Origin of the sequence: Nocardia sp. NPDC020380 (genome assembly GCF_044386975.1) — a bacterium.
Lineage (GTDB): Bacteria > Actinomycetota > Actinomycetes > Mycobacteriales > Mycobacteriaceae > Nocardia.
This window is the reverse complement of sequence record NZ_JBIRVQ010000011.1, coordinates 1-226,207: the sequence shown is the minus strand read 5'-3', so window position 1 is coordinate 226,207 and position 226,207 is coordinate 1. Positions and strand designations below refer to the sequence as shown.

Sequence of the window (226,207 nt, the reverse complement as noted above, 5' to 3'; positions counted from 1 at the left end):
CCCGCGCCCGGACTTCGAATCGATTGCCCTGAAGGAACTCAGCCGGGTGGCCCTGGTCCGGGACGGCGATGCCCCGCGTGCCCTCGCACTGGCGGAAAAGGCTGTGCGCGCCGCCCGCGGACACGGCCGGTTCCTGTATCTCGGGTTCGCCCTGCTGCGCTCGGCCGAGTCCGCCCTGCAGGCGGATCGGCTGGATCTCGCCGAATCCGCTGCCGCCGAAGCGGTCCGGACCCTGACCGACCACGGCGGGCCCGGCCATCGCGCACAGGCCCTGGTGCTGCAGAGCCGGGTCCTGGACACGCTGGGCCGCACGGCGGAAGCGGTCGCGGCGCAACAGGAAGCCGTCGCACTGTACGAGAAGCTCGGCGTTACCGCACCGACGGTCGGCGGGCGCTATTCGGGCTGAGTTCCGGATGGTGTTTCAGCGCAACAGCTTCAGCAGATCCACCGCGGCGCCGAGGGCCGCGTCCGCCGACTCGGTGACATAGAGCAGGTCGATGAACACCGAGTCGAAGGGCGTCTCCGCACCGAGACCTCGCACGGCATCCGCGACATCCTGCAACGGGGTGCCGCCGGTGACATTGACCCGCACCACCGTCTCGATATCGCCCGGATCGCGCCCGGCCGCCTCGGCCGCACGGTCCACCAGCGCGCGCTGCTGTAACAGGAAGGCGTGCTGTTGCTGCAGGAGGAAGGCCTGCTGCTGTGGACCGGTGACGAGCAGCACCGGCAGCCAGCCGTCCGCCCGCCGCCCCACCCGGGCCAGTCCGGCCGGGCTGAAGGCCCCCAGCTGAATCGGCGGCCGGGGCCGCTGCACCGGGGACAGCCCGGCGTGATGCCTGGGCACCGACACCATGGTCCCGGTGTATTCGGCCGGATTCGTCGTCCAGATGGCTTCCAGCGCATCGAGCGTCTCGTCCAGGCGCTGACCGCGATCCCGGAACGGAATGCCCGCCGCCTCGTATTCCTCTGGCGACCAGCCGATTCCGAATCCGGCCCTGGTCGCCGGTGTGTGCGTGCCCGCCGAACTGCGGTAGGGCGAAACCGATTCTCATACCTGTTCTTTCGTCGCGGGGGAGTCAGGCGGCGGAGCCGTAGAGGCGGAGCTTGGCGCGCTGGTGTGCGCGCCTGCCGACCAGCCGCCACATCACCCGGGCGATGAGCGGGACCTTGCGCAGGAACATGTCCCGTTCCGCCGGGGTGGCGATGTCGAGCAGCGCGCTGAGCGACTCCATCATCTGTTTCTTGCTCTGCTCTGCTCTGCTCTGCTCGGCGAGTCCGCGGCGCCCGAGCTCCTCCCATTCGTCGACCGTGAGATGGGCGGTCACGAGCGGGAGGACGGTGGTCTCCTCGTCGTCCATGTGCGCGGTGAGGACCGGTCTGTCACCAGCTGGATTCGCTCCCGGTCACCCTCGGGCAGCGTCCGGACGAGCTCCGGCGCTCGGGTGAATACTTGCCGGAAGCAGCGGTGCACCAGGACCATGTCCTGGACGTCGGGCGTGGGCCGGCTGGTCTTCTCGACGGTGTGCATGCCACCGATGCTGGTCCGACCGGGTCATCCTCCGGTCAACAGCTGATCATCACGGGCTGTTGACGGCCCGCCAATTTAGGTGTAACCATGGATTACAGTTATGTGTGTCACTCTTCGAGAGGCTCTGACAATGGCGTCAGCATCCGTGAACACCGATTCGGCCGTCGCCGTCGCGCGTGAGTACGCCGAGAAGCTCCTGCTGCTGTCGCAGGGGTCGGTCGACAAACACTTCGATCCTTTTACCGATATCGATTGGGACAACCCCGATTTCGCGGTCGATCAACACGACAAGCGCTGGATCCTGCCGGTGTCCGGGGACATGTTCGCCCGGCACCCCTGGTATCAGTCGCAGTCCGAGGCCCGCAAGATCGAGATCGGGCTGTGGCGGCAGGCGAATATCGCCAAGGTCGGCCTGCAGTTCGAGACCCTGCTCATCGGCGGGATGGTGCAGCACACCTTCAAGCTGCCCAACGGCTCCCCGGAGTTCCGCTACTGCACCCACGAGGTGATCGAGGAGTGCAACCACACCCTCATGTTCCAGGAGATGGTCAACCGCATCGGCAAGGACGTGCCGGGCATGGGGCCGATCCTGAAGCAGCTCACCTATGTCGTGCCGGCCTTGGCCTCACTGTTCCCGAACCTGTTCTTCATCGCCGTGCTGTCCGGTGAGGAGCCGATCGACCACGTGCAGAAGGCGATTCTGCGCGCGGGCGAGGACGTGCACCCGATCATGCGGGGCGTCATGGCGATTCACATCGCCGAGGAGGCGCGCCATATCTCCTTCGCGCACGAGTTCCTGGAACATCACGTGCCGCAGGCGAACCCGCTCAACAAGTTCGTGCTCTCCATGGCCTTCCCGATCGTCATGTGGATCGGCGGCCGGGCGATCGTCATCCCGCCACGCTCCTTCTTCCGGGAGTTCGACATCCCGCGGTCGGTCCGCAAGGACGTCTTCTTCGGATCGCAGGATGCGAAGGATTCCTTCGCGGGTTTCTTCGGCGACGTCCGCTCGCTGGCGAAGCGCCTCGGGCTGATGAACCCGGTGGCCAAGCAGGTATGGAAGGTCCTCGGTATAGACGGCCCCACCACCCGTTACCGCTCGGAGCCGGATCGTCCGGGCCAGGTACGTGCTGCCTGACCGGTTACTTCCCCGGGGTTTATAGACGTAACCCTGAATAACATGTAATACTCGGTGCGCCTCGACGCCGGTGTCGGGGCGCGACCAGAAGCGAGTGACTCGATGACGCGGCATGTCGATGTACTGATCATCGGCGCAGGTCTGTCCGGAATCGGCATGGCCTGCCACCTGACCAGGGAGAAGACCGGGCGCAGCTATGTGATCCTGGAACGCCGGGAAGCCATCGGCGGCACCTGGGACCTGTTCAAGTACCCCGGCATCCGCTCCGACTCGGACATGTACACCTTCGGCTACGGCTTCCGCCCCTGGATCGGCACCAAGGTGCTGGCCGACGGACCCCATATCCGCGAGTACATCGAGGACACCGCCGCCGAATACGGCGTCACCGACCACATCCGCTTCGGCCGCAAGGTCACCCGCGCCGATTGGTCCAGCGAACGGGGCGTCTGGGTGATCGAGGCCACCGACGAGCGCACCGGCGACACCGAGACCTACACCGCCGACTTCCTGGTCGGCTGCACCGGCTACTACAACTACGACGCCGGCTACCGCCCGAAGTTCCCCGGTGAGGAGAACTTCAAGGGACAGCTGGTGCACCCGCAGCACTGGCCCGAGGACCTCGACTACGCCGGCAAGAAGGTCGTCGTGATCGGTTCCGGCGCCACGGCCATCACGCTCATCCCCGCCATGAGCAAGGACGCCGCGCACGTCACCATGCTGCAGCGGTCGCCCACCTACATCGCCGCGCTGCCCGCCGACGATCCGGTCGCGGTCGGCCTGAAGTACGCGAAAGTGCCTGCCGCCCTGGCCTACAAGGCGGGCCGGGCGCGCAATATCGCGCTGCAGCGGGCCAGCTACCAGCTCTCGCGCACGAATCCCAAGCTGTCGGCCAAGCTCATGCTGGCGGCGGTGCGCGCGCAGGTCGGCAAGAAGATCGACATGCGGCACTTCACGCCCTCGTACAACCCGTGGGATCAGCGGTTGTGCGTGGTCCCCAACGGTGATCTGTTCCGGGTGCTTCGCAAGGGGGAAGCATCCATCGTCACCGACCACATCGAATCCCTGACCGAGCACGGGATCCGGCTGAAGTCGGGGCAGGAACTGGAGGCGGACATCATCGTCACCGCCACCGGCCTGCAGGTGCAGATGCTCGGCGGCGCCGAGCTCGAGGTGGACGGCGAGGTGCAGCACACCCGCGACCTGGTCGCCTACAAGGGCGCCATGCTCAGCAATATCCCCAATGCCATGGTGATCCTGGGCTACACCAACGCCTCCTGGACGCTGAAGGCCGACCTGGCCGCCGAATGGTTCTGCCGCCTGCTCAATCACATGCGGGACAACGGATATCGCGAGGTCGTGGCGGTGCCGCAGCCGGGTGACATCTCCGAGCACTCGCTCATGGGCGGCGCGCTCACTTCGGGCTACATCCAGCGTGGTGACGGCGTCATGCCGCGGCAGGGCACGCGCGGGCCGTGGCAGGTGATCAACAACTACTTCCGCGATCGGCAGCTGCTGCGCAAGGGCGAGATCGAGGACGGCGAACTGCGATTCAGCCGCACCGCCGAGACCACGGTCCCGGCCACGGCCGAATCCCGTTCGGCCTGATCCGGTCTCGATCGGGTTCGATCAAGCCAGCAATCGGCCGCTGGATCTTCCGCCGGCGGCCGATCGCTCGCAGGATGGGTTGATGACGACCCTCCCGCCCTCCACCCCGTTCCCGGCCGCCGTGCGGGATCAGTTCGCGCCCACGGTGACCTACCTCAATGCGCCCAGCTGCGGCCTGCTGCCGCGGTCGGCCGCGGCGGCGCTGGCCGCCGCGGATCTGCAGCGCGTGACCGGAGAGTTCGATATCCCGGGCGTCGATGCCGTGGTCGACGAGTGCCGGGCCGTGTTCGCGCGGCTCTCCGGTTTCGAGACCCGGCAGGTCGTCATCGGCTCGCAGGTTTCGCAGCTCATCGGATTGATCGCGCAGAGCCTGCCCGCGGGTGCGCGCGTGGTCGTGCCGCAACACGAATTCACCTCTGTGTCCTGGCCTTTCCTGGCGCGGCCGGATCTCGACGTGCGCGAGGTGCCGCTATCCGAGCTGGCCGCCGCCATTCGTCCGGGTGATGCGGTGGTGGCCGCCGCGGTGGTGCAATCCGCCGATGGCGCGGTCGCGGACATGCCGGCCGTGGTCGCCGCCGCGCGGGCCGCGGGCGCGCGCGTGCTGTTCGATCTGAGCCAGGCGGCCGGCTGGCTGCCGGTGCACGACCATGGCGCCGACTGGGTGGTGAGCGTCGGCTACAAGTGGCTGCTGGGTCCCAAGGGCACCGCGTTCCTGGCCGGCACCGATGCCGCGCTGGATACCCTGCGACCGCTGGCGGCGGGCTGGTACTCCGGCTACAACCCGTGGGAGACCTGCTACGACGCCCCGCTGCGGCAGGCCGAGGACGCCCGCCGCTTCGATGTCTCCCCGGCGTGGACCATGTGGATCGGCCAGCGTGCCGCCATGGCGGTGATCGGCCAGGCCGGGATCGAGAACATCCACCGGCACGATGTCGCCCTCGCCGACCGGCTGCGCAAGGGACTCGGTCTGGCGGAGGGCAATTCGGCCGTCGTCTCGCTCGAGATCACGCCCGAGGCGCGGGAACGCGTGCGCGCGGCGGGCATCGTCGGGGCCGTGCGGGCGGGGCGGCTGCGGCTGGGCTGCCACCTCTACAACACCGAGGACGATATCGACCGGGCCCTGGACGTGATCACCGGATAGGTTGGGACACAGGCGGATCAGACCGGCCGGAAGCCCGCGCCCACACTGTTACCGGCGTCGACGGCCGCGCGCACGGTATCCCAGGACACCGCGAAGGTGGGCGTGTGCACCGGGTTGTTCGGATCGGAGCAACTGAACCGGGTCGACTTCAGGTCGTTGATCAGCGGACCCGACACCAGGCCGACCAGCCGATCGCCCAGCACCAGCGGTCCACCGGAATCGCCGTAGCTGGAACAGGCCTGATCGAGGAATCCGCCTGGGCCGGAGGCCCATACGACGCCGCACGCATCGCCCATGGTGCGCCCGTCCTGGCACACCACGTCCCAGGCGCCGGCGGACGGCCCGGTGCTCGCGATGGTGGTGGCGCCGACCGTGCGCAGCGGGATGACCTTGGCGGGGTCGAATCGGATTACCGCGTAATCGATTTCCGTATCCGAACTGACCACCGTGCCGACCACCCCGGCATCGGGGAACTGCTCGCCGGTGACCGGCGTCCCCTCGGCGGCGCAGTGCCCGGCGGTGAATCCGACCAACCGCCCGGCATTGTCGTAGCCGATGGTGGTCAGGCTGCACTTGGTCGCCTTGCCCAGCACGATCCCGGATCCGCCGCCGAGCGCCGCCTGCGTATCCCCGGGCGCGGCATGCGCCGCCGGGGAATCGAGCAGCGCCGGCGCCTCGAACAGCCCGAATGCGGCGACCGCCGCCACCGGGGCGACCCAACGACGAAATCCGAGCATGTGGAACCACCTGTCCGAGTCGTACGGCGTGAGTTGCCTTCAGCTTGCCACTTGCGCGGCAGATCAAACGCCACAGCGCGCTAGGTCACAGTGCTGGGCGATTGTGCGGCGGAGAACGGTGACCGATGGTAGCTGGCCGCGGGACTCAGGTCGGCCAGATGGGGCGTTGCGGGCAAAGGCATCGGCCTGCACGCGTGGCGAATCGCTCCAGAACATGACCTGCCGCTGTGCGGTCGTATACCGCGGCCAATTCGCGCCCGGATCGCCATCGGCGATGAACGACACCCAGGCTTTGTGGATCGAATTCGCCAGGGACTGCGGGGGATTGTCGCCGGCCACCTTGGTCACGCCCTCTGCATGCAGCAGATCGAAGGCGAAGGGAATGTCCAGGCAGTGGAAGGACATGCCCGCCACCTTGGGCGCTGTTGACGCCCAATCGAATTCGTACAGCCACGTGGGCTGATCACGGCTCGCCCGGAATTCGGCGATGCGATAGGACGGCGCGCGCAACAGCGCATCGCTCTGGGCCTGACCCGCGAGCTCGGCCGCCGACTTGCCCGGATAGGCGGCGCGGAACGCGGCGGCATCGGGGAAGCCGAGGGCCGCGAGGGCGGTCGGCAGGGTGGCATCGGTGACGGGGAGGTTCCGGCGGCCGCCCCACCCGCCCCCTCCTCCTCACCCCCACCCGAGCCCTCACCATCGCCGTCCAGATCACCGCCGAACACCTCCGAGCAGCAGTAGCCGACCTCGCCGGAAACCTCCTCTGGCGCACCGAAACCCACCACCACAACGCCCCCGGCACCCCCGAAGCCATGGCCACCGCCGTCGCGGAGATCGTGACCCGCGCGGCGGCTGCTGTGCCGACGTTCACCCCCGCACCGGAGCGTGCCGACGGAGCAGGTGCCCGCGGCCCCGGAAACCCGAGTGCGGCAGTGCCGATCACGGATCGGCCGACGACTCCGACGGCGTTGGAGAGCGTGGTGGTACGGGTGGTGGTGGCGATGCCGGGGCCGGTACTGGACGATGCCGCGCAGACCGTCGTCGCGGCAGCGGATTTCGGATGGTCGGGGCCGGTGCGGTTGGGGGAGTTGATCGCGGCGCGGGTGGTTGGGCTGGACTGCCCGATCGACGTGGTCAATGACGGGAATGCGGCTGCGCTGGCGGAATATCATGCGCGGCCCCGAGTTCGGCGCGGGTTGGTGTTGATCGAAGCCGGGACGGGCATCGGCGGTGGCGTCGTGCTGGATGGGCGGATCCATACCGGTGTGCATGGAATTGCCGGGGAGCCGGGTCATATGCCCGTCTCGTTCGACGGCCCGGAATGCTTCTGCGGGGCCCATGGCTGCCTGGTCGGCTACGCCGGGCCGGAGGCCGTGCTCGATGCGGCGGGATTGGGCGGTGTCCTCCGCCAGGAAGGATTGGACGCGGCCGCGATTCGGCTGCTCGACGCGCTGACTTCGGGTGAGCCGCGGGCGTCGGTCGCGATCGAGGTGGCGGGGCGCGCGCTCGGCGCGGCCGTATTGTCCATCACCGCGCTGCTGGACGTCGAAGAGATCGTGCTGGGCGGCCTACTGGCGCAATGGTTTCCCTGGCTCGGGCCGGAGCTGGAGCGACAGCTGGCCGGACGCCGCGCACTGGCGCCCGCCCTGGATATCGAGATCGCTCCCGCCATCCTGGATGCGGACGCCATGCTTCATGGCGCTGTCGAATTCGCCCGCCGCACCGTCATCTCCGACCCCTCGGCGGTTCCCCTCCTGACGGTGCGGCGGTGAATTCTGCCCACCGGTCAGCCGGTGGGAGCCACGAAGAGCAGGACGACCAGCACCGCGCAGGTGACGGTCGTGTAGGTGGAGACGGCCCAGCGGCTGACGTGCCGGGTGCCGGTGCGGATATTGGTGAGGGTGAGGGCGCGGAATTCGCCGTAGCGGTTCTCGTGGCCCTCGGCGAAGGCCGGATCACCCACGTGCAGATCGGTGCCGAAGAGCGGCAGGAAGTGCAGCGTCCAGCGGGCGCCCGAGTCGTCGGTGATGCCGAGCCGCATGCCCTTTCGCATCCGGACGGGGGCGACGCGGCCCGCGGTGCGGGCCAGCGGGCGTATCCCCGAACGGGTGAGCAGGTAGACGATCGCCGCGGCGGCGGCCACGCCGCCCAGTGTCGCACCCAGGATCGGATGCGACAGCCGGGCGATGTCCTCGGCCACCACGGCGGCCGCCGCGATGACGAACCAGAACGGTTGCACCACGGGCATTCCCATCGGTTGCGGATCGCTGGTGACGATCCCGATCAGGCTGGAGCGCCGGTAGCCCGACGCGGGTAGTGGAAAGGCGGCGATCCGGGCCAGTGGCCGGGCGCAGCCGCGGCAGCGCCGGGCATCGCTCAGATTGGTCCAGCCGCAGCGGAAACATCGTTCGGTGGTGTCGGCATACATGGTTTCCCCCCTTGGAACTTCCGGTCACCGCGATCGGCCCGGCGTGGTTCCCGATTGCGGTGCAGTTCCCGCTCCGCCATCCGGAGAGCCAGTCGCAGAATGACTTCCGGCAGCGTCAGTTCCAGTTCTTCGGCATGCAGTGCGGCCACTTCCAGGGCGAACGGGTCGTCGGCGGCCGTGGGGTCGCTGAGCATCTCGTCCAGGATCATCGCTGCGCGTGCCTGCTCGAAGGTCAGTTCCCGATCTTCCAGCCAGCTCACTGTCCAGCTGAAAGTCGTTGTGCAGAAGGCGACTTCGGGTGTCTTGTCGCTCGTGATGAACATCGGGTCGTCGAAGAAAAGGACCATGGCGGGGCACCTCCTCGGGATGCCGGGCCACTCGTGGTGGCGTGGCACCAATGATAATCCATATCATTGGTGCCTAGCTAGGATCGTTATCTGCTTACGATGTATCTCGCAGTGGATGATTCTGGCATTGGTAACACTCTTGTGTTGCTGGGGCTGCCGATGCGGCGCTGTTGACACATCGTGCTTAGGATGGTGGGAGCCCTATCCAGGCGTATCACTGCGAAATCATGATGGGAGGCGCAGCATGTCTCACTCGACCACGAGCGACGAGGAACAGGTCGGGGAGCTGGTTCGCCGACTGCGCAAGGAGCGCGATCTCACGCAAGCGCAGCTGGCCGAGCGGGTCGGTTGCTCGCGCAGCCTCATACAGCAGATCGAGAACGGTACGCGCGTACCGCCTCTCGGACTGCGCGAACGCCTGAGCTCGGCCCTGGGCGAACAGCTACCGGTCGCCGACGGGGACGCCGATATCGTCGGCAGCGACCTCCGCATGCGATTCAATATCCTGCTGGGCAAGGACTCCGAGGTGATCGAACGCGTGCTGGCCATCGCCCAGCGCCTGGTCGACCTCTCGGCGACCCGCGACGAGGTGGCCCCGCTGCGCGAAATCGCCGAACGCCAGCTGGACCGCGCCGAAGAACTCATGGACCAGATCGCCAGCGGCACCGTGACCGTGCAGGACTGGAACACCATCAACGACTGGCTCACCGTCCTCGACGGCACCAGCAGTTCGGTGCGCACCATCCACACGGTGAACATCTCGACCATCAGCGGCCCCACCGGCGACAACTACAACGACCGCCTGATCGCCCTGGCCCGCGCCGGCGTCTCGGTGCAACGCGTCTACGTCCTGGACACGATCACCGACGCCATCCCGCACGAGGACCGCCTCTGGGATCAGGCCCGCGCCGGCGTCGAAACCATCCTCGTCCCACGCCGCTACGCCCCCCGCGCCCCCAGCGTCCTCATCTTCGACGACGCCTACGTCGCCAAGGGCGAATACGAGATCCAAGGCCGCGAACGCATCGCCTCCCGCATCTCCTCCCTCCGCCACGAGGTCCAGTTCGAATTGCGCCGATACAACGACGTTTACGAGCTCGGCGATGCGGGCAGAGCCGTGCGAGTGGAGACCTTGATCGCACAGGAACCGCTGGCGAGCCACCGCGCCGGCGAACTCGGCGACGGGGATTGCCGGGCCTTGTTCCGCGAAGTGCTGGCACGCGAATGGGTACGCGTCGGCGGCGAGCTGCCACCCGAGGGCAGCCTGATGATCGAAGGTTCGTGATGACCGATACCCTCGCCGCGTGACAATCATCGGCGTACCGGCCGAGACCGCCGCGCGGGAACGCCGCGTCGCCTTGACGCCCGTGGACGTGGCACGGTTGTCGGCTGCCGGGTTCCGCGTGGTCGTGGAGCAGAGCGCGGGCTGGCGGGCCGATTTCACCGACGCCGCCTATCGCAAGGCGGGCGCGGTGGTGGTGACGGGCCCCGCCGCCGTCTTCGACCTGGCCGACATCGTGGCCTGGGTGAAACCGCCTGCCTACGAACTGGATTCGATGCCACTCCGGCGTGGCCAGCTGCTCGTCGGCTTCCAGGACCCGGTCTACCGTGCGGCCGGCATTGCCGAGCTCCGCGCCCGCGGCGTGGAATCGATTGCCTTCGAACAACTCTCACCGACCCGCGACGACCTTGCGGCCGCGCCTCCGCACGCGGCGGGCGGCGATGACCGAGTGCCCGGCGCCCGCCTCGCATCCGATACGGCGCAGGCCGCCGCCCGCCTCGCACCCGGCGCAGGCCCTGTTGCCGCTGATCCCTTGCCTCGCGGTGGTCACCTCGGAGGAGGGAGCGCTGACAGCGTCCTCGGCGACGGTCGCCTCGCGACCGGTGGCGGTCACCTTGCGCCGCGCGTGGATCCGATGTCCGTCATGAGCATGATCGCCGGTGACGTCGCCTATCAGGAGGGCCGCGCGCTGTTGCGGAAGGAGGTCGGTGCCCGCCGGGTGCGCACTCTGGTGCTCGGCCCCGGCAAGGCCGGTCTCGCCGCTGTCGGCGCGGCTGTCGCGGGCGGGGACGAGCCGCCGATCGTGCTGGGCCGCCGCCCGGATCAGTCCGTCGTGGCGACTCGGCACGGTGCGGGCGAGTTCCGCGTGGGTCCCGATGCGGCGGCGGTCACCGAGATCATTGCGACCACCCACCCCGATCTGATCATCTGCGCTGCGGGACGTGGCAGCCGGGCGCCCGTGCTGCTGGACGAGTCGGGATTGCGGGCGCTCGCGCCCGGCGCGGTGGTGGTCGATCTCGCCAAGAAGGCGGGCGGCAACTGTGTGGAGACGCGGGCCGACGACACGGTGGAACTGACGAACGGCGTGCGGGTGACGCATCGGTCGAACTATCCGGCGTCGCGGCCGCACGCGGCCAGCAAGGCCTATGGCGCTGCGGTTGCCGCACTATTGCCGGAGCTGGCTCGAGCGCTGGTTCCGGAGACGCCGATCGGACACAGTCGGAGATTCGCCGATCTTGCCGCCCGGGGTGGTTCGATACCGGAATGGACCTTCGCGGAACCGTTGATGGCCTCGTACCAGAACTGAAGGAGCTGCTCGGACGGCTGGTTTCGATCCCGTCCATTGCGTTCCCCGAGTATCCGAAGGAGAACGTGCAGCGGGCGCACGATCTCGTTGCCGATGAGTTGCGGAAATCCGGGGTGGATGACCTTCGGGTATTGAATCTGCCGGATACCTCGCCGGTGGTGTACGGGCGGATTCCGGCGCCGCCGGGAGCGCCGACGGTGCTGCTGTACGGGCATTACGATGTGCAGCCCTCGGGGGATGAAAGTCTCTGGAACACACCGCCGTTCACGCCCACCGAGAAGGATGGGGCGATCTACGGGCGCGGGGCCGCGGACTGCAAGGCCAATGTGGTGGCGCATATCGGGGCGCTGCGCGCCTTCGGCGGTAAGCCACCGGTCGGGGTCACCATCGTGATCGAGGGGCAGGAGGAGTACGGGTCGGTCTTCGACGACTATCCGGCGGAACAGCCGGACCTCTTCAAGGCCGATGCGCTACTCATCTGCGATGCGGGCAATATCCGCGCTGGGACACCGACATTGGTGACCGCGCTGCGTGGCGTGGCCGATGTGTTCGTGGAGGTCCGCACGCTGGCCGCACCGGTGCATTCCGGCCAGTTCGGTGGCGCCGCACCGGATGCGCTGCTGGCGCTCATCTCGGCATTGGCCACGCTGCACGACTCGGACGGCAATGTCGCGGTGCAGGGCCTGCGGCGTGACGACTGGAAGGGCGCGAACTACACCGACCAGGAGTTCGCCGAAATCACCGGCATGGCACCGGGAATGCCGCTGCTCGGCACCGGGCCGATCGGCGAGCGCATCTGGTACGGCCCGGCCATCACGGTCATCGGATTGGATGCCCCGCCGGTGAAAACCGCTGCGTCCGCGGTGGTTCCGTATGCCAAGGCCTATCTCAACGTGCGCGTACACCCGGAGCAGGACCCGGTAGAGGGCCAGCGTGCGGTCATCGAGCATCTGAAGAAGGTGAAGCCGTTCGGCATCGACCTGACGGTCACCGGCGGCGATGTCGGCTCCGGATTCGCCGCGGGCACAGGAGGTCCCGCGTACGCGGCCATGCGCGATGCCATGAGCAAGGCGTGGGGGACCGAGACCGTGGACTCGGCCATGGGCGGATCGATTCCGCTCACGAATTCCATGGCGGCCGCCAATCCCAGCTCCGAGGTGCTCATGCTCGGCGTCGAGGATTCCAAGTGCAATATGCACGGCTTCAACGAGCGGGTCCTGGTGAGCGAGCTGGCCAATGTGGCGCTGGCCGAGGCCGAGTTCTTCCAGCTCTTCGCGGATCGGATGCGCAAATGAGCGGGACCGAGACCGCCGAAGCGGCTCCGAAACCGGCGCAGCACAAGAAGAAGCGCGGCTTCCCCTCCACGTACACGATTCTGGCCGGCGTCACCCTGGCGGTGTGGCTGGCGGCCTTCGTCATTCCGCCGGGCGCGTACCGGATGGACGACAAGGGTCATCCCATCGCGGGCTCGTATCACCGCCTGGACCAGACGAAGAACTTCGTGGAGCGGCTGCGCGATCTGTTCCTCGCTCCGGTCAACGGCCTGTACGGCATCGAGGACGGCAAGACCGGTCAGGTCGCCCCGGATCTGTCGGGTTCGCTCTACGGCGCCGCGGCCGTGTTCCTGTTCGTGCTGGCGGTGGGCGCGTTCATCACCGTCGCCTTCGCGACCGGCGCCCTGGACAGCGGTATCGGCCGGCTGGCGTACAAGCTGCGTAAGCGTTCGTTCCTGCTGATCGTCGGCATCATGGTGGTGTTCGCGGTGGCGGGCACGGTGGAGGGTTTCGCCGAGGAGACGCTGGGCTTCTACGCGCTGCTGGTGCCGTTGACGCTGGCGCTGGGCTACGACCGCATGACCGCGGTCGGCGCGATCATCGCGGGAGCCGGTGTGGGCGTGCTGTGTTCGACGGTCAACCCGTTCGCCACCGGTACCGCGTCGTCGGCGGCCGGTATCGCCATCGGTGACGGCATCGTGCTGCGCCTGGCCATGCTGGTGGTGCTCACCATCGCCACCGTCGGCTATGTGCTCTGGTACGCGCGCCGGGTGAAGGCGGATCCGGGCAAGTCCTGGTCCGGCTGGCAGCCGGGTGATCAGGACGTGAAACCCGAAGACCACGAACCGGATCCGATGACCCGCCGTCAGGTGCTGGTGCTGTGGCTGGTCGGAATCACCTTCGCCTTCATGATTTTCGCGATCATCCCGTGGGGCACGGTCATCAAGGGCCCGGACGCGAGCAAGTACCCGTGGGAATTGGATTGGTACTTCCCGGAACTCACCGCGCTGTTCCTGGTGGGCGCGATCGTGGTGGGCCTGTGCGGCGGCCTCGGCGAGGCGAAGATGTCCGAGCAGATCGGTAAGGGCTTCAGCGATTTCGTGGGCGCGGGCTTCGTGATCGTGCTGGCCCGCGGCGTCACGGTGATCATGAACAATACGCAGATCACCAGCACCGTGCTGCATGCGCTGGAGGGTGTGGTCACCGGTACGTCGTCGGCGGTGTTCGCGGTGGCGGTGTTCCTGGTGAACATTCCGCTGGCGTTCCTGATCCCGTCCACGTCGGGGCATGCGACGCTGGCCATGCCGATCATGGCGCCGCTGGCCGATTTCGCGAATGTGCCGCGCTCCCTGGTGGTTACCGCGTGGCAGTCGGCGTCGGGCTGGGCGAATCTGGTGACTCCGACCACGGCGGTGGTGACGGGTGGTATCGCGCTGGCGAAGGTGCGCTACGACCGGTACGTCAAGTTCATCGTGCCGCTCATGGCGATTCTGTTCGTGCTCATCTGCGTGTTTCTGGCGATCGCCGCCTGGATCGGCTGAACCGGTCCGGGCGGCGACCGCCGTCGCCTCAGGTCAGCTGCACGACCGCGGTGGCGCGGCCGAAGATCTTGCGTCCCTCGTGCATTGCGGTGAGCGCCACGGTGGCGGTCCCGGCTGCCGCATCGATCGATTTGATCTTGCCGGTGTACTGCACGGTGGTCGGCTCGTCGGCCGGGACGTAGACCGGGGTGCTCATTCGCACGCTGTACTGCTTCAGCCCGCCGGGGTCGCCCAGCCACGAGGTCACGAAGCTCGCGCCGTAGGCCATGGTCAGAATGCCGTGCGCCACCACGCCGCGTTCCAGGCCGACCGCGTGCGCCGCACCGGTGTGCCAGTGGATGGGGTTGGAGTCGCCGGCCACGCCCGCATAGCGGACGAGGTCGCCGATGGTGAGAGTCACCGCGCGCGAGGGCAATTCGTCGCCCTGGCGGATCGAGTCCAGCCGGGGTGTGTGCGGGCTCCGGTAAGAGGCGAATTTCGGTACCCAGCCCGGGATTTCGATCAGGCGTGGCGAACGCTCGGCGATGATGTCCGTCCCGCGGTGCAGGATGTCCTGGATCAGCCGGGTGGCCGCGACGTTCTCCTCGGTCTGCCCGGAGCGGGTGATCACGCTGGTGGCTCCGGTGAGCACCGCTTCGCCGTGCTGGTCGGTCAGGACGTTCTCGATGACGAGCATGTCGCCGCCGAAGGCCTGCCGGAACGAGCTCAGCACCATATTGCTGACCAGCCGGTCGCCGGCCAGGATCGGGCGGTGGTAGTCCAGGACCTGATCGGTCTGGACGGACGAGGTGAGGTTGTAGCCGGCCAGCAGTTCGGTCATGGCGTACTGCACGGCCCCGCTGAGCACGGAGGTTAAGGTGGGGGAGGCCAGCAGTGCGGGGTAGCCGAGCGCGGCGGCGGCCTGCTCGTCCCAGTGCGCGGGGTGGTCGTCCAGGACCGCGGTCGCGTATTCGCGGATCTTCTCCCGGCCGACCTCGTATTGCCGGTCGAGCGTGTACCACCGGCCCATCATGGCGTGGGCGTGTTCGACCGGATCGAAGTCCGGGAGGTCGGAGGGCGGTTCGGACGTGGTGTCCGGGGCTTCGAGCATGTGCAAAGCCTTCTCCTTGATCGAGTGACTGACCCGGATTTCCGCGACAGCGTATGACGAACCGCTCGTTCGGTTTGTTGGCCATGCCGTCGGATCCCGGTGGAATATCGGCGGGGGAGGCATGGTTCATTTGGTTGCCATATCCACAAAAATGGATAGCGAGAAAGAGGAGGACCCGTGCAGTTCGGAATCTTCACCGTCGGAGATGTGACCCAGGACCCGACCACCGGCCGCACCCCGAGTGAGGCCGAGCGCATCCAGGCCATGGTCGCCATCGGTGAGAAGGCCGAGGCGGTGGGACTGGACGTCTTCGCGACCGGTGAACACCACAACCCGCCCTTCGTCCCGTCCTCGCCCACCACCATGCTGGGCTACCTGGCGGCCAAGACCGACAACCTCATCCTCTCCACCGCGACCACCCTGATCACCACCAACGACCCGGTGAAGATCGCGGAAGACTTCGCCATGCTGCAGCACCTGTCCGGCGGCCGCGTGGACCTCATGCTGGGCCGCGGCAATACCGGGCCCGTCTACCCCTGGTTCGGCAAGGACATCCGCGACGGACTCGCCCTCGCGGTCGAGAACTACCACCTGCTGCGGCGACTGTGGCGCGAACAGCGTGTCGACTGGGAAGGCCAGTTCCGCACGCCCCTCAACGGATTCACCGCCACCCCCGCACCGCTGGACGGCACCCCGCCGTTCGTGTGGCACGGTTCCATCCGCTCGCCCGAAATCGCCGAGCAGGCCGCGTATTACGGCGACGGGTTCTTCCACAACAACATCTTCTGGAACAAGGAACACACCCAGCAGATGGTGAACCTGTACCGCCGGCGCTTCGAACACTACGGGCACGGCGCGGCCGATCAGGCCATCGTCGGGCTCGGCGGCCAGGTCTTCATGGCCGAGACCGAAGCCGAGGCGAAGAAGTTCTTCCGGCCCTACTTCGACAACGCCCCGGTCTACGGGCACGGGCCGTCGCTGGAGGACTTCACCGAGCTGACCCCGCTCACCGTGGGCACGCCCGAACAGGTCATCGAGCGCACCCTCGGCTTCGCCGACACCGTGGGCGACTACCAGCGCCAGCTGTTCCTCATGGATCACGCCGGACTGCCGCTGAGTGTGGTGCTGGAGCAGATCGAGATCCTGGGCACCGAAGTGGTTCCGGTGCTGCGCAAGGAATTCGAGGCCCGCCGCCCGGCACACGTGCCCAGCAATCCGCCCACCCACGCCGGTCTGGTCGAGGCCGGACCGGATGCCCCGCACCACCTGGTCGAACCCGCCCGCGAGCGCGCGCTCGCCGAAGAGAAGTGAGGGCGAGCGTGAGCCGCAAACTCATAGTGCTGACGGCCGGGCTGTCGCAGCCGTCGTCGACCCGCCTGCTCGCCGATCAGCTCGCCGACGCGGTCTCGTCGGCGGTCGGCGGCCGCGGCGAGAGCCTCGAGATCGAGGTGATCGAACTGCGGGAACTGGCAGCCGATCTCGCCACCACCCTGACCACCGGCGGGCTACCCACGCCCGCCGTGGCGGCGGCGCGCGAAAAGGTCTCCGCCGCAGACGGTTTGATCGCGGTGACCCCGGTGTTCACGGCCGGCTACAGTGGCCTGTTCAAGATGTTCATCGACGTCCTCGACACCGATGCGCTGAACGGCATGCCGGTGCTGATCGCCGCCACCGCGGGCACGACCCGACATGCGCTGGTACTGGATTTCGCCATGCGCCCGCTGTTCACCTACCTGCGTTCGGTGGTGGTGCCGACCGGCGTCTTCGCCGCCACGGAGGATTTCGGCTCCACCGGCCTGACCGACCGGATCCAGCGCGCGGCAAGCGAACTCGCCCAGCTGATCGTCGCCGAGCCGACGGGAGTGCAGGGCTTCCTGCAGGACGAGCCGCCCCGCCACCGCACCTCGGGCAATTCGCTCGGTGAGGTGACGCCGTTCAGCCGGCTGCTCGCCGGTCACACCGGCAACGGCGCCGGATCACATACCCTTCGGTGACTGCTGGGGCATGAACCCGAACATGTACCCCGCCACCCGCCGCATCTGAATCTCCTCACTGCCCTCGGTGATTCGATAACGCCGGTGGTGGCGGTAGATGTGCTCGAACGGCGTGTGCCGCGAGTAGCCGAGCCCGCCGTGCACCTGCATGGCGCGATCGGCGGCCTCGCAGCAGAGCCGGTTGGACCAATAATTGCACATCGACACCTGGGCGGACTGCGTGAACGGGCCGAAATGGTCCATGGCCCAGGCGGTCTTGTGAATCAGGGCGCGCAGCATCTCGCACTGGGTCTGCAACTCGACCAAGGGGAATTGGATCCCCTGATTCACCGCGAGCGGCTTCCCGAAAGTCTTGCGCTCCAGGGCATATTCCACCGACCGGTCGATGCAGAACTGTGCCGCACCGAGACTGGAGGCAGCCTGCCGAATCCGGTTCTCGTTGAAGAAGTGCTGCACCACCGCCAGCCCGCGCCCCTCCTCGCCGAACACCGCACTGTCCGGCACCCGGACGTCGGTGAGCGTCACGTGGGCGTGATCGGTCGGCATATTGAATGTCCAGAGGAACTCGGCGATCTCGAAGCCGGGTGTTTCGACCGGCACCAGGAACGCCGTGATCCCGGTGCCGTCGCCGGGCTTCCCGGCGGTGCGCGCGAAGACGAGATCCGCGCGGGCGTGGTGCATGCCGGAGTTGAAGGTCTTCTCCCCGTTGATGATCCACTCACCGCCGTCGCGCACGGCGGTGGTCTCCATATGGGTGGCGTCGGAGCCGTGCTCGGGCTCGGTGATGCCGAAGCCGAAGAAGGCGGAGCCGGTGGCCAGTTCGTCGATCCACTCGGCTTTCTGTGCCGCGGAACCGTATTCGGCCATCAGCAGCAGGCCCACATTGTTGGCCACGATGGCGTGCTCGTTCTGCAGATCGCAGTGCAGGCCCAGGCCGCGGCGGGTGAGGTGTTCCCGGATCACCGCCATATCCAGGTTGGAGCCGCCGCGGCCGCCGTATTCGACGGGGTAGGCGTAGCGCAGATGCCCGGCCGCGTCGGCGCGCCTGCGGGTTTCGGCGAGCAGGGCCTCCCAGTCGGTGGTGGGCAGGCCGCCGCCCTCCCAGTCGGTGCGGGCGTTCTCCCGGCGGTGATCGAAGAACCTGATGTTGTCGTGGATCTGTTCCAGCGGCACGATCTCGCGCTCGATGAAATCGTCCAGTTCGGCCAGGTACTTCACCAGCTGGTCCGGTAGTTGGAAATCCATGCGGTTCACCTCGATCCGGCGGGGCGGATCTGCATGAGCAGATCCCATTCGATCTCCGGGATGCGGCGGCCACTGGCCGCCATGACGATATTGCGCACGCTGCCGTCCAGATGGGCGTCGGCCTGCGCGGCCAGCATGGCGCCCCAGGCCAGCGTGCAGGCCACCTTCCACCAGCGGAAGCGGTCCTCGTCGAATTCGCCGCCGGCATTGCGGTATCCGTGCACGACCACCGCGCGGCCCGCGAAGCCGCCGAATTCGCGATCGTCCACGCCGAACCGCCACATGCGCAGGGCGGACCAGGCGAGATCGCGCATCGGGTCGCTGTACCGTTGCGCGCCTTCCCAATCCAGGACGGCGGAGATGCCGTCGGGGCCGACGATCAGATTGCCGTTGCGAATATCGGTGTGCACCAGCGTGAGTCGTGCGGGGCGGGCGGGCAGCCGCCGGTGCAGCCAGCGCAGCGCCAGCCCGAACACCGGGCGGTCACCCAGCAGCCGTGACACCGTCGGCTCGACGTCCCGCAGCAGGTCCACGGCCGGGTTGGCGTCGGGCTGGCCGGGCAGTTCGGGGGAAGCGGATTCCGGGTCGATGGCATGCAGGCGGCCCATGAGCTGCCCGAGCTGCTCGGCAATGAGATCGCCTGTCCCGGAAGCCTGTACGAGTCGCAGCACGCGCCGCGGCACCGTCTCGCCGTCCAGCCGTTCGGACAGCATGAACGGTTCCCCGGTGTACTCGGGATCGTCGCAGACACCCACCACGCGCGGCGCGTGCACGCCCCGATCCCGGGCCAGTTCGCGTACCGCGGCCTCGGCAGCGACCGGCAGCTGCTGAACGGCGCTCGGCACCAGGGTCGCGACCAGGCGCAGCACATGATCGCCGGTATCGGCGTCGACGGCGATATTGCGCCGCCGCGCCCCGGCCGAAAGCGGCTGCATATCAGTGATTTTCACGGGGCGGCCGAGTTCCCCGGTGAGGAATCGTTCCAGCCCGGCCGCCAGGTCGGGGGTCATTCCCCCTCCCAGGCGTCGTAGCCGGGTTTGGCGATGGCCAGGTCGGCGCGGACGATCTCGACGAGCGCCGCCCACAGTCCCGCCTCGTCGGCCGGGTCGAGCTGGGCGCGGGTTTCCCGTTCGCGCCGTGCGGCTTCCGGTCCCAGGCGCAGCTCGCGCTCCAGCAGGCGCGCGAGATGCGCGCCGACGCGGGCCTGATGCCGTAACTCCGGTGGTACTGCGGGCAGCAGTGTCTCTTCGAGCAGTTCCGCCAGCGTTGTCAGCAACTCCGTGGCGGTGGGCCGGTACTGCATCCCGCCTCCCTGGTTCGAATCGGCTGATGCCCAGGTCTGTTCGGGATGTTACGGCGTCGGGCCGCTCCGGCGGCGCGGTTCAGCGCAGGGCGGGAATCACTTCGCGTTCGAAGAGGTCGAGTCCGGCGGTGTCGTAGGCGAGTTCCGGGAAGTAGTGGATGGCGTAGCCGAGGCCGAGATCACGGGCCTGCGCGAGCTTTTCGATCACCTGTTCCGGGGTGCCGACGGCCGCGGAACTGCTGAAGTAGTCCTCGACGTACTTCCGGGCCCCGTCCGCGCCCAGGGCCGGCGTCATCCGCGCTTCCACGGCGCCGAGCCGATCCTGCACCTCGGCCTCGGTCGCGGCGACCAGGGTGTTGAAGTTGGCGCTGCGGGTGATGGCGTCGAAATCGGTGCCGACGGCGGCACAGTGGCCGCGCAGCAGTTCGGACTTCTGGGTGAAGATCTCCGGCTCGGCGGAGAAGTTGGTGTACTGCGCGTACTTCGCGGCAATGCGCAGCGTGACCTTCTCGCCGCCGCCGGCCACCCAGATCGGGATGCCGCCCTCCTGCAACGGTTGCGGCTGCACGATGGCGCCGTCCACCTGGTAGTACTTGCCGTCGAGGGTGGCCGAGCCGGTGCGCCACGCCTGCCGGAAGATCTGCACGCCCTCGTCGAGACGGCCGAGGCGTTCCCCGGCGGGCGGGAATCCGTAACCGTAGGCCCGCCATTCGTGCTCGTACCAGCCGCCGCCGATACCCATTTCGACGCGCCCGCCGGAGATGAGGTCCACGGTGGCCGCGACCTTGGCCAGGTAGGCCGGATTCCGGTAGCCCATGGCGGTGCACATCTGCCCCAGCCGGATACGCGAGGTGGAGGCCGCGAGCGCGGACATGAGGCTCCACGCCTCGTGGGTGGCCTCGGCGGTCGGCTGCGGCGTGGTGTGGAAGTGGTCGTACACCCACAGCGATTCCCAGTCCGGCGTGGCGTCGGCCCGTTGCGCCAGGTCCCGCATCAAGCCCCACTGCGCCGCCGGGTCGATGCCGACCAGGTCCAGCCGCCAGCCCTGGGGAATGAAGATGCCGAAACGCACGCCGTGCCTCCTTGGTATGGGAACAGATTCGCCCCCACCCTCCCCTTTCATCCCATGATCGGCAACCGTTCGCCGCGCGCGGCGCCTAATCCGTGGTCGTGGGGGAGTTCAGGTCGGCGGGCCCGAGTACCTTGCGCAGGGCGTTCGCGACGGTGTCGAGTTCGTCGGGGTCGAGTCGCCCACCCATGCGGCGTTCGATGCCGGCGAGATAATGCGGCGCGGCCTCCCGGAAGCGGCGGCGGCCGTCCTCGGTGATGGCGACGAAGGCCGAGCGGCCGTCGTCGGGATTGGATTCGCGCCGGACCAGGCCCTGCGCCTCGAGTTCGGTGACCAGCCGGCTGACGCGAGTGCGGCTGAGCACCACGCGTTCTCCGAGGTCGCTCATCCGGAGTCGTTGTGGTCCATCCAGTTCCAGCAGGACGTCGTACCAGCTCAGCGGGAGTCCGGTGGCGCGGCGCAGTTCGGCGTCGAGCTCGGGCACGAGTTTGGCGTGCACCTGCAGCAGGGCCGCCCAGGCGCCGACGGCCGGATGGGATCGGTTCACGCCCCGATTCTAACCAGTTGCGTGCGCTCGCACATAAGTAGTAGCGTGCACACGCACATAAATTCCGTGCTCGGAAAGGGAAATCCCATGACCGCACTCATCACTCGCGACGAACTCGCCAAGGAGATCGAGGCCGGATCGGTGACCGTGCTCGACGCCCTCGGCGGTGAGTACTACGCCAAGGCGCATCTGCCGGGCGCGCTGGCGCTGGTCGCGGCCGAGGTGGAAGCCAGGGCGCCACAACTGCTTCCGGATCTCGGCGCCGCCATCGTGACCTACTGTTCGAACCCGGCCTGCGGCAACAGCCAGCAGGTCGCGACCGAGCTGGAGCGGCTCGGTTACACCAATGTCCGGAAGTATCGGGAGGGCATCGAGGACTGGGCCGGGGCGGGGCTGCCGATCGAGAGCTGATCGGCCGCGGCGGAAAGCTGATCCCCGCCGGGTTGGCGGCGGGGATCAGTGCGGGTTGTCTGAGACAACATTAGGATGTGGTCGAGTTCGATCATCAGACGACCGGCGGGGAGGGGCTCGACGATGAGCGCGATCCAACTGAACGCACCCGATGGCACGATCGACGCCTTCCTGGAAATGCCCACCGGTCCCGGGCCCTGGCCCGGCGTGGTGGTCCTGCACGACGGTATGGGCCTGACCGAGGACGCGCGCAATACCGTCCGCCGGCTGGCCGCCAACGGATACCTGGCCATCGCGCCGAACCTCTTCGCGCGGGGCCGTGTTCGCTGCGTGCCCGCCGTGCTGCGCGAGGTGCTGACCAATGTCGAGGGCCGTACCACCCGCGACATTCTGGCCGCCCGTTCCTATCTCGCCGAGGACCCGAAGTGCACCGGGCGCATCGCCGTGGTCGGCTTCTGTCTGGGTGGCGGATTCGCGCTGCTGGTGGCGCCCAAGGGGTTCGACGCGGCCGCGCCGTTCTATCCTTCGGGGCGCGGCAGCTACGCGGAGATGCTGCGCGGTTCCTGCCCGGTGGTGGCGAGCTACGGTGCGCTCGACCCGTTGAATCCGGGCCGCGGGCCCAAGCTGGAACGTGTGCTCACCGAATACGGTGTCGAGCATGACGTCAAGGTGTATCCGGGCGTCACGCACGCCTTCGCCAACGAGACGCCTGCCGAACCGTTGCTGCGGGTCACCGGCCTGGGCTACGACGCCGACGCCACCGCGGACGCGTGGCGGCGCATTTTCGCCTTCTTCGACACCCATCTGGGCTGAACCGGTTCCAATTCGTTCCGGGTCCGTGCGACCCTGGGAGCGAAATATCCTGACAGACAAGGGAGTCTGGTCATGCCGTCCGCCATGTTCGTCGACGATCGGTTCATCGGTGTCGCCGCGAAATTCTTCGCCCTCTTCGGACCTCCGCGCAAGGGCGGTGGCGCGGTCGCGGTCTACCTGCACGGCGAACCCGTGGTGGATATCTGGGCCGGCTTCGCCGCACCCGGCCGCCGCTGGCAGCGGGACACCATGGCGATGGCCTACTCCACCGGCAAGGGCGTGGCCGCCACGGTCCTGCACCGGCTGGCCGATCGCGGCCTGATCGACTACGACGCCGCGGTGGCCGACTACTGGCCGGAGTTCGCGGCGAACGGCAAGGCCGGCATCACCGTGCGGGACGTGCTGCGGCATCGGGCCGGACTGCAGCAGATCCGCGGGCTGCTGCCGGACAAGGCCGACCTGCTCGACCATGATGCGGTGGCCGCCGCGCTGGCCGTGAGCGCGCCGGATCCGCTGCGCTACAAGGCCTCCGGCTACCACGCCATCACCTTCGGGACGCTGGTGGCCGAGATCTGCCAGCGCGTGACCGGACGCGACTTCCGCGACCTGGTCCGGCAGGAGCTCGCGGTTCCGCTGGGCGAGAGCGACTTCTGGTTCGGGGTGCCGGTGCACGAACGCGGCCGCCTGGCCAAGCTCGGTCCGCGCATGAGCGTGGCCAAGCTGCCGGTGGACGGGCTGCTCGGCATCGCGGCGGCCGTACCGCCGCTGCGTTCGCTGCGCGGCGTGCTCTACGACGGCATGCTGAATTCGGCGCAGGTCTCCGACACCGTCTACGACGCCATGATGCCCGGCTGGAACGGGGTCTTCACCGCGCGCTCACTCGCGCGCATGTACGGGGCCATCGCCAATGACGGCCTGGTCGGCAATCAGCGGCTGCTGAGATCCGATACCGCGGCCCGCATTGCCGAGATGCCGTTCAACAGCAAGTACGACTATGTGCTCGGCGGCCCGCCGAATCACTCGCTCGGCTACCATCGCGCGATCGTCGGCACCCATATCCGGCGGGATGCGCTGGGGCACTTCGGTATCGGTGGTTCGGGCGCCATGGCCATGCCCCGGCTGGGGCTGTCGATCGCCTTCGTCACCAACCACCTGGGCAATATGGTCTCCACGCTCGGCGATGCGCGGCTGCCGGTGCTGGCGGCGATCGCCGCGCGGGCCGCACGCGAGCTCCCGGAAACGGAGTCGGTGCGGTCCGCGGCGGCGAGCTAGCTCAGAAACCGGCCTCGTCCAGCTGCATGGCCTCGAGGTCGATGGCGGCGAGCACGGCGCGGTCGGCGGTCAGGCGCGGCAGCACCTCACGGGCGAAGAACGTCGCGACCGTGACCTTGCCCTCGTAGAAGGCGCGGTCCGCGGCGGCCATCTCGGAATCCAGTGCGGTGAGCGCCGTTTCGGCGTTCACCAGCAGCCGCCACGCCACCACCAGATCGCCGACCGCGAGCAGGAACCGCACCGAACCGAGACCGACCTTGTACAGATCCTCCGGCTGCTGCTGTCCCGCCAGCAGATAGCCGGTGAGGCTGCCCGCCATCTCCTGCACATCGGTGAGAGCCGTTGCCAGCAGGCCCTTCTCGACCTTGAGGCGGCCGTTGCCGACGGTGGATTCCGCGGTCTCGCGAATCTTCCTGGCCAGGTGGGCCAGGGCAACGCCGCGGTCGCGGGCGATCTTGCGGAAGAAGAAGTCCTGCGCCTGGATGGCGGTGGTGCCCTCGTAGAGGGAGTCGATCTTGGCGTCGCGGATGTACTGCTCGATCGGGTAGTCCTGCAGGAAGCCGGAGCCACCGAAGGTCTGCAGCGATTCGGTCAGGTATTGGTAGGCGCGCTCGGAACCGACACCCTTGACGATCGGCAGCAGCAGATCGTTCACCCGCGCCGCCAGCTCCGGATCCGCGCCCGAAACCTGCTGGGCCACCACATCGTCCTGATGCGCGGCGGTGTACAGGTACACCGAGCGCAGACCCTCCGCGTACGCCTTCTGCATGAGCAGCGCGCGGCGCACATCCGGGTGGTGAGTAATGGTGACGCGCGGCGCGTTCTTGTCCGTCATCTGCGTGAGATCCGCGCCCTGTACGCGAATCTTCGCGTACTCCAGGGCATTCAGGTACCCGGTCGACAGCGTGGCAATGGCCTTGGTCCCCACCATCATCCGCGCGTTCTCGATGACCTTGAACATCTGCGCGATGCCATTGTGCACCTCACCCACCAGCCACCCCTTGGCCGGCACGCCGTGCCCGCCGAAGGTGACCTCACAGGTAGCCGAAGCCTTCAACCCCATCTTGTGCTCGACATTCGTCACGAAAGCGCCGTTCCGCGCGCCGATCTCACCGGTCTCGTGATCGAACTCGAACTTGGGCACCAGGAACAGCGACAGCCCCTTGGTACCGGGCGCCGCACCCTCCGGCCGGGCCAGCACCATATGCACGATGTTCTCGAACAGATCATCGGAATCGGCGGAGGTGATGAACCGCTTGACCCCTTCGATATGCCATGTGCCGTCCGCCTGCTGAATCGCCTTGCTACGCCCGGCCCCCACATCCGATCCCGCATCCGGCTCGGTCAGCACCATGGTCGCGCCCCAGCCCCGCTCCACCGCGAACTGCGCCCACCGCTGCTGCTCCCCGGTCCCGAGCGTGTACAGGATCTGCGCCATGGCAGGCCCCATCGTGTACATATGCGCCGCGGGCTGCGCCCCCAGCACGAATTCCGTAATGGCCCAAGTCAACATGGCAGGCGCGGGCACCCCACCAATAGCCTCGATCCGCCCGACCCGCCACCACTCGGCGTCATACCAGGCCCGCACCGCCTGCTTGAACGACTCGGGCAGGCTCACAGAATGCGTGGCCGGGTCGAAGGTGGGCGGAGTCCGATCGGCGTCGGCAAAGGGTGCAGCCACCGGCCCCTCGGCCAGCCGAGCCGCCTCCACCAACATCGACCGCACGGTATCGCCATCGAGATCGCCGAACGCCCCCGAGGCCAACAACCCATCCAGCCCGTACACCTCGAACAGATTGAACTCGAGATCGCGCACATTGCTCTTGTAATGGCTCACGCGCCCGAATCTCCGCCCCCCGACCGCCCCCGGCAACGAATTGTTAATCGCCACTAAGCAACCGGCCACTCGGAGGGCCGGCACTGATATGCGGCGAGACGGGCGCAGACGGCCGATATGTTAATTGCGGCTAAGTGGGAGAAATCACTTACGGGCTTCCGTTGCTGTTAATGGGCCGGGTTTGCGCAGCGGGACCGGCGCCGCCTCGATCGCCTCACCGATCGCGGTCAGCACATCCACCAGGTCGGCGCGGATATACAGGCGCGGATTGCGCACCGACTCGATGATCACGGTCGTCACGGCGCGAATCAGGACGCGCGCCACGGGGATCGGCAGTTCCGGCCGGACGGCGTGCAGCATGCGGGCCCAGCGTTCGATTCCGTCCAGTCGCACCTGCCGGTATCGCCGCACCGCGTCCTCCGGGAGGTGGCGGGTTTCGCTCATGGTGATGCCGAGCAGGTCCGGGTCGTCCACGGCGAGCTGGGCGAAGCCATGGAGCATCGAGCGCATGGCGCCGGCGGCGCCCTGTCCTTCGGCGAGTGCTCGTGCCATCAGCAGGCCCATCCACTCGTCGTGGCGGCGCACGATGTGGTCGAGTACCTCCGCCTTGCAGGAGAAGTGGTGGTAGAGGGCGGGGCCGGTGATGCCTACCGCGGCGCCGATGTCCTCGATTCCGACCGCGGCGTATCCGTGCAGGCTGAACAGGCGTGCCGCTTCCGCGAGAATGCGTTCGGTGCGCAGGGCTCTGTCCAGCTCGGTTCCGCCGTTGCCCGCCTTGGTGGTTCGTGTGGCGGGCGTATCGGCTGTCGCGGGTAGGGGCACGTCCACGACTGCCGTGACGGCCGCGTCCAGCACGCGGGCGGTCACGGGCGCGGGCAGCTCGGCTCGGTGATAGGAGGGACTGACCGCGATCGAGAGCACGCACCAGCTCAGTAACTCGACATCCGCGGTGGTGAGGTTGGGGCGGCGCGCGCTGATCGCCGCGCGGAGGTAGCCGACCATCCGGACCGCCAGGCGCAGCACCGCGCTGCGGTCCGCGGGGCTCACGTGGCGGAATTCCAACTGCCACAGGCGCGGTAGTACTCGTACTTCCAACCCGACCCGTACCACCTCGGCCAGCACTTTCGCGCCGGCCGGGTCGTCTCGTCCCGCCTCCTCCACCCGCTGGGCGCATTCCCCGAGCCCCACCCGCAGGCACTGGCCGAGCAGCTCCTGTTTGTTCCGGAAATGGCGGTACAGGGCTGGTGGTGAAACTCCCACCGCGACAGCGATATCCGCCATGGACGTGCCGTGATAGCCGTCGTGTGCGAAGGCGTCGATGGCGGCCTCGAGGATCTCGGCGCGGCGCGTTCGGGGCCGGCGCGCGCGGCCGCGCCCCGCCCCTCGCCGCTCGACCGCGGCGCTCCGCTCGCTCACGCTGACCATTCTGTCGCCGTGCCTGCGGGTTCGCTCTGTGAGCGAGGGGTCACTCGTCGACGGTGATGGTGAGGTGGGGTTTGGGGGTGTCGTCGGCGTCGGCGACCATCTGCCAGACGGAGTCGATCATGGGGGCCAGCAGGAGTTCGCCGAATTGGCGGATGAGGACGGCGACGATCTGGGTGGATTCGCGGCGGGTGGTGGAGGCCACGCCGGCTTCGCGGAGAAAGAGGACCTCGCTGCGGACCAACTCGACTATGCGTTCCAGGAACTTCAGCTGGGTGGGTTCGGGTTCGAGGATGGCGCGGCGGATGTAGTTCACGACCGCGGGGTTGTCGCGGAGCATTTCGCGGACGGCGTCGTCGCGGGCGCCGGTCACCTCGGCGGGGGTTCCGGTATTGGGGACCGAGTGGACGGCCTGGTAGAAGTACTCGCCGATCAGCTGGTCCACGGCGTCGCGGAGGCCGGCCTTGGTCTTGAAGTGATGCTGGACCAGGCCGAGGGTGACGCCGGCCTCTGCGGCGACCGCGCGCAGGGAGACGCGGGATTCACCGTATTGGGCGAAGAGGTCCATGGCGGCGTTGCGGATGCGTGCCTTGGCGGTCAGGTCGTCGTTGGTCGCTCGTGGATTCAGCATCGCGCCTCGATCGCCCCTCGCCTCGTCGTCAGTGGTCGGGTCAGTCTACGTCGCGTAGTAATTGCTGGTCGTATGCCATGGAACCGCTACGGTTGACCCAATCACTATACAAACGTATCGTTCACCTTCATGGAGGTTCCAACGCTGCGCCCCCTCGCGGGGATCGAGGTCGTGTCACTCGCGGTGAATCTGCCCGGCCCGCTGGCGGCAGCCCGACTGGCCGAACTGGGTGCGACGGTCACCAAGGTCGAACCGCCCACCGGCGACCCGCTCGCCGCCGCCGCGCCGGATTGGTACACGCGGCTGGTCGCCGGTCAGCAGGTCGTCACCCTGGACGTGAAGCAGCAGGCCGATCGCGGCAAGCTCGACGAACTGCTCGAATCCGCCGATCTGCTCATCACTTCGATGCGGCCGACCGCGCTCGCCCGGCTCGGATTGGCGCAACCGCACGAACGATTCCCGGGGCTGTCACTCATCGAGATCGTCGGTCACGCCGATGATCCCGAGGTCCCCGGCCACGACCTCAACTATCAGGCCGTGCACGGCACCCTCACCCCGCCGCGCATGCCGACCGTGCCCGTCGCCGACATGCTCGGCGCCGAACGCGCGGTGTCCACCGCGCTGGCCGCCCTGGTCTCGAGGTCGAAAACCGGTGTGGGGCAACCGTATCGGGTGGCATTGGAGGAGGCCGCCGCCTGGGCCGGCCAGGCCGTGCGTCACCGGCTGATGGGGGAGGGGGCCGTCCTCGGCGGCGCCTTCCCCGGCTACGGCATCTACGCCTGCGCGGACGGGCATGTGGCCCTGGGCGCGGTCGAACCGCACTTCTTCATGGGCGCGCTCGCGACCTTCGGCGCCGACGGCACCCACGAGAGTTTCGCACAGGCCTTCGCCGACCGGACCATCGCCGAACTCGAAGCCATCGCCGCCCGAGAAGACCTGCCGCTCAACGGTATTCGCACCCACTCCGGAAAGTAGACACCGATGTCCGAACTGTTCCCCGACTACCGCCCCAGCTGGGAAACCGATCAGCACCGCGAGCTGCGCAAGCACGCGGCCGAATTCTTCCGCAAGGAGATCGCGCCCAACCGGGAACGCTGGTCCAAGCAGCACATGGTCGATCGCGAATTCTGGAACAAGGCCGGCGCCGCGGGCCTGCTCGGCCTGGACCTGCCCGAGGAATTCGGCGGCGCGGGCGGCGATTACGGCCTGCAGTCCGTCGTGCAGGAAGAGCTGGTCTACGCGCACGACAATGGCTTCGGCTTCTCGGTGCACTCGCCGATCGTGTCGCACTACATCTACAACTACGGCAATGACGAGCAGCGGCAGCGCTGGCTGCCGGGCATCATCAGCGGTGAACTGGTGCTGGCCATCGCCATGACCGAACCGGGCACCGGCTCGGACCTGCAGTCGGTGCGCACCACCGCCATCCGCGAGGGCGACCACTATGTCGTGAACGGTTCGAAGACGTTCATCTCCAATGGAACCCACTGCGATCTGCTGGTGATCGTCGCCAAGACCGATCCGAGCAAGGGCGCGGCGGGCGTTTCGCTCATCGTGGCCGAGACCAAGGATCTGCCCGGCTTCGAACGCGGCCGGGTGCTGGAGAAGATGGGCCAGCACGGGCAGGACACCCGGGAATTGTTCTTCTCCGATATGCGTGTGCCGGTGACGAATCTGCTCGGCGCGCAAGAAGGTCTGGGCTTCTATCAGCTGATGGAGCAGCTCGCGCGGGAGCGGCTGATCATTGCCAGCCTGTGCTCGGCGCTCGCGGAAGCAGCGGTGCTGGAGGCGCTGAAGTACTCGAAGGAACGGGAAGCCTTCGGCCGCCCGATCGGCAAGTTCCAGCACAACGCCTTCACGCTGGCCGAGGTCAAGACCGAGGCCCTGGCCATCAAAACCCTTGTCGACTATGCGATTCAGCAGTACATCGACGGCAAGAACGATCCCGCCACCGCTTCGATGGCCAAACTGTTCGCCGCCGAAACCTCGGACAAGATCGTGGACAAATGCCTGCAGCTTTTCGGCGGCTACGGCTACATGATGGAATACCCGATCGCCAATATGTACACGGGTTCGCGCGTGAACCGCATCTACGGCGGCACCAGCGAGATCATGAAGGAAATCATTTCCCGCTCGCTCTGAGATAACGGAAAAGCATTGCGGTGAGCTCGTTCTCGAAGCGGGGCAGCTCGACCGGCTCGCGGGACGCGATCAATTGGTGGACCACCAATTCGATCGTGGAGACCACGAGCCGGGCCGCGGTGTAGGTATCGGCGACACCGACCTCCGGATGCTGTTCCAGCAGTTGCTGGATGAAGGCGATCCGCTCCCGCTGGTGCACGGCGACCTTCTCCCGGAGTTCTGCCGAGGGCTGCATCTGCTCGATCATCACGCGCAGTAGTTGCGGGTCGTCGAGATGGTTCTCGATCGCGATCCGCACCAGCCGGCGCAGGATCTCCTCCAGTGAATCGGGCAATTGCTCGGTCCCGAGCCGCAGCACGGCCTCCCGGCCCGCATCGAGGTGCCGGACCATCAACTCGACGAGGATCGCGTCCTTGTTCGGGTAGTACTGATACAGCGAACCGATCGAGATCCGCGCCTGCTCGGCAATCCGGTTGGTGGTCCCCGCGGCATACCCGTACTCGGCGAAAACGTGAGCAGCCGCCGCGAGGATCCGCTGCCGGGTGAGCTCGGCCCGGGACTGAAGCGGCTGTTTACGTGGCTGAAGCCGACGCTGATCCGACACCCTGGCACCTCCGGGACGCTCGGCGGAAAGCGAGTACACAAGAACTGAGTAATTGCTCATAATTGTGCCATGACCAGCGGAAAAGTAATGGACAGGCCCATGCTGACCCGTTCGGGACCCCGGCCGCGACGGGTGTCGCCGGCCGAGATCCGCGCGCGGCTCGGCGAACCCGAGCCGATGATCAAGAGCAAAGTCCTCGACCACATCGACCGGCACTCGCACCGCTTCATCGCGCATTCGCCGTTCCTGGCGCTCGCCACCGCGAACCGTGACGGGCTCGGCGACTGTTCCCCGCGCGGCGACTATCCGGGCTTCGTGAAGGTGCTGAACCAGCATATGCTCGCCATCCCCGACCGTCCCGGCAACAAGCTCGCCGACTCCTTCCACAACATCGTCGAGAACGACGGCGTCGGCCTGCTCTTCCTCATCCCCGGTATGCGCGAAGTCCTGCGCGTGAACGGCCGCGGCTACGCCACCGACGAACCGGATGTGCTGGCCCGCATGCGCACCGAGGCCAAGGAACCGGTCCTCGCCATCATCGTCGACGTCACCGAGGTCTTCTTCCACTGCGGCCGCGCCCTCACCCGCTCCCGCCTGTGGGATCCCGCGAGTCAGGCGCTCGCACAGGAGATGCCGCCGATCGGCGAGGTGGCGGTCGAACAGATGGGCCTCGACCTCGACCCGCAGCAGATGACCGACCGCCTCGAAGACGCCTATCGGAACCTCTACTGACCGAACAGGAGTGATACGCCGATGCAGCACGCCGTCCTCGATCGCATGGAACGGATAACCGACGACGTCCTATCCCTGGTCTTCCGCGGCGCCGAAACACCCCTGGTCCCCTGGGAACCCGGCGCCCACATCGATCTGGCCCTCCCGAACTGGCTCACCCGCCAGTACTCCCTGTGCGGAGACCCGGCGGCCCAGGAGCACTACCGCATAGCAGTCCGCCACGACCCCCTCAGCCGAGGCGGCTCGGAATACATCCACCTCTTCCTCGAACAAGGCCGCACCCTCGATATCTCCCTGCCCCGCAACAACTTCCCCCTCCTCCCCGCCCCCTCCTACCTCTTCATAGCCGGCGGCATCGGCATCACCCCCATCCTCCCGATGATGCGCACCGCCACCGCAGCCGGCGCAGCAACCACCCTGCTCTACATAGGCAGAACCCCCGCAACCATGCCCTTCGCCGAAAACCTCCGCGCGACCTACGGCGATCGTGTCCGCACGATCGCCACCCAGCTCGAAGGCAGGCCCGATTTCGACTCTCTGGCAGCAGAACTGGACCCCCGAGCCCTCGTCTACTGCTGCGGCCCGACCTCGATGATGGACCGCGCCGAATCCGTCTTTCCCGCCGGCCGAGTCCACGTCGAACGCTTCCGCCCAACCCCCCGTCCCACAGTCCCGAACACCCCCTTCGAAGTCCTCTGCGCCCGCTCCGCCACCAAAGTCCAAGTCCCCGAACACCTATCCATGCTCGACGCCCTGACCCAAGCCGGCCACCCCCTCCCCGCCAGCTGCCGCGAAGGCGTCTGCGGCACCTGCGAACTAACCGTCCTCGCAGGCACCCCCGACCACCGCGACGACATCGGGGCCTCCCCCGACCTCATATACCCCTGCGTCTCCAGATCCCTCTCCCCGCAACTCGTAGTGGACCTCTGACGCTTCCTGCCTTCAATGGTCAGAGTCGGCGGCTCGCTACGCGTCAGCGGATCGGCTGAGCGTAAAGGGGCTGAGACTGCGAGACGGACTGCGGCTCAGAACATCGGCACTACAGAGGATTCGAAGATGTCTCAACCGGGCGGTTATCCGGCTCCCTATTCGGGCTGGGCGCAGCCGACTCCGCCGCCGGTGCGGCCATCCGGGTGGTGGATTGTCGCAGGGGCGCTCGTGATCGTGATCGGCGTGGTCGGGGCCATCTCGGTCGGAGTCGCCGGATTCATGCGGATGTCGAATACTGTCAACCAGTTTCAGCGGGTCGACGTACCCGGCTCGGGGGATCTGCGGCTGGAGGCCGGGCGGGGCTACACGGTGTATTTCGAGTATCCCGGTGCTTCGTCGGATGGGCTGCCGGCGGAGGTACGAGCGCGGCTGGTGGATCCGGCGGGGCAGGTCGTGCAGATGCAGAAGTACGGCTCGCAGGTGACCTATCAGTTCGGCAATCATGCGGGGCGCGCGGGATTCTCGTTCCAATCAGGACAAGCCGGCGCCTATCACCTGACCACGCTGGGTGGCCCAGGCGTGACGCTCGCGGTCGGCGGCGGACTCGGATCATCGATCGGTGGAACCATCTTGATCGCCGGACTGATCGGTGTGATCGGCCTTCTCGTCGGCTTGGCGATCATCTTGACCGCCGTCATCCGCCGTTCTCGATCACGGGCCGTCGGGGGTCGCGGCTTCGCGTACTAGGGCGGTGTCTACGAACTGTTCGAAGCGGACTATGAGGCCGGATCGGACTGTGAAGTGGTGTACTACACGGGCGTTCAGTGGTTTGGCGGTTGATTTGTGGGTGGCGGTGTAGCGGGCCAGGACTACTACGTTTTCGCCTTCGGTGATGTAGGTGTCGTCGTGGGCGGTCCAATCCGTCCAGTCTTGGGCTAGTTTTTCCATGACGTTGGTGGTTACGCCGGTGGGGGTGCGGTAGGTGCCGGCCAGGGGGAAGCCGGCCATTTCGGTCCATTCCACGTCTGGGGCGAGGGTTTCGCGGAGGGCTGTCAGGTCGCCTGCTGCCGAGGCGAGGTACTGGCGGCGGACGACGGCGGCGGGGGAGTGGTCCGGAATTGGGGTCAGCCCCATGTCATTTCACCCTTTGCGACCTTGGTGCCGAGGTTGGCGGCGATTTTGAGGCCGGCGGCGGGGTACGCCTCCAGGAGGGCGGTTTCGGCGGTGGCGGCGTCGGGGGAGTCGGCGATTACCTTTTCGAAGAGGCGGAGGTAGTCGCGGGTGTGGTGGATAGCGGTGAGGTCCGTGGGGGTGGCGGAGATGCGGTGGCCGGCGGCGACGAATTGCGGGTGCAGGGACTCCAATTCGTCGAGGACTCGGAGCCATTCGGTGCGCTGTTCGGTGGTCGGGGTGTCGGCGGTCCAGACGTGCAGGCCCTCGAAGAGGAGGACGCCGCCGACGAGGGCGCGGGCGGACGGGTCGAAGACGTACCAGGCGCGGTCGCCGAGTTTGTCGGTGGCGCGGCGGATTTCGAGGGTGGTGTCGTCGACGGTGATCGTCGAGGTGGTCAGGGGGGAGATGTCGACGAGGCGGGTGGGCAGGTTGGCGCCCAGATGCGCCCAGGCCTGGAGCTTGCCTTCGTACGATTCGCGGATGTGGGCGATGACATCGGCGGGCGCCAGGAAGATCGCTTCCGGGAAAGCGTCGGCGATGACTTCGGCGCCGAAGTAGAAGTCGGGGTCGCCCGCGGTGATGAGGACGGTGGTGAGGCGCTTGCCCGAGTCCAGGAGCTCGGCGACGATGCGGTGGCCGTCGGCGCGGGTGAAGGCGGCGTCCACCACGACGGCCTCGGCAGGGCCGGTGACCAGGACGCTGGTCTTGTTCAGGGAGGAGTCGGCGGAGTCGATGATCCGGTAGTCGAGGTTTGTCATGACACCTACGGTAGGAGCGTGAACAGGGGTTTTCACGGTTGCCGCGGGACGTAGCATGGTGAAAATGGGACATCCCTCCGATGCGCCGATCCGGCCGGTCCGATATACGCCGCCGCCCGGCGTGACCGGGGAGATCGAGCTGACCTCGCTGGCCCGCATGCGCGAGCGCGGCGGAACGGCGGAGTTCCTGACACCGCAGCGCCTCGACTTCGACCTGCTCATCCGCGTCACCACGGGTACAGCCGTGCATACCGTCGACTTCACCGCGTATCGACTGGGCGCGGGCGATCTGATCTGGGTACATGCGGGACAGGTGCAGCAGTGGGGAGCCATCGCGGATATCGAAGGCTCGGTCGTGCTGTTCACGCCGGCAGTCCTGGACGAGGAGACCAGGGATCGGATCCGCACAGCGGGCGTGGCCGACCCGAACTACTGGCCCGCGGCGAGCCTCGGTCCCGCCGCTACGGCTCTGGACGCCTTGCATGCGACAACCCGGGGACTCGCTGAAGACCCACCGAATCCTTTGGCTACGAACGACATTCGGGATGCGGCGAGAGTGCGCCTACTGGCCGGAACCCTCCTGCTGCTGCTCGCCGACCTCCCCGGCACGGACGAGCAACAACGCCCACCGGCCCGCGAAGCCTTCCTCTGGTTCCGCGAGGAGCTCGAATCCGGCTTCCGCACCCGCCACCAGGTCGCCGATTACGCTGCCCGCCTGGGCTATCCGACCCGCACCCTGAACCGCCTGGCCCGCGAGCACACCGGCCTGAGCGCCAAGCAGTACATCGACGAGCGCATCGTGCTGGAGGCGAAACGCCTGCTGGCACACGGCCGCGACCCGGTGGCCCGGATTGCCGGCCAGCTGGGCTTCGACGATCCCTCCAACTTCTCCAAGTACTTTCAGCAGCGCACCAGCGTCACGCCCGCGATCTTCCGCCAGAGCGTCTCTCGCTGAACGCTTACACGGAGATCCAGCGGGACCGCACGACCAGCGTCAGGCACGCGATCGCCCCGACGGTGAGCACTCCGAACATCGCGGGATAGCTGACACCCGTGGCATCGTGCAGCAGCGCCATCACCACCGGCACGCCGAAGCCCAGGTAACTGACCGCGTAGAACACCGCATTCAGCCCGGCCAGATCATCGGGGCGCGCAATGCGCTCGATCTCCTGCAGCCCGGCCACCATCCCGATGCCGTACCCGAGCCCGAGCATGATCGCCGTGGCGACGGTCAGCCACAGGGTGAGCGCCGCGGAAGCCGCCACGGCCAAGGCCATTCCGGCGATGACGAAGCTCAGGGACAGCGCCGTGAGCCGGATCGTCCCCGGCTTGTCGATGCGCCGCGCCACCGACTGGATACCGAACCCGCAGCCCAGGGTGATGACCGTGATCAGCGCCGAGAAAGCGATGGGCGCGCCGTGCACCTTCGGCATCATGAGGGTCGGCATGATGGCGTAAGCCGCCGCGGAGCAGGTGAACAGCCACAGCGCGAGCGGCAGCGCCACCCGCCGGAACCGCCGGTGCGCGGCGGCCGGCACCTTCAGATCGTCGAGCAGCCGGTTCGGATTCTGCTGCGGGGTAACGGTTTCCGGTGCGTGGATCACCCACGCCGCCGCACCCAGGCACAGCGCGACATTGATCAGATACGGCAGCGTGTCGGGCAGCGGACCCCACTGGGCCAGCACCCCGGCCACGCCCGCGCCGATACCGAAGCCACCGGTGAGGCTCATGGCCGAACGCCGCGCACCCACGCCGGGTGCGGAATCCGCGGTGAACGGCGGCTGCGAGAGCTCCTTGAGCCAGCTGGTGCCCACCGCCATGGCCAGGCCCAGCGCGATACCGCACAACACCCGTCCCGCGGAAAGCATCGGCACGGAAGAAGATCCGAAGGCCAGCAACAGCGAGCCGAGCGCGGCGACCAGCGGCGCGGGCCGCATGAGCAGCCGGCGACCGTAGCGGTCGGAGAGCGGGCCGCCGATCACGAGCGCGGGAATGATGCCGAGCACGTACTCGAACAGCAGCAGATCGACCGTGGTGACCTGCAGCCCCTCGCCCTTGTACATGACCAGCAGCGGGGTGAATTCGTTTCCGCCCCAAGCGATGGCGAAGACAGCAGCGGCCACGCCCAGCCAGGCCTTGCCGCTGCCGGAGTCGCCGCGACCGCCGGCAGTGCGAGTCCCGTTGCCGGCGGTGGTGCGAGTCCCGTTGCCGGCGGTGGTGCGAGTCCCGTTGCCGGCGGTGACGTTCTCGGCCTCGTCCTCGATGGCGGCGGCCGTTGTCGATGTCGCCAAGTCACTGTCCTCTCAAGGTCACGCCGTGCACCGCGGTGAGGTGCTCGGCCAATGCGGCGGCGAAGCCGTCGGCATTGCCGGCCTCGATCAGGTTCGCGATTCGGGTGTGCTGCTCGATGATTCGATCCGTATGCGTCTCCCCGCGGCGCAGCGCGGCGCTGTTCATGCGGCGCTGGCGTTCCCGCAGGGAGTCGTAGAACCCGGTGAGCAGCGGGTTATTGGCGGCGATCACGTATTCGCGGTGGAAATCGGCGTCCGCGACGGCGAATTCGTCCAGCTCGCCCGCGGCGGCGAGTTCGCGCTGCCGGTCCAGTGATTCGCGCAGTCGCGGCAGCAGCGCGCCCCGGTCGGCGGGCGAGAGTGCCCGTACGGCTCCGGTTTCCACGATGTAGCGCGCGTGCGCGACATGGTCGGCTTCGTGGGACGGCACCGGCACCACGAGCGCACCCCGCTTCGGGTACAGCCGCATCCAGCCTTCGGTTTCGAGCCGCAGGAACGCCTCGCGGACCGGTGTGCGCGAGGTGCCGAGTTCGCCGGCGATCTCGTTCTCGCTCACCAGTTCGCCGCCGGGCAGCGCACCGGTCAGGATGCGCTCCTTGATCTCGCGATAGGCCCGCTCAGCAGCCGAATAGGTCTTGGACACGACTTGTATACTAGATGTAGACATCGGATGATTTGCTGGTGTGTGTCCAGGCTCACGGGTGGACGGGGACGGACTTGCGCGGATCGGTCCGGGCCGACCATGATTCACGTTGTTGGCAGGATGTCAGTAAGCCTGTGAAGTAGGACTGAGGAGGTCCGTGTGTCGACGAGCGACGCCCCGCCCTTGAAAGATGTCGTCAATGGCGCCCTGGAATACACCATTCCGATCGCGCACAAGATGGGAGTCGAGGCGGTCGAGGTGCGGCCTGGCTATGCGGCCAGCAAGGTCCCGGTGGAAGGGAACGGCAATCACTTCGGCGTCATGTACGCCGGCGTGCTGTTCACCGTCGCCGAGATCCTGGGCGGCGCGCTCGCCATCGCGAGCTTCGATACCGCCAAGTACTTCCCGCTGGTCAAGGACCTGCACATCTTCTTCCGCAAGCCCGCGGCCACCGATGTGACCGCCGCGGCGACGCTGTCGGAGGAGGAGATCGCCCGCATCACCGCCGAGGCGGATGAGAAGGGCAAGTCCGACTTCACCCTGAAGGCCGTCGTCACCGACGCCAATGGCGTGGTCGTGGCCGAGACCGAGGGCCTGTATCAGCTGCGCGCCCACGGCAAATAGCAGAGCGAACAGATGAGCCGCACCCGGAAAGGGTGCGGCTCATCGGCGTTCGATTCGAGGCGTCAGGCGACGATGATCCAGCCTTCGCACCCGGTGCCGGAGCTGCCCGGCCAATCCGAGCCGGAGACCCGGAACGGGATCGCACCCGGGATCGGCGTGCCGAGATCCACGGTGGTGGTGACCGACTTGTAGGTGTCGGGCAGTGGCGTCACCTTCCCCGCCATATCGATCTTGGCGTCGTCGGTGAAGTTGTTGGAGGTGGTGATCTCCAGCGTGGTCGGCGTGAAGGACGACGCGTGCAGCGTGGTCGCCCCGCACCGGCCCTTCTGGTAGTCGAGCGTGATCTTCTGCGGTGCGGCATCGGCCATGGCGGTCGGCGCGGGCGCGGCCAGCACCGCGGCGCACCCGAGGGCGATGGCGGCCAGGGTGACGCGGCGGAAGTGCACGGTATTCACGAACAGAACCCCTTTCCTGTGGTCACGGCTTTTTCGGCCCCCCGATCGACGAAGATCATGCCGGGTAAGGGGCCTCGACAGCCGGTGACGCGCGGAAGAGTTCGGCACTTCACCAGATGCGCAGCGGCAGGCTCGCATGGCGGCGCACGAAGATGCTCGGAAACCATTGCGGGGGAGTCGCTTCGATCAGTTCGAAGCCGGTGGTGCGTTCGAGCAAGGCGGTGAGCGCCGCGGTGGCCTCCAATTTGGCGAGCGCGGAACCCACGCAGAAGTGCACTCCGCGCCCGAAGGCGAGATTGTTCGCACCGGAACGACGATCCAGATCGAGCAGATCCGGCGACTCGAACCGGGCCGGATCACGATTGGCCGCACCCCACGACAGGAGTAGATGGCTGCCCGCCGGCAGGTCCACGCCACCGAGCCGGGTATCCGCGCGGACATGCCGGTAATGGCCCCGGAAGGGCGATTCGAGGCGCAGCGCCTCGTCCAGAAAGGCCGGGATGAGCGCGGGTTCGCGGCGCAGCTCCGCTTGCAACGCAGGTGTGGTGGCGAGCAATCGGGCGGCATTGGCCACCAGTCCCGCGGTCGATTCGCCGCCCGCGCCGACGAGCTGCACCAGGATCAGCACCGCCTCGTCGTCGCGGACCTCCCCGGCCGCGCAGGCGCGGGCCAGCACCCCGAGCAGGTCGTCGCCGGGATGCTCCCGGGCCGCGGCGAATGCGGTGTACAGATAATCGGTGAGCTCCGCGGCAGCGGTCACCGAATGACCGAAGCGCTCCGCGTCGATGACCGCGCCCAGCATCTCGGTGCTGTCGTAGGCCCACGAAAGCAATTGCGGCACATCCGCGTCCGGCAATCCGATGATGTCCGCGACCAGGGCCAGCGGTAGCCGGTCGGCCATGCTCGTCGCCCAGTCGATGCGGTCGCCGTCCAGGTGCTCGGACCAGAGCCGGTCGACCAGGGCTTCCACCGCCGGTCCCAGCCCGCGAATTCGCTTGGCCAGCAGAGGCTGTACGAGCTTGCGCTGGGCGAGATGCACCGGATCATCGGCCGTGGCGAGCACATGCACCGCCTGACCGCCGCCGTCCATATCGAAGGTGGCGGGCGGCCCGCTCGGCTGCCGCAGCAGCACCCCCGTGAGATTGGAGGAGAAGTCCGCGGTGCGAGTCACCGCCTCGGTCACCAGATCCCACGAGGTGACCAGGTGGAAGCCGGTGCCGGGCACCCGGAAAACGGGCGCCTGCGCGCGCAGCTGCCGGTACAGCGGATACGGATCCTCGACGTGTGCGGGGTCGAAGATATCGACGGTGTCGAGAGCGGTCGGCGTCATCGGCACACGGTTGCCCGCACTGGATGAGGTGTCAATCGGCGTCTCGCGGTGAGACACGGAGGCGCTCCGAGTCGCTGTACGTCGAGTGGTCCCGCGTCGTTCTCGGCTGTCCAGAGCAGTTTTCGGGCATTGGACAATTGCGCTGATCTGTCTCGTGGCGAGACTGCCCCGGACCGGTCGGTACCCGCGACTAGTATCAGAAGCCCTGTCGGGCGAAACACGGTGCGGCCGAGGAGGCTCCGGTGATCGTGCGTGATCGGGCAAGGTCAGCGGGGGTGGCGCTGCTGGCGATACTGGCTTTCCTGTTCGCGGTGCCTCCGGGCGGGGCGCGCGCGGACGCGGTCGTGAATGCCCCCGACACCGTTGCGATCGGCAGCGGTCAAGTGCAGGGCGGGCTCGGCGACGGGTACCGGCTGTTCGACGGAATCCCTTATGCCGCACCACCGATCGGTGACCTCCGTTGGCGTCCGCCACAGCCGCCCGCGCCCTGGCCAGGGGTGCGGACCGCGCGCACGGCCGGGCCGAGCTGCCCGCAGCAGACCGGTATCGGCGGCCCGCGCTCGAACGACGAGGACTGCCTCTACCTGAACGTGTGGACCCCGCGCACCCTCCCGTCGGACCGGGCCCTGCCGGTGATGGTGTGGCTGCACGGCGGCGGCTTCGAATCCGGTTCCGGCAGCATGTACGGTGCCGCCCCGCTGATTTCGCAGCCGGACGGCGACAGCATCGTCGTCACGGTCAACTATCGGCTCGGCGCCTTCGGCTTCCTGGCCGCCTCGGCCCTGGACGAAGGCGCGGGCGCGGGCGACTACGGGCTCATGGATCAGCAGGCGGCCCTGCGCTGGGTGCAGCGCAATATCGGGGCCTTCGGCGGCGACGCGGGCCGGGTGACGGTCGCGGGCGAATCCGCGGGCGCCATAGCGATTTGCGCGCAACTGGCCGCGCCGAGCAGTGCCGGACTGTTCCAGGCCGCGATCATGGAGAGCGGCCCCTGCTCGGCGCAGTCGTTGCCGCAGGCCGAGAAGGCTGGGGATGCCTGGGCGCAGCGGAACGGTTGCCCTGGGCCCGGCGCGGCGGCCTGCTTACGGGCGCTGCCCGCCGCGCAGCTGGTGGATCAGCCGCTCGACCCGTCGAATGCGGTGTACGGCAATGCTTTCCTGCCGCAGGATCCCACGGTCGCGCTGAAATCCGGTGCGTCGAGGCCGGTGCCGACGCTCGTCGGTTCCAACCATGACGAAATGGCGCTGTGGGCCTGGATGAAGTACGGCATTCCGTTCGGGTCGCAGCTGGCGGCGGCCGATTATCCGCAGGCGCTGGTGACCAGTCTCGATATCACGCCGGCGCAGGCGGATCGGGTGCAGCAGGAATATCCGCTCACCGCTTTCCCGCAGCCCGCGCAGGCGATCACCCGGGCGTGGACCGACGATATGGTGTGCGGCGCCTCCGAGGAGAAGGCCGAGTTCGGCCGCCGGAGTCCCACCTATGTCTACGAATTCGACGATCCGGCTCCCGTCGCCCCGCCCAGCACTTTCCCGATGGGCGCCTACCACGCCAGTGAACTGCCGTCACTGTTCGATCTGGCGGAGGCCGGTGGATTCCTGAACGGCGTGATGTCACCTGATCAGCGCCGCCTGGCCGCGGAGATGCGCCGCTACTGGATGCATTTCGTCATCGACCACCGGGCGGATCCGGCGGGTTTGCCCGCCATCCCGCAATACGATTCCGGCAGTGCGCAGTTCATCTCCTTCCGGCCGGCGGGCAGTGTGATCGCGGATTCGTTCGACGCCGATCATCGCTGCGATTTCTGGTCGGGTCTCACGCCGTAGGGCACTTTCACAGTCCGGCAGCCGGTTTGCTGATCAGGTGCCTAATGACGTGGCGCGGGCCACTTCGTCACGATGCTGGATATGATGCGTTCTTTAGGGCGGGGTTCGCTCCTTTTCGCTGCGGGCGTGTGCTTCGCTGTGCTGCAGCCGATTTCCCCGATCGCGCACGCGACCGCACCGGTCAGCGCCGCGACGGACCGGCAGGAACAGGTGATCGACCAAGGTGACGGTGTCGTCGTCTCGCAGGTCAGTTTCCTGCTACCGCTACCTTCGAACGCGCCACCGCATCCGCCCGCCTGCGATCGAACCAGCTTCCTGCGTTATCGCGCGGCCGATGGACCCGCGAATTCCGCCGACGCCGATTCGGTGGTGGTGCAGCAGCAGGGACTCGACGGCGGTTCCATGAATTCCGACACTGTGGCCCGCAATACCGTGCGCTCGGCCCATGACACCGGCCGCAAGGTGGAATTCTGGGCCATGGCCCGGCGCAGCACCTGCCTGGACGAGTCGGCCGGATTCGATTACGCGCTGCGCACCCACAACTATCTCGATGCCGTCGACTACTACTTCAACGGCAAGCCCATCGACGGCCGCGTGTTCCCGGGATTCCAGAATTCCCAGGATCTCGCCGTCCTCGATTCGATGGGCTTGGAGCGAGTGCTGCGCGATCAATACGAGATCATGCTGCACGAGATCCCGGATCAGGTTGTGCGGCAGCACAAATACGTCTGCACCGGCATCTCCCTGGGCGGCCTCGTGACCGGATTCTTCGCCGACTGGGATTTCGGCGGCGGTGATCCCGACGCGTCCGGTGACAGTCAGTGCGCGGCCTACGTGGCACAGGATTCCATGGTCTCGTCGGATCCGGTGGCCCTGGAGAACACCCCGTTCCTGAAGGATCTGACCAATGCGCTGATCTCACCGGTGAACAATGTGCTGAAAGCCGCGCAGAACGGCGGAGTGCTGCCACGCGTATTCGGCGACACCCCGGTCATCGGCACGAAGGCCATGATGTTGTACCGGCTGGCGGGACTGGCGGCATACCTGGATCCCGACGGGGAAAGCCAACTGCTGGCGCATCTTCCGCACGATCCCGCCATCGATTCCACGCTGAACTTCCTCTTCAGCTCGACCTGGGCCGATTTCGTCACCAATGGCGCGGATGGTTCCGGCACCATGCGTGACTACCGATTCACCAATACCGCGCTGCTGGGCGAGCTCATCGGCAATACCTCCTGCAATTTCGAACTGCTCCAGCAGGGTGTGGGCGCGCTCGACGGCGGCCCGGTGCGGCCCAAGAGTTTCCCGAATCCCGGTGACGCCACACAGATTCCATTGATCGGCAACTACCTGCGATTGACCGCGGGACCGCAGGACCGGGTGGCTCCGGCTGATCGCAGCGTGCTCTACACCTGGCGCAACTACAACAATGTGGTGGGCGTCCCGTACACCTCGCCGGGACATCAGGTCGCCGATATCCGGGATGTGGCAAGGCAATTGGCGTCCGGCTCGCCCTCGGCCTACTGGGAGACCTACTTCCCGCTGCGCGTCGTGCTCGATATCGCGGCCGGATACGGCGGCGCCCGCACCGGCGATATGGCGAATCTGCGCTATCACGGCTTGAGCCGGCTGAAACCGAATCTGGTGCTGTGGGCGGGCGACAGCATCGTGCAGTTCGGTCCCGGCACGGTATTCCCGGTGCCACAATCGGCGATCGTGCAGACCCTGCCCGGCTACAACCACATCGACACCATCGGGGCGGCCGCTGTGCAGAACAACGGCCAACCCGATTACAGCGGTCGCTATCTCGCGGAGTTCCTGCACTCCTTGAGCTAGCGATTACGAGGTCAGCGTCCGCGGCACCACCGGCAGCGGCTGCGGACGCTTGGCCCGCCGGCGATCCCCCGAGGATTTGCCCTGCACCCGGTGCATGATCCACGGCGCCAGCGCGGTTGCCGCCCACTGGAATTCGGTGGTGATGGCATCAAGCATCGCGCGATTCGGCAGCGGCGGGGTGAGCGGGCGGGTCCAGCTGTGGTCGCTGCCGGGCAGGTGCAGCGCCTCGGCGACCGCGTCGGCGATGCGCTGATGCCCGATCGGGCTGGCGTGCAGGCGATCCGGGCTCCACAGCCGGCGATCGGAGACCACCTCGAAGCGCCCGGTCTCGGCCACGATCACGCCGTACCGGGCCGCCGCCGAGCGCATGCGCTCGTTGATGGCGTCGACCCGGCGGCGGATCGGCTTGGTCACCGGAATGATCTGCGTGACATCGGGGAAGGTCAGCGTCGCGACGACGATGCCCTGCCCGGTGAGCGCCGCGAACATGGCGTCAATGTGCCCGTACACCTCGTCGGGGTCGAAGCTGGGGCGCAGCAGATCGTTCATGCCGGCGCACACCGTCGCCAGATCGGGTCGCATGGCGAGTGCGGCGTCGAGTTGCTCGGCCCGGATCTGGCGGGCCAGCTTGCCGCGCACCGCCAGATTCGCGTACTCCACATCGGGATTGCCGTGTGCCAGCCAGTCGGCCAGCCGATCCGCCCAGCCGCGTAGCCCGGTCCGGTCCGTACCGTCTCCGACGCCTTCGGTCTGGCTGTCGCCCAGCGCGACGTAACGCGTATACCTGCCATCTTTCATGGCGGATCGCCCTTTCGCGGAGGTGTGCATGATTCCATTCAGGAAACCTGAACAGGTCCGCGCGGTCGACCGGTGTTGGGTGAGCACGGCGTAAACCTTTGCCGTGCATTCGAGCTACGGACGTTGACGTACGCCCTACAGGCTTGCGCGGGCGTCGGCCTCGATCTGTGGGAATTGCGCGCCCATGGCCGCCGCCAGCGCATTGGCGGCCGACAGCGGGCGGACCATGACCATCAGTTCCTCGATCTTGCCGTCGGCGTTGTAGCGCAGGAAGTCGCAGCCGTTGACCAGCTTGCCGTCCACCTTCGCCTCGAAGATCAGGGCGTGATCGGCGCTGCCGTCGGAGTGGATCTCCCGCACGTAGCGGAAGTCCTCGAACACCCGCAGCACCCCGCGCAGGATGGCCGCGGTGATGGCCTTGCCCGGGTACGGCTTGAACGCCACCGGGCTGATGAAGACCACGTCATCGGCCAGCAGGGCATCGAGAGCAGCGGCGTCGCGGGCCTCGACGGCGGCGCGGAAGGAGTTCATACGATCACCTCTCATAGTCAACTAGTTGCATATGTAGGGTGTACCGCAATGCGCCGCTGGTCAAGATCCGAAGTTCACTCGGGCAGGCGGACCAGCATCTTTCCGGTGTTCGCGCCGCTCATCATGGCGGTGAACGCGGCCGGCGCCTGCTCGATGCCGTCGACGACGGTCTCCTCGGTGCGCAGCGTGCCCTCGGCCAGCCAGCCCGCGGCCTTGCCGATCCACTCCGGGATCAGATGCGAATGGTCGGAGACGTTCATCCCGCGCAGGTTGATCCGCTTCCCGATGGTGAGCGGCAGATGGCTCGGTCCGGGCCGCAGCTCGGTGTCGTTGTAGACCGAGATCGCGCCACACAGGGCGACACGGCCGAAGCGGTTCATGGACACCAGCGCCGCATCCAGGTGATCGCCGCCCACATTGTCGAAGTAGACGTCGATACCGTCGGGCGCGGCCGCGGCCAGTTCCGCGTACAGATGGCCCTTGCGGTAGTCGATGGCGGTGTCGTAGCCGAACTCGTTCACCAGCCGGGCCGCCTTCTCGGGACCACCCGCCGAGCCGATCACCTTCGCCGCGCCCAGCTGCTTCGCGATCTGCCCCGCCACCGAACCGACCGCACCGGCCGCGCCGGAGATGAACACGACATCGCCCGCCTTGACGGGTGCGACCTCGGTGAGACCGGCGTATGCCGTGATACCGGTGACCCCGAGCACGCCCAGATACGCCTGTGCCGGAGCGAGATTCGGGTCGACCGGCTGCACCGCACCCGCGGGCAGCAGCGCGTACTCCCGCCAGCCCTCGAAATGGGTCACGGTGGCGCCCACCGGAATCGCGTCCGAACTCGAGGCCACCACGGTGCCCACGGCGGTGCCGGTCATGGGCTCGCCGAGCACGAAGGGCGGGATGTAGGACTCCACATCGTTCATGCGGCCGCGCATGTAGGGGTCGACCGAGAGCCAGTCATTGCGGACCAGCACCTGACCCGGGCCGGGATCGGCGAGGGTGACGGTGGCGAGCTCGAAATCGGCGGGCTGCGGCTCACCGGTGGGGCGGGCGATCAGGCGCCATTCACGACTGGTCACGGGCATGGGTGTCTCCTTCGAAGAGGTTCGGTTCAGGGGTATTACGCGGGCAGCAGGGCATCCGTGGCCGTGCGCAGCAGATCGGTGCGGCCGTTCGAGAGCAACCCGACGGTCACGGCCAGCAGGATCTGCGCGGTATCGGCGGGAGCGGAAACGCCTGCGCCGGTGAGTACTTCGGTGAGCAGCGTGGCCAGCTCGCCGGTGAAACTGCGGCAGATATCGCCGCACAGGCGGGCCTGCTCGTCGATCAGTTCCGCGGCATGCGGCGATCCGGCGAACGGCCCGGTCGCGAGTTCGACCTTGGCGCAGAGGATTTCGTACACGCGGTCGGCGAGCGGCAACTCCGCGGTCGCCGCTGTCCGGGCCCGGTCCAGGGCCTGATCGTGCAGGCGGTCGGACAGCCGCCGCACGGCATCGTCCTTGTTGCGGACGTACTGATAGACCGCCGACCGGGAAACGCCTGTCTCCGTGGCGATATCGTCCATGGTGGTGCGCCGCACCCCGTAGCGCAGCAGGCAGCGCAGGGTGGCGTCGAGTACCTCGGAGGTCCGGTCGGCGGTCAAGGGTTCAGAGCGCCTTCAGGAGCTCCGCGGCGAGCGGTGCGGACGAGGCGGGGTTCTGACCGGTGTACAGGTTGCGGTCCACCTCGACGTGCGGGGCCCACGGCTCGCCCTCGCGGTAGTCCACGCCCAGCGCGATCAGGCGGTCCTGCAGCAGCCACTTCGCCTTGTCGGCGAAACCGGCCTGGGTCTCCTCGGCATTGCTGAATGCCGCGACACGGTAACCGGCGAACGAGGACTTGCCGTCGGCATCGGCGGTGGCCAGCAGGGCGGCGGGGCCGTGGCAGACCACGCCGAGCGGCTTGCCGGAGGCGAGAGCCGCCGTGAGCAGGCGGCCGGAGTCGGCATTGACCGCGAGATCCTCCATCGGACCGTGGCCGCCGGGGTAGTAGACGGCGTCGTAGTCCGCGAGATCCACATCCTCGAGCCGGATGGGGGTGGTCAGTTCGCTTGCCTTGCGCAGGGTTTCGGCGATCTGCTCCGCGCCCTCGGGTCCACCGTTGACCGCGGGCGCGAGGCTGCCCGCATCGACCGGCGGGACGACCGCGCCCGGAGTGGCCACCACGACCTCGTGGCCGGCCGCTTTGAACGCCTCGTAGGGCGCGGCGAACTCCTCGGCCCAGTAGCCGGTGGGGTGTTTCGTGCCATCGGCCAGCGTCCAGTAATCGACGCCGGTCATGACGAACAGGATTTTGGCCATCGCTTCTCCTCGGATGGGAAGGTCGGTGTGGAAGGTCCGTGGCCGACGTCCTGACATTTCGTATGCGATGTGTCAGTTCGTCGCGGGATCTACGCTAGGTAGACATTCATCGATAGACCAATAGAATCGCCTATATGGGACATCGGAATATGAATGGCACCGTGGAGTTGGCGCAGCTCCGCACGTTCCTGGCCGTCTACCGGGCCGGATCCGTCACCGCGGGTGCGGCGCAGACCGGGCTGTCCCAGCCCACCGTGACCACCCAGCTGCAGGCGCTCGAACGTCAGCTCGGGCGGCCGCTGTTCGAGCGGTTGCCGCGCGGCGTCGCCCCCTTGGCCGCCGCGCACGATCTGGCCGCCCGGGTCGCCGCGCCACTGGACTCGCTGGAGACCGTGCTCGGCGAAACCCCCGCCGACGGCGTCCCCGCACCCGAACATCCGGTGCTGCTCGGTGGCCCGGCCGAGATGCTGGCCGCGCTGGCGCTCCCGGCGCTGTCCTCGCTCGTCGCCGACGGCGTACGGCTCACCGTCACCACGGGTCTGGCCGATGACCTGCTCACCGATCTACGCGTCGGCAAGCTCGATCTGGTGCTCTCCACCATCCGGCCGCGAGGCCGCACCGTACTGTCCGAACCCCTCGCGGATGAGGAATTCGCGCTCGTCGCAGCGCCTTCCATGGCCGCCCGCATCGACCTGGATCGCCTGCGCGGCGGCGACCACACCGCCCTCGCCGGGATCCCCGTGGTCAGCTATGCCGCCGATCTCCCGATCCTGCGCCGGTATTGGCGCCACGTCTTCGACACCCGTCTGGAGGCCGAGCCCGCGCTGGTCGTCGGCGACCTGCGTGCCGTCCTGTCCGCCGTGGTCTCCGGCGCGGGCATCAGCGTGCTGCCGCGCTATCTGTGCAGCCGCGAGTTCGCCGCGGGAACCATTGCGGCGCTGCTGGATCCCGAGGACCCGCCGATCAATACCGTCTTCCTCGCGCGTCGCGTGGGCGGTCCGGCGCAACCGCATGTGGACCGCGTCAGAGACCGCCTCGTACAGGAGGCGGTCGTCTGGCGGACCTGCGAGTACTGAGTCTCTACTTCTTGGTCTCGATCAACCCGAACTGTTCGAGCAGTTCCCCGACTTCATTGTTGCCCAGGCGCTTTGCGATATTGCGCCACAGCAGTTCCGGTCCGGGCAGGCTGATCGGATCGCCGTCGCGCAGGCGGCTCATACCGGCGAGCAGACTGCGGACGTCGTAGGTGGAGTTGAAGACCTCCGGGACGCCGCGCTCGATATCGAGCAGGCGATACGCGGCCTCCATTCCCGTGCGCACCGAGTATTCGGTGGTGAAGATGCAATCGCGCGAAGTCTCGGCGAACTGGCCGATGAAGGCGAAGTTGACCGCGCCCTGCGGGACCACCTCGGGACGGTCACCGGCCTTGCGCGGCATGAAGAACGCGGTGACATACGGCATCATGACCGGCACGCACTTGGCGCCGGTGGCGGCCAGCTCCGGAATATCGGCCTCGGGAACGCCCATGTGGTACAGCCACTCCTGGGTGATCTCCTCGCCGGTGCACTCCTGCATGGTCTTCTGCACGTAATCGCCGGGCTTGTCGACGAACAGCGAATACACCCACACCACGATCTGATCCGCGGGCTGCTGCTTGAAATGCGGCTGCCGGTTGACCGTCCAGCTCATCAGCCAGTTGGAGTCCTTGACGGTGACGATGCCGCCGGTGACCACCTTGCCGCTGAAGGGATCCCGCTTGCAGATCTTCTGAATGTATTCGGGGATGCGCTGATCCAGCGTGGTGACGGTGGCCGACTCCCACTTGGTCTCGGGGATATGCCCGCCGAACACGTCCGGATGGCCGAAGGACGGGTCCTTCTTCGCGAGCCGCCGCCAGAGATCCCAGGCGGGCGCGGGGCCTTCGTTCAGCTTGGCGGGCGTGTGATGGTCGCCCTCGTCGGAATTCTCCACCAGCGAGCCGATGGTCATGAGCAGCAGATCGTTCGGCCCGAGGTCGGCGCCGCCCTCCTTGCCCTTCTCCACCCACTGAATCCTGGTGGCCTGCTTACGATCACCCTTGATGTCGAAATCGACATCGGTGACCGTGGTCTCCCACTGGAAGTTGACGCCCTGATCCAGCAGCCACCGGTACAGCGGCAGTACGAGCGATTCGTACTGGTTGTACTTGGTGAACTCGAGCGCCGAGAAGTCCGGCAGCCCGCCGATGTGATGAATGAACCGGTGCAGGTACAGCTTCATCTCCAGCGCGCTGTGCCAGTCCTCGAAGGCGAACATGGTGCGCCAGTACATCCAGAAGTTGCTCTCGAAGAAGTCCTTCGAGAACACCTCGTTGATGCGTTTGCCCTCCATTTCCTCGCGGGTGGCGAGGAAGATCTTCGTAATGTCCTGCTGCGCCTTGTCGTTCAGCGTGAAGAGATTCTTGGTCTGCGCGCTCTGCCCGCGGTTCACGGTGGCGCGTTCCAGGGAGAAGTTGGGGTCGTCCTTGTTGAGCCAATAGAACTCGTCGAGGACGCTGCCCTCGACCTCGATCGAGGGAATGGTGCGGTACAGGTCCCACAGGCATTCGAAATGGTTCTCCATTTCGCGGCCGCCGCGGATCACGAAGCCCTTCTTCGGTTCCCGGATGCCGTCGAGCGCGCCGCCCGGCAGCTTCAGCTCCTCCAGGATGGTGATCTTCGCACCGGGGAGCTGCCCGTCCCGGATCAGGAACGCCGCACCGGACATCGAAGCGAGCCCGGCCCCGACGAACCAGGCCGTCTTACCGTCCACGCCGGCCGGTTTGCGCGGCCGGGCGAAGGCTTCGTAATTGCCACTGCTGTAGTACATGTGCGCTCCTTTACGAGTACTTGTAGAAGCCTTCGCCGGTGGCGATGCCGAGTTTCCCCTTGTCGATGTAGTTCTCCTTGAGCCATTGCGCGAGCTTCTTCGAGGTGTCGTCGCCGTGCACCATGATGTTGTAAGGCGTGGTCAGGCCGATGACGTCGAGGATCCGGAACGGTCCCGCCGGTGCGCCCGTGCCGATCTGCCAGGTCTTGTCCACCGCTTCCGGATCGGCGTAACCGCCGGCCGCGAGGTTCATGGCCGCGTCCAGCAGCGGTACCAGCAGTGAATTGAGGACGTAGCCGGCCTTCTCCTTGTGCAGTTCGATGGGCACCATGCCGATCTTCGTGGCGAAGTCGACGACCGCCTGGTACACCTGCGGATCGGTGTCCGGGGTGCCCATCACCTCCGCGGTATTGAAGTGCCACACCTGATTCGCGAAGTGCAGCGCCAGGAACTTGTCCGGGCGGCCGGTGAAATCCTTCAGGTCGCTGGGCAGCAGCGTGGAGGAGTTGGTGGCGAAGATGGTCCGCTCGGGTGCGAGCTTGCCGAGCTTCTCGTAGGTGTCCTGCTTGATGGTGAGGACCTCGGGAATCGCCTCGATGACCAGATCGGCATCCCGGACCGCCTGTGCCAGATCGGAACTCAGGGTGATGCCCGCCGCGGTCTGCTCCGCCTTGCCGTCACCGCCGCCGGGGACCTGGGTCGCGTACACCGCGGCGAGTTTGCCGAGACGCTCCTTCGCGGCGGCCAGGGCCTTGTCGTCGATGTCGTAGGCGGTCACCGTGAAACCGCTGAACGCGGTCTGGAAGGCGATCTGGGACCCGAGCACCCCGGTACCGAGCACGGTCACCTTGCGGATGTCGATGGTCATGTGACTATCTCCTCTCGACTGTTGCGAAGAATCCGGCGACGATCTGGGCGATCTGCGCGTGCAGGTCGGCAGCGGCGTCATGACCGGGATGCGCCCCGGTGGCGGGCTGGGCGAGCATCAGATGGGTGGCGGCGAAAACGGTCCGGCCCGCCAATTGCGCTTGGCTTTCCAGGTTTTCGGCGGCGACGCCGCGGGACCGGGCCGCGGCGGCCAGGCGCTCGGCGATCACCGCCTCCAGCCGGGCGACCAGTGCCAGGCCCTCGGACCGGTATTTGTCGGCCGGTGAGCCGAACAGCAGCTCGCGCTGATAGGTGATGGTGTTCTCCGGATGCCGGGCGGCCCGCAGCAGCGGGTCGATCATGGCGAGCACGGCCGCCACCGGATCCGGCGTGCCCTGGGCGGCCTCCGCGCCGGCGTCGAGGGCGGTGCGCATCTCCTCGTTGTAGACCATGAGCAGCAGTTCGCCCTTGGTGGCGGCGTATCGGAAGAGGGTGCCCGCGGCGATCTCGGCGCGATCGGAGATCTGCTGCGTGGTGACCCCTTCGAACCCGCGTTCGGCAAACAATGTCGCCGCGGCCTCGAAGATGCGGGCCTGTTTATCGCTGACCTTGAGCAGGCGTCTTCCGACCTGTGCGGATTCGGGTGACGCATTCATCCGACACCTCCTACCGGAGATCAAAACTGAGTGAACTCATTTCTGAGCGTACTCCCAGTTACTGATTGTGCAACCCTCGTGTCAGAACCGGTACGAAGTCAGATAATCCGGTACCACGACCTCGGTCCGGGGACTCGCCGCCCGCACCGCGGCCACGAACGCGTCCAGCTGCTTGCGATCCGAGTCGCCCAGTGGCGGCGGGTTCTGCAGCGGGGATTCGAACTGGTCCCAGTGCACCGGCACCACCTTCGCCGGATGGTCGAGGGCGCGCATCAGGCGCGCCGCGTAGTCGTGGGTCGCGGTGGAGGAATTCACGGCGAGCATGGCCACGTCCGGAGCCAGGCCGCGCACATTGCGCTCGACGAAATCGCTTGCACCCATGAAGAACACGGCCGGGCCGCCCTTGATGCGCAGCTGGAAGTTCAGGGTGTCGCCCTCGGGGAGGTCGGCGATGGTGGCGGGCGGTTCGGGGCGGCTGACCCGCACACCCGGGAAGAACATGGAATAGGACGCGGTCCGGCTGTGCAGCGAGCCGACGACTTCCATTGTGTAGGAACCGAAGTCGAAGACCTCACCGCCGCGCACGGTGCTCAGCTGCGACGGTGGCACGCCCATGGACTGGGCCAGGTGGTAGGCGGTCAGCGTGCCGAAGACCCGGGCGCCCGTATTCGTCGCGATATGCGGCACATCGTTGAAGTGATCCCAGTGCGTATGCGTGACGAAGATGTGTTTCGGCGTGCCCACGTGCGGGTCGACGGCGGCCGGATCGACCCGCAGGGGAGTGGCGGTATCGAACGAGCCGGAGGCGATGCCGACCGGGAATCGGGTCAGATACGGGTCCACCAGCACGGTCTCCCCGGCAATGTCGATGCGCCAGCCCGCTACACCGAGCCAGCGGAATTCGGCAGTGGCGGAGGGTGTTTCGTGCCTCGGGCCATCGCCTTCGTGGTGCGTCAGTGCGATTGCGCCCGCTGCCGCCCCCGCCGCGGTGAGTCCAGCGCCGGCGGTGGCCGCGCGGCGCAGGAAGCGGCGGCGGTCGATCTGTGAAGTCATGCGCCCGACCAAAGCACCAGCACCCGCCCGGTGTCCAAGATCGAGCGGCGAATCGCCCGATACTCCAGGCGATATCAGTCCTGGTCGGTGCGGGTGCGCAGGTACTCCACGGCCAGCCGTGCGGCATGGCTCATGGCCAGGTCCACATCGATGCGGCGGGTGCGTAATTCGTCGGTGCGGGCGAAGACCGCGACCGCGTACCGCCCGCCGTCCGGATATTCGACGACCCCGGCCTCCATGTGCAGTCCGGGCAGTGTCCCGGTCTTCGAGGCCACCTGGACCTCCTCCGGGAAGCCGGCGGCCAGCCGGGTCCAGAACAGTTGCCGCCGCATGAGATCCCGGGTCAGCGCGCACGCGGCGGGCGGGCCCGCGCGGTCGGTCCAGATGAGGGTGAGCAGCCGGGTGATCTCGCCGGGCGTACTGGAGGTGGTGAGGTCGGGCCGGAAAACCCGCATGGCGGCGACCTTTTCGCGGGTCAGGGTGGGATAGACGCGGGCGAACTCCGCGCCGTCCGCCGCCCCGGCATCGGCGAACATGGTCTCCATCAGGTGCCGCGGGCCGCCGATGACGCGGGTGCGGTCGAGCCCGAGTTCGGCCGCCAGCAGGCCCGGAGTATCGGTGCCGATGCGGTGCAGCAGCAGATCCGCGGCGGTATTGTCGCTCACCGACATGGCGAAGAAGGCCAGATCCCGCAGCGACATCTCGACATCGTCGGCACACCCCGCGCTGCCCCACCCGCCGAGCCGGTCGCCCGCCCCCACCAGCACGCGCTCGGTGGGGTCCACCTGGCCCGCGGTGACCTGGCGGCAGAATTCCAGCACCAGCAGGATCTTGAAGATCGATGCGATGACCACCTGATCATCACCGCGCAGGCCGAATTCCCGGCCCGTATCGACATCCCGGACATGCAGCCACCCTTCGACCGGGATGGCCGCGAAGACGTCTCGAATATCCTCCGCAACCGGCACCCGATCACCGTAGCGGGGCGGGTGATCCATATCGAATGGCCTATCGTTGCCGCGTGGATCTCACCCGGCAGCTGCGTCACTTCCTGGTGGTCGCCGAGGAACTGCATTTCGGCCGGGCCGCCGAGATCCTGGGCATGGCCCAGCCGCCGTTGAGCCAATCCATTCAGCGCCTGGAACGCGAACTGGGCGTGCGGCTCTTCGACCGCTCCCGCAGGCAGGTGGAACTCACCGTCGCGGGCCGGCTGCTCATCGAGGAGGCGCATCGACTGTCGGCGGCCGAGGAACGGCTCCGAACCGTCATGCGCAAGGTCCGTGACGGCGATCTCGGCACGCTGCGGGCGGGCGTCCCGCCCGATCTGCCGGCTCCCGTGCTGCAAGCCCTTTTACGGCGGCTGGATACCGAATTACCGGGTGTCGCAGTCGATCTCCTGGAGCTCACCACCACCGAGCAATGCCGCATGCTGGCGACCGGCGGCCTCGACACCGGGCTGGTGGATCATCCGGTCGACGCCCCCGAACTCCGATTCGGCGCGGAGATCGAACTGCCGCTCGGCGTCGTACTGCCACGCACCTCACCGCTGGCCCGGCTGCGTGAAGTCGCCCTGCCCGATCTGGCGGGCCACGATCTGGTGCTGTTCCCCCGTGAGACCGCGCCGGGATGGTACGACCGGCTGCTGGAACTGTGTCGCACAAAGGGTTTCGTGCCCGCACGCATTCGCACGGCGCGCAATCCGGAGTTCCTCTTCGGCCTGGTGCTCGCCGGACAGGGCATAGCCCTCGAACGAGAATCGACCGCCCGCCGCGAACCCCGGGTGGCCTGGCGGCCCTTGACCGATCGCCCGCTGGCGCGACGCCTGCTCGTGGTCGGCCCGGACGCCGCCTCACATCCGGCGGCCCCGAGATTCGCCGAGCTGGCCACCGAAATCATTCGCGCCGAAGCGAATCCGGTGGTGCTGGCGAACACCGGGGCGGCCGGCCCCTGGTCGGTCGTCTACGACGCCGCGGCCGCCGACCATCCCTGATCAGCCTGTCCGAGGCGGGTTCCGGAGGGCGTCTATGACGGTGCGGGCGGCATTGGACGGGGTGCGCTGGGCGTCGTGGGCGATGCTGAGAACCCAGGGGATAGGCCGGTCGGCATGTTCGGCGAAGACGATGTCGGGGGAGCGGACGGCGACCGAGCGTGGGAGCAGGACCGCGCCGAAGTTCTTGGCGGCGAGTTCCAGGGCGAAGATCTGGTCCGCGACCTCGATGACGGTGCGCCGCGTGCGGAAATGGGTGTCGGCGATGGTGCGGATGCCCCAGCCGGGCGGGAAGTCGATGAAGCGGATGCCGGTGAAATCGGCGGCGCGCCAGGGTCTTCCGGCCAATGGGTGGTCCGGCGCGGTGCACAGCACCAGGGTTTCGGTGCTGAGGGGATGCGTGGTGAGGCCGGGGAAATCGGCGGTCATGGCGGCCAGCAGCGCGACGTCCAGGGTCTGATCGCGCAGGCCCGCGATATTGCCCGCCACCCCCGAGATGCTCTGCCGCATCTGCAGGGTGACCGCCGGATGCCGCCGGTGCAGATCGGCGAAGATGCTCGCCAGGTCCAGGCTCTGGATGGTCATGAGGTTACCGACGATGACCTCGCCGCGGATCTTGCCGCGGGCGGTCTCGATGGCGTCCACGATGTCGCGGCGGGCATTGAGCAGGGTGCGCGCGGGCTCGACCATGGCGCGCCCGGTCTCGGTGAGTTCGAGGGTGCGCGGGGTGCGGTCGAACAGGCGGGTGCCGAGTTCGTGCTCGAGCTTGGCGACGCTGGTGGAGACGGCGGACTGCACCATGTTCAGGGCGCGGGCGGCCGCGGTGAACGAGCGCTGGTCGCAGCAGGCCAGGAAGCATTCGATCTGACGCAACTCCATCCGCCCAGCGTAGCGCTGTCATCTCTGTCATAGATGGCAGCATCGAAACTCATCGCTTTTATTGATTGCGCGCGCATAAGACTATTGGTCACGTGACTTCTTCCGTGACCGCCCGCGCCGGGGCGCAACTCACCCGCGCGGTGATCCTGATCTTCGCCGTGACCGCGGGCACCTCCGCGGCCGGTCTCTACTACCTCCAGCCGCTGCTGCACGATGTCGCCGCGGATCTGCGGATCTCCACCGCGACCGCGGCGTTGCTGGTGAGCGCGGCGCAGGTCGGCTACCTGGCCGGGCTCGCCCTCCTGGTCCCGCTCGGCGACTTCCTGGAGCGCCGCCGCATGGTGCCCGCCCTGATCCTGGCTTCCTTTGTGGCGCTGGCGGTTTCGGCGGCCGCACCGAACTTCGCGGTGCTGCTGGCCACCACCTTCGCCACCGGTGTGGCCGCCTCGGCCGCCCAGGTGGTGGTGCCGTGGTCCTCGTCACTGGCCGAGCCGGAACGCCGCGGCGAGGTGGTCGGCACCGTGATGAGCGGTCTGCTGCTGGGCATTCTGCTGTCCCGGCTGCTGTCCGGCACCATCGCCGAGTTCGGCGGCTGGCGCACGGTGCTGCTGGTCGCCTCCGGCATCCAGTTGCTGATGGCGCTGGCGCTGTACCTGAAGGGCCCGGCGGGCGGACAGGCCGCGGCCGAGGAGAGCTACCCCGAGGTGCTGGTCTCGATCCTCACCCTGATCCGCCGGCACCCGGTCTTGCGGCAGCGAATGATCCTGGGCTTCTTCGCCATGGCCTGCTTCTCCGCGGTGTGGACGGCCATCGCCTTCCTGCTGGCGGGTTCGCACGGCAGCCCGTTCCATTTCTCGGAGTTCAGCATCGGACTGTTCAGTCTGGCCGGTGTCGCCGGTGCGCTGGGCGCGCCGGTGGTCGGGCGGCTGGCCGATCGCGGTTACCTGCGCATCGTGACCACGCTGGTGTGGATCGTGGTGCTGGGCAGCTGGGGTCTGCTGGCCTGGGGCGGCCACAATGTGATCGCTCTCGTGGTGGCGTTGCTGGTCTTCGACTTCGGCATCCAGGGCATCCAGCTGAGCAACCAGAGTGCCATCTACGCCTTGGATCCCGCCGCGCGCAGCCGCCTGACCACCGCGTACATGGTGATGTACTTCCTCGGCGGCGTGGCCGGATCGGTGACCGCGGGCGCGGCCTACCAGGCCGGCGGCTGGGCCCTGGTGTGCGAGATCGGCCTGGGCGCAACGGTGGCGGGGCTGCTGCTGTGGACGGTGTTCGCGGTCCGCGCCCGGTGGCAGGGTTCGATGGAATTGGAAGATTCGGATGAATCGGTCGAATTGGTTGCTGAGAATCGGCCGGCCATGGCCTTGGGAATCTGATCGTCCGACCCATTGATGTTGTGGCGTAGAACGATTCGAGAGCGATATCGGATTGCCTGGTCCCGGCGATGCGGAACTCCAATAGAGTGGTGCCGTGGCCGCACTTCTCACGCAGGGGCAGACAGGTGAGCTGGGCGTCGCCGATATCACCGTCACGGTGAACTACAGCGCGCGGATCGACCTGGCCGCGCTGCTGCTCACCAGGAGCGGCTCGGTGCGCTCGGACGAGGACCTGATCTTCTACAACCAGCCCGCCGGGCCCGGTATCCATCTGGTGCCCGGGCAGAACGCCCTGGCGATCAGCCTGCAGGCGATTCCCAAGGGCATCGACCACATTCGCATCGTCGTCGCGCTGGAGGACCGTACCGGCCGCCTGGGCGACCATCCGGCCCCGCACATCGGCATCGCCGGTGATCAGGGCAACGAACTGTACGAGTACGTGATCGAGGGGCTCGGCGCCGAATCGGCGGTCGCCGCCGTGGATCTGGACCGGGGCGAACACGGCTGGTTCGCCCGCGCCGTCGGCTACGGGCACCACGGGGGCTTCGCGGCATTGCTGGCCGATCATGGTGTGTCCGTGAGCAACTCGCCGCGCACCGCACAGCAGCAGCCGGCCCGGCAGATCATCAAGCCGGTGCTGCGCCCCGGCGAGACCGCGCCGCTGCGCCGGCAGGGCGCCGATCTCACCTTCGTCAAGATGGGGCTGGGCTGGGATCCGGTCCCCGTGCAGGGCAAGTACGGCGTGCGCCCGGCCGAGATCGACCTGGACGCTTCGGCCCTCATCTACGCCGGCAACAATCTGGTCGATGTGGCCTACTATGGGCGGCTGGTCACCGGCGACGGCGCCATCCGGCATTCCGGCGACAACCTGACCGGTGAGGGCAAGGGCGATGACGAGGTCATCACCGTGGACCTCACCCGCATGCCGCCGTACGTCACCTCCATCGTCTTCATCATCACCTCGTACGCCGGGCACACCTTCGAACGGGTGCGTAACGCGTTCTGGCGGTTGATCGACGGCACCACCAACTCCGAACTGACCCGGTCCAACCTCAGCGCGGGCGGCCCGCACACCGGCATGGTGGTGGCGAAAGTCTCTCGTGAGGACGGTGTTTGGTCCGTGCAGGCGCTGGGCCATCCGATCCAGGCAGGGCATCCGGTCGAGGCCGCCGCGCAGGTGGTCAGGTACCTCTGAGTTTGTTGATCTTTCCGGCGGGTCGCCGGTGTGCCGCGCGGTAACAGGTTCATACGACCCCGCCGGATCCGTGGCTGCGCCCATACTGGCGAGCGCTTTTGTGGTTCACCGCTGTGTAGTTCTACCCTTCCATGCTGAAATGAGGTAGCTCACATGTGGTGCCTGTCCCGGTCGTCCAGATCTCCGCTGAAGGTGTTGCGGCCCTTCGTCTTCGTTGCCATCGCCGGACTGGCGATCAGCGGCTGTTCATCCTCTCAGGCGTCTTCCACCGCCCCCGGCAGGCTGGATTCGAGTTTCGGATCCGGTGGAAAGGCGGTCACCGATCTAGGGTCACCGGCCGGCGTCGCCAATGCCATTGCCGTGCAGTCGGACGGCAAACTGGTCCTGGCCGGCAGCACACGCGACGCCAACCAGGGCGACGACTTCGCTGTGGTGCGCTACACCCCGGACGGCCAGCTGGACAGCGCCTTCGGCACCGGCGGCAAGGTGACCACCGATTTCGGCGGCAAGGACGACAGCGCCGTGGCCACCGTGCTCCAGGAGGACGGCAAGATCGTGGTGGCCGGTACCAGTCACGGCACCAGCACCGGCGACAATATCGCCGTCGCCCGCTACAACCCGGATGGCAAGCTGGACAGCGGTTTCGGCAGCGGCGGCCAGATCAGCACGGATCTGGGCACCCAGGCCGATCACGGCAACGGCGTGGTGCTGCAGAACGGGAAGATCGTGGTCGGCGGTTCCACCAAGGATCCCAAGTCGGGCGACAACTTCGTGGCGGTGCGGTACACCGGATAGCGTGTGGCCGGCGCGGGGGCTCACCGGAGGCAGCCCCCGTGCCGCGGAGGCCGATCAGCAATCGAGCTGATCGGCCAGATCCACGAAATCCGTGGCGTTGATATCGAATTCGGATGAGAAGCCGGCATCAGCGAGCGCCGGGTCCCCGTACTCCAGCGGCCGGGCGATGAAGGCCGTCCGGAAGCCCAGCCCGGCGGCCGCGCGAATATCGTATTTGTGGCTGGCGACCATCATGATGTCCGCGGGCTCCAGGCCGAGATAGTGTGCGGCCAGGTGATAGGTGCGCGGATCCGGCTTGAAGACGCCGACCATCTCGGCGGCGAAAATGGCATGCCAGGGCAGGTCGCCGTGCCGCGAAATCTGCACCACCGCACTGACATCCGCATTGGACAGGGTCGCCAGGGTGAACTGCTTGCGCAGCCGCTGCAGGCCCGGCACGGTGTCCGGCCACGGATCGAGGCGTGCCCAGGCGCCGGCCAGTTCGGCGCGCTCGGCCTCCCCGAGCTCGAATCCCCTGGCATCCAGGAGGGTATCGAGGGTGCGGCGATAGACGACCGCGACGCTCTCCCAGGCCGCGTGTTTGGGGCGACTGGATGTCTCCTCGAAATAGGCTGCGCGCCAGTCGTTCACGAAGGCGGACCAGTCCACATCCGGATACCGGTCCCCGGCAACGGCCGTGGCCGCGTGCCGGATGGTGGAGTGGAAGTCCGTCGCGGTGCCCTGCACATCGAACAACAGCGCTTTCGGCCGGTCGTTCATTTACTCGCCCTCCCTAGCTGTGCTGATTCTCCGGGTAGACCGCGATCTCGATCAGATTGCCGTCCAGATCGCGGCAATAGTGGGAGACCATGTCGCCGAGCGCGCCCGACTTGAGGACGGGACCATTGGTGATCGCCACGCCACACGAGATCAGATGCGCGGCAACCTGTTCGGGCGCGACGGTGGTGATGAAGCAGAGGTCCTCGGACCCGGCCGCCTCCACCGCGCCGGTCGTCCACGCCGGGTCGTGGTCGAGCGCGCCGAGCGGGCGCAGATTGATCTTCTGATTGCCGAACTTCAGCGCGGTCCGCCCGGCGGGCCCGAACTTCTGCACGGTCATCCCGAGTACCCGTTCGTACCAGGCGGCGGTCGCCGCGACATCGCGGCAGTTGAGCACGATGTGATCGAATCGTTCGACGGTGAAGCTCATTATGGAGTCCTCTCCACTGCTCGGCTGCGCACTGATCCTAACAGTACGCACGTACTGAGTACGGTCGTACTCCTTGTTTTGGGGGCTTGCAGTAGGTTGTCCACCATGGACATCGGGGAACCCAGCCGGACCGCGCAGGCGACCGCTTATGCGCGCGCCTACCACCAGGTCGCGGACGAACCGCGCATCTTCACCGATCCGCTCGCCGCGCGACTGCTCGGCGTCACGGACGCGGAGCTGGTCGAATTGGACACGGCCACAATGGATCACCCCGGTCACGCCGGAGCGAGCAATCAGCCGCGGCGCATGTTCCTCGCCGCCCGTGCGCGTTTCGCCGAGGACGCCGTGGCCGCGGCGGCCGCCGCCGGTGTCCGGCAGGTGGTCATCCTGGGTGCGGGCCTGGACACCTTCGCCTACCGCAATCCGTACCCGGAGCTGCGTGTCTTCGAGGTCGACCATCCCGCGACCCAGACGTGGAAGCGCGAGCTGCTCGCCGCGGCCGGAATCGAGCTGCCCGAGACGCTGACCTTCGTTCCGGTCGACTTCGAAACACAAACGCTGGGAAAGGAATTGGAATCCGCCGGGCTCATCCGGTCGGAGCCCGCCGTGTTCGTGTGGCTCGGCGTCATCTTCTACCTGACCGCCGAAGCCATCACCGGCACCCTCGAATACGTTGCGGGACGGGCCGGATCCAGCGAACTGATCTTCGACTACCTGCAGCCCGCGGTGAGCGACGAGGATCGCGCGGCCATGCAGGCGCGCGCCGAACGACTGGCCGTGTTCGGGGAACCCTGGTTCAGTTTCTTCGCACCCGACGAGATCGCCGGACGGCTGCGGTCCCTCGGCTTCACACGGATCGAGGACCACTGGGCGCCGGACCTCATCGCCGCCTACCTCGACGGGTTCGACCCGACCGCCGAAACCCCGGCCCAGGTGCTGCGTTCCAGCCGCATACTGCGCGCGAGCCGCTGAGGATTGCCTGAAGGTTCCCGGTCGCCGATACTCGCCCGCCCCCTCCCGGTCCAATACTCGGGGGCATGGGCAAGCCGATGGAGTGGACGCATACCGCGCGCATACTGCGGCGGACCGGATTCGGTGTCACCGGCGCCGAGGTCGACGCCGTGCCCGACCCGATCGCCTACCTGAACTCCGCGCTCGCCGCCGACCCGGAGCGTGATCCCGGCGCGGCGCCCATGCCGGAATTCGCGCCGCTCACCGCGCCCGGCCGGGGCGCCTCCGCCGATGTGCGCAAGGTGTACCAGTCCCAGCTCACCACCCAGCTGGACACGCTCACCGCCTGGTGGCTGCGCCGCATGGCCGCGGTGCGGGTGCCGGTGCGCGAGAAGCTGACCCTGGTGTGGCACAACCACTTCGCCACCTCGGCCGTCAAGGTGCGCAGCGCCGCCGAAATGGCCGGGCAGAACCGGACCCTGCGCACCCTCGGCAACGGCGACTTCGCCACCCTGGCCTACGCCATGCTCACCGATCCGGCCATGCTGCGCTGGCTGGACGGCGTCGCCAGCACCGCCAAGGCGCCGAACGAGAACCTGTCCCGCGAATTCATGGAGCTGTTCGCCCTCGGCCACGGCAACGGCTACACCGAAACCGATGTGCGCGAAGGGGCCCGGGCACTGACCGGGTGGACCATCGTCAACGGTGCCGCGGTCTTCGACGCCAAGCGGCACGACACGGGCACGAAAACCTTTCTGGGCGTGACCGGTCCGCTCGACGCGCGCGGCTTCTGCGCCGCCGTCCTGGCCCGCCCCGAATCGACGCGGTACGTGGCCGCGAGCCTGTGGCAGCGACTGGCCTCCGACGATCCGCCGTCGGCGGCCGCACTGGACCGGCTCACCGCCGCCTACGGTCCGGACCGGCACCTGTCCGCGTTGGTGACCGCCATCTTCACCGATCCGGAATTCGTCACCGCCCGGGACACCGTGGTGCACGGCCCGGTCGAATGGCTGGTCGGCGCGGTGCGGGCGCTGAAGGTGCCGCTCACCGACGACGCCGACGTACGCCGGCTGGCCGGTGTGCTGCGCACCCTCGGGCAGCTGCCGTTCTATCCGCCGGATGTCGGTGGCTGGCCGCGCGGGCAGGGCTGGATGTCCAGTGCGGCAGCGCAATTGCGGCTCACCACCGCCACGAATCTGGTGAAGAAGGCGGATCTCTCACCGATCTCGTCGGCGGGTAAGTCCGATCGGGTGGACGCCGCCGGATATCTGCTCGGCATCGGCAACTGGTCCGACCGCAGCGCCGAGGTGCTCGCCGCGGTCGCCGATCATCCGGACCGGCTGGCCGTGCTGGCCGTCAACACTCCCGAATACCTCACGAGCTGAAAGCCGCATCGCCATGACCCGAGTCAGTCGCAGGCAGTTCCTCGTCGGCTCCAGCGTGCTGGGCGCGCTCGGCGTCGCGGGCATCTCCGCCGTCACCTGGGACGAGTTGCAGCAGCGCGCGAGCGTCTCCCCGCTGGCCGCCGGTTCCGGAATCCTCGTGGTGCTCACCCTCTACGGCGGCAATGACGGCCTGAACACCGTGATTCCCTACGCGGACAACGCCTATCACGACGCCCGGCCCGATCTGTCCTATCGCCCGGAGGAAGTGCTGCACCTCGACTCCCAGCTCGGCCTGAATCCGGCGATGAAGGGCCTGGCCGACCTGTGGCGCGGCAACAGCCTCGCCATCGTGCGTGGCGTCGGCTATCCGCAACCCGACCACAGTCACTTCCGTTCCATGGACATCTGGCAGACCGCCTCACCCGGGTCCGCCGTCCCGACCGGCTGGATCGGCCGCTGGCTGGACGCCACCGGCGACGATCCGGTCCGCGCGGTCAATATCGGCTCGGTACTACCCCAACTGGCGCTCGGCACGAAACACACTGCGGCAGCGCTGGATCCGTCCTCCGCGCCCTTGTCGCCGGAATTATCGGCGGCACTGTCCGGGCTCGCCGCCACCGATCCGGCCGACACCGCGGCTCAGGACTGCGTCTGCATCGGCTATCAATCCGAACAGACAGTGACCAAGACCTTTTCGTCGATCACGCCGCAGGACAAGTCCAAGAAGGCCGCGAATCCCCTTGCCGCACAGCTGGACCTGGTCTCCCAATGCGTCAAGGCCGGCGTCCCCACCCGCGTCTACTCGGTCAGCCTGGGCGGCTTCGACACGCACGCCGACGAACGCCACACCCAGGAACAACTCCTCGGTCGTTTCGACGAGGCGGTCTCCGCTTTCCTCCGCGACATGGCCACCCACCCCCGCGGCAAGGACGTCGTCCTCCTCGCCTACAGCGAGTTCGGCCGCCGCGTCCACGCCAATGCCTCACAAGGCACCGACCACGGCACCGCCGGCCCGGTCTTCCTCGCCGGAGCACCGATCAAGGGCGGCTGGTACGGCGACGAACCCAGCCTCACCGACCTCGACAACGGCGACCTCAAAACCACCGTCGACTTCCGCGACATCTACAACGAACTCCTGCAGAAGGTAGTGAGCACCGATCCGGCCCCGGTCGTCGGCGGCGGCCGCCGCGATCTGGGGTTCCTGGCCTGAACCGGGCGTTGTGCGGGCTCCGGCTCCGGAGCCCGCACCGGCGGCCGTTCAGCCGAACTGGGCGTTGGTAATAGCGATCGAGGCATTGCGGGCATTGCCGGCCAGACATGGCCCGGTCATCGCGACGCCGTCCACCGGCCCCTGTGCGACGGTGAGTTGCTGTCCCGCGCCCGGCCCGCCGGTGATCGCGACGGTATTGGTCTTCGGCGCGCCGACACCGCCCGGCACGTCGAACGGCCCTGAGACCGTGCTGGTTTCGCCGTCGGACCAATCGATGACGCCATTGACCTGTCCGTTCACATCCAGGCAGCTGCCGGTGCCGGTGAAGGCGCCCTGCAGCGTGCCGGTCGGGGCCGGGGCGCCCTGACAGCCGGTGAGGTCACCGCTGAACCTCGCGGTGGTCGGCGCGGCGACCAGTCCGATCGGACTGCTGTCGAACGAGATCTGCCCGCCCGAACAGGTACCGGCCACCGGGGCCGCCTGTGCCGGTCCGGCCAGGGCCAGGGGCGCGGCGACCGAGGAGAGGACGAGTGCGACAGCCGCGGACGCGACCTTTCCGGAAGCGATCATGACAAGCCACCTTCCTGAAGATTCGAGTGAATACAGGGGGAGAAAGCTCTTCCAGCTGGGCGAACCATGGACGCAAAGCGAGATTAATAGCGAAAAGGCATGGCGGATATTGTGATCCGGCCCACCGTCGCGGCCCCTCCGTGCGTGACGGCCGGGTCCGCCGGGCCGGTGTCCGAAGGTGCACAATTCCTGGCCGATCGAGACAGGCCGGGGCGGTGATTGTGGCGTCCGCCCGGGGCGCGCACGATGGGTCGCATGTTCGACTGGGATCTGGTGCGCAACACCTCCAGCGTGCATGTCCTCATGCAGCTCGCGGCCGACCGCGGCATGCTGCCGGAGCAGTTGCTGGCCGGGACCGCGCTCACCGAGCGGATCGTGCTCGATCCGGAGGCGGAGGTCACCGCGCGCCAGGAGGTCGCGGTGGTGCGGAACCTGCTCGCCCGGTTCGGCGACGAACCCGGCCTGGGTGCCGAAGCCGGGCGGAAGTATCACATCTCGCTCTACGGGTCCTGGGGTCTGGCTCTGCTGTCCAGTGGCAGCCTGCGGCAGGTCATCGACGTGGCGCTGCGGTATCTGGATCTCGCATTCGTGTTCGGGCAGCTCATCTTCGAGGAGGGCGAGGAGGAAAGTCGGCTGATCTTCGACGGTTCGGAGGTGCCGCTCGATGTGCGGCCCTTCCTGGCCGAGCGCATCGTGTCCGGTATCCAGACCATCGGGCGCGAGCTGTATGCGGCCGGAGTGCCTGCGACCCGGGTCACCTTCATGCACGCGGCGCCGTCCGATACTGCTCGTTTTCGCGAAATCTTCGGTGTGGAACCGGATTTCGGGGCCGCCGAGGATGCCATCGCGTTCGCGAGCGTCTTCCTGGACTTCCCGCTGCCGCAGGCGGACGAGTGGACGCGCAGCACCTGCGAACGGCTCTGCCGGGAGCTGCTGGAACGTCGCTACGCGCGTACCGGGACCGCCGGTCTGGTGCGGGACCGATTGGCCCGCACCCCGGGCGCGCTCCCCGATCAGGCCACGGTGGCCGCCGACCTGTTCATGAGCCCGCGGACGCTGGCTCGCCGCCTGCACGACGAGGGCACGTCCTTCCGGGCGCTGCTGGACGAGGTCCGGCGGCTGCTGGCGGAGGAGCTGCTGGTGCAGACCGGGCTGTCGAGCGAGCAGGTGGCGGTCCGGCTGGGTTATGCGGATGCCGCCACCTTTATTCGCGCTTTCCGGCGCTGGACCGGCTGCGCACCGCGGGAATACCGTCATCGGCATCCGGGGCGCACCCTCCGCTAGTGAGTGATATCGCATGTGACCTGCGACTATTCTTCAGCTAAATCACAGATCCGGGCGGGACCATACCTATTGGTATGGATGACGCCGGAACCCCTCACAGCAAGGCCGGGCCCAAGCGGCTCCGGCTGGCTCTGCGCGGTCTCGTCGCCCTCACGGCAACGGTCGTGGTCACCATTACCGGCGCCGGCTGGTACGCCAGCGCCAGCCTCGACAAGGGGTTCGTGCGCGCGGACGTGATCGACAAGAACGATGCCGCCACCCTCGGGGGCGATCTCAATATCCTGCTCATCGGGTTGGATACCCGGAAGGATCTGGACGGCAACGATCTGCCGCAGGCGATTCTCGACCAGCTGCACGCGGGGGACAGCGACGTCGGCGGCTACAACGCCAATTCGCTTATCCTGGTGCACATTCCGAAGGACATGAAGCACATCGTGGCCTTCTCCATCCCGCGCGACGACTACGTGCCGGTGACCGGCATTCCGGGCTACGACCACGCCAAGATCAAAGAGGCGTACGGGCTGAAGAAGGCCGCGGTCGAGCAGCAGCTCATCGATCAGGGCATGACCGATCCCGTCGAACTCGAGCATCGCGGGCGCGATGCCGGGCGCGCCTCCATTGTGCAGACCGTGCGGGCGCTGACCGGGGTGCCCATCAACCGGTTCGCCGAGGTCTCGCTGGCCGGGTTCTACGATCTGGCCAATGTGCTCGGCGGCGTCGATGTCTGCCTGCGCAATCCGGTCGACGACAGCGAGTACTCGGGCGCGGTCTTCCCCGCCGGGCGGCAGCATCTGAATGCCTCGCAGGCCCTGTCCTTCGTGCGGCAGCGGCACGGGCTCCCCGACGGCGACCTGGACCGCACCCACCGCCAGCAGGCCTTCCTGGTCTCGGTGGCACAGCAGCTGAAGAAGTCCGGGACCCTCACCAATATCGGCGAACTGCAGGGCCTGATGGATGCCGCGCACCGCGACATCGTGCTCTCGCAGGACTGGAACCTGCTCGACTTCGTCTCCACGCTCGGCAAGGCGCAATCGCCGTCGGTGGAGTTCCGCACGCTGCCGGTGCTGCGCTACGACGTGATCAACGACCAGGACGTCAACATCATCGACCCGGACGCCATCAAGCGGGAGGTGCGCACCGCCTTCGGCATGGATCCCGGACCGGCCGCGCCGGCCACCGGTGCGACCGCCACCGGCTCGCCGAACGTGGACGGCGATACCCAGTCGACCGATGCCTCCGGCGGAACCGTCACCGCGCCAACGACTTCCGGTGATGTCGCGCCGCCCGACTCGGGCGGCCCGCTGACCACCGGCATCGACGGCGACATCCCCTGCGTCAACTGAGCCGGCCAGCCTGGTCACGCGGTGCCCAGGCTGGGCTTGCCACTGGGTAACCCCGCGCGCATCCCGAAACATCGAATGCGACGCCGCACCGGGCGGCGATAAGGAGCATTCGATATGGGAGACATTCCCACCACCAGGCTCGGCAGCACTGATATGGACATCAGCCGGATCGGCTTCGGCGCCTGGGCGATCGGCGGCACGGACTGGAGCTTCTCCTGGGGTCCGCAGGACGACGCGGATTCGGTGGCCACCATCCACCGGGCCGTGGAAGCCGGCGTGAACTGGATCGACACCGCCGCTGTCTACGGGCTCGGCCACTCCGAGGAGGTCGTCGCCAAGGCGCTGGCCGGACTGCCCGAGGCCGACCGGCCCTACGTCTTCACCAAGGCGGGCCTGGTCTGGAACGCGAACGACCGCGCCTCCGCGCCCAAGCGCATCATGGCCGCCGCCAGCGTGCGCCGCGAACTCGAGGACTCGCTGCGCCGGTTGCGCGTCGAGCGGATCGACCTCTACCAGGTGCACTGGCCCGATACCGGTGCCGCCCTGGAGTTCTCGGGCCAGGCGGATCCCGATGCCGTGCCGCCCACCCCGCTCGAGGAGTACTGGCAGACCATGGCCGACCTCGTCGAGGAGGGCAAGGTGCGGGCCATCGGCCTGTCCAATCATGATGTGCCGCAATTGGAGATCGCCGAATCCATCGCGCACGTGGACGCCATCCAGCCGCAGTTCTCGCTGTTGAAGCGCGCGTCGGCGGGCGAACTGTCCTGGGCCGCGGTGCATCACACCGGCGGCATCGTCTATCAGCCGCTGCATTCGGGTCTGCTCACCGGCGCGTTCTCGGCCGAGCGGGTGGCCGCGCTGCCGAATGACGACTGGCGCAAGCGATTCCCGGAGTTCACCGCCGAACTCGCGGCCAATCTCGCCCTGGTCGAGGCGCTGCGCCCGATCGCCGCGGCGCACGGCACCTCGGTGGCCTCGATCGCCATCGCCTGGGTCCTGGCCTGGCCGGGTGTCAACGGCGCGATCGTCGGCGCTCGCCGGCCCGAGCAGATCGACAGCTGGATCGATGCCGCAGCAATCGAACTGACCGCGGTGGACCTGGCGGGCATCGACTCGGCGTTGCGGGCCACCGGGGCGGGGGAGGGCCCGACGCGCCCATGAGCCCCGACTCGCGGCGGGTAATTATGCAGGCTAACTGCAAATAGCTAGCGTGATCGCGGAAATGGGCGTGAGCAGGCGCGAGAATGCGGTTATTCGCGCCCTGCATGAATATCTGACGCGTTACCAGCATTTTCGCAGGATTCGGTAAGGATTTACCTAACATTTGCCGTGGTAGCCTGTCGCAACATATACGAATTGCGCTATTGCTCACTGCTGTTCGACAAGGTTAAGTGGTCGCAAACATCAGGGGCCGAGTACGTCCGAAAGGGGAACCGGTGAGTGCCGATGTTCACGCGGCACGCCGGGGACAGCGCCCGCGTACCCGCCCCTCGCGAGTACCGACCGTACCGACTCTGCCGCAACTGCTCGAAACCGCCGTTGGCATCGATCCGGCAGCGCCCGCCCTACGCTGCGGTGACCGCACTCTCACCTACACCGAGCTCGACGAGCGATCCAACCGGCTGGCCCGTCTGCTCATCGCGCGCGGGCTCGGCCCGGGCGACCGGGTGGCCCTCGCCCTGCCGCGCTCGATCGAGGACATCATCGCGGTCTGGGCGGTCGCCAAATCCGGCGCCGCCTTCGTCCCCATCGATCCCCGCTACCCCGCCGACCGGGTCCAGCACATGCTCAGCGACTCCCGTGCCGGATTCGGCCTGCGGCTGACCGGATCGCCCGTGGACGGCGAAATCGACTGGCTCGAACTCGATTCGCCGGAGTGCACGGCCGAACTCGAAAGCCTTTCCGGCGAACCGGTGCACTTCAGCGAGCGCACGCGCAGGCTGCGGACCGGCAATATCGCCTACGTCATCTACACCTCGGGATCCACCGGGCTGCCCAAGGGCGTCGCCGTCACGCACGGCGGACTGGCCGGGCTGTGTGCCGAGCAGGTCCAGCGCTTCGAGGTGACCGCGGAATCGCGGACCCTGCACTTCGCCTCCCCGAGCTTCGACGCGTCCATCCTGGAACTGCTGCTCGCCATCGGCGCGGGCGCGCTCATGGTCATCGTGCCCGCGGATGTGTACGGCGGCGACGAGCTCGCCGAACTGCTGCGCGCCCAGCGCGTGACCCACGCCTTCATCACCCCGGCCGCGCTCGCAGGCATGGGCGCGGACTTCCCGGACCTGGCCTCGCTCGTCGTGGGCGGCGAGGAGTGTCCGCCGGACCTGGTCGCCCGCTTCGCGCCGGGCAGGTCCTTCTTCGATCTGTACGGGCCGACCGAGGCCACGGTCGCCGCCACCATCAGCGATCCGCTGCACCCCGGGGATCCCATCACCATCGGCGCGGCGATTCCCGGCATGACCGCCCTGGTGCTCGACACCCGGCTGCGGCCGGTGCCGACCGGCACGCCGGGCGAGCTGTACCTGGCCGGACCGGGCTTGGCCGAGGGCTATCACGGCCGGCCCGGGCTGACCGCCGCCCGCTTCGTCGCGTACCCCGACGGCGTCGGCGCCCGCCTCTACCGCACCGGCGATGTGGTGCGCTGGGCCGTAGGACCCGGCGGCGCAACGCAATTGGAGTACCTCGGCCGCTCCGATACCCAGATCAAGATCCGCGGCTTCCGGCTGGAGCCCGGCGAGATCGACGCCGTGCTCGTCGCCGACGAATCCGTCTCCTTCGCAACGACTCTCGTGCGCCGACTGCCCAGCGGCACGGATGCGCTGGTGTCGTACGTGGTGCCCGCACCGGGCGCGACGGCCGACCCGATCGCCCTCACGGACCGGGCCCGGCGGCAGTTGCCCCGGCACGCGGTGCCCGCGGCCATCGTCCCGATCGATCGCATTCCGCTGACCCCGGTGGGCAAGCTCGACCGCGACGCCCTGCCCGAACCCACCGTGACGGCGCGCCCCTATCGCGAGCCCGCCACCTCGACCGCGCGCGCCGTGGCCGCGAACTGCGCCGATCTGCTCGGCCTGGACCGCGTCGGCGCGGACGACGACTTCTTCGAACTCGGCGGAAACTCGCTGCTGGCAACGCGATTGACCGGCCGCCTGGGCGCCGAGGCCGGTCTGCGCATTCCCGCGCGCATGGTCTTCGAGCACCCGATCGTCGCCGATCTGGCCGAGGCCATGGACCTGCTCGACGCAGGCTCCCGCGTCCCGCTGGTCGCCCGCCCACGCAATGGTGAGCATCCGCCGCTGTCCCCGGCGCAGCAGCGCATGTGGTTCCTCTCCCGCCTGGACCCGGCGTCGCCCGCGCACAACATCCCCATCGCCCTGCGCGTCCGCTCCGCCTCCCCGCGCTTCGGCGAGCTGAATGTTCCCGCGCTGCAAGCCGCCGTCCACGATCTGCTGGACCGCCACGAGATCCTGCGCACCGTCTACCCGGAGCGCGGCGCGGAGGGCTACCAGCTCGTGCTGCCCGTGGAATCGGTGGCGCTGCAGGTCGTTTCCGGCAATGCCGCCGACGAGCCGGGTGTGCTGTCGCCGGTCGATATCGCCGAATGGGACCTGCAGGCGGAACTGCTCGCCCTCGCGGGCACGGGTTTCGATGTCACGGCGGATGTGCCGCTGCGAATCCGGCTGTTCCGGCTCGCCGCCGAGGACTATGTGCTGGCCGTCGTGGTGCATCACATTGCGGCGGACGGGTTTTCGCTGGGACCGCTGACCCGGGATCTGATGATCGCGTACGGCTCCCGCGCCCACGGCTCGGCCCCGGAGTGGACGCCGCTGCCCATCCAATACGGCGACTACGCCCTCTGGCAGCGCGAAATGCTCGGAGCGGCAACGGATCCGGAATCACTGCTGGCGACCCAGCTCGGATACTGGCGGGACACCCTGGCCGGTCTGCCGCCGCTGCTCGAACTGCCGACCGATCGCCCGCGCCCGCCGGCCGCGAGCAATCGCGGCGCGGTACTGGACTTCCGAATCGAACCCGAGCTGCATCACGCGCTCGAACAGCTCGCCCGCGACAGCGGCGCGACCCTGTTCATGGTGGTGCACACCGCGCTCGCGGTCCTGCTGGCCCGGCTGGCGAACACCGGCGACGTCGCCATCGGCACCCCCGTGGCCGGGCGCGGCGAACCCGAACTCGACGATGTCGTCGGCATGTTCGTCAATACGCTCGTGCTGCGCACCCGTCTCACCGGCGCCGAGAGCTTCACCGGCCTGCTCGCGCGGGTGCGCGACGCCGACCTGGCCGCCTTCGCGCATCCGGAACTGCCCTTCGAAACCCTGGTGGCGGAGCTGGATCCGCTGCGCACCCAGGCGCATCACCCGCTGTACCAGGTCGCGCTGTCGTTCCAGGAGTTCGACGAACGCGTGCTGCGGTTGCCCGGCCTCACCGTCGCCGCGGTGGACCTGGCCGACGCGGTGGCGCCGATCGACCTGCAGCTGACCGTCGTACCGCAGCACCTGGCCGAAGAGGCTGCCGGACTGCACTGTTCGTGGCGCTACGCCACGGAGCTGTTCGATGCCGCGACCATCGAGGCGCTGGGTTCGCGACTGGCCGGACTGCTGCGCGTGGCGGTGGCCGACCCGGACCGGGCGGTCGGGGACCTGCCGCTGCTGGAGCCCAACGAGGCGGTCGCGCTGCAGGTGGTGAGCGTGGGCCCGGAACGGATCGTGCCCCAGCGGCAGCTGCTCGAGGCCTTCACCGGGCACGCGCGGGTGCGCCCGGAGGCCCCCGCGGTGACCTGCGATGACGTGACCATCTCTTACGGCGAACTGGCCTCGCGCTCGAATCGCCTGGCGCGCAGGCTGATCGAGCTCGGCGCGGGACCCGGGACGATCATCGGTCTCACGGCGTACCCGTCGGTGGAGCTGGTGGTCGGGCTGTACGCGATCGTCCAGTCGGGCGCGGCCTACCTGCCCATCGATCCGGATCTGCCCGCGGACCGCGTCGCGCACCTGGTCGAGACCGCCCGGCCGCTGACCGTCCTGACCGCCGCCGACCTCGCCGCGGACGACTACTCGGACGCCCCGATCACCGACGCCGACCGCAGCCGCCGGCTGCACGAGCAGGATCTGGCCTACGTCGTCTTCACCTCCGGGTCGACCGGCCGCCCCAAGGGCGTCGGCGTCCCGCATTCGGCGATCGTCAACCAGGTCGCGTACCTCCGCGCGGAACATCACCTGACCGCGAAAGACGCCTTCCTGCAGCTGATTCCGTACACCTTCGATGCCGGTCTCATCGGCTACGCCGCCCCGCTGAGTGCGGGTGCGCATCTGGTGATCGCCACCGCCGAGGGCCGGACCGATCCCGAGTACATCGCCGCGGCCCTGACCCGCCACCGGATCACGACGGCGGTCTTCGTACCGTCCCTGCTCGAAGCGCTGCTCGACGCCGCGCCGGCCACCGCCTTCGGCGGCCTGCGCGAGGTCTTCGTCGGCGGTGAGGCGCTGCCCGCCGACACCATCGCCCGCTTCGCCGCGACCAGTCCGGCCCGCCTGCACAATCTCTACGGCCCGACCGAGGCGGCGGTGTCCATCACCGGCGCGGACGTCACCGAGACCGGTGACGGCGTGGTGTCCATCGGCCATCCGCACTGGAACTCCCGGACCTATGTGCTCGACGCCCGCCTGCGCCCGGTCCCCGTCGGCACGCCCGGCGAATTGTATTTGGCCGGTACACAACTCGCCCGGGGCTATGTCGCCCGCCCGGACCTGTCGGCGGAGCGCTTCGTCGCCGACCCGTACGGACCGCAGGGCGCCCGCATGTACCGCTCCGGCGATCTCGTCCGCCGGCTCCCGGACGGCGGGCTGGAATACCTGGGGCGCAATGACTTCCAGGTGAAACTGCGCGGCCTGCGCATCGAACCCGGTGAGATCGAGACCGTACTGCGCGCGCATCCGGCGGTCGGCCGGGCGGCGGTCGCCGTGCGCCGGGAACGACTGGTCGGCTGGATCACCGCCGCGGAGGGCATGCGGCCCGATCCCGCGCAGGTGCTGGACACCGTGCGGAAACAGCTGCCGGGCTACATGATTCCCGCGCAACTGATGGTGCTCGACGAATTCCCGTTCGGCCCCACCGGCAAGCTGGATCGCGCCGCCCTGCCCGAACCGCAGGCCCCGGAACGCGACTACCGCGCGCCCGGCACCGCCGACGAGCGGATCGTGGCCGAGGTGTTCGCGGAGGTCCTCGGCGCCGACCGGGTGGGCCTGGACGACGACTTCTTCGTACTCGGCGGCACCTCGCTGTCGGCCATCAAAGTGCGTGCCGCCCTGGCCGAACGGCTCGGCGTCCCGGTGCCGCTGCGGGAACTCTTCGCGCATCCGGCCGTGGGTGAGCTCGCGGCCACGCTGCGCGGCGAATCCGCCGAGGCGAACACCGAGGCCGAACTGCTCGCGGATTCCGTCCTGGATCCGGCCGTCACCGTCGAGGGCCTGGCCCCCGCGCGGACGGCCGCGCCCGAGACGATCCTGCTCACCGGCGCAACGGGTTTCCTCGGTGTCTTCCTGCTGCGCGAACTGCTCGAACAGACCCGGGCCACCGTGCACTGCCTGGTTCGTGCCGCCGACGAGGACGCCGCGCTGCGGCGCATCCGCGCGGTCGCCGAGCAGTACGGCATCGACCTGCGCGAGCACGCACCCCGGATCGTCGCGGTGCCGGGCGATCTCGCGCGGCCACGGCTCGGCCTGACCCCGGAGCGGTTCGCCGAACTGGCCGGCCACATCGACGTCATCTATCACAATGGCGCGCAGGTCTATCACCTCGCGCCCTACGCGCGCATGCGCGACGCGAATGTCGGCGGCACCGCGGAGGTGCTGCGCCTGGCCACCACCACCCGGGTGAAGCCCATCCGCTACGTGTCCACGGCCTCGCTCACCGGCACCACCGGCGACACCCCGCCGATCGGCGCACCCGGCTACACACTGACCAAATGGGTTGCCGAACAACTGATCCGGTCCGGCGTCGACCGCGGCATCCCCGTCACGATCATCCGGCCCGGCCTTATCACCGGCGATTCCCGCACCGGCGTCACCGCTCCCGACGACGCCTGGTGGACCATGCTGCGCGCGGTGCTCGTCCTCGGCCAGGTGCCCGATCCGGGCACGGCCGTGATGGACATGTTCCCGGTCGATCAGGTGGCCGCGACGCTGGTCCGCAATGCCCGCGTGCCCTCGGGCACCATGTTCACCCTCGACCCGGACCATCCGGTTCCGCTGCGCACGCTGCTGGATCTGGCCCTGCGCCGCGGTTATTCGCTGCGGCTCGTCGACCCGGTCGAATTCGCCGCGGCCCTGACCGACGAGGCGGAACGACGCGCCGCGGCGGGCGACGACTCGCTGTCCCGCGCCGCGGCCTTGAGCGTGAACTACAGCATCAATCCCGAACCCGCGCCCGAACCGGAGCCGGGCGCCGAGCCCGAGGACACGGAGACGGATGCGGCGAGCGCGCGCTGCCACGGCGTGGATGTCGCCGTGCTCACCCGCTACTTCGATCACTTCGTGACCACGGGCTTCTTCCCGGGACCGCAACGCACCAAGTGAGCGCCGCCACCCGCCCGGAATCATCGCCGGGCGGGGGCGTTGACATCGATCATGAGTGCCGCGCTGCAGGACGTCCGCTTCTCGATCCTGGATCGCTCCCGGGTCCGGCAGGGCCAGGGGCATCCCGAGGCGCTACGCGAGACCGTCGAATTCGGACGGCTGGCGGAACAGTGGGGATATCACCGGTTCTGGGTGTCCGAGCATCACAGCGTGCCCGGCGTCGCCGGATCCGCGCCGACCGTACTCGCGGCGGGCGTTGCCGCGGCGACCGAACACATCCGGATCGGGACCGGCGGGGTCATGCTGCCCAATCATCAGCCGCTGGTGGTGGCCGAGCAGTTCGGGGTGCTGGAGTCGTTGTATCCGGGGCGGATCGATATGGGACTGGGGCGTTCGGTCGGCTTCACCGGCGGTGTGCGGCGCGCGCTCGGGCACGACAAGGACGATGCGGACGACTTCGACGCGCAATTGACCGAGTTGCTGGGCTATTTCGCGGGCGGGCGCGACGGTGTGCACGCCTGGCCCGCCGAAGGACTGCGGATTCCGGCCTTCCTCCTGGCGACCGGCTCGGGCGCGGCCCGGGCGGCGGCCTTCGGGCTGCCGCTGGTGATCGCGGCCATTGCCGGTGAGGGGGCGATGATCGAGGCGATCGAGCGGTACCGCACCGAATTCCGTTCCGGCCCTTGGGGCGAGCAACCCTACGTGATGGTGTCCACCTCGGTGGTCATCGCCGATTCGGCGGCACAGGCGCGCCGGCTGCTCATGCCCGAGGCCTGGTCCGCCGCCTACTCCCGGACCAAAGGTGAATTCCCGCAGCTGATCTCGCCGGAGCAGATCGAGCGCGAGCCGATGACCGAGCGGCAGCGGGGGATCTTCGAGGAATCGATGCGCGGTCATATCCACGGCACCGAGGAAACCGTGCTGCCGGAGCTGGAGGGGCTGATCGCCAGGACCGGCGCGGACGAAATCCTGGTGCACACCAGTACTTTCGACCGCACCGCCCGGCTGGAGTCGCATCGGCGGCTGGCCGCCGCGGCCGGTCTCGGCCGCGCGACCGGCGCCACGGTTCAGCCGACCGGATCGAACAGCTCGTCGCGGGCCAGCAGCGCCGCGTAGTAACCGTTGCGCTCCAGCAGTTCCCGGTGGGTGCCGCGTTCCATGACGTGGCCCTGATCCAGCACCACGATCTGATCCGCATCGCGGATGGTGGAGAGCCGGTGCGCGATGGTGATGGTGGTGCGGCCCCGCGAGAGGGCGTCGATGGCGTCCTGCACCTCGCGTTCGGTGCGGGTGTCCAGGGCGCTGGTGGCCTCGTCCAGCACCATGATCGGCGGATTGCGCAGGATGGCGCGCGCCACCGCGAGCCGCTGCTTCTCGCCGCCGGAGAACCGGTAGCCGCGCTCGCCGACCAGGGTGTCGTACCCGTCGGGCAGGCTCGCGATGTGGTCGTGGATCTGCGCGGCGCGGGCCGCGGCCACCAGTTCCTCGTCCGTGGCATCGGGTTTGGCGAAGCGGAGGTTCTCGGCGACCGAGGCGTGGAACAGGTAGGTCTCCTGGGAGACCACGCCCACATTGGCGGACAGGTCCGCGAAGGACAGGTCGCGCACATCGGTGCCGTCGATGGTGACCCTGCCCTCGGTGACGTCGTAGAGCCGCGCCACCAGATAGCCGAGAGTGGTCTTGCCCGAACCGGTTTCGCCGACGATGGCGAGGCTGGTCCCGGCCGGGACGGTGATATCGATGTCGCTCAAGACCTTCCGATCGGCATCGTAGGAGAAGCCGACGTTCTCGAAGCGGACTTCACCGTTCGCCTCGGCGGCCGGGTGCGATACCGGCAGCGCCGGTTCCTCGATATCCGGTCGCAGATCGAGGTATTCGAAGATGCGGTCGAACAGGGCGAGGGAACTCTGCATGTCCACGCCGGTGGACAGCAGCTGCACGGTGGGCCGCAGCAGGCTGGTCTGCAGGGTGGTGAAGGCGACCAGGGTGCCGATGGACACCAGGGGGTGGCCGTTGGTCATGGTGAGCCCGGCCGCCCAGTAGATGACCGCCGGCATGGCGGCCATGACGATCTGAATGGTCGACTGCCGCCAGCGGCCGGCCATGTTCGAGCGGATCTCCAGATCCACCAGTCCGCGCGATTCGTTCGAGAAGTCGGCGATGAGGGCGGGGGAGCGGCCCATGGTGCGGGACAGCAGGATGCCGCTCACCGACAGCGATTCCTCGACGATCGCCGACATGCCGGCCAGCTTGCGCTGCCGTTCCCCGGTGATCTTGCGGCGTTCGGTGCCGACCCGGCGGCTGATCCACACGAAGAACGGCAGCATGGTCAGCGAGACCAGGGTGAGCACCCAGTTCAGCGCGAACATGGCGATCACGGCCGCGACGACCGTGGTGAAGTTGGAGACCAGCGAGGTGGCGGTGGAGGTGACCGTCGACTGCATACCGCCGATGTCATTGGCGATGCGTGACTGGACCTCACCGGTGCGGGTGGTGGTGAAGAAGGACAGCGGCATGCTCTGCAGCCGGGCGTAGACCGCCGAGCGCAGGTCGTGCATGACCTCCTGGCCGACGGCCGTGGAGATATAGGTCTGCAGCACGCTGAACACGGCGGTGAGCGCGGCCACCACGATCATGCCGGCGGCCAGCAGCGTCAGCAGGCCGGTGCGGCCGTGCGGGAGTGCGTTGTCGAGGATCGCGCGCAGCAGGAACGGCGAGGCCAGGCCGATGATCGAGGAGAGTCCGACCAGTGCGGCGACCCCCGCGAGCTGTGCGCGGTACGGGTGGAAGAGCCGGACGATCCGGCGGAGTCTTGCATGCGAGGTCTGTGCCTGCGAAGGCTGTGACGCTTGTTGCGAAGTCATAGGCGCCTCCTTTCGGGGGACTACACGCCATAACTGAGTCTGACTCATAATTGTTCCCGGAACAATGAGTTATGCTCAGAATCATGGCGAGCATCCCCGATGACGACCTACCCGACCTGTTCCTGCGCACCAGCAAGCGCATCCGCGGTAACCAGGTCTCCCGCCTCGCGCCCCTGGGCCTCACCCCCGCTCAGGCCCGCGCGCTGCGCATCATCGGCCGCGCCCCCGAACCGCTGACCATGTCCGTCCTGGCCGAGCACCTCGGCATCGTCCCGCGGTCCGCCACCACCGTCGTCGACGCCCTCGCCGCCGCCGACCTCGTCACCCGCGCCCCCGACCCGGCCAACCGCCGCTCCACCCTGGTGACCCCGACCGAGGCCGGCCACAAGGTGCTGGCGAGCATGGCCGACGCCCGGCGGGCCGCGGCCTCGGAGCTGTTCTCGGCGCTGACGCCCGAGCAGCGCAAGACTCTGCACGACCTGCTGGAAGTACTGCTCGGCGACGCCGAATAGCGGAACGCCCAGTGGCTCAGCCGACCTCGCGCCGCCGCTCCGGCCGCGGGCGGGCCAGCGTGGTCGGCTGGACGCGTCCCCGCAGGGTGACCGACTCGCCGAGCTCCCAGTGCCGCTGCTCGTGACTCGCGGCGGTCTGGATGGTGTTGGCGGAGGCCAGGACTCGCAGCTCATCGGTCTTGGCCAGTTCGCACAGCCGCGCGGCCTCGTTGACGGCATCACCGATCACGGTGAACTCGTAGCGGCGGTCCGCACCCACATTGCCCGCCACCACGCGCCCGGCCGCGACCCCGATACCGGCATCGAAAGCGATTGCCGCACCGGACAAACGCTTGCGAATGCGGCGGGCGGCGGCCAGCGCGGAACCCGCGGCGTCGGGCAGCGGGGCTGGGGTGCCGAAGACGGCCAGCGCCGCATCGCCCTCGAACTTGTTGAGCAGTCCGCCGAATCGCTCCACCTCGTCCACCACGATGGCGAAGAAATCGTTGAGGATGGCGACGATCTCGGGCGCGGGCCGGGTGGCGGTCATGGTGGTGGACCCGATGATGTCGATGAACAGCGCCGCCGCATCGCATTCCACGCCGCCCAGCTCGGGCACGCCGCTCAGCGCCGCGGCCGCGACATCGTGGCCGACGTGCCGGCCGAACAGGTCGCGCACCCGTTCCCGCTCGCGCAGGCCCTCCACCATGTGGTTGAAACCGCTTTGCAGCTCACCCAATTCGGTGCCGTCGTAGACGGTGACCACGGTGTCCAGGTGGCCGTCCTCGACGCGACGCATGGCCTTGCGCACGCCGCGGATCGGCGCGACGGTGCTGGACAGCGTCTGCGCCATCAGCAGCAGGCCGAACAACAGCGCGGCGCCGCCCAGCGAAAGTACGCACACCGCAAGGCGTTCGCGGCTCACCTCGGTACCGGCCAGCGCCAGCACCGCCACGATCATGAGCAGCGCTACCGGCGTCCCGGAGCCGAGCGTCCACACCAGCAGGGAGCGGCCGAACACACCCAGCCCCCGGCGGCGGCGTGAGGTCGCGGCATTCAGCACCCGCGCGGTCACATGGCGCAGCGCGAATTCCGAGACCAGATAGGTGTACGCGCACACCACCACGGCGCTGAATCCGATGCCCAGCACGAACTTCGGCACGAAGGCCGGATCGCTCAGCCCGTACAACGGGGTGAGCAGCAGCAGCCCGCCGAGCCAGAGCCCGGCCTGCAACAGCATCAGCCGCCGCGGAATGGCCGTGGCGGCAGCCTGTTCCGATTCGGTGGGCACGTGTGCGGGATCGTTGGCCCAGCGCAGCGTGCGCAGTCCCCAGATCGTGCCCCAGCCCAGGCCGATCAGGACGGCCAGTCCGCCGTAGATGGGGACGGCGATGAAATCCATCAGGATCAGGTCCCGGGTCATCAGCGAGGGACCGGGCAGCACCCAGGCGATCAGCACGATGGCCACGGCGATGCCGAGGAAGTTGGCCGCCATGGTCGGCACGGTCAGCAATATCTGCGTCCGCACCCGCCGCATGATCGGGCCCTCGTCGGCTCGCCCCAGCAGCCGGGAACCGTACGGGTCCGGTCCCAGCGCAGTGGGCGTCACCTCGCTATCGACCATGGGTGCAGCGTAGGCGGGCGCTACGGCCGAGCGGTGAAGCGGCTCCAGGCGAGTGTCAGATGCGCGGTCATATCGATGCTCGGATCGATGAGCCAGCGCGACTGCAGGCCGTCGCTGAGCGCGAGGAAGGTGGCGGCCATGGCCTCGGGATCGATTCCGGCGGGGACGGTTCCGTCCGCCTGCATGCTGCGCAGGACCTCGACGAAGCCCTCGGTGCTGCGCTGATAGTGCTCGCGCATGTACTCGTGGGCGGGGTGTGCCGGATCGGCCGCCGCGGCCTGCATATGGGTGAAGAGTTCGATCAGGCCGGGCACCTCGGTATTGCGGCGGATCAGGTCGATGAGGGATTCGGCGGTCGGCGTCTTGACGATGGCTCGTTCCACCTCGTCGCGTTTGCGCAGGACGGCGACGAACATTTCCTCCTTCGACCCGAAGTAGTGCAGCAGTCCGCTCTGGCTGAGGCCGACCGCCTGGGCGAGTTCGGCGACCGAGGTGGCGTGGAAGCCGCGTTCGGCGATCGTGCGCAGCACGGCTTCCAGGATCTGATCCCGTCGTTCGATGCCCTTGCCGTACGGTCCGCGTTTCGCCACCGATCGAGTGTAAACGTCCTGGTGGGCCCGCCTTCCCACGCAAAAACCGTGTGTTGTACGGTTTTGGCATGCGATTCCGACCGCGTTCCATCGCCCTGATCGTCATGGCCGCCTCGGCCGCCCTCGTCACGGCCGCCACCCCGGCCTCGGCGCGGCCGGAACCGCCCGCGCGGATCGAGCCGCTGGGTCCCGACTTCCTGTGGGGCGTGGCCGCCTCCGGCTTCCAGTCCGAAGGGCATGCGCCGGACAGCAACTGGTCGCGCTACGTCGCGGCCGGGAAGACGGCGGACCCCTACCGGGATTCGGTGGACTTCTTCACGAACTTCCGCTCCGACATCCAGCTGGCGAAACAGCTGGGCGTCAAGGTGTACCGGATGGGCATCGAATGGGCGCGGGTGCAGCCGCAGCCGGGCGTCTGGGACGAGAACGGCCTGCGCTTCTACGACCAGGTGATCTCGGATATCACCGCGGCCGGCATGCGGCCCATGCTGACCATCGACCACTGGGTGTTCCCGGGCTGGGAGGCGGACCGCGGCGGCTGGAACAACCCGGGCATGGTCGCGGACTGGGTGGCCAACGCGCGCACCGTCGTCGATCGGTTCGCCTCCTACAACCCGCTGTGGGTGACCTTCAACGAGCCGCTCATGTACCAGCTCAACGATGTCCGCCACGGCGGGCTGCCCGCGACGCAGATGACGGTGATGCGGGATCGGATCGCCCAGGCGCACAACGAGATCTACGACTACATCCACCAGGTGCAGCCGGGTGCGATGGTCACCAGCAATGTCGCGTATGTGCCCGCCTTCGAGGACGCCGCCGATGGGCCGCTGCTGGACGAGATCGGCGCGAAGCTGGACTACATCGGCATCGACTACTACTACGGGATGTCCTCGGATCGGCTGTATGTGCCGGGTCAGGACCTCTGGAAGAACCCGCTGCAGCCGGAGGGCATCTACTATGCGCTGCAGCACTATTCGAACAAGTACCCCGGCAAGCCGCTGTACATCGTGGAGAACGGCATGCCCGCCGAGAACGGGCAGCCCCGCGCCGACGGCTACACCCGCGCCGACGACCTCCGCGACACCGTCTACTGGGTGCAGCGCGCCAAGGCCGACGGCATGAACGTCATGGGCTACAACTACTGGAGCCTCACCGACAACTACGAATGGGGTTCCTACACACCGCGATTCGGTCTGTACACGGTGGACGTGCTGACCGATCCCACGCTGACCCGCAAGCCCACCGACGCGGTCCCCGCCTACACGGCCATCACCCATGACGGCGGTGTCCCCGCCGACTACCGGCCCACTCGCGACCCCAAGGCGTGCTCGTTCGTCGACGCGCCCGCCAGCTGCACCGACCCGGTGACCGTGCCGCGCTGAGCCTTCGGGAAATGATCTCGGTGAGCGCAACCGGTTCGCAGCGGCCGGTCCGTGGTTAGCGTGCCGCTCATGACCAGTGCGCGCGCCGAACTCGAGGCGACGGTGGCGGTAGTCGACTGGGAGCACCCGGATGCGGTGCTGCCGCGCGATGAGATGACCGCCGAAGTCCGTCCGCGGTATGCCGAGCTGCTGCGCTCGCTACCGGACAACCCGCAGGTCGTCGCGGCGGAGACGGTGGTGCGGACGTTCGTGGCCTATGTGTCCGGACCGGCCGGGCACGTGGCGATCCGATGGAATGCCGGTGCGATCGAAGTGAAGCGCATGTTCGTGCGCCCGCAGTATCGGGGGACCGGGGTGGCCGGGTTGCTGTTGTCCGCCGCCGAGGACGCCGCGCGGGAAGTCGGTGCGCCGCGGGTGATCCTGCAGACCGGGCACCTGCAGCCCGAGGCGGTGCGGTTCTACGAGCGCAGCGGCTACCACCGCATTCCGCTCTTCTCGCCGTACGAGAGTCTGCCGCTGTCCAACTGCTTCGCCAAGCAGCTGGACGGGTCAGTGCCGGTCGATCACGATGGCGGTGGAGTTGTCGGAGCCGCCGGCGCGTAAGGCGCTGTCCACCAGGAGGTTCGCCGCGATGGCCGGGGTGGCGGCCCGCGACAGGGCGTGCTTGATGGCCGGCATGGTGAGCGGTTTGTGGGCGCCGTCGGTGCAGAGCAGCAACCGGCCGTGACTGGATCCGGTGGCGGCGTGGCCGACGGCCTCGGGTTGCACGGTGCGGACCGAGGTGGTGACCACGTGGCTGAGCCGGGGCGCGGCCTGGATGCCGCGGGCGCGCAGGTATTCGGCGACGGTGTGATCGCTGGTGATCTGGTGCAGCATGCGGTCGTTCCACCGGTAGGCGCGGCAGTCGCCGACCCAGGCGATATCGGTGGGGAGATCGGGGAGTCCGGGCCCGGGCAGTACCGCGACCACCAGGACGCAGTCGGCCTGGGGTTCCGGGAACTCGTGCAGCAATTGCTGTTGCGCCGCAAGGATTCCGGCGCGGGCGCCCTGGCGGGTGGCGGCCAGTGCGGCGGCGGCCGCCGCGACCCGTGCGGCCCGGGCCGCCAGCAGGTGATCGCCGATGCCGTCCGCGACCGCGAAGGCGACGCGGCCCGATGCCGGATCGGTGCGGGTGGCCACCGCATCGGCATTGAGCGACCGCGAGCCGCGCCGGGTCGCCGAATCGGCGACCAGAGTGGCGAACGCGCTGGGCGGTATGACGATTGCCGCTTCAGTGTCCACGGCCTGACTCCTCGCAGTGGGGTGTCATGTGCTGCCGACCAGCACATGACCAGTCAACGGGTATTGCCCGTGCACGGGGCCAGAATCACCCGTGCGATTCCTGTGAATCGTTCACCCGGCGCGCCGACGGCAATCCGGGTGAATCGTTTTGTTCCGTGGCAGGTTCGGAGCGTGACAGCTGGACACGGGATGATCCTGCGGCTCGGGGCGGTCGCGATACTGGTGGGTGCGGCTCTGCTGCTACCGGATTCGGTGCTGCCGAGCGTCGTGCACGCCGCCGCGGTTCAGCCCGCCGAACGCCTTCAGATCGCCAAGCCCACCAGATGCCCGATGCCGTAGGTGACTGCCATGGCCAGCGCACCGCCGAGCGCCACCCGCGCGGTGGCGCGCAGCCGCGGCGCGCCACCCAGCACCGCACCGCCGAAACCGGTGACGGCCAGCGCCACTACCACCGCGCCGAAGGCGATCGGCACCCGCAGCGACGGGCTCGGCAGCAGGATGGCCAGCAGCGGCAGCAGCGCGCCCAGGGTGAAGGAGATGGCCGACGAGAGGGCCGCGTGCCAGGGATTGGTGAGTTCGTCCGGGTCGATGCCCAATTCGGCCTCGGCGTGCGCGGCGAAGGCGTCGTGCGCGGTGAGCTCCTCGGCCACCAGCAGCGCGGTATCGGCGGAGAGGCCCTTGGCCCGATAGATCTCGGCCAGTTCGGCCAGTTCCGCCTCGGGCTGTTCCAGCAGTTCACGGCGTTCGGTTTCGAGCAGGGAGCGTTCGCTGTCGCGCTGGGTGCTGACCGACACGTATTCGCCGAGCGCCATCGAGACCGCGCCGGCCACCAGGCCCGCGATGCCCGCGGTGAGGATCGGGCCGCGCGCGGTGGTCGCGGCGGCGACGCCGACCACGATGCCCGCCACCGAGACGATGCCGTCATTGGCGCCGAGTACGGCCGCCCGTAACCAGTTGAGCCGCACCGAGGTATGCGTCAGGTGCGGTTCGCCGGCATGCTCGCGCGGTGCGGGCAGTGTGCTACCCGGAGTGGTCAGATCGACGCTCATGTGCGGAACGGTAACGTTTATAAACGCGCTCCACCAGCAATGGAAGGCTCACCGAAGTGAGGTAACCCATTGCGTAGCAAGGGTTTACATACCTAAGTTCGGGGGTCTGCGAGCAAACCTCCGGCATCCTGCATAGGCCTGCCGGTCACGGGCAAGATCGGCCCCGAGCGGTCGCGATAGGGTCGCCGGGTGAACGAGGCGATTCGGGGACTGCGCGCGGTCCGGCACTTCCTGCCGGACGAGGTCCCGCGGCCGGTGCTGGAGCGCATTGTCGACGCGGCCCGCTGGACCGGATCGGCCCGCAACCGCCAGCCCTGGCACTTCGTCGCGGTAACAAACCCGCAGGTACGTAAAGCCTTGTCCGGTCTCGGCAGTTACGCCGTCCATCTCGCCACCGCACCGCTGGTCCTGGTGCTGGCCTCGCGCGACAACGGGTTCTCCGACACCGAATTCGATATGGGCCGGCTCACTCAATCCGTCTGCCTGACCGCCGCCGCGCACGGCCTCGGCAGCTGCCCGACCACCCTGCACCCCGCCGGGAACGTCACCCGCGCGGCCGAATTGCTGGGCCTCGACGCGGGCTGGCTGCCCCGGCACGCGATTGCCCTCGGTTATCCGGACCCGGCGGCCGCGCACTCGCCGACGGCCGTACCCCAGGGTCGACGCCCGATTGTGGAATTGCTCACTTGGCTCCCGTGATTCGCGCGAGCGTGCCGAGCAGCGCTTCGAGGGCCTCCGGGTAGAGGCGCTCGGGCGGGGTTCCGTATCCGATCACCAGCGCCGGCGGATAGTGCGTTCGATCGCCGCGCAGGTAGTCGCCCAGCGGTTGAGCGCGGACCGCCGACCGCCGCAACTCGGCCAGAGCCTCCTGTTCGCCGAGTCCGGCGGGCAGTTCCAGGATGGCGTGCAGACCGGCGTCGATGCCGCGGATCCTGCTGTGCGGCAGCGTATTCCGAATCGCGGCGACGAGCAGATCTCTACGGTGGTGGTAACTGCGCCGGACGGTGCGCAGGTGCCGGTCGTAGTCGCCGGTGTCGATGAGGTGCGCGAAAGCCAGCTGATCCAGGTGCCGCCAGTCGCGGCTGCGGATCTTGGCCGCGAGGACCGGTTCGAGGAGCGCCGGGGGACAGGCGATCCAGCCCAGCCGCACCGCCGGGCCGATGGTCTTGGACGTGGAGCCCACGTAGACGATGCGGTCGGGCCGCCGGGATTGCAGCGCGGCAATGGGTTTCCGGTCGTAGCGGAATTCCCCGTCGTAGTCGTCCTCCACGATCCGGCCGCCCCGCTCCTCGGCCCAGTCCAGGAGTGCGGCCCGCCGCTCCGGCTGCATGGCCACCCCGATCGGGAACTGATGCGACGGCGTGCACACCGCGATCTCGGCCGCCGACGCGCAGAGCGCCTCGATCGACAGCCCCGAATCATCGAGCGGTACATCGGCAACCCGCATTCGCGCGGCCGCCAGCTCGACATGATCCGGGATGGACGGATCCTCCATCCCGACGGTGGTCAGCCCGAGCTCGGTGAACGCCTCCACCAGCAACCCCAGCCCCTGCGTGTATCCCGAACAGATGACGAGGTTTTCCGGATCCACCCGCACCCCACGCGACCTGCCCAGATACGCGGCCAGCGTGCTCCGCAGCTCGATCCGCCCCCGCGGATCCCCGAACCCGAACGCCTCCCCGGGCGCATCCCGCAATGCCAACCGCATGGCCCGCGCCCACGCATTCCGCGGAAACGCCTGCGTATCAGGCCGACCGGAACGCAGATCGAACCGCACATCGACAGGCGCCCCCGAACTCGCACCTCGCGAACCCCACGGAACACCGGATGCCGCACTGCGCCCGGTCACTGCTGTGTGTCCGTTCGTCGCGCTGTTCTCGGCTGTCGTGGTGTGCGCCGCGGCGCTTCGGTCTGCCGTTGTCTCGCGCCCAGCAGTCGGGGAGTGACTGGCCCGGTCTCCAGTGACGTCCCCGGCGACCTCGGTTCGCGCGGCGATCTCGCGGTGCGCATTGCTCCCGCGCCCTGCGGCGACGGCTGTTCCCGCAGCGCTATCGCCGTTTTCGGTGCGGCGATTCACCGCGGTGCCCCTGGGAACCGTGCTCGCGACGTGGCCGGCGGCGGTGGTGAGCCCGACGCTCGTGGCGGTGGCGGTGGCGGTGGCGGTGGCCGTGCTGCCGGCGACCGTGGTGCCCGCACCGTGGCGGGCGGTGAGCCAGCCTTCGGCGACCAGCTGTTCGTAGGCGGCGGTGACGGTGCCGCGGGAGAGGCCGAGTTGGGTGGCCAGGTCGCGGGTCGAGGGTAGGCGGGTGCCGGTGAGGAGGCGGCCGTCGCGGATGGCTGTGCGCAGGGCCTCTTCCAGGGCGCGGCGGCGGCTGCCGCGGGCGGGGAGTTCGAGCAGTAGCTCGGGGCCCAGGGGCGGGCGCGGGTCGGCCATGAAAGTGGTCCAATCTATCGGCCTCGAAGTGGACCATTCTATTGGACTATTCGTCGGCTAACGTCATTGGCGAACGAGGCGCCGCGCCGGGCGGGGTGTGCGGCGAATTCGATTCCAGGACAAGAGATTCAGGAGTGAGGAGTTATCATGCGGGTGTTCGTGGCGGGTGCGACCGGCGCTATCGGTCATCCCTTGGTCGAGCAGTTGGTTGCGGCCGGGCACCAGGTGACCGGGACTTCCCGCACCCCGCAGGGCATCGAGCGGGTGCGGGCGCAAGGCGCCGAGGCCGTGCGGCTGGACATCTTCGATGCCGACGCGGTGGTCGATGCGGTGGTGGCCGCGGCGCCGGACGTGGTGATTCATCAGCTGACCGCGTTGAGCGGTGGCGTGTCCGCGGACAACGGTCGGATTCGCCGGGTCGGGACGCGGCATCTGGTGGATGCGGCGAAGCGGGCGGGTGTGGGGCGGATGATCGCGCAGTCGATCTCGTGGGTGTACCAGCCGGGTGACGGGCCGGCCGATGAGTCGACGCCTTTGGAATTGGCCGCGGCCGAGCCGCGCGGGGCGACCGTCGGCAGCGTGCACGCGCTCGAAGAGGCGGTCGCCGAGATTGATCGGCATGTGGTGTTGCGGTACGGCTTCCTGTACGGGCCGGGCACCTGGTACCACCGCACGGGTGTGGCGGCCGAGGTATTGCGCGGCGATACCGGAAATCCGGCTGCCGCCTTCATGTCCGGGCTGGTCCCCAATGATGCCGTCGCGTCCTTCGTGCACGTGGAGGACGCCGCCCGCGCCACGATCGCCGCCCTCGAATGGCCCACGGGCACGGTCAATATCGTCGATGACGAACCGGCCCCGGGCCGGGAGTGGGTGCCCGCGTTTGCCGCTGCCGTCGGCGCGCCTACGCCCGCACCGGCTTCCGGCCGCGCGGACTGGGAGCGCGGGGCCACCAATGCGCTGGCTCGCTCGCTGGGCTGGGCTCCGGTCCACGCCAGCTGGCGGACCGGCTTTCTCGCCTGAGCATTTCTTCTTCTCCACCTGAGCAATTCATCCGAAGGGATATGGCCATGACCTCTCTCGCCGACAAGGCCGCGCTTTTCAAGAACCTGCACCGACCGGGTGATCCGGTGATCCTGCCGACCGTCTGGGATGCCTGGTCGGCGGATCTGGTGCGGCAGGCCGGGTTCGCCGGGCTGACGATCGGCAGTCATCCGCTGGCGGCGTCGGTCGGGTCCACGGATCGGGAGGGGATGGCGCTCGGTCAGGTGCTGGCGCGGGTCCGGGAAATCACGGCGGCCGTGGATATTCCGGTGTCGGTGGATCTGGAGTCGGGGTACGGCGCCGATGCCGCGAAGATCGTCGACGGCGTGCTGGAAGCGGGCGCGGTCGGATTCAATATCGAGGACACGGTGCATGCCGAGGCTGGCCGGTTGCGGGAGCCGCAAGAGCATGCGGATTTCATCGCCGGATTGCGCAGTGCCATCGATGCTTCGGGGGTGCCGCTGGTGTTGAACGCGCGCACCGATCTGTTCCTGCGTCAGGACGGTGAGGCGGCCGATCGGGTGGATCGGGCGGTGGCGCGATTGCGGTTGGCGGCCGCGGCGGGTGCGGATGTGCTGTATCCGATCGGGCGGCTCGAGGAGGCCGCGGTGCGGCGGTTGACCACGGAGTTGCCGCTGCCGGTCAATATCGTCTCCATGCCCGAGAACGGGGATCGTGCCCGGCTCGCCGAATTGGGTGTGGCGCGGGTGAGTTTCGGCCCGTTCCTGCAGAATCATCTCGCCACCACGGCGCTGGGCGTGTTGCGGCGCTGGTGACGGGGGTTCGCCGACCGGCCTGGATATCGTTCGACCTGTCACCGCGTGGTTAATTTTGCGCGTCCGTCTAGCCAAATGGTCATTTGACCAATAGTCTTCGCGGAACGCGTTTGTAACGCGTGTCACTCCGGTGTCAAAGGGTTGAAGGAGCCAGATGTGACGGTATCCCGGCGATCGATGCTGGCCGGCGCCGCGGGCGTGACGCTCGCGGCCGGTGCGGTGACCGCGGCGGCAGGTGCGGCCCTGGCGAGTCCCGCTGCGGGACAACCCCTGCGGCGGGACGCGGACGGCCAGGGTTACCTGGTCGGCTGCGGCATGGCCGATGCCACCGGCGCCCCCGCCGGGCAGGGCATGATGGGCTACTCCGAGCTCGATCAGGTCGCCACCGGACTGCTCATGCGGACCTGGGTGCGCGCGTACATCATCGTGGACCGCGCCACCGGCGACCGCGTCGTCTTCGCGTCCGCCGATATCGCCTGCCTCTTCCAGTCCGTGCATCTGGCGGTGATGCAGCAGCTCGCGCAGCGTTTCGGCGATCTGTACACCGAGCGCAACGTCAATATCAACGCCACCCACAATCACAACTCGTGCGGCGGCACCGCGCGCGAGTACGCGTATTCGCTGGCCGCCTACGGTTTCCAGCAGAACTCGCACGACGCCGAGGTGAACGGCATCGTGAATGCCATTGCCGCCGCGCACGACCGGCTCGCCCCGGGCACGCTGCTCGTCGGCACCGGGGAACTGCACGATGCCAGCGCCAACCGCTCCAAGGTGGCCTTCGACCTGAACCCGCCCGAGGACAAGGCCGAGTTCCCGGAAGCCATCGACCCCATGCTGACCGTGCTGCGACTGCGCCAGGGCGGCAGGGATATCGGGGCCATCACCTGGTTCGCCACCCACGGCACCTCGCTCACCGACCGCAATACCCTGATCTCCGCCGACAACAAGGGCTACGCCAGCTATCGCTGGGAGCACGACGAGAACGGCGTGCGGTATCAGGACGGCCCGCCGGGCTTCGTGGCTGCCTTCGCGCAGACCAATGCGGGCGATATGACGCCCAACCTGAACGTGATCCCGTGGCATCCCAGCGGTCCCACCGAGGACGATCGCGCCAACTGCGCGATCATCGGCGAACGCCAATTCCAGGCTGCCCGTGCGGCTTACGACTCCGCGCGGCCCATGCGCAGCGGCGGCGTGGACTCCGTGCTGCGCTATGTGAACATGGCCGATACGGCCATCGACGGCGACTACACGCCCGACGGGAAGCCCGCCCGGACCTCGCCCGCCATGATGGGTGCTTCCGCGGCGGCCACCAGTTCGGAGGACAACTGGAACACTCAGTTGCCCTTCCTGCAGGAAGGTGACACCAATCCGCTGGTGGCGGCGCTCGGCGGCATCAATGGGCCGATCGAGCAGTGGATGCGGGATGTGCAGGCGCCCAAGCTGATCGTGGCGCCGCTGGGTACGCTGCCGCCGCGGCCGTGGAATCCGCAGGTGCTGCCGATCCAGATCATGCGCATCGGCGAGATCGTGCTGGCCTCCGGGCCGGCCGAGTACACCATCGTGTCGGGTCTGCGGATCCGGCGGCTGGTGGCTCGCGCGCTGGGCGTGAATGTCGAGAACGTGCTGCTGCAGGGATACTCCAATGGCTACAGCGGCTATGTGACCACGCCCGAGGAGTACGTCTCCCAGCAGTACGAGGGCGGCGAGACGCTGTACGGGCGCTGGACGCTCTCCGCCTACATGCAGGAATTCGACCGGCTGGCACGGGCTTTGGCGGCGCGCACCGATCTCGGCCGCGGGCCCGCGCCGCTGGACTGGACCTCGGGGCTGCAGCCGGACTTCCTGCCCGCCGTACCCCCGGACGTGCCCGCGGCCGGGCACGCGTTCGGTGATGTGGTGACCCCGCCGGGCGCGAGCTACGGCAGCGGTCAGACAGTGGCCGTGGAGTTCGCGGGCGCGCATCCCAACAATGACTTCCACACCGGCGGAACGTATTTCGAGGTACAGCAGGCCGCGGGCGGGGATTGGAAGCGGCTTTACGACGATAACGACTGGTGTACCGAGCTGCACTGGTCGCGGCCGGACGGCCAGCCCGCGGCCTCGATCGTGCGCATCCAGTGGACCGTGCCGGACGGTGCGGCCGCCGGGCGTTATCGCATCCAATACACCGGCGACAGCCGGGACGCGGGTGGCACGCTGACCCGTTTCACGGGTACTTCGGGCGAATTCACCATCGGCTGAGCACGACCGGGCGCGTGGGCCGCTACCCTGGCTTCCGGGGGACGGACGGCTCGGGTAGGAGTGCCCATGTGTCGCTTGTTCGGACTGTCGGCCGCACCGTATCGGGTGCGGGCCACCTTCTGGCTGCTGGATGCGCCGGACAGCCTCTCGGAACAGAGCCGCCGCGAACCGGACGGTGTCGGGCTGGGCACCTTCACCGCGGACGGTGTGCCGGTGGTGGAGAAGCAGCCGGTAGCGGCGTATCAGGATGAGCAGTTCGCGCGTGAGGCTCGTGAACGTGAGTCCACGACGTTCATCGCGCATGTCCGCTACGCCTCGACCGGTGGGCTGGAGGTGCGCAATACGCATCCCTTCGAGCAGCATCGGCGGCTGTTCGCGCACAACGGAGTACTGCACGGCCTCGATGACCTGGAGAAAGAGCTGGGCAGCTACCTCGGGCTGGTGCACGGCGATACGGACTCCGAACGCTTCTTCGCTCTCATCACCCAGTGCATCGACAGCCGGCAGGGTGATGTCTCCGCCGGTATCGCCGACGCCGTGGGCTGGGCCGCCGACAACCTGCCCATCTACGCGCTCAACCTCATTCTCACCACTGCCACGGAACTCTGGGCTCTTCGCTACCCCGATACGCATCCTCTCTACGTTCTCGAGCGTCCTGCGGGCGGTGCCGATGGCGGCAGCACGCTGGAGCACACCGGCCGCCGTGGCATTCAGGCCCGAAGTGGCGCGCTGGCCGACCATCCCGCCGTGGTGATCGCCAGTGAGCGGATGGACTCCGATCCGGGCTGGCGTGAGTTCGGGAGCGGTGAACTCCTGCATGTGGGCGCCGATCGCCGGGTCGATTCGACGGTGATCCGGGATTCTCCGCCCAAGAACCTGCTGTCGCTCGCCGATCTCGGCGAGCATGCGGCGGCCTCACAGGCCGGGCAATAGCGCCGTGTGGTAACCAGCAGGGATGAGCGCATCCGTTGCATTCGACACCATCGAGATCGTACTTTCCGACGGCACGGCAGAGGCTTATCTGGCCCATCCCGACGACGGCGCCGCGCACCCCGGCGTCCTGCTCTACATGGACGCGTACGGTGTGCGGCCGTGGCTGGGTGAGATCGTGAAAACCATTGCGGCGCAGGGGTTCACTGTGATCGCACCGAATGTCTTCTATCGCACCTGGTCGCTGGCGGACGCGCCGGAGGTCGACTTCGACAAGTCGCACACCGCCTTCTTCACCGCGCTGGGGCCGGCGCGGGAACAGCTCACGCCGGAGGCGGCCATGCGGGACGCGGGTGGCTACCTGGCCTGGCTGGACGCGTCACCGCTGGTCGCGCCCGCGCCCTACGCGACCCTCGGCTACTGCATGGGCGGGCGGCTGGCGCTGCGCGTCGCAACGGAATTCGGTGATCGGATCGCGGCGGCGGCCAGCTTCCACGGTGGGCGCCTGGCCGCCGACGACCTGCCGGACAGCCCGCATCACCAGGCCGACGGCATCAGCGCGGAGGTGCTGGCGGCGCACGCCGACAATGATTCGTCCATGGACGCCGAGGCGATCGAGCGTTTCGAGAAGGCGCTCACCGAGGCGGGCGTCACCTTCACCTCCGTCGTGTATCCCGATGCGCAGCACGGGTTCACGATGCGGGATACGCCGGCCTATCAGGAGGCCGGGTATCACCGGCACATCGAGGATCTGCTGGCGCTGCTGCGCCGGAATTTCCCGTCGGCCTGACGGATCAGCCCGGCGCCATCAGTTTGGTGAGGGCGGCGGTGTCGGTGGTGCGCGAGCCACCGGCGAAAGCCAGTGCGGCGTGGGAACGTTCGGCAGCCTCCGGATGGCCCGCGCCGCAGGCGTCGGTGACCATGATGGGCAGGTAGCCCAGGTCGGTGGCGTGGCGCACGGTGGGTTCGATGCCGACCTCCATGGCGATGCCCGCGATGGCGAAACTGCCGATGCCCAAGTCGCGCAGGGCGATATCGAGCGGGGTGGCGGCGAAGGCCGACATGGTGATCTTGTCGAAGACCACCTCGTCGGGGCCGGGCGTGAGCTCGGGGACCAGCTGGTATTGCGGCGAGCCCTGCGGGAAGGCGGCGACGATCGATGCCGGGTCGTCGACGTGCTGCCATTCCATGGCGGTGCGCAATTGCGCCGCGCCCGCCGCGGCCGGCGGGAGTGACATGTGCCGGGTGTAGAAGACGCGGAAACCGTTGGCTCGCGCGGCTTCCCGCAATCGCACGCAGGCGGCGACGATGCGGTCGCCGTCCGGTAGCTGCTGCACGATTCCGGCTTGCATGTCGTAGATGAGCAGCGCCATGCGTGACGGATCGCAGGCGTCCTCCACGGTTTGCGGGATCCTCAGGCCGTGCGCGAATCGCATGGCCGCGTCACCGGGTCCGGTCGTAGGGCTCGGCGACGTCGACGGACGGGTCCATGAGCGCCTCGATCGGCAGGGGCGCCATCACCGGGACGTAGGTCCATTCCAGGAAGCCCTTCTTGGTGAGCGGGAAATCGTCGACATAGCGTTTGGCCTCGGCCACGCTGTCGACCTCGAAGACGATCACCACGCCGGGCTCGTCGGCGCGTGCGTAGTTCTCGCGGACGATGCCGGCCTTCCACAGCCGCCACACATTGGCGACCTCCTCGGGCAGGAACGGGGTGATGGTCTCCATGGTGACCCCGGGCTTGAAACGGTCGAAAGTAATGACCTTCATGGGATTTCGAACTCCCTGTTCGCAACGATGCCGCGGCGCGGTGCCGCAGAAGTCCATGGAAGCGCGATGATTACAGTGCAACAAGAACGCACTTTTCGGTAAGTACCCCCGGGAGGCCGGCATGCCCGACAAGCGCTACTACTGCCCGGTCGAGGTGACCGTCGAACTGATCGGCGGCAAATGGAAACCCGTGATCCTCGCCCACCTCAAGGAGGGCGTCCACCGCTACGGCGAACTCCGCCGCCTCATGGCCGGCACCAGCGAGAAGATGCTCATCCAGCAACTCCGCGACCTGGAAGCCGACGGCCTGGTCCGCCGCACAGTGTTCGACACCGTCCCGCCGCAGGTCGAATACGATCTCACCGACGAGGGCTGGAGCCTGGTCCCGGTCCTCACCGCCCTCTACGAATGGGGCGAGAAACGCTCTGCCCGTGCGGGAATCGCCATCGAGCCTATGATGGGATGACTCTCCCGATCTTGGAGGTATGGCATCGTGAAGGTGACGGTTTTCGGCGCAGGCGGCATGGGCCTCTACTTCGCAGCGGTACTCGCCCGCGCAGGCCACCAGGTAACCGTAATAGGCCGCCCCGCAACCGTCGCCGCAGCCCAACACCCCCTCCGCCTGACCCGCGGCGGCGAAGACGTAGACATCCGCGGCATCCGAGCGGTAACCACAGTCGATCCGGACCCGGCTGATTTGGTGATCGTCGCAGTCAAAGCCTGGCAAGTCGCGGAAGCAGCAACAGCTCTACTCCCCGCGGTGGGCCCCGAAACCGTCGTGCTCCCTTTGCAGAACGGCGTAGAAGCCGCCTCCGACCTGTCCGCAGTCCTCGGCGAGGAACACATCCTAGGCTGCACCTGCGTGGTAATCGCCCAGCGCGTAGCCCCCTGGGAGGTCCGCTGCCTGGGCGCCGACGCCACCGTCGAAATCGGCCCCCTGACAGGCGAATTCAACCCCGCCTTCACCACCGTCGCGACGGCCCTCGAGGCCGCAGGCATCGGCGTAACCCGCTCCGCCGACATCCAGGCCACCCTCTGGCGCAAACTCATGCTCATCGCCTCCTACGGAGGTGTAGGCGCCCTCTCCCGCCAGCCGGTCGGAATCACCCGCGCCGAACCGGAAACCGCCGCCCTGGTCCGCGCGGCCATGCACGAAGTGCTGGAAGTCGCCCAAGCCCGCGGCATAGCCCTCACCACGGACGACGTAGACAGAATGATGAAGGTCTACGAATCCTTCAGCCCCGACACCACCTCATCCATGCAACGAGACCTGGCCGCCGCCCGCCCCTCCGAACTCGCCTACCAAAACGGCGCAGTCCTCCGCTTCGGCCGCGCCGCCTCCATCCCCACCCCCATCCACCAAACCATCTACGCCTCCCAACTCCCAGGCGAAACCCTCGCCCGCAGTTAGAGTTCCGCGTCGAGGTCAATGCGGATGGTGAGCATGCGCCCGCCGTGGGCCAAGCGGCGGAGGAGGATGCCGTCGAGTACTCGGGGGTGTAATCGGCTGGGGGTCAGGTGAGGTCGCCGTTGTGGCAGAAGGTGTCGTCTCGGGTGGAGGTGGTGGGCCAGGTGGTGCCTTGGTCGAAGGTCCATTGGGTGATGGGGCCCACTGATTTCCAGTAGGTGCCACCGCCTTCGGTTACTGCTTCGAAGGTGTCGTGGACGCCTGGTTGGAGGAGGTCGCCGGAGCAGTAGTCGTTGTAGTCGGTGCCGGGTTGGCGGGTGCCGGGGGTGAAGAGGCCGGCGGCGGTGGCGGCGCCTGCGGTGAGGGCGGTTGCGGCCATGCCGAGGGAAGCCAGGGCCAGAAGAGGTTTGAGCACGGCGGTCACCCTTTTTTCGAAGCGGTCCCGGGGGCGGGATCGGGTGGAAATTAGCGTGGGTCGCTGTGAGAACGGCCGGTCACAGCTGGCAACCAGCTGTGGATGGGCGGTGAGTGGGTGGGCTGGATGGCTCGAATTGCAATAGTTGTGTCGTTGACGCCAAGGGTGGGTGGCAGCAGGCTGAGGGCATGCGGGTGGTGCTCATGGTCGTGTTCGACGGTTTTCAGCTGCTGGATCTGGCCGGGCCCTCCGATGTGTTCTCGGGTGCGGCGCTGGCGTGCGGGGACGACGGGTATCGGGTGGAACTCGCGTCGGTGCCGGCGGGGGCGGTGCGGTCGTCGTGCGGGGTGGAAGTGCAGGCGCCGCACGACCTTTCCGAGTGGCGGGAACCGGTGGATACGCTCCTGGTCGTCGGCGGGTGGAGTGCCTGGGCCGCGAGCAGTGATCCCGGCTTGGTGGCCGGCTTACGCACGGCCGCGGCCTGTGCCGAGCGGGTGGGATCCGTGTGTTCGGGGACATTTCTGCTGGCCCGGGCCGGATTGCTGAACGGGCGGCGGGCCACGACGCATTGGTTCGGCGGGGAGCTGCTGGCCAGCGAGTTCCCGGAGGTCAAGGTCGAGCCCGACCGGATCTACGTGCAGGACGGCACCGTCTGGACCTCGGCGGGCGTCACCGCCGGCATCGATCTGGCACTGGCCATCGTGGCCGCCGATTACGGACCCGGCGTGGCCCGGGAAGTGGCGCGCTGGATGGTCGTCTATCTGCATCGGCCGGGTGGGCAGAGCCAGTTCAGCGCACCTATGGCCGCCGCCCCGCCCAAGCGGAATTCGCTTCGGGAGCTGCAGGTCTGGCTGGAGGAGAACCTGGCCGGGGACCTGTCTCTGGCGGGCCTGGCCGGGCAGGTGGGCATGAGTACCCGCCATTTCTCCCGGGTGTTCGCCGACGAGACCGGCACCACGCCCGCCCGATATGTCGAGCAGGTGCGGATCACGGCGGCGCGAAGGCTTTTGGAGACAACGGATCAACCCCTGGATCGCGTCGCCGCGGCGGTCGGCCTGGGTTGCCCGGAGACCTTGTATCGAATTTTCCATCGCCACTTGGGCATAGCGCCGGGCGAGTATCGCGCCCGGTTCACGAAGTTCTGAAAGAGAGAGTGCGCCATGACATTCCAGACGGCCATCGTGCTGTACCCGGGCTTGACCGTGCTCGATGCCATCGGTCCCTACGAGGTGCTGCGGAACCTCCCGGACAGCGAATTACGTTTCGTCTCCAACGAGGTCGGCCCGATCGTGTCGGACAGCGGCGTGCTGGCGCTCGGCGCGACGCACACCTTCGCCGAGACGCCCGCCCCGGATCTGGTGCTGGTCCCGGGATCCGGCTCCTCGACGACCGCGGCGATGGCGAACAAGGAACTCATCGAATGGCTGCGCGCGGTGCACCAGCAGACGCAGTGGACCACCTCCGTCTGCTCCGGCGCACTGGTGCTGGCCGCGGCCGATATTCTGCGCGGCCATCCCGCCACCACGCACTGGTCGGCGCAGCCGGGGCTGGCCGCGTTCGGTGTGGAGTCCCGTCCGCACGATCGCATCGTGCAGAGCGGCAAGATCGTCACCGCCGCAGGAGTTTCCGCGGGCATCGACCTGGGCCTGTGGCTGATGGGCGAGATCGCGGGTGTCGAGGTGGCGCAATTGACCCAGCTGGCCATCGAATACGACCCGCGCCCGCCGTTCGACACCGGCCATCCGGACAAGGCCTCGCCGGAGCTGATGCGCCGGGCCCGCATCGCGGTGGCCAAGGAGGCCGCGAACCCCCGCGTGCCGCTCGATGTGGCGACCGCATTGTGGCGGCTCACGCTCAACCGCATGCGCGACAAGATGGCCGCGAAGCGCTGAAAGCGGTTCGCGGCCATCGGGTCCGGTGCCGTATCAGAAGGCGGCGAGCACGCACGCTCCGATGAAGAGGATCTGGACCAGCGTGCGCAGGGGGAGCGGCATGGTGTGCAGGCCCTCCCCGCTGTGGGCGGCCCGCACATTGGCTGGGAACATCACCACCATCAGTACCGCCAGGCAGATGGCCGCGGCCGGTGCGAAGATCGGGATCAGCAGCCCGATGGCGCCGGCCGATTCGAGCACTCCGGTCAGCGTCACGAATCGGGCGGGGGTGGGCAGCCGCGGCGGCACCATGGCGATGAGGGCGTCGCGGCGCGGCGGCAGGAAGTGGGCGCTGGCGGTGAGCGCGAACATGGCGGCGAGCCCGAGCCGGACGGTGTGCGGCCAGGAGTCGAGCCATGCGGTGAAGCCGAGCCAGCCGACGAAGCGGGTGACACCGGTGACGGCGAACAGAACGATGAGCGGTGCCATGGGTTGCTCCTGAAGCATCCAGCGAATCTTGACACTGGCTAGATTAGGCTGACCTGCAGAACTTGTCAATGACTAGATTGTGGTCGATGATCGGACGATGCCCAAGAGCGCGTACCACCACGGCGATCTGAAGGCCACGCTGTTGCAGGCGGCGGCCGAACAAGTAGCTTCCGAGGGAGTCGATTCGATCTCCCTGCGCGCCCTGGCTCAGCGCGCCGGCGTCTCGCACGCCGCGCCCGCCCACCATTTCGGCAACCGCCAGGGCCTGCTCACCGAACTCGCCATCGAAGGCTACGGCCTGCTCGCCGCCGAATTACACTCGGCGGCAGACAATTTCCGTGAGATGGCCGTGGCCTACACCCGTTTCGCCCGGCGCTATCCGGGCCACTTCGATGTCATGTTCCGCCGGGACCTGCTTGCCGTCGACGATCCGCGCCTGATCGCCGCGCGGGAAGGCTCCAGTGCTGAATTGCGTGGCGGTGTAGCCGAATTGGATATCCCCGCCGCCGACAACCCGGCCGTGCAGCTGGCCGCATGGTCCCTGGTGCACGGCTTCGCCACGCTGTGGCACGAAGGCGCACTGGTGGGTTCGGAACTCGGCGGCGCGGACCCGGAGGACCTCACCCGCCGGATGATCGCCGCCGTCGATCACCTTGGCGAACGCCGCTAGCCGTCAGGTGGAGGAGGCCCGCAGGGCGCGCCGGGCCGCCACCGATCCGAATCGCTCTCTGTCGGCGAGGAATCCCTCGAGCGCGAAGGTGGCGGCGCCGAGGCTGGCCGGATTGTGCGGCAGACCGCACAGTTGCAGCGTCACCGCCGCGAACGGGTCCGACATGGCATGCCGTTCGGCCGACCGCCGCGTGGCCTCCAGCAGTGGTTCGCCCAGTTGCCGCGCCACCAGATCGGTGAACACCATGCGCCGCGGATTGAACAGATTCACCAGATTGGCCACGGCCACACCGAGATAGTGGCCGGTCTGCTCGATGACCTCGAGCGCCGCGGTGTGCTCCGAAACAGCGGCCGCGTCTGCCTGTCCGGCCGCGATCGCTATGGCCCGGATGACGGTGGCATCGTCCCCGGCGAGCAACGGGCTGGCCGGATCGATGTCACGCAGTGTCGCAACGATTCCCGGCGCGCTCACATATGCCTCGACGCAGCCGTTGCGCCCGCAGGAGCAGGCGCGTCCGTCGGGCACGAGCGTGGTGTGCCCCCATTCGCCCGCGCTGTTGGTGACACCCCGGTAGAGCATCCCGTCGATGACCACGCCGATCCCGACCCCGGCCCGCAGCGTGATCACGATGAGGTCGTCCACATCGCGCCCCGCGCCGAACCAGAGATGCGCCGCCGTACTGGTTTTGAGTGGATTGTCGAGGTAGAGCGGGTACGGCAGCCGCGGTTCCAGCAGCGCCTTGAGCGGTACGTCATGCCAATGCCAGTAGGGCGAGAACACCGAGATCCCCTGTTCGGGTTCCACCAGCCCCGGCACGCTCAGCCCGACGCCGAGCACCTTGCCGGAGTCCTCCCCGGTCACCTCGCCGATCCCGCGCACGATGAGATCCGCGATATCGGCGGGTGTGGTGGCGCCCGGATCGACGGGGATCTCGGCGGACCGCAGCACCGTCATGGCCAGGTCGAAAACGTCGAAGTGAATGCTGGTTTCGGCGATATCGACGCCGATCAGCAAGCCGCGGTCGGGATTCACGGCGAGCTGGGCGCGTGGCCGCCCGATTCCGGCGGCCTCGTAACCGAGTTCGGCGAGGACGCCGACGTCCAGGAGTTCGGCGATCATATTGCCGACGGTGGCGAAGGACAGGCCGGTGGCCTGTGCGATCTGCTGCCGACTGGTGTGGCCCTCGGCGGCGTACACCGCCTGCAGCACGGTGAACCTGTTGCGGCGCCTGATGTCCCGCGCGGTCAGCTGGTACACGGCCGGGCCCACTCTCCTTCCGTTGCGCCCGGAAAAGATACCGGACGGCCTGATCGATGACTTCTTCGAACAGTATTTACAACAGTTATCAGAAGTCCTACTGTAACCGGCATCACGACGGATGCCCAACTGTGTGGCAGATCACCTAGGAGTCCTCATGTCCTGGACCCACCGACGCCGATGGACCAGCGCGATAGTCTGCGGCGCCTCGCTCATCCTGGCCGCGACCGCCTGCTCATCGGGCAAGGACTCCGGTTCGCCGGCCAGCGCGCCTCAGCACACCACGGGGTCGATCAGCCTCGTCTACGCCCAGAAACAGGGCGACCAGGAGTACTTCATCGACGAGGCCGACGGCGCCAAGGCCAAGGCCAAGGCGCTCGGCGTCGACCTGAAGGTGGTGGACCTCGGCAATGACGCCAACAAGGCCGTCACCGAAGTGCAGAACGCGGTGAACCAGAAGGCGAACGGCGTCATCGCGGTCGTCCCGGACCCGTCGGTCGGCCCGCAGGTGGTGCAGCTCGCCAAGGCCGGCGGCCTCGCCTTCCTCACCTCCGACGATCAGGTCTGCACCAACGGCCCCGACCCCTCGAAGTGCAGCAAGGAAAACCTCGTTCCCCGAGTCGGATTCAGCGGCCAGCAGATGGGCGAACAGGTCGGCACCAGCGCGGGCCAGCTCTTCAAGCAGGCGGGCTGGAAGCCGGAGGACACCGCCATCGTGGACGCCTGGCAGCAGGACGTCACCGTCTGCACCGACCGGGTCAAGGCCAATGAGACGGCGTTCAAGACCGCGTCCGGCGCGGATGTGAAGACCATCGAGGTCGGCACCGACAACACCCCCTCGGACGCGCAGAACAAGATCTCCGCGACCGTCGCCGGCAATCGCTCGGTCAAGCACTGGGTTGTCATGGGCTGCAATGACGAGAACGTCAGCGGCGGCGTCGCGGCCATCCAGAACGCCGGCTACTCCGCCGACAATGTGATCGGCGTCGGCCTCGGCGCCTACCTCGCCTGCAAGGAATGGCGCGGCGGCAAGCCGACCGGTTTCAAGGCGGCGCTGTGGATCAACGGCCAGGACGTCGGCTCCCTCGCCGTGCAGACCATGTACGACTACCTGAAGAACGGAAAGGCCATGCCCGCCGAGGTATTCGCGCCGACCAAGATGGTGGATGCGAGCAACTGGCAGCAGTCGGGCATGACATGCAGCTGACCGGACTGCGGGTGTCCGGGCTCGCCAAGAGTTTCGCCGGCGTGCCGGCGCTGCGCGAGGTGAGCCTGGACTTCCCCGCGGGCATGGTGACCGCGCTGATGGGTGAGAACGGCGCGGGCAAATCCACGCTCATCAGAATCCTCGGCGGCGACCATATTCCAGACGCCGGGACGATCGAACTCGACGGTGTGACACTGGAATTCGCGACGCCGAAGGATGCCCGCGCCGCGGGCATCCGGGTGATCGGGCAGGAACCGGAGATCGTCCCGCACGTCTCGGTCGCCGAGAACGTCTACCTGGGTTCGCTGCCGCGCCGCGCGGGCCGCATGCTCGACCGGACGGCCCTGCGCACCCGCATGCGCGCCGACCTCACCCGCCTCGGTTTCGACCGGGATCTCGATCCCGACATGCTCGGCTCGAAACTCACTGCGGCGCAACGGCAGATGGTCGAGATCATGCGGGCGCTGACCACGGACGCGAAGGTCATCGCCTTCGACGAGCCGACCTCCTCGCTGTCCGAGCACGAGACCGAATCGCTGTTCGCGCTCATCGGCCGGCTGCGGGAGCGCGGACTCGCGGTCATCTACGTATCGCACCGGATGCGGGAGATCTTCCAGGTCGCCGACCGGGTCGCGGTACTGCGTGACGGCGCACTGGTCGGCGTGCGCGATACCGGCGACACCGATGATCAGGAGATCGTGCGCATGATGGTCGGCCGCGATCTGTCGGCCATGTTCGCGCGCAAGCGAGCCGAACGCGGCCGGGTACTGCTCGAAGTGGACGCCGTCACCACCGACGATGTCCGCGACGTCAGCCTGACCGTGCACGCGGGGGAGGTGGTCGCGCTGGCCGGGCTGGTCGGCGCGGGCCGCTCCGAACTGGCGGGCGCGCTGTTCGGTGACCTGCCCATCCGATCCGGTGAAGTGCGCGTGGACGGCCGGCGGGTGCGCCTGCGGCAGCCGCGCGACGCGGTACGAGCCGGCATGGGTTACGCGCCCGAGGAACGCAAGGCGCAGGCCCTGCTCCTGCAGCGCGGCGTGCGCGACAACATCACCCTCGCGGTGCTGGATCGCCTGCGGCGCTGGCGTTTCGTGCGCCGCGGCGCGGAACGGCAGCTGGCCGCCGAGTACGTGGAGGCGCTGCGCATCCGCACGCCCTCGCTCGATCAGGAGGTGCGCAAGCTCTCCGGCGGTAATCAGCAGAAGGTGGTGCTGGCCCGCTGGCTGGCCCGCAAACCCAAGGTGCTGATCCTGGACGAGCCCACCCGCGGCGTCGACGTGGGTGCGAAGGCCGAGATCTACCACATCATCGAGGATCTGGCCGAGACCGGCGTGGCCGTGCTGGTCATCTCCTCGGAACTGCCCGAGGTGCTCGGCCTGGCCGACCGGATCGTGGTCATGCAGCAGGGCCGGGTCACCGGCGAACTGGACCGCGCCGAGGCCGGCGAGGAGGCCATTCTCGCGCTGGCCATGGCGTCCGATCTGACAGCGACATCCTGAGGAATCCCATGACCGATCAGAAACTCGAATTACCCACGGAGCCTGCGATGTCCGCGCCGCAGCCGATGTTCTCCCGATTGCTCGGCGGCGTGACGTCCCTGACTCCGCGCCGCGTACTCCGCTTCATCGGCACCACCAATCTCAGCCTGATCGGCGCGCTCGCCGTCATCGTCGCGATCTTCGCGTGGCTCAACAGTGGATTCCTGGATCCGCGCAATATCGCCGGAATCGGTGACGCGGTCACGGTTTTCGGGCTGTTGTCCATGGTGCAGACGGTGGTGATCATCTGTGGCGCGCTGGATGTCTCGGTGGGCTCGCAGGCCGGTGTCGCGTCCGTCGTGAGTGCCATGGCCTTCACCGCGACCTCCGGTAATGCCCTGCTGGGCATGCTCGCCGCGGTCGGCGTGGGGATCCTGCTCGGACTGCTCAACGGCGTGATCATCGTCTACGGGCGGGTCAATCCGGTGATCGCGACGCTGGCCGGCCTGGCGGCGTACAAGGGCCTGGCCCAATTGATTTCGGGCGGCAAGGCGCAGGGCTTCGTGCTCGACAATGACATCTTCATCTTCGTGGCCCGCGGCAAGATTCTCGGGCTGCCGGTGACGGTGGTCATCCTCGCGCTGGTGGCGCTGGGCGTGCACGTGCTGCTGAAGTACACCGATATCGGGCGCAACATCTATGCCATCGGTGGAAACGACACTGCCGCACGACTTTCCGGCATCAATATCAACAAGTATCTGGTCGCCGTGTACGTGCTGTCGGCGGTCGTGGCCGCGCTGGCGGGCATCATTCTCACCGCGCGCACCGGATCCGGGCAGCCGGTCTCGGGCAGTGAGGGATTGGAATTGCAGTCCATCACCGCGGCCGCGCTCGGTGGCTGTGCGCTCAAGGGCGGCAAGGGAACCGTGGCCGGATCCCTGCTCGCGGTGCTGTTGCTCGGCGCGCTCGACAACGGCCTGAACGTGGTCGGCGTCAATACGTTCTGGCAGAACGTCGCGCAGGGCGCGTTGCTGGTGGTCGCCGTGGTGATCCAGCAGCGGCGCAGCGGCGAACGCGCCGTCGGACTACCGACGTAATCGGGAGCGGGAGCAGTCATGGACATGCTGCGGGCACACGTGTGCGCACCTCCGGCCGGGCGATTGTGTGAAGGGCCGGTGTGGGATTCGCGCACGGCGGAACTGCTGTGGGTCGATATCCGCGCCGGACAGATCCACCGGGCCGCCCTGGCCGGTGACCCGCCGGATCTGGTGAAGCAGGCGACGATCACCCTGGATCCGCCGCTCAGTGCGGTCCTGCCGACGGCATCGGGCGGAGTCCTGGCGGCATTGGGCGACAATATCTTCCGCGTGGCGGACGATGGCACGCGCACGCTGCTGGCAACCCTGCCGCTGCCCCGGGCCGGCGCCCGCCTGAACGATGCGAAGGTCGACCCGCGCGGCCGCCTGCTGGCGGGCACCGTGGCCGAGGATCGCGTGGCCGGCAGTGCGGCCCTCTACCGCCTGGACCCGGACGGCGCCCTGACCGCCTTGCTCACCGGCGTGACCATCTCCAACGGTCTCGGCTGGAGCCCGGACGGCCGCACCCTCTACTACGCCGACAGCGCGACCTTCCAAGTGGACGCCATCGACTACGACCTCGAAACCGGAACTCTCGGTGCGAGAAGGAAATTCGCCGCCTTCGACGACGGCGAGCCCGACGGCCTGACCGTGGACGCCGACGGCTGCGTCTGGATAGCGGTCTGGGGAGCGGGCGAGGTCCGCGCCTTCCACCCGGACGGGCGACCGCGGGCCGCCGTCGCCGTCGGTCCCGCCCAGGTCTCCAGCTGCACCTTCGCCGGTCCGGGCCTGGACATTCTGGTGATAACCACCGCCGCGGAGGGCGACGCCGCGCGAGAACCCGACGCGGGCCGCTTGTTCGCCTGCACCCCCGGCGCAACCGGCCTGCCGGCAACGCCTTTCGCCGATATCGGACCGGCGCCCGCAGACGGCCGCTGACCCACCGGACCGGGCGCCGCTCGCGTGGGAGCGGCTGTCATGAGGGGTGGCCTGGTAACGCCGGAAGTGGCGTTCGGCCCGGTGGGCAGCGGTCCCGACCTTCAGCGATGATCACGAAAGGGAAGACGATGACTCGTCTGGCAGACAGGGTCGCGGTCGTCACCGGCGCCGCCTCCGGCATCGGCGCGGCCACCGCGCAACGCCTTGCCGCGGAGGGCGCGACGGTCGTCATCGCCGATATTGACGACACCGGCGGCGCGGAGATCGCCGCGAAGATCCGGGCGACCGGCGGGCGCGCGGAATTCCGGCACTGCGACGTGTCGGCGGAAGAATCATGGAATTCGTTGCGGGAGCACGTGAACGAGCGGTACGGGCCACTGGACTTCTTGTGCAGCAACGCTTCTCACCAGGAGATCATCCCGGCTCACGAACTCACCCGCCGACAGTGGGATGACGGCCTGGCCGTCAACCTGACCCCGTTGTTCCTCGGCGTCCGAGCCTTCATCGAGGATCTGACCGCCCGAAGCGGCAATGTCGTCGCGATCTCCAGCGTGCACGCCAACTTCGGCCTCCCCGGATACCCGGTTTATGCAGCGGCAAAGGGTGGCCTGACCGCCCTCGTCCGCCAGCTGGCAGTCGAATACGGCCCGTCCCGCGTCCGCGTCAATGCGGTCCTCCCCGGACCCATCCTCACCCCGGTATGGGATGACGTAGATGCCGAAGGCCGCGAATTATCAGCCCGCGCAACAGTTCTGGACCGCCTCGGCGCCCCCGAAGAGGTCGCCGCCGCAGTAGCCTTCCTCGCTTCGGACGACGCTTCCTTCATCACGGGCGCGAACCTGGTCGTCGATGGTGGTTGGAGTGTGCGAAAAGAATCTCGCTAGGTCTTTCTAGCTGATAACAAATGTGCCATTGACAACTGGCACATTAAGCGGTGATGCTACGTGGCATGACGAGAAGCGGGTCAAAGGCGACCTTCTCGAGGCAGGTCGCCACGGCAGTCCCGAACAAGGCATCGGCGCGAACGCAGCTTGCGGCCACCGCGTCGGTGCTGGGATTGCGCCAGGTCAACGGTGTTTTACCCAATAATCGGATCGGAATAGCGGCCGGGCGGGGACTGATCGCCGGGATCATGGCGGCCTTCGGGCCGACCTTGCCCGGGACCTTCGTCAGCCGGGTGAACTCGGGCGGCGTGCACGGCGAGTGGGTGCGCGCCGCCGGGGTTCGACATGGCGACAAGGCCATCTATTACATCCACGGCAGTGGATATGTGGTGTGTTCGGCCCGCACGCATCGGGGTCTGGCTTCCCGGCTGTCGAAGGCGACCGGGCTGCCGGTGTTCGTCGTCGACTACCGGCTCGCGCCCGAACACCCCTTCCCGGCCGCGGCCGAGGATGCGGCAGCCGGGTATCGCTGGCTGCTGGCACACGGGTATCGAGCCGGGAATGTAGTGATCGGCGGCGATTCCGCGGGCTGTCATCTGACTCTCGATCTGCTGCTGCAGAACCGCGCGGCGGGTGAACCGCAGCCCGCGGGTGCGTTCATGTTCTCGCCCCTGCTGGATCCCACGCTGACACTGGCCGAGCGGCGGGATCGCATCCTGCCCGATCCCATGGCTCCCGCATGGGTCGGCCGCCGCATGATCGAGCACTACACGGCGAACGAGCCGGTCGATTCGCCCCGGCTGCGGTTACAGATTCCCGCCGGTGCGGTGCTGCCACCACTGTTCGTGCAGGCCAGTGCCGGCGAGATGCTCGCCGATGACGCGCAAACCCTGCGCGCCATGGCCGAGGCGGCCGGGACGCCGTGCGAACTCCAGTTGTGGCCCGGCCGGATTCACGTCTTCCAGGCCCTGCCGCTGCTCGTCCCGGAGGCGGCCGCCGCGCTGCGCCATGCCGCGGCCTTCGTGACTTCCACGCTGGCGCGGGCGAATTCCCCGATTCAGGAACAGGTGGGCTGACCATGTGGCCATTGGACGAGCTGACGCTGGCGCTGGGCGGACCGCGCCGATCGCGCGGCGCCAAAGCCGTTGTCACCGGCGCGGGTAGCGGGATCGGCCGGGCCTTCGCGCTGGAGCTGGCCGCGCGCGGCGGTGAGGTGCTGTGCGCCGATATCGACAAGGACCGTGCCGACGACACCGTGCGCACCATCGAGCAGCGGTACGGCCGCACCGCGCATGCCGTCTTCTGCGATGTCTCCCGGCGCGAGGATGTGGAGAGTCTCGCGCTGCACGCGGAGCTCGTCTTCCACGGCGCGCCCACGCTGGTGATCAATAACGCCGGTGTCGGCATCGGCGGAAAACCGGTGGGGGACATCGGGTTCACCGACTGGGAGTGGGCGCTCGGGATCAACCTGTGGGGCGTGGTGCACGGTTGCGAGATCTTCGCGCCGCAGCTGCGGGCGGCGGGGCGCGGCGGGATCATCAATGTCGCTTCCGCGGCCGGCTTCGCGGCGGCGCCCGGCATGGCGGCCTACAACGTGTCGAAGGCGGCGGTCGTCTCGCTGTCGGAGACCATGGCGGCGGAGTTGTCCGGTACGGGTGTCGCGGTGACCGCGCTGTGCCCGACCTTCGTGAAGACGAATGTGGTTGCCGACGGCCGGATCACGTCCGGTTCGTCGCGGCTGGCCGAGGAGCTCATGCGCTGGACCGGGTTCTCCCCGGAACGGGTCGCGGCCACCACCTTGGATGCCAACGATCGCGGCCGGCTGTATGTGGTGCCGCAGCTGGACGCACAGGTGGTGTGGCACCTCAAGCGGCACTTCCCCGCCCTTTACACCCATGCTCTCGGCGTCCTGAATCGCGTCCTGCCGCAGGAGGATTCGGCGAGCGCTGGCAAGACCATCGAGAAGACAGGAGTCTGACATGTCCTTCGACTTCGACAATATGCTGACCAAGATCAAGTCCAAGCAGTGGGCGCTGGCCGATATCGACTGGGACGCACCGGGAACCGAGCTCATCGATCCTGAACTGCATGCCAAGCTGAAGCCTTTCATGGCCGATCTCATGTGGATCGAGAATGTCGGGGCGCGCGGGTTCGCGGCCATGGCCAAGAAGGCGCCGACGCAGACGCTGGCGGAGATCTACCGCTACTTCCACGCCGAGGAGCAGCGGCACGCCAATGCCGAGCTGGCGCTCATGCGCCGGTGGGGAATGCTCGACGGGGACGAGATCCCGGAGCCGAACATCAATGTGAAGCTGGTGATCGACTTCCTGGACAAGTACGCGGACGGCATGTCGCTGTCCTTCCTGGGCACCGTCATCCCCATGCTCGAGGTGGCGCTGGACGGCGCGCTCATCAAGTTCATCACCGATGAGATCGAGGACCCGGTCGCGCAGGAGGTCTTCAAGAAGATCAACAATGACGAATCCCGGCATCTGGCCACCGATTACGCGGTCATGGAGCTGCTCGGCCACGCCGGTGTGCGCAAGCTCGCCACCGACCTGATCGGCGGCTGGGTCAAGCCGTCCCTGCTGATCGGCGTGCTCAGTTACGTTCCGCTGCTGAACAAGATGCGCGACAACATTGTCGAGATGGGCGTGAACGAGGAGAAGCTGTACGCGGCCATGCAGCGGTTCAAGCAGGTCGGTGAGCGCAATCCGATCGCCAACCGGGTGCCCATGTACCGGATCGTGAAGATGCACGGCGAGTGGGTCATCAATCGCGATCACCCGTACCACCTGTTCGCCGACGCCATGGTGAAGCTGACCGCCCGCATTCCCGACCGCCTGCTGCCCGGGCAGCCGACCTGGTCGCAGGAACTCACCTACGAGCCGGTCGCATGAGCGCCCCGGGCAAGCCACTGGATGTGGTGATCATCGGCGCGGGCTTCGCGGGCATCGGCACCGCGATCCGCCTGCGGCAGAAGGGGATCACCGATTTCGTGATCCTGGAGCGGGACGAGCGGGTGGGCGGCACCTGGCGGGACAACACCTATCCCGGCGCCGCCTGCGATATTCCGTCGCGGTTGTACTCGTACAGTTTCGCGCCCAATCCGGACTGGTCGCACACCTACTCCGGCAGCGCGGAGATCCTCAGGTACATCGACAGCATGGTGGACGGGTTCGGCATCCGGCCGCATATCCGATTCGGGCACACCGTGACCGGGCTGGAGTTCGACGAGGCCCTCGGGCTGTGGACCATCCGCCTCGCCGACGGACGCCCGGAACTGCAGGCGCGCAGTGTCGTTCTCGCCTCCGGGCCGCTGGCCAACCCCGGCTTCCCGAACATTCCCGGCCTCGACCGGTACGAAGGCCATCGGATCCACAGTGCGCGCTGGGATCACGACTACGACTTCACCGGCAAGAAGGTGGCCGTGATCGGCACCGGAGCCAGTGCGGTGCAGATCATTCCGGAACTGGTGCGCAAGGCCGGATCGGTGAAGGTCTTCCAGCGCACGCCCGGCTGGGTGCTGCCGCGGGTGAACCGCCGCACCAACGGGCTCACCAAGCAGGTGTACCGGCAGGTGCCGGGCGCGCAGTCGCTGGCGCGCGAGGCCTGGTTCTGGGGACACGAGTCGGTGGCGCTCGGCGTGGTCTGGAAATCGCCGCTGACACGCGTGGTGGAGCAGGTCGCCCTCGCTCATCTGCGCGGTCAGGTGCGGGATCCGTGGCTGCGCCGCCAGCTCACCCCGGACTTCCGGGCGGGTTGTAAACGGTTGCTGATCAGCAATGACTACTACCCGGCGCTGCAGGCGGAGAACTGCAAGCTGGTCACCTGGCCGATCGCGGAGCTCTCCCCGGAGGGCATCCGCACGGCCGAGGGCATCGAGCATCGCGCCGACTGCATCGTGTTCGCGACCGGGTTCGAGATCTCCAAGCAGGGCACGCCCATCCCGGTGGTCGGCCGCGACGGGCGAGTGCTGGCCGACGAATGGCGCGGCGGCGCATACGCGTTCAAGAGCGTCACGGTGGCCGGCTACCCGAATCTGTTCCTCACCTTCGGGCCGAATTCGGGGCCCGGGCACAATTCGGCGCTCGTCTACATGGAAGCGCAGATCGACTATCTGACCGACGCCATCGGCCTCATCCTGGACCGGGACCTGCGCATGCTGGAACCGCGCCGCGAGCGGCAGGATCGCTACAACGCGCGATTGCAGCGGCGGCTGGCCGCCACCACCTGGAATTCCGGCTGCCGCAGCTGGTATCTCACGGAGGATGGTTTCAACGCGACCATGTATCCGGGGTTCGGGACGCAATTCGCCCGCCAGCTGGCCGGGGTCGACCTGGCTGATTTCGAGCTGACCACCCGGGATACTGTCGTCATCAGGTAATCGGCAGCGGAAAGGGCGGGTGCGACTCAGGTGGCGGACTACCGCATCGACGACCTCGCCCGGGCCGCCGGCACCACCACCCGCAATGTGCGGGCCTATCAGGAACGCGGCCTGCTGCCCACGCCGACGCGGCGCAGCGGGCGCGCCCTGCTCTACGACGAATCCCATCTGGCCCGGCTGCGCATCATCGACGCGCTGCTGCAGCGCGGCTTCACCATCGCGCACATCGCCGACTTCATCACCAGCTGGGAGACGGGGAAGGATCTCACCGAGATCCTGGGCCTGCAGCAGGCGGTCACCGCCACCTGGGGCGAACCCGAAGCGCCCGTGGAGATTCCGGTCGAGCTGATCGATACCTTCCTCGGCGACGACGAGCGGCATCCGGTGGACGAGTACCAGCTGGAGCGGCTCGGGAAGCTCGGGCTGGTCCGGATCCACGGTGAGACGGCCGAGATCACGCGGCCGGATCTGCTGGCGACCTTCGCGGCGCTGAGCAACTACGGTTTCGCGCTGCCCGGGCTGATCGATCTGCACGAGGCCATGGTCGGGCGGCTCGAGGATATCGCGCGCTTGATGGTGACGGCGGGCAAGGACCACATTGTGGCCGAGCACGGTGCGGGCTGGCTGCCGGACACCGATGCCGAGATCGCGAACACCACGAAGATGCTCAATCACCTGCGGGAACTGGGGATTCGCGCGGTGCGGGACAGCCTCGACCAGGCGCTGGACCGCGTGCTCGAATCCGAGTTGAGCGCCTACCTGGAAACCGCCGCGCGCCGGCGGACCGAGACGGACTGAGCGGTTACTCCGAGGTGGTTCACTTCAAAGCGGCGGTCGCGCCCGCGGCCTCCAGTTTGATGCGGGCGGTTTCGGCCGCACCACGATCGACCTGTTCGAGTACGCGCGTCGGCGCGGACTCGACGAGGTCCTTGGCCTCCTTGAGGCCGAGGCCGGGAATGACCTCGCGCATGGCCTTGATCACCTGAATCTTCTTGTCTCCATAGGACTCCAAGATCAGATCGAATTCGCTCTGCTCCTCGGCCGCATCCGCCGCGGGCGCGGCGTCCTGGACGGTCTGCACCGCTACCGGGGCGGCGGCGGTCACCCCGAACTCCTGCTCGAAGGCTTTACAGAATTCCGAAAGCTCCAGCAGCGTCATACCTTTGAAAACATCGAGCAGTTCGTCGATGGACATCTTGGCCATGATCATCCCCTACCACCCGCCCGGAATCGGGCAATATATCCAGGTTACGCGGCTTCCTGCCGGGTTTCGGGGGCCTTGTTCAGATCCTCGAAATAGGCCTTGTGCATGGCGCAGCGGTGCACCGGACCGGGCTTGACGTAGGCCGGATCCAGCCGTTGCACGAAGGTGAGGTGGTCGCGTCGCCAGCAGTCGATGCAGATCGGCTCTTTCATGTCGTCCTCCTCGGGCTCCTCGGGCTCTCGTGATGGCTTGTGCCGGAGGAGTTCCCGTTTACGGTACGGCTCAGCGGCTCCGTATCCATCTACTCACCACGTAGCCGCCGGATCGTTATGGATACAACGGGTTTGTCGGTGGTCGCTCCTACCCTGAGGGGCGGGCGTGCATTGTCGCCCGACCCCGATTCGGGAGTTGATATTCATGACCGTATTCGCCATTTACGGGGCCACCGGTCACACCGGCCGGCTGGTTGCCGACGAACTGATTTCCCGCGGAAAGGAAGTCGTGCTGTCCGGGCGGGATCCGGACGCGCTCGCCGAACTCGCCGGGCGATTACCGGACGGCCGGGGCCGGGCCATGCCCGCCGCCCTCGACGATCCGGTGGGGCTGCGCGCGGTCGCCGCGGCCGCTGACGTGCTCATTCACTGCGCTGGGCCTTTTGCCACCACATGCGAACCGGTGGCGGTCGCCGCGGTGGAAGGGGGTAGCCACTACGTCGATCATTCCGTCGAAGTGCATACCGTCAAGCGGCTGTTCGACACCTTCCAGGAGTCGGCGCAGCGCGCCGGGATCACCATGTTGCCGTCCGTCAGCTTCTACGGTGGGGTGGGTGATCTGCTCGCGGGGGCCGTCGGCCGTGGGGTGTCCGACATCGAGCGGATCACTCTCGCCTACTCCGTGAGCAATTGGATGATGACGCACGGGGCGGTCGAGTCCGCGCGACTACTGTTCGCGGATACCGACCGCATCGGGTGGTCCGAGGGCAAGCTGCAGCTCGGATTCGTGGAACCGCGCAATGCGATCTTCGCGTTCCCGCCGCCGGTGGGGCCGCGCAGCATGATCGCGCCGGTGCCGTTCCCGGAGGCGGTGACCGTGCCCCGGCATACTCGGACGCAGGCGGTGGAGGCGCAGTTGACGGCTCGCACCTTCGAGGAGGAGCAGGCATTCAGCAGTGAAGGGGCAGACGCGGAGGCGCGGGCGGACTCCGAATTCACCGTCGCCGCACAGGTCCTCGGCAAGGAAGGGGCGGCGGCCGGGTCGGTGCGGGGACGGGATCTCTGGCGGGTCGCCGCTCTGGCTTCGGTGGAGGCCGCCGTGCGGCTCGCCGAGGGCGGGGCCAAGACCGGGGTGGCCAGCGTCGCCGAGGCCTTCGACGCCGCCGAGTTCCTGGCGGCCCTCGCCGATCAGCGGGCATTCACCCTCGAACTGCCGAAACAGCAGTGAGGAGAACGACTATGGAACCGATACTCGTCACCGGTGCGGCGGGCGGCAGTCAGGGCGGGACCGGCCGCCGGGTGACGGAGAACCTGCTCCGCGCCGGGCTTCCGGTACGCGCCTTCGTGCACAGCGATGATGCGCGGGCCGCCGAACTGAAGGATCTGGGCGCGGAGGTCGTGCTGGGTGATCTGCGCGAGATCACCCAGGTGCAGCCTGCCGTCCAGGGGGTGCGCCGGGCCTACTTCACGTATCCGGTGACCGCCGGAATGCTGGACGCGGCAGCGGTTTTCGCCGCTGCCGGTCACGAGGCGGGGCTGGAGCGGGTGGTGGCGGTCTCGCAACTCGGGTCGGACCCGAACGCGGGGACGCCGCACATGCGGCGGCACTGGGTGGCCGAACAGGCGCTCGATCGGGCCGGCATCGGTGCGGTGCATCTGCGGGCCGCGGTGTTCTTCGAGAACCTGCGGGTGGCCATCGGCGACAGCGGGGAACTCGCCTTGCCGCTCGGCTCGCCGGATACCGTCCTGCCGCTGATCGCCGGCTCCGATGTCGCCGATGTGGGGTCCGGTGTGTTGCGGACCGAAGGCGCGGTCGATCCGGTGCTGTGGCTGGCGGGCGAGATCATGACGGTCGGGGAGGCGGCGGACCTGTTCGGCGTGCCCTATGTCGATGTCGACCCCGACGAATGGGCGCGCCGCGCGATGACGATCTACCGCGATGAAGTCACGGTCGATCATCTGGTCCACCTGTGGACCATGTTCGCCGCCATAGGATCCGGCCACGAGCTGTTCCGGGTTACCGAATCCATCGAGCAGTTCACGGGCCGCCCGCCGGTCACCCTGCGCGAGTATCTCGCGGCCTGAACGGACTACGGCGTGTGCGGGCTGGTGAGCAAACGCAGGAAATGCTCCACTTCGGCCCGCACCGCCGTTCGCCCGGGACCGAGGTAGCGCCGCGGATCCGACAGCTCCGGATCCGCGGCGAGCGCCACCCGGACCGCCTCCGCCAGCACGATATTCAGCCGCGTCGCGATATTGATCTTCGCCATGCCCTGCCGCACGGCCGCCTGCAATCCGGCGTCCGGCACCCCCGACGAGCCGTGCAACACCAGCGGCACCGGCACTTTCGCCGCCAGCCGCCCGATCAACTCCTCATCCAGCCGCGCAGCCCGGCTGTGCATGGCATGCGATGACCCGACCGCCACCGCCAGCGCATCGACGCCGGTAGCGGCAACAAAGGCCACCGCCTCATCCGGATCGGTCCGCGCCCCCGCCGCATGCGCCCCGTCCTTCCCGCCCACCTCCCCGAGCTCCGCCTCGACATGCACACCCCGCTCATGACACCACCGCGCGATCCGCGCGGTCGCTTCGACATTCGCGGCGTAATCGAGCGCCGACCCGTCATACATCACCGACCGAATCCCGACCTCGACCGCCTCCCTGACCAATTCATGCGAAGTGGCATGGTCGAGATGCACCGCCAACGCCGCAGGACTCTCCTTCGCCACCTCCAGACAAGCCCGACCGATAGCCTTCAACCCCCCGTGATACCGCACGGTATTCTCCGAAATCTGCAACACCGCAGGCCGATCCGCCGCCTGCGCCGCATCAGCAATAGCCTCCGCATGCTCCAGCGCAATCACATTGAAAGCCGCCAGCCCCCCGGGCCGAGCAATGGACAACAGTTCGGAGAGAGGAAGAACAGTCACGCGGGCGACTCCTGAGCTGTGGTGCGAGAGCGATTGACGAGAACCTGCGGCGCGAGCGGCAGACGGGGTTCGAGAGCGGCCGCATCGGCGGTGGAAACCGCCACTGCCGCAGGCAGGTCAGGCTCGGGCAAGTCCGCGTGGACAGTGATCATCGCGGGCACGTGAACCAGGAAGCCGGGGAGCGGACGGCAGGTCATGAGGGCAACTCCTGGGCCGCACGGCGGGCGCGGGTGACGATGATCTGTGACGACAGGCCCTCGCGAAGGGCGAGGTCGATCTGGCCGGCTACCGGAACTGCCACGGCAGCAGCAGATGTCGCTACCGCGTCTGTGAGGATGGTCGGCCAGTCGGGTTGGGGAGAGGTGGCGAGAGCGGCGATTACGGCGGCGGCTGCGGCGTCGCCCGCGCCGGTCGGGTTGCCGGACATGGGCTCCGGAAGAGCTGCGGACCAGGAGCCGGATTGTGTGCAGGCGATCATTCCCGCGGGGCCGCGAGTGGCGATCACGGCGCGTACGCCTGCGTCCAGGAGGGGCTGGGCCGTGGTGATCACGGTCTCGGTTGTGGCAGCGGGATGGGAGCACGCGGTCTCGGCGGACTCGGTGACCGGAGAGGATGAGCTGCGAGATGCGGTGAGGCGGGCGAGTTCGTCCTCATTGGGCACCAGGACGACACCCGGGATCGCGGCAGCGGCGACGAGGGCCGGGCCGTCCACATCGCAGATGGTGGGTATGCCTGCCGCGAGGGCGGTTCCCGCCAGTTCGGCGGGGAAGGCCGGATCCACGCCGCTGGGGAGCGAGCCCGAGATGACCATGCCGCGCAGGGTGGGGAGGAGGGTGGTGATACGTAGTCGGAGGCGGTCCATGGCGGCTTCGGGATGGTTCGGGCGGGCGCCGGGTTCCCAGAGGCCGGTGGTGGTGCCGTCGGCGGATTCGGTGATGACCACGGTGCGGCGGACTCGGGGGAGGACGGGGATGAAGTCGGCGGGGAGGTCCTGGGCGGCGGCGGAGGCGAAGGCTTCGTCGGAGAAACCTGTTGCCAGGGCCTCTATTCCGAGTTGGCCCAGGACACGGGATACGTTGATGCCCTTGCCGCCTATGCGTTGCTCGACCTCGGTCACTCGCTGTACCCGGCCGCGGGCGAAAGTGTCCAGGCGGTAGGTCATGTCGTAGGCGGGGTTCAGGGTTACGGTGAGGATCACGGGAGCCACCGGCCTCTGCGTAGTACGCGGCGTAGGTTCAGGTCGTCGTCGAGCACCAGGGCGTCGGCGTACATGCCGGGGCGTAGGTCTCCGACGTCGGGGAGGCGGAGGGCCGCGGCGGGGATGGTGGTGGCTGCCGCTATCGCATCCGGTAGGGGGACAGCGCATTCGCGGACTGCCCAGCGGAGGCAGTGGAGCAGGGTGGCGGTGCCGCCGGCTATGGAGCCGCTGTGGACTCGGGCCACGCCGTTGGTGACTACTACTTCGCGGGGGCCGAGGCGGTAGCGGCCGTCCGGCATTCCCGCGGCCTGCATGGCATCGGTGACCAGGGCTACGCGGCCGGGGGCGGTCGCGAAAACCAGAGCGGCGAAACCGGGGTCGACGTGGACGCCGTCTCCGATGAGTTCGAGGAATGCGTGTTGCTGTGCGGCGGCGAGCAGTGCGGCGGCGACCGGGCCGGGGGAGCGGTGGTGCAGTGGCGGCATGCCGTTGGCGAGATGGGTGACGAGGGTGGCGTGGCCCGCGGGTGCGAGGGCGGCGCGGAAGTCGGTGAAGCCCGCATCGGTGTGGCCGGCCGCTACGATCACGCCGTGTTCGGTGAGTAGTGTTGCGGCGCTGTCGAATCCGGGTCGCTCCGGGGCCAGGGTCATGACGCGTAGGTAGCCGTCGGCCGCGTTCAGGAGTTGCTCGATGAGAGCGGGATCGGGGTCGCGGAGGTAGGCGGGATCGTGTGCGCCGCAACGTCCTTCGGAGAGGAATGGTCCCTCGGCGTGGATTCCGGCGATCGTTCCCCGGGCGGCGAGTTCGCGCAGTGTCGCGGTCTGTCGCAGCATTTCCGCGGGAGCGGTCGTCACGATGCTGGCTATGACGCTGGTCGAGCCCTGGCTGTGGTGGAATTCCGCGGCTGCCAGCGCTTCCGCCGCATCGGTGGTGTCGAACCGGTGCCCGAGTCCGCCGTGATTGTGGATATCGACCAGTCCCGGCAGCACCGTGCCCGCGAATTCCGGCGGTGAGTGTTCTGGCGGTGCGGTCCATTCCGCGAAGTCCCGCACCGCGACGATGCGCTCACCCCGCACCGTTACGACCGCGTCGGCCCGCACTCCGGACGCCGTGATGACCCGTCCGCGCAGCGTCAACTCCTCGTTCATGGCTGCGCCTTCATTCGAGATGGCCTTCGCGGGCCAGTAAGGCGGCGCCGACGAGGCCCGCGCGAACGCCGAAGGCTCCCAGGGCTACCCGGGGGACCGGGGCGACGCGGAGCAGCGCGGTCAAGCGGGCGTGCAGGGCGTCGGTGAGGATCGAGCCGGCTCGGGCCAGTCCGCCGCCGAGGATGATCAATTCGGGGCAGGTGGCGTGAATGGTGCCGAGCAGACCGGTGGCCAGGGCGTCGATGGCGTCGTCGATGACGGCGCGGGCTTCCGGATCCGTGTATGCGGCCGCGAAAACCGCTTCTGCGCCGCTGATTTCGCGACCGGTGCGGGTGGCGTAGGCGCGGGCGATGGAGGGTCCGGAGGCGACCGTTTCCACGCAGCCGGTATTGCCGCACGGGCAGGGGAGTCCGTCGCTGTGCCGGATCGGGATATGCCCGTATTCGCCCGCTTGGCCCGCCGCACCCCGCACCAGCCGACCGGCCACCGAGGTGATGCCGCTGATCCCGGTGCCCAGGATCAGCGCGCAGACATCGTCGAAGCCGCGGCCCGCGCCGTGCCGCCACTCCGCCCAGCCCGCGACGGTGACATCGTGGTCCAGCAGCGCGGGCATGCCCCATTGATCGCTGAATCTGCTGCCTATCGGCACATTTCGCCAGCCGAGATTGCCCGCGAAGACGGCGACCGCATGCTCGCGGTCCACAATGCCCGGCAGGATGATCGCCGCCCGCGTCACCCGCGCGCGCTGCGCGGGCGGGAGTTCGGCCAGCAGTCCGTCACCGAGCTTGGCGATGGCGTCGAACGCGGCCGCACCGTAAGGGGTGTCGACGGTACTCGTGTGCAGAACCGTCCCGCCGGCATCGGTGATCTCCCCTTTGGTGGTGCTGCCGCCCACGTCGACGGCGAGCACCAGATCCGTTGGTGCGACAGCGTTCACGGCAGACTCCTCACTTCACCGGCGCCGAACGGTTCAGTCCAGTACCACCGAACGGCTCAGGCTACGCGGATGATCCGGATCCAGGCCCAGATCGGCGGCGCGCAGCATGCACAACCGGTGTACCCGAACCAGCTCGGCCATCGGGTCGATATCGCGATGCTCGAAATGCGCTCCGGTGGCTCCGATATCGGCGGCCAGGCCCGGGATCGGGCCGAAGGCCCAGACCACGCGGCCGGGGGCGGCGATGGCGATGGGGCCGTGCCGGTATTCGGTGCCCAGGTAGGAGTCGGTCCAGGACTGGCAGGATTCGCGCAGCTTGAGGGCGGCCTCGTCGGCGAGGGCGGCGGCGAAACCCATGCCCACGAAGCTGATCTGCTCCGCGTATCGGACGGCCGCGAGGGCGGTTTCCGGGTCTTCGGCGAGGACGGCGCGGGCCTGGTCGATCACCGGTGTGAGGTTCTCGCCGAGGTGATGACGCAGCAGCGCCAGTGTCGTGGTGGCGAAACGGGTTTGCACCACGGATTGTTCGTCGACCTCGTCGATGAGGATCGGGTCGGCCAGTTCCAGTGCGGGGGTGCCGGGACTGGAGCAGATGACCGTGCGCGGCATGCCCGCGGGCAGGCTGGAGAGCGCGTCGATCACCTCGGTGGTGGTGCCGGAGCGGCAGATGGCCAGGTAGCGGTCGTAGCCGCGGCTGGTGTGCGGGTAGCTGGCGGGCCAGGCGTCGGTGAGGCCCTGGCCGCGGGATTCGCGCAGGGTGGCGTAGGCGCGGGACATGAACAGTGAGGTGCCGCAGCCGATTATGGCGACGCGTTCGCCGGGATGCGGGAGCACCGAAGAATATTCGGCGGCGATGGTGGCGGCGTGTACCCAGTCGTCGGGCTGTGTGGCGACCTCGGTGGCCAAATGTGTTGCGGGTGGGTGGGGTTCGACGGGCGACATGTACCCAGCATCAGTCGAGTGATCGTTCATGTCAATTTTACAGCTCAAACGATCACATTCGCGCACGATACGAGTTAGATTCAACCGACCGAATCGTTCGTTACATCATCCGGCGATTCGGGTCGCCGGGTGTGCTTTTGAAAGGTCTTCGACGTGAAACGTCCACTCCGCGGCGCGCTTTCGTCAGTCGCGCTGCTGACCGGCCTGGTTATGACGATCTCGTCCTGCGGATTCGGCGGGAACAGCTCGGACGACTCGGACCCCAACACCCTCTCGTTCCTAGCGCCCATCTACAGCGACGGCACCAAATCGGAGTGGACCGGCATCATCTCCGACTTCGAGAAGGCGAACCCCGGCCTGAAGGTGAATCTGCAGCTGGAGTCCTGGGATTCGATCAACGACGTGGTCCGCACCAAGCTGCAATCCAAGTCGACCACGCCCGACATCCTGAACATCGACGCCTACTCCACTTTCGCCACCGACGGGCAGCTGTACCAGGCTTCCGACATCGTCGATCCGGCCGTGCTCTCCGACATCCAGCCGGGTTTCGCCAAGAACGCGTCGATCAACGGAACCCAGTGGGCGCTCCCGCTTTTCGCCTCCACCCGGACGTTGTTCTACAACACCGACCTGTTCGCCAAGGCCGGGATCGGCGCGCCGCCCAAGACCTGGACCGAACTCGCCGATGACGCCAAGAAGATCCAGGCGCTGGGCGGCGGCGTCTCCGGGTACGGGCTGCCGCTCGGCAAGGAGGAGACGCAGGCCGAAACGTCTCTGTGGACGTTCGGCGCGGGTGGCGGCTGGTCCGATGGCGACAAGATCACCGTGGACACCCCGCAAAACCTCGAGGGCGCGCGCGCTATGAAGGCGATGATCGATGCCGGTGTGACCGAACCGAACCCGGGCGCCACCGACCGCACCCCGCTGCTCAATGTCTTCATCCAGGGCAAGATCGGCATGATCGAGGGCCTGCCGCCGACCATCAGCCAGATCGCGCAGAAGAACCCGAACCTGAAGTACGCCACCGCGCCCACGCCGACCCAGACCGGCGCGCCCGTCACGCTCGGCGTGGCCGACCATCTGATGGCGTTCAAGAAGGATGGCAAGAAGACCGATGCCATAAAGAAGTTCCTGAACTACTTCTACTCCGCGCCGGTCTACTCCAAGTTCGTGTCGGCCGAGCACTTCATCGCGGTCACCACCAGTGGTGCGCAGGCCCTCAGCGACGACCCGGTCACCAAGGTCTTCGCGGCCACGCTGCCGGTGGCCAAGTTCTATCCGAGCAGCAACCCGAAATGGGGTGCGGTGCAGGGCAGTATCCAGCAGTTGATGGGTACCGTCGCGCAGGGCGCCGACCCGGCCTCGGTATTGCAGAAGATTCAGCAGGCGGCGAGTTGAGGGGCGCCGCTACCCGGTCCAGGGCGGCGGCCGCGCCTTCCGGACGGGCGGTCCTGACCCGCCCCAAGGAGTCGGTGCGCGCGCTGCCCTGGATCGGACCGGTGCTGATTCTCATCGCGGCGGTGGTGGCGTTCCCGGCGGGCTACATGCTGTGGACGTCGACCCGCGATCTCACCGCCTACGGGCAGGATCGCGGGCCCGCCGGACTGGGCAACTTCCGCAAGCTGTTCGCCATCGACGAACTGCCGTCGATCCTGTGGCACACCGTGATCTGGGTGATCGCGGTGGTGGCCATCACGCTGGTGCTGTCGGCGGGGCTCGCGCAATTCCTGAACAAGGACTTCCCGGGCCGGACCGCGGTGCGGCTGGCCATCCTGGTGCCGTGGGCGGCGTCGGTGGTGATGACCACGACCATCTTCGAGTACATGCTGGATCCGGATGTCGGCATCGCCAACCGGTTCCTGGTGGATATCGGGGTGCTGCATCGCGGATTCGGGTTCACCAAGGAGGCCGGGCCGGCCTTCCTGGTGGCGATCGGGGTGGCGGTGTTCGTGTCCATTCCGTTCACCACCTACACGATTCGGGCGGGGCTGCAATCGATTCCGGCCGAGATCGACGAGGCGGGGCGGGTGGACGGCGCGAGTTCGTGGCAGCGCTACCTGCATCTGACGCTGCCGCAGCTGCGGCCGGCCATGGCGGTGGCGACCATCATCAACATCATCAACTCGTTCAATTCGCTGCCGATCCTGCAGATTCTGACCGGCAGCATCGCCGGATTCGGGGCGGACACCACAACGACCTTGACCTTCAAACTGATTCGGCAGAACCAGCAGGTGGCGACCGCGGCCGCGATGAGCGTGCTGAACTTCGTGCTGATCGCGGTGATCATCGCCGTCTATGTGAAGCTCATCCGCCCGGCGGGGGAGGAGACCCGATGACCGGGCGCAGACGCTGGGAGCTGACGGCCGTCGGCGTGGTGCTGGCGGCGATCTTCCTGATCCCCTATCTGGTGATGCTGCTCGGGTCGTTCAAATCGCGGTCGGAGATCCTGCGTATCCCGCCGACCTATCTGCCGGAGCATTGGCAGCCGAGCAACTACGTGACCGTGTGGAACACGCCGGAGACGCCGCTGCCGTTCAATCTGGTCAGCACGCTGGTGATCTCGGGGTGCGCGACATTGCTGGTGCTGATCGTGGCGGTGCCCGCCGCGTATTACACGGCGCGGCGGCGGTTTCCGGGGCGGGGCGCGTTTCTCGGGCTGGTGCTGATCACTCAGATGCTGCAGCCGGTCGTGCTGGTCACCGGGTTGATCCGGGAGTTCTTCACGCTCGGCATCAATGACACCTGGCTGGCCATGATCCTGGTCAATGCCGCGTTCAATCTGTCGTTCGCGGTGTGGATTCTGCACAGTTTCTTCGCCGGGGTGCCGCTGGAGATCGAGGAGGCGGCGCAGTTGGACGGGCTCAGCCGGGTGCAGACGCTGACCCGGGTGAGCCTGCCGCTGGTGTGGCCGGGCGTGGTCACCGCGATCGTGTTCGCGTTCGTGTCGGCGTGGAACGAATATGCCGCCAGCCTGGTCATTCTCACCACGCCGCAGAATCAACCGCTGTCGGTGGCGCTGACCAAGTTCATCGGTCAATACGACACGGCTTGGCAATATGTCTTCACCATCTCTACCGTCGGCATCGTGCCCGTTGTCATCCTCTTCGCCCTCATCGAGAAGCGCCTCGTCGCCGGCCTTACCGCGGGCAGCGTGAAATGACGGCTCCCGCGGATCGGTCCCTGCGCTGGAACCGCCTGCTGGAATTGCTGGCCGAGTCCGGCCGGCTCACGGTGGAGGAGGCGTCCGACCGGCTCGGCGTCTCCCTCGCCACCATCCGCCGCGACTTCACCGCCCTGGCGGACCAGCAGTTGGCGACCCGCACCCACGGCGGCATAGTCGCCACCACCGTCGCCTACGACCTCCCCGCCCGCTACCGTGGCACCGGCGGCGAAGCCAAACAACGCGTAGCCGAACACGCTGCCGGCCTGATAGATCCGTCCGAAGTGGTAGGCCTGAACGGCGGCACCACCACCACAGCCGTAGCCCGCGCCCTGGCCGGCCGCCCCGACCTCCCCACCTCTGCCGACCACGAGTTGGTGATAGTCACCAACGCGCTCAACATCGCCGGCGAAATGGTGCTGCGTCCCCACTTGCGCACGATCTGCCTGGGCGGCATGGCCCGCCGGGAATCCTACGAACTCCACGGCCCCCTGGCCGAGCGCTCGTTGGCCGAATTACGCCTGGACACAGTGATCCTCGGCGTAGGCGCCATCTCCGCCGAAGGCGGCGCCCAATGCCGCCACCTCGACGAGGCGGGCGTCAACGCCGAAATGGTCCGCCGCGCCCAGCGCGTAATAGCCGTGGCCACCGCCGAAAAACTGGACCGCACCGCCTTGGCCCGCATCTGCCCCATCGAAGACGTCGACATCCTGGTGATGGACACCGCCGCTGATCCCACTGCCATCGCGGCCATCGAGGAAGCAGGCGTCCAGGTCCACTTGGTGTGAATCCCCGGTAACACGGTCAAGGCAAAGTGAATCCGAGTGCCTGCGATGCCTCCGCGGGTGTCGGCTGACTCCACCACTTCTGCAGGTTCGCATTCGTGGTGATGGACCTGGTCACGGCCTTGTCGATATAGATGGCGCCCGAAAGATGGTCCGTCTCATGCTGAAAGATGCGCGCAGGCCACCCACTCAGCCGCTCGGTATGCCTGACACCATCCAGATCCTCATAGGTGGCAATGACGGATTCAGGCCGCCGCACCACCGCTTGATACCCAGGCATACTCAAGCACCCCTCATAAAACCCGACCTCATCCCCGTCAGCCTCGTACGCCGGATTCACAATGGCGAACTCCGCCAACGGCCGCCGCGCCCGAGCAACCGCCACCTCCTCTGTCACCGGCGCAGGATCCCCGAGCACCGCCACCCGCAGCGGAATCCCGACCTGAGGCGCAGCCACCCCAACCCCCGGCGCCGCCCGCATCGTCGCAAACAAAATCTCCACCACCTCCCCCACCAATCCCGCGTCAACCTGCCCATCCACCGTCTCCGCCACCCCCCGCAACACGACATCCCCCACCTCCACCAAAGGCGCCGCCCCACCCCGATACTTCTCCACAAACTCGCCTACCAGCGCAGCAATCTCCATCCCCCCATTGTCAGCCAAGATCATCGCCAAAGCCCCTTCCGGCAAAGCAAGATGGCCGCGGTATGAAGCACATATCCACCTAGCGACAACCGATCATTGTGGCTCGCAAGCGGATCGGTTGTTTGATCGCGTCCCGCATCGCCTGATCTGATCCTGCTGACCGACATTCGGCTATTCGGATCAGGTGGTGGGAAGTATGGAGAGAGGGCCGGCGAACCTCGCGGAGTTGCGGGAGACACGGGAGAGGCATGCTGCGCGGGTGTTGCCACCGGGCGGCAGAGGTGTCGAGCGGGTGGTGGAGGCCGCGGGGCGGTCGGTTCCGGTGCGGGTCACCGTTCCCCGGACGGATGAGATTCGTGGCGCTTATCTCGATATCCATGGGGGTGGGTTCTATCTCGGATCGGCGCGGGCGGGGGATGCTCGCAATGCCGAGCTGGCGGATGCGCTCGGGGTCGTCGTGGTGAGTGTCGAGTATCGGCTGGCGCCTGAAAACCCCTGGCCCGCAGCGCCTGATGACTGTGAGACGGCTGCGCTGTGGCTCGTCGAGCGGGCGGAGGAGTTGTTCGGGACGACCGTTCTGGCGGTCGGCGGATTCTCGGCGGGATCCAATCTGGCGGCGGCCACGATGCTGCGGATGCGGGATCGGGGGCTGGCGGATCGGTTCGCGGGGGTGGTGCTGCAGTTCGGGGCCTATGACCTCAGTGGGCTGTCGGCGGGCGGAAAGCTTTATGCCGATGAGTTTTTCATCGAGGCGTACGTGGGGGAGGTGGCCGATCGGACCGATCCGGATATCTCGCCGCTCTACGGTGACTTCGGTGGTCTGCCGCCGGTGCTGCTGGTGGTCGGAAGGCTGGATGTCCTGCTCGAAGACAATCGGGCGCTGGCTGCCCGGCTCGCTGCGGCGGGGTGCGAGGTGAGTATTCGGGTGTATCCCGACTCTGGGCACGGGTTCACCAATGCGCCGACGGCTATGGCCGGTGCTGCGTTGCGGGGGATCGAATCTTGGTTAGGGGAGGGGGTTTTCGGGGGTGGGGCGTTGGGCGGCGGCGGTGAAGAGGGTGCTGAGGGCCGTGGCTACGGGGGCGGTGCGGTCGAAGGTGTAGCCGAGTTCTCGGGCATGGCCGTCGAAAAGGTACCAGGCGGAGGAAGTCAGTAGGCGGGCGATGGTTTCTCGGTCGGGGCGGGTGGCGTGGGGGGCGCCCAGGTATTGGGTGACGATGCCTTCGACCAGGCCGACGAGGCCGTAGACCAGTTGGTGGAAGGGTTGTACGTCGATACCGAGTACCGCTGTCCAGGACGAAAACCGTTGCCACAGTGTGTCGGCCACCTGGTGGCGGAAGGTCGCCATGGTGTCGGCGGTGGTGTGGCCGGGCAGGGGGCCGGTCTGGCCGAAGTGGTAGAGGTTGGGGTGGTCGTCGGCCCAGCGGACCACGGTGCGCATCACGTCGAGAATGATGTCCTCGGCGGTGCGGGACGGATCCAGGACCAGGATGTCCTCGAATTCGCCCAGGTAGCGCTGGAAGATGAAGGCCCGCACCTCGGCCTCGAGATCCTCGCGGTTCTCGAATTGGCGGTAGATGACCGAGCGGGCCAGCCCGGCCCGCTCGGCGATCTGCTGAATGGAGACCTCGGCGCCGAGCGCGTTCTCCTCGATCAACTCCGTCGCGGATTCGAGAATCAGCATGCGCCGCGCGGAATTGTGCTCACTCCAGCGCTGACCGCCCGAACGCCGGTGATGACGGCGCAGGTCGACGGGCGGTTTCACGGCTACGACTATACGGCCGTGCCGGTGTGCTTCAGCTCCGGCAGGAACCGCGGACGCATGGGCAGCGGCCCGTCGGGACCGCCGGTGAACGAGATCTGCCGGCGTACCCGCTGGTCGGAGACGGCATCGAACTCCAGCTGCTGCGCGAAGGTGGCGACCACCAGCGTGGCCTCCATGCTCGCGAACCCGGAGGCCACACACATGCGCTTACCCGCCCCGAAGGGAATGGCGGCACGCTTCTGCGCCCGCTCGATCCGATCCGGCATGAAACGCCCCGGATCGAACTCCTCCGGCCGCTCCCACACCCCCTGATGATGGTGCAGCCCGTGCAGGATGATCGCCACGGTCGCACCCGGCTCGATCGGGTAACCGCCGAGCACATCGTGATCCTTTGCGGTGCGCGCCAATCCGATGACCGGGGGCAGCAACCGCATGGTCTCCTGGATGACGGCCTGCGTCCACGGCAGCCGCTCGACATCGGCCGCGGTGGCCGGCCGGGAACCCAGCACCGAACGCACCTCGTCCTGCAACCGGTCACGCGCTTCGGGATGCTCCGACAGCAACTGCCAGACCCAGGTCAAAGCCGTTGCGGTGGTTTCCATTCCGGCGCCGATGAAGGTCATCAGCTCGTCGTGGATCTCCTGATCGCTGTACCGGTAACCGGTTTCCGGATCCTCCGCGTCCATCAGCAGCGCGAGCAGATTGTCCTTACGCGTGATGCGCCCGCTGCGATGATCGGCGATCAGCCCGTCCACCACCTGCTCGGCATGCCGCAGATCCCGCATGGTGCGCGGCTCGATCACCCAGCCCGCCGTGCGCATGATCCGCATGGGCAGCCGCGAATTCGCGGCATCCCCGCGCCCGAACCGCCGATGCACCCACACCGAAAGATGATGGATGGGATGGCTCGCATTGGTCATGAACCCGCGCCCGAAGAACCGCAGCAGCCGCGCCAGCACCACCTCGGACATGGGCCCGGTGATATCGGTACCGAACATGGTGCGGGAGGTGACATCCAGTGTGAGCCGGTTCATTTCGGCGCCCACATCCACAGGCGCACCGGTCGCGCCGAGCTCCCGGATCCGGTCGACCGCGTCCTGCGCCGCCCCCACCATGACCGGCGCGAAGCCATCCACATTGCGTTTGGCGAAGATCGGCTGCACCAGCCGCCGATTGCGCTGCCAGTTCTCCTCGTTCAGGTCGGTGACGAGGCCGCGCCCGAAAGCCACTGCGAGCATGTCGTATTCGGGACTCTTGGTGTAGTTGTTCTGGTTGGTCACCAGCACGTGCCGGACCAGCTCCGGGCTGCGCACGATGACGAAGCGGGCGAACGGCACCCGGGCCACGATGACATCGTCCGCGCCGGGCAGCGCCGCCGCGTAGTCGAGGAGGGTGTGGTCGCGCACCCGGGGCAGAATCCCCAGCGCCAGCTTCCAGGACTGCCACCAGCCGACATCGGTGCCGTGCCAGCGGATGAAAGTCGGAGCCCACCGGGAGGGGTGCAGGGTGGGATCGGCATCGGTCATATCAGGCTCCCTCGCCCATGTATGAGACGTGATGTCCCAACTAACGGTAGTGAGACACCGTGCCCCAGTCAATGACCTTGTAGCCGCCCGCGCAAAGACTTTTGGCAGCCACTGCGAAGCATCCGTCGCACGGCATGCGAACACCATGTGACGGCCCCCGCCGACCGGCCGCGCAATGGCCGTAACGGGCTTATGCTCGGGATGATTGGCTGGTTTTCGTATCGGGGTCGCCGTGGTGCAAATCGATCCGTTCTCCACGCAACGCGACCCCACCTCGGGGTTCGCGGCGGAGCTGGAAGCCGCCGGATTCAGCGGCGCGGCCGAGGTCGGGCGCGGCGGGTTCGGCGTCGTCTACCGCTGCATTCAGGCCACCCTGCAACGCACGGTCGCCATCAAGGTGCTCACCGCCGACCTGGAGTCGGAGAACCTGGAACGCTTCGTGCGCGAACAACTCGCCATGGGCAAACTCTCCGGCCACCCGAACATCGTCAGCGTCTTCGAGGTCGGCTCCACCGCGACCGGACGTCCCTACATCGTCATGCCGTATCACGCGCACGGATCACTGGACGCGCGCATCCAGCAACATGGTCCGATCGGCTGGCAGGACGCCCTGCACATCGGCGTCCGCATCGCGGGCGCATTGGAGACCGCGCACCGGCGCGGCCTGCTGCACCGCGATGTGAAACCAGGCAATATCCTGCTCACCGAATACGGCGAGCCACAGCTGGCCGACTTCGGAATCGCCCGGCTCGCAGGCGGTTTCGAGACCACCGTGGGCACGGTCGCCGGCTCGCCCGCCTACACCGCGCCGGAAGTCCTGCAGGGGCAGGCGCCCGATGTCACCGCCGATGTGTACAGCCTGGCCTCCACCCTGTTCTGTGCCGGCACCGGGCACGCGGTATTCGAACGCCGCAGTGGCGAACAACTGGTGGCGCAGTTCGTCCGCATCACCAGACACCCGCTGCCCGACCTCACCGAGTCGGGGCTGCCGGCCGACCTGACCGACGCCATCCAATGCGCGATGTCCCGCGAACGCGGGGAAAGACCCTCCAGCGCAGCGGAATTCGGCGAGGCGCTGCGCGAGATCCAGGCGCGGCACGGTCTCGTCCCCGATGAGCTCCCGCTGCCGATCCCGCCCGCCGAACCGGCCCAGCCCGGCTCCACCTCGACACCCACCGGCACCGGCTGGCCGCTCAGCGCGCGCGTATCGATCACTCGAACCAGACCGCCCGTCCCCGCGACCCGGCTGCGCCCACCGGAACTGACCCGCGCGCTGGTGGACCGCCCGCGCCTGCTCGACGCCCTGCGCGCGGGTCGCGACCACGGCGCCGGCGCGCTGCGGCGGCTCGCGGTCATCCACGGCCCCACCGGATTCGGCAAGACCACCCTCGCCGCCCAATGGTGCGCCGCCGCCACCGCCGCGGGGGCCTCGGTGGCCTGGCTGACCGTCGACAAGGACGACGACAATGTCGTCTGGTTCCTGTCGCACCTGATCGATGCCGTCCGCGCGGTACGCCCCACGCTCGCAGCCGAACTCGGCGAACTGCTCGAGGAGCACGGCGACGAGGCGGCCCGCTTCGTACTGACCTCGCTCATCAACGACATCGACCGGCGCGGCGAACCGCTGACCGTGGTGATCGACGACTGGCATCGCGTCACCGATCCGGCCACCCTCGCCGCCCTGCGCTTTCTGCTCGAAGGCTGCAGTCCCGCACTGCATCTCATGGTCGCCAGCCGCACTCAGACCGGGCTGCCCATGAGCGCCATGCGCGCCCGCGACGAGCTGGTGGAGATCGATACCGCCGCATTGCGTTTCGACCGCGACGAGGCCTCCGCCCTGCTGATCGGACTGCACGGACTGGACCTGGACCGCGAGGACGTCGACGACCTCACCGAATCCACCGGCGGCTGGGCCGCGGCCCTGCAATTGGCCGCACTCTCCCTGCGCGGCAGCGACGATCCCGGCAAACTCATCGGACAGCTGACCGGACGGCACCACGCCATCGGCGCGTTCCTGGCCGAGAACGTGCTCGAAACCCTCGAACCCGGTGTCCTCGATTTCATGGTCGCCACCTCGATCACCGAACGCATCTGCGGCGACCTGGCCGCCGCTCTTACCGGCGCGGCCGACGGGCAGGCCCTGCTCGAACGGATCGAGCAGGAGGACCTGTTCCTGCGCCGGCTCGACGGCGGCGAATGGTTCCAATATCACCAGCTGTTCCAGGAATTTCTGCGGCAACGGCTGGAACGCGAACCGCCCGAACGGATCGAAGCACTGCATCGCGCGGCCTCGTCCTGGTTCGCCGAGCACCGGCACGTCAGCGAGGCCGTGGACCACGCCCTGCTCGCCGGTGACGAGGAGAGCGCCGTCGAGATCGTCGAACGCGACGGCATGTCACTGCTCGAATACGGGCAGATGGCCAGCCTCATCGGACTGGTGAACAAACTGCCCCCGGCCGTCATCGACACGCATCCGCGGCTGCAACTGGATCTGGCCTGGGCCAATATCCTGCTGCATCGCGCCGGACCCGCGGAACGCGCACTGCGCCTGGCGGAATCGAATCTCGCCCGCGGCGACCTGGACCCGGACACGGTCACGCGCCTGCGCGCGGAGGCGGGCGTGGTGCAGGCCGTGGTGACCGTGCGCGCGGACGTCGTGATCGGCGTGGAGGCCATGCTCGCACCGTGCTTCGCCCGCGCGGACGAACTGTCGCCCTACGTCGTGGCCATCGGCGCGAACGTGGCCAGCCTCGCCGCCGGCTACCGCTGCGACTTCGACGAGGCGGTGCGCATCCAGGAGTGGTCCGCGCCCTACATGCGGCGGAACAAGGGCGTCTACAACAACATTCACGGCCTGTGCTTCCTGGGGATCGCGGCCAGCCTGCAACTCGATCTCGCGGGGGCCGAGCAATACTTCCGGCGCGCTTTGAAGATCGCCAAACAGTCCGGCGGCACTCACTCCTACGGCGCGCGCCTGGCCGGCTCTCTGCTGGGCGAACTCCTTTACGAGCGAGGCGAAATCGATCAGGCGGAACGACTGCTCGACGAGGGCTACAAACTCGGCCCCGACGCCGGTGTCGTCGATTTCAAACTCGCCCGCTACGTGGTGGGCGCCCGCATCAAGGCCCTGCGCGGCGATCGCGCGGCGGCCATTCGCCGGCTCAACGAGGGTGCGCGCGTGGCGGAATCGATGTCCCTGCCCAGGCTGCGGGCGGAGGTCGAGAACGAGCGCCTGCGCCTGGGCCTCCCGCCGAATCCCGAATTCGGCCCGCTGCCGGTGGTCGATCACGCGCATCGGCGGACGCCCATCGACTGCATCGACGAATTCGTGGTGCTCTACGAGGAATTCACCGCCATCCGCCTGCTACTGGCCGAATCCACCCCCGCGAGTATCGAATTCGCCTGCACCTGGGCGCAGGAGTGGGTCGACCGGCTGGAATCCGTGCATCGGCCACGGGAACTGCTGAAGGCGCGCCGCCTGCTCGTCGCCTGCCTGGCCGCCGCGGACCGCATCGACGAGGCCAAGACCCTGCTGGCGACGGTGACCGCGCAGTGCGCCGAATACGGTTCGGTGCGCTACATCCTCGACGGCGGACCGCATGTGGTGGCCACCCTCGCCGCCCTGCGCGAGGACCGCCTGGCCGGCCGCTGGAGGGTGGACTGGCCGGAGGTCCCCGAGGCCTTCCTGGACGCGCTGGTGGCCGCCGACGCGGCGCAGAAGATCTAGGTCGCGGCGGACTTCGAGACCGGTCGCGTGCGAAGAATTCTCGTGATCAGGCAACCGAGAATCACGGCGTAGACGATGACGTAGCAGTTCAAGAGGATCGGCGAGATCGGCCACGACGGCGGGAACAGGAACCAGCCGGTCACCACCCACCGGTCGTTCCAGTGATAAGCCCACGCACCCACGGCCACATACAGACCCGCGGCCGCCCACCACCAGCGTGCCTGCGACTGAGCGCGATTCACGAGGTCGATCAGCAACGGCACGAACCACACCCAATGGTGATTCCAGGCGAAAGGCGAGACCGCGCACGAGGTCAGGCCCGCGACCGTCACCCCCAGCAGCACATCACCCCGCCGATTCAGCTCGGCCGCCACCCACAGGCCCGCGATCGCCACCGGCACCGCGATGAGCAGCCACAACCACACCGGCGCCTGCCGATCGGTGATATGCGCGATGACCCCGCGAATGGATTGATTGGCGGGCATGGTGTCCGGCGCGATCCGATCGGACTCGAAGAACGTATGCGTCCAGTACTGCCGCGAATCCGACCGCAGGACGGCCGCCGCCACCACGATCGTCGCCCCGAAGGTGATCGAGGCGACCACCGCCGCCCGCCATTGCCGCAACACCACGAACTGCGCCACGAAGAACAACGGCACCAGCTTGATGCCCGCCGCCAGCCCGACCCCGATGCCCCGCAACCTGCTGCCGGGCGCGCGCGAGAAACCCCACAGCACCAGGCCCATGAGCACCAGGTTGATCTGCCCGTAGTACAGCGTCGACCGCACCGGTTCGAGGAAGGCGCAGGTCAGTGTGAGCAGGGCGCTGATCAGCGCGAGCCGCCCGGTGAGCCGATACCCGAGCACCCGCCAGCACAACAGCACGCAGACGTACAGCACGCAGAGGTTCAGTACCAGAAAGGTATTCGTGACCGCGGCCCACGGCACCGCCAGAATCGGCAGGAAGATCAGCGTGGAGAACGGGGTGTACGTGTAATAGAGCCCGCGATGCGTTTGCTCGGTGTAGAGCGGATGGTGGTGCACGATCTTCCAGGCGCCGTCGCGATAGACGTGGACGTCGAAGCCGCCCACCAGCATGCCTGCCTGGTCCAGCCAGGGATCGACGGTGGTGAAGATCAGTACCAGCGACAGCACCGCGGTACCGGATAGCAGGAGAAGCGTTGCGCGACTGCGGGGTAACTCCGGCAGGCGCGAGGAGCGTACGACTGTGTCGGGAGCGGTGGATACGGCTGTCACCAGAAGATCACCTCGGATTTAACTCGCTAGGTCGTGCTGGATCTTGCTGAAACGCTGGATATTGCTGAAACGCTGAAAAATAACCCCGCTGGAGTTATACACCGTCCGTTCCCGAGCCCCGCCGGAGCCGTCGCGCTCCCGAGGCAATGGCGGCGGCCAGCGCCTGTTCCGCTTCGGACAAAGTGCTGCGGCGATGCATGAGAACGAAATCCAGCTCACCCAGTTCGGGCAGGCGTGGATCGTCGATGGTAACCAGACCGTCCGGCAGCACCGACTCCGCATGCGCGATCACCCCGAGCCCGGCCAGCACCGCCGCGCGCAGGCCGAGCAGACTGTCGCTCACACAGGCCACCCGCCAGGTCCGGCCCGCATGCTTGAGCGCCCGCAGGGCCATCTGCCGGGTGATACTGGGGGCCGGATAGGTGACGAACGGCACCGGATCCTCGAAATCCTTTGTGCCGGAACGCCCCGCCCACACCAGCCGGTCCCGCCACAGCAGATCGCCGTGCCGCTCGCCGGGCAGGCGTTTACCGAAGACCAGGTCGAGTTCGCCTGCGGCCATGCGGGTTTTGAGATTCTCGCTGAGACCGACGGTGAGTTCCAGATCCACGCCCGGATGGGTGCGCCGGAATTCGAGCAGGATGTCCGGCAGTTCCCGGGCCATCACATCATCGGAGGCGCCCAGCCGGATCAGGCCGGTGAGGGTCGACCCGGAGAAGTACGCGTCGGCCTGCGCCTGCGCGTCGAGGATGCGGCGGGCGAAGCCGATCATGGCCGCACCGTCCGCGGTGAGCGCCAGATTGCGGGTATCGCGGCGGAACAGCTCCCGCCCGGCCGCCTGCTCGAGCCGCGCGATATGGCCGCTGACCGTGGATTGCCGCAGGCCGAGGAGCCGGCCCGCGGCCGTGAAGCCGCCCGCCCGCTCGACGGCGAGGAAGGTTTTTAGCAGCTCGGGTTCGAACATCCTCCAATTATCACGATTCCCGTTCGGATTTAACGAATCCAACGCCTATCGTGATCGGTCGGTCCGGTCCTACCGTGCTAGGAGTGAAGTTACTGGCCAAGCTCCGTATCGATGCCTTCATGCTGGGCATCCTCGCCACCGTGGCCCTGGCCGCCGTGCTGCCCGCACGCGGCACCGCGGCCGATGTCCTGGACTGGGCCGTCAAGATCGCCATCGCCGTACTCTTCCTGCTCTACGGCGCGCGCCTCGAACCGCGCGAGGCGTTGAACGGGCTGCGGCACTGGCGACTGCACTCGGTCGTGCTCCTCACGACCTTCGTGATCTTCCCGCTCATCGGGCTGGCCTTGCGGCTGCTGGTTCCGTCGGTCCTCACCCAGGACCTCTATACGGGCGTGCTGTTCCTGTGCCTGGTGCCGTCCACGGTGCAATCGTCCATCGCGTTCACCTCGATGGCCCGCGGCAATGTGGCCGGGGCCGTGGTCAGCGCCTCGCTGTCGAACCTGCTGGGCGTGTTCATCACTCCGTTGCTGGTGATACTGCTCATGAAAACCACCGGGAACGTGCATGTTTCGGCCTCCGCCGTGGGCATGATCGTGATCCAGCTGCTGCTGCCCTTCCTGGCCGGGCAAGTGCTGCGCACCCGTATGACCTGGCTGACGCGGCACGCCTCGGCCGTCAAGGCGGTGGACCGCGGCTCGGTGTACCTGGTCGTGTACTCGGCCTTCAGCGCGGGCGTGACCGAGGGCATCTGGCATGCGCTGTCGCTGAAGACCCTGCTGGCCACCGCCGCGGTGTGCGCGGGCCTGCTCGCCGTCGTGCTGTGCGTGACCTCCTACGGCAGCCGGCTGCTCCGCTTCGACCGCGGGGACCGCATCGTCGTCACCTTCTGCGGCTCCAAGAAGAGCCTGGCCACCGGACTGCCCATGGCCTCGGTGCTCTTCGCCGGGCATCCTATCGGGCTGATCGTGCTGCCGCTCATGCTCTTCCACCAGATCCAGCTGTTCACCTGCGCGGTGCTGGCCCAGCGCTACGCTCGGGAAGCCGAGCCGAAGGAGAGTGAGCCAGCGTGGGAACACGATCGTGGTGGGGTTGGGGAAATGTCGATGACGCCGTCACCGGCGCCGAACGGATAGCCCTCGTCGAGCGGGTCGGGGCCTTGCTGCCGCAGGCGGAACTGGCCGACCATCGGCCGCCGGACATCGATGCCCTCGACCTGCCCGCACCCCGCATCGCGGCGCCCGCCGCGCTGGCGCATCTGTGCTCGGTGGATCCGGCCGATCGCGCCGGGCATGCGCACGGTAAGGCCTATCGGGACGTGGTCCGGAATCTGCTGGGGCAGCTGGACCACGTGCCGGACCTGGTGATCCGGCCGACGCGGGAGAACGAGATCATCGCGGTGCTGGACTGGTGTAGTGCCACCGGCGTGGCTGTAATCCCTTACGGTGGCGGCAGTTCGGTGGTCGGCGGCGTGGAACCGCGACTGGGCAGCGAGTTTCCGGGCGTGGTGAGCCTGGATATGGGCGCGTTGAACGAGATTCTGGAGATCGATCCCACCAGCCGGGCGGCCCGGATCCAGGCGGGCATACTCGGGCCCGATCTCGAGGATGGCTTGCGGCCGCACGGGCTGACGCTGCGGCATTTCCCGCAATCCTTCGAATTCTCCACGCTCGGTGGGTGGTTGGCGACGCGCGCGGGCGGGCACTACGCGACTGTGCTGACCCACATCGATGATCTGACCGAATCGCTGCGGGTGGTCACGCCCTACGGCGTCAGCGAATCGCTGCGGCTGCCCGGGTCCGGGGCGGGACCGTCGCCGGATCGGATGTTTCTGGGCTCGGAGGGCGCGCTCGGCGTCATCACCGAGGCCTGGATCCGATTGCAGGACCGGCCGGAATGGCGGGCGGGGGCCTCGGTGCTCTTCGAGGACTACGCGTCCGCCGTGGCCGCGACCCGGGCGCTGGCGCAATCGGATCTGCGGCCGGCGAACTGCCGCCTGCTGGATCCGGCCGAGGCGCTGATCAATGCGGGTATCGCGACCGGCGGCGGAGTGCTGGTGCTGGGCTTCGAATCCGCGAATCACCCGGTCGATGCCTGGCTGGAGCTGGCGCTCGAACTGTGCCGGGATCACGGTGGCCGGGTGCAGGAAGCTCGGGGCGGCAATGGGAACGGCGGGAGCGAGGCCGGTGCCGGGGCCTCGGCTGCGCAGACCTGGAGGTCGTCGTCGTTCCTGCGCATGCCCTATCAGCGCGATGCTCTCGCCGCGCACGGCATGATCGTCGAGACCTTCGAAACCGCCTGCACCTGGGACCGATTCTTCGAGCTACGGGCCGCGGTCGAGGCCGCCGCCTACGAGGCCCTGGCCGCCGTGGGCGCACAGGGCGTGCTCACCTGCCGCTTCACCCACGTGTATCCCGACGGCCCGGCGCCGTACTTCGGCATCTACGCCGCGGGCCGGTGGGGTTCGCTGCTCGAGCAGTGGGATCAGATCAAAGCCGCTGTCTCCGAAGCACTCTCGAAATCGGGCGCGACCATCACCCACCACCACGCGGTCGGCCGCGACCACCGGCCCTGGTACGACCGGCAGCGGCCCGCGCCGTTCGCGGTGGCTCTGACCGCGGCCAAATCCGCCCTCGACCCCGCGGGCATTCTCAATCCCGGTGTGCTGATCGGCTGAGGCTCAGGGCAGGTCGCTGGCCAGTGTGTCCCAGAACGCGGTCTCGTAGGAGTGCAGCAGGCGCGGGGCGCGGGCGATGTCCTCGGGGGACTCGCCCGCGGTGAGCCCGGCCGTCACGATGTCCAGGGCCTGATCCGCGAAGCCCGGTGGGGCGGCGCCGAAGAAGGTGAAGAAGGCGACCGCCTCCTCGGCCAGGCCGTACTGCGCGCGCAGGGCGGAAGCCGTTCGCGCGCAGTAGTTTCCCCACTCCTCCAGATTGGCCAGCATGCCCAGCGCGACCTCGGCGGCCGTGCCGTACGCGGCGCGCTGCGCCAGATAGGCGGGATAGGACTGGGCGGCCGGATGCGGTTCGTAGGCCCGCAGATCCTTCTCGCTCATGCCCAGTGCGGCGGCGAACTCGTGCAGCAGGGTGAAGGCCTGCGCCTCACCCTGCGCCAGACCCAGGAAGAATTCGCCGGCCGGGGGTTCGGGGAACCGGGCGGCCAGCAATGCGAAACTGCGGCGGTCACTGTCCACGATCCGGAACTCCTCCCCGGCCAGCCAGGTCAGCCGGGTACGCGGTACCCGGGCATGTTCCAGCAGGTCGAGAAAGCGATTCGGGGTCGCGGAAGAGGAGATGTCCTCGCGGGCGCGGGCGACCAACTCGGCTGCGGTGCGATCGGCCATACCTCCAGGGCAACACCGATCCCCTTCGGAGTCAATCGTTTTACCGCGGCTCACAGCATGATCGGGCGCTCGCCGGAGTGGTAAACGGGCCCGCGCCGGGGTGGCGGCGAATCGGGCTCTGGCTGCGCGGTGGTGAATCAGGCTCGCGGCGGGGGCGGTGAATCAGGCTCGGGCCGGGGCTGTCTGGAGGCGGGGTGGGGCGGTGTCGGGCTTTGCGGGGCCGGTGCGGGGGAGGACCACGGTGAAGGTGGCGCCGCGGCCGAGTTCGCTGGTGACGCCTACGTTGCCGCCGTGGGCTGCGACCAGGGCCTGGACGATGGAGAGGCCCAGGCCGCTGCCGCCGCTGGCGCGGGTGCGGGAGGCGTCGGTGCGGTAGAAGCGTTCGAAGACCTTGGCGGTGGCCTCCTTCGACAGGCCGGGGCCCTCGTCGATGACGTCGATGCGGACCTGCTGGGCGGAGGGGGTGAGCCGCACCGTGATCGGCGTGCCGGGCGGGGTGTGGGTGACCGCGTTGGCGAGCAGGTTGGCCAGTACCTGTTGCAGGCGGGCGGAGTCGCCGATGACCTCCAGGGCGCCCTCGCCGTCGCGCACCTGCAGGCGCACGGGGTGATCGGCGCCCTCGTGCCGGGCGGAGAGCGCCTGGGCATTGTGCACGGCATCGCTGGCAATGGTCAGCAGGTCGACCGGATCCTTGGCGATGGGCCGCTGCGCGTCCATGCGGGCCAGCATGAGCAGGTCCTCGACCAGCAGCGCCATCCGGCGGGCCTCGGCCTCGATGCGGGTCATGAGCATGCCCGGATCCTGGCTCGCGCCTTGCCGATACAGCTCGGCGAACCCGCGAATGGTGGTGAGCGGGGTCCGCAGTTCATGACTGGCGTCGGCGACGAACTGCCGCATCTTGGCCTCGGAACGCAGCGCGTTCTCCTCGGACGCCTCGATGGCGGTCATACCGTGCTGGATCTGGGTCAGCATGGCATTGACCGACTGGGCGAGATGATCCACCTCGGTATCGACATTGCGCACGGGCACGCGCCGGTTCAGATCACCGCCGGCGATGGCCGCCGCGGTCTCCTCCACCTGGCGCAGCGAGCGCAGGCTGCGCCGCACCACGAAGTATCCGCCGAACGCCAGCAGCAGCAGTGCCGAAGCGCCACAGACGATTTCGAAGACGATCAGTTTGGAGACGGTCGCCCGGTTCTCGTCGAGCGACAGGCCGATGGTGGTGGACCCGTATTGATTGCTGACGGTCAGGACCCGCCAGGAGCTGCCGCCGTCCTCCGACCGCACCGTCGCCTTACCGTGCGCGGGCAGTTCCGACTGCACCGGCGGCGATTGATTGCGGACCGGCCGTTCCAGGAAGATCGTGCCGTCGGCGGTCTTGCGCATCTCGTAGAAGGGCAGCGGCTGATCGGCGGCATTATTGGGTTGTGGCGGCGGCGTGGAGGTCACATCGGCGGGCACCCAGGTGGTCGAATCGGACTGCTTCATCGCCCGCGGTTTGGCCCACGTGTTGACGGCCTGGGAGAGCTGCTCGTCGGTACGTTGGTCCAGCGAGTTCGACAAGGATTGGGTAATGGCGAATCCGCAGGCCAGCAGCACGATGCCGGCCAGCGTCACCATTGCCACCACCAGCACGATGCGCAACGGGACAGCCGACACCCGTCGCCCGAGTCGCTGGTACACACTCACCACCCCGACATAATTACTCGGTTACCTGTTGACATCCTGCGAGGAAGTCTTGAGTCTGCTGCGGATCCGCTCGGAAAAGGGAGTGTGACATGCACGATTTGACCGGTAAGACCGTCCTCGTCACCGGCGCCGGCCGCGGCCTCGGGCTCGCGGTGGCCGAACTGGCCGTCCGATCGGGCGGCAACGTCATCCTCACCGACATTACGGGTGACGGCGTCGCCCTGGTGGAAAAGCTCGGCGGCACGGCCCGCTACCGGCATCTCGACGTCACCTCCGAACAGGATTGGCGCGATGCCGCCGGCTACGCGCGGACCGAGTTCGGCGGCCTCGACGGGCTGGTCAACAATGCCGGCATCGCCGCCAGCCAGTACCTGGAGAACGAGAGCCTCGAGCATTTCCGGCGGGTGCTGGACGTCAACCTGGCCGGGGCCTTCCTCGGCATGAAGATCGCCATCCCGGAGATGCGGCGGCGCGGCGGCGGCTCGATCGTCAATATGTCGTCGGTGGCCGGGCTCATCGGGCTCGCCTGGAGCGGCAGCTACGGCGCGTCGAAGTGGGGTGTGCGCGGCCTGTCCAAGATCGCGGCGGTGGAATGCGGCGGCGACCGCATCCGCGTGAACTCCGTGCATCCGGGCGTCACCTACACGCGCATGACCGCCGAGACCGGCATCCAGCGCGGCGACGGCAACTACCCCAGTGTCCCGATGGGCCGGGTCGGCGAGGTCGACGAGATCGCGGGCGTGGTGGCATTCCTGTTGTCGGATGAGGCTTCCTACATCACCGGTGCGGAGATCGCGGTCGACGGCGGCTGGACCGGCGGCGCGATGACGAAGTGGCTCACGGAGAATCGGAAATAGCCTCACTGCGGGAAGAAACTCGGATCCGGCTCGCAGGTGATATCCGAGGCGGGCAGCGTGCCGTCCGCGAGATAGGTGTTGACGGCATCGTTGACGCAAGGGCTCAGGCCCTTGCGGAACGCCCCGTGAATCCGGGTGTCCGCCAACGTGACCAGCCGGGACCCGGTCAGATCGCCGTGCAGCGCAACACCTTCCTGATACGCGGTGCGGGTGTCGTGGATGGTCGCGAGGATCAATGAGGGCACGGCATTGCGGACCTCGGTGGGCGGTTCCACCGGGTCCGGCCAGAACGCGCACGCCGTGATGTTGTTGGCGAAGGCGCCGAACACCGGCTGGGTGGCGCGAGCGGCCTCGATATTCGGGTAGTACCAGGCCGGATCGCGCGGCGCGGCCTTGTCACCGCAGATGACCGAGGCCATGCCGCCGGTCTCCAACGGGGACGCGATGGTGATCTTCCGCTTCAGCGTCTCCATATCGAGCGGCCCGCCGGAAACCCCGTCCGAGATCATCCGCACCACGGTCGCGAGATTGGCGTTCTGCTGCGGATTCGCCAGCAGCGTCAGCAACATCATCGGCACCGTGTGCTCGTCCACCAGATACATATCGTCGAAGATCGGATGGCCCGCGGCCTTGCGGATCATGTCCTCGATGAAGCCCCGCACATCGGCGGCGGTGGCGCCGAAGTGATAGTCGGCGTCGTGCTTCGCGGCCCACGCCGCCCAGTCGTCGAGCGCGAACTCGTTGATCGGGCCCATGTCCTGGTACATGCCGATCCAATAGCGGTCCGGATCGATCGCGCTGTCCAGCACCATGCGATCACTGCGGTCCGGGAACATCTGCGTGTACACCGAACCCAGGTAGGTGCCGTAGGACGCGCCGTAATAGCTCAGCTTCTGCTCGCCGAAGATGCCGCGGATGACATCCATATCGCGGGCGGTATTGCGGGTGGTGTCATTGCGGGCCTTGTCCGCGTCCGGCGCAACGCATCCGGTGGCCAGCGCGGCCGCCAGCGCGGTGTCGCGCGCGTAACCGAACACGTCGAAGCCCGCCGAGAACAACATGGTGGGCACCGGCAGCGCGCAATTCACCTTGTCGGAGCGGCCGATACCGCGCGGATCCATGCCGATCAGGTCGTATTCCGCACGCACCTGCGGCGACAGGGTCGGCTGGACCATTGCCGTGTAATGCAATCCGGAGGCGCCGGGACCACCGGGATTGGTCAGCAGGATGCCGCGCCGGTGCTCCGGATCGGTGGCCGCGATGCGCGAGATCGCCAGATTGACGGTGCGCCCGTCGGGGCGGCTGTAGTCCAGCGGCACTTGCACATTCGCGCACTGCGCACCGGCCTGATCCAGCAACTGATCGTTGCAGGGCTGCCAGTCCGGGGTCTGGTGATAGAACCGATCCAGCCCGGACTGCTCATCGGCGTTCGCGACCGCGGGCATCGTCCGCGTGGCCACGGGCACGGTCACCGTGGCCGAAGCCAGCAGTGTCACACCGAAAACGAGCCGCCGAGCCCACCCCGCACGCATCGCATCTCCTCGCAGTCGACGTTCCGGGTGCGAAGGTTACCGGGTGCGGGCGGGCCGTGGAGGGCGGTTCGCGGCGGATTCACCACAGCTGGTCCCGGCCGCCGGCCATGGGCGGGGACGGTCGCCGCCGGGGCAGCGGGGGTGCGGGCGGGGTACGCGGGGTCGGCGCCGGCGCCGTCATGAGGGCGCCGGAAACACCGAAATCGTAGGCGGATTCGGCGTGCTCGGCCTCGTCGATACCGGTGGCCTCGGCCTCGTAGTCGACTCGGAAACCGATGAGCCGGTGGATGATCCAGCTCAGTACATAGGTGGCCGCGAAGGAGTAGCCCATGACCGCGAGGGCCGCGATGGCCTGGCGTTCCAGCTGGGTCCAGCCACCGCCGTACAGCAGCCCGTTGCCGCCCGCGGGATTCACCGAGCCATCGGCGAACAGCCCGATGAGCAGCGTCCCGACCAGGCCACCGACCAGATGCACGCCGACCACATCGAGCGAATCGTCGTAGCCGAAAGTGAATTTGAGACTCACCGCGAGCGCACAGCACACGCCGGCGGCGATACCGATCACCAGCGCGCCGATGGTGCCGACGAAACCACAGGCGGGCGTGATCGCCACCAGCCCGGCCACCGCGCCGGAGCAGGCGCCCAGGGTGGTGGGCTTACCGTCGCGCAGCTGCTCGACGATGATCCACGCCAGTGACGCCACTCCGGTCGCGATGGTGGTGTTGGTGAAGGCCAGGGCCGCGAGATCGCCTGCGGTCAGCGCCGATCCCGCATTGAAGCCGTACCAGCCGAACCACAGCAGCGATGCGCCGAGCAGGGTGAACGGCACATTGTGCGGCCGTGGGATACTGCGCGGCCAGCCCTGCCGGCGGCCGATCACCAGGGCCACGGCCAGGGCCGCCGCACCGGCATTGATGTGCACCGCGGTACCGCCGGCGAAGTCGAAGGCCTTCAGGCGGTTCACGATCCAGCCGCCCACATCGGCGGAATGACCCGACGCATCGGTATTCGTGAAGCCGCTGTCGCTGAAAACCCAGTGCGCCACCGGGAAATACACCACCGTCGTCCAGGCGACGATGAACACCATCCAGGCCCAGAAGCGGGTGCGGCCCGTGATGGCGCCCGATATCAGCGCCGTGGTGATGACGGCGAACATCAACTGGAACATCACGAACGCCATGGTCGGAATCTGATGTCCGGCAGCCCCGGACAGCGTGCCCTGGGTCCGGCGCAGCAGCGCATGCCCCATTCCGCCCACCAGCCCTTGGAACGCGTCATTGCCGAAGGCCTCGCTGTACCCGTACAGCAGCCACAGCGTCGACACCGCGCCCAGCGCGATGAAGTTCATCATCAGCATGTTCAGCACGCTCTTGCTGACCACCATGCCGCCGTAGAAGAAGGCCAGGCCCGGCGTCATCAACATGACCAGCGCCGCACTGGCCAGCACCCATGCGGTATCTCCCGAATTCACACTCGTACCTCTTATCCGTCGGGATTCGCGCACAGCATCGGGAACCGCTGTTTCGCGGAGGCGCTGGGCGTGTTTCGGCGCGGTGAATTCGGAACCGGCCCGCCGCGCCCAGGTCACCGGCGTGCGACCGGGCCGGGCGGAATACGCGATGGCGGCGGCGTGGTTGTTGCCAGCAGTTGGGTACGCTCCGGCAGCGCTCGTCCACGAGCCGGCAGCGCTGATTCATGAGCCGTGAAGGAGATCCGGGATGCCTGCGAAATCCGAGGGATTCGGGACGACCGAGCGGCGGGATGCGGCGTGAACGCCGCCTTCCAGCTGTTCGGGGAGCACGTGCTCTGGACCGACGCGATCGGGAACGTGCTCTCGCTGGCCGTGGTGTGGCTGGCCATGCGCAAGACGGTGTGGACTTGGCCCGTGCAATTGGCGGGGGCATTGTTGCTGCTCGCGGCGTCACTGCACGCGCATGTGCCGGGTAATGCGCTCAAGCAGATGCTGTTTCTCGTGCTCGCGGTCTACGGCTGGGTGGCGTGGACGCGCGGCACCCGGGACCATCGGGATCTGCTGGTGCGGCCCGGCACTCGGCGGGAGCGGCTGACGCTGCTGGTGCTGCTCGTGGTCGGGACGGTGGGGGTGGCGGAGCTGTTCGCGCATCTTTCGTGGCTGCATATCGCGTGGTCGCCGTGGGCCAATGCGTATGTGTTCGTCGGCAGCGCCATTGCGACGTTCGCGCAGAGCCGGGCGCTGGTGGACTTCTGGATCATCTGGATGCTGGTCGACCTCGTCGGTGTGCCGCTGGCGTTGAAATCCGGGCTTTATGCCTCGGGAGCGGTTTACGGGGTGTTCTTCTTGCTGGTGCTGCTCGGGTTCACTCGATGGCGGCGCGAATACCGCACTCGGCGGGATGGTTTCGCCGTCGCCGGGAACAATGCTGCGATCACGCACGACCAAGGCGGGGTTTAGGCACTACCGGGCCGGCCCAGGAGACAAGGCCGGCCGCAAGGTCAGTGTCGGCCGCCCGAGTGTGAGGGCGCCTGCTGATTCTGTGCGGGCGCCTGTTGCGCGGGCACCTGCTGGGAGGTGGCGACGGGGCGCGGCCCGGTCGAATCGGTGTGTGCGAAACCGACTACCGCTCCGCCGAGGATGGCCAGCACCGCCGCGGCGGCCGCTACACCCCACACGACGGGCTTGGGTTTGCGGCGGGCCGGGCGGGTGCGGTCGGCGTCCATGCCCGGGGCCGGAGTGGGCTGAGCGGGAGCTGACGATGCGCGGCGGGGCGCGGACGCGGGGCGCGGGGCGGCGGGCTTCGACTGGGGTGCAGCCGATTTCGCCTGGTCGGCCGCGGGCTTCGGCCGGGGCGCCGCCGATTGTGGCTGGGACGCTATGGGCTTCGGGCGCGATACGGTCGCGGGCCTGACGGTCGGTGCCGAAGCGCCGGGCGGCAGGACGCGGGCAGCCGCGTCGGAGCGCGGGCGGGCGTCGGGGCGTGGGCGAGTATCAGGGCGTGGGCGATCGTCGGGCCGGGGGCGGTCATCGGATCGTGGGCGGGCGCCGAATGTGCGTGCGGCCAGCAGTGCTACGAGCACGGTGGCCCTGGCGAGCACAACGGTCCGGGCCAGCATGGTCGTCCGGGCGAACACGGCGGTCCCGGTGAGCATGGTGGCCCTGGTGACCATGGCCGTCCCGGTGAGCACGGCGGGCCCGGCGCTCCGGGACAGCACGGCGGATCGGGATCGGGGCAGCATGGGCAGCCCGGTGAGCATGGTGGTTCGGGGCAGCACGGTCAGCCTGGCGGGCACGGTGGTGTGGGGGCCGGTGTCGGTGGGCATGAAGCCGGTGGGGTGCATGGCGGGGGTGAGGTTGGTGGCTCCGCGGGGGTGGGGGCGCATGCCGGTGGTGAGAGTGGGGAGCATGGCGGTGGGGAGTTCGGGTCCTCGTTGTCGTCGGGGGCTTCGCTCGGGGTGTCGGGGGTCGGTGGCGATGCTGCCGGGCTCGGGTCTGTCGGTGTGGGTGGAATCCATGCGGGGCAAGGGGTTTCGGCTGGGCTCACCTCTAGTGCGGGTGCTTCCGGTGCGGCCGGGTTGAATGCCGGTGTCTCGAACGGGGCTGGCCTGAATGCGGGCGTCTCTAACGGGGTTGGGCTGAACGCTGGTGTGTCGAACGGTGTCGGCTTGAGCAGTGGGATTTCGAGTGGGGCTGGCCTGAATGCGGGCGTGTCCAATGGGGTTGGGTTGAACGCGGGTGTGTCCAATGGGGCCGGGTTCAATGCGGGCGGGTCGAATCCGGCCTTCTCGAATGCGGCTGCTTCGAATGCTGCTGTGTCCAATGCGGCTGCTGCGAATGTGGCGGTGGCGAATGTGGCGCCGGTGGCGGTTACGCCGGTGTCGGCGGCGGTGCAGTCCGATGTTGGGGCGCAACCGATTTCGGATACGGTGGTGAAGGCGGCGGCTGCGCCGGCGCCGGGGGCCGTGGCGAATTCGCTGGCGTTGACGAGTGGTTCGGTGCATCCGGTGGCGGTTGCGCCGACGGCGGATGTGGGCGGGACCGTGGGTGGTGCGACTACCGCTGGTGGCGCAGCCACATTGGGTGCGGGAACGTCTCCGGGGGCCGATGCCGGCGCGCCCACACATGTGGCCACGACGGCGCCCGCCACCACGGCTCCGACCGCTGATCTGGGTGGTACGTCGGGTGCGGGAGCCAATGCGGGGACGGATGTGCATGCGAGTACGAATGCTGGTGCGTTGTTGTCCAGTAGCGCGTCGGCGCCGGCCGCCGCGCCGGTGACTACTCCGGATGCCTCGCATGCGGTGACGAGTTCCGTTGCGCCGGCGGCGGCTCCGGTCACCACTGCGCCGGCTGCCGCGACGGTGCCCGATCACTCCGTTGCCGCGGCGACCGCGTAGCCCGTGGATCTCACGACGACGGATTCGGGGACGGTCGATCACAGTGGTCTGTCGGCTGGTTCGACCGGGTTGTCGACGGGGTTGACCTCCGATGCCGGAAGCACGTTGTCGCACAGTGCCACCGACACCTCGCACGCGGCGACGACTACCGACGTGCATCACTGATCCACTCCTGAACGGTCCGCCGCGCCCCGACCCGGCGCGGCGGACCACCCCGAAACATCCACTCTTGCAAAGGAGCAGCAAGTGACCGCGACCAGCACGGTCTTCGCGGCGAAGGCCACCGCGGCGACCGATTCCATGACCACCCTGCTGGACGAGCTGCGGTCGGTGACCGATGGTCTCGGCCGGGCCGATCTGTCGAACCGGCTGATGTCGGCGCGGCAGCGGATCACCGATGCCCGCTTGCGCATCGTCGTCACCGGCGAATCCGAGAAGGGCATCAGTTCTGTCGTGAATGCGCTGGTCGCGGCGGATGTCTGCCCGACCGCGGGCCCGCAGGGGCGGGGGCCGGGGCACGGCCCGATCGTCATCGAGTTCGGTGAATCGCGGTCGCGCAGCACGGCGCGGCCGGGGGAACCGGCCGAGGTGACGCTGCCCGCTCCGCTACTGGCGGACGGCATCGTGCTCATCGATACGCCCGGTGTGACCGGCGCGGATTCCCGTCAGGCCACGGCCCTGCTGGAGTTGCTGCCCACCGCGGACGCGGTGTTGTTCGTCTCGGATGCCAGTCAGGAGTACACGGCGCCGGAAATCCGTTTCCTGCAGTAGATTCACCAGTTGTGCCCGATGGTCGCCTGCGTGATCAACAAGATCGACAGTTATGTGCGGTGGGCCGATATCCAGAAGGCCGATCGCAAGCATCTCACCGATGCCGGTCTGAGCCTGCCCATCCTGCCGGTCTCGGCGGCCATGCACATGATGTCGAGCCGGTTGGATGATCCCGCGCTCGAAATCGAGTCCGGCATGCCGCAATTGGTCGATTTCATCCGCACCCACATTGTCGCGCGCGCCGACGCGGTGGTCCGCGACTCGTTCGCCAACGATATCCGCGTCGTCTCCGATCATGTTGCCCTGACTCTGAATTCGGAACTCATGGCCCTGCAGGACCCGGCTCGCAGCGCGGAGCTGATCGAGCGGATCCGCGGCGCCCGCGATGCCGCCGAGGCGCTGCGCAAGCGCACCGCCAACTGGCAGTACGTGCTCGGCGACGGCATCACCGAACTGACCGTGGTGGTCGATCACGATCTGCGGAATCGCTTGCGGGCCTTGATCCGCGAGACCGACGAGGAGATCGCGAAGACCGATCCCGCCCGCCAGTGGGAGGCCTTCTCGAAGCGGCTCGACGACCGGATCGCGGAGGAGGTCAACGACAATTTCGTACTGGCCCACAAACTCTCGATCGAACTCTCCACGAAGGTCGCCGAGAAGTTCGCCGAGGACGGCCGCACCCAGCTGCCGTCCCTGCCGGGTTCGGGCGCCGGCACGGTATCCGAACAGTGGGGCACCCTCGAAGCGTTGGAGAGCGGCCGCGCCGGCGTCATCCAGCGCACCATCACCAGCCTCCGCGGTTCCTACGGTGGTGTGCTGATGGTCGGCCTGGCCACCAGCCTGCTCGGCCTGGCGCTGGTCAATCCGTGGTCGATCGGCGCCGGATTGCTGCTGGGCGCCAATACCTTCCGGGAGGATCACAAGTCCCTGAAGGCGCGCCGCAAGGCCGAGGCCAAGCTCGCGGTGGCGAGGCTGATGGACGAGGTCGTCTTCCAGGTCAATGACGAATCCAAGCAGCGCCTGCGGGAGGTGCAGCGCATCCTGCGCGACCATTTCACCGAACTCGCCGAGGAGATGCTGCGCTCGGCCAATGAAGCCCTGCTGGCGGCGCAGGAGGCCGGTAATCTGCACGACAGCCAGCGCAACGAACGGGTCGGGCAGCTCGCCGCGACCGCCGATCGGCTGCGTGAGCTGCGTGTACAGGCCGGGACGCTGGCCTTCACTCCGGGAGGCGCGTAATGCCAGGTCGGGAACTCGCCGAGGCGCGTCGGCTGATTCATGCCGCGCGCCGGGAGGTCGATCCGCGGTCCAAGTGGTCCGCGGAATTGGCCGCCTGCGAGCGCCGGCTCGACGAACCCTTGCGGGTGGCGTTGGCCGGCACCCTGAAATCCGGCAAGTCGACGCTGCTCAACGCATTGATCGGCGATGAGATCGCGCCGACCGATGCGACCGAGTGCACCCGGGTGGTCACCTGGTTCCAGCAGGCGGCCGCGCCGCGCATCGATCTGGTGGCGCGCGGGCAGCAGCGGCGGCTTCCGGTGCTGCGCACCGACGGTCATCTCAGCCTGGATCTGGGGGTGCCCGCCGATGCCGTGGAACGCCTGACCGTCAGCTGGCCGTCATCGCTGCTGAACGACTACACGGTCATCGACACCCCCGGCACCTCGTCGAACTCACGTGATGTCTCCGAACGCACCCTCGCCCTGCTGGCGCCCGAGGACGGCCCGTGTGAAGCCGACGCCGTCGTCTACCTCATGCGCGACCTGCGGGACGCCGATGTGCAACTGCTGCAGTCCATTCACCATCAGATGACCATCGGCGCCGGCCCGCTGGGCGTGCTCGGCGTCCTGTCCCGGGCCGACGAGATCGACGGCGGCCGCGGGGATTCCCTGGATGCCGCGTATCGGGTCAGCGCGACGCTCGCGGAGGCGCCGGAACTGCGCGGCCTGCATCAGAGCTTCCTGCCGGTATCGGGCCTGCTGGCCTTGCGCGGTCAGACCTTGCGCCAGACCGAATTCCTGGCCCTGCGCTCGCTGGCATCGCTGCCGCCCGGCGCGCTGGATGCCGCCCTGATCTCGGTGGCGCGCTTCACCGCCCCCGAGGCCCCGCTGCCCGTGCCTGCCGAGGAGCGCCGCCATCTCGTGGAGGCTTTCAGCCTGTTCGGTATTCGCCTGGCGGTCTCGATGATCCGCTCGGGCTGTGCCGACGCCCCCGCCTTGTCGGCCGAGCTGGTGCGCCGCAGCGGTCTCGACGATCTGCGCTGCACCATCAATATTCGCTTCGGCGAACGCAATGAACAGCTGCGGGCGTATTCGGCGCTGTCGCGGCTGGCGCACATCCTGCACCGCTACCAGTCGGCGGCGACCGCGGAACTGTCGCGGCAGGTGGCCCGCAGCCTCGCGGACACGCACACGTTCGCCGAACTCCGCCTGCTTTCCACGATTCGCGCCAATCGGCTCAGCGAACCGGATCGGGCGCGTGCCGCCCGGATTCTCGGCGGCGAAGGCATTGCCCCGCAACGGCGTCTGGGTCTCCCGCCCGAGGCGAGCCGCGCCGAATGCCGCGCCGTCGCGCTGCGGGCAATCCGGCACTGGCGCGGCCAACTCGACAATCCGCTGCTGGATCCGCTGACCGCCGCCACCTGCCGCGCCGCCGCCCGCAGCTGCGAAACCATTATCGCCGCGGGTAATTGACCGCAGTGCGGGTGATAGCCCTGGTCAGCCGGATCGCGGTGTTGGTGGGCTGCTCGGCGAGGTCGACATTCGGTTGCCCGTAGTGGAAGACGCCGTGGTCGACGAGGCCAGGCAGTCGCGGCTCCGCGAGACTCTCCGCCGCGAAGGCATAGAGCGCGTTGACTTTCGGCAGGATCAACCCGTAGTCGATGACGCGGGCCGCCTTGCCCTCGCCCCCGAGGATCTCCGCTATCGAGGTGCCGTGCAACGGATACTGCTGCGGGAACACATTGCGCAGGTCCAGAAACAGCGATACCGAGCCGCCGCGCGGATCGGCCACCCGCGGGCCCAGCGCCGCGAAGCGGCCGAGCGCGAGCCGGGGTCGCTCGAGCAGCGCATGGGTGAACAGCACACGCGCCAGCGTCACATTGATCAGGAAGCGCTCGGTGTCCAGCTCGGCGTGGACCAGCGCCTCGTTGTCGAGATAGCCCGACACCACACTGTGGTTGTGGGCGCGATACCAGGTGACCGGTGTCGGCGTACGCAGGAATTCGAGCCAGGCCTGCGCCGACGGCGTCGCCGCGAACCCACCGGTGGCGTGCAGTAGCCGGGCCTCCAGCTTGTCGGTCAGCAGTCGATCATTGATCGCCCGCCACCACGCGCTGCCGGTAGCGGGATCCAGCACCCCGCGGCTCAGTTCCCAACGCAGAAAGGTCGATTCGGCGCGGCCGAAGGCGGCCAGCGGCGCGGGATAGAACTCCGCGGTCAGCCGCAACCGCTGATCCGGTTGCACGGCAATGTTTTCCACTTGTTGTCTGGCGATATCGCGTGTCCGAGCGGTATTCATCCGATCCGGGGCTCCCAGCGGCTTCGGAAAATGGCCTCTCCAGTAGACGCCCGCTCCGCCCCGGATCGCCAGATGGCATTGCTTACCCGCGTGCGGCGGCCGCTATCACTCGGCCGCGTGCCGTAGCGAACTGGTTGACCAAAATTGAAATCTGGTCATATAGTCAATCCATGCGGGAATCACAGCGTCTCCGAGCGGGCACCGACGCACGGCAGGCTCGCGCCGAACTGATCCTCGATGTCACCGCCGAGCTGTTGCAGTCGCACGGGTACCGCCGCGTCACCGTCGACGACGTGGCCAAGCGTGCCGGAATCGGTAAGGGCACAATCTATTTGCACTGGAAGACGCGCGAAGCGTTGCTGTGGGCGGTGCTGCGGCGCGAGACCACGCGATTGATGCAGACCCTGGTGCTGGCGCTGTCGACCGATCCGGAATTGGCTCTGCCACACCGGTTGATGAGCGCGATCTTCGTCGAGGTGTCGCACCGGCCACTGGTCAAGGCGCTGCTGTTGTCCGATGTCGAGATTCTGGGCGTGCTCGCCGAAGACGAGGCGGTCGCCCTCGCTCAGCAGGAGCTGGCCGGCAACAAGAACTACTTCGAACTCGTCCACGAGCAGGGCCTGCTGCGCACCGAACTCGGTATCGATCAGGCGGGCTGGCTGCTCGAGACGGTGATGCAGGGCTTCTTCGCCGCGGCGGAATCCTCCGCAGACGCGGCGATGAGCCTGCACCAGCGCGCGACCCTGCTCGAATACACCTTGCGGCGCACGTTGGAGCCGGACGCCACGCCGTCCGACGCGGCGGTGCGAGCGCTGAATGCGCAGGTCGTAGCGCTGTTCGAGGCCATCGCGGCCGAGCAGCAGAACGAGGTGCGCGGCACCGAGTGAGTTTGCCCCAAGTCATGGGGCGAAGTACCCCGGGGATCGGGAGTCCGGCAAGACAAGTCCGATCCCCGGGGACAGATGACTGGCTGAAAGGAGCCAATCATGTCCAACTCTAGGTCCGATCTCTCGGACCGGAAAACCATCGAGTCACCCGTGTCGACTGTCGCGGCGGGTCCCGCCGGGCGGTCGAGGGGGCGTTGGCTCGGCCTGGCCGCGCTGACCCTGAGCTTTCTGGTCGTCGGACTCGACAGCAATATCCTGATCACCGCCCTGCCGACCCTGTCCACCAAACTGCAGGCATCCACCAGCCAATTGCAGTGGATCACCACCGCCTACAACCTGGTCTGGGCCGGACTGCTGCTGCCCATGGGAACGCTGGGTGACAAGTTCGGCCGACGCAAGACGCTGCTGGCGGGACTCGCGCTCTTCGGCGCCGCGTCGATCATCGCCAGCCAGGTCGACACCGCCGGCGAGCTGATCGCCATGCGTGCCCTGATGGGCGCGGGCGCGGCGGTGATCATGCCGATGGGTATGGCGATCCTGCCGGTGCTCTTCCCGATCGACGCGGATCGCCGGCGCGCGGTGACCGTGACGACGGTCGGTGCGGTGGTCGCGTTGCCGGCCGGTCCGCTGCTGGCCGGGTGGATCCTGCAGCACTTCTCCTGGGGCTGGGTCTTTTTGATCAATGCACCGGTCGTGGCACTGACCTTGATCGGGGTGTGGGCGTTCGTGCCCGAGAGCCGCAATCCCGCCGACCCGCGCCTGGACTGGCAGGGAGCGATCCTGTCCGGAGCGGGCATCGTCGCAGTCACCTACGCGATCATCGAGCAGCCCGCCGACGGCTGGCACGCGCGGGTACTCACCGCACTGATCGGGGGCCTGATCCTGGTGTGCGCGTTCCTGATCCGCCAGCGCCGCACTGCATCGCCACTGATCGATCTGCGCCTGTTCGGCAATCGCCTGTTCACCTGGGGGACAATCGCTTTCGCGGTGATCAGTTTCGCGATGAGTGGAGTCCTGTTCCTGCTCACACCGTTCCTGCAGATCGTGCAGGGCAGCGACGCCCAAGGCACCGGCCTGCGACTGCTGCCGATGATCGGCGCCATGCTGGCCGGAGCGGGTATGGGCGAAACCTTCGGGACGAAAATCGGTGTCCGGTACGTGATTCCGGCAAGCATGCTCATCGGCGGAGGTGGGCTGCTGGTGCTGGCTCAGGCCCACGTCGGCAGCGGCTACGGCATTGTCGCGCTCGGATTGTCGGTGTTCGGCCTGGGTCTCGGACTGGGACTGCCGCTGGCCGCGGACACGGTGCTGGGCACCCTGTCCGAGCATCAGGCCGGCATGGGCAATGCGCTCTCACGCACCCTGCAGAGCATCGGAGTCGTATTGGGCACCGCGATCCTGGGCAGCGTCCTCAACGGCGTCTACCGCTCCAGACTCGGCGACACACTGACCGGGCTGCCCAGTGGTGCGAGTACCGCGGTGCGCGACAATATCGCCGGGGCGCACGCGGTGGCCGCCGATCTGCCGACTCGCCTAGGCGCCACACTCATCCACACCGCTGACAGTGCCTATGCACACGGCATGACGCACGCGATCTTCACCTGCTTCGCCGTACTGATTGCCGGTGCGATCCTCACGCTGCTGTTCCTGCCGGGCCGGCTCACGAGTCCTGCTGAAACAGAACGTGACTGAGCATCACCCCTCGGCCTCGGCACCGGCGGTTTCCGCCGGTGCCGAGGTGTTGCGCCCCCTATGCTCGTGCCGCGGCGACGAATTCGCGCATGCGGCCGTGGTCCTTCACACCTCGCGCCGATTCGACGCCGCTCGAGACGTCCACGCCCCACGGCTGCGCGGCCGCGATGGCCTCGGCCACATTGTCCGGGGCCAGTCCGCCCGCGAGCAGCCACTGCCCGGTCGGGCGCGCGGTGTGCAGCGCACTGAGGTCCCAGCGGGCGCCGGAACCGGCGACCGGGGAGTCGAGCAGTAGCCACTCCTCGCCGTACGCGCCGGTTCGTACATCCGTGTCGGCGGTGAGCGAGGTCGCCCGCAGCAGCCGCAATCCGGCCAACCCCTCGAAGGCCGATTGCGGATACGAGCCGTGCAGTTGCAGCGCGTCGACCCCGGCCGCGCGCGCCAGCGCTCCCGCCTCGTCAGCGGGAATGCCGTGCACGACACCGACGGACAGCACACCGGCCGGTACGCCCCGCAGCAGTTCCCGGACGGTGTCGATAGGTATCTGCCGCGGGCTGGTGGTGAACACGAACCCGACCGCATCGGCGCCGGCGTCGACGGCGGTGGCCACATCCTGCTCGGTGCGCAGGCCGCACAGCTTCACGAACATACGGACAGGGTTTCATGAGCCGCTCCGCCTCAGCGGACGGGGACGGGCATCCGTGGTTCGTGGACGTGCAGGGCGACCGCGTCCGGGTCGATCGCGGCGGTGTGCTGGAAGGCCGCGCACAGGGTCGGCAGGTCGGTGCCGTTCATCAGGTGATTCCTCGAAGCTCTAGGCCGCGGTCTCGGACCGGTGGCGAATGAACGCGGATCGCAGTTCCGCGGCGACCAGGGGCGCGTTCTCGTACATCGGCACATGGCCGACCCCCGGCAGCATGAGATGCGTTGTAGTACTGGGTAGTTCGTCGAGAAAGCGTTTCGAGCAGCTCGGATTGGGCAGCAGTACGTCGTGCTCGGCCAGCATGAGTGTGGTCGGCACGCTCACCTCGGTGAGCCCCGCGACGCCGTCACCTCGAAGTCCGGACCACAGGAACGGAATGAAGCTTGGGCAATGCGTCGCTGCCCGGATGTAATCCGTTGCCGCCGAGCGGCTTACCGCTCCGCCATGACGACTGACGACCAGCAGTGCGGCGCGCTGCACCCAGCGACGCTTCGCGAACACATCGCCGAGCAACCGGCCCAGTCCGATGAAGGGCGCGAGCGTGAGGAACTTCCCGCCGACGGTCAGTGCCGTACGGGAGAGATGACGCCAGCCGCCCGCCGGCGCGATGAGGGTCAGGCTCCGAGCGCGGCCGCGCCGCTCGAGTTCGACCGCGACCCAGCCGCCGAGCGAGTTCCCGGCGATATGGCAGGTGTCCCAGCCGATCTCGTCCAGCCATGCCTCGACATCATCGGCGAGCGCCGGAACATCCAGCGCGCGTGGCGAGATGGGTCGTCCGCCCCAATGCCCCGGCAGGGTCACCGCGAACAGGTCGTAGCTGTCGCTGAGCGCGTCCATGACGTCGTCCCACACGTGGTGCGACAGCAGGAACGGATGCAACAGCAGCACCGGTTCGCCGCTCCCGGCGCGGCGAGTGGGGGCGGGCATGGGCGTCATCGACCATCCGATCTCGTGGTTCCGCCGATGCGGGCGCACCGGACGGCTTCAGGCTTTCAGTCGCGAGGGCGCGGCGACCATGGCTGAGAATCAAGAATTCGAGGACGAGCGATTGGCAAATATTCCAAACATGGACGTCCCGGCGGGTCTCACCGCACCGGTTTCCGGTATAACGATTGGACTATTCGCCAGCTGCCGCGGAGTAGGCTGCCGCCGTGACCACATCCGAGTCCGGCGCCGGGTTCGGCGGGGAGTTCCGGAGTTACCTGCTCGCCGAATCCCGGGAGTACGCCCAGCAGCTCATCGAGCGGTTCCAGGCGGAGATTCCCGCCTACGCGAACATCGATGCGGCGGCGGTATCGGATTCGGTGCGGCAGGCCATGGAACGGGTCGTGCAGGTCGTGCTGGATCGCGGCCGGTTGGAGCCGCTCGACCTGGCCGGGTTCCGTGAGTACGGCGCCCTGCGCGCCCGGCAGGGCATCCCGTTGGAGGCGGTGCTGCGCGGCTGGCAGATAGGGGTGCGGATGTCCATCGACCGCGCGGTCGCGGCCGGGCGGGCCGGTGGTGTCGGCGATGCGCTGCTGATGGATTTCACCACCGACGTACTCACCGTCACCGACGATGCCACGCTCGCGTTCAGTGCCGGGCATCGCGACGCCGGCGCCGTCCTGGATCGCCAGGACGGGCTGCGCCGGACGGAATTGGTTCGGCGACTGCTGTTCTCGGATGCCGCCACCGATGACATCCGGCTGGAGGCGCAACGCTACGGCCTGGCGATCGACCGCGATTATCTGACGGTGCGGATCCGCCCGCTCGGTGGCGATTCGGTGTTCGCGCTCGGGGAGGAGTTGCAGCGGCAGCCGTCCTGCCGGCCGCCGAACGGTCTGCTGTCGGTCATCGACGATGACGTGCTCGGCGTCTGCGCGACCGTGCCCGCCGTCGGCGGCCGGGTGGTGGGCGGTATCGGGCCGGCCGCGCCGATCGGCGATCACGCGCGTTCGCTGCGATTGGCCACGCGCGCGGTGGCCACCGCCCAGGCGTTCGGCCTGTCCGGTGTCCACCGCTTTCCCGGGCTGGGACTGCTGCCCGCCGTGCTGGCCGATGCCGATGTGGGGGAGGCGATGTCGGAACTGCTCATCGCACTCGTCGGCGACGGTGAGTCCGCCGCCGCCATTCTTGACACAGTCGACCGCTATCTCGAATCCGGTATGCATGTGGGCGCGACCGCGAAGCTGATGTCGGTGCACCACAATACGATTCGTTACCGGATTGCGCGCTTCGAGGAGCTCACCGGCACCTCGCTGCGCGATCCGCATATCGCGTTGCAGGCGTGGTGGGCGCTGCGCAGGCGCGCGTCCGGCGCTTGACGGCTAGGCCTCCGGAATCCAGTTGCCGTGGAACCCGGTGGGAATGCGGTGCGGCAGTTGGATATCGGCGACAGGTTCGAGTGTCCCGGCATCCACGATCGAGAGTTCACTGCGCCCGCTGGGTGCGTCGTAGACGAAGCCCATGAGCACGCCGTCGTCCTCGGCGGAGTCGGGGGACGACGGGTGGAAGACGAACTCGCCCAGTTCTTTTCCGGCGCCGAAGTCGCGACTGGCGGTGGTTCCGTTCGCCAGGTCGTGTTTGTACAGGGTCGATTCGCCGCGCAGGCCGTCGCCCACGCCGGGGACGTACCCGAAGCGGTGGCGTTTGCCGGTGAGTCGTTCGTCGATGCGCGGGAATTCCTGGGCGCGATCGTCGTGCCGGGATTGCCGGACCTTGCCCGCGGACAGGTCCACCTCCCAGCGGTCCAGGCTGGGCACGCCGTCGTCGGGGCCGAAGTGGTAGGTGTCGAACATCTTCGGGTAGCGCACCACGTCGAGCACGATGGTGTCGCCGTCGTCGTAGGCGTTCATGGGGTGGAACACATAGCAGGGCTCGATATCGAACCACCGCACCGCGGTCGATCCCTCGCGCGACATCACGCCGATCCGCGCGGGGTAGCGAGGGTTCCAGCTGTAGGGCATGCGCCGATCACGCGGCGGTCCGGACGGGCGCGGCGGGCTGGGCATCGGCACGCGGCCGATCATGGCCGACAACAACAGTCGCGCGGGCAGCCGCAGCCAGCGCGGCGCGATCATCTCGGCCACCGTGCCGGTGTCGAAGGTGACCGGCAGGTCGTAGAGGACGATGTATTTCTCGGTGAGCGAGAAGTCGTGCATCATCGGGGATCCGCCGACCTCGATGTCGACCGTGCGCCGGGCGCGGCCGTCGGTGCCGATGACCGAGTACTGCACGGACCCCGGGGTCAGGAACGAGTACGAAACCGCGTGCAGTTCACCGGTATCGGGGTCGCGTTTGGGGTGTGCGGTGTATCCGCCGCCGAGGATGCCGTCGAAATCGCAGGCGCCGACGGTGTCGAGGTCCCCGGTGAGTTCGTATTGGGATCCGCCGCCCTCGACCAGCGCGAGGATCTTGCCGGCGTGCCCGATGACATTGGTATTGGCGCCGCCGCCGCGCCCCGAATCGGGTTGCGGTGTCTCGCCCAGGGCGATCGAGGTGACCGGTCCGCGTACCCAGCGATTGCGGTACCACTCGGCGCGGCCGTCGCGAATGCGGATGCCGTGCACCATGCCGTCGCCGCTGAACCAGTGGTAGAGCTGGGAATCGATGTCGCCGATGGGGTTGGGGCCGTTGCGGAGATAGCGGCCGTCGAGGTGGTCGGGGATGGTGCCGGTGACTTGTAGTTCGGTCAGTGTGTATTCCTGGTCGAGCGGCGCGAAGCTGCCCTCGAGATAGCGATTGCCCATTGCAGGCCCCTCACGGATAACAGTGTTATGGCTCTACAATAACGCTGTTATGGAGGTGCTTCAATGGTGAATTCCCGCTCCCCTCAGCAGAAGCGGCGCGGCAGCCCGGTCATGCGCGCCGAGCTGATCGACGCCGCCATCCGGCTGCTCGAAGCGGACGGGCCCCAGGCCCTGCAGACTCGCCGGGTGGCGGCGGCGGCCGGAGTGTCGACCATGGCGGTCTACACGCACTTCGGCAGCATGACCGAACTGCTCGCCGCCGTGCTCGCCGAAATCTTCGCGCGCTTCGGCGCCGCGCTGGGCGCCGTGGCGCACACCGACGATCCGGTGGCCGACTTCTTCGCACTCTCCGTGGCCTACCGCGAGTTCGCCCTGGCCGATCCGCGGCGCTATCGGTTGCTTTTCAGCTTCGCCGCGCCCGAGGACGACCACTCCCGCTCGGTCTGCGATTTCCCCGCGGCCGAGGCATCCGGTGCGATCGGCGCCGAGACCTTCGAGTACCCCGTCCGCGCCGTGGAACGGATGATGGCCGCCGGTCGGCTGGGCCCCGGCCCGGCCCGGGATATGGCGGCTCGCCTCTGGGCTTTCATGCACGGTGCCCTCATGCTGGAACTGAACGGCTATCTCGGCCCTGAAGACCACAGTCGCACAACGGTTTTCCTGCCGGCGCTCATCGATATCCTGGTCGGTATGGGCGCGGACCGGGCGCATGTGGAACGCGTCGTTCCGCACTGAAGAACGAATACTGTTGTTACAGTTGCAATATCATTCGTGCGGAACGGTTGTGCGCCGCGCGGACCGACAGTGCCAACTCCGCGACCAGCCGTGCCAGGAGTCCGTGTCTGGTTGGCGAATCGGCGGCCAGTGGCCCGACACTCGTTGGGACCGGCACGGGTACGCGGGCAGTGTGAACCCAAAGACCGGTTTGCGACGAGCAATGGTGGGGCGAACCGCAAGGTCGCGCCGTCCGGAGAATGCATCCCCTCGCAGCCACGTTCGTCCGGATTCCGGACGTGGCAGCGCGCACCGGCCGGATGGCGCCGGCGGAACGCTGGAGGAAGACCACGCCCTGCTCGAAGCACGTAGACGGCCCGGAAGCCCCGCGGCTTCCGGGCCGTCGTCCACTCCGGCGAGAGCGACCGAGCCGCAAGAGAGATGATGGGTGCGTGCTGAGCATCTTCGATGAGGGTTTCGCGCGGGAGCCATGGGGTGTGCTGCGATCGCTGCGGGAGGACGGTGGCGTGCATCGGGTCGCCACACCGGACGGCCCGCCCGCCTGGCTGGTGACGCGCTACGCGGAGGTGCGCGGCGGACTGCTCGAGGACCGGCTGTCGGTGAATCTTCGCTACGCGCAAGGCGACGACTATCGCGGGTTCTCGGTGCCCGCACCGCTGGACGTCTTTCAGACCAGTGGGCCACAGGAATTGGCGCGCTTGCGCGGGACGGTGGTCGGCGAGCTGCGGAAGGCGGGAGAGTGGAGCGACCGCGCGGCGGACGCGACGCGGGCCTGCCTGGCCGAGCTCGACGGCACAGGCGAATTCGATTTCATGGAGCGCGTGGCCTTACCGCTGCCCGCGCTGGTGCTGGGGCAATTGCTGGGTCTCGCCGACGATGAGCGAGACGAGCTGACGGGCTGGGCGGAATCGACCCTGCGGCCCGGCGCCACGCCGCGAGCCCGGGACACGCTGGCCACCATGCAGCACATCATCGCCGCGATCGTCGCGCGTGAGGGCGAGAACCCGCACGACAATATGGTCGGCCGCCTGGTGCGGGCGGGAATCGGTGGCGGCCCAACGGGTTCGGCCGAGCTGGGCGGGCTGCTGTTCTACCTGCTGTTCGTCTGGTACGAGGTGCTGATGGATGTGCTGGGTGGGGCGGTGCTCACCTTGTCCGGCGATTCCGATGCGCGCGAAACGCTGCTGTCGGTCTCGGACCGGACGGTCGCCGTCGACGAACTGCTGAGATTCCTGTCCCCGCAGGTGTTGTCCGCGCCGCGGTTCGCGACCACCGGGCTGGAGATCGGCGGGCAGCGGATCGCGGCGGGGGAGACGGTGCTGCTGTGCCTGGCCGCCGCCAATCGGGATCCGGAGCGGTTCAGCACACCCGATGAACTGGACCTGCGGCGCGGAGTGAATCCACATCTCGCATTGGGGCACGGCGCACATGCCTGTGTCGGAACGGGATTCGTCAAGCCGGTGGTGGGAGCGATACTCGCGGAGATCTATACACGCCTGCCGGGCCTGCGAGTCGAGGCTGGGGAGTCCGCGATCGGATGGCGATCCGGCTTCCGGCACCGCGGCCCGATCGCCTTGCCCGTGACCGCGGCCGGAGCTGATCGAGTGGGGCGAGCCGCATCGATCGCCCCACTCTGACGTCACGGGCCGTACCGCCGGTCTCGATGCCCTCCCCTTCCTTGGGCAGCGAATCCGGCCGATGGCCGCGAAGTCCGAACGAGTATATGATCGCGCTCACCGCGCCTGTCAACTACAGGAGACAAGACAAGAATGGCTGCCGCACAACAGCATCCGTTCACCAGCGCCCTCAATACCCTGATCGGCGCCATGCACCCGGCCGTTCTGCGCGACGGGCGTGAAACGGAGATCACCCACCGTGCCCTGGCCGAGGACATCAAAAGCACCACCGGAGTGAGCCTCTCGGCCAACTACCTGTGGAAACTGCGCACCGGGCAGACGATCAACCCCTCCTACGAGACGCTCGAAGCGCTCCGCGAATACTTCGGCCTGGACAGCCTGGACCCGCTGACCAATCCGGAACTGGCCGTCGCCCGCGGTCGCGAACTCGCATTGATCAACGCGCTCAAGGGGAAAGCCGATGCGGCCGCCCTGGAGCTGGCGCTGCGCGACGGACTGGCGCACGGTACCGTCCGGGCTGAAGCCATCCTCGCCATGCTGGATGTGCTGCGACGCATCGAAGACGACCGCGACGGGAAAGATCAGTGAGCCATGCAGATCGCGGTCTGGAACGATGCGGGCGGTGAGCACTCGATGATGGATCATCGGCGACTACGCCGCGAACTGCGCGAGCTGGGGCTGCGTGATCGATTCACCGTGGCGCAACTGGCCGGGGCGCTGGCCCACCGGCGCGGCCGGCCGCTGCGGTTGCGCCCCGAACCGTTCCCGGTGGCGGGCCTCTCCGGCGGCCTCCTGGTGACCCGGGACATCGATTTCATTGCCTATCAGAGCAATACGACCGAACTGCATCAGGATCACATCGTGTGCCACGAATTCGGCCACCTGCTCGCCGGGCATCGGACCGTCACGGTCACCGGTGACGACGCGCTGCGCCTGCTGGCGCCCAATATCGATCCGGCGGTGGTGCGGCGCATGCTGGGCCGCTCCTGCTCCTCCGCACACGAGGAACAGGAGGCCGAGCACCTCGCGGATCTGCTGATGGCGCACCACATCACGCGCTGGACGCCGCGCGCCGAATGGGTGCTGCCCGACAGCGCGCCGGCCGATATCCGGAATCTGCTCGACACCCTCGGACCGGGACTCGGCTGAGCGCATGGGATTCGCACTCGTCTACGGGAGCGTCGGCGCGCTGGCCCTGATCGCGTTCGCCTGGCGGCTGGCGCTCGCCCTGCGCGGCGGACCCCAGGCCACCGCGCGCTGGGCGGTCGCCATCGCCATCGCCTGCGCGGCGATCGGGTTCGAAGCGGCCGTCCCGCAGACCTACTCGTGGATCGGCAGGGTGTCCGGGGTTCCCAATCTGGCGACGCTGATCGTGTACGCGGCCATTGCCACGGCGGTGCTGTGGCAGCTGGTGTGGACCGGGTATCTGGTCGCGCCGGAAGGGGCCGCGGCCGGACGCTCCCGCATCGCGCGTGTCGTGCTGCTGGTGAATGTGGCCGTGGTCGGCGATATGACGATCCTGTTCGGGCTGGCCCCCGTGCACGATGCGAGCCATCCCACCGATTTCGACTACACGTACGCGACGGTGCCGCTCGTCGACGTGTTCCTGGGCATCTATCTGTGCGCCTACACGGTGGGGCTGGTGCGGATCGTCGTGCTGTGCCGTACCTGGCTGCCGCAGGTGCGGGAACAGCCTTGGCTGCGGCGCGGTCTGGTGCTGCTGGCCGCCGGGTCGCTGATCTCCCTCGGCTACAGCGTGGGCAAGGTCGCGGCCATCGTGGCGGCGTGGGCGGGTGTGTCGGCCTACGAACTGAATACGAAGATCGCCCCGGGATTCGCGAGCGCCGGAGCGACGATCATGTTGGTCGGCTACCTGTGCCCGTCGCTGCTGCCGAAGGGCGTGTCGGCGGTGCGGCATGCGCGGGCCCTGCCGCAGCTGCATCCGTTGTGGTCGGCGCTGCGTGCGGCGACTCCCGAACTGGCCGATGCCGCACCGGCGGTGCGGGGGAGTGTGCAGGACCGGTTGTATCGGCGGGTCATCGAGATCCGGGACGCGCTGCTGATCCTGCAACCGCATTTGAGTCCCGAGATCACGGCGCGGGCCGCACGTGCCGCGGACGATCTCCGGATTTCCGGTGCCGATCGTGCCGCCGCGGTCGAGGCCGGTCGGATCGCGCTGGCCTTGCGCGCGCACCGGGACGGGGTGCCGCCGGTCGATCGCGGTGAGACGTTCCAGCGTCCCGGTGAGCCGTCCTTTCCGGGTGAACTCGCGTGGCTGGTGGCGGTGGCCACCGCCTACCGCGACTCGCCCGTCGTGGCGGCGGTGCTCGCCGAGCCGAGCGACAGCATGCCTGCTCACGACTGAAAAACACTGTACGAAACCATGTTTCGAATCACATGTTTCGAATCCGGCTCGAATTGACCGCTGACGGAACGGAAATGGGCCGCTATCCTGTGCGGTGCGGGTGTGGTGTTCGATATCCCCTTCATCGAACACCACACCCGTCCAAGCCGCTACGGCACCGCGGGGGAACCGCCCGGGACCACCGGCAGTCCGGCGGTCTTCCAGCCGCGGAAGCCGCCGATCAGGTCGGTGGCGCGGGGCAATCCGACTCGTTGCGCGTCCGCGGCGGCGAAGCTGGAGGCGTAGCCCTCATTGCAGACGAGCACGACCTGCGTGTCCGCGGTCAGTCCCGGCAGGCGATGCTCGCTTTCGGGGTCGAGCCGCCATTCCAGGACGATTCGCTCCACCACGACGGCATCGGGATCTCGCCCTCCGCGGCACGATTCGCGTGCGGGCGGATATCGACGATCAGCGCGCCCTCGGCCTGCAAGGCGGCCGCCTGTGCGGGGTCGACGCGGTCGAGTCCGGCGCGGGCCTGCTCGAGCAGGTCGTCGGCGCGGCTCACAGGCCCGCGTAATCGGTGAGGGAGCGGTACTCGCGCACCGGTCGCAGTGGCGGGAAGTAGGCGTGTACCGTCGCGGCCGGTTGAATGCTGTTGTTGCGCAGCCGATGTGCGCGATCGGGGCCGAAGGCCACGGTGTCCCCGGCCCGCCAGTGCTGCTGCCGCACCGGGCCGCCCGGCTGCCGGAAGTCCTCGTCGAGTTCGCCGATGGTCACGGTGTCCGCCCCCGACGCGCCACCGTGATCGTGCGGTTCGGTGCCCTGTCCGGGCGCCCGGGACAGCAGCCACAGCTCGACGCCCATGGTGAGCGCCAGCCGGGTCCACCAGCGCTGCTCGGTATCGAACCGCACGATGTCCAGCAGCGGCGTCGCCAGCTCCCGCGCCACGGCGGCGGTCAGCTCGTGTAATTCGGCCAGCGACCACAGGCCCCGCCCGGCGGGCACCAGGTCGTGCACGGTCGGTCCATCGATAGCGGGATGAACGTCCATGGCGTGCTTGAAGTTCACCGGCAGTGACGTGGTCAAGCTGGCTCCTCGGCAGGATCGTGTGGGCCGCGGCTGCACTCGCCGCCACTCGCATTGTCCGTGCGGGTGCGGGTTCCGTCGCGGTTCCCGCTCACCCTGAGCCGAACCGGCGCGGGCCCCGGATCTGCCTGGATGTCCGGAATTGTTGATCTGGAAGCGGACTTTGCCAGATATGGTCGGGGGCAGCGCAGCGCCGCGCGGGAGGGAGCCGGAAAGTCATGAACAGGTTCGAGAAGGACGCCGGCTGGGACGTCTCCGCCCCGCTGGGGCCGGAATCATTGACGTGGAAGCACTTCGGCGACATCCGCTCGCTGCTGATCCTCGGCCGCGCGGGCACCCTGCAGAACATGCACCCCGTACTCGACCGGGCCCTGCAGGAGCACTCCAACTTCTTCACCGATCCCATGGACCGCTTCGACCGTTCGATCAAGCCGATCCACGCCATGATCTACGAACCCCGCCCCGCTGACAGCGCCGCCACCGTCCGCGACTTCCACAAACCCATCAAAGGCGTGGACGCCCAAGGCAACCGCTACCACGCCCTCGACCCGGACGTGTACTGGTGGACACACGTCACCTTCTACGAGTCGATCATCGCCACCCAGCACTTCTTCGGCACCCCCCTCACCGAAGCCGAACAACGCAGCCTCATCGCCGAGGGCCTCACCTGGTGGCGCCTCTATGGCATGAGCGAACGCCCCGCCTTCGGCGACTTCGCGAACTACCAGCAGTATTGGGACTTCATGCTGCGAAAAGCCCTGTCCGCCAACAAAACCACCGATTTCGCCGCAAACATCCACCGCAAACAAGTACCCCCACCACCCGGAGTCCCGAAGGCCCTCTGGCGGGCCCTGCGCTACCCGGTCATGGCCGTCGGCGTCTGGATCTCGAACGCCACCATGCCACCCCGCGCCCGGGAAGCCCTGGGCTGGAAGTGGACCCGCCTCGACCAGACCGCCTTCGACGTCTTTCGTCATACCGTGCGTCTCACCTGGGAGATCGCCCCGCGACGGCTGCGCTACATCCCCGAATCCTGGGCCGGCATGCAGCGCTACCGCGCAGACCCGGCGGCCTATTCGGCGGTGGGGTGACCTCCCGGAACTAGCTCGTTTCCGCGCCCGGGCTGCTCAGCAGGGTGAGGGCGATGGTGGTCAGGGGTGGGGCGAGGGTGGGGAGGGCTGTGGGGCCTCGGGTCAGCAGGCAGTCGCGGATGCGGTCGTCTATGCCGCCCATCAGGAATTCGAAGACTTCGTCGGGGAGTTGGCCGGTCAGTTCGCCTGCCGCTACGCCGATATCGCGGGCGGCGCGCATGCGGGCGGCGAAGACCGCCATCAGGCGTCTGCGGTAGTCGGCGAAGGCGGGGCCGGCTCGGAGCGCTTCGATGTGCAGGGTGCGGGCGCCGGCCGGTTCCTCGGCGAGGAGGTTCAGGTAGGCGGTCAGTGAGGTGCGGACGAGGCCGTGCCAATCGAGTTCGCCGGTACCGCTGACGGATTCGCTGAGCCGGCCGGTGACGATCTCGACCAGTACTTCGAAGGCGGCGGCGAAGCAGGCGTCCTTGGAATCGAACAGCTCGTAGAAGGTGCGGCGGGAGATCTTGGCGCGGGTGACGAGGTCGGCGACGGTCAGGGCCTGATAGCCGTGCTCGGCGACCGCGTCGAGCGCCGCTACGTACAGCCGCCCGCGCTGCGATTGCGCCACCTCGTCGCGGCTCAATCGGTGCGGGCCGCGGGGCAGCCGGTCGTCGATGATCGGCACGTTCACCCGGTCACGATAGCAACCGGGAATCGCGGGACCACCGGCGCGGACGGCGGCGGATGGACTGGCCGATCGTGAACCGCTCGTCCCGGGACAGCCGACGCAACTCGATGTAGGCCTGATCGCCTCCGACGCGGTCCTGCAACCAGGCCACCGCCTCCGCGTAGACATCTACGCCGCCAACATCCCCAAGGGCTTCATGGTCCCCGCCCTCATGCTCGAATCCCAGCTCCGCCCCCAGCACCTACTCCTCGACCCCGCCGCCCCCCAGCTGGGTGAACCTGCCCTCGGACAAGCCCTTCTGACCTGATCTGGTCAGATGCGGCCCGCGATGATCGGCACGGTCAGTACTCGAAGGCTTCGCCGCGTCGGTGGGCGGTCTGCTCGGAGGGCGCGGCCGTGCGCTTGGGCAGGCCGAGCATGTGTGCGGGGAGTACCGGGGCGCGGTCGGTGAACCGTCTGGCGAGGCCGCCGAAGTCGACGAAGGCGCGGGTGATGAGGAGGATCGCGACGGAGGCCGCGAGGAAGCCGATGAGGAGAATCATGCTGATCTCGGATCTGTTGGTACCTCCAGTAGACGCCGCACCCGAGGTTCTGTCAACGGTGTAGGTCTACAGCTGTAACCAGCGGCGGGGGAGTTCTGCCAGGGCGGTACGCAGGCCGCGACGGGCGTCGGGCGGGTTCACCGTGGGTGCGGTAACGGGGAAGCGGCGTTCGGAGGCCGTCTCGGGGGCGGCGTCGCTGGTGGCGATCAGGAATCGGTCCGGGAGTGCGAGTTTGTGGATGGTGCGCAAGGTGAGGAGGTACTGCCGGAGCAGGGGGCCGGTGGTGTAGGGGAGGTCGTACTTCTCGCAGAGGGCGCGGACCCGGACGGCGATTTCGGGGTAGCGGTTGCTGGGGAGGTCGGGGAAGAGGTGGTGTTCGATTTGGTGGCAGAGGTGGCCGCTGAGGAAGGCCAGGGCCGGGCCTGCTTCGAAGTCGGCGCTGCCGAGCATTTGGCGGAGGTACCACTCGGGCTGGGTCTCCTGGGCGACCGCGGCGGGGGTGAATTTCTCTGCGCCGTCGGGGAAGTGGCCGCAGAAGATGACCACGTATGCCCAGAGGTTGCGCAGCACATTGGCGGTGGCGTCGGCGGCCAGGGTGCGGCGCCAGCGGCGTCCGCTCAGTGCGGGGAAGAGGAGGTAGTCCTTGCCGGTCTGGCGGGCGATCTTGCCGAGCAGCGCCTTGGTTTCGGCCTTCTTCTCGGCTGTACCGGTCATCCGGTCCTGCTCGGAGTACAGGCCGTGCAGGGCGATGCCCCATTCGAAAGTGACTGCCAGCAAAAGGTTTTGCAGTGGCTGTAGAAGGTGACGCGGTCGCCACGGCTCGTCGCGAGTCACCCGCATGACGCCGAAACCGATATCGTCGTCCACGCCCACGATATTGGTGAACATGTGGTGGCGGTAGTTGTGCGAATAGCGCCACTGCGCCGAGACGCCGGCCATGTCCCACTCCCAGCGGCCGGAGTGGACCTCGGGGTCGTTCATCCAATCCCATTGGCCGTGGCCGACATTGTGGCCGATCTCCATGTTCTCGATGCTCTTGGCGGTGGCGAGCGCGATCACCCCGCACAGCCAGCCGGCTCTGCTACGGCTGCCGAAGATCATCAGGCGCGCGGCCGCGTCGAGGAACCGCTGCGCGGCGATGGTGCGGTAGATGTAGGTCGCGTCGCGGGCGCCGCGCGAGCTCTCGATATCGCGGCGGATCGTGTCGAGTTCGCAGCCGAGCGCCTCGACGTCGGCGGGGCTCAGGTGGGCGTATTGCTTGATGTCGGTGATTGCCACAGGGGGTCCTCGGTTCGGTCACATCGGTGCTCGAATCGGCACTCCGGCCGAGTCGGTGACCAGCCACGATTTCAGTAAACTCCCTTATCAGCGCGCTGTCAACGTTGTAGATATACGCTCTCTGGCTACAACGTTTCAGAGTCAGTTGACGGAGGTGGTGCGCGCAGCCCAGCGGCGCAGCGCCCCCGCCCGGCGGTTGCGATAGGTGCGATTGCGGCCGTTGCCCTGGAGGAGCCGGCCGACGGTGGAGCAGTTGTGCTTGGTCGCGGCGGCGGTCATCGCGGCGAAGGCCTTGGACGATTCGGTCTCGACCGGCACCACCAGCAGCACCAATCGGCGACCGCGAGTACCGCGCAATTCGACGGTGTGCACGGTTCCGTAACCGCGCCAATCGAATTGGACCGGCTGCCCGGCGACGACGAGCGCACCGATCGGCGTGGCCCACTCGACGAGGTGATACCGCACCAGCCGGACCGGGCCGAGCCGCGCCCGCAAGGCGGGGATCAAGCCGCGGAGCTCGTCCGGCAGCTCGTCGGTGTAGGGCCACCACGCGCCGTCGACATACCCGGTCTTCGGGAACTCGGGCTTCAACTGCACGCGCGGCCCAGGATTGCCGAGTCCGGCTCGGGCGGCGTTGCTCGCGCGGGTCGGGTGAGCCCGGAAGGATGACCGTGGCGCCATGGCGACGTTCCTGCCTCGGCCGCGGAGAGGCCGGTTTGCCGAGAATCGGATGACGAGGCGGTCTGGATACGACCGGGCTCGACATACCATCCGATATGTTTACTCTACGCCGTAGGCGTAACCAGTAGACAGACAATGTTGACACGGCGATGAGCGCGGTTCGCGCCGGAATGTCAACAGTGTCTGTCTACACTTGGCCGGTCGGACATTCCGATGGAAACGGAGGACTTCCGCATGACCGAGCGTCCCCGCAAGAGCACCCGAGCCGTGAACCGGCGCTCCGCCCCCGGCGTCGTCGCGCACGGCGAGGGCCCGGTCACGCGGGCGGTGGTGCTGGACGCGGCACTCGAGATCATCGATCGCGACGGCGTCGACGGGCTGTCGATGCGGCGGCTGGCCGAGGCCGTCGGACGCGACCCCATGGTGATCTACCGGCACGTGCCGAACAAAGCGGCGGTGCTCGACGGCGTCGCGGAAATCGTGTTCGCGGAACTGTCCGTCGACACCACCGGCACCGATTGGGCCGCCGGATTGCGGGAACTGGCACGGGACTTCCGCCGCCTGGCACTGGAGCATCCACGCGTGGTCCCGCTGCTGGTCACCCGGCCACTGGCCACCCCCCTGGGCTCGCGCCCCCGCGCGGTGGTCCGCCCCCTCGAAGACATCCTCGAACTGCTCACCCGCGCAGGCTTTTCCGGCGCCGACGCATTACACATCTATCGCGCCCTCTTCGGATTCCTCTACGGCCACGTCCTCAACGAGTTGCAGGAGATCGTGGAGCGCCCCGAGGAAACCGACGAGGTGCTGCGCCTAGGCCTGTACCGCCTCCCCATCGACGAGTTCCCGCGAGTCCGCGAACTGGCCCCGGTGCTGGCCGCCTACGACGGCGAGCAGGAGCTGGAACGCGGCCTCGACATCCTCCTCACCGGCCTCACCGCGACACTGCCCGGCCCCGCTCGCTGATCCGGGCCGAGGGCCCCGCTCCGCCTTCGGAATCCCAACGTTGTTGTGCGGGAGAGGTATCGGCGTAGTCCGCCGGGGGGAAGATCCGGAGCTTCAGCCGGGCGCCGATGACGACGCCGAGGACGTCGACGGTGTGCATGGCCATATTGCGGTAACCGTCGAGTCGTACACGGCGCCCGCCGAATTCGAGTTTTCTCGGTGCGGCATCCCATTCGTCGAGGTGGTAGACCACCCGGAAGATCGGGCCGAGGCTCGGTGCGACCTCCGCGAGCAGGCCGGGAAGCTCAGCGGCGAGATCGCGACTGCGTGGCCACCAGGATCCGGTGTCGCCCGTGCCCGGTTCGAACCTCGGGTGGCCGGGCGGCGAGGCTGGTCGATCTGCTCTGGTTTCGTTCGGTTGTGACGTCATGATCGACGCTCCTTTCGTGGTCGGGCCGCGGACATGGTCGTGGTGAGTCCGCTGAGCAGGATGTCGAGGCCGCGTTCGAGTTCGGTGGCGCCGTCGTAGGTGGCCAGGTTGGGGGCGAGGCTGCGGAGCAGGGGGAATTCGCCGATAGGGAGGCGGTGGAAGCCCAGGCGTAGGAGGTCGTCGGTTTCCTCGGGGTGTTCGACGAGTTCCTGGAGTTCGTTGAGGATGTGGCCGTGCAGGAAACCGAAGAGGGCGCGGTAGATGTGGAGGGCGTCTGCGCTGCTGAAGTCGGCGCGGGTCAGTAGCTCGAGGATGTTCTCCAGTGGTCGCAGTGTGCCGAGGGGGCGCAGGGCGAGCGGGGTGGAGAGGGGGTGGGTGACGAGTAGCGACACTGTGTTCGGGTGTGCTACAGCGATTTTGCGGTAGTCGCGGGCGATGCTGCGCAATTGGTTGCGCCAGTCGGGGTCGGTGGCGTCGACGGTCAATTGTGCGAGCACGATCTCGGCTACACCGTCGAGGAGGGCGGCCTTGTTGGCGGCATGGCGGTAGAGCACCATCGGGTTTCGGCCGAGGGCTTCACCGAGCCGGCGCATCGACAGCCGATCGACACTGTCGCGATCGATGATCTCGAGCGCGGCGCCCAGTACTTCGGCCCGGGTCAGCGGCACGTTTCGGGCCTTCATCGTCATCGCGTTCGGCACCTCTCGATCCGCGGATCGGTTTGTCTACGTTGTCAGCCTACGCTGTAGACACCACCGCGGGGCACATCTGCACAGGTAAGAGCGTGAGAATTCGGAAGAATGCCGGTACCGGAGTGCGGGAAACGAGTGTTCTGATGACCTGATGAAGGGTATTGCGCATGCCTTGGCGTCGATGATCGCCGCCATATGTGTGGTCGCCGTGAGTTCTGTTGCCGCACAGGCTGATCCGCTGCCTCCGATGCCGCCGGATCAGAATCAGCTACCGGAACTGCCCAAGGAATCGGACCTGTACAAGTTTCTGCCCGTGGGTGATCCGCGCACCGACCCCTGGTATCAAGCGCCCGCGGACCTGGAGGGCATGGCGAACGGGCAGATCGTGCGCACGCGTGATGTCGGAACCTATGTCACGGGCATTCCGATGCCGCTGACCACGCGCCAAATCCTCTTCCGCACAACAGATCTGCATGACAACCCGACCGTGACGGCGACGACCGTACTGATCCCACCGGTGCCGTGGATCGGGAGTCCGCGGCCCATCCTGTCCTATCAGGAGGCGATCGACAGTAGCTCGGGCATCTGCAATCCGTCATTCACCTTGCGGGCGGGCATATTCAAGGAGATCGCACTGGTCGCACCCTTCCTGGCGCAGGGTTTCGCGGTGGTCGTCACCGATTTCGACGGCGTCGACGCCTCACAGCTGCTGACCTTCGGCGAAGGCCATATGGTGCTGGACGGCATCCGGGCCGCCAAGAACGATCCGAGTCTCGGGCTCGCGGATTCCGCGGTGGGCCTCTACGGCTATTCCGGTGGCGGCAGCGGCACCTCGCGCGCCGCGGAATTGCACAAATCCTATGCGCCGGAACTGAATATCCTCGGTTCCGCGGAGGGCGGCGTGCCCGGCGACATGGTCAAGATCGCCGCGCGCAATGTGACCCACGATGCCGGGCTCGCCAACTTCAGTGGACCGGGCAACTTCACCATGTGGCTGGTGCTCGCCGATCTGGTCAAGACCTATCCCGACGTCTTCGACCCGCAACGGCTGCTCACCACGGAGGGGCAGGAGTTGCTGAAAGATGTTGAGGGCAGGTGTATCTGGACCAGTGCGCTCACCGGATCCTATCGTCCGGTGAACTCCTATCTGAAACCTGGTGTGTCCCTAGATGATCCGGACATTCGTCAGGTGCTGGTCGATCAGAGTCTCGGGCAACCGCAGAATCTGCCGGATATGCCGGTGTTCATGTGGCATGCGATCTGGGACGAACTGCTCCCGTGGCCCGACGCCATCCAGTCGACAGTGGACAAGTACTGGGCGGGCGGCGTCGACCTGCGCTACTACACCATGCCCATCCCGGAACACGTCACCGCGGACATCGCCGGCGTCCCCGCCGCCGAGGCCTGGATCAGCGCGGTTCTCCGCGGTCTCCCGCCCGGCCCGCGCTTCCGCGTCGGCATCTGACCCGCCGCGGCGGGCACCGGAACTTGTCGGTGCCCTCGCATATCTTTGGGCCATCGTGATCGACCGGGAGGGAGAACGATGGTCTCGAATCCGAACACCACACCGGATGTGCCGGAGTGGGAAAGTGCTTCTGTGGTACGGGTATTGCCCGCCGTGGCGCCGCGCAAGCTGAACAAGGTGCCCTTCGTGGAACTGGCCGACGGACGCCTGCAGGGCGTGGTGTCGAGCGGCTCCGATATCTCGCGGGTGTACGTGGCCTCGGTGACGGCGGGGACGCACGGGCTGAGCTGCAGCACCAATAACAATCGGCCGTGCGGCGGGTTGAATCAGGGCTGGGCCTGCAAGCATCTCGACGCGCTCATCGACGAGGCGGTGCTGCAGTACGGGCAGGATCGCGTGGCGCGCTTCCTGCGCGTCGAGGTGCCCGAAGGGGGACGACTTGTGCACTGCATCAAGGGAACTCGCGATCCGGCCCCGGCCGCAGCGGTGTTCAGCCGCTTCCTGCGGCATCTGACCTATCTGGAACTGCCGGGCAGTGCCACGGCGATTCCGGAAATGCAGTGGTTTCCGGCGGGGGTGGGGCGCTGATGCAAGCTGTGCAATTGGCTGCGCTGCAAGATGATTCGACCGAAGGCGTGACGGCGGCACTCGACGTGGTGACCGGTTTCGACACCGCGGTGGTCGACGGCTTCGCACGGGTTTCGGAACGGCAGCAAGCGGCCTTGGCCGCACTGGCCGGGGCCGTGGCGGGATCGCCGCTGGCCACACCGGTCGCCGAAGCGGTCGCCAAGGTGAACACCGGCGCGATCGGACCCGATCAGCTGTCGGCGCTGGCCGCGGCACGGGCGGCGCTGCTGGGCGCGGTACACGACGCGCTGGTGGGGCAGGTTGATATGGCATTGGGCCGCAATAGATCCGAGTGGACCACCGTCGCCGCTGATGCCGCGCCGAGCCCGCTCGCTGTGGGATCGCGGGCCTGGCTGGGGGAGCTGGCCATCGCCGGCTGGCGGGGTGTGGACCACGACCTGGTGTCGGCCGCTGATCAGACGGTGGAGGCGCTGCTGGCCGAACCCGCGCTGCGCCGGTTGGCGGTTCTGCTCGACGGTTTCACCGCCGAGTTGAGCGCCTCCGCGCCGATCGCCACGGCCGAGTTGCTGCCGATCCGTCGCTGGGCCGACCTGTGGGCTCGTGCCTTGCTGCTGTCCTGGCGCGGCACGGAATCCACTGCCGTGGAATCGGTCTCGGGTCGGCTGCTGGTGCTCGGTGTGGATGTGCACGAGCACGGCACCGCCGTCCAGGTGCAGGTGTACGGCCTGCTGGAATGCGCCGGCGCGCCGGTGCGGCGGGTGCGGGTCTCGGTGGCGGCCACCAAGGTGGACACCATTGCCGGACCGGCGATCTGGCAACTGCTGGGCGCGCATCGGCAGCTGCTGTCCGCGCTGGCCGAGCATCGCGTGCTGGAGCTCACCGAGATGCCGCTGTCGGCGACCGGTGATCTGGTGTGGCAGGACGAACGGGCGAAGGCTGGGGAGGCCGCCGATCCGTTCGTCACCGCCACCGTGCTGCTGCCGCAGGCGCGGGCGTTCGCGGCCGCGCCATTGGATCGCGATCCGGTGCACATTGCCGAGCCGGTTTTGTTCGAGGGGTACCGGATCATCGATGGCGCACTGCAATTGGATGCGCACCGCGTGCGGGTCGAGGTGGATGCCCTGCCGTCCGCGGGACCGCTCACCGCGGTCGCCGTGCGTGGCTCCAGCGCCATGATCGGCCTGCTGCGCTGGGACGCGACCGGCTGGTCGGTGCGACCGCTGGCCGTGCAACGCAAGGTGAAGGGCGTGGTGACCGTCTTGCACGGCGGTGACTGGGCGCTCGGCCCGACCGATCCGAAAGTCGCGAAGACACAGTCGAAGTCGGGGGATGCCGTGGCGGTGCTGCGCGAGCGGGCGGGACGGTTGCTGCGCAAATGACGAATCACGAAACGCGGCGCCAGATCTTGTACTGGCGTCTACTGGCTGGTGTCTTCGGCGCGGATCAACAGCCGACCCTGGAGTCGGCGAGCGCGGGCATCGTCGAGGATCTCGGACTGCCATCGGCGGTACTCGATCGCGGCGTCTCCATAGACACTGTAGTGCAACGGTTTCCGGAAATGCGAGCCGAGTTCGAAACTCTCGATTTCACCGAGGGTAGTGGGGAAGCCACCGGGCAGGATCGCCCGGCCGAACCCGGCACCGGCATCGGCGCGAGGGATGTGCGCACCGCCGCACTGGTTTCCAAGCTGCTGCTGAATGTCTTCGCGACCGGTTCGGGCGCCGTCGATGCCGGGCAGCTCGCCGGCTGGCAGTCCGATGCCGGCTGGTTGCGCCGCACGCTCGGCGACGAGCAGACCGGTGCGATGCGCAAGGTGCTGGCCGATCTGGAGGGAGATCTGGTCTCCCGCATGCGATTGCGCGAGGTGCTCGCCGATCCGCAGCTGGCGGGACAGCTGACGCCGAGCATGTCGCTGGTCGAACAGCTGCTGCGGGACAAGCACAATCTGTCCGGGGTGGCGCTGGCCAATGCCAAGGCCCTCATCCGGCGGTTCGTGGACGAGGTCGCCGAGGTACTGCGCACCCAGGTGGCGCAGACCAGCGTGGGCACCCTCGACCGTTCGGTGCCGCCGAAACGCATCCTGCGCAATCTGGATGTGGACCGCACCATCTGGAAGAACCTGCCCAACTGGAACCCCCAGGACGAGCGGCTCTACGTCGACCGCCTGTTCTACAAGCACACCGCCAAACGCACCGTGCCGGCGCGCATGATCGTGGTGGTCGACCAGTCCGGTTCGATGGTGGACGCCATGGTCAATTGCACCATCCTGGCTTCCATCTTCGCGGGCCTGCCCAAGGTGGACGTCCACCTCGTCGCCTACGACACCAATGCGCTGGATCTCACCCCGTGGGTGCACGATCCGTTCGAGGTGCTCCTGCGCACCCAGCTCGGCGGCGGTACCGACGGCCGGGTCGCCATGTCGCTGGCCCAGCCGAAGATCGAGGATCCGAAAAACACTGTGGTGGTGTGGATCTCGGACTTCTACGAATGGCAGTGCCAGGAACTGTACGAGAGCATGGAGGCCATCCATCGCTCCGGGGTGAAGTTCATCCCGGTCGGCTCGGTGAACAGCTCCGGCCATCAGAGCGTGAACCCGTGGTTCCGGGAACGCTTCAAAAACCTCGGTACCCCGGTGCTTTCGGGGCGAATTCAGAAGCTCGTGCACGAGCTCAAGAACTTCATCGACTAGGAGAATCCCATGAGCGACGTTTTGCGCGCCCCCGCCGAGGTCAAGTACGCGGCGGAACTGGATTGGCTGGAATCCATCGACGACGGCCCCAAGCCGTTCGCGTGGCGGCTGAGCCCGAAGATGGTGCGGCTGTTCATTCTCGGCTCCGAACGCGCCGACGGGCTGGATCGTGAGGTCGAGCAGAAGTGGTTCGGCGACCGCAGTTTCGTGGAGCGCAGCATTGTCACCCTGGCGTCGGACCGCGGACTGCTGCTGATCGGTGATCCGGGTACCGGCAAGAGCTGGCTGGCCGAGCTGCTGTCGGCGGCCATCAGCCGCAACTCCACGCTGGTGGTGCAGGGCACCGCCGGCACCACCGAGGATCACATCAAGTATTCGTGGAACATCTCCATGGTCATCGCCAAGGGACAGTCGCGGGAATCGATGATCCCCTCGCCCATCATGACCGCCATGGAACAAGGCGTGATCGGGCGCTTCGAGGAGCTCACCCGCTCCACCAGCGATGTGCAGGACGCGCTCATCTCGATCCTGTCCGAGAAGTATGTGTCCATCCCGGAACTCGACGATGACAATGTGGTGTTCGCGCAGCCGGGCTTCTCCATCATCGCCACCGCCAACAGCCGCGACCGCGGCGTGAACGATCTGTCCTCGGCGCTCAAGCGGCGGTTCAACTTCGTGCGCATCCCGATCGTGGCGAACAAGCGCAGCGAGGCCGAGATCGTGCGCTTCCGAACCACCGAGCTGCTGCGCCGGCATTCGATCGAGCTGGAATTGCCGCCCACGCTGCTGGACATCCTGCTGGACAGCTTCGCCGATCTGCGTGCCGCCGCGGCGGCCGCCACCAATGACGACGGCAAACTGGAATCGGCGCTGTCCACGGCGGAGCAGATCGGCGTGCTGGAGGACGCGATCCTGCACAGCCAGTTCTTCGGCGAGCGGGAACTCGAGGCGGAGACCTTGGCCGGCTCACTGGTCGGGTCGCTGGCCCGGCGCACGCCCGAGGATCTCGCCATCCTGAACAAATACCTGCACGGCGTGGTCGAGCCGCGCAGCAAGGCCGAGGCTTCGAGTGAAAAGGGCGGCGCGTGGGGCGAGTTCCTCGAGGGCGGCCGGGCGGCGATCGCGAGACTGTCGTGACCGAGGCATCCGCGCGGCCGAACGCCCCTGTCCGGCAGCCGTCGAGCACCTTCACCGCGCTGCGGGATCAGCTGGTGACCGCGGCCGCGACCTTCGCGGGCGCGGCCGGTGCGACGGGCGACGTCCTCGCGGGCATGGTCGACGATGTCGACCGCGCCCTGTCCGAGCAGCTGGAGATCTTCCCGGTCTGCCACCATTCGCCGGCCTCCGGGCTGGCGATGGTGCGGCGGCTGCGCGAAAAGCAGCCCGCCGTCATTTATCTGGAACTGTGCGAGGACCTGCGCCCGCTCCTGGACGAGCTGCGCAACTGCAAACTCCCGGTGGCATTGCAGGCCTTCGCCACCGAGATCGGTGAGTTCCCCGCCGAGTGGGCGCCGCTGTCCATCGTCGCGCCGATCACCGAGTCCTCGGCCGAGTATCAGGCCATCGCCTACGCGCTCGAAACGCCGGGTGTGGAACTGGTGCTGGTGGATCGCTCCACCGACCACGTGTTCCAGTGGGCGCCCAAGGATGAGGCGGCGCCCGAGGACGCGGCCGAATCCGGTTCGGAGACAGGCGAACCCAGCGGCGACGGCCTACACGGTGACGCCGTCGGCATCGAGATCGGCGACCTGCGGCCGCGTTTCGCCGAGCTGGAGGAGTACCTACTGCACCACGGCAAGGTCCGGCACTGGTCGGAATGGTGGGACCAGTACGTCGAACAGCCCTTGGCCGGCGCCGACTACGACACCTACCGCCAGGTCATGGTGATGATCGGCAGCCTCTTCCGTCGGCTCCGGCGCGGCAGCCTCACCGAGGACGAGAACCGCGAGCGGTACATGTGGACGCGTATGCGCGAGCACCTGACCACCACGGGGATCGATCCGGCCCGCGCGCTGTACGTGTGCGGCGCGGCGCACGCCGCCAGCCGGGTGGCGCAGTTCGGGCTGGACGGCGACGTGCCATTCGAGATCACGCCCCGCTCGGCGACCAAATGGCAGTACGGGCTGATTCCGTCCAGCCACTCCGCCATCGAGGCGCAGTTCGGGCTGGCCGGCGGCACGGTCTCCATCGCGGCGGCCACCTGGTCGAAAGGATTGCGGCGCGGCAAGTTGCGGTCATTCCAGCTGACCGGTCAGCAGGGCGCGAAGGCGGTTGCCGAGAATACCGCCGGCGCGGTCCAGCCGAAGTCCGCTGCGGGCAGGTCGAAATCCGCGGCAGCTGGGTCGAAATCTGGCGCGGCCAAGCCGAAATCAGCTACAGCTGGGCTTGGATCCGATGCGGTGAAGGCTGAATCCGTTGCAGGACGGTCACCGGAGGAATCGGCTCGGCCGGAGGCGGCGGTCGCTGACCAGCTGTCGATGTTCTTGTCCCGGCCACCGGCCCTGGATCCGTTGGATGAGGCCGAGCTCCTGGACTGGTCGGTTGATATCGTCCGTTTGGCCCGGCGCAACGGCTATCTGGCCAGCACCGCCGACGCCATCGCGGTCTTCGAGACCTCGATCCTGCTGGCGGGCATGCGCAATCGTGCCCGTCCGACGCCGTACGACTTCCAGGATGCCGCGGTCACCTGCATCGAAAAGGACAAGGTTCCCGGCCGCCGCGATGTCCGCCGGCTCTGCGAGATCCTGCTCGGCGGCGACCGCATCGGTCAGGTCGGCTACGAGGCACTGCCGCCGCTGGCCCGTGACGTCCTCGATCGTCTGCAACCGCTCGGCCTGGACCTGTCCAGGACGGCCCAGCAGCGCGCCCTCCTGGACCTGAAGTCGAATCCGGAGCTGCGGCCCTGCTCGGAACTGCTCTGGCTGCTGCGGAAGCTGCTGCCGCAGGAGGCCATTCGCCCCATCATGGGCTCTCGCGGGCTCGGCGAATCCTCCATCCAGGAGAGCTGGGACCTCAGGCTCGGCAAGTACCAGCGCTCGCTGGTGGAGCTGGGCTACGAGGGCGTCTCGGTGGAACAGGTCCTCGAACAACGCCTGCGCCGCGCCGTGAACGCCTCCGACGCGACGGCGGCCGTTGCGCTGTCGGCCGTCGAGGACGCGCTGGTCTACCTCGGGTCCGCCCGCCTGGCAGACGAACTCGGCAATCGCGCGGTCGAACTGCTGGCCGCCGAGCGCACGGTGGACGGCGCGCCCGCCGTGCTCCGGCAGATCCGCCTGCTGCTCAACTACTTCCGCTCCACCGAGGGCGGCCTGCCCGCTTGGTGCGGCCGCTTCGTGACAGCGGGCTATGCCCACTACTGCACCCTGCTGCCCACCGCCTTCACCGCGGACGAAACCGCTCCCGCTCAGGTGGCCGCCATGCTCGGCTTCCTTTTCGGCATGGAGAACCTCGCGCTCTCGCTGGGCTGTGACCACACCCAGCTGGAACTCGCGGTCCTGCAATCCCATCCGGAGAGCCCGGCCAAGGTGGCGCTGCTCTGGGCGGCGCGCTTCCAGCTGGGCCTGCTGACCATGGCCGACCTGCGCGATCGCTGCGACGCCATGCTGGCGAATCCCTTGGTCCTGCCGACGGTCCCGCAGTACGTCAGCGGTTTCGTCCAGGCCATCGACCCGGCGCCGGCCTTGAAACCGTTTGTGGTGGAACTCCTGTCGAAGGCCTTCGGAACCCTGCCGGACATCGTCCTGCTGCCGTGGCTACCGAAACTCATCACCACCCTGCGCGACCAGGCCGGGGACCTGATTCCCGGCCTGGTCCGCGAGGCGGGCCGCACCTTCCCCGGCGCCCTCCCGGCCGTGGATGCCTTCGTTCCACCCTGGTCCGCCGAATCCACCACGCCCGCAATCCCGGTGGCCACCGCACCCCGCGGCCCGGTCACCGACCTCCTGGCGGCCCACCCGGCCGCTTGCGATGCCCTCGCCACCCTGCTCGGCGTCGAAGGCAGCTGGCAGGAAGCAGGCACTCCCGATAACGGTGCGGTGACCGCACTACTCGACCGATACCCGGCCACCACCGAGGCTTTGGCCGCGCAACTCAGGCCCGCGGCCACCCCCGGCTGAGGCCGAACACGCAGGGCGAGAACGAGGCCGGACGCCGTCACCCCACCCGGGGGTGGCGGCGTCCGGCTGCTCGCGCACGGCGGTCCGGGAAATCCGTCGAATTCGATGATCAATTGTTCGGCATTCGATGATTTGAATAACTTTGCAAACCAACATCATTCGCGATCATTCCGATACTGAATTCACGGGTGCAAGCTCGGATAGCGGGCTTACCGTATAGGTATCCATCCCAGAGGGCCTCCGGGCAGACGCGGCTCCATCGGGGAACTGGAGAAGGGGGATATCGTGCCAGAAATCAGGGGCGTGCTGCTGCCTGCCTATGTGCTGGCCGACGAGTCGGGCTCGATGAGTCCGTATCGCAATGATTTATATAACGGGCTGGTCTCACTGTGTGAAGGGCTGCGGGCGGAACCGATGATCGCCGCCAAGCTGCGGCTCGCAATTCTCGGATTCTCCGACGATGTTCAGGTTCGCCTCGCCATCGCGGATATGCGTGCGCCGTTCGCGCTGCCGCAAGTGATCATTCGCGGATTGACCGACTATCGCGCGGTATTCGACGACCTGCTACAGCGCATACCGGAGGATGTCCAATGGCTGCGGGGTGAGGGCTATCGGGTGCATCGGCCGGTCGTGTTCATGCTCAGCGACGGACAGCCGACCGACGGCGGAGCCTGGCGCGGACCGCACAGTCTGCTGACGGACCGATCCCGGACACCCGTCGCGCCCAATATCATCGCGTGCGGAGTCGGCGATGCCGAACCCACGACCATGATCGAGGTGGCCACCCGGAACGAATTCGCGTTCATCGCCAGGCCGGGGGTCGATATCGGCCAGGCGATCTCGGAATTCTTCCACGCCCTGACCGCCAGCCTGGTCGCCTCCAGCGTCGCACTGAATTCCGATACGCCGACCCTGGTGGTCAATCGGCCGGACCAGTTCACCATGGCGATCGACGAGGTCGGCTAGCGATGGCGCCGCGACCCGGAACCCCGCACGCCGCAACCGGACCCGCGCCGCGGCCGTGGCGGCGGATCGCGGTCGACGAAGCCGGCCCCGCGTTCGAAGCCCGGCCCCCGGCCGGTCCCGATTTCTTCGACTTCCCGGACACCGAATGCGACGGCTGGTCCACCGCCGACCTGACCATGCGCTACGCCTCCGTCCGCGGCGCCCGGCATCGCTATCACAGCCAGCCACGCCAGGATTCGGCGCGCGCCGCGGTCGACGCCGCCAGCGGCACCATCGTTTTCGCGGTCGCGGACGGCGTATCCCGTGCCACGCTCGCCCACCGCGGCGCGCTGGTAGCCTGCGAGGTCGCCGTCAACCGCATGCTGGACGGGCTGTACCGGGACCCGGGCTGGGCCGACCTCGCGGGCCTGGCCGCACAATGCACCGCGCGACTGGGCAAACTGACGCGCTGGTGGCTGCGCCGCCCGCAGCCCTCCCTCGGAGAGATCGCCGATCTGTACGCAACCACGCTGGTAGCGGGCATCATTCGGCCGGCCGCGGGCGGTCCGGTGGCCGAACTGTGCCGGATCGGGGATTCCGGCGCCTGGGTGCTGGACCGTGCGAACGGCCGGTACTACGACCTGTTCGGGGCCGCCGACCAAGCAGATGTGGTGTCCACCAGCGTCACTCCGCTGCCGTACCAGCCGGAGCACATGGAACGGGTCGGCCTGCAACTGCGCCCGTCGCAGGTCCTGCTGGCGGGCACCGACGGATTCGGGCTCCCGCTGGGCGACGGCGACGGCCGGATCGGCGAGCTGTTCGCCCGCGAGCTCGGATCACCCCCGCCGCCTGCCTGGCTCGCGCACGTCCTGGACTTCTCCCGTGCCACCTTCGACGACGACCGCACGCTCCTGGCCATCTGGCCGCGTAATTCCGCGAGGTGATCGATGACCTCGGTGACGCCGTACACCGTCGACCACGCCGCGCTGGTACTGGGCCGGCGCATCGGACAGGGCGGCCAGGGCGTCGTCCACGAAGTGACCAACCGGAAGATCACCGTCGGCAACGGGCCCGGCTGGCAGGTGGTCTTCAAGGAATACGATGCCGCGCTCCAGCCACAGCTGGATACCACCGCACTGGCCGCAATGGTCACCATGCTGTTCGAGCTGACCGCGACCGAGGGCGAATGGCTGTGCGAGCGCGCCGCGTGGCCCGCCGCCCTCGTCGAACGCGAGGGCCGGGTCTGCGGATTCCTGATGCGGGCCGTACCCGAGCGATTCCGCTTCGACCTGCGGAGCCTGTCCGGCACCGGCACGTCCACCCGGCGGCTGACGAACTTCGAATACCTGCTCAACGACGACACCTACAGCGCCGGAATCGGTTTGACCCTCACCGATGCGGACCGGCTGGCGCTGCTGATCGAACTGGCCGGCACCCTCACCCGATTGCACCGCCTCGGCATCGTCATCGGTGATCTGTCGCCGAAGAACCTGCTGTTCAGCACGGTGCCGGAGGCCGCCTGCTTTCTGCTCGACTGCGATGCCATGCGACTGCGCGGCGCCAGCGTGCTGCCACAGGCCGAAACACCCGACTGGCAACTGCCTTCCGGTGAGGACAAGGCGACCGCGTTCGGGGACGTCTACAAATTCGGGCTGCTGGCCGTCCGGCTGTTCGACCGCAGCCAGACCTCGGCCGATCCGACGGCGCTCGCCGCGATCTCCGCTGCCCTGGGCGATCTCGCCCGGGCCAGCCTCTCGCCCGAGCCGGAGCGGCGGCCGAGCCCGGGGTGGTGGGCCGAAATGCTCAGTGCCGCACGACCTACCGTGGTGGCCGCGGTACCGGTCCCGCCGGTCGGGCCGCCGCCGGGCGTGGCGCAGCAGGTCGGCGTGGGCACCGGGCAGTCCTCCGGGGCTGCGAAGAGCGTCATGCTCGGCTTCGCCGTCGTCGTGATCATCGCGCTGATAGTGGTACTGGCAGTGGTCGGTTCACATGCCGCGCACCATCCCAGCGCGTCGTCCGATACCACCTCGGCCACGCCGGCGACGGAGACCTCCGCCGCCACGACCTCGACCGCGGCTCCGGTGACTCAGGTCGGCATCGTCGGCATCGCGTCCGCGCTCGGCTACGACCCGCGGGCGGCCGCGGTGGCCACCATGCTGAACACGTACTTCGGCGGCATCGACGACCACGACTACGACAGGGCGCTGGGGGTCATGGACCCGTCCGGGTCGTTCAACCCCAACGATCCGCAGAATCGGGCCAAGTTCGCCAGCGCCGATTCCACCACCTCGGATCGCAATATCGAGGTGATAGGTATCAACCCGAGCGATGTGTCGCTGACCGCGACCACGGTCCGGGTCACCTTCCAGAGCACACAGGCGGCCGGTATGGGGCCGAGCGGGTCGGAATGGGAGACCTGCACGAATTGGGATCTGCTGTACACCCTCGGCGGATCCGCGTCAGCATATTTGATCTACCACTCCGCTTCGATCACTCCACCGAGCGCGTGCTGATACCGGAACAGACAGAACCACAAAGTAATTCGTGACATTGGAGGGGAGATGCCGACCTGGAAAACCAATCCCAACGGTTCCCCGGCGAAATCCGCGATCGCCGCCCCGATTGCCGCCCCGGCCGTCGCGCGCGCACCCGTGCCCACTGCGCCGCGCGCACCCGCGCCGCTCAAAGCGCATTCTTCGCCGCGCACTTCCGCGGCGACCCGATATCTCTGCATCGCAATGCATCTCGATACCAAAATGGCGCGGGCCGTGATCGAGAATGTGCTCGAGGAACCCCGGCTGGCCGTCACCATGTCGCCGGCGGTGGACGTGGTGACGGTCTGCCTGCATGCCGTGGCCGCCAACCGCAGGCAGGTGGCGCGCGATGGCGTGCTGGTCGGCACCCTGGTGCTGGCGTTGATCGGGGCGGCCGGATTTCCGAGCCAGCTCCCGCTGATCGCGCTCGCCGCCGTGATCGCCTGGGCGGCCGTCTTCGCCGAGGCCTATTTCGCGTTCTGGGGCACCATCGCGCAGAGCCTGCGCAAGGAGAACTTCGCCTCGGCCACACCGCCACCGGCGCCGACCATTCGGGCTCAGCATCAGATCGCCCATGTAACGGGTTATGCCACCGGCAATGTGACGGTCTATCGCGGGTACAACCCGTTCGCCGGGCACGGCTGGCTGCGGGCCGGCTGGTCGCTGGCACTCGATACCACCAAGCCGGAGGATCCCGCCGCGCCGATCGTGCCCTTCACCGCCGTGGAATTGAACACCCGGCTGGCCGCCGACCTTGCCCGGCTGGACATCCCGGACCTGAGCGTCGGTAATCGGTTGCTGGTCAACGGCGCCGACGTGCACAACGATCGCCGCTTCCTGCCCGACCCGAACGGCGCCCCGACGCCATGGACGGACGCGGCGACCCTCGCCCTGCTGATGACGAATCCGGAGGACATGGCCCGCCCGTACCTCACCGTCGAGATCACCTGCTGGGAAGGCGAAATGGTGTGGTCGGCCTTCATCCGGCTGGTGCGGAACGAGGATTCGCTGTTCGTCGAGACGAACTACACGGTGCTACCGCCGTTCAGCCACGGCTACTACGCGATCGACGACCTGCTGGCCCGGCCGACAGCGGGCGAGGTAATACGGTTGGCGCTGCGTTGCGGGGTACGACTGCCGGCGACGCTGCTGGGCTGCCTCGGCGGCGTTTCCCACTACCTGTTCACCGGGTTCCGCTGCTGGCGCAAGGATCGCAGGCAGCTGCGTCAGATCCGTGAACTGTCCCGCTTCCACCATGGCGCGCTGGCCAGTCCGCGGGAGAGCGCCGCGTACCACGACGCGCAGGGCCGGATCGGTTATCACCGTTATTTCCAGAGTCTGGACGAGCAGATGGTCATGAAGATCGTCGACAAGCGGATCTTCAACACACTGGTCACGTTTCTCTCGGAGAAGAACATCGACCCCGACGAGCTGAAACGCCGCAGCGAGCAGATCATCAACAACAGCGTCTCGGTCGGCGGCGATGTGCACATGTCCCATTCCGCACTGGGTGGCGGGTCCGCGTCGGTGAGCTCGTCGTCCTCGTCGTTCTCCGGCAGTACCTAGCCTCCGGAAACCCTGCGACACCGGTTGATTCCTGGAAAGGCGGCATCATGCAGCGGGATGAGCACTCCGTGAATATCGGCGGCAACGTCAATATGACCGGTTCGGCGCTGTCGGGCCGGGATGCGCGGGTCGTGCACACCGGTCGGAGCGAACGGGAAGCCGCCGCACCGGCCGATCGCGCCGCGGCGATCGAGACCGCGCAACGGGCGGCCGCGCCGATCTCCGACGCTCCGGGCCACACATCGAGTGGCCCAAGGGTTTTCGTCTCGTACGCGCACGACGACCCCGCGCATATCGACGCGGTGCTGCGCTTCAGCGACTTCCTCGCCACCGAGTGCGGCCTCGACGTCCACCTCGATCGCTGGGATCTCGAACTCCGGCGCAACTGGTTCCAGTGGGCCATAGACCAGATCACCGCCGCCGATTTCGTTCTCGTCATCGCCTCACCGGACTGCCGCCGTGCGGCGGACGGCCGAGCCGACAGCCGCACCAATCGCGGCCTGCAGTCGGAGATGTCGGTGATGATGGACCGGCTGCACACCGACCGCGGCACCTGGCTGCGCAAACTGCTCCCGGTGGTACTGCCCGGCCGCTCGATCGAGGAGATCCCCTTGTTCCTGCAGCCCGGAATCGCGGACTACTACCTCGTCTCCGGCTTCACCGTCCAGGGCGCCGAGGATCTCCTGCGCGTGATCACCACGCAGCCGTACTACGCACGGCCGCAACCCAATCCGGAGGTCGTACGCCTGCCGACCTGGCTGCCCCGGCAGTGAACCGGAGGCGCCCGTCTCCGCCGCGGATCATCCGCCCATGACGACGTGTTTCATCTCTTCCTGTGGCGCACAGAGCATCCGGCCGCCGGCCTGGATCCATTCGGCGATCACCCGGGGTGCGTCGCGGGCCGGGTTGTAGACGTCCTCCTCCGAGGAGAACAGGCCGTCGCCGGCGTAGACGATTCGGCTGACATTGAGGAACCCGTACTCGACGCCGGGTTCGGTCGGGTGGTCGAGCACGTTGCGAATGCCCAGCACGATGGCGGAGTTGGGTTCGTCGAAGGCCACCCAATCGTGGGGGAAGCGCATGTGGGGGAAGGGTTTCATGACGTTGACGATCCAGCGGCGGACGGCTTCGCGGCCCTGCATGATGCCGTAGGCGTGCTCGATGTATTCGACGTCTTCGGTGAACAGGTCGGCGAACGGTGACCACGCACCGGAGGCCGAACATTCGTTCACGACCTGTCCATAGTGTTCGAGGCCCTGCTCGAGTTCCTCGCGAGAGAACTTACCCATCGTCATTACTTCCTCATCCGACTCCGAGTGTCCGGTTCATTCTCGCCGTCCTGGCGGCGGCCCACGGCGAATCGGGCAAGGAGGGAGGGGAAGGGCTCGAGGGGTAGGGGAGGGGGTTTCGGGGGGGCGAGGGCGGGAAGCGGCCTTCGTGAAAGTGGCTGGGCGGGTGGCCGATTGGGGGTTGCCCACCGATAGCGGGTGGGTATGGGCGGTTCCGGGGAACCGGGTTGGAGCGTGGGGGTAGGCGCCCCGGAGGGGTTCGCGGAGACTTGTCCGCTCGTTGTGCGCGAGGCGGGACTTGAACCCCCAAACCCGGTCCACGAGCCCGAGGCTCGTGTTCATGGGCACTAGAATACGCGGTGGCACCCGGGAACTCTCGTGGATCGTCCAGCTGAACGGTCGCCAATTGTGTACACATTTGGGTACACTATTTTCATGGAAACCTTGTCGGTGCGAGAAGCTCGGGAGCAGCTCTCGGGTCTGTTGGCGCGGTTCCGTAAAGGTGACAGCCGACCTGTGGGGGTTGGGTCTCATCGCAAGACCGAGGCGGTGATGGTGCCTGTCGAAGTGTTCGAGGAGCTCACTGCGGAGCGGTCGCGATCCTTGGCCCAAGCGGCTGCGTCGGTGCGGGCGGAAGGCGAGTCGGCGAGCCCCGCTGCCGAAGTGATCATGGCGCAGTGGGCGCGAGGCGAGATCAGTACATCGCGGATGAGGGAGTTGGTCCGGAGTCTGCACGGCGCAGCATGACGGTTGACCCGTACATCGACCCGGAATCGGGCGTATTGCGTAACCGCCTGGGGATCGTCGATGCCGCATTGTTGCGACAGGTGGAAGCGGATCTGAGCCTTGCCGCACTGGCCGATCTCGGTATTCGGCCGTTGCCTGGCCGCTACGACCTGGAGCATCTGTGTGCCTTCCATCGCGAGGTCTTCGGCGACGTGTATCCCTGGGCTGGGGAGATCCGGGTGGTCGGAATTGCCAAGTCCAATCCGTTCTGCCTTCCGCGTCATATCGAGAGCTATTCGGCGGCGGTCTTCGAGGCGCTTGCGGCCGATAGGTTTCTGCGTGGTTTGGATCGAATCGAGTTCGTCGCCAGGCTGACCCACTATCTGGCCGAGGTCAACGCGATTCATCCGTTTCGGGAAGGCAACGGTCGTGCGCAACGGGCGTTTTTCCGCCAGCTCGCCCGCGAGGCCGGGTGGTTGATCGACTGGTCCGCTCTGGATCCGGACGAGAATGCCAGGACCTCGATGATGTCCCTACGCGGCGAGAACGGGCCACTACGGGATCTGCTCGAGCGGTTGGTGCAACAGCTGTAGGGCAGTCGGGGCGGGCTTGGCATGGCACGTGGGATACGTTGTGTGTCAAACAATCCGAAGCGGTAGCACACCGGACGCTGGGTCGCTACGGTCGTCGATATGAGGGGTGAGATCGGACCGAGAATGGGGCCGGTTGACGATGGCCTGGCGCGTCGCCTGAAAGCCTTGGCGTGCACCGCGCCACTGCATGATCTGGATGCTCGTAAGGGCCGCTTGGATTGGGCCGACGCGGGGGTGTACCACATGGCGGAGATCGCCTTGCACGTCATCGATCAGGTCACGATCGCCATGGATTTCGATCGGGGTGCAGGGCACGAGGAGGTCGTGGGCCGGGTGCGGCCTTTCGCCGAGGCACAGGCACCTGACCGGCACGCGGACGAGCATGATCGGGTGATTCGCTGGGTGCTGGACAATTTGATCAATGTGGGTGGCACCGATCGAGTGTTTCGGGCGGTGTACGGCACATTCGGTAGCTCCGGCGGATACGAACGACGCGCATTCGATTTCAAGCTGCTCGTCGAGTTGGCCGGACCGGACGCGGAGGTCTACCTCCGCGCGACGGACGAGGCGATCAACGTTCTGGTCGGAGCCCTGGACACCGACGTGGAGTCCGCGCAGATTGCCGCGGAGGTCAAGCTGGAGAACCTGATTCGACGTGGGCGGTTGTCCGATGCCCGGCTGGCGGCCGAGCAGGCTCGGTATCGTACGGTTCAGTACGCGGAAACGTTGCGTCGGATGCTCGACGCCACGCGTCGAGATGTGCGGTCGGTCGATTGGCTGCATCAGGCACCGGACCTCATCGACGAGGCACTGACCCATATTGCCGACAGATACCGGGCGGAGCAGGCAATCCTGCGCAATATCACCATGGCCCGCGACGACACCGAGGATCCGGAACGGAAGCGCCGGGCCGCGGAGCTGGTCGATATCGTTGCCGACTGCGTCCGGCGGCACACTCAACTGGAAGCTCGCTTGCAGGACGCTGGAGCGACCTTCCGCTCCGAGCAGGACCGCCAGCAGTTTTCGGGGCCACCTCGCCGCGCCGCCGTGGATCTCTTCGGCCAGATCTTGAAGCCGAGCCTCGAACTTCCGATTGCGGACGCGGTAGGCCCGGTGGGCGCGTTCTTTCGGGGGAGTACTGGTATCCGGCTGCCGAGCGTGCTGGGTCTGGTGGGCTTGGTGGAGATGCTGTTGGTGCCCGCTCCAGAGCGCAACGACCTCGGATTGGAGATCAGCGAACCCGATCTCATGCCTGCTCCCGATCCCGATCGCTATACCGAAGAGCAATGGCTTTGCACGGATGCGCTGTTCGAGCTCGAGGAGGTTCCGCGTCGGCTATCCGGTCTGCTGGAGCAGGCCCGCCGCATTGATCCGGATCTGCCCGCGTTGGTCGTGTTGCGGGCACTGCACGCGTTCGGTCCGGAGGTCGGAACTGCGGTCCGGCACGGGGAACGGCATCTGCTCGTGTCCGTCGATGACGGAACAACCCTGTGTGACAGGGAATTCGGTGGGGCGGATCTGCTGGTGGCGTGTGCTCGGGTCGATTCGGATCGACTCGATGACGGTGCGGTCGCATGACCATCACCGGCGACGTCAGATCGGCGGCACGACTGGTCGCTTTCGGGATGCGTCCCAAGCAAATTCCGGCTCGGGATGCGGTCTACGCGGAGCTTGTCTCCCGATATCGCGACGACGACGAATTCCGGGCGCTGGTGCATTCGGTGGCCTCCGGTCTGGGGCTCGTCGTTCTGGCCGTCAGCCAGATGACCGGGACTGTGCTTGCTGCACAGGAAGATTCGGTCTTCGAGATAAAGATGGACGAGTACGCCCGGCGGACCGCGATCGGTGCCCGCCGCAGCGCGGAGAAGGTGATCCACGGTCTCATCCACATGGCGGTCGCGGCATTGGCCTTTCCACGTTCCGACGATCTCGCCAATGATTCCTACGTCGGTCGCGTCGCGGTGGAACAGGTGGACAGCGTCGTTCGTGAGGCGTGTCGGCTGCTGGACGAACGGGCGAAGGAGGCGGAGAGCAATGACGACCCCTTGGACGACGCGCCCGACCTGGAGCGGGCCTGGCGGGTCTACGCGAGAAAGCCGGAGACAGCGGCGACCAAAGACGGAAGGCTGGCACCGGACACTACTCGCGCGATGATCACGAAGGCGATGAAATTCCTTGCCGACCAAGGGTTCCTGTTGGTCGTGAGCAACGAAACCGGGGGTCTGTATAGGACGACGCCGCGCTACCAGGTCCAGGTGCGTGAACTCGGGGCGGTACGCGCCTTCGACGAGCTCCTCGCCCTCGGTGTGGTGGCGGTGCCCGGTGCCACGTCCTCCCTCCATTTCTCCGCTGCTGCGGACCCGGGTGGTACGGAACGTGTATGAATTGCGGCGTGTGCGCCTGTTTTCGGTAGGTCCGGCCGGAGCCCGCTATTCGGATGTCACCCTGGACCTTCGGGATGCCGGTGCACTGGTTCAGGTCCCCGTTCAGGAGGCATTGTTCGGGGTGGAATCGGCGTCGCCGCCCCGTCGGCCCGCGCCCGCGACAGTGCTCTTCCTCGAGAACGGCGGCGGGAAATCGGTGCTGATCAAGCTGATCTTCTCCGTGCTCCTGCCCGGTAGACGGCAGGTCGTCGGAACCACCAACACCCGTGTCCTCGAGAATTTCGTGGGTGCCGGTGACGTCGCCCACGTTCTGCTCGAATGGCAGCACAGTGAGACCGGTGCGCGGGTGGTGACGGGAAAGGTATCAGAATGGCGGGGGCACATGGTCTCCTCCGATCCGGCAAAGCTCGTCGACGCCTGGTATTCGTTCCGGCCTTCCGTGCTGCTCGATGTCGACACCATGCCGTTCAGCGACAACGGTCGCCGAGTGACGTTGTCCGGATTCCGGGAACGGCTGACCGAGGCGAACCGTCGTGAACCGGAACTCCAAGCCGTCTGGGCGACCGGCCCCAAAGACTGGACGGATCGGCTGGGGAACCTGGGTTTGGACCCTGAGCTGTTCCGTTATCAGCGGGCCATGAACGCCGGCGAGGGGGAGGCGGCCGATGCTTTCACCTTCAAGAGTGATGACGCGTTCGTCGACTTCCTCCTGCGAGCGGTGGTGGACGATGAGGACCCGAACTTGCTGGCGGAGGTGTTCGAAGGGTACTTGCGGAAACTGGCCGAACGCGGAACCCTATCGGTCGAGCGAGATTTCGTCAGCGGGGCGATTGATCTGCTCACGTCACTGGCCGGGTGTGCCGAGCAGGCGGACGTCGCGCGCCAGATCGAGTCCGAGACCCTGGTAGCGGCCAGACGGTTCCGTGGTTCGATTTCGTCGCGCCACCGGCTGGAGACCGACAGGCTCGAGATCACACAAGGGCGGCTGACGGAGCTGTCCGGTCAGGAACAACAGGCGGACCGCGACGTCAGCCGGTTGAACGCGATTGTGTTGGAGCTGAAACGCCTTGTCGCCGAGCTTCGTCTGCGCCGAGCCGAGAATCAGCAGGCGCTGACCAAGGACGAACTGACACGGACCCGGGAACGCGTCGATGCCTGGCAGGCGACCGAAGCCGTATTGCACGCGCGGACCGCGTCCGCGAAGGCCGAGCGATTGCGCCGACTCGTCGGTGAGCAGGAGGGGGTCGCCCGTCCCGCACTCGAGGAACGGGACACGACAGCGCGGGCCTTCGCCCGTGGTCTGTTGCACACGGCAAGCATTGCCGACGCGGCGGCGGCATCCGCGAAGCGCGCGGCGGATTCGTGGCGAGAGAAGGAGAGCGCGGAGCGCGATCAGTGCGCGTCATCGCAGCGGTCGGCGGCTGCTCTTTTGGCGCAGGCCGCAGGCTTCGAGGCGAGGATCACGGAGGTCCGCGCCACCGTGACCGAGCACATCCGCTCGGGGTGGATGGCCAGCGACGACGATCCGACGGTGGCGGCCGAGAACGCCCGCGGCCTGGCCGACGAAGCGAAGGCCGCTTTCGACGGAGCATGGGCCGAAGCGCAACGACTCGCTGGCGAAACACGCGCTCGTCGTGATGAATTGGAAGATTTTCGTCGATTGGCCGCCGGAGCGTCCGAGACTGCGGAGCGGGCTGCGAGAGCAGCGGACGAAGCGCAGGCGACACGGGATCGGCTGGCCGGGGAGGTCCGGCTCGCCGAGCTGCTCGGGACCGACAGCATTCATTTGGACAGCGACACCCTCGAACTGCTCGAGCGCCTCGCGACGGCGCTGCAAGCCCACGACCGGGAGATCACCGATCTCAGCATGGTGGATGCCGCCGACAGACGGGTGCTGGAAGCCCTCGGTAAAGGCGGGCTGTTGCCTCCTATCGCAGAGGTGAGTCAGACGGTGGAGGCGTTGGCCTCCGCGGGAATCACCGCCTGGTCCGGTTGGCAGTATCTGGCCGAGATGGCCCCCGGCACTCGCGATCAAGTGCTCGAACAGCATCCAGAGCTGGTGGGTGGCGTTGTGCTGAACGACTCCGGCAAACTAGAGCAGGCGCGTGACGTCCTCGAATCCGCGCGACTGCTGCCGAAGACGATCGTCGCGGTTGGTACGACTGCCGCGATGAGCGGTGAGTTGACTCCACCGGCGAGGGCTTCGTTCGTCGTACAGCCGAACCCGGCGATGTATGACGAGGAGGAGGCCGAAGCCGAACGAGTCGCACTCACCGTCCGCCGCCGCAACACTGAGGACCGCCTCGCCGACTTGCGGCGACAGAAATCGGCCGACGAGGAACTGGTTCGCCGACTTGATTCGTTCCGGACCCGATACCCACCGGGCGCGGTGAGTCTGCTCATCGAGGAATGGAACGCGGCCGAGTTGGCGCTCGAGCAGGCCGATCTCGCGGTCGACACCGCGGGCCAGCGACATGGAGCGGCCGAAGAGGCTGAGAGCGGGCATAATTCACGGATTCCGACCTTGCGAGACGATGAGCGTGCGGCACGGGAACGCGCCGATGTGCTCGATCGCCTGGCGGAGACGGTCGCGCACCTCGACGGCTGGGCCGACGCGGTTGCCGAATGCCTACGCCAAGCCGACGAGGCCGAGGCCCAGGCTGATGAGGCCGCACAGCGTGCTGACGACTGCCGGGCCCGCGGTGACGCCCAGATACAGGAGGCGGACGAACAACGACGCACCGCGGACCGATGCCGCGCCGAACTCGGCGAGGTGCTCGGTGCCGGGACGGTGAGCGACGCCGATCCGGTTCCCGAGCAGGCCCTGGACGAACTGCGCAGCGCCGCACAGCACGCGGCGCAGGCATACGCCCGGGTGGCGGTGGGCGCAGACCTGCGTGCCGACATGGAGTCGTCGGAGTCCGATGAGGCTCGGGCACGCGCTGTGGTCGAAGGCATTGCGGCGGAGATCCGGAACCTCGCCGACGAACTTCTCGCTTCGCCGGATGGAGCCGACGCTGCGGCGCGGGCGGCCGCCGCACGGCGGACCGGTTCGGCGGCCGCCCGGTTGGAGGACGAGCTCGGCCGGATCCGAATGCAGGTCGGTGCGCTGCGCACCAAATTCGAGCAGTTCACTCCGCAAGATCGCTCGCTCGAGCCTTTCGGGCGGCCGAACGACATCGATCACGGTGAGCAGTTGATCGCAGCGGCGCAGCGTGAATTCGAGGCCGCTCGTGAACGATTCGACGTGATCAAGGGCTCGAGGATCGGCGCGCAGGAGGATGTCGACAACATTCGAGGTGCCCTGGAGGGCTTCGGTTCCGTCCTCGACTCCTTGCTCGAAGTTGAACCGACGGAGTTGCCATCGAACGACGCGAGTCCGTTCGCCGGTGACCTGGCGCTCGCGCGTGAGCGGCGGGCCGCAGTTCGCACCGATCTGATCGCAGCGAAGAATCTGCTGGAAGCGGCGGAGAAAGACGTCCGTCGAGCCGCTGACGAGCTCGCGCAATACGCCGCGGAGCCACGATTCTCGGGCATGACCAGCCCTGTGCATCGTCAGATCACCGCGACCAAGCGCGAAGACCTGCCCACTTACGCGGCCGAGTGGAGCATCGCGCTACGACCGCGATTGCGCTCGCTGACCGACGAACTCGAGCAGATCGACCGGTACCGGAGCAATATCGTGCTGCGGTTGACCGGCTTGGTCGACAGCGCCCTGCGCACCCTGAGATCCGCGCAGCGGTTGTCCCGCCTGCCCAAGGATCTCGGCGACTGGGCGGGGCAGGAGTTCCTCCGAATTAAGTTCGACGAGCCATCGGAAAGCGCCGTACCCGAACGGATTGCGGAGATGGTCGATGAGGTCTCGACCCTCAGCGGTGACAGGGGCGCTCCCAAACGAGACGGCAAGAGTCTGCTGTTGCGTGGTGTGCACGCGGCGGTGCCGAAGGGCTTCCGGGTCGAAATGCTGAAGCCGGACGCGGTGCTGCGAACCGAACGTGTTCGGGTCTCCGAGATCCACGATGTGTTCTCCGGAGGCCAGCAGCTCACCGCGGCGATCGTCCTGTATTGCACGCTGGCCGCATTGCGTGCCAATGACCGTGGCCGGGTTCGCCACCGTCACTCCGGGGTTCTGTTCTTGGACAACCCCATTGGCCGAGCGTCCGCCGGCTACCTGCTCGAGCTGCAATTCGCCGTCGCGGCGGCACTGGGTGTGCAACTCGTCTACACCACCGGGCTGTTCGATGCCGGGGCGCTCAGTGCTTTCCCACTGATCATCAGGTTGCGCAACGACGCCGACCTGCGAGCAGGACTCAAACACCTCTCCGTGGACTCGATGATCAAACGTGACCTCAGTGCCCTGGGCGAGCCGGATGGCATCGGGCGAATCGCCGCGACCAGGGTCTATAGGCTTCCGGCGGAAGGGATGTCGAATCCATGACGCTGTCGGTTCGGGCGCAGCGTCTGGCCGATCTGATCCATGACTGGCCCAGAGTCCGGATTCTCGGAGCAGAGCTGTGGCGACTACTCGACGAGGTCGATCCCGCGCACAGGCTGGATCCTCGGCGTCGAACCGACCTGGCCAACCTGCTCGATGAACTCGCGGCTGTCGGCGTGATTGTCCTTCCCGCACTCAAATCGTTCGATCGTTCCGAGCACCCTCCACTGCCGCGATTCGTGACCGCCGTCCGCGAACTCGAGCCTGAACCCATAGTGCGAGAGACCCGTTGGCATCCCGACCTGGCGTGGGCCGAACGCGTCGCGGGAGTGTCGCCGACGCAGTTCGACAGGCTGACCGCGATCAACCGATGGCTCCACCGAGAGCGTGACGATCTGGTCGTTCCGATGCGAGAACGCTCGCTGGAGATCTTCGGAGACGAGAAGCTACTCGATCGGTTGATGCTAACCAATCTTGCCGGGCCGGAACGACTTACAACAGATCTATTCAGGGTGCGCAGAGTCGTTCCGCCGTTGGTGACCCGCGTCGTCGGCAACGGCGACACGTTGCTGGTTGTCGAGAACTGCGACACATTCGACTCATTGGCCCGGTTACTCCATGGACGCGAGGGTCGGATCGGGGTGCTCGGCTGGGGTGCGGGAGCTGCGTTCGAAGCGTCGGTACTCTCGATCCGAGAGCTGGATAGCCGGTTCGCGACCATTCTCTACTTCGGCGATATCGACGCTGTCGGTTTGCGTATCCCTTTGAACGCCAACCTCTTGGCCGTCGCGACAGGGCTACCACCGGTGACCCCGGCGGCCGAGCTGTACGCCGCACTGCTGTCCGCCGGAACGCCCCGTCCGAGCAAGCCGGTGGTGCCCGAGGAAGAAGCGACCAGACTCGCGGAGTGGTTGCCGCCGCCGCATCGCGCACGGGTTTTGGAACTTCTGCAGTCTGGATATCGACTGGCGCAGGAAGCAGTCGGCACGAAGCTGCTTTCTGGAAATCCCCATATCATCGAGAACTTGTGTGGCGGGGAACATCCCCCATCATTCGCCTGAGTTGAGCACACCCGCCGTCCGCAGTAGGACTGTGAGTTGCTTTTCGGCGAGGGTTACCGAGCCTGGGCCGCGAAGCGTTCCGTCCGCCATCGGGTGCAGTCCCAATACAGTCGCTTGGATCGGCAGGGTCGACTCCGGCAGAACACTAATCTGCCCGGACAGCAAATCCTTTGCTGCGGAGAGTAGTTCCGCGCCCCAGTGCTCGAGTGCGGTCTCGCTCGTATCGATCGGATTCTCGCCATCGCTGTCGACCAGTATCCCGTCGTCCGCCAGCACTTCGAGCATGGCCTCGAGTTCGTCTCTGCCATCGAGCAGCCGGACCTGGCGGGTGACCGGATCGTACGAAGCGGTCAAGCAGTGCTCGCCGCGGCGCAACAGGGCATCCACGAGGCCTCCCTCCCATTCCCAACGGGTCAACTTGACCCAACCGGAACTCGAGAGGACCTCCTCCGTGATACCCAGGACGTCCTCCGCGAACTCATTCGCGCAGCCCGTGCCGTACAAGCGGTCGTAGCCCTCGCTGGCCCAGCCGACACCGGCGGCCAAGCTGCCGACTTCACCGGCAGTGATAACCGGAGCAAGCGCAGCGATTGACGAAAGCGATGCGACCTCTGGGCAGCCGCCGCGATGGCACCAAAACTCACCTGGACACGACAGGATGACTCGGTGGACCGCATCCACAGCATCTGTGCCGTCGGCAGACCGACTCACCGACAGTAGGTAGCTGTGGAGTGTTGCGGGGACGCCGAACAGGCCTTCGGTTTCGTGTAACGCCCCACCGAACACGAACACGATCAACCCGCTGCGCCCGTTCTCCACCCATGCACCGATGGATGCTCGTGCGGTCGCCAATGTACCCAGCCCGTCTCCTGGGTCCCAGGTCTCGAGGGACCAGCGTGCGCTGTACCGCCAATCGGCCGCGGCTCCTACCGCGACGGTAACCGCTTCACAGGACTCCCACGTGTTGTCGCTGACCGGAAACCCACCAAGCGTCGGTGAAGTGGCCAGCAACTCACTGGCAGCACCCGGATCCTCGGACGCAGCTACTGGCCGCTCCGGGTCGCTCGGCCACCACCGGACGCTCTCGGGAACCAATGCCTCGTTCGCCCGTGCGTCTATCGAAACAGTCGTGTACCCGTTGTCGGCGGCGATACCCAAGGCTGCATACAGTGCGGCCTCCCACGCACCAGCGCCATCGGGTGACATTTTCAACTCCGGTCGCTCGTCGTGCTCGGTGGGGAGCAGGACCGGGATGTCTCCGAGTTCGTCGAGAGCCGTGATCACCAAGAGTCGTCCGGGGCAAGGCCGTGTCGCCGACGAGTCCGATCCACCGTCAGGGAGCGGCCTACCGTTTCGATCCACGCGTGGGATCCAGTCTGGGCGTTTCTCCTGTCGCCGCCGGATCCGATCAACTTGGTCCAGCAATTCGTCCCGATTCGGGTGCGAGCGAAGGAACCCGTCGGCTGCGGGCCGCACCAATGCGTCGAGCTCCGGCTTGCGGAGGTCCTGTGGACGTTCCGGCAGGTCGACATACACCTCGGGAACAGCCAACTGAGCTATCCGGGCTTGCACCGCGGCAGTGAACTTTGCCCTGAAATCTCCTGTGGTGCACTCGAACGCAGCCTTGGAGGGCTCCAAGTCGGGGCCGTCGCCAGCCTGGTTCTCGCTCCCGATCAGCGTGACCATCATCGACAACAGCAGGTCATTGTGATTGTTCGCGCTGAGCATGACCACACCATAGCCACAGCCCTTCGGGTGCTGGACGGATTCATGGACGCGGTTGCGCGGGTTGGCACTCCAGGACCTGACGCACATAGAGAGGAGCGCCGACGCGGCTGGTAGCTACTTGTTCGCCCGAAGCGGCGGCCACTATCGCGACAGCTAGTCGAGCAGGGTGAAGGGGGCGCCGCAAGGCGTGGGAGCGGCCCCTGCATATTGGAGACTTGGCGCGGCTTCTACCTGCGCTTCTTGTCTGTAAAGGATTGAGAGTTGTTGCGGCGCAACAACTCTTGTGCGCGAGGCGGGACTTGCACACGGAAACCCGGTTCACGAGCCTGAGGCTCGTGTTCATGTGCACTAGAATACGCGATCGGACATCGGTGAGGGACCGGCTTCGTTCTTTGTGCGAGTTCGCGAATGACCGCAGGTAGAAGTAGTTATCGAGCCGGCAATCGGCTGGTGTCGACGGCTGCCATATCGGACTCAGAGCTCATGGAGGTTGTCGGCCACGACGATGTGGAACTGTGTTTTGAACTCCTGTGGCGAGGAGACTCTGATCCGAAGTGTGTGACTACCGGCCGGTGTCTGGAATTCGCCACGCACTTGGTATGCACTGGCGGCCGAGGAGACGCCATAGAACAGCTGTCGGTTATCGCTATCGAGTACGACCAGTTTCAATCCGGCTCGGTCCCGGTCGTGTAGCAAGACATTGAGCGTGTGCACGGATTGCCGCGGAACCTCTATGTTGTGTACTGCGCGATCGTGGGCATCGACCATGCCGCTGCCGCGGAGAAGGACGGTCATCGTGCGGCTCCCTCGGAACGGCTGCTGACGCGCAAGGACCCTCGGCGAGGTGTCCACTACCTGCGGCGTCGCCAAGAACCGGCTGCCCGTTACAGGGTTCGATTCGTTGGATTGGAGACGTCTCGCCGAATCGGGTGAGCTGCTTGCGTTCGACGTTCGATCTGACTCGGCAGGGAGGGGAATGGGGTCTCCCTGCCGAGCGACAGGCCACCAATGATCAGCGGCCTTTGGTGGTTCGATGCCGACCCCTGACACGGATTGACCGCGGCTCGCGAAATCGGCCTGCCCGTGGAGGATCAGGCCGAGGTGGTCTTGCGGGCGGTGAGGCGTTCGACGAGTCCGAGTTTGAAGCGTTCGGTCTGTTCGATGTCGAAGCCGGTGGTGCGCACGGTGTTCAGCGGGCGGCGCAGGAAGTGTTCGCCGGCCAGGGGGACGGTGACTGTTTCGAGGGCGCGCTGCACCCAGCGCGCGGGCCGTGAGCTGCTGGTGACGTGGTCGACGAGGATCAAATGTCCTGCGGGGCGCAAGACTCGGCGCATTTCGCCGATGGCGGTGTCGCTGTCGGGAATCGCGCACAGCCCGAAGGTGCACACCACGGTGTCGAAGGAATTGTCGTGGAACGGTAGCGAGTGGGCGTCGCCCTGCTGCAGGGTGACGGTGCGGCCGAGGTCGGTGGCGCGGTGGCGGGCGATGGCGAACATCTGGTCGCTGAGGTCGATTCCGGTGAGGTGCACGGTTTCTGGGTAGAACGGGATGTTGAGGCCGGTCCCGATGGCGACCTCCAGGACTTCACCGGTGGCCTGCGAGCAGGCCCATGGGCGGGAGTCGCCGAACACGTGGCGGTCCCAGAATCCCATCTCCTTGTCGTAAGAGCGTGACTTCTTGTCCCAGTAGTGGTGCCATCGGGCGTTCTGTGCGGTGGTCATGGTGCTGTTCGTCCTTGCGTTGTCGCCGCTGGCGATGTCATCTGTCGAGCCAACACCCACTCGGAATCCGCCGCATCCGGAACGACCCTGAGATTCTCGGGGCACGTGACTGGAATACGTCCGAGGCTGGTTGGATATTTCCTCCAGAATCGGTCCGATCATGGGTGACTCGGGTGCCGCGCCGCAAGTGACGCAAACAGTGCTCGTGGCGCTGCTGCGGACGGAACGCACGCCAAATCCGATCTCGATCGGACCCATGCCGTCGTCGAGCGGCTCTCGGTTCCGTTGCTGCTCATTGCGATCCTGCTTGCTCTGCTCCCGGTCCTGTGCTGAACCGAGATGGCCGTGGCTCGTCGATAGTCCGCCGAGCCGCGTGGCTGGTTCGACTCTATGTCGCTGATGCGGATGGGCAACGCGAACCAAGTAGATCGCACTGATCAGCGGATCGGAGGGTCGAAATCCCTTATATCCCTTACTGATTCCACATGTCGATCTTAGGAACGCGTTCTAGTTTTGGGTCATGGACACAGCCTTTGAAACCACGAAACGCGAAGTGGTCACGGATGCAGGCGTTTTGCGCTACCACGAGGCCGGTGACGGGCCGCCGCTGTTGATGCTGCACGGTTCCGGGATCGGCGTGAGCGGTTGGCGGAATTACCGCGGCAGTCTGGGGACGTTCGCGCAGCAGTATCACTGCTATGTGCTGGAGTTCCCTGGGTTCGGGGTCAGTGATCCGGTGGCAGGCAATCCGGTGTGGACGGCGTTGGACTCGGTGGTCCGCTTCATGGACGCGCTGGGCATCGATTCCGCTTCCGTCATCGGGAATTCGCTGGGCGGGGTGGTCGGGCTGAATCTGGCGATCCGGCACCCGGGCCGGGTCGACAAGCTCATCTGCGTCGGCGGGGTGGGACCGAATCTGTTCACCCAGCCCCTCAGCGAAGGGTCGCAGATTCTGCAGGATTTCACCGAGCAGCCGACGCGGGAGAACCTCATCCGCTGGCTACGGTGCATGTCGTACAGCTCGGAACTCGTCACCGAAGAGTTGATCGAGGAGCGCTGGCGGACCGCGCTGGATCCGGCTGCGCTGGAATCGATCAAATCCATGTACGGCACAAAGGCTTTCGAGGAGCGGCAGCGCATGCTGGCCGACACCGACCGGCCACCGTACTGGGCGATGATGCACAAGGTGGTGTGCCCGACGCTGCTCGCCTGGGGACGCGATGATCGCCAGACTCCGCTCGACATGGCCTTGCTGCCGATGCGTACCATCCCGAACGCCGAACTCCATGTGTTCCCGAACTGCGGGCACTGGATCATGCTCGAGGCGAAGGACGCATTCGAACGTATCACCCTGGAGTTCCTGCAACGCTAGATGGTCTGGTCTGCGATGTCACCATCACGTCGAACAGCGGTTTTGGCTCGATGCTCAGCGGATGCTTCGTCTCGAGTCGTGACCGGCGTCGGCGCGTTCGTTGAGGTCGGTGGCGAACGCGGCGACGTTTCGGGCGAACTGATCAGGTCGTTCGAAATAGGTGACGTGACCGGAGCCGTCGAGTTCGACGAATCGGCTGTGGGGCAGGTTTCGGGCCACGACGGCTGCGATGGTGCGTAGCGACGGGTGGCTGAGGGTGCCGGCAATGACCATGCAGGACAGCTGAATTCCGGCGAGGTCGGGAGCGGTGAGCAGATAGGGTGGGCTGGACAGTTCGGCCAGCAGCATCGTGTCAACGGCGACCGCGGATGATGTCTCCGTGAAGTGGCGTCGCGGGATGTCAGTAAGAAGGCAGTCCTCCGTGGGAATCCGAAGCGTCGTTCACATGGGCAAGGTTTGGGTTATGCGCCAGAGGCGGCGAGGTAGTTCGCCTTCCTCGAAGCGATGGATCTGGAGCAGATTCCAGCCATCGGCTATCGCATCGACCAACGCTCGGGGGAAGAAATGCACTGCGTACCCGCCGTGTTCGTAGATGTCGTCGCCGTGGGAAATCCCGGTGCCGTAGTGAGCGTCGCCGACATGACGGACGGTGTAGACAAGTACTCCGCCTGGCCGGAGTATCCGGCGGATCTCCTTGCTCAGGTCGAGAATCTGATCGGTGGACAGTGCCATGCACAGCAGCATGTGTGCATACACGCCGTCAATGCTGTTGTCGGGCAGCGGGATCGGCTCTCGGGCGTCGTGCTCGAGGGTCCGGACCTGCGTGGCGAGTCCCGCCGTCTCGGCAGCGGAGCGTAGCTGGTTCAGCCCGGCCGCACTGAAATCGGTCGCGGTGACATGAAAACCTGATCGGGCCAGGTGCAGTGCGTCGCGTCCGTGCCCAGCACCCAGTTCGAGGACACCGCCGACTTCCGCGGTCCGGAAAACGTCGACAGCATGGAGGACGGCCTCCGACGGTTCGTCGCCGTACATACCGGGGTGGGAGCGATACGTCTTTTCCCAGTGCTGCTGCTGGTCATTGCCCATGCCGGTCATCCTCCCTTGGCAACCGGCCGCCGCGGTCCTATCGGTAGCCCCGCCGGAGAAGGTACTTGGCTCCTGCCTCGTAACCCGCCGGGCTGAGCTGTTCGAAGCCGAAGGCGTCGGCGAGTCGGTTGGTGATGTTGAACGCGGCGCAGACTGCCAGCGCGTCTTCGACCTGCCGCGGTGTGACACCTGCGGCGAGCACGTCCCGCATGTCCTCGACACTCACCGTTCCTTGCCGGGTCAGCTTCGCGAGCATCCGCAGTGTTGCCCGCAGCCCGTCCTGGATGGGGGCCGATTCCACGTCTGCCAGCACCGCGCGAACCCTCGCGGCGTCCTGGTCTGCCCGGCCTGCGGTCGCGGTGTGTGCGCCGACGCAGAACGCACACTCGTTGACCTTCGACACGAAGGCCGCCATCAGCTCTCGATCGGCGACCGACCAGGCCGACGGCCCCCGCATCGCCTCGTGGGTGAACCTCTTTGCCCGGTCGCCGTAGAAATCAGGCCGGTAGAAGACCAGCTTGGCCGCATCCGGTAGCGGCTGCCCGGAGAACACCCGGATGAGCGTGAACAACACCTTGGTCCCGGGACGGTAACCGTGGTTGAGGATGTCGAGTCGCATCTACTCGGCCTCCTCGCTGCCGATCGCTTCGGCCAGGGCCGCCAGTCCCACGTCATACAACCGGGCGGAATGGCCGACCGCAGCGGATATCACCAGCTCGAACAGCTGGTCCTCGCTGAAGCCCGCCGCCCTGGCGGCAGCGAAATCCGCGTCAGTGACCTGAGTCGGCTTGGCGGCGACCTTGTCGATCAGCGCGTGCAGAGGCGGGGGAACATCCGCGTTACGGAAGGCATGGGCGCGCTGGTCCGTAGATGTCCTGCCCTGCCCATTCAGAACGCGATCCACCAGAGCCCGGTGCAGTGCTCTCTTGTCGTCCTCATGCAGCACAGCGGTTTTCGCCTCCCCGGTGGTTCTGCTTGGCCCTCATATACACAGTAGGCGCGCTGCGCCCCGAAACGGCGTATTCGGCAAACGCACGCTCGCCGACGTGTCCGTGTCTTCGGCCGACTGTGGAACGGCTGGTCCGAGCCGATGCACCGGATCGGATCTCGGGCTGGGTCTCAGCGTGTTCTCAGCGCTGCCTTGTCACGGTGGCAGGGTGCTATCGAACCTCTTGGCGTTGAACGAGGCGGTGCCGTGCAGCATCTGATCCTCACCTACGGCCTCACCGCGATCCTGCTGCTCATGGCCGCCGAATCGGCATGCATACCGATCCCGTCCGAAATCACCATGCTCTTGGGTGGCGCCTTGGCCGCAGGTGCGGTCAGCGGCCCGCACCCCAATCTCATCGCGGTGATCGCCGCCGGCACCGTCGGCAATGTGCTCGGCAGTTACCTGGCCTGGCTGGCAGGCCGCTACGGCGGCCGCCCCCTGCTACATCGGTGGGGCCGCTACATCTTCCTGCGCGCCGACGACATTGACCGAGCCCAGGACTGGTTCGTCCGGCGCGGTGCTTCCTCGGTGTTCTGGGCGCGGCTGCTGCCCGGCATCCGCACCTTCATCTCCTTGCCCGCGGGCATTGCCGGGATGCCTGCCGTCCGGTTCGGCGTCTACACCCTGGCGGGCTGTTTGCCGTGGACGGCGGCGCTGGCGGTGGCCGGGTACGGAGTCGGCGCGAATTGGCATCACCTCGAGGACACCTTGCGCGGCCCCAGTTATGTCGTCGCGGGTCTGGCGGCGTTGGTGATCGCCGTCGCGGCCGCCGTGGTCCTGCGTCGACGCCATCGAAGTGGCGCCGGTGTGGATGAACAGTGACGTGACGGCACGGCAAGTCGCCGCTTCTCAGCGTCGTCACAGCGCTCGATCACTACCGTTCCCGCCGTGACGGAGATGACGAATACCAGGGTTGATGCGACCCGGCGCCTGTTGAGCAAGGTGCCCGAGGTCACGGTGTGGTTCTGGATCATCAAGATCCTGTGCACCACCGTGGGTGAGAGTTTCGCCGATTGGATCAACTCCTCCCTCGGAGTGGGCTTGACCCTCACGGCACTGCTGTTCACCGTCGTGCTCGCCGCGGTGCTGGCCTGGCAGCTGCGGCTGAATCGCTATGTGCCGTTCGTGTACTGGCTGACGGTGGTCGTGCTCAGTGTGACCGGCACCCTTTACACCGACATCCTCACCGACAACCTGAATGTGCCACTCGCGGTGAGCACCAGTGTCTTCGCCGCGGCCCTGGCCGTGGTGTTCGGGATCTGGTTCGCCCGCGAGCGGACTCTGTCCATCCACAGCATCGTCACCCTGCCGCGCGAATTGTTCTACTGGCTGGCGGTTCTGGTCACCTTCGCCCTCGGCACCGCCGCTGGAGACTGGACGCTGCAGCTGACCGGATGGGGGCCGGGCGTGTCGGTGCTGCTGCCCGCCGGACTGATCGCCGCCATCGCGCTCGGCCGGCGGTTGGGAGCAGGGGCGGTGCTGTCGTTCTGGCTCGCCTACATCCTCACCCGTCCGCTGGGGGCCAACCTCGGCGACTGGTTCGCCTCCGCGCGTGCCGATCACGGTCTCGGCCTGGGCACCGCGGCCACCAGCGTCGTGTTCCTCACCGCCATCCTGGCCACCGTCATCTACCTCACCCGCACCCGCGCCGACGTCATCGACGCGCAGCAGACCGGCACCGTGACAACGGTTTCCGCCGCGAACCCGGCACGTGAGCGGCTCATGCTCGGCTACTACGCGGTCGTCGCGGTACTGGCCGGGTCACTGCTGGTATGGGCCGCCGGACAACCGCACTCCAACGCCGCCGGAGACGACGAGACCTCGGCCGGTCCTTCCACTTCCGTGGCGTCGGTACCCGGCCAAGCGAGTTCACCCTTCCCTGCGGCCAATATCGCGAACTACCGCACCATCACCCAGGACACCCTCGCCAAAGTCCAAGCCGGACAACAAGCCGACGCCAAAACCCGGATAAAGGACCTCGAAACCGCCTGGGACAAAGACCAAGACACCCTGCAGCCGATGAACAAAACGGCTTGGGACACCCTCGACCACCAGATCGACAACGTCCTGCACGCGATCCGCGCTACCACACCGGACCCCACGGCCGAAGCCCAGGCCCTGGCCACGCTGCTCACTGCGCTCGGGTGAATCGTCATGGCAATCACTTATCTGGAATCCATCGTTGTCGGCGCACTGCAAGGGGTGAGTGAGCTCTTCCCGGTGTCGAGCCTCGGGCACAGCATCCTGCTGCCCGCCTGGATCGGCGGGCAGTGGGGCCGCGACCTCGACATGTCCGCGAAGGACTCGCCGTATCTGGCGCTGCTGGTAGCCATGCACGTCGCCACCGCACTCGCCCTGGTGATCTTCTTCCGGCGCGACTGGGTTCGCATCCTCGGCGGATTGTGGGATGTACTGCGTACCAGGAAGATCCGCACACCCGAAGCGCGTCTGGGTGTGCTGCTGGTACTGGCCACCATCCCGGTGGGACTGGCGGGGCTCGTACTCGAGAAGGCGGTCCGCAACTATCTCGGAACACCCATCCCGACCTCGATCTTCTTGGCGCTCAACGGTTTCGTGCTGCTCGGCAGTGAGCTGTTGCGCAAGCGCGACAACAAGCGCGCCACTGTGCTCGTACCGAGCAGACATGCCGCCGACTGGTCTGTCCAGGACACGACTGTGCTGCCCATTCTCGACTCCGACCGCGCCTCGGACGTCCGGCTGTCTGGCCTCGGTATCAAGGACGCCATGGTCATCGGCTCCGCGCAGATCGCGGCGCTGTTCCCTGGTATCAGCCGATCGGGCAGCACCATCGTGGCAGGCCTGTTCAAGGGCATGAAGCACGAGGACGCCGCGCGCTTCGCCTTCCTGCTCGCCACTCCGGTCATCCTCGCGGCCGGAGTGCTCAAGACCCCCGAGTTGTTCAAGCCCGCCAACCACGACATCCTCGGCCCGGCGCTGGCCGGATCCGTCGTGGCAGGCATTCTCGCTTATGTCTCGGTCAAGTTCCTGGTCAAATACTTCGAGACCAAGACCCTGACCCCGTTCGCTCTCTACTGCCTCGTGATCGGTTTCGCCAGCCTCGGATACTTCACTCTCCGTGGATGATACCGAGCTTTCGTGCCCATCTTTTTCGTCTGCAAAGGCCCTGCTTTGAGCTCCACAAACGAACAGACCCGTCCATCCTCGACGCTCACCCGAGCCGGTGCGCTACGCGTACCCGAAATCGTGGCCGCGTTCTGGATCGTCAAGGGATTGTCCACGGCCCTGGGTGAATCCGGTTCGGACTTCCTGGTCACGAGCATGGACCCGCAGGTCGCGGTGGTCCTGGGCTTCGTCGCGTTCGTCGCGGCGTTGATCCTGCAGTTCCGCATCGGCCGCTACCTGGCGTGGACCTACTGGCTAGCGGTGGTGATGGTCGGCATCTTCGGCACCATGGCCGCCGATGTCATGCACGTCGTGCTCGGCGTCCCCTATCCGATCTCCACCGGCTTCTACGCTCTCGCGCTCGCCGCCGTGTTCATCGCCTGGTATCGCACCGAGCACACCCTGTCGATCCATACTGTCGACACCCCTCGGCGTGAACTGTTCTACTGGGCCGCCGTCGCCGCCACCTTCGCCATGGGCACCGCCCTCGGCGACTTCACTGCCTACACACTGCATCTGGGCTATGCCGCCTCGGCGGCATTGTTCGCGATCCTGATCCTGATCCCCGCCGTCGGCTATCGCTGGTTGGGCTGGAACCCGATCCTCTGCTTCTGGACCGCCTACGTCATCACCCGCCCCCTCGGCGCCTCGATCGCCGACTGGCTCGCCAAACCCGCCCACGACAGCGGCCTCGGCCTGGGCGACGCCCCTGTCGTCGTCGTCCTCGGCCTCCTGATCCTCGCCCTTGTCACCTACCTCGCCATCACCAAATCCGATGTCCAGCAACCTCTCCGGCGTGATATCGCGGGCCGTGAGGACCCCGCCCTCAATCGATAGCCGCCGATCATGACCTATCGCCTTCCTCGATACGACTATGTCGATCTCGTGACAGCGGGAGCCTCACCGCTGTCGCTGTGGGCGGGCGAAACACCGTGCCGTCGACAAAGCAAGCGCCAGTGCGGTCGTGAGTGAGAGCCGCGCCAGGTCGGCGGCGATCGAGGCCGTCCGCCAAGCTTGCGGAAGGCCCCTGAGAAACCCGTTGAGACCCTCGACCGCCGGCCTCAGCGTCTCCACAGCGGGTCCGGCGCACCCTGTTCGGCATGACTTCCATCGCCGATGACCTGGCATGGTTGCTCCTGGACGACGACACCGGGAGGTTCCTCGTCGATCGCAGCACCGACTCGCATGCTCTGGGCGTCGCCCTCGAGCTGGACGCCGCGCCGGACCTCCGCGCGATCACTCCCGCGCAGATACGGCCCGACCACGGACCCCGCGCAGCAGCGCTACGCCAACGTCAACTCGACAGGGTCCTGACACGCAACGCCGAGCGGCAGCGCATCTGCGCTGTTCCGATGCGCCGATTCGGAGTCTTCCCCGGATGGCGTTGGCCGACTCTGGACTACGACAGCAAGGTCGCGACTCGGCGCGATATCGAGCGTGAGCTGTTCGATCCCACCCGTAGGATTTCCGATCCTCCCACCGTGATGCTCATCGCCCTACTCGACGCCGTTCATGTCCTGCAACCACAGTGTCCGGAGCACGACGCGGCGTCGATCAACAGACAGGTCGCGGACATGCTTGGGAGACGGGCGTACGCAAGACTCCCATCGACCGTGGTACGCGACATGATCGGCGGCGACTACCGGACGGTGATCGGTGATCTCGCCTACCCACTACTACGACGCATCCCATATCAACGTGATGCGTAATCCGGGTGCCGACAGCTTCGCAAAACGATCCCGGCAAAACGGCGATGGAGCGCAGGGTGCTCAGCCTGCTGCACCGTGTCTCGGGTATTGCGGGGTCGGGGAGCGACGCACAGACGTCCCAGCGGTGAGAAGCACGAGCCCGAGACCGAAGGCCGCAATGATGATCCACTTCACGAGTTCGTTCGTTGCGAGATAGTGCGGGCATCGCGAATGATCCTAAAATCCTGAAGTTCCCTGGAACCCAAGTGTTTTCAGCGCGAACCCAAGTGTGGACCTGCCCCATTTTGGGGTAGGTGCACTTGGGTTGGCAAGCAACCCGAAGGTTTGGTGTCGCGGGCGGCGGCCTGACCGCCGCACCGGCCCGGTATTCCTGACCGCCCGCAATGTCAAACCCAGTGCGGGCTAAAGCCGATGAATTCCGTCGATCATCAGCCCAACTGGGGTCCTCACACTGAACCCGAGTTCTGGGTGGACTGGCGAAGCGCGCCCCGGAGAGGGCCCTCCACGGCCCGGAACTCTATTCCTCGACGCTGGCCAGCAGGATGCGCAGGATCTGATCGAGTTCGTCTCGATGGGTGGATGACAAGACCTCCAGCAGGCGTTCCTCATTGTCGGCGTGTTCGGCGATCAGCTCTTCCATAAGCCCGCGGCCGCTGGGGGTGAGTTGCACTCGCAGGCTACGCCGGTCGGTGGAGTCACTGATGCGGCGCACCAGTCCGGCGGATTCCAGGCGATCGAGCCGACCGGTCATTGCCGGGCGGGAGATCATGAGCTCCTCGGCCAGCTCGGACGGCTTGAGTTCGAACGGTTGTCCCGAGCGGCGCAAAGTGGCCAGCACGTCGAACTCCCCACTCTGCAAGCCGTGGCGCACGAACGGCGCGCTGATCTGTACTTCCATGAGCGTCAGCAGCCGCCCGAATCGGCCGAAGATGCCCATCGCCTGGGTCGGCAGGTCCGGGCGTTCCCGATGCCATTGCGCCAGCAGCTCATCCACGCGGTCTTGCCGAACGTCCATAGCGAATTATCAGATGACGAACTATTGGAGTTGGGGCATGACGCAAGCAATGGACCGAGTGGCCTTCACCAACAGCCGCGACGCCGAGGTCATCGGGGGTTCCGGCGCGCCGTGGGCGGCACATCTGTTGATCGACGCCAGCCAGACCGGCGGTGCCCTGAGCACCGTGGAAGTGCGCCTCACCGACGGCGCGGACGGTGCGGGCCCGCACTATCACACTCGTTCGCACGAGCTGTTCTATGTCACCGAAGGCGAACTTCAGGTGCTCACCGACGAGGAAATCCGCACCGTCGGCGCGGGCAGCGCGTTGGTCGTGCCGAAGCACACGGTCCACGCGTTCGGCGCGGTACCGGGCAGCGCCGTGCGCTTCCTCATCACACTGACCCCAGGCGTCGAACGGTTCGACTACTTCCGGCTGCTCGGCCGTATCGAACGTGGCGAAGCGACCCGGCAAGAGATCATCGACACCCAGGACGTCCACGACAACTATTTCGTGGATTCCCCGACCTGGCGCGCGGCCCGCCGCTGAACCCGCGCCCACCCCAAAGCTTTTCAGAGGATGGCGGTTGACACGTACGTCGCCTGATGACGTCCGAGCCCGGCCGACCTGGCAAGGGCGAGCCCGACCCGGGCCGCCAATTCTCCCAAGATGTTAAGGACGACGTCGATGAAACAGCTCTACTACTCCGCAGTGGGCTACACCGCGCTCGGCTTGGTGTCGGGGCTCTTCTACCGCAATTTCACCGAAGCCCACCATTTCAACGGAAGAACCGAACTAGCGGTGACCCATACGCACCTGCTGGCGTTGGGAACGCTGTTCTTCCTCATCGTGATCGGGCTGGAGAAACAGTTCGCCTTGTCGAGGAGCCGCGCCTTCCTCTGGTTCCTCTGGGTCTACAACGCCGGAGTCCTATGGACGGTGCTGTGCATGGCCCTCATCGGCATCCGGACCGTACTCGGCGACGACGAAAGCGATCCGCTCGCCGAGATGGCGGGAGCGGGACACATCATGCTCACCGTCGGCTTCGGGCTGTTCTTCGTGTGCTTGTACGGTCCCGTCAAGGCAGCCGACCGCCGCTCGCCAGGACATGACCGCTGCCCCTAGAGTTCCAGGAGATCCCCGGCCGGTACTCAAGGTACCGTCGCACTTTCTGAACTTCCTTGGGGATCAAGAATTTTCAGTGCGGCACCGCCGTGTCGTCGATAAGTTGTCGGGCGTTGATGGCCCAGCGGATCGCGGTGGTGTCAGAGATGCCGAAGACGGCGGCCAGGTGCAGGGGGTCGCCGCCGCTGGTGAGGGCTTCGTCGAGTTGGCGATCGATGCGTAATCGTTCGAGCGTGGCGGTGAGGCCGCGCAGGTTCATCAGGAAAGCGGTGCTGACCGGTGCGGTGCGTAGCGCGCTTTCCTTGCTGATCAGCAGGTGTGGGTTGGCGGTGTGCGGCCATCGGGCGCGCCGGTGGTCGAGCCACTCGCACAGCGCCTGGTAAGTCAGCTCGCCGAGCGGGCGGGTGTGGCCTGCGATGGTGAGGCGCCGGTTGCCCAGGTCGACGTCGTCGAGTTGTAGGGCGCGGATGTGAAGGGGCGGGCGGCGTGCACAGCGGCCAGCACGACACACAGCCTGGCCTGCGGTGTGTCGGCGGCCGACGCGGCGGCCGAGATCTCGGCGGCGGTAAGGGGCTGCCAGATCGGGCGGGGTGGGGTGGAGAGCCGGATGCGGGCGCAAGGGGGGTTGCGGAAGATCAGGTTCTCGTGTTTGGCCCATCGGAACAGTGACCGCAACGCCGACAGGGTGCTGGTGCGTGTGCGGCCGGTGATTTCGTCGAGGTAGGCGAGGACGTCGTCGCGGGTGACCTCGCGCAGGTGGTCGTAGCGCTGCGACCAGCCCAGCAGTGCGGGGTGTACCAGGTTGACGTAGATGGTGGCGGTGGCCCGATGGCGGGGATGGCGACGGGGACCGCCGTCACGCAACACGTGCGCCCAGCGGTGCATATGGTCGGCGACCGAGGGTGCGAGGCCGTCGAGCTTGGCCTCGAGCCAGAGGTTGAACACCTTCGGCCGGTCGTCGGCGAGGATTCCCATGCTCGACAGCACGTCGATGACGTGGATCAGCGAGTTGCCGCGGCGGCGCACGAGCTGGTGGAACTCCGACACCCGTATCCGATCGCCGTCGGCGTGTGTGGCCAGCAGCATGATCAGGTTCCGGTTGAGCGCGCGGCGCACCATGGGGTCGAACCCGTGGATCTCGGCCAGGGAATGCGCCAGGTGCAGGGCCCACGCCAGCCACGGATTGTCCGGGGCGGCAACCGATCTCAGATCGATGCCGCCGGGGCGGTAGGTGCGGGACAGGTCGGTCAGCAGCACCAACTGCGCGCCGAAGGGGCTGGGGCGGTGCGCAATCGGTGGCGGCGGCTTGAGCGGGCGTCCTTTCACCCCGCGCCGCCGGGCGAGGGTGGGCGGGCGTGCCTGCGGCCGATACATATCGGCCAGGAACAGCTGGTGATAGCCGACCTTCGCCACGTAGGGCGCGAGAACGACTGCGTCGCGGGCATTTCCGGCGTCGGCGGCCCGGTCGAGACGGGCCTGGCACCAGCACAGCCGGCAGAAGCCGTCCTTGAGCGGTACCTGTCGTCGGCAGGCGGGACACTGCCCGACGTGGTCGCGGTAGCGGGCGGCAAGGTTGTAGCAGGCCAAGCACACGCCTTGCGCGAACATCAGGCCCCAGGCCAGACATTCCGAGCAGCTCGACACCGACCTGGCGATCTTGCCGCCGCTGCGGTCACGGGCGACCACGGCTCACCGCGGTGGCAGCGAGCGTCCGTCGCGACGGCGCGGGACCACGCGCACCGGCCCGTTCACCGCCGCCGGATCCGCGCCGGTCTCCGGTTTCGGCGACGCCACCGCCTCCGGCTCAGGGATCAGCAGCTCACCGACCTCGCAGCCGAGGACGGCGCAAATGACGTCCAGATCGGTGAGCTTGATCGAGGCTGGTTGCCCGGACCACAGGTGCGACATCTTGCCCGCCGAGATCACCAGGTCACGCTCGGCCAGCAGCCGGTGCAGGTCCGAGGCTTGCCAGATCCCGCGGTTGGCCGCGGCCAGGCGCAGGTTGCACCGCATTCACATCAGTCCTTCCCACCGCGTTGCGGCGCGTTGCTGCCCGGCGATCCAGGCATCCTCGGCGACGATCGCCTCGAACTGTGGTCCGATTGAGGGTCGAACAGGCCGGATGACCTTCCGCTGTCTGGCCGCGGCTCCGTTCGGACCGGCCGGGTCGACGCCGCAACCTCGACGTTCGCAGGCACTGATCGCCGGGGACGATCTACACTGCCCGGATGTCGAAGCGCCAGGTTATGGACATTGCACTGCTTGCCGGAGTGCTGATGATCGTGGCCGCGATCGTCATCGACCGGGTGCCCGTGGCACTCGGACTGATGGCGATCTGGGGTGCTGTCGCGATCTTCGCCGATGCGCGATCCCATCCCCGTTCACCGGACCAGAGCTACCTCGCCAACCTCGCGGCCCGAGTCGAAGCCGGGGCCGAACCCCGTTTGTGAATCTGCGGGGCCACTTGGCCCTGTGCGAGGACGGCCGCAGCTGGCCAGGTAGCGCGCCTGCGGTGGGTATCGAGTCCGCCCGCTGAGCAAGCTGGCCGTATTCGGTGTCGTGCGACTCTTCCCGCAACTGGGGCTGTTGCCCGCGGGACGGGAAGTGGCGCAACTGGGCGGTAATTGCAGGACCGGTTCGCCGTAACGAGCCGTTCGGAGCAGGTGCCGCATGACAGCCAGACCCCACCAGCGGCCGACCGCAGCGCCGGATTCGGCTGGCGGCCTGCCGCAGTCGGGCAGGAGGGCGACCGGATCGACGGGTTCGATCCGATGGGTGGCGCGTACGGCATAGACGTGGGTGCGGGATTATCGCGCCGATTCGGCGGCGGTGGTGGTGGGGATTCCGTTGCGTGCGTGTTCTTTCCGGCGGGCCCAGTATCCGATCGCGGCGAAAGCTGTGTAGGTGAACACCGACAGGATGGTCGGCAGGCTCGCGGGGATCAGGTCGTGGAAATAGCCGTGATGCACGGTGTTCGCGTCATTGGGGTTGAACTGGGCCCAGAGCCGGTGCGCGGCGGCGAGCAGGCTGATCAGCGCGCTGGTGAACAGCAGCGACAGGGCGGTCCGCTCGAAACCGGTGAGGGTGCGCAAGCGCAGCGCGGGAATGGTGACGGCGAAGACCGCGGTATTGGTGGCCATCGCGATCGCGGCGACCGTGATCGCCAGCAGTGAGCCCCAGCCGTGCCAGGTGTGCAGGCTGCGCAGCATCGCGTACGCGATGCCGACCACCACGCCGATGGCGAGGGAAACGTGGGCGGCGCGAGTCAGCCTGTGCTGCCCCATCGCCCGCGTGAGGTGCGCGGTGATTCCGATACAGGCGGTGACCACGAGTGCGTAGCGGATCAGGTCGGCCTCGGTGGGCGGCACCCGCAGCGGAGCTGGGTATTCGTCACCGATCCAGTCGGCGCTGTAGATGGCCAGTGCGGCGATCGCAACGGTGAGGGCCCGGGTGCGCCGGTCTCGCCACTGGGTGACGCGCAGCGCCACCACCACGGCCGCGAAGGCCGCGGCGCAGGCGAACAGGACGTCTTGAGCGTTCATCCGATCAGACCCTTCACGACTTGTTCCGTACGGCTCGGTCGCGGTTCCGGCTCGGTGCCGGTCAGCAGTCTCCTCGTGACTTCGTCGGCCAGTTGGCTGTTGCTCGCGGTGCGCAGAATCTCGGGAATCGAGGAGCGGGCCGTGATGATCGGCAGATGCACCTGCTCGGGCCTGACCAGCCCGGCCTGCAGCAAGCCTTCGACAGGACTCACCCCATAGGCGTCACAGAACTCCAGGATAGTGCCCGCCACCGGAGTGTCGGTCTTGGTGAGGTGCCGACGGACCCGATTGTGGTCGGTTCCCATCCGCTGCGCGATCGCGCGATCACCGGCACCGCCTGTCACGGTGTCTACCCATTTGCCAAAATCGCTCTCCACGTCTCTAGTATGGGACAGATCTGAGACAGTCACAACTGGCGCTTTACCAGAGGAAATGGTATTTCCTGTGATCAGGCTCTCATCAATTTTGAACCACGGAGTTTGACAGTGGTTCAGATCTGATGCATTCTGGATTAGGTCAGCAACTGAACAGCAATCAGAACTGTTCGCGAGTGCTGCACGAGTGCGGTGCGTAAGGGCCCGGCTCGAATTCAACAAGAAATTCCGAGGAGGTGAATGCTGTGCTGTTCGATTTCGTCAATCGCTCGCTGGATGTGGTTTCCCGCATCCTGTTCGGCTCGGTCTTCTACTGACCGAAACCGATACCGAATCATCCGTCAATCACGCCAACACGAAGGACTACCAATGCTTTTCGACTTCATCCACGCCGGCCTGAACGTCATCTCCCGCATCATCTTCGGCTGAGAACACCAGCCGGATGAACGCAGCCTGACGCCCGGCTGGTATCCCCAGCCGGGCGTTCTCGGGCGCGCAGCAATTCGAATATCGGCAATTTGTAGAAAATACGAGGAAGGAACGAGTTTCATGAACAAGCGTATGAAGGTTATCGCCGCCTCGATTGCGGCCGTCGGTGCGGTCGGCGCGGGTGTGGCGGCGGGCAGCCATTTCACTCACCAGAACACCGCCGACTCCACCTCTACCACCACGACCACGGTCACCGACCGCCCCGCCCAGCCTGCGGGCACCGGCAACACGCCGAAGGCTCCGACGGCGACGGCCCAGCCCGGCAAGCCTGCCCCGGTCACGCAGCAGCCCCAGATCCAGCCGACCCGCCCGCCGGTCACCTCGCAGCCGACCCGTCCGTCCAACACGCAGAACCCGACCGCCGAGATCCCGCAGGGCGGCGGCATGACCGGCGGGCAGCCCGACGGCGGCGGCATGACCGGCGGGCAGCCCGACGGCGGCGGCATGACCGGTGGTCAGCCGGGCGGCGGCGGCATGACCGGCGGGCAGCCGGGCGGCGAATGGCAGCCGGACGGCAATGGCGGCGGCATGACCGGTGGTCAGCCGGACGGCGGCGGCATGACGGGCGGCCAGTAGGGTGCGAGAGCTCCGCCGCAGGACGTTGCTCGCCGCCTGCGCGGCGCTCGGCGCGGCGGCCACCCTGCGCACACCCGCACATGCCCAGGTCCCCGGCAGGAGCGGAATCAGTTCCGCGGCAACCGGATCGGACCCCATCATCCGGACCGAACGCGTGTACTCGGCCGCGCGCGGGCGGGAGATCGACATGGTCGCCATTCTGCCGCCCGGTGTTCCCACCGATCGGCTGCCGATCTCGCTGCTGCTGCACGGCCGTCACGGCACCGCCCACACGGCCTCGGTCGGCGGGCTCGGCGCGGCCCTTGCCACCGCCGTCGCCGCGAAGACGCTGCCCGCCTTCGGTTTTGTCGCCCTCGACGGCGGCGACAACTATTGGCACGAGCAACCTTCCGGCGACGACCCGATGCGCATGCTGCTCACCGAGGTTCCCGGCTGGCTGTCCGCGCGTCGCCTGGGCGGGCGCGATGGCACACCCTTCGCCTGCGCGGGCACATCAATGGGCGGTTTCGGTGCGCTGCTGTACACGCGCCGCCGCCACGAACGCGGCCGACCGCTAAGGGCCGTCGCGACATTGTCGCCCGCCCTCATGACCGAGTGGCCGGAGATGAACAAGCGCAGGGCATTTCGTGATGCCGAGGAATGGGCGGCACTGGACCCGCTGCGCAATATCGGCAAGCTGGGCCATGCGCCGACCGGGGTGTGGGTGGGGGACCGGGACCGGTTCGCCGAGGGCTGCCGACGGTTCATGGCGACGAAACGAGTGGACGTCGGCTCGGTGACGCCCGGCGGGCACACCGAAGAGTATTGGCGCACAGTCACTCCCGATGTCATCCGATTCCTGGGCCACAATGTCGGCTGACAGCGGTGCCGCCGCGGTGGGAAATGCGGCGACGACACTGCCTGCAATCGGGCCGTCGCGCTATCGGCGGTCCGGCACGGCGCGGCGACCCACATCGAAATCGACGCTTGCCCAGCGGGAGATGATCTGATCACCGTAACCGCTGACGACAACGGCGCCGGCGCAGTGCCGGTCGACCGGAAGGTCATCCCACCTTGGACGCGGCATCCAAGAGAGGCGTGAAATTCGTTACCGACAGCCGCGCGAAGTTCGCGCTGTTCGAGCCACCGCTCAGTACGCCCACGATCGCGTAGCCGTCGCCTTCGGCCGCGAACGCGGGGCTGCCCGATGCACCGCCGGGCGGGTCGCAGTTGGGTGTGGTCAGGATCTTCGGGTTGCTGCCCGACACCGCGTCACCGTCGCAGCGCAACATCACGTCCCCCGTATACGGAGCGTCGCCGGGATAGCCGTAGGTGGAGACCCGGAACGATTCCGTGGTGTTGGGTCGCACCGCCACACCGCCGGTCACCTGTTGGAGGCGTTCGCCGGTTTCCTTGGGCGCGACCGTCATCACTGCCACGTCGGTGCTGTAGTCGGCATCGGGGTCGAACCAGTCCTTCGAGATCCAGATCTGCTCGACAGGCCATATCCCATAGGGATGGTCGCCGGGCCCGTGGTACGGGCGTGCCTGTGGCACGAAGGCCATGTTGGCATTGAAATCGTGGCCGCTGGTGACGCAGTGCGCCGCCGACACGATGGTGCGCTGGTTCTCGGTGTCGAGGACCGAGGCCGTGCAGTGGGCGGGGCCGGAGCCGTCAGGCTTGGTGAAGACGAGCATTCCGGTGACGGCGGCTCGCGGGTCGGTCGACGGGTCGGCGGGCGCGAGCCCGAACCGATCGGCACCGGGTGTGATCCGTAGATCCTCGGGGACACCGCCCGCCGGGTCGCCGTCATCGTCGCGGGCGCCGGTGGGGGTCCAGTAGTCGGTGTTGTCGGCCCAGTAACTGCGGGTGGCCGCGGTATCGGCGGTGGCGGTGTGTAGCGGGAACGGGGCTTCGGTGGTGGATGGCGTGGTGGCCGTGGTGGAGTGGTGGGCACACGCGGCCAGTGGCAGCACGGTGAGCGCGGCAGCCGCGCATAGACGGAAGTCAGGCATGGTCCCAGGACCGCGACGAGCAGATACAGCCGTCCGGTCGAACCGCGCGCGGCTCGCGCGCACCAGCCCGCTGCCGCGTCGAATACCCCTGCTTTGTCGGCGAGTTCGGCCAGCACGGTGATGGCGACGAGAAATCCGAGGATCGGGCCGCCGCGGCTCGAGGCGATATCGCGGGCGTCGGCTCCAGGCAGCCAGCCCCCCGTGGCTTGAGCGTTTCACTCAGATGCGAGAAGACCTTATTTTCCCCGAAAGGCTTCCTGGAATTTTCAACTGGGCCAACTGCTTTCCGAAACACAACACTTCGCTGGGTGGCCATGCCGATTCGAGCGACAGCAAAGGCGGTCGGACTCGACAGCGGTTGTATCGCAGATGGACTGCATTCTTCTCGGGCGCTTGACCGTTCGGTGATGGTCGCATGGTGTCGCGATATCTCGAGGGCAACGGCGGTACGGTGAGTGCCCGAGGAGGTGGTTGCGATGGTGGGTACTGCGGTGGTGCGGGCCAGGCAGGAGCGTCGGCGTGTGATCGTGGCGGCGGCGGCCGGGTTGTTCGCCGCCTGCGGCTATCGGGCGGCGAGTATGGAGGAGATCGCCTGCCGGGCCGGGATCAGCAAACCGGTGCTGTACAAGGCGTTTTCGAGCAAGCTCGAACTCTATCTGGCGGTGCTGCATGAAGCGGAGCAGGTGCTGGGTGAGACACTCACCTCCGCGCTGGCCCACGCCGAGGGCACGTCATCGATCGTGACGGCAACGGTCGCAGCGATTTTCGACTTCGCCGACATTCACGCGCGAAGCGCGGCCCTGCTGGCCGGTGCTGCCGTCGCCGAGGAGCCATCGGCCCAGCGCGCGGCCTATCGGGCGGCGACGGCCTGCACCGACGCGCTGTTGGATGCGTTGGTGCCGTATCCGCTGTCGCGGTCCGAGCAGGGTTGGCTGATCACGACGGAGGTCATCGCGATTGCGCAGGCGTGCGCGCGGGGCTGGGCGGTCACCGGCAAGCCGCTGCCCAAACATGAGGCGGTCGCTGTGACCGCCGGCCTGTGCTGGAGTGGACTCGCCGGTGTCCGGCTCGCAGCACCGAAACCCTCGATCCACACTGCGGGCCGAGTACCGACTTCCGAGTTGTAGCCAGTCGAGTCGCTGGTGATCGGCCGCCGAGCATGTCGCTGGGGCGGCGTGGGCCTCGAGTTCGAGCGCCCTCGCCGGTTTGTATGCTGGCCGGTCGTGGCGGATGCGAGTGCGGACCATCGAAGTCGAGGGCAGTGGTGTCGCGTCGTTTCGATTGTTCGCTGGATGCCGAGCGCGCGGCGGGGTTGCGTGCGGCGTGTGAGGCGGTCCGCCGGGGTGGTGTGGTGGCGCTGCCGACCGACACCGTCTACGGCGTCGGGGCGGATGCGTTCAACCCGGATGCCGTCGCCGGGGTGCTGCGGGCCAAGCGACGCGGCCGTGACAAGCCATCTCCGGTATTGATCGGTGCGCGTGCGGATCTGGCAGTTCGGCGTATTTCGCCAGCAGATCGGCTCCGCACACTCCGGCCACCTCGGTCAGCATCGCGTGCCCTTGATCGTTGAGCAGCACGTCGATGCCGGTGTTCGGATCGTTGTGGATCAGTGCTGCCACGATGAGCATCGTGAGTCCGGCTTTCGGGCCGCCATCGGCGGCGCGGGCGATGGCGGGGATATCGGCGGGAATGCCGCCGGCGACGACCCCGCGTACCGGGATGTCCGGCGTGTAGTCGGCGTGCAGTTGCGCCGCCCACAGGGCGGCGTACGCGCCGCCGGAGTATCCCCAGATACCGGTGGGGCTGTCGGCCAGCGCGGCCGGGGAAAACCCGCGGGCGGCACGGATTCCGTCCAGCAGTGCGCGCCCGGAGTTCACGCCGTCGAGAAATCGCGACTGGGGGCCCTAATAGTCCGCCACAGTCACCGCCCAACCACGTCGTAGGGCTGCTGCGAGAAACGGTGTGTCCAAGGTGGTTTGGCTGTCTGGTCGCGGCGCGAGGCTGAATGTGTGTGACGGCGCACAGGTGGTGGTCAGGCTGTCCTCGGCACTGGCGTAGGACAGCAGCGGCCGTGGGCCCGGACCCGGCCAGGGCAGGACGGGCCGTACGACCCGCGATACACCGCCCCGATGACGGTCCCGCGCTGATCGTTTCGGCAGCCTCGTACCGTGGATCCTAGAGCGTGAGAGATCGGTGCGGGCCTGTCGAAGTCGCTGCTTGCGAACGATCGCGGCAGGGGATCAGGCATCGTGACGTAGCTCGGGAGCCGAGGGGGTACCGGGGCTGATCTCTTTCGCCTCAGTCGATGTCGTGGATGTTGTGCTGGCGCAGTTCTGGCGCGTGACGTGCCACGGTGCGGAAGTCGTTGTCGTTGTGCAGCACGGTCAATCCGTGGTGTGCCGCGGTGGCGGCGATGATGAGATCGATGGCGGACGCGCTGCGGTGCTCGCCCGCGCGCGACATTCGGTACTGGGTTGCCGATACCCAGCGATCGGCGTTCCTCGGGACGGTGATGTCGGGGTACAGGTCGGCGAACATCTCGGTGATCTCGTCGTACTCGGTGCGGTCCCGGGCGCTGAAGAGGAATTCCGCGCGTTGGGGACAGCACGAGCCGATCGTCTCCGCGTCGATCGCATCGAACCATGCGTGCTGCAGCTTCTCGTCGGACAGCAGCCGGACCAGGGCTGAGGTATCGAGCAGGTATATCACCCCGATTTCTCCGCTTCATGCCTGCGCGTGGCGTCGTCGACAGCGCCCCAGTGCTGCGCTCGTTCGAAGTGCCGACTGATGCGCGCGGCGCGTTCTTGTTTCTCGGCGTAGAACCGTAGCGCGAGGTTGACCGCTTCCTTCTTGGTCTTGGCCTTGGATAGCGCCATCGCGCGTTCGAGAGCGTCGTCGTCGAGGTCGATCTGAGTGACGGTCATGGCGAGCCTCCGCTCATGTTGGCGATGTATATAGAAGTGTATGCCACCAACATGGGTTGACTGCTGGGTTCTTCCGGACGGGTGTTCTAGTGCACTTGAACACGCACGATCAGATACCGGTCGAAGAGCTGGAGATGCGTGTTCTAGTGGGTGAAGGGCGTACGGGGTGTGCAGGTCGCCAGCCGGTTGCTCCGGTGTGAAAAGCCTTGTCTCGCTGTCCGATTCGACCGCTCTCGGGTCCATCGGACTTTGTAGTGCGCGAGGCGGGACTCTGACACCTGAAACCTTCCTCCAGCAAGGCTGGAGGTGTTCATGTGGACGACGCCAGCCCTCGGATCCGCAGCTGGTCAAGGCAAGCAAGACAGACTCTCCAAGACCCAGATCTTGCTCGACTTACGGCTGCTCGAGTGCGTCGAACGGGATGGTCGCCTCAACCGGCTCATCGAGCAGCAACACCCGCCGATGAACTGTGTGGACCCGGTAGCGGCGACCGGACCAGTCGAGCCGGTACTCTTCAATTTCCTCGATCCGCTCTTCCTTCTGGTCCAGCCGGATGATCAGATAGCGCGGTATGCCCGCGATCGCGTATTGAATTCGCTTGTCGGTGATATCGACATCGATGGTTGACTCGACCGTCCACGATCTCGATGTCGCCGAGCCCGGCTGCCGCCCCGTCCGCGAACTCTTCGGCGGTCAGACGCAGTACCTCGGGCTTGTCGGGGGCGCTCATACCGGACATCATCGCAGGCCGAGTCGAAAGGAGCCACAGACACGACGCGGTCCGACCACCCGGCGCCGTGCCGGGTCTTCAAGCGATCGATCACATGGTGATAGTCGTCGGTGCCCGAGCCTATGGTGGTCTGTGTTGCGTGACAGCGGTGAGAGGACCGGTCGCGGCGGCAACGCCGGCAACACTGCCGCGATGATCTCCTGCCGCTGCACCCCGCTGCACCGTTGTCGGCACGAGTGCCGGAACAATGTCCAAAGGAACTGAAGCTGCGAAGAATTCATTCATTCCAGTCATCGTGACCCCGCGCACAGGTACGCGATCACGAGTTCGCCGACACTGGCCGAAACATAGTCGCGGCCGGCCCGGACACGCACTCCGGTGTCCATCCCCTTCGATACCGACCGCGTTCGCTCAACATTCGACCGCGCCGGGTGTTCAAACCCACTTGCACACCGACTGAACCAGTCGAACCCGCAGTCGCTCCGGATCCTGAACTCGCAGCGTGATTCGCCGCATAACACTGAATAGTCTTGCCGCGCAATCGAGTACAGAATGCGCCGCATTTCGCATGGAAATCAGGCCGGACAGAGTCGACTGATGCCCGTGCTGGGAAGTGCCTCTCGCCGACAACCGCTGCCGACGCAGAAACGGTGCAACTGCACCGCAGAGAGTGTCCGGAGGGGGAGACACCTGAAACCTTCCTCCACACCCTCACGGCCCCAGGTCTGCGCGCCGCAGGCGCGCAGACCACACATAACCCTCACCGGTGAATCCAGGATCAGCCGAGGCACGATACAGAATTCCGGCTCGACCTATCCGCCGTTGTCGTTCAACGCCATTCGCACCAACTCGTCCAGGTCCATCGTTGCAATAGCGGGTTCGCCTCCGACCACCGGTATTTCCGGGACCGGACGCGCCATGTCGAGGAGAATCTTCAGAATTCCTTCGTCCCGCAGCCGCTGTATGGGTATCGACATGAGCAGGCGGCGGACCTCGTCTTCCAGATCGGCCGAGCCGGGACGGGCCTCATTCCCGACGCAGAGCCGGCGTAACAGGTGATCAGCGAGCACGGCGGGGGTGGGGTAATCGAAGATCAGGGTGGGCGAAAGCTTCAGTCCGGTCACCGATTCGAGGCGATTGCGCAGTTCGACCGCCGTCAGCGAATCGAAACCTAGGTCTTGGAAAACCTTGTCGGCGGCGATATTCGACCGCCCCCGATACCCCAGGACAACCCCCGCTTGAGCGCACACCAGCTCCACCCCCAACTCCAGCTGCTCCTCGGGCGGCAAGCCGTGCAGCCGGCGCGCCAGCGCTGCAGTCGTACCGGTAGCGCCGGGGTCGGCGGCGCGCCGTCGGGGTCGGCGCGCCAGTTGAGCGAAAAGCACTGGAAGCAAGTCGCTTTCGGCTCGAAGGCGATCGTTGTCGAGGCGGGCAGCCACGACAGTGGAGTACCCGCCCAGCAGTGCGGTGTCGAAGAACTCCAGTGCCTGTGCGACTGAGAGCGGCGCCAGCCCGCTGCGACCGAACCGAGCCAGATCACGGCCGACCAGCCGTGCGCTCATGGCGCTGGGTTGCTCCCACAGCCCCCAGGCCAGCGACAGCCCCGCCAGCCCGGCGGCCCGCCGGTGCGCGGCCAACCCATCCAGATAGGTATTGGCCGCGGCGTAATTGCCCTGTCCGGGAAGGCCGATGACGCCGACCGCGGAGGAGAACATGGCAAACACCGGCACGTTCATCTCACGGGTCAATTCGTGCAGATTCCACGCCGCGTCTACCTTAGCCGGCAGCACCGTGTCGATGCGCTCGGCGGAGAGCGATGTGATCATCGCGTCGTCGACCACTCCGGCGGCGTGGATCACCGCGCGCAGCGGATATTCCGCGGGCAGCTGCGCCAGCACATGTGCCAGCGCCGCACGATCGGACACGTCACAGGCCACGACCCGGACCTGTGCGCCGGCCCGGGTCAGATCGGTCACCAATTCGGTGACATCGGGCCCGAGCAGTGCCCAGATGCAGCAATACCTGGAGAGCTATGTGGACCGGTTCTCCCTGCAACCGGCCATTCGGCTGGAAACCGAGGTTACCCACGCGACGCCCACCGACTCCCCCGGCTGGTCACTGACGGTGCGAAGTTCCGGTGCCAGCGAACAGCAGTTGCAGGTCGACCATCTGGTGGTGGCCAACGGTGTGTACAGCGACCCGGCGATGCCGGAGTTTCTGGGCGCCTACCGATTCCGTGATGCCGGATATCGGATCTGCCACGCCGTCGACGTGAACGACCTCGAGGCCGCGCGAGGCAAATCCGTGGTGATCGTCGGTTACGGCAAGACCGCCTGTGATATCGCGGCGGCGGTCAGCGAGGTCGCCGCCGAGACGACCGTTGTAGCGCGCCGGATCCTCTGGAAAATGCCCGCCAAGCTCGGCAATGTCATCGGTTTCGAGCAGCTCGAACTCTGCCGCCAAGGCGAGGCGGGTTTCGCATATCTGCAGCAGAAGCGGCTCGAACGGCTGCTCCACGGTCCCGGCCGGCCCGTACTCGCCGGGTCGTATGCGTTGATCCAGGCGATTGTCACCCGGCAACTCCGCTTACGCACCCTCGGCCTGCTCCCGGATGTCCCGTTCGAGATGATCGCGGAAAGCACCGAGGGGCTGGCGACCGAGGGGTTCTTCGACAAGGTCGCCGCCGGCTCGATCGCCGTGCTGCGCGACACCTCGATCATTCAACTCCTGCCGACTGGCGCGGCCGAACTCTCCAACGGCACCAAGATTCCCGCCGAACTGGTCATCTGCGCGACCGGCTATCGTCAGCGAATTCCGTTCATCGACCCGCAGATCCAGGCCCGGATCATCGATGAAAAAGGCAATTTCCGGCTCTATCGCAATATTCTTCCGCCCGGGGTTCCCGATTTGACATTCGCGGGCTATAACTCTTCCGGAATAAGTGTATTGGGCGCGGAGATCGGCGCGCTGTGGACCGCCGGGCTGCTGACCGGGCGGTTACAGCTGCCGCCCGCAGAGTACCAATATGCCGAAGCCGACCGCCGATTGGCGTGGATGGAGGCGAGGACGAATGGAAAACACGCACACGGCGGCAGTATCACACCCTTCTCGATCCATAATATCGATGAAATGTTGAACGATCTCGGCTCGAATCTCGGACCGCTGATGCGCGCGTGGCAGTGGGTCGCACCGCTCAATCCACGGTCATATCGCAAGGTCATGAACACTCCTCTTTCCAGATCCGCAGAAAGCACTGTGATCGACGATTCCCAGGGCGCAGTCACCCGGTCGCGGGTATGATCCCCTCAGGCCGGTCGGACTAGGAGGGCGCATGCGGACCTGGGCGAAGTTCGTCACGATTCGACCTCGGCTCGTCCTGGTCGGAACGCTATTGCTGATTTTGGTCAGCGGCGTTTGGGGGCTCGGCGTGGTCAACCGTCTCGACCTCGGTGGCTATGACGACCCCAACAGCGATTCCGCGCAAGTGGACAATTTCACCCAGAAAACGTTCGGCCGGCAAACACCGGACATTGTGGCCATCTATACCGCACCGCCAGGAAAGACACTCAACGACATCGGACCGCAGGTGCTCAATCGGCTACACCGGGTGAATCCCTCGCTACTCGCGACCCCGATTCAATCATATTGGACGTCCCCGTCGATCTCGCGAATTGCGATGACTTCCGCCGATCAGACCAAGGCCCTGGCGATCTTCACGTTGCGGGGCGATGACAACCAGATATTGAGCGCCTACCAAAAGCTTGTTCCCCTACTGACCGTACCTGGGACCAATACTCAATTCACCGGCTACAGCGCGGTCACCAACGCTTACAACAACGATTCGAAACACGACGTGGTGCTGGCGGAGGCCATCGCCATCCCGATTACGCTGGTGCTGCTGCTGGTAATTTTCGGCAGCCTGGTAGCGGCGGCGACGCCGATTGTGGTCGGCGGCCTCACCATCTTCGGGTCGCTCGGCCCCCTGTACCTGATCTCGATGGGCGTAGATATCAGCGCGTTCGCCCTCGATGTGGCATCCATTCTCGGTCTGGGGCTCGCGATCGACTACGGCCTGTTCATGGTCAGCCGATTCCGTGAGGAGCTGCGCACCGCGCCCACGCCGGCCGCGGCCGCGGCCCGCACCGTGTGCACCGCCGGCCGCACCATCGGCTATTCAGCGCTACTGATGACCTGCGCCTTCGCTGGGGCGCTAGTGGCTCCGATCGCGATGCTGCGCTCATTGGAATTCGGGGCCATGGCGGCCATCGATATCGCGGCCCTGCTGACACTGACCGCCGTGCCCGCCGCGCTAACCTTGCTGGGCGATCGAATCAACGCGCTACCCTGGCGGCGAGGCGCGGTCGAACGTGGGGCGGCCCGCGCGCTGCGGTTCTGGGCCGCGGTCGCCAAGCGAGTCACCGCCCGGCCGGCGATCACGACCGCCGGCATCGGTGCGCTGTTGCTGCTGATGTGTGTCCCGCTGTTCGGCCTGCAGGCCGGCGGGGTGGACGTCAGTGGCTTACCGAAGCAGAATCCCGTCCGAATAGCCCAGGCAACCGTCACCGCGGACTTTCCGAACGCAACCAATGGCGCCACGCTGCTCGTCCGCGGCACCGGCGATGCGCCGCCCGCGCCGGCGGCGCTCGATTCCGTCAGCGCCGCCGCGCAGCAGGTGCCCGGTGTGCGCGAGGTCGTGGAATTGCAGCACAAGGACGACCTGGTGCTGCTGCACGCCGTCCTGACCAGCGAAGACTTCTCCGCCGGTGCACGCAGCACGGTGACGGCGCTACGGAGAATTCCGGTGCCGGCGGGTGTCACGGTGCTCATCGGCGGGGAGAACGCGATCGGCCAGGACACCAACACGGCGATATTCCGCAGTTTCCCGACCATCATCTCGGTCATGCTGCTCGCGACGCTGGTAGTGATGTTGCTCGCCTTTCGCTCGATTGTGCTGCCGCTCAAGGCCGTCGTGCTGGCCGTGCTCAGCCTCGGCGCCACGTTCGGCCTGCTGATCTGGATATTTCAGGACAACCACGGCGCCGGGTTGCTCGGCGCCGATCCCGGACCCTTACCGTTCCCCGCTCTCATCGCGATCGCGGGTGCGGTCTTCGGCCTGTCCACCGACTACGAGGTTTTCCTGATGTCGCGGATCGTGGAGGCGCACCGCGACGGCGCCACCACCCGCGAGGCGGTCGTGACCGGAGTCTCGCGCACCGGCCGCATCATTACCTCCGCTGCGACCCTGCTGATCATCGTCACCGGCATGACCGCCCTCTCCGGCGTAAAGCTGATCAAGGTCGGCGGCTTCGGAATGGCGGCGGCGATTTTCATCGACGCCACGATCGTCCGCATGCTGCTGGTCCCGGCGCTCATCACGCTCATGGGGGCTGCCAACTGGTGGTTACCGAAGCTGCGCCCTCCGCGGTACCGCCCGGTCGAAATCACGCCGGCAGCGCCGAAGCGATCGCCTCGATAGCCCGGTCGAGAATCGGGCGGCTAGTCGCGAAATTCATCCTGGCGAATCCAGACCCGACCGCAGCGCCGAAGGGAATACCGGAGCTCAGCGCCACCCGGGCCTTCGAAAGCAGATACTCCGACGGTTCCGCCGGCAGCTTCAGTGCCCGGAAGTCGATCCACGACAGGTAGGTGGCCTGCGGCGTGTTCACAGTGACCCCCGGAGCCAGTTCGGGCAGCGTGCTGGCCAAATGGTCGCGATTGGACCGCAAATGGATCAGCAATTCGTCCAACCATTCGGCACCATCGGTGTAGGCGGCGATATTGGCGCGGATGCCGACAGTCGAGGCGCCCGTCACATGCAACATGTCGATGCGGTCCCATTCTCTTGCATCGCGAGGATTGGACAGGATCACCTGAGCGCATTTTAGACCGGGCAAATTCCAGGCCTTGGAAGCCGACATAAGCGTGACCACTCTTTCGGCGGCCATCGGCGATACCGAAGCGACCGCGACATGCGGGCAGTTATAGACCAGCGGTCCGTGCACTTCGTCGGCGATAATGCGGGCGTCGTGAGTGGCCGCTATTTCCACGATCCGATGCAACTCCTCCGAAGTATATGCGGTTCCTACCGGATTGGCGGGATTACATAGAATAAGCGACCCGGCGCCTGCTCCGAAGGCATCGTCGAGAGCTTCCAGGTCGATGGTATAGCGGCCCGATTGCTGCTGTATCATCGGAATTTCTATTCGTTGCCTGCCGGTTATCCGCATCAGGTCGAAGAAGTGCATATACGCGGGCACCGGCAACGCCACCGGGCTCTCTGGGCGAGTGAGGAAGGCGATAGCTAACCCCATCCCCTTCAGCACATCCGGAATATCGCGAACCCAACTCGGATCGACCTGCCATCGATAACGTCGGCGGCACCAGTCCGCCGTCGCCCTCGCGAGCCTCTCGTCACCGTGCGCCGGATAACCGAACTCCTCGTTCACGATGCATTCCCGCACTGCGGCGGAGATTGCCGGAGCCGCTGCGAAGTCCATTTCTGCCACCCAGAGCGGCAAGACGTCCGGCTCGAAATAACTCCATTTTGCCGACCTGCGCTGACGCAGCTGCTCCTCGGTCAACATATTGAATACACGAGATGATGTCGGTGACCGCATAGGGGGAGCATACTGAATCATATTCCGACGGCCCAGTGTCGAAAAAGAATCATGGCGCCAGATCTCTGATTATCTCGTCGGCCACCACCAACGGAAGCAAGTGGCCGGCTCCCGCCACCATATGGAGTGTGCTACCGGGCAGCGCCGCTGCGAGCCTGCGGGCATGACTGGTCGGCACCCAGGAATCCTGCTCTCCCTGCCATATCGATACCGGTTGCACGATATTGTCGAGCCCGAAACCCCATGGCCCATAATATCGACGGTACTCCCCGATCATCCCGCGCGGTCCGTAACGGACGGCTTCTCGAAATGCAGTCGGCAGCGGCGTCGAGGTCGATGCGAGCACCGTCACATCCCGGCGCCCCGCCGCACGCCTCAGTTGCCGTTCCAGTTCATCGTCGGATGCGCGTCGCGCCCAGCGCAGCGCGGCCGATGCCAGCCACGGTGTCCAGCGCGCGGTGAGGATCAGGAGGACATCAATCCACGAGCCCAACTCTCGCACCTGCCGGATCCGCACGAGGGGTGCGATACCCCCAACAACGGCCACCGCGCGCACGCGCCGCGGCATGGCGGCGGCACAGGCCAGCGCGTACGGACCGCCGCCCGACCACCCTGCGACCGCGAAGGCGCCGATGCCGAGTCGGTCGGTGACCTGCGCCACCGTATCCGACCACTGCGCGATCGATGACATGGGCCAGCTCTCGCCCCGCCCGATACCGGGCCGGTCGATGGCGATCAGCGCCGCACCGTGCCGCACGGCCGCGACGTTCAGGACCGCGGCGTCCAGACCGCACGAGAGTCCGCCGTGGTTCCACACCAGTGGCCATCCGTCCGCGGTCCCGAACCGCCACACGCCAACCCGGTGCCCGTCGACCAGGACATCAGAACGCGAAGCGCAATGCCAACCGGACACGTTGATCGATTATCCGTAATGCTCAAGTTGGCGCCATCGCGACCAGGCTTCCACCGAAGTCATAGTCAAACCCTCCAGGAATCCCTGACCAGACGAACAGCTAATCTTCTTGACATCGTTACCCGTCGTTCCGAGCGCCAAGGTCACCTACGGTAACCAGGTATTTCACCATCCACAGTAGACTGCGTACTCGTATGTCGATCAACATCATTGAAACACTTTGCATGCCAATGATTTTGGTAAGCCAACTACCAGCAGACACCCACCGGAGTCCGGTTTGGTGCCGGTGGGGGATCGGGCCAGTGGCCTGTCCCAATGAATGAGACCGGTTCCGTCATCGGGGACCGGTCAGTCGGCGCTAACCTAGCGCTAACCTCAATACCAGTGACTTAAGGGTGAGTGGTGGCTGGGGTTCTTCTGGGTATGAGGGTTCTTCGGTGCTGTGCGTGAGGGTGGTGCGAGGGCGATGGATTCTTGCGGGTTCTGTTGTCGCTGAACAGGTTTGCGGTGCTCGGCGCGTTTGACGCCGAAGTTCGACATCTTGCGATTGACTACTCGTGGGTTGGTGCGGCCGGTTCGGGGTGGCAGCAAGTGGGTGGCAATCTCGGCTTTTCCGGCGGTGAACGCTCGCGCGAGGCGGTCAGGGGGAAAAACCCGCCTGCGCGGTCACCTGCCGGCGCGCGAGGCGGATGCTGCGGGTGAACGATAGCCGGTCGGTGTCGATGCGGGCGTGGCCGGCGGTGTCGTGCATGAGAGTGCGGATGGCGTAGTGGACCAGCAGATGGGCCCAGACTTCCTGCTCGACACCTTCCGGGGAACGCGAGCGCAGCACCTGCGCGGGGCCGCGCTGGTGGGTTTTCAGCTCGTCGAAGGCGTTTTCGATCTCCCAACGCTCGTGATACAGCGCGGCCAACTCGACCGCTGGCGCCTGTTCGGGATCCAGGATCGTGGTGAGCAACCGGATCGGGGCGTCGGAGTCGGGATATCCCGCACCGGTGAGGGTGTATTCGATCACCCGCACCCTGGTCGGGTCAGCACGTTTGCGGTGATCGGCGCCCTTGACGATGTCGGACAGATATGACCCGTCGGACAGCTCTTGCACTACCGGCAGAATCAGGTGGGAACGTATGCGCCACAACAGATCCGCGCCTGCGGCATACGCTTCCCGCCACAGCTGCACTCCGCTGAATCCCCGGTCGGCCAGCAAGAGGTCGCCGACACCCGTGTGCCCGAACAGCTCGCGGGCCAGCACATGTTCGGACGTGGTGCACGGCCCCAATGCCGCTGCGGTGATGGCGTGCGTGCCGCACTCGGCCAACCCCACGATCCGCACCTGCGGATAGGCACAGCGCTCGGTCCGGTGAGTGGCTGGGCGCCCGAAATACGCTGCGTTGTCCTCACTGTCGGGAATATCAAAGACCGTGCCGTCCACCGCGATCAACCGCCACCGCCGATACCGTGCACCCACCGTCGATTCCGTCGCCAACGGGCGCGCAACCTCGGCGAACAGAGCCTTCATCGGTGCAGCACCCAACTTCACCCGCGCCCGCGAGATCGCCGCGGTGCTCGGCACCTGCCACTCCCCGGACCACCGCCGTGCCCACGCCAGACCCTGGGTCAACAGCCGTGCAACCTCCTCATAACCCTGACCGGAGAACAAACACATCGCCAGCACGAAATACACCACCACCCGTGGCGGAAGCAACCGAGTCCGCTGCCCGCCCCGACCGCACTCGGCGACCACCCGATCCACCAACTCCGGCGGAAACGTCCTCGTCAGCAGTCCGATCGCGATGCGATCGGACAACCGCTCCTCGGACTCCAGCTTGACCTGCCCCGGCCGCGGCATCCACACACCTCCAGCCACAGACACTACCAGGCAAACCCTTAAGTCACCGGTATTGGCGCTAACCTCGATCTTTCGCCGGGCCTGCGGCCCGGCGTGATCGGGTTCGGATTGGGGTTTTCGGATCGTATTCGGGCAGGTGGGTGTGGTCGACCGGCCCGGGTCAGCGGGCCGGCTGCCGGGTTCCACGGGCCCGGTGTTTCCTTTCGATAGCCATACGGGTGGTTGGTGCTGGTCAGGGCACTGCCAGCCGGGAGAAAGCTGTGAGGGTGAGGCTGGTCCAGGGGGTGTGGGCCGATAGACGCAAGTGGGATCGGTGTCTGCGTGATGGCGATTGCGGTGGACATGGGGCGGATCCTCTCGAGATGACAACGGGCGGGCATCGGCGTCGCTGGATGCCGGTGCCCGCCCGTGGCGGATACTGTGTGAGTCGAAAGAGCCTGAGTGACAGCGGTTATCGCTGCCGGGTGTGCGGTGGTTCAGGTGCGGTTGCGGGTGGTGAGGTTGAGCGGGTGCAGGGCCCAGATTCCCGCATCGTCGGGGGCGAAGGTCCAGTACTTGCCGTTCCATCCGGCGCCGTCGGCACGCCAGGCCGTGATGGTGTGCTCGCTCAGATGCGAGACCGGGCCCGCAGTCCCGAAGTGGTGAGCCTGCTCGTACTCCTCACGCGTGAACGTGTCGATCATCGAAATCAACCTCCTGTAGAGACGGGAAAGGGCGGGACACCGGTGGGTGTCACGCCCGAATGCGGAAGTGCATGGAGGTGGGGTTGCCGGAATGGATTGGTGAATTGGCTTGTGGGGGTGCGGGTCAGACGAGGGTCATGGCGTGCACGGCGAGACCGTCGAGGGTGTTGGCGCGGTCGGGATCGGCGACGGTCTGTGAGTAGCTGGTGACCGCATTGGCGACTCCGGCCGCCGTGAGCTGACCGCCCGCGATGAAGTGCGACAGGATCCCGCCGCGTTCGGTCTCACTGAATCCCAGACGTTTGGCCAGGACTTCCATCGTGCGTTCAGGCTGGGTGACCGGAGCACCGGCGGCGTGACAGACGGGCCATGAGGGTGGATGCTTCGGTGTCCGTGCGATCGCCGGGGCGCGGCAAGTCCAGTCGGGACACCACGCCGATCTGAGGCGAAGTCGGCTGCGAGGACCGAGTGAGCGCGGCGACGATCAACGACCGGTAGGGGACGAACGCGATCATCGCGGGCAGCGCCGCGATCAGGTCGCCGATGTTGTCGAGGGTGAGACCAGTCGAAGCAGGAAGATCGAACTCGTCAGGCATGAGCGAAGCTCCTTCGAAGCGAAGAAAGCCCCACGGACACAGCGCAAACCAGAACAATTCTGTCGACGCCGTGCCCTCGGGGCGGTGGGCGCATCGCGTAGACACCGGCGGCGGGAGAGGGCGGTCAAGCCGAGAAACCGACGGTCCCGGCCACCCGTGGCTTCGGTTCGCAGCAGGTTCGCGGCAGCCGCGGCTTGACCGCCCGCGCCGCCGGTGTAGCGTGCGCCCGCCCACCGCCCTGGACCACCCCGGGTTTGAGGGAGACCGTTGGATCTGGAGAGGATCGACGGTATGGCAGGCAATCGGAGATACCCGGCGGAGCTGCGGGAACGG

222 protein-coding genes and 2 pseudogenes (1 of these 224 cut by a window edge) are annotated in these 226,207 nt (G+C 67.3%); 121 read left to right on the top strand and 103 right to left on the bottom strand.

Annotated elements, in window-relative coordinates:
• Window positions 1–406: the final stretch of an AfsR/SARP family transcriptional regulator gene (locus ACH438_RS30130; RefSeq protein WP_397011255.1), read on the top strand. 2,633 nt of this gene lie to the left of the window's left edge; only the last 406 of its 3,039 coding nucleotides appear in the window; its start codon lies off the left edge, out of view; the stop codon is at window positions 404–406.
• 15 nt (window positions 407–421) lie between these two features.
• On the opposite strand, the gene ACH438_RS30125 is transcribed toward ACH438_RS30130, so the two are convergent.
• The 3 genes from ACH438_RS30125 to ACH438_RS30115 form a co-directional block, all read right to left on the bottom strand.
• Window positions 422–985 carry an LLM class flavin-dependent oxidoreductase gene (locus ACH438_RS30125; protein ID WP_397011513.1) on the bottom strand — a complete coding sequence of 188 codons (564 nt, stop codon included), beginning with the start codon at window positions 983–985 and terminating at the stop codon, window positions 422–424.
• A gap of 94 nt (window positions 986–1,079) precedes the next feature.
• A complete protein-coding gene (locus tag ACH438_RS30120; RefSeq protein ID WP_397011253.1) occupies window positions 1,080–1,361 on the bottom strand; it encodes a hypothetical protein in 282 nt (93 codons plus the stop codon).
• A complete protein-coding gene (locus tag ACH438_RS30115) occupies window positions 1,325–1,531 on the bottom strand; it encodes a hypothetical protein (protein ID WP_397011251.1) in 207 nt (68 codons plus the stop codon). Before ACH438_RS30115 ends, ACH438_RS30120 begins: the two co-directional genes overlap by 37 nt.
• Window positions 1,532–1,661: 130 nt before the next feature.
• On the opposite strand from ACH438_RS30115, the gene ACH438_RS30110 reads away from it, so the two are divergent.
• The 3 genes from ACH438_RS30110 to ACH438_RS30100 all read left to right on the top strand — a co-directional run bounded on the left by ACH438_RS30110 (window position 1,662) and on the right by ACH438_RS30100 (window position 5,415).
• Window positions 1,662–2,669, top strand: a complete 1,008-nt coding sequence (locus ACH438_RS30110) for a diiron oxygenase (RefSeq protein WP_397011249.1) — start codon at window positions 1,662–1,664, stop codon at window positions 2,667–2,669.
• A 102-nt stretch (window positions 2,670–2,771) separates the two neighbouring features.
• Window positions 2,772–4,274, top strand: a complete 1,503-nt coding sequence (locus tag ACH438_RS30105; protein WP_397011247.1) for a flavin-containing monooxygenase — start codon at window positions 2,772–2,774, stop codon at window positions 4,272–4,274.
• Window positions 4,275–4,356: 82 nt separating this feature from the next.
• A complete protein-coding gene (locus tag ACH438_RS30100) occupies window positions 4,357–5,415 on the top strand; it encodes an aminotransferase class V-fold PLP-dependent enzyme (protein ID WP_397011245.1) in 1,059 nt (352 codons plus the stop codon).
• 17 nt (window positions 5,416–5,432) lie between these two features.
• On the opposite strand, the gene ACH438_RS30095 is transcribed toward ACH438_RS30100, so the two are convergent.
• Both ACH438_RS30095 and ACH438_RS30090 read right to left on the bottom strand, forming a co-directional pair.
• A complete protein-coding gene (locus tag ACH438_RS30095) occupies window positions 5,433–6,152 on the bottom strand; it encodes a hypothetical protein (RefSeq protein WP_397011243.1) in 720 nt (239 codons plus the stop codon).
• A 63-nt stretch (window positions 6,153–6,215) separates the two neighbouring features.
• A complete protein-coding gene (locus ACH438_RS30090; RefSeq protein ID WP_397011511.1) occupies window positions 6,216–6,773 on the bottom strand; it encodes a carboxylesterase family protein in 558 nt (185 codons plus the stop codon).
• 191 nt (window positions 6,774–6,964) lie between these two features.
• Here ACH438_RS30090 and ACH438_RS30085 point away from each other — a divergent pair, with 191 nt between their 5' ends.
• Window positions 6,965–7,924 carry an ROK family protein gene (locus ACH438_RS30085; protein WP_397011241.1) on the top strand — a complete coding sequence of 320 codons (960 nt, stop codon included), beginning with the start codon at window positions 6,965–6,967 and terminating at the stop codon, window positions 7,922–7,924.
• 14 nt (window positions 7,925–7,938) lie between these two features.
• On the opposite strand, the gene ACH438_RS30080 is transcribed toward ACH438_RS30085, so the two are convergent.
• Window positions 7,939–8,580, bottom strand: a complete 642-nt coding sequence (locus ACH438_RS30080) for a hypothetical protein (RefSeq protein WP_397011239.1) — start codon at window positions 8,578–8,580, stop codon at window positions 7,939–7,941.
• On the bottom strand, window positions 8,529–8,927 hold the full coding sequence (locus tag ACH438_RS30075; protein WP_397011237.1) for a hypothetical protein: 399 nt from the start codon (window positions 8,925–8,927) through the stop codon (window positions 8,529–8,531). The genes ACH438_RS30080 and ACH438_RS30075 overlap by 52 nt, the downstream gene beginning before the upstream one ends.
• Before the next feature lie 244 nt (window positions 8,928–9,171).
• On the opposite strand from ACH438_RS30075, the gene ACH438_RS30070 reads away from it, so the two are divergent.
• Genes ACH438_RS30070 through ACH438_RS30055 form a run of 4 tightly spaced genes read left to right on the top strand, consistent with a single transcriptional unit; the run spans window position 9,172 to window position 14,330 of the window.
• Entirely contained in the window at window positions 9,172–10,212 is a 1,041-nt protein-coding gene (locus tag ACH438_RS30070; RefSeq protein ID WP_397011235.1) for a helix-turn-helix domain-containing protein, read from the top strand.
• A 19-nt stretch (window positions 10,213–10,231) separates the two neighbouring features.
• Window positions 10,232–11,515 carry a hypothetical protein gene (locus tag ACH438_RS30065; RefSeq protein WP_397011233.1) on the top strand — a complete coding sequence of 428 codons (1,284 nt, stop codon included), beginning with the start codon at window positions 10,232–10,234 and terminating at the stop codon, window positions 11,513–11,515.
• A complete protein-coding gene (locus ACH438_RS30060; RefSeq protein ID WP_397011231.1) occupies window positions 11,473–12,810 on the top strand; it encodes a M20/M25/M40 family metallo-hydrolase in 1,338 nt (445 codons plus the stop codon). The genes ACH438_RS30065 and ACH438_RS30060 overlap by 43 nt, the downstream gene beginning before the upstream one ends.
• Window positions 12,807–14,330, top strand: a complete 1,524-nt coding sequence (locus ACH438_RS30055) for a YfcC family protein (protein ID WP_397011229.1) — start codon at window positions 12,807–12,809, stop codon at window positions 14,328–14,330. The genes ACH438_RS30060 and ACH438_RS30055 overlap by 4 nt, the downstream gene beginning before the upstream one ends.
• 28 nt (window positions 14,331–14,358) lie before the next feature.
• Here the strand turns inward: ACH438_RS30055 and ACH438_RS30050 are convergent, their stop codons facing one another.
• Window positions 14,359–15,420: a fused (3R)-hydroxyacyl-ACP dehydratase subunits HadA/HadB gene (locus tag ACH438_RS30050; RefSeq protein WP_397011227.1), complete on the bottom strand. Its 1,062-nt coding sequence runs from the start codon at window positions 15,418–15,420 to the stop codon at window positions 14,359–14,361.
• Window positions 15,421–15,597: 177 nt separating this feature from the next.
• Between ACH438_RS30050 and ACH438_RS30045 the strand changes: the two genes are divergently transcribed.
• On the top strand, window positions 15,598–16,731 hold the full coding sequence (locus tag ACH438_RS30045) for an LLM class flavin-dependent oxidoreductase (RefSeq protein ID WP_397011225.1): 1,134 nt from the start codon (window positions 15,598–15,600) through the stop codon (window positions 16,729–16,731).
• A gap of 8 nt (window positions 16,732–16,739) precedes the next feature.
• Window positions 16,740–17,414 carry an FMN reductase gene (locus ACH438_RS30040; RefSeq protein WP_397011223.1) on the top strand — a complete coding sequence of 225 codons (675 nt, stop codon included), beginning with the start codon at window positions 16,740–16,742 and terminating at the stop codon, window positions 17,412–17,414.
• Here ACH438_RS30040 and ACH438_RS30035 read toward each other — a convergent pair.
• The 5 genes from ACH438_RS30035 to ACH438_RS30015 form a co-directional block, all read right to left on the bottom strand.
• Window positions 17,397–18,659 (bottom strand): acyl-CoA dehydrogenase family protein, encoded by a 1,263-nt coding sequence (locus ACH438_RS30035; RefSeq protein ID WP_397011221.1) that lies wholly within the window; start codon window positions 18,657–18,659, stop codon window positions 17,397–17,399. The genes ACH438_RS30040 and ACH438_RS30035 overlap by 18 nt on opposite strands.
• A 5-nt stretch (window positions 18,660–18,664) precedes the next feature.
• Window positions 18,665–19,669: a phosphotransferase family protein gene (locus ACH438_RS30030; RefSeq protein WP_397011219.1), complete on the bottom strand. Its 1,005-nt coding sequence runs from the start codon at window positions 19,667–19,669 to the stop codon at window positions 18,665–18,667.
• Complete coding sequence (locus tag ACH438_RS30025) at window positions 19,666–19,962, bottom strand: hypothetical protein (protein WP_397011218.1); 297 nt, start codon at window positions 19,960–19,962, stop codon at window positions 19,666–19,668. Before ACH438_RS30025 ends, ACH438_RS30030 begins: the two co-directional genes overlap by 4 nt.
• Before the next feature lie 79 nt (window positions 19,963–20,041).
• Window positions 20,042–21,034 carry an LLM class F420-dependent oxidoreductase gene (locus tag ACH438_RS30020; protein ID WP_397011217.1) on the bottom strand — a complete coding sequence of 331 codons (993 nt, stop codon included), beginning with the start codon at window positions 21,032–21,034 and terminating at the stop codon, window positions 20,042–20,044.
• An 85-nt stretch (window positions 21,035–21,119) separates the two neighbouring features.
• Window positions 21,120–21,578 carry a MarR family winged helix-turn-helix transcriptional regulator gene (locus ACH438_RS30015; RefSeq protein WP_397011215.1) on the bottom strand — a complete coding sequence of 153 codons (459 nt, stop codon included), beginning with the start codon at window positions 21,576–21,578 and terminating at the stop codon, window positions 21,120–21,122.
• Window positions 21,579–21,665: 87 nt separating this feature from the next.
• Here ACH438_RS30015 and ACH438_RS30010 point away from each other — a divergent pair, with 87 nt between their 5' ends.
• From ACH438_RS30010 to ACH438_RS30000, 3 genes are all read left to right on the top strand, one after another.
• On the top strand, window positions 21,666–21,989 hold the full coding sequence (locus ACH438_RS30010) for a rhodanese-like domain-containing protein (protein ID WP_397011213.1): 324 nt from the start codon (window positions 21,666–21,668) through the stop codon (window positions 21,987–21,989).
• 123 nt (window positions 21,990–22,112) lie between these two features.
• Window positions 22,113–22,802, top strand: a complete 690-nt coding sequence (locus tag ACH438_RS30005; protein ID WP_397011211.1) for a dienelactone hydrolase family protein — start codon at window positions 22,113–22,115, stop codon at window positions 22,800–22,802.
• 72 nt (window positions 22,803–22,874) lie between these two features.
• Entirely contained in the window at window positions 22,875–24,074 is a 1,200-nt protein-coding gene (locus tag ACH438_RS30000) for a serine hydrolase domain-containing protein (protein ID WP_397011209.1), read from the top strand.
• Between the two features lies 1 nt (window position 24,075).
• Here ACH438_RS30000 and ACH438_RS29995 read toward each other — a convergent pair whose 3' ends face one another.
• The 3 genes from ACH438_RS29995 to ACH438_RS29985 form a co-directional block, all read right to left on the bottom strand.
• On the bottom strand, window positions 24,076–25,911 hold the full coding sequence (locus ACH438_RS29995; RefSeq protein ID WP_397011207.1) for an acyl-CoA dehydrogenase: 1,836 nt from the start codon (window positions 25,909–25,911) through the stop codon (window positions 24,076–24,078).
• 144 nt (window positions 25,912–26,055) lie between these two features.
• Window positions 26,056–27,327 (bottom strand): TetR/AcrR family transcriptional regulator, encoded by a 1,272-nt coding sequence (locus tag ACH438_RS29990; protein ID WP_397011205.1) that lies wholly within the window; start codon window positions 27,325–27,327, stop codon window positions 26,056–26,058.
• A gap of 49 nt (window positions 27,328–27,376) precedes the next feature.
• Window positions 27,377–27,964: a TetR/AcrR family transcriptional regulator gene (locus ACH438_RS29985; protein WP_397011203.1), complete on the bottom strand. Its 588-nt coding sequence runs from the start codon at window positions 27,962–27,964 to the stop codon at window positions 27,377–27,379.
• A gap of 129 nt (window positions 27,965–28,093) precedes the next feature.
• Here ACH438_RS29985 and ACH438_RS29980 point away from each other — a divergent pair, with 129 nt between their 5' ends.
• A complete protein-coding gene (locus ACH438_RS29980; RefSeq protein ID WP_397011201.1) occupies window positions 28,094–28,939 on the top strand; it encodes a CoA transferase in 846 nt (281 codons plus the stop codon).
• Between the two features lie 6 nt (window positions 28,940–28,945).
• Complete coding sequence (locus ACH438_RS29975) at window positions 28,946–30,106, top strand: acyl-CoA dehydrogenase family protein (RefSeq protein ID WP_397011199.1); 1,161 nt, start codon at window positions 28,946–28,948, stop codon at window positions 30,104–30,106.
• Here ACH438_RS29975 and ACH438_RS29970 read toward each other — a convergent pair.
• Entirely contained in the window at window positions 30,087–30,770 is a 684-nt protein-coding gene (locus ACH438_RS29970) for a TetR/AcrR family transcriptional regulator (protein WP_397011197.1), read from the bottom strand. The two genes, ACH438_RS29975 and ACH438_RS29970, sit on opposite strands and share 20 nt — an antisense overlap.
• A gap of 9 nt (window positions 30,771–30,779) precedes the next feature.
• On the opposite strand from ACH438_RS29970, the gene ACH438_RS29965 reads away from it, so the two are divergent.
• The 3 genes from ACH438_RS29965 to ACH438_RS29955 all read left to right on the top strand — a co-directional run bounded on the left by ACH438_RS29965 (window position 30,780) and on the right by ACH438_RS29955 (window position 33,119).
• Window positions 30,780–31,442: an MSMEG_1061 family FMN-dependent PPOX-type flavoprotein gene (locus tag ACH438_RS29965; protein ID WP_397011195.1), complete on the top strand. Its 663-nt coding sequence runs from the start codon at window positions 30,780–30,782 to the stop codon at window positions 31,440–31,442.
• Window positions 31,443–31,463: 21 nt separating this feature from the next.
• Window positions 31,464–32,372, top strand: coding sequence for a PDR/VanB family oxidoreductase (locus ACH438_RS29960; RefSeq protein WP_397011193.1), 909 nt, complete (start codon window positions 31,464–31,466; stop codon window positions 32,370–32,372).
• A gap of 126 nt (window positions 32,373–32,498) precedes the next feature.
• Window positions 32,499–33,119, top strand: a complete 621-nt coding sequence (locus ACH438_RS29955) for a hypothetical protein (RefSeq protein ID WP_397011191.1) — start codon at window positions 32,499–32,501, stop codon at window positions 33,117–33,119.
• Here the strand turns inward: ACH438_RS29955 and ACH438_RS29950 are convergent.
• A complete protein-coding gene (locus ACH438_RS29950) occupies window positions 33,084–33,506 on the bottom strand; it encodes a nuclear transport factor 2 family protein (protein WP_397011189.1) in 423 nt (140 codons plus the stop codon). The genes ACH438_RS29955 and ACH438_RS29950 overlap by 36 nt on opposite strands.
• Window positions 33,497–34,303: an MBL fold metallo-hydrolase gene (locus ACH438_RS29945; RefSeq protein ID WP_397011187.1), complete on the bottom strand. Its 807-nt coding sequence runs from the start codon at window positions 34,301–34,303 to the stop codon at window positions 33,497–33,499. The genes ACH438_RS29950 and ACH438_RS29945 overlap by 10 nt, the downstream gene beginning before the upstream one ends.
• Window positions 34,304–34,367: 64 nt before the next feature.
• Here ACH438_RS29945 and ACH438_RS29940 point away from each other — a divergent pair, with 64 nt between their 5' ends.
• Entirely contained in the window at window positions 34,368–35,258 is an 891-nt protein-coding gene (locus ACH438_RS29940; protein ID WP_397011185.1) for a helix-turn-helix domain-containing protein, read from the top strand.
• Window positions 35,259–35,262: 4 nt separating this feature from the next.
• Here the strand turns inward: ACH438_RS29940 and ACH438_RS29935 are convergent, their stop codons facing one another.
• Window positions 35,263–36,594 (bottom strand): MFS transporter, encoded by a 1,332-nt coding sequence (locus ACH438_RS29935; protein WP_397011183.1) that lies wholly within the window; start codon window positions 36,592–36,594, stop codon window positions 35,263–35,265.
• A gap of 1 nt (window position 36,595) precedes the next feature.
• A complete protein-coding gene (locus ACH438_RS29930) occupies window positions 36,596–37,237 on the bottom strand; it encodes a GntR family transcriptional regulator (RefSeq protein ID WP_397011181.1) in 642 nt (213 codons plus the stop codon).
• A gap of 159 nt (window positions 37,238–37,396) precedes the next feature.
• Between ACH438_RS29930 and ACH438_RS29925 the strand changes: the two genes are divergently transcribed.
• A complete protein-coding gene (locus ACH438_RS29925) occupies window positions 37,397–37,861 on the top strand; it encodes a PaaI family thioesterase (RefSeq protein ID WP_397011179.1) in 465 nt (154 codons plus the stop codon).
• Between the two features lie 62 nt (window positions 37,862–37,923).
• On the opposite strand, the gene ACH438_RS29920 is transcribed toward ACH438_RS29925, so the two are convergent.
• Window positions 37,924–38,316: a hypothetical protein gene (locus tag ACH438_RS29920; RefSeq protein WP_397011177.1), complete on the bottom strand. Its 393-nt coding sequence runs from the start codon at window positions 38,314–38,316 to the stop codon at window positions 37,924–37,926.
• Between the two features lie 109 nt (window positions 38,317–38,425).
• The gene (locus tag ACH438_RS29915; RefSeq protein WP_397011175.1) at window positions 38,426–39,646 is read right to left on the bottom strand and encodes a cytochrome P450; all 1,221 of its coding nucleotides are present in this window, start codon (window positions 39,644–39,646) and stop codon (window positions 38,426–38,428) included.
• Between the two features lie 242 nt (window positions 39,647–39,888).
• On the opposite strand from ACH438_RS29915, the gene ACH438_RS29910 reads away from it, so the two are divergent.
• Together ACH438_RS29910 and ACH438_RS29905 are read left to right on the top strand one after the other, a co-directional pair.
• Window positions 39,889–41,472, top strand: coding sequence for a carboxylesterase/lipase family protein (locus ACH438_RS29910; RefSeq protein ID WP_397011173.1), 1,584 nt, complete (start codon window positions 39,889–39,891; stop codon window positions 41,470–41,472).
• Between the two features lie 126 nt (window positions 41,473–41,598).
• On the top strand, window positions 41,599–43,308 hold the full coding sequence (locus tag ACH438_RS29905) for a hypothetical protein (protein ID WP_397011171.1): 1,710 nt from the start codon (window positions 41,599–41,601) through the stop codon (window positions 43,306–43,308).
• Window positions 43,309–43,311: 3 nt separating this feature from the next.
• On the opposite strand, the gene ACH438_RS29900 is transcribed toward ACH438_RS29905, so the two are convergent.
• The 5 genes from ACH438_RS29900 to ACH438_RS29880 all read right to left on the bottom strand — a co-directional run bounded on the left by ACH438_RS29900 (window position 43,312) and on the right by ACH438_RS29880 (window position 46,976).
• Window positions 43,312–44,106, bottom strand: a complete 795-nt coding sequence (locus ACH438_RS29900; protein WP_397011169.1) for an SGNH/GDSL hydrolase family protein — start codon at window positions 44,104–44,106, stop codon at window positions 43,312–43,314.
• A gap of 135 nt (window positions 44,107–44,241) precedes the next feature.
• On the bottom strand, window positions 44,242–44,637 hold the full coding sequence (locus ACH438_RS29895) for a nuclear transport factor 2 family protein (RefSeq protein WP_397011167.1): 396 nt from the start codon (window positions 44,635–44,637) through the stop codon (window positions 44,242–44,244).
• Window positions 44,638–44,711: 74 nt separating this feature from the next.
• Entirely contained in the window at window positions 44,712–45,722 is a 1,011-nt protein-coding gene (locus tag ACH438_RS29890) for an NADP-dependent oxidoreductase (RefSeq protein WP_397011165.1), read from the bottom strand.
• A gap of 35 nt (window positions 45,723–45,757) precedes the next feature.
• On the bottom strand, window positions 45,758–46,279 hold the full coding sequence (locus ACH438_RS29885; protein WP_397011163.1) for a TetR/AcrR family transcriptional regulator: 522 nt from the start codon (window positions 46,277–46,279) through the stop codon (window positions 45,758–45,760).
• Window positions 46,280–46,283: 4 nt separating this feature from the next.
• The gene (locus ACH438_RS29880) at window positions 46,284–46,976 is read right to left on the bottom strand and encodes a type 1 glutamine amidotransferase domain-containing protein (protein WP_397011161.1); all 693 of its coding nucleotides are present in this window, start codon (window positions 46,974–46,976) and stop codon (window positions 46,284–46,286) included.
• A gap of 134 nt (window positions 46,977–47,110) precedes the next feature.
• Between ACH438_RS29880 and ACH438_RS29875 the strand changes: the two genes are divergently transcribed.
• The gene (locus ACH438_RS29875) at window positions 47,111–48,052 is read left to right on the top strand and encodes a LysR family transcriptional regulator (protein WP_397011159.1); all 942 of its coding nucleotides are present in this window, start codon (window positions 47,111–47,113) and stop codon (window positions 48,050–48,052) included.
• Between the two features lie 4 nt (window positions 48,053–48,056).
• Here ACH438_RS29875 and ACH438_RS29870 read toward each other — a convergent pair whose 3' ends face one another.
• The 5 genes from ACH438_RS29870 to ACH438_RS29850 form a co-directional block, all read right to left on the bottom strand.
• Window positions 48,057–49,823, bottom strand: coding sequence for an oleate hydratase (locus ACH438_RS29870; RefSeq protein WP_397011157.1), 1,767 nt, complete (start codon window positions 49,821–49,823; stop codon window positions 48,057–48,059).
• 10 nt (window positions 49,824–49,833) lie between these two features.
• Entirely contained in the window at window positions 49,834–50,691 is an 858-nt protein-coding gene (locus tag ACH438_RS29865; protein ID WP_397011155.1) for a 3-hydroxyacyl-CoA dehydrogenase, read from the bottom strand.
• 4 nt (window positions 50,692–50,695) lie between these two features.
• A complete protein-coding gene (locus tag ACH438_RS29860; protein ID WP_397011153.1) occupies window positions 50,696–51,346 on the bottom strand; it encodes a TetR/AcrR family transcriptional regulator in 651 nt (216 codons plus the stop codon).
• Window positions 51,347–51,427: 81 nt separating this feature from the next.
• On the bottom strand, window positions 51,428–52,399 hold the full coding sequence (locus tag ACH438_RS29855) for an MBL fold metallo-hydrolase (RefSeq protein ID WP_397011151.1): 972 nt from the start codon (window positions 52,397–52,399) through the stop codon (window positions 51,428–51,430).
• 74 nt (window positions 52,400–52,473) lie between these two features.
• Window positions 52,474–53,367 carry a serine hydrolase gene (locus ACH438_RS29850; protein ID WP_397011149.1) on the bottom strand — a complete coding sequence of 298 codons (894 nt, stop codon included), beginning with the start codon at window positions 53,365–53,367 and terminating at the stop codon, window positions 52,474–52,476.
• 53 nt (window positions 53,368–53,420) lie between these two features.
• Between ACH438_RS29850 and ACH438_RS29845 the strand changes: the two genes are divergently transcribed.
• Window positions 53,421–54,389, top strand: a complete 969-nt coding sequence (locus tag ACH438_RS29845; RefSeq protein ID WP_397011147.1) for a LysR family transcriptional regulator — start codon at window positions 53,421–53,423, stop codon at window positions 54,387–54,389.
• Here the strand turns inward: ACH438_RS29845 and ACH438_RS29840 are convergent, their stop codons facing one another.
• Complete coding sequence (locus ACH438_RS29840; RefSeq protein ID WP_397011145.1) at window positions 54,390–55,265, bottom strand: LysR family transcriptional regulator; 876 nt, start codon at window positions 55,263–55,265, stop codon at window positions 54,390–54,392.
• A 92-nt stretch (window positions 55,266–55,357) separates the two neighbouring features.
• Between ACH438_RS29840 and ACH438_RS29835 the strand changes: the two genes are divergently transcribed.
• The 3 genes from ACH438_RS29835 (at window position 55,358) to ACH438_RS29825 (ending at window position 58,634) form a co-directional block, all read left to right on the top strand.
• Entirely contained in the window at window positions 55,358–56,644 is a 1,287-nt protein-coding gene (locus tag ACH438_RS29835; RefSeq protein ID WP_397011143.1) for an MFS transporter, read from the top strand.
• Window positions 56,645–56,738: 94 nt separating this feature from the next.
• A complete protein-coding gene (locus ACH438_RS29830; protein WP_397011141.1) occupies window positions 56,739–57,839 on the top strand; it encodes a TerD family protein in 1,101 nt (366 codons plus the stop codon).
• A gap of 153 nt (window positions 57,840–57,992) precedes the next feature.
• Complete coding sequence (locus tag ACH438_RS29825; RefSeq protein ID WP_397011139.1) at window positions 57,993–58,634, top strand: delta-60 repeat domain-containing protein; 642 nt, start codon at window positions 57,993–57,995, stop codon at window positions 58,632–58,634.
• A 54-nt stretch (window positions 58,635–58,688) separates the two neighbouring features.
• Here the strand turns inward: ACH438_RS29825 and ACH438_RS29820 are convergent, their stop codons facing one another.
• Complete coding sequence (locus tag ACH438_RS29820; protein ID WP_397011136.1) at window positions 58,689–59,393, bottom strand: haloacid dehalogenase type II; 705 nt, start codon at window positions 59,391–59,393, stop codon at window positions 58,689–58,691.
• A gap of 13 nt (window positions 59,394–59,406) precedes the next feature.
• Entirely contained in the window at window positions 59,407–59,823 is a 417-nt protein-coding gene (locus tag ACH438_RS29815) for a VOC family protein (RefSeq protein WP_397011134.1), read from the bottom strand.
• 105 nt (window positions 59,824–59,928) lie between these two features.
• On the opposite strand from ACH438_RS29815, the gene ACH438_RS29810 reads away from it, so the two are divergent.
• From ACH438_RS29810 to ACH438_RS29800, 3 genes are all read left to right on the top strand, one after another.
• Complete coding sequence (locus tag ACH438_RS29810) at window positions 59,929–60,795, top strand: class I SAM-dependent methyltransferase (protein WP_397011132.1); 867 nt, start codon at window positions 59,929–59,931, stop codon at window positions 60,793–60,795.
• A gap of 65 nt (window positions 60,796–60,860) precedes the next feature.
• Window positions 60,861–62,159 carry a DUF1800 family protein gene (locus ACH438_RS29805; RefSeq protein ID WP_397011130.1) on the top strand — a complete coding sequence of 433 codons (1,299 nt, stop codon included), beginning with the start codon at window positions 60,861–60,863 and terminating at the stop codon, window positions 62,157–62,159.
• Window positions 62,160–62,172: 13 nt separating this feature from the next.
• On the top strand, window positions 62,173–63,369 hold the full coding sequence (locus tag ACH438_RS29800; protein WP_397011128.1) for a DUF1501 domain-containing protein: 1,197 nt from the start codon (window positions 62,173–62,175) through the stop codon (window positions 63,367–63,369).
• Window positions 63,370–63,417: 48 nt separating this feature from the next.
• Here ACH438_RS29800 and ACH438_RS29795 read toward each other — a convergent pair whose 3' ends face one another.
• Window positions 63,418–63,939 (bottom strand): hypothetical protein, encoded by a 522-nt coding sequence (locus ACH438_RS29795; RefSeq protein ID WP_397011126.1) that lies wholly within the window; start codon window positions 63,937–63,939, stop codon window positions 63,418–63,420.
• Window positions 63,940–64,194: 255 nt separating this feature from the next.
• Between ACH438_RS29795 and ACH438_RS29790 the strand changes: the two genes are divergently transcribed.
• From ACH438_RS29790 to ACH438_RS29770, 5 genes are all read left to right on the top strand, one after another.
• Entirely contained in the window at window positions 64,195–65,223 is a 1,029-nt protein-coding gene (locus ACH438_RS29790; protein ID WP_397011124.1) for an AraC family transcriptional regulator, read from the top strand.
• Between the two features lie 74 nt (window positions 65,224–65,297).
• Window positions 65,298–66,566, top strand: a complete 1,269-nt coding sequence (locus ACH438_RS29785) for an LCP family protein (protein WP_397011122.1) — start codon at window positions 65,298–65,300, stop codon at window positions 66,564–66,566.
• Window positions 66,567–66,680: 114 nt separating this feature from the next.
• A complete protein-coding gene (locus ACH438_RS29780) occupies window positions 66,681–67,727 on the top strand; it encodes an aldo/keto reductase (RefSeq protein ID WP_397011120.1) in 1,047 nt (348 codons plus the stop codon).
• A gap of 275 nt (window positions 67,728–68,002) precedes the next feature.
• Window positions 68,003–74,155: an amino acid adenylation domain-containing protein gene (locus ACH438_RS29775; protein ID WP_397011118.1), complete on the top strand. Its 6,153-nt coding sequence runs from the start codon at window positions 68,003–68,005 to the stop codon at window positions 74,153–74,155.
• 51 nt (window positions 74,156–74,206) lie between these two features.
• Window positions 74,207–75,271: an LLM class flavin-dependent oxidoreductase gene (locus tag ACH438_RS29770; protein WP_397011116.1), complete on the top strand. Its 1,065-nt coding sequence runs from the start codon at window positions 74,207–74,209 to the stop codon at window positions 75,269–75,271.
• On the opposite strand, the gene ACH438_RS29765 is transcribed toward ACH438_RS29770, so the two are convergent.
• Window positions 75,223–77,019, bottom strand: coding sequence for an ABC transporter ATP-binding protein (locus ACH438_RS29765; protein WP_397011114.1), 1,797 nt, complete (start codon window positions 77,017–77,019; stop codon window positions 75,223–75,225). The genes ACH438_RS29770 and ACH438_RS29765 overlap by 49 nt on opposite strands.
• An 83-nt stretch (window positions 77,020–77,102) precedes the next feature.
• Here ACH438_RS29765 and ACH438_RS29760 point away from each other — a divergent pair, with 83 nt between their 5' ends.
• The gene (locus ACH438_RS29760; protein WP_397011112.1) at window positions 77,103–77,531 is read left to right on the top strand and encodes a MarR family winged helix-turn-helix transcriptional regulator; all 429 of its coding nucleotides are present in this window, start codon (window positions 77,103–77,105) and stop codon (window positions 77,529–77,531) included.
• A 16-nt stretch (window positions 77,532–77,547) separates the two neighbouring features.
• On the opposite strand, the gene ACH438_RS29755 is transcribed toward ACH438_RS29760, so the two are convergent.
• A complete protein-coding gene (locus ACH438_RS29755; protein WP_397011110.1) occupies window positions 77,548–79,134 on the bottom strand; it encodes an adenylate/guanylate cyclase domain-containing protein in 1,587 nt (528 codons plus the stop codon).
• A gap of 20 nt (window positions 79,135–79,154) precedes the next feature.
• Window positions 79,155–79,724, bottom strand: a complete 570-nt coding sequence (locus tag ACH438_RS29750; protein ID WP_397011108.1) for a TetR/AcrR family transcriptional regulator — start codon at window positions 79,722–79,724, stop codon at window positions 79,155–79,157.
• A gap of 68 nt (window positions 79,725–79,792) precedes the next feature.
• Here ACH438_RS29750 and ACH438_RS29745 point away from each other — a divergent pair, with 68 nt between their 5' ends.
• Window positions 79,793–81,106 (top strand): family 1 glycosylhydrolase, encoded by a 1,314-nt coding sequence (locus tag ACH438_RS29745; RefSeq protein WP_397011106.1) that lies wholly within the window; start codon window positions 79,793–79,795, stop codon window positions 81,104–81,106.
• Between the two features lie 69 nt (window positions 81,107–81,175).
• The gene (locus ACH438_RS29740; protein ID WP_397011104.1) at window positions 81,176–81,709 is read left to right on the top strand and encodes a GNAT family N-acetyltransferase; all 534 of its coding nucleotides are present in this window, start codon (window positions 81,176–81,178) and stop codon (window positions 81,707–81,709) included.
• Here the strand turns inward: ACH438_RS29740 and ACH438_RS29735 are convergent.
• Window positions 81,656–82,387 (bottom strand): PP2C family protein-serine/threonine phosphatase, encoded by a 732-nt coding sequence (locus tag ACH438_RS29735; protein WP_397011102.1) that lies wholly within the window; start codon window positions 82,385–82,387, stop codon window positions 81,656–81,658. The genes ACH438_RS29740 and ACH438_RS29735 overlap by 54 nt on opposite strands.
• A 171-nt stretch (window positions 82,388–82,558) precedes the next feature.
• On the opposite strand from ACH438_RS29735, the gene ACH438_RS29730 reads away from it, so the two are divergent.
• Window positions 82,559–82,726 (top strand): hypothetical protein, encoded by a 168-nt coding sequence (locus tag ACH438_RS29730; protein WP_397011100.1) that lies wholly within the window; start codon window positions 82,559–82,561, stop codon window positions 82,724–82,726.
• On the opposite strand, the gene ACH438_RS29725 is transcribed toward ACH438_RS29730, so the two are convergent.
• Window positions 82,690–83,436 (bottom strand): VIT family protein, encoded by a 747-nt coding sequence (locus tag ACH438_RS29725; protein ID WP_397011098.1) that lies wholly within the window; start codon window positions 83,434–83,436, stop codon window positions 82,690–82,692. The genes ACH438_RS29730 and ACH438_RS29725 overlap by 37 nt on opposite strands.
• 189 nt (window positions 83,437–83,625) lie before the next feature.
• Between ACH438_RS29725 and ACH438_RS29720 the strand changes: the two genes are divergently transcribed.
• On the top strand, window positions 83,626–84,135 hold the full coding sequence (locus ACH438_RS29720; RefSeq protein ID WP_397011096.1) for a nitroreductase family protein: 510 nt from the start codon (window positions 83,626–83,628) through the stop codon (window positions 84,133–84,135).
• On the opposite strand, the gene ACH438_RS29715 is transcribed toward ACH438_RS29720, so the two are convergent.
• Entirely contained in the window at window positions 84,119–85,870 is a 1,752-nt protein-coding gene (locus ACH438_RS29715) for a PLP-dependent aminotransferase family protein (RefSeq protein ID WP_397011094.1), read from the bottom strand. The two genes, ACH438_RS29720 and ACH438_RS29715, sit on opposite strands and share 17 nt — an antisense overlap.
• A gap of 147 nt (window positions 85,871–86,017) precedes the next feature.
• On the opposite strand from ACH438_RS29715, the gene ACH438_RS29710 reads away from it, so the two are divergent.
• From ACH438_RS29710 to ACH438_RS29690, 5 genes are all read left to right on the top strand, one after another.
• A complete protein-coding gene (locus ACH438_RS29710; RefSeq protein ID WP_397011092.1) occupies window positions 86,018–86,890 on the top strand; it encodes an NAD-dependent epimerase/dehydratase family protein in 873 nt (290 codons plus the stop codon).
• Between the two features lie 47 nt (window positions 86,891–86,937).
• Window positions 86,938–87,687: an isocitrate lyase/phosphoenolpyruvate mutase family protein gene (locus ACH438_RS29705; protein ID WP_397011090.1), complete on the top strand. Its 750-nt coding sequence runs from the start codon at window positions 86,938–86,940 to the stop codon at window positions 87,685–87,687.
• A 156-nt stretch (window positions 87,688–87,843) separates the two neighbouring features.
• Window positions 87,844–89,931, top strand: coding sequence for a neutral/alkaline ceramidase (locus ACH438_RS29700; RefSeq protein WP_397011088.1), 2,088 nt, complete (start codon window positions 87,844–87,846; stop codon window positions 89,929–89,931).
• A gap of 66 nt (window positions 89,932–89,997) precedes the next feature.
• Window positions 89,998–90,864 (top strand): class II glutamine amidotransferase, encoded by an 867-nt coding sequence (locus ACH438_RS29695; protein ID WP_397011086.1) that lies wholly within the window; start codon window positions 89,998–90,000, stop codon window positions 90,862–90,864.
• A 22-nt stretch (window positions 90,865–90,886) separates the two neighbouring features.
• Window positions 90,887–91,651 carry a dienelactone hydrolase family protein gene (locus tag ACH438_RS29690; protein ID WP_397011084.1) on the top strand — a complete coding sequence of 255 codons (765 nt, stop codon included), beginning with the start codon at window positions 90,887–90,889 and terminating at the stop codon, window positions 91,649–91,651.
• A gap of 4 nt (window positions 91,652–91,655) precedes the next feature.
• Here the strand turns inward: ACH438_RS29690 and ACH438_RS29685 are convergent, their stop codons facing one another.
• Window positions 91,656–92,297 carry a cysteine hydrolase gene (locus tag ACH438_RS29685; RefSeq protein WP_397011082.1) on the bottom strand — a complete coding sequence of 214 codons (642 nt, stop codon included), beginning with the start codon at window positions 92,295–92,297 and terminating at the stop codon, window positions 91,656–91,658.
• Window positions 92,298–92,304: 7 nt separating this feature from the next.
• The gene (locus tag ACH438_RS29680; RefSeq protein ID WP_397011080.1) at window positions 92,305–92,631 is read right to left on the bottom strand and encodes a hypothetical protein; all 327 of its coding nucleotides are present in this window, start codon (window positions 92,629–92,631) and stop codon (window positions 92,305–92,307) included.
• 121 nt (window positions 92,632–92,752) lie between these two features.
• On the opposite strand from ACH438_RS29680, the gene ACH438_RS29675 reads away from it, so the two are divergent.
• The gene (locus ACH438_RS29675) at window positions 92,753–93,097 is read left to right on the top strand and encodes a winged helix-turn-helix transcriptional regulator (protein ID WP_397011078.1); all 345 of its coding nucleotides are present in this window, start codon (window positions 92,753–92,755) and stop codon (window positions 93,095–93,097) included.
• Window positions 93,098–93,124: 27 nt separating this feature from the next.
• On the top strand, window positions 93,125–94,042 hold the full coding sequence (locus tag ACH438_RS29670) for a ketopantoate reductase family protein (RefSeq protein WP_397011076.1): 918 nt from the start codon (window positions 93,125–93,127) through the stop codon (window positions 94,040–94,042).
• Between the two features lie 103 nt (window positions 94,043–94,145).
• On the opposite strand, the gene ACH438_RS29665 is transcribed toward ACH438_RS29670, so the two are convergent.
• Window positions 94,146–94,454, bottom strand: a complete 309-nt coding sequence (locus ACH438_RS29665) for a hypothetical protein (RefSeq protein ID WP_397011074.1) — start codon at window positions 94,452–94,454, stop codon at window positions 94,146–94,148.
• Window positions 94,455–94,642: 188 nt separating this feature from the next.
• On the opposite strand from ACH438_RS29665, the gene ACH438_RS29660 reads away from it, so the two are divergent.
• Together ACH438_RS29660 and ACH438_RS29655 are read left to right on the top strand one after the other, a co-directional pair.
• Window positions 94,643–95,599: a GlxA family transcriptional regulator gene (locus tag ACH438_RS29660; protein ID WP_397011072.1), complete on the top strand. Its 957-nt coding sequence runs from the start codon at window positions 94,643–94,645 to the stop codon at window positions 95,597–95,599.
• A gap of 15 nt (window positions 95,600–95,614) precedes the next feature.
• Window positions 95,615–96,346 (top strand): DJ-1/PfpI family protein, encoded by a 732-nt coding sequence (locus tag ACH438_RS29655; RefSeq protein WP_397011070.1) that lies wholly within the window; start codon window positions 95,615–95,617, stop codon window positions 96,344–96,346.
• A 33-nt stretch (window positions 96,347–96,379) separates the two neighbouring features.
• Here the strand turns inward: ACH438_RS29655 and ACH438_RS29650 are convergent, their stop codons facing one another.
• Entirely contained in the window at window positions 96,380–96,814 is a 435-nt protein-coding gene (locus ACH438_RS29650) for a DoxX family protein (RefSeq protein ID WP_397011068.1), read from the bottom strand.
• Between the two features lie 97 nt (window positions 96,815–96,911).
• On the opposite strand from ACH438_RS29650, the gene ACH438_RS29645 reads away from it, so the two are divergent.
• Window positions 96,912–97,484, top strand: coding sequence for a TetR/AcrR family transcriptional regulator (locus tag ACH438_RS29645; protein WP_397011066.1), 573 nt, complete (start codon window positions 96,912–96,914; stop codon window positions 97,482–97,484).
• A gap of 3 nt (window positions 97,485–97,487) precedes the next feature.
• Here the strand turns inward: ACH438_RS29645 and ACH438_RS29640 are convergent, their stop codons facing one another.
• Complete coding sequence (locus tag ACH438_RS29640) at window positions 97,488–98,741, bottom strand: ROK family protein (protein WP_397011064.1); 1,254 nt, start codon at window positions 98,739–98,741, stop codon at window positions 97,488–97,490.
• Window positions 98,742–98,898: 157 nt separating this feature from the next.
• Here ACH438_RS29640 and ACH438_RS29635 point away from each other — a divergent pair, with 157 nt between their 5' ends.
• From ACH438_RS29635 to ACH438_RS29590, 10 genes are all read left to right on the top strand, one after another.
• Window positions 98,899–99,948, top strand: coding sequence for a substrate-binding domain-containing protein (locus ACH438_RS29635; RefSeq protein WP_397011062.1), 1,050 nt, complete (start codon window positions 98,899–98,901; stop codon window positions 99,946–99,948).
• A complete protein-coding gene (locus tag ACH438_RS29630) occupies window positions 99,939–101,447 on the top strand; it encodes a sugar ABC transporter ATP-binding protein (protein ID WP_397011060.1) in 1,509 nt (502 codons plus the stop codon). The genes ACH438_RS29635 and ACH438_RS29630 overlap by 10 nt, the downstream gene beginning before the upstream one ends.
• 8 nt (window positions 101,448–101,455) lie before the next feature.
• Window positions 101,456–102,523 (top strand): ABC transporter permease, encoded by a 1,068-nt coding sequence (locus ACH438_RS29625; RefSeq protein WP_397011058.1) that lies wholly within the window; start codon window positions 101,456–101,458, stop codon window positions 102,521–102,523.
• A gap of 18 nt (window positions 102,524–102,541) precedes the next feature.
• Entirely contained in the window at window positions 102,542–103,441 is a 900-nt protein-coding gene (locus tag ACH438_RS29620; RefSeq protein WP_397011056.1) for an SMP-30/gluconolactonase/LRE family protein, read from the top strand.
• Window positions 103,442–103,569: 128 nt separating this feature from the next.
• Entirely contained in the window at window positions 103,570–104,325 is a 756-nt protein-coding gene (locus ACH438_RS29615; RefSeq protein WP_397011054.1) for an SDR family NAD(P)-dependent oxidoreductase, read from the top strand.
• A 65-nt stretch (window positions 104,326–104,390) separates the two neighbouring features.
• Window positions 104,391–105,401 carry an alpha/beta hydrolase gene (locus ACH438_RS29610; protein ID WP_397011052.1) on the top strand — a complete coding sequence of 337 codons (1,011 nt, stop codon included), beginning with the start codon at window positions 104,391–104,393 and terminating at the stop codon, window positions 105,399–105,401.
• 2 nt (window positions 105,402–105,403) lie between these two features.
• Window positions 105,404–106,303 carry an SDR family NAD(P)-dependent oxidoreductase gene (locus ACH438_RS29605; protein WP_397011050.1) on the top strand — a complete coding sequence of 300 codons (900 nt, stop codon included), beginning with the start codon at window positions 105,404–105,406 and terminating at the stop codon, window positions 106,301–106,303.
• A gap of 1 nt (window position 106,304) precedes the next feature.
• Window positions 106,305–107,225, top strand: a complete 921-nt coding sequence (locus ACH438_RS29600; protein ID WP_397011048.1) for a ferritin-like domain-containing protein — start codon at window positions 106,305–106,307, stop codon at window positions 107,223–107,225.
• Window positions 107,222–108,712 carry a flavin-containing monooxygenase gene (locus tag ACH438_RS29595; RefSeq protein ID WP_397011046.1) on the top strand — a complete coding sequence of 497 codons (1,491 nt, stop codon included), beginning with the start codon at window positions 107,222–107,224 and terminating at the stop codon, window positions 108,710–108,712. The genes ACH438_RS29600 and ACH438_RS29595 overlap by 4 nt, the downstream gene beginning before the upstream one ends.
• A gap of 30 nt (window positions 108,713–108,742) precedes the next feature.
• A complete protein-coding gene (locus ACH438_RS29590) occupies window positions 108,743–109,510 on the top strand; it encodes a MerR family transcriptional regulator (protein ID WP_397011044.1) in 768 nt (255 codons plus the stop codon).
• A gap of 19 nt (window positions 109,511–109,529) precedes the next feature.
• Here ACH438_RS29590 and rplL read toward each other — a convergent pair whose 3' ends face one another.
• Entirely contained in the window at window positions 109,530–109,916 is a 387-nt protein-coding gene (gene rplL / locus ACH438_RS29585; RefSeq protein WP_397011042.1) for a 50S ribosomal protein L7/L12, read from the bottom strand.
• Window positions 109,917–109,960: 44 nt separating this feature from the next.
• Window positions 109,961–110,128, bottom strand: a complete 168-nt coding sequence (locus ACH438_RS29580; protein ID WP_397011040.1) for a hypothetical protein — start codon at window positions 110,126–110,128, stop codon at window positions 109,961–109,963.
• Window positions 110,129–110,333: 205 nt separating this feature from the next.
• Here ACH438_RS29580 and ACH438_RS29575 point away from each other — a divergent pair, with 205 nt between their 5' ends.
• A complete protein-coding gene (locus tag ACH438_RS29575) occupies window positions 110,334–111,356 on the top strand; it encodes a saccharopine dehydrogenase NADP-binding domain-containing protein (RefSeq protein ID WP_397011038.1) in 1,023 nt (340 codons plus the stop codon).
• Window positions 111,357–111,367: 11 nt separating this feature from the next.
• The gene (locus ACH438_RS29570; protein WP_397011036.1) at window positions 111,368–112,213 is read left to right on the top strand and encodes an NAD(P)H-binding protein; all 846 of its coding nucleotides are present in this window, start codon (window positions 111,368–111,370) and stop codon (window positions 112,211–112,213) included.
• A gap of 5 nt (window positions 112,214–112,218) precedes the next feature.
• Here the strand turns inward: ACH438_RS29570 and ACH438_RS29565 are convergent, their stop codons facing one another.
• The 5 genes from ACH438_RS29565 to ACH438_RS29545 form a co-directional block, all read right to left on the bottom strand.
• Window positions 112,219–113,058 carry a class II fructose-bisphosphate aldolase gene (locus ACH438_RS29565; protein ID WP_397011034.1) on the bottom strand — a complete coding sequence of 280 codons (840 nt, stop codon included), beginning with the start codon at window positions 113,056–113,058 and terminating at the stop codon, window positions 112,219–112,221.
• A 193-nt stretch (window positions 113,059–113,251) separates the two neighbouring features.
• On the bottom strand, window positions 113,252–114,265 hold the full coding sequence (locus tag ACH438_RS29560) for a 1-phosphofructokinase family hexose kinase (protein WP_397011032.1): 1,014 nt from the start codon (window positions 114,263–114,265) through the stop codon (window positions 113,252–113,254).
• Complete coding sequence (locus ACH438_RS29555; protein ID WP_397011030.1) at window positions 114,253–115,404, bottom strand: N-acetylglucosamine-6-phosphate deacetylase; 1,152 nt, start codon at window positions 115,402–115,404, stop codon at window positions 114,253–114,255. Before ACH438_RS29555 ends, ACH438_RS29560 begins: the two co-directional genes overlap by 13 nt.
• A 10-nt stretch (window positions 115,405–115,414) precedes the next feature.
• Complete coding sequence (locus ACH438_RS29550; protein ID WP_397011028.1) at window positions 115,415–116,341, bottom strand: ROK family protein; 927 nt, start codon at window positions 116,339–116,341, stop codon at window positions 115,415–115,417.
• 33 nt (window positions 116,342–116,374) lie between these two features.
• Window positions 116,375–117,283, bottom strand: a complete 909-nt coding sequence (locus tag ACH438_RS29545; protein WP_397011026.1) for an SIS domain-containing protein — start codon at window positions 117,281–117,283, stop codon at window positions 116,375–116,377.
• A gap of 153 nt (window positions 117,284–117,436) precedes the next feature.
• On the opposite strand from ACH438_RS29545, the gene ACH438_RS29540 reads away from it, so the two are divergent.
• From ACH438_RS29540 to ACH438_RS29525, 4 genes are all read left to right on the top strand, one after another.
• Entirely contained in the window at window positions 117,437–118,681 is a 1,245-nt protein-coding gene (locus ACH438_RS29540; protein ID WP_397011024.1) for an extracellular solute-binding protein, read from the top strand.
• 74 nt (window positions 118,682–118,755) lie between these two features.
• Entirely contained in the window at window positions 118,756–119,619 is an 864-nt protein-coding gene (locus ACH438_RS29535; RefSeq protein ID WP_397011022.1) for a carbohydrate ABC transporter permease, read from the top strand.
• Window positions 119,616–120,443 (top strand): carbohydrate ABC transporter permease, encoded by an 828-nt coding sequence (locus ACH438_RS29530; RefSeq protein ID WP_397011020.1) that lies wholly within the window; start codon window positions 119,616–119,618, stop codon window positions 120,441–120,443. The genes ACH438_RS29535 and ACH438_RS29530 overlap by 4 nt, the downstream gene beginning before the upstream one ends.
• Window positions 120,440–121,231 (top strand): DeoR/GlpR family DNA-binding transcription regulator, encoded by a 792-nt coding sequence (locus ACH438_RS29525; protein WP_397011018.1) that lies wholly within the window; start codon window positions 120,440–120,442, stop codon window positions 121,229–121,231. The genes ACH438_RS29530 and ACH438_RS29525 overlap by 4 nt, the downstream gene beginning before the upstream one ends.
• A 16-nt stretch (window positions 121,232–121,247) precedes the next feature.
• Here the strand turns inward: ACH438_RS29525 and ACH438_RS29520 are convergent, their stop codons facing one another.
• Complete coding sequence (locus ACH438_RS29520; protein ID WP_397011016.1) at window positions 121,248–121,898, bottom strand: peptide deformylase; 651 nt, start codon at window positions 121,896–121,898, stop codon at window positions 121,248–121,250.
• A gap of 172 nt (window positions 121,899–122,070) precedes the next feature.
• On the opposite strand from ACH438_RS29520, the gene ACH438_RS29515 reads away from it, so the two are divergent.
• Window positions 122,071–123,030 carry an alpha/beta hydrolase gene (locus ACH438_RS29515; protein WP_397011014.1) on the top strand — a complete coding sequence of 320 codons (960 nt, stop codon included), beginning with the start codon at window positions 122,071–122,073 and terminating at the stop codon, window positions 123,028–123,030.
• 396 nt (window positions 123,031–123,426) lie between these two features.
• Here ACH438_RS29515 and ACH438_RS29510 read toward each other — a convergent pair.
• Both ACH438_RS29510 and ACH438_RS29505 read right to left on the bottom strand, forming a co-directional pair.
• Window positions 123,427–123,558 (bottom strand): annotated as a pseudogene (locus ACH438_RS29510) (helix-turn-helix domain-containing protein); the annotation flags it as partial.
• Window positions 123,559–123,647: 89 nt separating this feature from the next.
• Window positions 123,648–125,165 (bottom strand): cytochrome P450, encoded by a 1,518-nt coding sequence (locus ACH438_RS29505; protein WP_397011012.1) that lies wholly within the window; start codon window positions 125,163–125,165, stop codon window positions 123,648–123,650.
• Between the two features lie 232 nt (window positions 125,166–125,397).
• On the opposite strand from ACH438_RS29505, the gene ACH438_RS29500 reads away from it, so the two are divergent.
• Window positions 125,398–128,892, top strand: a complete 3,495-nt coding sequence (locus ACH438_RS29500) for a protein kinase (RefSeq protein ID WP_397011509.1) — start codon at window positions 125,398–125,400, stop codon at window positions 128,890–128,892.
• Here the strand turns inward: ACH438_RS29500 and ACH438_RS29495 are convergent.
• Together ACH438_RS29495 and ACH438_RS29490 are read right to left on the bottom strand one after the other, a co-directional pair.
• Window positions 128,889–130,148 (bottom strand): glycosyltransferase 87 family protein, encoded by a 1,260-nt coding sequence (locus ACH438_RS29495; protein ID WP_397011010.1) that lies wholly within the window; start codon window positions 130,146–130,148, stop codon window positions 128,889–128,891. The genes ACH438_RS29500 and ACH438_RS29495 overlap by 4 nt on opposite strands.
• A 94-nt stretch (window positions 130,149–130,242) precedes the next feature.
• Complete coding sequence (locus tag ACH438_RS29490; RefSeq protein ID WP_397011008.1) at window positions 130,243–131,112, bottom strand: LysR substrate-binding domain-containing protein; 870 nt, start codon at window positions 131,110–131,112, stop codon at window positions 130,243–130,245.
• A gap of 83 nt (window positions 131,113–131,195) precedes the next feature.
• On the opposite strand from ACH438_RS29490, the gene ACH438_RS29485 reads away from it, so the two are divergent.
• Together ACH438_RS29485 and ACH438_RS29480 are read left to right on the top strand one after the other, a co-directional pair.
• Entirely contained in the window at window positions 131,196–132,245 is a 1,050-nt protein-coding gene (locus ACH438_RS29485; protein ID WP_397011006.1) for a bile acid:sodium symporter family protein, read from the top strand.
• A complete protein-coding gene (locus ACH438_RS29480) occupies window positions 132,179–133,786 on the top strand; it encodes an FAD-binding oxidoreductase (protein ID WP_397011004.1) in 1,608 nt (535 codons plus the stop codon). Before ACH438_RS29485 ends, ACH438_RS29480 begins: the two co-directional genes overlap by 67 nt.
• A gap of 3 nt (window positions 133,787–133,789) precedes the next feature.
• Here the strand turns inward: ACH438_RS29480 and ACH438_RS29475 are convergent, their stop codons facing one another.
• Together ACH438_RS29475 and ACH438_RS29470 are read right to left on the bottom strand one after the other, a co-directional pair.
• A complete protein-coding gene (locus ACH438_RS29475; protein ID WP_397011002.1) occupies window positions 133,790–134,452 on the bottom strand; it encodes a hypothetical protein in 663 nt (220 codons plus the stop codon).
• A 162-nt stretch (window positions 134,453–134,614) separates the two neighbouring features.
• Complete coding sequence (locus ACH438_RS29470; RefSeq protein WP_397011507.1) at window positions 134,615–136,072, bottom strand: sensor histidine kinase; 1,458 nt, start codon at window positions 136,070–136,072, stop codon at window positions 134,615–134,617.
• Between the two features lie 158 nt (window positions 136,073–136,230).
• On the opposite strand from ACH438_RS29470, the gene ACH438_RS29465 reads away from it, so the two are divergent.
• On the top strand, window positions 136,231–136,998 hold the full coding sequence (locus ACH438_RS29465; protein ID WP_397011000.1) for a glucose 1-dehydrogenase: 768 nt from the start codon (window positions 136,231–136,233) through the stop codon (window positions 136,996–136,998).
• A 2-nt stretch (window positions 136,999–137,000) separates the two neighbouring features.
• Here the strand turns inward: ACH438_RS29465 and ACH438_RS29460 are convergent, their stop codons facing one another.
• Entirely contained in the window at window positions 137,001–138,530 is a 1,530-nt protein-coding gene (locus ACH438_RS29460; protein WP_397010998.1) for an alpha/beta hydrolase, read from the bottom strand.
• Between the two features lie 79 nt (window positions 138,531–138,609).
• Entirely contained in the window at window positions 138,610–140,001 is a 1,392-nt protein-coding gene (locus ACH438_RS29455) for an ammonium transporter (protein ID WP_397010996.1), read from the bottom strand.
• Between the two features lie 297 nt (window positions 140,002–140,298).
• Here ACH438_RS29455 and pnuC point away from each other — a divergent pair, with 297 nt between their 5' ends.
• Window positions 140,299–140,961 (top strand): nicotinamide riboside transporter PnuC, encoded by a 663-nt coding sequence (pnuC, locus tag ACH438_RS29450; RefSeq protein WP_397010994.1) that lies wholly within the window; start codon window positions 140,299–140,301, stop codon window positions 140,959–140,961.
• Window positions 140,962–141,002: 41 nt separating this feature from the next.
• Here pnuC and ACH438_RS29445 read toward each other — a convergent pair whose 3' ends face one another.
• Window positions 141,003–142,019 (bottom strand): hypothetical protein, encoded by a 1,017-nt coding sequence (locus tag ACH438_RS29445; RefSeq protein ID WP_397010992.1) that lies wholly within the window; start codon window positions 142,017–142,019, stop codon window positions 141,003–141,005.
• 192 nt (window positions 142,020–142,211) lie between these two features.
• Between ACH438_RS29445 and ACH438_RS29440 the strand changes: the two genes are divergently transcribed.
• The 4 genes from ACH438_RS29440 (at window position 142,212) to ACH438_RS29425 (ending at window position 146,365) form a co-directional block, all read left to right on the top strand.
• The gene (locus ACH438_RS29440) at window positions 142,212–142,901 is read left to right on the top strand and encodes a hypothetical protein (RefSeq protein ID WP_397010990.1); all 690 of its coding nucleotides are present in this window, start codon (window positions 142,212–142,214) and stop codon (window positions 142,899–142,901) included.
• A 246-nt stretch (window positions 142,902–143,147) separates the two neighbouring features.
• Window positions 143,148–143,672, top strand: coding sequence for a dynamin family protein (locus tag ACH438_RS29435; RefSeq protein ID WP_397010988.1), 525 nt, complete (start codon window positions 143,148–143,150; stop codon window positions 143,670–143,672).
• A 30-nt stretch (window positions 143,673–143,702) separates the two neighbouring features.
• Window positions 143,703–144,911, top strand: coding sequence for a hypothetical protein (locus ACH438_RS29430; protein ID WP_397010986.1), 1,209 nt, complete (start codon window positions 143,703–143,705; stop codon window positions 144,909–144,911).
• Window positions 144,911–146,365: a dynamin family protein gene (locus ACH438_RS29425; protein WP_397010984.1), complete on the top strand. Its 1,455-nt coding sequence runs from the start codon at window positions 144,911–144,913 to the stop codon at window positions 146,363–146,365. The genes ACH438_RS29430 and ACH438_RS29425 overlap by 1 nt, the downstream gene beginning before the upstream one ends.
• Here the strand turns inward: ACH438_RS29425 and ACH438_RS29420 are convergent.
• Window positions 146,346–147,191, bottom strand: coding sequence for a hypothetical protein (locus ACH438_RS29420; protein ID WP_397010982.1), 846 nt, complete (start codon window positions 147,189–147,191; stop codon window positions 146,346–146,348). The genes ACH438_RS29425 and ACH438_RS29420 overlap by 20 nt on opposite strands.
• Before the next feature lie 170 nt (window positions 147,192–147,361).
• Between ACH438_RS29420 and ACH438_RS29415 the strand changes: the two genes are divergently transcribed.
• Window positions 147,362–148,078 (top strand): TetR/AcrR family transcriptional regulator, encoded by a 717-nt coding sequence (locus ACH438_RS29415; protein WP_397010980.1) that lies wholly within the window; start codon window positions 147,362–147,364, stop codon window positions 148,076–148,078.
• Window positions 148,079–148,177: 99 nt separating this feature from the next.
• Window positions 148,178–149,770 (top strand): MFS transporter, encoded by a 1,593-nt coding sequence (locus ACH438_RS29410; RefSeq protein WP_397010978.1) that lies wholly within the window; start codon window positions 148,178–148,180, stop codon window positions 149,768–149,770.
• A gap of 58 nt (window positions 149,771–149,828) precedes the next feature.
• Here ACH438_RS29410 and ACH438_RS29405 read toward each other — a convergent pair whose 3' ends face one another.
• Window positions 149,829–150,419 carry a phosphoribosylanthranilate isomerase gene (locus ACH438_RS29405; RefSeq protein ID WP_397010976.1) on the bottom strand — a complete coding sequence of 197 codons (591 nt, stop codon included), beginning with the start codon at window positions 150,417–150,419 and terminating at the stop codon, window positions 149,829–149,831.
• A 165-nt stretch (window positions 150,420–150,584) separates the two neighbouring features.
• Window positions 150,585–151,409 carry an alpha/beta fold hydrolase gene (locus ACH438_RS29400; protein ID WP_397010974.1) on the bottom strand — a complete coding sequence of 275 codons (825 nt, stop codon included), beginning with the start codon at window positions 151,407–151,409 and terminating at the stop codon, window positions 150,585–150,587.
• 215 nt (window positions 151,410–151,624) lie between these two features.
• Here ACH438_RS29400 and ACH438_RS29395 point away from each other — a divergent pair, with 215 nt between their 5' ends.
• A complete protein-coding gene (locus tag ACH438_RS29395; RefSeq protein WP_397010972.1) occupies window positions 151,625–152,776 on the top strand; it encodes a PucR family transcriptional regulator in 1,152 nt (383 codons plus the stop codon).
• 3 nt (window positions 152,777–152,779) lie between these two features.
• On the opposite strand, the gene ACH438_RS29390 is transcribed toward ACH438_RS29395, so the two are convergent.
• Entirely contained in the window at window positions 152,780–154,201 is a 1,422-nt protein-coding gene (locus ACH438_RS29390; protein WP_397010970.1) for a carotenoid oxygenase family protein, read from the bottom strand.
• A 63-nt stretch (window positions 154,202–154,264) separates the two neighbouring features.
• Here ACH438_RS29390 and ACH438_RS29385 point away from each other — a divergent pair, with 63 nt between their 5' ends.
• The 5 genes from ACH438_RS29385 (at window position 154,265) to ACH438_RS29365 (ending at window position 158,938) form a co-directional block, all read left to right on the top strand.
• Window positions 154,265–154,936, top strand: a complete 672-nt coding sequence (locus ACH438_RS29385) for a TetR/AcrR family transcriptional regulator (RefSeq protein WP_397010968.1) — start codon at window positions 154,265–154,267, stop codon at window positions 154,934–154,936.
• 431 nt (window positions 154,937–155,367) lie between these two features.
• The gene (locus tag ACH438_RS29380) at window positions 155,368–156,573 is read left to right on the top strand and encodes a cytochrome P450 (RefSeq protein ID WP_397010966.1); all 1,206 of its coding nucleotides are present in this window, start codon (window positions 155,368–155,370) and stop codon (window positions 156,571–156,573) included.
• 132 nt (window positions 156,574–156,705) lie between these two features.
• On the top strand, window positions 156,706–157,161 hold the full coding sequence (locus ACH438_RS29375; RefSeq protein ID WP_397010964.1) for a hypothetical protein: 456 nt from the start codon (window positions 156,706–156,708) through the stop codon (window positions 157,159–157,161).
• 3 nt (window positions 157,162–157,164) lie between these two features.
• On the top strand, window positions 157,165–157,722 hold the full coding sequence (locus ACH438_RS29370; protein ID WP_397010962.1) for a hypothetical protein: 558 nt from the start codon (window positions 157,165–157,167) through the stop codon (window positions 157,720–157,722).
• 4 nt (window positions 157,723–157,726) lie between these two features.
• Window positions 157,727–158,938, top strand: a complete 1,212-nt coding sequence (locus tag ACH438_RS29365; protein WP_397010960.1) for an MAB_1171c family putative transporter — start codon at window positions 157,727–157,729, stop codon at window positions 158,936–158,938.
• A 149-nt stretch (window positions 158,939–159,087) separates the two neighbouring features.
• On the opposite strand, the gene ACH438_RS29360 is transcribed toward ACH438_RS29365, so the two are convergent.
• The 3 genes from ACH438_RS29360 to ACH438_RS29350 are packed head-to-tail and all read right to left on the bottom strand — an operon-like array spanning window position 159,088 to window position 160,003.
• Window positions 159,088–159,327, bottom strand: coding sequence for a rhodanese-like domain-containing protein (locus ACH438_RS29360; RefSeq protein WP_397010958.1), 240 nt, complete (start codon window positions 159,325–159,327; stop codon window positions 159,088–159,090).
• Window positions 159,261–159,482: a hypothetical protein gene (locus ACH438_RS29355; RefSeq protein WP_397010956.1), complete on the bottom strand. Its 222-nt coding sequence runs from the start codon at window positions 159,480–159,482 to the stop codon at window positions 159,261–159,263. Before ACH438_RS29355 ends, ACH438_RS29360 begins: the two co-directional genes overlap by 67 nt.
• Window positions 159,479–160,003, bottom strand: coding sequence for a cysteine dioxygenase (locus tag ACH438_RS29350; protein ID WP_397010954.1), 525 nt, complete (start codon window positions 160,001–160,003; stop codon window positions 159,479–159,481). The genes ACH438_RS29355 and ACH438_RS29350 overlap by 4 nt, the downstream gene beginning before the upstream one ends.
• Window positions 160,004–160,221: 218 nt before the next feature.
• Between ACH438_RS29350 and ACH438_RS29345 the strand changes: the two genes are divergently transcribed.
• Entirely contained in the window at window positions 160,222–161,094 is an 873-nt protein-coding gene (locus tag ACH438_RS29345; protein ID WP_397010952.1) for an oxygenase MpaB family protein, read from the top strand.
• 10 nt (window positions 161,095–161,104) lie between these two features.
• On the opposite strand, the gene ACH438_RS29340 is transcribed toward ACH438_RS29345, so the two are convergent.
• Complete coding sequence (locus ACH438_RS29340; RefSeq protein WP_397010950.1) at window positions 161,105–161,764, bottom strand: TetR/AcrR family transcriptional regulator; 660 nt, start codon at window positions 161,762–161,764, stop codon at window positions 161,105–161,107.
• 22 nt (window positions 161,765–161,786) lie between these two features.
• Here ACH438_RS29340 and ACH438_RS29335 point away from each other — a divergent pair, with 22 nt between their 5' ends.
• A complete protein-coding gene (locus ACH438_RS29335) occupies window positions 161,787–162,068 on the top strand; it encodes a CocE/NonD family hydrolase C-terminal non-catalytic domain-containing protein (RefSeq protein WP_397011505.1) in 282 nt (93 codons plus the stop codon).
• 34 nt (window positions 162,069–162,102) lie between these two features.
• Here the strand turns inward: ACH438_RS29335 and ACH438_RS29330 are convergent, their stop codons facing one another.
• The 3 genes from ACH438_RS29330 to ACH438_RS29320 form a co-directional block, all read right to left on the bottom strand.
• Window positions 162,103–162,303 carry a hypothetical protein gene (locus ACH438_RS29330; RefSeq protein WP_397010948.1) on the bottom strand — a complete coding sequence of 67 codons (201 nt, stop codon included), beginning with the start codon at window positions 162,301–162,303 and terminating at the stop codon, window positions 162,103–162,105.
• A gap of 66 nt (window positions 162,304–162,369) precedes the next feature.
• Window positions 162,370–163,581, bottom strand: a complete 1,212-nt coding sequence (locus ACH438_RS29325) for a fatty acid desaturase family protein (protein WP_397010946.1) — start codon at window positions 163,579–163,581, stop codon at window positions 162,370–162,372.
• A gap of 141 nt (window positions 163,582–163,722) precedes the next feature.
• Window positions 163,723–164,262: a DUF5994 family protein gene (locus tag ACH438_RS29320; RefSeq protein WP_397010944.1), complete on the bottom strand. Its 540-nt coding sequence runs from the start codon at window positions 164,260–164,262 to the stop codon at window positions 163,723–163,725.
• A 234-nt stretch (window positions 164,263–164,496) separates the two neighbouring features.
• Here ACH438_RS29320 and ACH438_RS29315 point away from each other — a divergent pair, with 234 nt between their 5' ends.
• On the top strand, window positions 164,497–165,225 hold the full coding sequence (locus ACH438_RS29315; protein ID WP_397010942.1) for a TetR/AcrR family transcriptional regulator C-terminal domain-containing protein: 729 nt from the start codon (window positions 164,497–164,499) through the stop codon (window positions 165,223–165,225).
• Here ACH438_RS29315 and ACH438_RS29310 read toward each other — a convergent pair.
• A complete protein-coding gene (locus ACH438_RS29310; protein ID WP_397010938.1) occupies window positions 165,194–165,634 on the bottom strand; it encodes a DUF5994 family protein in 441 nt (146 codons plus the stop codon). The genes ACH438_RS29315 and ACH438_RS29310 overlap by 32 nt on opposite strands.
• A complete protein-coding gene (locus ACH438_RS29305) occupies window positions 165,631–166,323 on the bottom strand; it encodes a TetR/AcrR family transcriptional regulator C-terminal domain-containing protein (RefSeq protein ID WP_397010936.1) in 693 nt (230 codons plus the stop codon). Before ACH438_RS29305 ends, ACH438_RS29310 begins: the two co-directional genes overlap by 4 nt.
• 154 nt (window positions 166,324–166,477) lie before the next feature.
• Between ACH438_RS29305 and ACH438_RS29300 the strand changes: the two genes are divergently transcribed.
• The 11 genes from ACH438_RS29300 to ACH438_RS29250 all read left to right on the top strand — a co-directional run bounded on the left by ACH438_RS29300 (window position 166,478) and on the right by ACH438_RS29250 (window position 181,001).
• The gene (locus tag ACH438_RS29300) at window positions 166,478–167,791 is read left to right on the top strand and encodes a lipase family protein (RefSeq protein ID WP_397010934.1); all 1,314 of its coding nucleotides are present in this window, start codon (window positions 166,478–166,480) and stop codon (window positions 167,789–167,791) included.
• 78 nt (window positions 167,792–167,869) lie between these two features.
• Window positions 167,870–168,379 carry a hypothetical protein gene (locus ACH438_RS29295; RefSeq protein ID WP_397010932.1) on the top strand — a complete coding sequence of 170 codons (510 nt, stop codon included), beginning with the start codon at window positions 167,870–167,872 and terminating at the stop codon, window positions 168,377–168,379.
• Entirely contained in the window at window positions 168,379–169,758 is a 1,380-nt protein-coding gene (locus ACH438_RS29290) for a hypothetical protein (RefSeq protein WP_397010930.1), read from the top strand. The genes ACH438_RS29295 and ACH438_RS29290 overlap by 1 nt, the downstream gene beginning before the upstream one ends.
• Window positions 169,755–171,068 (top strand): VWA domain-containing protein, encoded by a 1,314-nt coding sequence (locus ACH438_RS29285; protein WP_397010928.1) that lies wholly within the window; start codon window positions 169,755–169,757, stop codon window positions 171,066–171,068. The genes ACH438_RS29290 and ACH438_RS29285 overlap by 4 nt, the downstream gene beginning before the upstream one ends.
• A gap of 9 nt (window positions 171,069–171,077) precedes the next feature.
• Window positions 171,078–172,205: an AAA family ATPase gene (locus ACH438_RS29280; RefSeq protein WP_397010926.1), complete on the top strand. Its 1,128-nt coding sequence runs from the start codon at window positions 171,078–171,080 to the stop codon at window positions 172,203–172,205.
• Window positions 172,202–175,183, top strand: coding sequence for a hypothetical protein (locus ACH438_RS29275; protein ID WP_397010924.1), 2,982 nt, complete (start codon window positions 172,202–172,204; stop codon window positions 175,181–175,183). Before ACH438_RS29280 ends, ACH438_RS29275 begins: the two co-directional genes overlap by 4 nt.
• A gap of 285 nt (window positions 175,184–175,468) precedes the next feature.
• Entirely contained in the window at window positions 175,469–176,149 is a 681-nt protein-coding gene (locus tag ACH438_RS29270; RefSeq protein WP_397010922.1) for a hypothetical protein, read from the top strand.
• A gap of 2 nt (window positions 176,150–176,151) precedes the next feature.
• Window positions 176,152–177,072 (top strand): protein phosphatase 2C domain-containing protein, encoded by a 921-nt coding sequence (locus tag ACH438_RS29265; RefSeq protein ID WP_397010920.1) that lies wholly within the window; start codon window positions 176,152–176,154, stop codon window positions 177,070–177,072.
• A gap of 3 nt (window positions 177,073–177,075) precedes the next feature.
• The gene (locus tag ACH438_RS29260) at window positions 177,076–178,641 is read left to right on the top strand and encodes a hypothetical protein (RefSeq protein ID WP_397010918.1); all 1,566 of its coding nucleotides are present in this window, start codon (window positions 177,076–177,078) and stop codon (window positions 178,639–178,641) included.
• Between the two features lie 48 nt (window positions 178,642–178,689).
• Window positions 178,690–180,228 (top strand): hypothetical protein, encoded by a 1,539-nt coding sequence (locus tag ACH438_RS29255; protein WP_397010916.1) that lies wholly within the window; start codon window positions 178,690–178,692, stop codon window positions 180,226–180,228.
• 47 nt (window positions 180,229–180,275) lie between these two features.
• Entirely contained in the window at window positions 180,276–181,001 is a 726-nt protein-coding gene (locus tag ACH438_RS29250; protein ID WP_397010914.1) for an SEFIR domain-containing protein, read from the top strand.
• 27 nt (window positions 181,002–181,028) lie between these two features.
• Here the strand turns inward: ACH438_RS29250 and ACH438_RS29245 are convergent, their stop codons facing one another.
• Window positions 181,029–181,517 carry a nuclear transport factor 2 family protein gene (locus ACH438_RS29245; protein ID WP_397010912.1) on the bottom strand — a complete coding sequence of 163 codons (489 nt, stop codon included), beginning with the start codon at window positions 181,515–181,517 and terminating at the stop codon, window positions 181,029–181,031.
• Between the two features lie 435 nt (window positions 181,518–181,952).
• Between ACH438_RS29245 and ACH438_RS29240 the strand changes: the two genes are divergently transcribed.
• From ACH438_RS29240 to ACH438_RS29215, 6 genes are all read left to right on the top strand, one after another.
• The gene (locus ACH438_RS29240; RefSeq protein ID WP_397010910.1) at window positions 181,953–182,264 is read left to right on the top strand and encodes a hypothetical protein; all 312 of its coding nucleotides are present in this window, start codon (window positions 181,953–181,955) and stop codon (window positions 182,262–182,264) included.
• Window positions 182,195–182,836 carry a Fic/DOC family protein gene (locus ACH438_RS29235; protein WP_397010908.1) on the top strand — a complete coding sequence of 214 codons (642 nt, stop codon included), beginning with the start codon at window positions 182,195–182,197 and terminating at the stop codon, window positions 182,834–182,836. Before ACH438_RS29240 ends, ACH438_RS29235 begins: the two co-directional genes overlap by 70 nt.
• A gap of 99 nt (window positions 182,837–182,935) precedes the next feature.
• Window positions 182,936–184,414 carry a hypothetical protein gene (locus ACH438_RS29230; RefSeq protein ID WP_397010906.1) on the top strand — a complete coding sequence of 493 codons (1,479 nt, stop codon included), beginning with the start codon at window positions 182,936–182,938 and terminating at the stop codon, window positions 184,412–184,414.
• Window positions 184,411–185,220, top strand: coding sequence for a hypothetical protein (locus ACH438_RS29225; RefSeq protein WP_397010904.1), 810 nt, complete (start codon window positions 184,411–184,413; stop codon window positions 185,218–185,220). The genes ACH438_RS29230 and ACH438_RS29225 overlap by 4 nt, the downstream gene beginning before the upstream one ends.
• Before the next feature lies 1 nt (window position 185,221).
• Window positions 185,222–189,658: a hypothetical protein gene (locus ACH438_RS29220; RefSeq protein ID WP_397010902.1), complete on the top strand. Its 4,437-nt coding sequence runs from the start codon at window positions 185,222–185,224 to the stop codon at window positions 189,656–189,658.
• Entirely contained in the window at window positions 189,655–190,716 is a 1,062-nt protein-coding gene (locus ACH438_RS29215; protein WP_397010900.1) for a Wadjet anti-phage system protein JetD domain-containing protein, read from the top strand. Before ACH438_RS29220 ends, ACH438_RS29215 begins: the two co-directional genes overlap by 4 nt.
• Here the strand turns inward: ACH438_RS29215 and ACH438_RS29210 are convergent.
• From ACH438_RS29210 to ACH438_RS29200, 3 genes are all read right to left on the bottom strand, one after another.
• Window positions 190,705–192,444: a hypothetical protein gene (locus ACH438_RS29210; protein ID WP_397010898.1), complete on the bottom strand. Its 1,740-nt coding sequence runs from the start codon at window positions 192,442–192,444 to the stop codon at window positions 190,705–190,707. The genes ACH438_RS29215 and ACH438_RS29210 overlap by 12 nt on opposite strands.
• Before the next feature lie 474 nt (window positions 192,445–192,918).
• Complete coding sequence (locus ACH438_RS29205) at window positions 192,919–193,239, bottom strand: hypothetical protein (RefSeq protein WP_397010896.1); 321 nt, start codon at window positions 193,237–193,239, stop codon at window positions 192,919–192,921.
• 296 nt (window positions 193,240–193,535) lie between these two features.
• The gene (locus ACH438_RS29200) at window positions 193,536–194,165 is read right to left on the bottom strand and encodes a class I SAM-dependent methyltransferase (protein ID WP_397010894.1); all 630 of its coding nucleotides are present in this window, start codon (window positions 194,163–194,165) and stop codon (window positions 193,536–193,538) included.
• Between the two features lie 520 nt (window positions 194,166–194,685).
• On the opposite strand from ACH438_RS29200, the gene ACH438_RS29195 reads away from it, so the two are divergent.
• The gene (locus ACH438_RS29195; protein ID WP_397010892.1) at window positions 194,686–195,537 is read left to right on the top strand and encodes an alpha/beta fold hydrolase; all 852 of its coding nucleotides are present in this window, start codon (window positions 194,686–194,688) and stop codon (window positions 195,535–195,537) included.
• 54 nt (window positions 195,538–195,591) lie between these two features.
• On the opposite strand, the gene ACH438_RS29190 is transcribed toward ACH438_RS29195, so the two are convergent.
• From ACH438_RS29190 to ACH438_RS29175, 4 genes are all read right to left on the bottom strand, one after another.
• Window positions 195,592–195,885: an alpha/beta fold hydrolase gene (locus ACH438_RS29190; RefSeq protein ID WP_397010890.1), complete on the bottom strand. Its 294-nt coding sequence runs from the start codon at window positions 195,883–195,885 to the stop codon at window positions 195,592–195,594.
• Window positions 195,886–195,978: 93 nt separating this feature from the next.
• Window positions 195,979–196,623, bottom strand: a complete 645-nt coding sequence (locus ACH438_RS29185; RefSeq protein WP_397010888.1) for a methyltransferase domain-containing protein — start codon at window positions 196,621–196,623, stop codon at window positions 195,979–195,981.
• A 37-nt stretch (window positions 196,624–196,660) separates the two neighbouring features.
• The gene (locus ACH438_RS29180; RefSeq protein ID WP_397010886.1) at window positions 196,661–197,242 is read right to left on the bottom strand and encodes a carboxymuconolactone decarboxylase family protein; all 582 of its coding nucleotides are present in this window, start codon (window positions 197,240–197,242) and stop codon (window positions 196,661–196,663) included.
• Window positions 197,243–197,569, bottom strand: a complete 327-nt coding sequence (locus ACH438_RS29175; protein ID WP_397010884.1) for a hypothetical protein — start codon at window positions 197,567–197,569, stop codon at window positions 197,243–197,245.
• 249 nt (window positions 197,570–197,818) lie between these two features.
• On the opposite strand from ACH438_RS29175, the gene ACH438_RS29170 reads away from it, so the two are divergent.
• From ACH438_RS29170 to ACH438_RS29150, 5 genes are all read left to right on the top strand, one after another.
• Window positions 197,819–198,436: a DedA family protein gene (locus ACH438_RS29170; RefSeq protein ID WP_397010882.1), complete on the top strand. Its 618-nt coding sequence runs from the start codon at window positions 197,819–197,821 to the stop codon at window positions 198,434–198,436.
• 75 nt (window positions 198,437–198,511) lie between these two features.
• A complete protein-coding gene (locus tag ACH438_RS29165) occupies window positions 198,512–199,762 on the top strand; it encodes a hypothetical protein (protein ID WP_397011503.1) in 1,251 nt (416 codons plus the stop codon).
• Window positions 199,763–200,719, top strand: a complete 957-nt coding sequence (locus ACH438_RS29160) for an undecaprenyl-diphosphate phosphatase (protein ID WP_397011501.1) — start codon at window positions 199,763–199,765, stop codon at window positions 200,717–200,719.
• Window positions 200,720–200,764: 45 nt separating this feature from the next.
• Window positions 200,765–201,595 carry a hypothetical protein gene (locus tag ACH438_RS29155; RefSeq protein WP_397010880.1) on the top strand — a complete coding sequence of 277 codons (831 nt, stop codon included), beginning with the start codon at window positions 200,765–200,767 and terminating at the stop codon, window positions 201,593–201,595.
• Between the two features lie 263 nt (window positions 201,596–201,858).
• Window positions 201,859–202,467, top strand: coding sequence for a GPP34 family phosphoprotein (locus tag ACH438_RS29150; RefSeq protein ID WP_397010878.1), 609 nt, complete (start codon window positions 201,859–201,861; stop codon window positions 202,465–202,467).
• A 517-nt stretch (window positions 202,468–202,984) separates the two neighbouring features.
• Here the strand turns inward: ACH438_RS29150 and ACH438_RS29145 are convergent.
• The gene (locus ACH438_RS29145; RefSeq protein ID WP_397010876.1) at window positions 202,985–203,482 is read right to left on the bottom strand and encodes a MarR family winged helix-turn-helix transcriptional regulator; all 498 of its coding nucleotides are present in this window, start codon (window positions 203,480–203,482) and stop codon (window positions 202,985–202,987) included.
• A 37-nt stretch (window positions 203,483–203,519) separates the two neighbouring features.
• Here ACH438_RS29145 and ACH438_RS29140 point away from each other — a divergent pair, with 37 nt between their 5' ends.
• On the top strand, window positions 203,520–204,011 hold the full coding sequence (locus ACH438_RS29140; protein WP_397010874.1) for a cupin domain-containing protein: 492 nt from the start codon (window positions 203,520–203,522) through the stop codon (window positions 204,009–204,011).
• Window positions 204,012–204,149: 138 nt separating this feature from the next.
• The gene (locus ACH438_RS29135; RefSeq protein ID WP_397010872.1) at window positions 204,150–204,587 is read left to right on the top strand and encodes a DUF2871 domain-containing protein; all 438 of its coding nucleotides are present in this window, start codon (window positions 204,150–204,152) and stop codon (window positions 204,585–204,587) included.
• 73 nt (window positions 204,588–204,660) lie between these two features.
• Here the strand turns inward: ACH438_RS29135 and ACH438_RS29130 are convergent, their stop codons facing one another.
• From ACH438_RS29130 to ACH438_RS29120, 3 genes are all read right to left on the bottom strand, one after another.
• Complete coding sequence (locus tag ACH438_RS29130; RefSeq protein WP_397010870.1) at window positions 204,661–204,846, bottom strand: hypothetical protein; 186 nt, start codon at window positions 204,844–204,846, stop codon at window positions 204,661–204,663.
• Between the two features lie 125 nt (window positions 204,847–204,971).
• Window positions 204,972–206,273, bottom strand: coding sequence for a hypothetical protein (locus ACH438_RS29125; RefSeq protein ID WP_397010868.1), 1,302 nt, complete (start codon window positions 206,271–206,273; stop codon window positions 204,972–204,974).
• Between the two features lie 3 nt (window positions 206,274–206,276).
• Window positions 206,277–206,600 (bottom strand): helix-turn-helix domain-containing protein, encoded by a 324-nt coding sequence (locus tag ACH438_RS29120; RefSeq protein WP_397010866.1) that lies wholly within the window; start codon window positions 206,598–206,600, stop codon window positions 206,277–206,279.
• Between the two features lie 215 nt (window positions 206,601–206,815).
• Between ACH438_RS29120 and ACH438_RS29115 the strand changes: the two genes are divergently transcribed.
• Window positions 206,816–207,037, top strand: a complete 222-nt coding sequence (locus ACH438_RS29115) for a hypothetical protein (protein WP_397010864.1) — start codon at window positions 206,816–206,818, stop codon at window positions 207,035–207,037.
• Window positions 207,038–207,394: 357 nt separating this feature from the next.
• On the opposite strand, the gene ACH438_RS29110 is transcribed toward ACH438_RS29115, so the two are convergent.
• Both ACH438_RS29110 and ACH438_RS29105 read right to left on the bottom strand, forming a co-directional pair.
• Window positions 207,395–208,129: a hypothetical protein gene (locus ACH438_RS29110; RefSeq protein ID WP_397010862.1), complete on the bottom strand. Its 735-nt coding sequence runs from the start codon at window positions 208,127–208,129 to the stop codon at window positions 207,395–207,397.
• Window positions 208,126–208,473 carry a hypothetical protein gene (locus ACH438_RS29105; protein WP_397010860.1) on the bottom strand — a complete coding sequence of 116 codons (348 nt, stop codon included), beginning with the start codon at window positions 208,471–208,473 and terminating at the stop codon, window positions 208,126–208,128. Before ACH438_RS29105 ends, ACH438_RS29110 begins: the two co-directional genes overlap by 4 nt.
• 579 nt (window positions 208,474–209,052) lie before the next feature.
• Between ACH438_RS29105 and ACH438_RS29100 the strand changes: the two genes are divergently transcribed.
• Both ACH438_RS29100 and ACH438_RS29095 read left to right on the top strand, forming a co-directional pair.
• Window positions 209,053–209,568 (top strand): hypothetical protein, encoded by a 516-nt coding sequence (locus ACH438_RS29100; RefSeq protein ID WP_397010858.1) that lies wholly within the window; start codon window positions 209,053–209,055, stop codon window positions 209,566–209,568.
• A gap of 1 nt (window position 209,569) precedes the next feature.
• The gene (locus ACH438_RS29095; RefSeq protein ID WP_397010856.1) at window positions 209,570–210,427 is read left to right on the top strand and encodes an alpha/beta hydrolase; all 858 of its coding nucleotides are present in this window, start codon (window positions 209,570–209,572) and stop codon (window positions 210,425–210,427) included.
• A 184-nt stretch (window positions 210,428–210,611) separates the two neighbouring features.
• Here ACH438_RS29095 and ACH438_RS29090 read toward each other — a convergent pair whose 3' ends face one another.
• Window positions 210,612–211,562 (bottom strand): trypsin-like serine peptidase, encoded by a 951-nt coding sequence (locus tag ACH438_RS29090; RefSeq protein ID WP_397010854.1) that lies wholly within the window; start codon window positions 211,560–211,562, stop codon window positions 210,612–210,614.
• A 455-nt stretch (window positions 211,563–212,017) separates the two neighbouring features.
• Here ACH438_RS29090 and ACH438_RS29085 point away from each other — a divergent pair, with 455 nt between their 5' ends.
• Window positions 212,018–212,689: a TetR/AcrR family transcriptional regulator gene (locus tag ACH438_RS29085; protein ID WP_397010852.1), complete on the top strand. Its 672-nt coding sequence runs from the start codon at window positions 212,018–212,020 to the stop codon at window positions 212,687–212,689.
• Window positions 212,690–212,721: 32 nt separating this feature from the next.
• Window positions 212,722–213,132: an L-threonylcarbamoyladenylate synthase gene (locus ACH438_RS29080; RefSeq protein ID WP_397010850.1), complete on the top strand. Its 411-nt coding sequence runs from the start codon at window positions 212,722–212,724 to the stop codon at window positions 213,130–213,132.
• Here ACH438_RS29080 and ACH438_RS29075 read toward each other — a convergent pair.
• The 3 genes and pseudogenes from ACH438_RS29075 to ACH438_RS29065 form a co-directional block, all read right to left on the bottom strand.
• A pseudogene (locus ACH438_RS29075) lies at window positions 213,071–213,454 on the bottom strand (lipase family protein); the annotation flags it as partial. The gene ACH438_RS29080 and the pseudogene ACH438_RS29075 sit on opposite strands and share 62 nt — an antisense overlap.
• 406 nt (window positions 213,455–213,860) lie before the next feature.
• Window positions 213,861–214,271 carry a PIN domain-containing protein gene (locus ACH438_RS29070; protein ID WP_397010848.1) on the bottom strand — a complete coding sequence of 137 codons (411 nt, stop codon included), beginning with the start codon at window positions 214,269–214,271 and terminating at the stop codon, window positions 213,861–213,863.
• A complete protein-coding gene (locus ACH438_RS29065) occupies window positions 214,268–214,486 on the bottom strand; it encodes a type II toxin-antitoxin system VapB family antitoxin (RefSeq protein WP_397010846.1) in 219 nt (72 codons plus the stop codon). The genes ACH438_RS29070 and ACH438_RS29065 overlap by 4 nt, the downstream gene beginning before the upstream one ends.
• A 312-nt stretch (window positions 214,487–214,798) precedes the next feature.
• Here ACH438_RS29065 and ACH438_RS29060 point away from each other — a divergent pair, with 312 nt between their 5' ends.
• A complete protein-coding gene (locus ACH438_RS29060) occupies window positions 214,799–215,113 on the top strand; it encodes a hypothetical protein (RefSeq protein WP_397010844.1) in 315 nt (104 codons plus the stop codon).
• Between the two features lie 915 nt (window positions 215,114–216,028).
• Here the strand turns inward: ACH438_RS29060 and ACH438_RS29055 are convergent.
• The gene (locus ACH438_RS29055) at window positions 216,029–217,153 is read right to left on the bottom strand and encodes a type I polyketide synthase (RefSeq protein WP_397010842.1); all 1,125 of its coding nucleotides are present in this window, start codon (window positions 217,151–217,153) and stop codon (window positions 216,029–216,031) included.
• Between ACH438_RS29055 and ACH438_RS29050 the strand changes: the two genes are divergently transcribed.
• Window positions 217,035–218,516: an NAD(P)-binding domain-containing protein gene (locus tag ACH438_RS29050; RefSeq protein WP_397010840.1), complete on the top strand. Its 1,482-nt coding sequence runs from the start codon at window positions 217,035–217,037 to the stop codon at window positions 218,514–218,516. The two genes, ACH438_RS29055 and ACH438_RS29050, sit on opposite strands and share 119 nt — an antisense overlap.
• A gap of 31 nt (window positions 218,517–218,547) precedes the next feature.
• Window positions 218,548–220,692 (top strand): MMPL family transporter, encoded by a 2,145-nt coding sequence (locus tag ACH438_RS29045; RefSeq protein WP_397010838.1) that lies wholly within the window; start codon window positions 218,548–218,550, stop codon window positions 220,690–220,692.
• On the opposite strand, the gene ACH438_RS29040 is transcribed toward ACH438_RS29045, so the two are convergent.
• From ACH438_RS29040 to ACH438_RS29015, 6 genes are all read right to left on the bottom strand, one after another.
• On the bottom strand, window positions 220,658–221,833 hold the full coding sequence (locus ACH438_RS29040) for a MalY/PatB family protein (RefSeq protein WP_397010836.1): 1,176 nt from the start codon (window positions 221,831–221,833) through the stop codon (window positions 220,658–220,660). The genes ACH438_RS29045 and ACH438_RS29040 overlap by 35 nt on opposite strands.
• A gap of 49 nt (window positions 221,834–221,882) precedes the next feature.
• Complete coding sequence (locus ACH438_RS29035; protein ID WP_397010834.1) at window positions 221,883–222,650, bottom strand: alpha/beta fold hydrolase; 768 nt, start codon at window positions 222,648–222,650, stop codon at window positions 221,883–221,885.
• 736 nt (window positions 222,651–223,386) lie between these two features.
• Window positions 223,387–224,595 carry an IS4 family transposase gene (locus ACH438_RS29030; protein ID WP_397011499.1) on the bottom strand — a complete coding sequence of 403 codons (1,209 nt, stop codon included), beginning with the start codon at window positions 224,593–224,595 and terminating at the stop codon, window positions 223,387–223,389.
• Window positions 224,596–225,071: 476 nt separating this feature from the next.
• Window positions 225,072–225,278 carry a hypothetical protein gene (locus ACH438_RS29025; RefSeq protein WP_397010832.1) on the bottom strand — a complete coding sequence of 69 codons (207 nt, stop codon included), beginning with the start codon at window positions 225,276–225,278 and terminating at the stop codon, window positions 225,072–225,074.
• A 124-nt stretch (window positions 225,279–225,402) separates the two neighbouring features.
• On the bottom strand, window positions 225,403–225,597 hold the full coding sequence (locus tag ACH438_RS29020) for a hypothetical protein (protein WP_397010830.1): 195 nt from the start codon (window positions 225,595–225,597) through the stop codon (window positions 225,403–225,405).
• A gap of 7 nt (window positions 225,598–225,604) precedes the next feature.
• A complete protein-coding gene (locus ACH438_RS29015; RefSeq protein ID WP_397010829.1) occupies window positions 225,605–225,874 on the bottom strand; it encodes a DUF4192 family protein in 270 nt (89 codons plus the stop codon).
• Window positions 225,875–226,207: the final 333 nt, after the last annotated feature.

Bases quoted from the DNA above. Each gene is read 5' to 3' on its own strand.
- ACH438_RS30120 (WP_397011253.1), bottom strand. From the start codon at position 1,361: ATGGACGACGAGGAGACCACCGTCCTCCCGCTCGTGACCGCCCATCTC.
- ACH438_RS30115 (WP_397011251.1), bottom strand. From the start codon at position 1,531: ATGCACACCGTCGAGAAGACCAGCCGGCCCACGCCCGACGTCCAGGAC.
- ACH438_RS30110 (WP_397011249.1), top strand. From the start codon at position 1,662: ATGGCGTCAGCATCCGTGAACACCGATTCGGCCGTCGCCGTCGCGCGT.
- ACH438_RS30105 (WP_397011247.1), top strand. From the start codon at position 2,772: ATGACGCGGCATGTCGATGTACTGATCATCGGCGCAGGTCTGTCCGGA.
- ACH438_RS30100 (WP_397011245.1), top strand. From the start codon at position 4,357: ATGACGACCCTCCCGCCCTCCACCCCGTTCCCGGCCGCCGTGCGGGAT.
- ACH438_RS30095 (WP_397011243.1), bottom strand. From the start codon at position 6,152: ATGCTCGGATTTCGTCGTTGGGTCGCCCCGGTGGCGGCGGTCGCCGCA.
- ACH438_RS30085 (WP_397011241.1), top strand. From the start codon at position 6,965: ATGGCCACCGCCGTCGCGGAGATCGTGACCCGCGCGGCGGCTGCTGTG.
- ACH438_RS30080 (WP_397011239.1), bottom strand. From the start codon at position 8,580: ATGTATGCCGACACCACCGAACGATGTTTCCGCTGCGGCTGGACCAAT.
- ACH438_RS30075 (WP_397011237.1), bottom strand. From the start codon at position 8,927: ATGGTCCTTTTCTTCGACGACCCGATGTTCATCACGAGCGACAAGACA.
- ACH438_RS30070 (WP_397011235.1), top strand. From the start codon at position 9,172: ATGTCTCACTCGACCACGAGCGACGAGGAACAGGTCGGGGAGCTGGTT.
- ACH438_RS30060 (WP_397011231.1), top strand. From the start codon at position 11,473: ATGGACCTTCGCGGAACCGTTGATGGCCTCGTACCAGAACTGAAGGAG.
- ACH438_RS30055 (WP_397011229.1), top strand. From the start codon at position 12,807: ATGAGCGGGACCGAGACCGCCGAAGCGGCTCCGAAACCGGCGCAGCAC.
- ACH438_RS30050 (WP_397011227.1), bottom strand. From the start codon at position 15,420: ATGCTCGAAGCCCCGGACACCACGTCCGAACCGCCCTCCGACCTCCCG.
- ACH438_RS30035 (WP_397011221.1), bottom strand. From the start codon at position 18,659: ATGGATTTCCAACTACCGGACCAGCTGGTGAAGTACCTGGCCGAACTG.
- ACH438_RS30030 (WP_397011219.1), bottom strand. From the start codon at position 19,669: ATGACCCCCGACCTGGCGGCCGGGCTGGAACGATTCCTCACCGGGGAA.
- ACH438_RS30025 (WP_397011218.1), bottom strand. From the start codon at position 19,962: ATGCAGTACCGGCCCACCGCCACGGAGTTGCTGACAACGCTGGCGGAA.
- ACH438_RS30010 (WP_397011213.1), top strand. From the start codon at position 21,666: ATGACCGCACTCATCACTCGCGACGAACTCGCCAAGGAGATCGAGGCC.
- ACH438_RS30005 (WP_397011211.1), top strand. From the start codon at position 22,113: ATGAGCGCGATCCAACTGAACGCACCCGATGGCACGATCGACGCCTTC.
- ACH438_RS30000 (WP_397011209.1), top strand. From the start codon at position 22,875: ATGCCGTCCGCCATGTTCGTCGACGATCGGTTCATCGGTGTCGCCGCG.
- ACH438_RS29985 (WP_397011203.1), bottom strand. From the start codon at position 27,964: ATGCTGAATCCACGAGCGACCAACGACGACCTGACCGCCAAGGCACGC.
- ACH438_RS29980 (WP_397011201.1), top strand. From the start codon at position 28,094: ATGGAGGTTCCAACGCTGCGCCCCCTCGCGGGGATCGAGGTCGTGTCA.
- ACH438_RS29975 (WP_397011199.1), top strand. From the start codon at position 28,946: ATGTCCGAACTGTTCCCCGACTACCGCCCCAGCTGGGAAACCGATCAG.
- ACH438_RS29970 (WP_397011197.1), bottom strand. From the start codon at position 30,770: ATGAGCAATTACTCAGTTCTTGTGTACTCGCTTTCCGCCGAGCGTCCC.
- ACH438_RS29965 (WP_397011195.1), top strand. From the start codon at position 30,780: ATGACCAGCGGAAAAGTAATGGACAGGCCCATGCTGACCCGTTCGGGA.
- ACH438_RS29960 (WP_397011193.1), top strand. From the start codon at position 31,464: ATGCAGCACGCCGTCCTCGATCGCATGGAACGGATAACCGACGACGTC.
- ACH438_RS29955 (WP_397011191.1), top strand. From the start codon at position 32,499: ATGTCTCAACCGGGCGGTTATCCGGCTCCCTATTCGGGCTGGGCGCAG.
- ACH438_RS29950 (WP_397011189.1), bottom strand. From the start codon at position 33,506: ATGGGGCTGACCCCAATTCCGGACCACTCCCCCGCCGCCGTCGTCCGC.
- ACH438_RS29945 (WP_397011187.1), bottom strand. From the start codon at position 34,303: ATGACAAACCTCGACTACCGGATCATCGACTCCGCCGACTCCTCCCTG.
- ACH438_RS29940 (WP_397011185.1), top strand. From the start codon at position 34,368: ATGGGACATCCCTCCGATGCGCCGATCCGGCCGGTCCGATATACGCCG.
- ACH438_RS29915 (WP_397011175.1), bottom strand. From the start codon at position 39,646: ATGACGCCGACCGCTCTCGACACCGTCGATATCTTCGACCCCGCACAC.
- ACH438_RS29900 (WP_397011169.1), bottom strand. From the start codon at position 44,106: ATGAAAGATGGCAGGTATACGCGTTACGTCGCGCTGGGCGACAGCCAG.
- ACH438_RS29895 (WP_397011167.1), bottom strand. From the start codon at position 44,637: ATGAACTCCTTCCGCGCCGCCGTCGAGGCCCGCGACGCCGCTGCTCTC.
- ACH438_RS29890 (WP_397011165.1), bottom strand. From the start codon at position 45,722: ATGCCCGTGACCAGTCGTGAATGGCGCCTGATCGCCCGCCCCACCGGT.
- ACH438_RS29880 (WP_397011161.1), bottom strand. From the start codon at position 46,976: ATGGCCAAAATCCTGTTCGTCATGACCGGCGTCGATTACTGGACGCTG.
- ACH438_RS29875 (WP_397011159.1), top strand. From the start codon at position 47,111: ATGGGACATCGGAATATGAATGGCACCGTGGAGTTGGCGCAGCTCCGC.
- ACH438_RS29870 (WP_397011157.1), bottom strand. From the start codon at position 49,823: ATGTACTACAGCAGTGGCAATTACGAAGCCTTCGCCCGGCCGCGCAAA.
- ACH438_RS29865 (WP_397011155.1), bottom strand. From the start codon at position 50,691: ATGACCATCGACATCCGCAAGGTGACCGTGCTCGGTACCGGGGTGCTC.
- ACH438_RS29860 (WP_397011153.1), bottom strand. From the start codon at position 51,346: ATGAATGCGTCACCCGAATCCGCACAGGTCGGAAGACGCCTGCTCAAG.
- ACH438_RS29855 (WP_397011151.1), bottom strand. From the start codon at position 52,399: ATGACTTCACAGATCGACCGCCGCCGCTTCCTGCGCCGCGCGGCCACC.
- ACH438_RS29840 (WP_397011145.1), bottom strand. From the start codon at position 55,265: ATGGAGTTGCGTCAGATCGAATGCTTCCTGGCCTGCTGCGACCAGCGC.
- ACH438_RS29825 (WP_397011139.1), top strand. From the start codon at position 57,993: ATGTGGTGCCTGTCCCGGTCGTCCAGATCTCCGCTGAAGGTGTTGCGG.
- ACH438_RS29820 (WP_397011136.1), bottom strand. From the start codon at position 59,393: ATGAACGACCGGCCGAAAGCGCTGTTGTTCGATGTGCAGGGCACCGCG.
- ACH438_RS29815 (WP_397011134.1), bottom strand. From the start codon at position 59,823: ATGAGCTTCACCGTCGAACGATTCGATCACATCGTGCTCAACTGCCGC.
- ACH438_RS29810 (WP_397011132.1), top strand. From the start codon at position 59,929: ATGGACATCGGGGAACCCAGCCGGACCGCGCAGGCGACCGCTTATGCG.
- ACH438_RS29805 (WP_397011130.1), top strand. From the start codon at position 60,861: ATGGGCAAGCCGATGGAGTGGACGCATACCGCGCGCATACTGCGGCGG.
- ACH438_RS29800 (WP_397011128.1), top strand. From the start codon at position 62,173: ATGACCCGAGTCAGTCGCAGGCAGTTCCTCGTCGGCTCCAGCGTGCTG.
- ACH438_RS29795 (WP_397011126.1), bottom strand. From the start codon at position 63,939: ATGATCGCTTCCGGAAAGGTCGCGTCCGCGGCTGTCGCACTCGTCCTC.
- ACH438_RS29790 (WP_397011124.1), top strand. From the start codon at position 64,195: ATGTTCGACTGGGATCTGGTGCGCAACACCTCCAGCGTGCATGTCCTC.
- ACH438_RS29785 (WP_397011122.1), top strand. From the start codon at position 65,298: ATGGATGACGCCGGAACCCCTCACAGCAAGGCCGGGCCCAAGCGGCTC.
- ACH438_RS29780 (WP_397011120.1), top strand. From the start codon at position 66,681: ATGGGAGACATTCCCACCACCAGGCTCGGCAGCACTGATATGGACATC.
- ACH438_RS29770 (WP_397011116.1), top strand. From the start codon at position 74,207: ATGAGTGCCGCGCTGCAGGACGTCCGCTTCTCGATCCTGGATCGCTCC.
- ACH438_RS29765 (WP_397011114.1), bottom strand. From the start codon at position 77,019: ATGACTTCGCAACAAGCGTCACAGCCTTCGCAGGCACAGACCTCGCAT.
- ACH438_RS29760 (WP_397011112.1), top strand. From the start codon at position 77,103: ATGGCGAGCATCCCCGATGACGACCTACCCGACCTGTTCCTGCGCACC.
- ACH438_RS29755 (WP_397011110.1), bottom strand. From the start codon at position 79,134: ATGGTCGATAGCGAGGTGACGCCCACTGCGCTGGGACCGGACCCGTAC.
- ACH438_RS29745 (WP_397011106.1), top strand. From the start codon at position 79,793: ATGCGATTCCGACCGCGTTCCATCGCCCTGATCGTCATGGCCGCCTCG.
- ACH438_RS29740 (WP_397011104.1), top strand. From the start codon at position 81,176: ATGACCAGTGCGCGCGCCGAACTCGAGGCGACGGTGGCGGTAGTCGAC.
- ACH438_RS29725 (WP_397011098.1), bottom strand. From the start codon at position 83,436: ATGAGCGTCGATCTGACCACTCCGGGTAGCACACTGCCCGCACCGCGC.
- ACH438_RS29715 (WP_397011094.1), bottom strand. From the start codon at position 85,870: ATGGCCGACCCGCGCCCGCCCCTGGGCCCCGAGCTACTGCTCGAACTC.
- ACH438_RS29710 (WP_397011092.1), top strand. From the start codon at position 86,018: ATGCGGGTGTTCGTGGCGGGTGCGACCGGCGCTATCGGTCATCCCTTG.
- ACH438_RS29705 (WP_397011090.1), top strand. From the start codon at position 86,938: ATGACCTCTCTCGCCGACAAGGCCGCGCTTTTCAAGAACCTGCACCGA.
- ACH438_RS29695 (WP_397011086.1), top strand. From the start codon at position 89,998: ATGTGTCGCTTGTTCGGACTGTCGGCCGCACCGTATCGGGTGCGGGCC.
- ACH438_RS29690 (WP_397011084.1), top strand. From the start codon at position 90,887: ATGAGCGCATCCGTTGCATTCGACACCATCGAGATCGTACTTTCCGAC.
- ACH438_RS29685 (WP_397011082.1), bottom strand. From the start codon at position 92,297: ATGCGATTCGCGCACGGCCTGAGGATCCCGCAAACCGTGGAGGACGCC.
- ACH438_RS29680 (WP_397011080.1), bottom strand. From the start codon at position 92,631: ATGAAGGTCATTACTTTCGACCGTTTCAAGCCCGGGGTCACCATGGAG.
- ACH438_RS29675 (WP_397011078.1), top strand. From the start codon at position 92,753: ATGCCCGACAAGCGCTACTACTGCCCGGTCGAGGTGACCGTCGAACTG.
- ACH438_RS29660 (WP_397011072.1), top strand. From the start codon at position 94,643: ATGCGGGTGGTGCTCATGGTCGTGTTCGACGGTTTTCAGCTGCTGGAT.
- ACH438_RS29655 (WP_397011070.1), top strand. From the start codon at position 95,615: ATGACATTCCAGACGGCCATCGTGCTGTACCCGGGCTTGACCGTGCTC.
- ACH438_RS29650 (WP_397011068.1), bottom strand. From the start codon at position 96,814: ATGGCACCGCTCATCGTTCTGTTCGCCGTCACCGGTGTCACCCGCTTC.
- ACH438_RS29645 (WP_397011066.1), top strand. From the start codon at position 96,912: ATGCCCAAGAGCGCGTACCACCACGGCGATCTGAAGGCCACGCTGTTG.
- ACH438_RS29635 (WP_397011062.1), top strand. From the start codon at position 98,899: ATGTCCTGGACCCACCGACGCCGATGGACCAGCGCGATAGTCTGCGGC.
- ACH438_RS29630 (WP_397011060.1), top strand. From the start codon at position 99,939: ATGCAGCTGACCGGACTGCGGGTGTCCGGGCTCGCCAAGAGTTTCGCC.
- ACH438_RS29625 (WP_397011058.1), top strand. From the start codon at position 101,456: ATGACCGATCAGAAACTCGAATTACCCACGGAGCCTGCGATGTCCGCG.
- ACH438_RS29620 (WP_397011056.1), top strand. From the start codon at position 102,542: ATGGACATGCTGCGGGCACACGTGTGCGCACCTCCGGCCGGGCGATTG.
- ACH438_RS29615 (WP_397011054.1), top strand. From the start codon at position 103,570: ATGACTCGTCTGGCAGACAGGGTCGCGGTCGTCACCGGCGCCGCCTCC.
- ACH438_RS29610 (WP_397011052.1), top strand. From the start codon at position 104,391: ATGACGAGAAGCGGGTCAAAGGCGACCTTCTCGAGGCAGGTCGCCACG.
- ACH438_RS29605 (WP_397011050.1), top strand. From the start codon at position 105,404: ATGTGGCCATTGGACGAGCTGACGCTGGCGCTGGGCGGACCGCGCCGA.
- ACH438_RS29600 (WP_397011048.1), top strand. From the start codon at position 106,305: ATGTCCTTCGACTTCGACAATATGCTGACCAAGATCAAGTCCAAGCAG.
- ACH438_RS29595 (WP_397011046.1), top strand. From the start codon at position 107,222: ATGAGCGCCCCGGGCAAGCCACTGGATGTGGTGATCATCGGCGCGGGC.
- rplL (WP_397011042.1), bottom strand. From the start codon at position 109,916: ATGGCCAAGATGTCCATCGACGAACTGCTCGATGTTTTCAAAGGTATG.
- ACH438_RS29580 (WP_397011040.1), bottom strand. From the start codon at position 110,128: ATGAAAGAGCCGATCTGCATCGACTGCTGGCGACGCGACCACCTCACC.
- ACH438_RS29575 (WP_397011038.1), top strand. From the start codon at position 110,334: ATGACCGTATTCGCCATTTACGGGGCCACCGGTCACACCGGCCGGCTG.
- ACH438_RS29570 (WP_397011036.1), top strand. From the start codon at position 111,368: ATGGAACCGATACTCGTCACCGGTGCGGCGGGCGGCAGTCAGGGCGGG.
- ACH438_RS29555 (WP_397011030.1), bottom strand. From the start codon at position 115,404: ATGAACGAGGAGTTGACGCTGCGCGGACGGGTCATCACGGCGTCCGGA.
- ACH438_RS29545 (WP_397011026.1), bottom strand. From the start codon at position 117,283: ATGTCGCCCGTCGAACCCCACCCACCCGCAACACATTTGGCCACCGAG.
- ACH438_RS29530 (WP_397011020.1), top strand. From the start codon at position 119,616: ATGACCGGGCGCAGACGCTGGGAGCTGACGGCCGTCGGCGTGGTGCTG.
- ACH438_RS29525 (WP_397011018.1), top strand. From the start codon at position 120,440: ATGACGGCTCCCGCGGATCGGTCCCTGCGCTGGAACCGCCTGCTGGAA.
- ACH438_RS29520 (WP_397011016.1), bottom strand. From the start codon at position 121,898: ATGATCTTGGCTGACAATGGGGGGATGGAGATTGCTGCGCTGGTAGGC.
- ACH438_RS29515 (WP_397011014.1), top strand. From the start codon at position 122,071: ATGGAGAGAGGGCCGGCGAACCTCGCGGAGTTGCGGGAGACACGGGAG.
- ACH438_RS29505 (WP_397011012.1), bottom strand. From the start codon at position 125,165: ATGACCGATGCCGATCCCACCCTGCACCCCTCCCGGTGGGCTCCGACT.
- ACH438_RS29490 (WP_397011008.1), bottom strand. From the start codon at position 131,112: ATGTTCGAACCCGAGCTGCTAAAAACCTTCCTCGCCGTCGAGCGGGCG.
- ACH438_RS29475 (WP_397011002.1), bottom strand. From the start codon at position 134,452: ATGGCCGATCGCACCGCAGCCGAGTTGGTCGCCCGCGCCCGCGAGGAC.
- ACH438_RS29470 (WP_397011507.1), bottom strand. From the start codon at position 136,072: ATGGTGACGCTGGCCGGCATCGTGCTGCTGGCCTGCGGATTCGCCATT.
- ACH438_RS29465 (WP_397011000.1), top strand. From the start codon at position 136,231: ATGCACGATTTGACCGGTAAGACCGTCCTCGTCACCGGCGCCGGCCGC.
- ACH438_RS29460 (WP_397010998.1), bottom strand. From the start codon at position 138,530: ATGCGTGCGGGGTGGGCTCGGCGGCTCGTTTTCGGTGTGACACTGCTG.
- ACH438_RS29445 (WP_397010992.1), bottom strand. From the start codon at position 142,019: ATGGATTCCACCCACACCGACAGACCCGAGCCCGGCAGCATCGCCACC.
- ACH438_RS29425 (WP_397010984.1), top strand. From the start codon at position 144,911: ATGCCAGGTCGGGAACTCGCCGAGGCGCGTCGGCTGATTCATGCCGCG.
- ACH438_RS29420 (WP_397010982.1), bottom strand. From the start codon at position 147,191: ATGAATACCGCTCGGACACGCGATATCGCCAGACAACAAGTGGAAAAC.
- ACH438_RS29415 (WP_397010980.1), top strand. From the start codon at position 147,362: ATGCGGGAATCACAGCGTCTCCGAGCGGGCACCGACGCACGGCAGGCT.
- ACH438_RS29410 (WP_397010978.1), top strand. From the start codon at position 148,178: ATGTCCAACTCTAGGTCCGATCTCTCGGACCGGAAAACCATCGAGTCA.
- ACH438_RS29405 (WP_397010976.1), bottom strand. From the start codon at position 150,419: ATGTTCGTGAAGCTGTGCGGCCTGCGCACCGAGCAGGATGTGGCCACC.
- ACH438_RS29400 (WP_397010974.1), bottom strand. From the start codon at position 151,409: ATGACGCCCATGCCCGCCCCCACTCGCCGCGCCGGGAGCGGCGAACCG.
- ACH438_RS29390 (WP_397010970.1), bottom strand. From the start codon at position 154,201: ATGGGCAATCGCTATCTCGAGGGCAGCTTCGCGCCGCTCGACCAGGAA.
- ACH438_RS29385 (WP_397010968.1), top strand. From the start codon at position 154,265: ATGGTGAATTCCCGCTCCCCTCAGCAGAAGCGGCGCGGCAGCCCGGTC.
- ACH438_RS29375 (WP_397010964.1), top strand. From the start codon at position 156,706: ATGGCTGCCGCACAACAGCATCCGTTCACCAGCGCCCTCAATACCCTG.
- ACH438_RS29370 (WP_397010962.1), top strand. From the start codon at position 157,165: ATGCAGATCGCGGTCTGGAACGATGCGGGCGGTGAGCACTCGATGATG.
- ACH438_RS29365 (WP_397010960.1), top strand. From the start codon at position 157,727: ATGGGATTCGCACTCGTCTACGGGAGCGTCGGCGCGCTGGCCCTGATC.
- ACH438_RS29345 (WP_397010952.1), top strand. From the start codon at position 160,222: ATGAACAGGTTCGAGAAGGACGCCGGCTGGGACGTCTCCGCCCCGCTG.
- ACH438_RS29330 (WP_397010948.1), bottom strand. From the start codon at position 162,303: ATGATTCTCCTCATCGGCTTCCTCGCGGCCTCCGTCGCGATCCTCCTC.
- ACH438_RS29320 (WP_397010944.1), bottom strand. From the start codon at position 164,262: ATGGCGCCACGGTCATCCTTCCGGGCTCACCCGACCCGCGCGAGCAAC.
- ACH438_RS29315 (WP_397010942.1), top strand. From the start codon at position 164,497: ATGACCGAGCGTCCCCGCAAGAGCACCCGAGCCGTGAACCGGCGCTCC.
- ACH438_RS29310 (WP_397010938.1), bottom strand. From the start codon at position 165,634: ATGACGTCACAACCGAACGAAACCAGAGCAGATCGACCAGCCTCGCCG.
- ACH438_RS29305 (WP_397010936.1), bottom strand. From the start codon at position 166,323: ATGACGATGAAGGCCCGAAACGTGCCGCTGACCCGGGCCGAAGTACTG.
- ACH438_RS29300 (WP_397010934.1), top strand. From the start codon at position 166,478: ATGAAGGGTATTGCGCATGCCTTGGCGTCGATGATCGCCGCCATATGT.
- ACH438_RS29295 (WP_397010932.1), top strand. From the start codon at position 167,870: ATGGTCTCGAATCCGAACACCACACCGGATGTGCCGGAGTGGGAAAGT.
- ACH438_RS29290 (WP_397010930.1), top strand. From the start codon at position 168,379: ATGCAAGCTGTGCAATTGGCTGCGCTGCAAGATGATTCGACCGAAGGC.
- ACH438_RS29285 (WP_397010928.1), top strand. From the start codon at position 169,755: ATGACGAATCACGAAACGCGGCGCCAGATCTTGTACTGGCGTCTACTG.
- ACH438_RS29280 (WP_397010926.1), top strand. From the start codon at position 171,078: ATGAGCGACGTTTTGCGCGCCCCCGCCGAGGTCAAGTACGCGGCGGAA.
- ACH438_RS29265 (WP_397010920.1), top strand. From the start codon at position 176,152: ATGGCGCCGCGACCCGGAACCCCGCACGCCGCAACCGGACCCGCGCCG.
- ACH438_RS29260 (WP_397010918.1), top strand. From the start codon at position 177,076: ATGACCTCGGTGACGCCGTACACCGTCGACCACGCCGCGCTGGTACTG.
- ACH438_RS29255 (WP_397010916.1), top strand. From the start codon at position 178,690: ATGCCGACCTGGAAAACCAATCCCAACGGTTCCCCGGCGAAATCCGCG.
- ACH438_RS29250 (WP_397010914.1), top strand. From the start codon at position 180,276: ATGCAGCGGGATGAGCACTCCGTGAATATCGGCGGCAACGTCAATATG.
- ACH438_RS29245 (WP_397010912.1), bottom strand. From the start codon at position 181,517: ATGGGTAAGTTCTCTCGCGAGGAACTCGAGCAGGGCCTCGAACACTAT.
- ACH438_RS29240 (WP_397010910.1), top strand. From the start codon at position 181,953: ATGGAAACCTTGTCGGTGCGAGAAGCTCGGGAGCAGCTCTCGGGTCTG.
- ACH438_RS29230 (WP_397010906.1), top strand. From the start codon at position 182,936: ATGAGGGGTGAGATCGGACCGAGAATGGGGCCGGTTGACGATGGCCTG.
- ACH438_RS29225 (WP_397010904.1), top strand. From the start codon at position 184,411: ATGACCATCACCGGCGACGTCAGATCGGCGGCACGACTGGTCGCTTTC.
- ACH438_RS29215 (WP_397010900.1), top strand. From the start codon at position 189,655: ATGACGCTGTCGGTTCGGGCGCAGCGTCTGGCCGATCTGATCCATGAC.
- ACH438_RS29210 (WP_397010898.1), bottom strand. From the start codon at position 192,444: ATGCTCAGCGCGAACAATCACAATGACCTGCTGTTGTCGATGATGGTC.
- ACH438_RS29205 (WP_397010896.1), bottom strand. From the start codon at position 193,239: ATGACCGTCCTTCTCCGCGGCAGCGGCATGGTCGATGCCCACGATCGC.
- ACH438_RS29200 (WP_397010894.1), bottom strand. From the start codon at position 194,165: ATGACCACCGCACAGAACGCCCGATGGCACCACTACTGGGACAAGAAG.
- ACH438_RS29195 (WP_397010892.1), top strand. From the start codon at position 194,686: ATGGACACAGCCTTTGAAACCACGAAACGCGAAGTGGTCACGGATGCA.
- ACH438_RS29190 (WP_397010890.1), bottom strand. From the start codon at position 195,885: ATGCTGCTGGCCGAACTGTCCAGCCCACCCTATCTGCTCACCGCTCCC.
- ACH438_RS29185 (WP_397010888.1), bottom strand. From the start codon at position 196,623: ATGGGCAATGACCAGCAGCAGCACTGGGAAAAGACGTATCGCTCCCAC.
- ACH438_RS29180 (WP_397010886.1), bottom strand. From the start codon at position 197,242: ATGCGACTCGACATCCTCAACCACGGTTACCGTCCCGGGACCAAGGTG.
- ACH438_RS29165 (WP_397011503.1), top strand. From the start codon at position 198,512: ATGACGAATACCAGGGTTGATGCGACCCGGCGCCTGTTGAGCAAGGTG.
- ACH438_RS29150 (WP_397010878.1), top strand. From the start codon at position 201,859: ATGACTTCCATCGCCGATGACCTGGCATGGTTGCTCCTGGACGACGAC.
- ACH438_RS29145 (WP_397010876.1), bottom strand. From the start codon at position 203,482: ATGGACGTTCGGCAAGACCGCGTGGATGAGCTGCTGGCGCAATGGCAT.
- ACH438_RS29140 (WP_397010874.1), top strand. From the start codon at position 203,520: ATGACGCAAGCAATGGACCGAGTGGCCTTCACCAACAGCCGCGACGCC.
- ACH438_RS29135 (WP_397010872.1), top strand. From the start codon at position 204,150: ATGAAACAGCTCTACTACTCCGCAGTGGGCTACACCGCGCTCGGCTTG.
- ACH438_RS29130 (WP_397010870.1), bottom strand. From the start codon at position 204,846: ATGAACCTGCGCGGCCTCACCGCCACGCTCGAACGATTACGCATCGAT.
- ACH438_RS29120 (WP_397010866.1), bottom strand. From the start codon at position 206,600: ATGCGGTGCAACCTGCGCCTGGCCGCGGCCAACCGCGGGATCTGGCAA.
- ACH438_RS29115 (WP_397010864.1), top strand. From the start codon at position 206,816: ATGTCGAAGCGCCAGGTTATGGACATTGCACTGCTTGCCGGAGTGCTG.
- ACH438_RS29110 (WP_397010862.1), bottom strand. From the start codon at position 208,129: ATGAACGCTCAAGACGTCCTGTTCGCCTGCGCCGCGGCCTTCGCGGCC.
- ACH438_RS29100 (WP_397010858.1), top strand. From the start codon at position 209,053: ATGAACAAGCGTATGAAGGTTATCGCCGCCTCGATTGCGGCCGTCGGT.
- ACH438_RS29090 (WP_397010854.1), bottom strand. From the start codon at position 211,562: ATGCCTGACTTCCGTCTATGCGCGGCTGCCGCGCTCACCGTGCTGCCA.
- ACH438_RS29080 (WP_397010850.1), top strand. From the start codon at position 212,722: ATGTCGCTGGGGCGGCGTGGGCCTCGAGTTCGAGCGCCCTCGCCGGTT.
- ACH438_RS29065 (WP_397010846.1), bottom strand. From the start codon at position 214,486: ATGACCGTCACTCAGATCGACCTCGACGACGACGCTCTCGAACGCGCG.
- ACH438_RS29060 (WP_397010844.1), top strand. From the start codon at position 214,799: ATGTGGACGACGCCAGCCCTCGGATCCGCAGCTGGTCAAGGCAAGCAA.
- ACH438_RS29045 (WP_397010838.1), top strand. From the start codon at position 218,548: ATGCGGACCTGGGCGAAGTTCGTCACGATTCGACCTCGGCTCGTCCTG.
- ACH438_RS29040 (WP_397010836.1), bottom strand. From the start codon at position 221,833: ATGCGGTCACCGACATCATCTCGTGTATTCAATATGTTGACCGAGGAG.
- ACH438_RS29030 (WP_397011499.1), bottom strand. From the start codon at position 224,595: ATGCCGCGGCCGGGGCAGGTCAAGCTGGAGTCCGAGGAGCGGTTGTCC.
- ACH438_RS29025 (WP_397010832.1), bottom strand. From the start codon at position 225,278: ATGATCGACACGTTCACGCGTGAGGAGTACGAGCAGGCTCACCACTTC.
- ACH438_RS29020 (WP_397010830.1), bottom strand. From the start codon at position 225,597: ATGGAAGTCCTGGCCAAACGTCTGGGATTCAGTGAGACCGAACGCGGC.
- ACH438_RS29015 (WP_397010829.1), bottom strand. From the start codon at position 225,874: ATGCCTGACGAGTTCGATCTTCCTGCTTCGACTGGTCTCACCCTCGAC.